Genomic DNA, 228,516 nt, shown 5'->3' with positions numbered 1-228,516 from the left:
GCACTGCATCACTCACCTCCGCGACTGTCAGCACGACACGGGCACCACAGTCGGACAGCATGACCGCGAGCCGCTCTCGCGGGTTGCGGGGGTCGAGTAGCGCACACGCGGCGCCGATCTCGGCGAGCGCCCAGATCGTGGTGATCAACGGGATCGAGCGCGGCATGACCACCCCGACGGTGTCCCCCGTGTCGACACCGTGCTCGACCAGCCACTGCGCCAGCCGATGTGCCCGGGTATCGAGTTCGGTGAAGCTCACCGTCTCAGTCCCGGACAGCACCGCCACACCCTCGGGGTGTCGGGTCACGCCGTGGCGCAACAGATCGGTCAATGGTTCGGGAACCACCCGTTCCGCCCCCCTGGCCGGGACGAGTGCCGCACGCTCCGCGGCCGAGAGCAGGTCGATATCGCCGACGCGCCCGGTCGGGTCGGTGGCGAGGGCACGCAGAACCCGCTCGACACGGTCGGCGAGCCCGGTGGCGGTCACCTTGTCGACGCGAGCCGCCTGATACCGAAGGCGGATGTGCAAGGTGTCGGTGTGGTGGGCCTGCACGGTGATCGGGTAGTGCGCGGCATCGGTGCCTGCCACCTCCGTAACCCGCACTCCATCGATATCGGCGTCACCGAGTCCGCTGCTGTCGACCGGGTAGGACTCGAATGCCACCAGGGTGTCGAACAGCTGTCCGCCGCCGAGCGCGGCCATGATGCCGGACAGTTCGACGTGGTGGTGGTCGAGCAGCCGGGTCTTGTTCGCCTGCAACTGTTCCAGCGCCGCCATGATGGTCCGGTCACCACGCACGAGGACCGGTACCGGCAGCGTGTTGATGAACAGCCCGATCATCGACTCGACGCCGGGCACCTCGGCCGGTCGGCCGGAGACGGTCTCGCCGAACACGATCCGCTCGCGGCCCAGCTGGTTGGCCAGCACCGTCGCCCACGCGAATTGCACGATCGTCGACATCGTGGCACCCGAAGTGCGGGCGAGTGCGGTGAGGGCGGTGGTGACGTCGTCGTCGAGATCGATGCTCAGATCGGTCGGCACCTCGACGGTGGCCTCGCCGACCGTGTCGGCGATCAAGGTGGGTTCGGTGAAACCCGCCATGGTGTCGCGCCAGATCTCGACACCGGCGGTGGTGTCGCGCCGGTCCAGCCAGGCCAGGTAGTCGCCGTAGGACGGCGCGGGAGGCAGCAGGGCGGCGTCCGCGCCTGCCGCGTACAACCCGACCAGGTCGCGCAGCAGCAACGGCAGTGACCAGCCGTCGAGCAGCAGGTGGTGCGCGGTCAGGATCAGCCGGAATTCGGTGGGTGCGACGGCGACGAGGACGAATCGCACCAGCGGCGGATCGGCCGGGTCGAAGGCCGTTTCGCGTTCGGCTGCCAGGATCTGCGACAGTGCTGTCTCGGGGGCCTCGACGCGGCGCCAGTGCACGGCCGAATGCGCCGGAACAACCTGTGCGACACCACCATCGATCGTTCGCGTGAACGCCGCCCGCAGGTTCGGATGCCGATGCAGCAGGTCCGCCGCAGCTCGCCGCAGCCGCGCCTCGTCGACCGGCCCGGTGAGCGTCATCTCCGACTGCGCCGTGTACACATCGAGGTCGCCCGCGGCGAGTTCGGCGTGGAACAGCAGCCCCGCCTGCAACGGCGCCATCGACCACACGGCCTCGATCGGTCCGTAGCGTTCGGTGAAGACGTCGAGGTCCTGTTGGGTCAGGGCGACCAACGGGATGTCGGACGGGGACAGTCCCCAATCTTGCTCTTGTGCCGACGCTTCCGCGATCCGCTCGAGGGCCGCCGTCCACTCGTCGAGAAGTTCCTCGACGTCATCACGATCGAGAAGCCGTGCGGCATAACCGATCTGCACGGCGAGGGTCGACCCGCCGGGGGTGTCGACGGTGTTGATGTCGAGGGTCAGCGCGGCGGACGCGGGCATGTCCGGATCGAACGAGCCCTGGTGGTCGAATTCCTCGTCGGCGGGAATCCAGGCGAGCCCGGACAGTGCCGAGATGTCGACGCCCGCCCGGCCGAGGTTGTTGAAACTGATCTGTGGTGCGGGCAGCGAGGCCAACCGATCGGCGGTCGCCGGGTTCAGGTATCGCAGCATGCCGTAGCCGATGCCCTTGTCGGGCACGGTTCGCAGCTGTTCCTTGACCGCTTTCACCGCGGCACGAGGATCGGTGCCGTCGATGTCGAGGTCCACCGGGTAGGCGCTGGTGAACCAGCCGACGGTGCGGGACAGGTCGGCGCCCGGGGCGAGTTGCTCTTCGCGCCCATGGCTTTCGAGCAGGATGCGCGCACCGGAGTGGTCGACATCGCGCCGGGCACGCCAACGTCCCAGTGCGAGAACGAGGCCCGCGAGCAGGGCGTCATCGGCGGTGGCATGCGCGGCGCGGGGCACCGCATCCGTCAGGGCGGTGGTCAGCTCGACAGGCAGCGTCAGCGTCAGCCGCTCGACCGTGGCGTGCACGTCGGCTGCTGGGTCGAGGGGTGCGCGCCCGAGCAGCGGTTCAGGTCGTGACCCCATCCGCTGCCACAGCGCCAGCTCCTCGGCACGGCTGCCCGCGGCGGCGGACACGGCCTCGGCCCACCGGCGCATCGAGGTGCCGACCTCGGGCAGTTCGACCACTCGCCCCGCACCGACCTGCTGCCACGCGGAGACGAAGTCGGGAATCAGGATGCGCCAGGAGACGCCGTCGACCACCAGGTGGTGGATCACGATCAGCGCGCGCCCCCGCGACGCCACGCCGGGCTCGGGCAGCAGGCAGATGATCTGCATCATGACGGCATCCACCGGGTTCAGCGCGGCCGAAGCCTCTTCGAGGGCCTCCTCGACCAACGACGTGAAACCCGCACTGCCAGGGGCACTCTCGGCACCGAATGCACGCACCGACACCAGCCTCTCGGCGTCGATCGCTCCGGGCGCCAACACTTCGAGGTGCGCGACACTCATGCGCGCACGCAGCATGTCGTGCCGATCCAGCACCGCTTGGACCGTCGCGATCACGTCGGCCGAGCGGGCGTCGCCGGGCAGCTCGACCAGCAGCGACTGCGCGAACCGATCGCCGGTGGGACGGTCGAGGTACCAGGACACGATCGGCGTTCGCGTCACCTCGCCGATGCCACCGCCGGGCAGCTCCTCGAGACGCACCCGTCCGGCGCCCCCGGCCACGGCGGCCAGCCCACGAACGGTCCGGTGCTCGAAGATGTCCCGTGCCGTTACGACCACGCCCGCGGTCTTCAATCGCGACGCCAGCTGGATCGACATGATCGAGTCACCGCCACGCGCGAAGAACGACTCGTCCGCACCCACCGAGGCCACACCGAGCACCTCGGCGAAGATCCCCGCGATGGTCGCCTCCAGCTCGCTCGCCGCGGCGGCCACGGCCGAATCCGGCACTTCGGCACCGGGTTCGGGCAGTGCGCGCCGATTCACCTTGCCCGTCGACGAGACCGGCATCTCGTCGAGCACCATGAGCACAGCGGGCACCATGTGGTCGGGCAGTGCGCCCGAGATCTGGTCGCGGATCGCGGCCGTGTCGATCGTTCGCCCCTCGGCGGCCACCAGGTAGCCGACCAACGTCGGTTGCCCGGCCTGGCCACGCCTGCTCACCGTGACCGCCGAAGCGACGTTCGGGCAGGCGACCAGTGCCGCGTCGATCTCGCCGAGTTCCACCCGCTGACCACGGATCTTGACCTGGAAGTCGGCGCGGCCCACGTATTCGATGGTGTGCTCGGCGCTCCAGCGCACCAGGTCACCGGTGCGGTACATCCGGGTCCCCGGTGCACCGAACGGATCGGCCACGAACGCACCCGCGCTCGCCCCCGGCCGATTCAGGTAGCCGCGGGCCAGCGCGTTGCCCGCCAAGTACAGCTCTCCGACGACACCGACCGGTACCGGCCGCAGCCGGCTGTCGAGCACGACGGCCCACACCCCGCGGATCGGGGTGCCGATGGTGATCGGATCACCGGGCTGCAACGCGGCGCTGACGCACACCGCGATCGTGGTCTCGGTCGGCCCGTACACGTTGTGGAAGCGACGGCCCGGCGCCCAGGCCGCGACGAGTTCGGCGGACAGCGCCTCGCCACCGATGGTGAGCATCCGCAGCGCGTCGAGCCCCTCCGGCCGCAAGGTCGCCAGCACGCTGGGCGTCAGGAACGCGTGCGAAACCCGGTGCGCGCGAATCAGTTCGGTCAGTTCCACACCGGCGAACACCTCGGCGGGCGAGACGACAAGGGCAGCGCCCGCCGCGTAGGCCATCAGCGATTCCATCATCACCGCGTCGAACGCGGGCGCGGCGACCTGCAGGACCCGCGATTCTCGATCCACCTGATAGTGCTGGTGCTTCTCGCGCGCGAACGCCGACAACCCCGCGTGCGTGACGACCACGCCCTTCGGCTTGCCCGTCGAGCCGGAGGTGTACACCAGGTACGCGGCATCATCAAGGCGTGCTGCCCGGAAGGGGTGATCTGTCGGCGCGGTGGACAGTTCGGTGATCACCTGGTCGTCGTCGAGGCACAGCCACTCGACCGTGTCCGGCAGTGACGAGCGCGCCGCGTCCAGCGTCACACCGAGCGTGACGCCGGAGTCCTGGGCCATGTGCGCCAGCCGGTCCGCGGGGTAACGCAGATCCATCGGCACGAACGCGGCACCGGTCTTCGCGATCGCCCACAGCACCACGTGGTAGGCCACCGATCGCGGCACGGCCAGGGCGACATAGGTTCCCGGCATCGCGCCTGCCCGTGCCAGCAGCACGGCGAGCTGACCGGAACGCCGGTCGAGCTCGCCATAGGTCAGCGTCTCGTCGGCACCGATCAGCGCGGTCGCCTCCGGGTCGGCGGCAGCCACGGTGAGCAGGGACGGCAGTGTCTTCGGCACCCCGGCGGACTCGCGCCCGGCAGGGAGCAAGCACGTGGTCTCCTCGGGGCTCAGCAAGTCGATGTCCCCGACCATGGTGTCCGGTCGCGTGGTGATCGTCTCGAGAATCCGCAGCAGGCGGTCGGCGAACCGAGCCGCGGTGGCCCCGGTGAACAGGTCGGTGGCGTAGACGATCTCACCGTCGATACCCGCTCCGTCGGCACGTTCGTTCAGCAGCACCGTGAGGTCGGTCTTGGCCTGGGCAACTCCGGGATCGAGCACCTCGATGCCGATATCGTCGAGTTCGAACCGAGTGGGGTCGGCATTGCGGAAGCCCAGCATCACCTGATAGAGCGGTGAATACGCGGTCGACCCCGCCCGATCCAGTATCTCGACCAGACGCTCGAACGGTACGTCCGCGTGAGCCAGCCCTTCCAGATCCGCGCCACGCAGGTCGGCCAGGAACTCACGCAACGACAGTTGCTCGGCTACGCGGGTGCGCAGGACCACCGTGTTGACGAACATGCCGACCAGATCGTCGAGTTCGGGGCGGCCGCGACCGCCGACCGGGGTACCGATCGAGATATCGTCGGTGTGCGCGGTGCGCGAGAGCAGAATCGCCAGGGCAGCGTGCAAGACCATGAACACCGTGGCACCTTCGCCGTGCGCGAATGCGACGACGGCATCGTGCAGACCCGGCTCGATCGTGAAGGCGACACTGCCACCGTCCATCGACAGCACCGCGGGCCGTGGGCTGTCGGTCGGCAGGGCGAGCAGTTCGGGTGCGTCGGCGAGAATCCGCTGCCAGTAGGCGATCTGGCGCCCGGCCAGCGAAGTGGGGTCGTCCTCGGCGCCGAGCAGTTCGCGCTGCCAGACCGCGTAGTCGGCGTAATCGACGGGCAACGCCGGCCACACCGGTGCCGAGCCCGTGCGGCGAGACCGGTAGGCGGTGAACACATCCCGGGCGAGCGGCGCCATCGACGCACCGTCAGCGGCGATGTGGTGCACCACCAGGACCAATACGTGGTCGTCGGCGCCCGTGCGGTACAGACGGACGCGGACCGGCATGTCGGTGGCAACGTCGAAGCCCGACTCGACTGCTTCGCGCAGCCGGTCTGTCAGCACCGTCGAATCGTCGACGTCGGCCAGTTCGATGTCGGCGGCGCCGACCGTGCTGTCGTGGACGAGCTGCTGCGGTTGCCCGCCCACCGCGGGATAGGTCGTGCGGAGGGTCTCGTGCCGGCTGACCACATCCACCATCGCGGCCCGCAGCGCCGCCACGTCGAGCGGTCCGCTCAGCCTGGCCGCGAAACCGATGTTGTACGCACCGGACGCGGGGTCGAGCTGATTGAGGATCCAGATACGCCGCTGGGCGGCTGCCAGGGGGATTTCGGACCCGTGCCGGCGGCGGACCAGCGGCACCGATGCGTAGTCATCGCGCGTCGCGATGCGTTCGGCCAGCTCAGCGACGGTCGGGGCATCGAAGACATCGCGGACACCGACTCGCACGTGCAGCGCGGCCTCGGCCCGGGCCGCGACCTGAGCGGCCGACAGCGAGTTCACCCCGAGCTCGAACAGATCGGCAACGACACTGACCTGGTCGGCGCCGACGATCTCGGCGACGATCTTCGCCAGCACCGCCTCACGGTCTGTGCGGGCGACGAACTCGGCCAGCATCGTCGCCCGCGTCGCGGCATTGTCCGCGTCGGAGGCTATGAAGCCGTCCGCGTCGTCGAAGGCAACGTGCGACAGGGCAGACCTGTCCACCTTGCCGTTGGAGCTGAGCGGCATGGTGTCGAGCACCTGAATTCGTGCCGGCACCAGGTAGGACGGAAGCAGTCGGGTGAGGTGTTTGCGGACCTTCGATCCGGTGAGGGTCGCACCCGGTCTCGGCGACACATACGCCGTGATCCGGTCAGCGGAAACGATCGCGACTGCTCCGGAGATATCGTCGATCGAGCGCAGCGCGGCCTCGATATCCGCGGGCTCGACCCGTTGGCCGTGGAATTTCACCTGGAAGTCACTGCGGCCCACATACTCCAGATCACCGTCCCATGACCAGCGAACGAGATCACCGGTGCGATAGAGGCGGTCCCCCGGCTCGCCGAACGGATGGGCGACGAACCGGCCGCACGTGAGATCCGGCCTGTGGTGGTAGCCACGAGCGAGCTGGGTGCCCGAGACGTACAGGTCGCCGACAACGCCGACTGGGACGGGTCGAAGCCTGGCATTCAGCACGTATGCGGACATTCCGGAAACCGGGTAACCGATCGGGACCGTTCGCCGTGCACGTGAACCCGCCGTGCAGCGGTATGCCGTCACGACTTCCGCCTCGGCGGGGCCGTACCAGTTGACGACCTCGGCCCGGTCGAAGGTCTGCCTGGCGCGTACCGCGGTGCGCTGGGCCAGCGCCTCACCTGCCGGGAACACATAGCGGACCGACGGCAGCCGCGTCGTGCCGGTGTGCTCGAGCAGCACCTCGAGCATCGACGGGACGAAATGCACGGTGCTGACCTGCTCGTCGGCGATGATCGCGACCAGGTAGGCAGGGTCGCGGTGGCCGGCGGGGTCGGCGACGACGATCTGCGCGCCGGTCTGCAACGGCCAGAACAACTCCCACACCGCGATGTCGAAGGTGATCGGGGTCTTGTGCAGCACCACATCCGACGCATCGTGCGGGAATTCTCTTTGCGCCCAGGCCAACTGGTGGGCGGTGGCGGCGTGGGTGAGTGCGACACCCTTCGGTGCACCGGTCGAGCCCGAGGTGAACAGCACGTACGCGGCGTTGTCGGCGCGCAGCGGTGCGCGACGTTCGTCGTCACCGACCGGCCCGCTGGGGTACGCGCTCAGGTCCAGCTCGTCGAGGCGGACACGCTCGATGGCGACGGGGAGGGAGCTCTCGTCGCTCGATGTGGTGACGATCAGCAGTGGCCGGGCGACCGACAGGACGTGTGCCAGCCGCGCCGTGGGGTGGTCCGGGTCGAGCGGAACGAAGGCGGCACCGGACTTCACGACGGCGTAGACGGCCGTGATCAAGTCGATCGAGCGGTGAATCGCCACGGCCACCGTCGTTTCGGGGCCCGCGCCCAGATCTATGAGGTGACGGGCGAGGCGGTTCACGGTGTCGTCGAATTCGCGGTAGGTCAGAGCGCGGCCGCCGGGGACTCGGACGGCGACAGCGTCCGGGGTGCGCGCTACCTGCTCGTCGAAGGCATCGACCAGCGTGCGGTCCGTGCTCACCAATGGGGCGTCCAGCGGTCGCAGAAGCCGATTGCGGCTCATTTCGTCGGCGAGGTCGATCTCCCCGGCGATGATCTGCTCGTCGGCGCTGACGGCATCCAGGACACGGACGAGCTGTTCGGTGAACCGGTGCGCGGTGGCGTCGTCGAACAGATCGGTGGCATAGGTCAGGCGCAGGTTCATGCCCGCGAGCTCGTTGTGCGGGCCCCGGTCCTCGGTGATCATGAGCAGCAGATCGCAGATCGCCGCGTCGGCGCCGACATCGATGCCACCGACCTCGAGCCCCGGCAGCTCGAGCTGGGCGGGCGCCATGTTCTGATAGGCGAGCATCACCTGGAACAACGGCGCATGTGCCGTCGAGCGCGCCGGATTCAGCACCTCCACCAGCTGTTCGAACGGAACGGCGGCATGATCGAACGCTTCGATGTCGGTGCGTCTGGTCATTTCGATCAGGTCGGTGAACCGCTGGTCGGGGCGGACGCGAGTGCGCAGAACCAGGGTGTTGACGAACATGCCGACGAGGCGATCGAGGGCACGGTCGCCGCGACCCGCGTACGGGACGCCGATGGCGATGTCGTCGCTGCCCGACAATTGCGCGAGCAGGACGGCAAGGGCGGTGTGCGCCACCATGAACGGGGTCACGCCGCTGCGCCGCGCCAAGGCCGCCACGGCTTCGGCCACCCGGGAGGGCACCGCGGCGTGGACGGTCGCACCGCGGTGGGACTGCTCGAGCGGGCGCGGACGGTCGGTGGGCAGCGCCAGCACATCCGGGATCCCCGCGAGTTGGGTGCGCCAGTACAGCAGGTCGCGACCCGGCGCGGAGTCGGGTGCGGCCAGCAATTCGCGCTGCCAGATGGCGTAGTCAGCGAATTGCACTGGTAGCGGAGCCCATTCGGGTGCATTGCCGATCCGGCGTGCGCGATAGGCCTCGATGATGTCGGCGGCCAGCGGCGCCACCGAGTAGCCGTCGCAATTGATGTGATGCACCGAAAGCGCCAGTGCGTGCGCGGTGTCGGTGAGCCGGAACAAAGCCACGCGCAGCGGGGCGCCCGCCGAGACGTCGAAGCCGGTGCCGAAGAACTCTGTCAGCCGTGGGAGCAGTTCATCGGCGGACACCGGGCGCACGGCGAGATCGCAGGCCGCGACGACGTCATCGGCGGTCAGTACGACCTGCGCGGGGGTGCCGTCGTGGGCCGGATAGGTGGTGCGCAAGATCTCGTGCCGTTCGATGACATCGCGCAACGCGGCCGTCATGGCCTCGATGTCGAGTTCGCCGTCGAGGCGGATCGACAGTGGCACCACGTAACTCGCCGACTCGGGGTTCAGCTGGTTGAGCAGCCACATCCGGCTCTGCGCGGGCGAGAGCGGGATGCGCTCGGGCCTCGGTTTCGCCACCGGTCCCGCGACATCGCCGACGGCGCGCTGCTGTTCGACCCAGCGGGCCAGTTCCGCCACGGTCGGCGCTTCGAAGATGGCGCGTACGGGAATCGTTACCCCGAGGACTTCGCCGATGCGGCTGAGCACGCGGGTCGCCAGCAGCGAATTGCCACCGAGGGTGAAGAAGTTCTGGTCGGCGCCGACCCAGGGAGTCTGCACCAGTTCGCCGATCACCCCGGCGATGGTCTCCTCCGCGATCCCGCGAGGAGCGCGGTAGCGCGTCGCGGCGGCGCGGGTGTCGGGGGCCGGGAGGGCTCGGTAGTCGATCTTACCGTTGGCCGTGAGCGGGATCGTGTCGATCCGAATCACCTGGACGGGCACCATGTACGCGGGCAGGCGCGACAGCAGGTACGTCCGCAGCGAGTCGGGATCGATCGCCTCGTCGCTCACGGCATAGGCCACCAGGATCTGCCCCTCGGCGACCGTATACACCCGCACGACCGCGCCATCGATGTGATCGTGGGCGAGGAGCGCGGCCTCGATGTCGCCGAGTTCGACGCGCAGGCCGCGAATCTTCACCTGGGAATCACGGCGGCCGACGTACCGCAGCCGGCCTGCCGTGTCCCAGCGGACCAGGTCGCCGGTCCGGTAGAGGCGCGCCCCCGGCGTCGAGCCGAACGGGTCGGCCACGAACGCGCTCGCCGTCAGGTCCGCGCGGGCATGGTACCCACGGGCGAGCTGGATTCCGCCGAGATACAGCTCGCCCGTCACACCGGCGGGGACGGGCCGCAGCCGTGCGTCGAGCACGTGCGTGACGACGTTCGCCTCGGGCGTACCGATCGACACGACGGGTCCGTCGAGCTCGCCGATCTCGTAGGCGGTGACGCTCACGGCCGCTTCCGTCGGGCCGTACAGGTTGTCGATGCGCGCTTCGCTGACGTCGCGGAACCGGCGAACGGTCGCGGAGTCCAGCGCCTCACCGATGCACAGCACCTGACGGACGGCGGCGAGATCGTCCGGGTTCGCGATGTCGAGGAACGCCGACAGCAGTGAGGGAACGAAGTCGACCACGGTCACGCCGTGACGAGCGATCAGCCGTGCGACGGCGGTCGGGTCGGTGTGATCGTCGCGCCCGGCCACGACCAGCGCGGCACCGGCGGTGGGTGCGGTGAACAATTCCCACACCGACAGGTCGAAGGTCGCGGGCGTGCGCAGAAGCAGCACGTCGTCGCTGCCGATCCCGTAATGCCCAGTGAGCCAACGGAGTTGGTTGACGACTGCCTCGTGGGTGAGTGCCACACCCTTGGGAACACCGGTCGACCCGGAGGTGAAGACGACATACGCCAGATCCTGCGGGCGCAGCGGCCTGATCCGATCGGCATCGGTGACCGGCGCGGTGCCGGTCGTGGGCGAGGTGAGATCCGACAGACGCCAGACCGGTGCCTGGGTCGGCAGGTCGATGTCGTCGCCGATGAGCACCCCGTCGGGTCGCGCGGTAGCCAGGACCGTGCGCAGCCGGTCGACGGGGTGGTCGGGATCCAGCGGGAGGTAGGCGGCGCCTGCCGCGTGGATGGCGTAGAGCGCGGTGAGCAGCTCGACCGAGCGGTGCACGGCCACGGCCACCACGCTTCCCGGCCCGATACCGCGGCCGATCAGCCCTCGCGCCAGCGCGTTCACCTCGGCGCCGAACGCGGCGTAGGTGAGCACATCCCCACCCTCGCCGTCGACGACCGCGATATTCTCCGGTGTCGCCGCGACCTGTCTCGCGAACAGATCCGCGATCGTCGCACCGTCCGAGGGGGCATCGGGGCCGGATTCGCGCAGCGCCAGTTCGTCGAGTTCGCGCGGACTGAGTAGCGGCAGATCACCCACGGGCACACCGGGATCGGCGACGACACCGCGCAGGATGGCGACGAACCGCTCGAAGATCGGCACGATCGTGGCTTCGTCGAAAAGGTCGGTCGCATACCCGAATTCGACCTGCATGTCACCGGGAGCACCGTCCGCGTCGACCGTGTCGACCAGGGTGAGATGCAGGTCGTACTTGGCGACACCCGGTTCGACGAGGTCGGCCGCCACCGTGAGCCCGCCCAGGCGCAGCGTCGGGATATCGATGTTCTGGAACGAGAAACCGACCTGGGTCAGTGGCTCGTGCGCGGTGCTGCGCGGCGGATTGAGGACCTCCACCAGCTGTTCGAACGGGATCGCGGCATTGTCGAACGCACCGAGATCACATTCGCGGGCGCGCTCGAGTATCTCCGTGAACGGGGCCGCGGGATCGACCTGGACGCGCAATACCAGCGTGTTGACGAACATGCCGATCAGCGGGTCGAGGGCGGGCTCGCCGCGCCCGGCGACCGGGGTGCCGACCGCGATGTCGCCGGTGCCCGACAGCCTCGCCAGCAAGATCGCGAACGCCGCATGGGTCACCATGAACAGCGTCGAGTCGTGACGCCGTGCGAGAGCGATGATGTCGCGGTGCAGGTCGGCGGGAATCGTGGCCGACATGCTCGCCCCGCGGTAGGACTGCTGTGCGGGACGCGGACGGTCGGTCGGCAGGTCCAGCATCTGCGGCAGGTCGGCCAGTGCCGCGATCCAGTACCGGATCTGGCCCGCGGTCACACTGGCCGGGTCTTCCTGCACGCCGAGGTTTCGCCGCTGCCACAGCGTGTAGTCGGCGTACTGGACCGGCAGGGGCGCGAAGGCAGGCGCCTCGCCCGCCGTTCGCGCCCGATAGGCCACGGCCAGGTCGGTGGCCAGCGGCGCGAGCGAGGATCCGTCGATGGCGATGTGGTGCACGGTGAGCACCACGGTCCATTCCTCGGCGGCGGTGCGCAGCAACGCGATCCGGAACGGTACCTCGGTGCTCACATCGAAGCCGAGGGCGGTCTCGTTCGCGATCCGTTCGGCGATCTCGGTCTCGGCGACCTCGACGCACCGCAGCTGCGGTGCCGAAGCCGGGGACAGGATCTCCTGCCACGGTCCGCTGTCACTGTCGGGGTATCGGGTGCGCAGTGTCTCGTGCCTGACGATCACGTCGGCCAGTGCCGACCGGAGCACGTCGACGTCGAGCGGCCCGGAGATCCGCACGACGACGGGCACGTTGTAGACCGCGGCCGAGGTATCGAACTGGTTCAGGAACCACATCCTGGCCTGCGCGGGCGAGAGCGGAATCCGATCCGGACGCGGCTGCGGCACCAGCCGGTGATGTACCGACCCCTGATCGGCCTGCCCATCCACCGAATCCAGCTCGCGAGCGAGCGCGTCGACGGTCGGCGTCTCGAACAGCGCCCGCACCGCGATGCCGGTGCCGAACACCTCGGACAGGCGCGCCGCGGCCTTGGTCGCGGTGAGCGAGTTGCCGCCCAGATCGAAGAAGTTGTCGAGCGCGCTCACGTGCGCTACGCCGAGCACATCGCGGTAGATACCGGCGACGAGTTGTTCGGTGGGCGTGCGCGGTGCGACGTCTTCGACGGCCTGCGGGAACACCGGCTCGGGCAGTACGGCGCGATCGAGTTTGCCGCTGGCGGTCAGCGGGAATCGGTCGAGCACCATGCACACATCAGGCACCATGTGCGCCGGAAGCCGGTCGCGCGCGGCCGCGCGCACCCGCTCCGCGTCCACGCCCGCGCCGACCAGGTAGCCGACGAGCCGGTCGGCCCCCGCGCCGGCGTGGATCACGACGACCGCGTGGGTCACCGCGGGATCCTCGGCGAGTACCGCTTCGATCTCGCCCAGTTCGGTGCGCTGCCCGCGGATCTTCACCTGGTGGTCGGCGCGGCCCAGGTATTCGATGGTCTGCTCCGAGGTCCACCGGACGAGGTCGCCCGTGCGGTACATCCGGGTGCCCGCGCCACGGGGATCGGCGACGAAACTGGTTGCTGTCACCGTGGGTCGGCCGAGGTAGCCGCGCGCCAATTGCACACCGCCGATGTAGAGTTCGCCCGCCGTACCGACCGGCACCGGCCGCAGCCGGGAGTCGAGGACCTGCGCGGAGATCCCGCGAATGGGCCCGCCGATGGTGATCGGCCCCTGCGCGGGGATCGGGTCGCTGATCGCGACCATGATCGTGGTCTCGGTGGGTCCGTAGCCGTTGAACAGCCGGCGCCCCGGCGCCCAGGTCGCGGCGAGCTCTGCCGTGAGGGCTTCGCCACCGGAGACCAGCACCCGCAGGCACTCCAGGTTCTCCGGCGACATCGAAGCCAGCACGGTCGGCGTCAGGAAGGCATGGGTAACCCCTTGTGCCCGAACGAGTGCCGCGAGTTCGGTGCCCGCGTAGACATCGGGCGGGGACACGATCAGCGCGGCGCCACCGGGGTGGGCGAGCAGAATCTCCAGCATCACCGCGTCGAATCCCGGACCGGCGGCCTGCAGGACCCGCACGGTGGGCTCGACGTCATAGCGGTCCTGTTGTTCGGCGGCGAAGTTCGCCAGCCCCTGGTTGGTGACCTCGACACCCTTCGGCACGCCGGTCGTTCCGGAGGTGTAGATCACATACGCCACGTCGCCGGGGTGCACGGGCCTGCCACGGTCGGTGTCGGTCACCGGCGCGGACGAGTACCCGGCGGTGACGCTGCGCGAGACCGGGTCCGCGACCACCAGCAACGTCCACGGTCCCTCGGGCGCAGCGCCCTCGACTTCGGCGCTGGTCAAGACCACTCGGGGCGCGCTGTCGGCGAGCATCGAGGCGACCCGATCCCGCGGGTTGCGCGGGTCGATCAGCACCAGGGCGGCACCGGTTTTGGCGACGGCCCATACCGCGACCACGAAATCGACCGAGCGCGGCAGGACCATCGCCACCACCGCACCGGGTCGGGCTCCTTCGTCGAGCAGGCGCCGGGCGAACCGATTCGACAACGCGTCCAGTTCCGCGAAATCCAGGCACTGTGTCCCGGACACGACAGCCGGACCCTCCGGCGAGATCGCGACACCTCGGGCCAGCAGATCCGACAGCGCCACGCCGGGTACCGCGTCGGCGCCCCGAACCGGAGACAGCACGGCGCGTTCGGCGGCGGACAGCAGTTCCACATCGCCTACCGGCACAGCGGGGTTCGCCACCACCGCGTCCAGGATCCGGCCCAGCCGTGCGGCCATCTGCTCGACGGTGGCGGGATCGAACAGGTCACTCGCGTAGTTGAGCCGCACCGCGACGTCGCCGGTGCCCGCGGCGTTCGCGCCCACGGTGACGACGAGGTCGACCTTCGCGGGTTCGGCGCCGGGATCGACAACGTCCACCGTGAGGTCGGGCAGGGTCAGGCGGGGCAGTTCGGTGTTGTCGAAGGCCAGATACACCTGGCACACGGGCGCGTAGGCCGCCGAGCGCCGCGGATCGAGCTCTTCCACGACCCGGTCGAAGGGCAGCTCGCCGTGCGCGAAGGCATCGATGTCGATGTCCTTGACGCGTTCGAGCAGGGCGGTGAACGACTCCTCGCCGCGAATCGGCGTGCGCAGCGCCACGGTGTTGACGAACATTCCCACCAGCGGAGCAAGATCAGGCTCGCCGCGTCCGGCCAGCGGGGCGCCGATCACGATGTCGCCGGTTCCCGACAGCCGGGCCAGCAGAACGGCGAGTGCGGCGTGGACCACCATGAACGGGGTGACGTCCGCGGCGCGGGCGAGTCGCTCGATCTCGGCGTAGGTCCGGGCGGGCAGCTGCGTGGTGACGGCCTCACCGTGCATCGAACGGCGGGCAGGCCGGGGCCGGTCGGCCGGCAACTCGAGCACTGCGGGCGCATCGGCCAATTGGGTTGTCCAATACCGCAACTGGTCAGCGGCGAGCGAATCCGGATCCGCTTCGTCGCCGAGCAGACGACGGTGCCAGTCGGCGTAGTCGGCGTACTGCACCCGAGGTGGGACCTGATCAGGCGCCGTTGCCTGTGACCGGGCCGCGTAGGCGGCGGCGAAGTCGGCTGCCAGCGGCGCCAACGACGTACCGTCACAGCAGATGTGGTGCAGGACCAGCACCAGCACATGCGTGTCGGGGCCGATCGTGAGCAAGTCCGCGCGCAGCGGTGGGCGGGCGCAGACATCGAAGCCGTCGGCCGTCAGCTCGCGGATCCGGCCGGCGAGCCGGTCTTGCCCGAGTCGTTCTGGGACGCAGTCGAAGTCGGCCAGAGCTGCCTCGGCCGACATAACCTCCTGCGTCCCGTGGCCGTCACGGGCGGGGTAGCGCGTTCGCAGCGCCTCATGGCGATCGAGGACGTCGCCCAGCGCCATGCGCAGTGCGGCGGGGTCGAGTCGCCCGGTCAACCGCAGGACCAGCGGAATGTTGTAGGCGGCGGACTCGGGGTCGACGCGGTTGATCAACCACATCCGATGTTGCGCGGGAGCCAGCGGCAACAGGCCGTCGCGCGCGATCGGCGTCAGTGTGGGCCGCACCCGGCGCCGTGCCCGGCCCACGCACGCGGCGAACCCTGCCACCGTCGGATTGCCGAACAGATCACGCACCGACAGTGCGCATTCGGTGGCATCGGCGACCCGGGCGACGGCGCCCGCCGCGGTGAGCGAGTTGCCGCCCACCTCGAAGAAATTCTCGAACGCGCCGACCCGGTCCACCCCGAGCACCTCGGCGAAGACGTGCGCGACGACTTCTTCGGCATCGGAGCGCGGCGCGACATAGCTCGCGGTGCTTCCGGCGGCCGGTTCGGGCAATGCACGCAGATCGAGTTTGCCGTTGACCGTCAGCGGCAGTTCGTCGACGACCAGCACGACATTGGGGATCATGTAGTCCGGCAGCGACGAACCCGCCTGCGCGACCACGGCATCGACATCGCAGTCGGCGCCTGCCGGTACGACGTATCCCACCAGACGCGCCGCGTCGGTGCCTGCTCGATGCACCACCACCGCGGCCGCGGCCACCGCCGGATGGGCCAGCAGCGCGGCACGGACCTCGTCGAGTTCGATGCGGAACCCGCGCAGCTGTACCTGCTGATCCGCACGCCCGCGGTATTCGAGAGCGCCGTGGTGATCGCGGCGGGCCACGTCGCCGCTGCGGTACATCCGCTCCCCCGGCGCACCCCACGGGTCGGCGACGAATCGACCCGAACTCAATGCCGCCTGCCCGAGATAGCCGCGAGCCAATTGCGTTCCCGCTACATAGATTTCACCCCACGCGCCCACCGGCGCCGGTCGCAGGCGCCGATCCAGCACGTAGGCGCGCAGGCCGGGCAGCGCCGCGCCGATCACGCTGGGCGCGCCGGGTACCGCCAGATCGGCGCTCATGTCGGTGTGGGTGACGAACACGGTGGTCTCGGTGATGCCGTAGCTGTTGACGACCACCGGCCCGTCCGGGTTGTCCACGTACCAGGGCGCCAACGCCGCCGGATCCAGACCTTCGCCCGACAGCACGACCAGCCGCAGCCCCAGCGCGCCCTCGGGCGCACCCGCCGCGAGGTAGCGCCGCTGAGCTGCGGCGAATTGATAGAACGCCGAGGGCGTCTGGCTGAACACGGTGACGCGTTCACGAGCGGTCAGGCGAACCAGCTCATCGGGCGCGCGCGTGGTCGGCGCATCGGCGACCACGACGCGGCCGCCGGTGACGAGCGGGCCGAAAACCTCCCAGATCGAGTAGTCGAAGGCCACCGAGTGCAGCCATGTCCACACATCGTCGGCCCGGACATCCAGAGCGGCACACGCATTCGCCAAGTAGGTGACCACCGAGCGGTGGCTGATCACCACACCCTTGGGCCGCCCCGTGGAACCGGAGGTGAAAATGACGTAGGCGGCGTCATCAGGCCGCAGTGGCGCGGTGCGCTCGTCATCGCTGATCGGGTCCGCGGCACCGTCGAGGTCGTCGTCCTGCCCGAGAACCAGCGTCTGGCCGCCACCTTCCGACAGCCCGGTCACTTCGACGATGACGACTGCCGGATCCGCTCGGCCGACCACGTATTCCAGCCGCTCCTGCGGATGGGTGATATCCAGCGGCAGATACGCGGCACCGGATTTCAGGACGGCGAGCATCGCGACGATCAGCTGGGTGCCACGCGGCAGCGCGATGGCGACCAGCGTGCCCGGACCCGCGCCACGGGCGATCAAACGCCGGGCGAGCCGGGTGGAACGCTCATCGAGGTCCCGATACGTGATCGTCTTGCCCCCGGCGGTGACCGCTTCCGCGAGCGGGGTCGAATGAGCTTGTCGCGACAGCGAATCCACCAGCGTCTCGACCGGGGCGACGCCCTCGACACCAGCCGACTCGCCGATGATCGAGAGCTCCTGCGCGGCGGACACCAGCGGCAGTTCCACCACCCGCTCGCCGGCGTCGGCCTCGATGAATCGGTGCAGGAAATCGATGAATCGGTCGGCGTGCGCGTCGATGTCGCGCTGACTGTAGAGGTTACCGTTGCCGTGCAGCTCGATCAGCAGCGGCGCGTCGGGACCGGTCCGATAGAGGTTGACCTGCAGATCCTCGAGCGCGCCCGAGGTGAGCGCGTGATAGCGCCCGACGGCGTCGCCGAGACGGATCTCGGAGTCGAAGAACAAGATGTTGACGACGGGCCCGAAAGTGTTGGCGGAGTTGTCGATCGAGGCGGATTCACGACGCAGGTCCTCGAAGCGGTAGCGCTGATGACGCAGCGCGGAGACCAGCTCGCTGATCGATGCCTTGATCAGCTGCGCCACAGTGGTCGCGTCATCGATCGCGAAGCGGATCGGCACCATATTGGCCAGCATCGCCGCGGCGTTGCGCAGTTTCACGGTGACCCTGGCGCTCATCGGGACCGAGAGCACAACCTCGTCGGCGCCGGTCATCCGCGTGAAGAAGGCAGCGAACGCCGCGACGACGACCTGCGCGGCCGACGCGTCGAGCTCGGCCGAACGACGATCGAGCAGCGCGCACAGCTGCGCCGGAAGTTCGCGTGCCGCAACCTCGTCCACGGTGCCCGGGCGCGCCGACCGACCGGACAGACCCGCGGGTGCGGGCAGATCGGCGACCTTGTCGAGCCAGTACCGTCGATCGGCCTCGAATCGCGAGCCCTCCCGATAGTCCTGTTCCCCCGCGGCGATCTCGCGCAGGTGAGCGGCCACCAGCCGAGCCGGTGGCCTGCCTTCCGACAGCGCGTTGTAGTGCTCGGCGACCCGGCACAACACGTTGAACGCGCCATAGCCGTCGATCACGAGGTGGTGGGCGCGCGCGTACCACAGGTGCAGGTCATCGCTGATCCTGATCAGCCGCGTGACCGCGAGTTGATCTCGGGTGATGTCGATCTGCCGGGTGTAGTCGCGGCGCATCCATTCCAGCGCCGCGGCCATCGGATCGCTGTGCGTGCCGAAGTCGAGCACGAGTTCGTTGAACGTGATGTCACGGTCGACGACCTGGTAGGGACGACCTTCCACCTCGACCACCCGCACCATGAGCGACTCGGTCTCCTCGGCCGCCTCGTGCACCGCCGCGTTGAACAGGGCGACGTCGATCCGCCCCTCGATCTCGACGTATTGCGCGATGTTGGTCGCCGGTCCACTATGCGCACTGTCCGCGAACCACATGCCGTATTGCGCAGAGGAAAGCGGAATAAGCTCCTGATTACCGGCACAGCTCTCGACAGACTCCATGATCAACCGACCCCTCGCATGGCTATCGACCTAGCACGGACTCCGAGTATGGAGATCCGTGCGCTTTCCTACCCCAGATATTCATGTGCGCCACAACCGCCGAATGCGGGTCCATTTACCGCCGAACAGCCATACGAATTCCCCTTGCTGTACTCAGGACCGATACGGATCCGGTAAACACCGATCCGACACCCCGCGAGGTGCGGTACCCAGCCGACTCCTATCCGAAACATCTCCTCGACATTAGCCTGACAGCAAACAGCTGGCATACGATTTTCAGGGAACACCCTAGTAACAATTCAATTCAGGTCGGTCGCTAATACGGACATTCCGTGCGAAACCAATATTCCGACAGCACCGCAGGTCGAGGCGATAGAGCCGCGGATGTCACGCTGCCCCGCGCGACGCAGACCGATTGCCGATGGTGCGACCTCCGTCCCCGATCCGGCATATCCCCTGCGTGATCGGCAAATTTTGCCATTACGGCAGTCGAACTCATCGATCGACCGAATCTTCTGATCGCGGCCCTGTCGACATTCGACACTCCACAGAACACCTAGAGCAGACCACGACTCCGGATTTAATGGTAGACATCCCGATCTCGCGCGTGTCGCGCGCCGAATATACCAATTCGTTTGCCACCGATATTCGGGGCTTGACTTAATAGCGAGACCATTTGACAGCTCGACACATACTGGTCATTCCCTGAATAGCTGCAAACAAGGCATTCGGTATGTGACGCGCCGCCAGTACGGCCGATGAGAATTCACTTTCGGCAACCATGCCGCGACTGCAACGTCACCTGGCCAGACACAGACAACACATGGCCCCGCCGACAAGGTCGGCGGGGCCATGTGTCAGGACTACGGTCAGTCTTCGTAGGCATCCAGCGGCGGGCACGAGCACACCAGATTGCGGTCACCGAACGCACCGTCGATGCGCCGCACAGAAGGCCAGACCTTCGGACGAGCATGGCCGATACCGCGCGGGTACACCGCGGTCTCCCGGCTGTACGGGTGGTTCCACTCGGCGACCAGGCTGGCCGCGGTGTGCGGCGCACCGCGCAGCGGGTTGTCGGTCACCGGCCACACCCCGGCCGCGACCTGGTCGATCTCACCACGGATGGCGATCATGGCGGCGATGAACTCGTCGATCTCCTCGAGGTTCTCGCTCTCGGTGGGTTCAACCATCAGGGTGCCCGCGACCGGGAAGCTCATGGTCGGCGCGTGGAAACCGTAGTCGGCCAGTCGCTTGGCCACATCGTCGACGGTGACGCCGGTCTGCTTGGTGATCTCCCGCAGATCCAGGATGCACTCGTGGGCGACCATGCCGTTCTCGCCGGTGTAGAGCACCGGGAAGTAGGCGTCGAGGCGGCGGGCGATGTAGTTGGCCGACGCGATCGCGGTCAGCGTCGCCGCGCGCAGGCCCTCGGCGCCCATCATCCGGATGTAGGCCCAGGTGATCGGCAGGATCGACGCGGAACCGTAGTTCGCCGCCGACACCGCGTGCGAACCGGCTTCGAGCGGGTCACCGGGCAGGTACTGCGCCAGGTGCGCACCCACCGCGACCGGGCCGACGCCGGGGCCGCCGCCGCCGTGCGGGATGCAGAAGGTCTTGTGCAGGTTCAGGTGGCTCACGTCGCCGCCGAACCGGCCCGGACGGGCAAGCCCGACAAGGGCATTGAGGTTGGCGCCGTCGACGTACACCTGGCCGCCGGCATCGTGCACGAGCGCGCACAACTCGGCGACCTCGTGCTCGTAGACGCCGTGGGTGGACGGGTAGGTGATCATGATGCAGGCCAGCCGATCGGCGTGGTCGGCGATCTTGGCACGCAGGTCGTCGAGGTCGACGTCACCGTTCGCGCGGCACTTGACCACCTCGACGCGCATGCCGACCATGGCCGCCGAGGCGGCGTTGGTACCGTGCGCGCTGGACGGGATGAGGCAGGTGTCGCGGTGGTCGTCACCGCGATCGAGGTGGTAGCGGCGGATCGCGAGCAAGCCCGCGTACTCGCCCTGGCTACCGGCATTGGGCTGCAGGCTCACCGCGTCGTAACCGGTGATCTCGGCCAGCCACCGCTCGAGGTCGGCGATCAGCTTGCGGATGCCGGGGGTGTCCTCGGTCGGCGCGAAGGGGTGCAGGCGGGCGAAGCCGGGCCAGGTGATGGGCTCCATCTCCGCGGTCGCGTTGAGCTTCATCGTGCACGAACCGAGCGGAATCATGCTGCGGTCCAGCGCGATGTCCTTGTCCGAGAGCGCGCGCAGGTAGCGCAACATGGCGGTCTCGGTGTGGTGGCGGGTGAACGCCGGGTGGGTCAGGTAGTCCGAGGTGCGGGTCTCGATCGCGGCGGGCTCGGCGCCCGCGCCCGCGTCGGGAGTCAGTGCGGTGCCGAAGGATTCGACGACGGCCGCGACATGCGCGTCGGTGGTGGCCTCGTCGCAGGCGATGGCGACGTGGTCGGCATCGACCAGGCGCAGGTTGATGCCCTTCGACTTCGCCTTGGCGACAACAGCTTCCGCGCCGCCGGGCACGTGGGCGAGCACGGTGTCGAAGAAGGCACCGTGCACCACGGCGCCACCGAGGCCGCTCGCGACGGCAGCGGCGTGCTGGTGCACCCGGCGCGCGATGGCGCGCAGGCCGTTGGCACCGTGGTAGCTCGCGTACATCGCGGCGACGATGGCCAGCAGCACTTGGGCAGTACAGATGTTCGAGGTGGCCTTCTCGCGGCGGATGTGCTGCTCACGGGTCTGCAGCGCCAGACGGTAGGCGGGCGCGCCGTCGGCATCGACGGACACGCCGACCAGGCGACCGGGCAACTGACGGGCGAAGGCCGTGCGCACGGCGAGGTAACCGGCATGCGGGCCACCGAAGCCCATCGGCACGCCGAAGCGCTGGGTGGTACCGAAGCACACGTCGGCACCCTGTTCACCGGGCGGGGTGCTCAGCGTCATCGCGAGCAGATCGGCACCGGCGGCGACCAGCGCGCCGCGCTCGTGGGCGGCGGTGAACAGCGAGGTCCAGTCGACGATGCGGCCCGACGCGCCCGGAGTCTGCACGATCACGCCGAAGAACTCGCCCTCCGGCAGCTCCCCGGTCGACAGGTCGGCCTCGATGATCTCGATGCTGAGCGGCTCGGCCCTGGTCCCGATGATGGTCTTGGTCTGCGGGAACAGGTCGGCGTCGATCAGCAGCCGGTTCGACTTGGACTTGCCCGCGCGGCGCAGCAGCGTCATCGCCTCGGCCGCGGCGGTGGCCTCGTCGAGCATGGAGGCGTTGGCGACGTCCATGCCGGTCAGATCCGACACCATGGTCTGGAAGTTGAGCAGCGCCTCGAGCCTGCCCTGGCTGATCTCGGGCTGGTACGGGGTGTAGGCGGTGTACCAGGCGGGGTTCTCGAGCAGATTGCGCACCAGCACCGGCGGGGTGAGGGTGTCGTAGTAGCCCAGACCGATCATCGAGGTGGCGACGGTGTTCGCCTGCGCCAGCGTGGCCAGTTCCTCGAGCACCTCGTGCTCGGAGGCGGGCGCGGGCAGCGCGCCGAGGCCGGATTCGTCGAGGATCGTGGCGGGCAGCGCCGTGGTCGCGAGTGCGTCGATGGACTCGACGCCGATGGTCGCGAGGATCCGGGCGAGTTCGTCGGAATCGGGTCCGATGTGGCGGTCGGCGAACGAACGGGTCACGGGCAGCTCCAGGTCGGGCGGGTCGACCTCGTGGTCGACGGGTACCAGCCCTCCCCCTCTGTCTGTGCGCCTGAGAGATTCGGAAACCCGGCCCCGAAGATCGGTGACCGTGCCCCTTTCCCCGTGGGCGGGCAGCCGGATGCCACCGCTTTCCAGAGGCGTCGAATCACCGTGCGGTCCCTGTTGCCTGAGAGATTGACGGGGAGGTGCTGCTCCTTCGGCGCCCCGATTCTCGCGAACCGAGGACTCTCCCGCACGGCGGCGACGCACCACTGATTCTAGATGCAGCAAACCCCCGGTCGCGCCACCAGGGGCACGCCGGGGGTGTAGCGCTGGTCACTAACCGGTCTTGCGGTTCTCTCTCACCTTGCGGCGGAAGGAGAGCTCGTCTTCGGGGCGGTCGGTGATGGCGGTGGCTCGTTCTGCCGGGAAGTCCGCGATCGCGCCGGTCAGCTCACGCATGGCGCCACCGACGGCGATGCCGAAGACGCCCTGCCCACCCTGCAGTAAATCGACTACCTCCTCGGGCGAGGTGCACTCGTATACCGAGGTTCCGTCGGAGAACAGAGTGATCCCGGCGAGATCGCCGACGCCACGACTGCGCAGGTGATCGACGGCGATCCGGATGTTCTGTAAAGAGATGCCCGCGTCCAGCAACCGCTTCACGATCTTGAGGACAAGGATGTCCTTGAACGAGTACAGCCGCTGGCTGCCCGATCCCGCCGCACCACGGATCGACGGCACGACCAGCCCGGTCCGGGCCCAGTAGTCGAGCTGACGGTAGGTGATACCGGCGACCTGACACGCGCTCGGCACCCGGTAGCCGACCAGATCGTCCGGAACCGAGTCGTCCGGGAACAAGCCAGGCTGTACGACATCCTGCGTTTGTTCTTCCACTGATCGCTCCTTCTGCCGACGTTCTCGGGTCGGAGTCACGACGGATGTTGCCCGACTTTCGAGGTTACTCCTGCCATTGTCGGACCTGCGGTGTTGTCACACCAAGCACCAAACGCCGCGATTCCCTGGACCTCTACTTCAGGTTTAGAAGATCGTGGTCAGCTGTCGGTCGCCTTGAAGTCGTCGGGCGAGACCGACTCCAGGAACTCCTTGAACTTCTCCACCTCGTCCTCGCGTTCGTCGGGCATCACCAAGCCCGCCTCGGCGAGCACCGGTTCTTCGGCGTAGATCGGGCACCCGACGCGCAAGGCGATCGCCACCGAGTCCGACGGCCGCGCCGAGACCCGCAGGTCGCCGTCGAAGACCAGATCCGCGTAGAAGGTGCCCTCCTGCAGATCCACGATCCGCACTTCCTTGAGTGTGTGTCCCAGCTCGGTGATCAGAATCTTGATCAGATCGTGAGTGAGCGGACGGATCGGCGTGACCCCCTCCTGCTCGAGCACGATCGCGGTGGCCTCGGCCTGCCCGATCCAGATCGGCAGATACCGCTCCCCCGAAGCCTCCCGCAGCAGCAGCACGGGCTGGTTCTGTGGCTGCTCGACACGGATGCCGATGACACGCATCTCGCTCATGAGTAAGTCCTGCCTCCCATACTCGGCCGCCGGCCGGCACGACAGCTGCACAGCTCGCCGTATCAACGAGTCTAGGCGAATTCTGGGGCGCGCAAGAAAGACGTTCGCGCCGAAATCGGTGTGTAGCCGGGGCGATACCTGATCACCAGGCCGGGTGTGTCAGCCGCCGAGGGCTGTGCGCACCGCGGCTTTGACCAATGCGGCGTGCAGGTTCAGCGACAGCGCCGCGAGTTCGCGCACGGTCTCCTCGGCGCGAGCGCGCGCATCGGCATCGCGACTCTTCGCGATGGGCGCGGCGATCTGTGCGATCAGCGCGGCCTCGCGGTCGGCGGCGAGTTTGAAGGCGCGCAGATGACGTGCCTCCAGGCCGAATTCGGCCATCGCCTTGGCCGCGTGTGCGAGCGTGACCGCATCGGACTCGAAGAATCCGCCCGCACCGGGGACGATGAGTCCCGCGCGCAGCAGATCGTCGAGGAAACGGTCGTCGATGTCGGCCTTGGCGAGCAGGTCGGACCTGGTGAGCCGCACGCCGACGTCGACACGTAATTCCTCGGGCGTGATCGCGCCCGTCACGATACCGAGGCGGCGCGGCGCGGCCGGGCTCTTCGCCTCGGCATCGGCCTCCGCGGAGCCGGACACACTGTGCCCGGCCTCCGCGGCGCCGTGGTGGGAGTGCGCGCGGGCGCGCGCTTCACGCACGCCCAACGTCGCCGCACCACTGTCGATCGCTTCCAACTGCTCCTTGATCACCTTCAACGGCAGGTACTGATCACGTTGCGCGGTCAGCACGAAACGCAGCCGTTCGTAGTCGGCCACCGAGAACCGCCGGTATCCCGACGGTGTCCGTTCCGGCCGGATCAGGCCCTCGGATTCGAGGAACCGGATCTTGGAGATGGTGATATCAGGAAAATCTGGTCGCAGCAGGTCGAGTACGGAGCCGATCGACATCCCTCCGCGCGCCCACTGCGCCGCCCCTGTCACAGCACTGTGCCCGTCACGGGCACCAGTACCGTTGGGGTCATCGCGACCCCGCGCCCGACGCCGACTCGTTCGCCTGCGTGCGCGGACCGGTCAGGAAGACCAGCCGGAACTTGCCGATCTGGACCTCGTCGCCGTTCTGCAGCTCCGAGGAGTCCACCGGCTCCCGGTTGACGTAGGTGCCGTTGAGGCTGCCCACATCGACGACCTGGAACGAGTCGTCGTCCTGACGGAACTCGGCATGCCGACGGCTGACGGTGACGTCATCCAGAAAAATGTCACTGTCGGGATGGCGGCCGGCCGAAGTGGTCGGCTGATCCAGCAGGAAACGCGAGCCCGCGTTCGGGCCACGCTTGACCACCAGGAGGGCCGCACCGGCCGGCAGGCCCTCGACGCCCTGAACCGGCTGTTCGCCGGTCGGCTCTGCGGAGCGCGACGCGTCGACCTCGTTGAGGAAGTCCGCGCGGAAGACCGACGTCGTCTCGGCCGCGGTTTCCCCGTAACCCGGGTCCCTGTTCTCGCTCACCGTTTCTCTCCTCCTCGAACCTGATTATCCATGCAAGCAGGTGCTGTATTCGGCGACACGACCGGCGCGATCACATCGCCAGGAAAAGATCCCGGCGTCGATTCCCCGACGTATCCGCTTGGCTTTGACCGTACCCTGCCGGGGCGTGCCCGTGCAGGGAGAACTGTGAAGGCTGAGTCAGCCCCCGATAACTCCTTGGTAACCCGCTGCATCCAGCAGTTCACCGAGGGCGGAATCGAGGGTTGCCTCGTCGTCGAACGCGAGCTCGAACAGCCATCCCTCGTTGTAGGGATCTTCGTTGAGCGTCTCCGGCGTCTGAACCAGATCCTCGTTCACCGCAACGACTTTGCCGGTGAGCGGAGCGTAGATGTCGGACACGCTCTTGGTCGACTCGACCTCGGCGATGCTGTCGCCGACGGTCACGTCTTTGTCGACGTCGGGCAGCTGGACGAACACGACGTCACCCAGCTGTGACTGGGCGTAATCGGTGATGCCGACACGGACCGCCGTGGGGCTGGTCCGCCGCACCCATTCGTGCTCTTCGGTGTAGCGCAGTTCCTCAGGGGTCCGGGTCACTGGACGTCCTTTCATCGTCGACGTTGCACGCAACAGTATCGACTAGCTCCCGCGGTGCGGCACAGGCGGTATCGATCGCGCGACCGCGACCGCGAGCCCCGCGTAGAGCAGCCCGGTCCAGACGTAGAGTGCCGTGCCCCAGATCAGCAGTGCCCAGCCGAAGGCCCACCCGAAACTCGCCCCCGCCCAGTCCATCTCCCCGGTCAAGATCCACGGCAGCGCCGACATCAGCGCGAAAGTGGCGGCTTTGCCCAGGTAGATCACTTCCGGCGCCGGTAGCTCGCGCCGCTTGTACACCGAAAGGGTCGCGGTGAGTACCAGATCGCGTGCGATCAAGATCACCGCCAGCCACCACGGCAGCAGGCCGCGCACGACGAAGGCCACCAGGGTCGTCACCAGATAGAGCCGATCGACGAGCGGGTCGAGCAGCGCTCCCAGCCGCGAGGACTGATCGAGCAATCGGGCGAGTTTGCCGTCGAGGAAATCGGTGAAGCCACTGGCGATCAGCAAGGCGAAGGCCCAGCCGTCGGCGTGGCGGACCAGGAGGAGCCAGAGGAAGACGGGGATGCCGATCAACCGCACCACGCTCAGCGCGTTGGGCACGGTCAGGATGCGGTCGCTGAACACGCCACCGGTTTCGGTGTCGTGCGTGCCCGGCGTTCCTGATTCGGTTGCCACGCCCCTGCTTACCGCACCGACCCCGTCCGGCGCCATCCGGCCACGCCGAAACGCCGTCAACTCCGCTGTGTACCGAGCGCCACCCTGCTCGGCGCGCGGCAACCGGCTAACCTCGGCAATCGTGTCCGACAGTGGTATTGATCTGCGTTCCTACGTCTCCGCCGAGGACGCCCGCGAACGTGGCCGGGCTGCCCGGCGGCGGGTGCCTGTCACCGAGCGTGACCGTGCCGCGGCGAGCCCCGATCGGCCGACGGTGCGCGAATTCATCGACATCAGCAACCGCGGCCGGATCGAACGTCTGATCCCGTTGCGGATCGGGCGGATGATCGCCTCACCGTTCACCTTCTTTCGCGGCGCCGCGGGCCTGATGGCCGCCGACCTCGCCGCCGGACCCGACAGTGGTCTGGCCGCCCAGATCTGTGGTGACGCCCACGCCGCCAACTTCGGCCTCTACGGCACCCAGCGCGGCGAGATCGTGATGGATATCAATGATTTCGACGAGACGGTCATGGGCCCGTGGGAGTGGGATCTGGAGCGTCTGGCGGCAAGCCTCGTGCTGGCGGGACGCGAGAGCGGCGTCGCCGAGGACGATTGCCTGCGCGCGGCACGCGATGCCGCCCGCTCCTACCGTCGTACCGTCGGCGAATTGGCCGACATGCCGTTCATGCAGTCCTGGACCGCGTTGCCCGACGAGTCGATCCTCACCAGCGCCAAAGCCGAAGACCTGCTCGACGACTTCAAGAAGGCCGCGAAGAAGGCGCGCAAGAACACCAGCGCCAAGGTGGTGGCGAAGTGGACCGAGCACCTCGACGACCACGAGACAGACATCCGCAAGCACCGTTTCGTCAGCGATCCGCCCGTGCTGACCGCGGTCGACACGCCGGTGTCGGAAGCCGTGATCGACGGCCTGGAACGCTACGCGGGCACCATCCGGGAGTCCCGGCGCAACCTCCTGGCCAGGTTCGCGGTCTCCGATGTCGCGTTCCGCATCGTCGGCACCGGCAGCGTCGGCCTGCACAGCTATGTGGCGCTGTTGCACGGCAACGACGGCGAGGCGGTGGTGTTGCAGGTCAAGCAGGCGCGCCCGTCGGCCCTCGCCCCGTTCCTGCCGCCCACCGAGCCCCGGCACGAGGGTGAACGGATCGTGGTCGGCGCGCGGACCGTGCAGTCCGAGACCGACATCCTGCTCGGTTGGACGACCGTCGAACTCGACGAGTCGCTGCCCTTCATCGTGCGTCAGTTCCGCAATCTCAAGGGCAGCATCGACCCGGCGGAACTGTCCGCCGACGATCTCGACGACTACGGCCGCCTCGCCGGCGCGCTGCTGGCCCGCGCGCATGCTCGCTCCCTCGACCCGCGCGCGCTGGCGGGATATCTGGAAACCGACGATGACGACGACGACCGGTTCGAGGACTCGGTGGCCCGCTTCGCGGTGCGCTACGCCGACCGCACCGAGGCCGATCACGCCGACCTCGTCGCGGCCGTGGACGCGGGTACGATCGCCGCCGAACAGGATTGATCGAGCTACGATGTACGCCAACGGTTCTCGGCACAACGAAGGGCGGTCTCCATGCTCGTGCGCGTGCAGAATGCGGCAGGCAGCGATGCCGAGGCGGCACTGATCGACTGGTTGCGCACGTGGAAGGACCCGGCGAGCCCGCACGGCGTCGCCACGATCAACTGCAGCCTGTTCCACCAGGATCGGCTGCATCAGTTCGACGCGGTGGTCTGGACTCCGACCAGTTGCGTGATCATCGAGGCGGAGACCTTCACCGCCCCGCAGGACGGCGTACTCGAGATCCCGCTCAACGGTCCGTGGATGGTCTCCGGCGAACTCGCCCAGTTCGCGGGCGCGGAGAAATCGACGCCGCTGGAACGTTCGCGTGATCACACCTTCGCCCTGCAGGACTATCTCGCCGCGCGCGGGCTCGGCCAGCGCGCGGTGCACGGTCTCGGCTTGATCGTGCCGATGCCCGGCGCCCAGATCGACGTGCACCAGGGCTGGAGCGACCCGAGCTTCGATGTGATCGTCACCGACGACCCGCATCGGCTCGAGATGTACTTCGAGTTGCTGGCCGAGAAGGAACACAACCTCTGGACGGCCAACGACGTCGCCATCGCGTTCCGTGGCCTCGGCATCCTGCCGTTCCTGCCCGCACCACAGGATCTGCTCAACGAGGGCTTCCTCGGCCCGATCGACGTGACGCTGTGGCACGGCGGGCCCACCCAGGCGGCCGCGGAGTCCTACGCCGAGCAACAGGCCGAGCTCGAACGCCAGGCGCAGTCCCGGGGGATGGTCGCACCGTGGTACAGCCCGTGGAAGCTGTATCCGCGGGTCGGCGGCGATCTCGATTTCGGCCGGGCATTCCTGCGGATCACCCTCGCTCTCGGCATGATCGTGGCCATCGTGTGGGTGCTGTGGTTCCTGGTCACGGCGGTACTCACCTACGGTCCGGCCTGAGCGGGGCCGGACGGCGGCTATCGTCGCGTTCGTGATCGACCGTGTCGGTAGTGCCTCCGCTGTGCGAGTGGCGGCGATCGGCGCCGGTGCCGTACTGACCGCGTCGGTCCCGTTGACGTTCCCCGCGGACGACGGCCCGAGCGAGCTGGATTCGGTGGCGTCGACCGACACCGTCTCCCCGGGCCTGGCGCACGTACTCGTCACGCCGAGTAACGCGCCGGTGGTCGTGGCGCTGCTCCTGGCCGCGTGTGCCTTTTTCGCGCTCCATCGGCAGTGGTGGCGGGCCGTGACCATGCTGGTGGTTCCCGAGGTCGCCTTGGCGGTCAACACCTGGTTGCTGAAACCACTGTGGGATCGCCGGCTCGACGACCATCTCGCCTACCCCAGCGGGCATACCGTCCACATGGTCGCTGTCGCAACGACTTTCGCGTGCCTGGTGACCGACCTCCGGATACGGATCGCGGTCGCGACGCTCACCGTGCTCGCCCTGATCGCGATCACCCCCGCGATGGCCGAGCTGGGCTACCACCACCCCACCGATGTCCTCGGTGGGGCGGCAGCGGCCGCCTCGATGGCGATCGGCCTGTGCTGGATCTCCGATGCCCTACACGCCCGGCGCGCCGGCTAGCGGCGATCGAAAACGCTGGCGTCGTGCAGCATTTCGGCGCGCAGCATCGTCTCGGGCACACCCATCGCCTCCACCAGGGTCAGCGCGTCCGGACGCAGGCGGTCGACGAGTTCGTTCACCCCGCGCCGCACCGCCTTGGCCCGCTCCACCGACATGAACCGGTGCATGATGTACCAGGCCAGGTTCTCCTCCAGCGAGGCGTAGACGAAGAGGTCACAGACGGTTTCGGCCAGCGCCTTGGCATCGGGGTCCTCGATGGTGGCGATGCCGTCGACGAACTCCTCGAGCACCAGCCGGTCGATGTGCGCGGCGCCGGCGGCCAGGATGTGGTCCTGGGCATTGTTGAACGCCTCGAACGGGCCGGTGTCGGCGGCGCGGGCGCGCAGCCGGTGCGCGGCGGTACGCAACAGGTAGTCCTCGCGGTCGGCGAACAGCTGCAGCTGGACGTCGCGTTTGGACAGGTCGCCTTCGTCGACGGACTCGTCGTTGCGGTCGCGCAGGGTCTGGATCAGCTGACGCACGCCGGAGCGTTTGCGCACCACGTCACCGGCCATGGTGGCGGCGAAGCGCACCCAGCCGAGTGCGTCGAGGTCGCGGACCTCGTCGGAGTAGGCCGTGAGCAGTTCCTTCGCCACGAGCTGGGTCAACACGACGTTGTCGCCCTCGAAGGTGGTGAACACATCGGTGTCGGCCTTCAGCGTGACCAGGCGGTTCTCGGTGAGATATCCCGCGCCGCCGCAGGCTTCGCGACATTCCTGAATGGCCCTGGTGGCGTGGCGGGTCTGAGCCACCTTCAGACCGGCGGCACGCTTCTCCAGCGCCCGCTGTGAGCTCGGTTCGGTGTTCTCCCCGCGCTGGATCTCGTCCATCCGGCGCACCAGGTCGTTCTGGGCGAAGGCCAGCGCGAACGACTTCGCGACCAGCGGCAGCAGCCTGCGCTGATGGCTGCGGTAGTCCATCAGCAGGGTCTCTTCACCGGTATCGGGGTCGGCGAACTGGCGGCGCGCCAGCGCGTAGCGGACGGCGATACTCAGTGCCACCCGCGCGCCGGCCGCGGCCGCGCCGCCGACACTGACCCGGCCACGCACCAGCGTGCCGAGGGTGGTGAAGAAGCGGCGGCTCGGGTTCTCGATCTCCGAGCTGTAGGTGCCGTCCGGAGACACGTCGGCGTAGCGATTGAGCAGGTTCTCGCGGGGGATCCGCACCTGGTCGAAGACGATCCGGCCGTTGTCGACACCGGGCAGGCCGCCCTTGAGCCCGTCGTCGTAGGTGGTCACGCCGGGCAGGTCCGCGCCGAGGTCGTCACGGATCGGCACCAGCAGACAGTGCACCCCTTTGCTCTCGCCGCCGACGATCAGCTGGGCGAACACCGCGGCCATCCGCGCGTGCACCGCGGCGCCACCGATGTAGTCCTTGCGCGCCGACGGGGTCGGGGTGTTGATGATGAATTCCTGGGTGGCCGGGTCATAGGTGGCCGTGGTCTCCAGATCGGCGACATCGCTGCCGTGGCCCGACTCGGTCATCGCGAAACAGCCGAGCAGATCGAGCGAGATCAGGCGCTTGATGAAGTCACGGTGACGTTCGGTGCCCAGGTTCTCCACCGCGCCACCGAACAGTCCCCACTGCACGCCGGATTTCACCCACAACGACAGGTCGGTGTAGGCGAGCATCTCCAGCCCGATGACCGCGCCGCCGGGATCACCGGTGCCGCCGTTCTCGGGCCGGAAACCGCGTTCGGGGTAGCCCATGGTCGCGATGACCCGCATCTGGTCGAGCACGCGCGCTCTCGCCGCGTGGATGTCGAGTTCGGGATCGTCGGTGAATTCCGCACCGGCGAGCTGGGTGCGCGCCTGCTCCCTGACCGTGCGCCACGGTCCGTCCAGCGCTGCGCGGAGATGTTCTGCCGTCGTCGATGTGCCGGTAGCCATGGCTTCGACATTAGCCCGCACACGATGGGTCCCCCAGGCCCGAAACTCGGATCGGGCGAAAGTCTTGCCAACGGATTGAACACACGTTTAACATATTGAACATGCGTTCAGCCGATCTCACCACCGCCGCCAGGATTCGCGATGCCGCGATCGAATTGTTCGGTGAGCAGGGGTTCGGCGTCGGCGTACGGGCCATCGCCGCCGCGGCCGGGGTGTCACCCGGGCTGGTGAACCATCACTTCGGCTCCAAGGACGGCCTGCGCGCGGTCTGCGACGATCGTGTGCTCGAGATCATCCGCGACGAGAAGCTGCGCGCGATCCAGGCGCCCGGTCCCGCGGGGATCTTGAACGCGATGGCCGAACTCGAGATGTACGCACCTCTGGTGGCCTACATGCTGCGCAGCTTCCAGGCAGGCGGCCCGCTGTCGGAGTCCTTGCTCGAACACATGATCTCCGACGCAGAGCAGTACATGCAGACCGCTGTCGACGAGGGCAAGGCCAAACCGAGTCGCGACCACGCGGCACGCGCTCGCTACATCGTGCTCTGCCATGTCGGCGCGATGAACCTCTACCTCCAGATGCGCCTGCAGCGCGAAGGAAAACTCGATTACCGCAAGGCGATTCGTGAGCTGTCCGACGAGATCACCTTCCCGGCGCTCGAGCTCTACACCCAAGGATTACTCACCGATTCCACCATGCTCGACACCCTTTTCGAGGAGTAGACGATGCCCTCCCCCACCACCGACCGGGTCATCGATGTCGCGGACCTGCGAAAGACGTTCGGCCGCTTCACCGCGCTCGACGGACTCGACCTACACGTCAGCACCGGCGAGATCCACGGTTTCCTCGGTCCCAACGGCGCAGGCAAGTCCACCACCATCCGCATCCTGCTCGGAGTACTGCGCGCGACCGGTGGCGAAGCCGCGGTCTTCGGCCGCGACCCCTGGACCGATGCCGTCGACCTGCATCGCCGGATCGCCTATGTCCCCGGCGATGTCACGCTGTGGCCGTCGCTGTCGGGCGGTGAGACGATCGACCTGCTCGCCCGCATGCGCGGGGGGTTGGACCAGGCACGACGCGGCGAGCTGATCGAACGCTTCGAACTCGACCCCACCAAGAAGGCGCGTACCTATTCCAAGGGCAACCGGCAGAAAGTCGCACTGGTGTCGGCGTTTTCGGCGAACGCGGATCTGCTGATCCTCGACGAGCCGACCTCGGGTCTGGACCCGTTGATGGAGCAAGTCTTCCAGGACTGTGTGCGCGATGCCGCCGCCCGTGGCGCGACAGTGCTGCTGTCGAGCCACATCCTGTCCGAGGTCGAGCACCTGTGCGACCGGGTCACCATCATCCGCGCCGGCCGCACCGTCGAATCCGGTTCGCTCAACGATCTGCGCCATCTGAGCCGCACTGCCATCACCGCCGACCTGATCGGCGATCCCGGCGATCTGAGCACGATGCCCGGGGTCGGCGATGTCGAACGAGACGGTTCGACCCTGCGCTGCCAGGTCGATGCCGACCACCTCGGTGCGCTGATCCGGGTACTCGGCGACGCGGGGGTCCGCAGCCTGACCAGCGCGCCACCGACGCTCGAGGATCTGTTCCTTCGCCACTACCACGTCGACGGTGCCGAGACCGCGGAGAAGGTGCGGGCATGACTGCGACAGCCGCTCTCCCTCGTTTCACCGGAACTGCCCGCACCGCAGGCGAATTCGCCGGCACCGGTCAGATGCTGCGCCTGTATCTGCGCCGCGACCGGGTGGTCGCGCCGCTGTGGTCGCTGCTGATCGGGCTGATGCCCGCGCTGCAGATCGTGTCGATCAAGGACATCTACACCACCGGAGAACAACTCGACCACTTCGCGGCGACCACGGCGGCCAGCCCCGCGCTGATCGCCATGTACGGACCCGTTTTCAGCTCGGCACTCGGTTCCATCGGCACCTGGAAGGCCGGGGCGATGTACGCGATGATCGCGATCGCCGCGGTGCTCACGGTCATCCGCCACACCAGAGTCGAGGAGGAGACCGGGCGTGCGGAACTGGTCGGCGCCACCAGCATCGGCCGCTTCGCCGGTCTCACCGGAGCACTGCTGCTCGCCTACGGGGCTTCGGCGGTTGCCGGAATCGCCTGTACCGCTTCACTGATGGCCACCGATCTACCCGTCGCAGGGTCGGTCGCCTTCGGCGCCGCACTCGCCGGCTCCGGCGTGGTCTGGGGTGCGGTGGCCGCCGTCGCCGCGCAGGTCAGCACCGGCGCGCGGCTCGCCCGCGGCATCGCGCTGGGCGCACTGGGTGCGGCGTTCGCGGTGCGTGCGGTCGGCGACGCGGGAAACGGTGTGCTGTCCTGGTTTTCGCCGCTGGGATGGTGCCTGCAGATCCGCCCGTTCGCCGACGAACGCTGGTGGGTGCTCGTGCCGATGGCCGCCCTCGCCACCGGCGCGACCCTGCTCGCCTATCGGTTGCTGCGGACTCGCGACATCGGCGCGGGACTGCTGGCCGACCGACCCGGACCGGCCGTCGCGGGCACCGCGCTGTCGGGTCCGGTGGGTCTGGCCTGGCGACTGCAGCGAGGTTCGCTGCTCGCCTGGACGACCGGTTTCGCCCTCTACGGTCTGCTCATCGGCGGTGCGGTCGACAGCATCGGCGGCATGCTCGACGACAGCGGCACCCTGCAGGATGTGGTCACCTCGATGGGCGGGTCGGCCGATCTGGAGAAGTCGTTCATCGCCTACGCGGTCACCATGCTGGCCGCCGCGGCCGCCGCCTACTCCGTGTCGGCTGTGCTGCGATTGCACGAGGAGGAGAACTCAGGGCGTGCGGAGACGGTCCTGGCCGCCGCGGTGAGCCGCGTGCGCTACGCGTCGAGCCACCTGCTGTTCGCCATCGGCGGACCCGCTGTGGCACTGCTGACCGCGGGCTCGGCGATCGGCATCGTCTGGGGCGCGACAGACGGCGACCTTCCCGGCAAGGTCGGCGAATCCCTGGGCGCGGTCGCGGTGCAACTGCCCGCGGTCTGGGTGGTCACCGCCATCGCGATGCTGCTGTTCGGCGCACTGCCCAAGTACGCGGCACTCGCGTGGGGCGTGCTGAGCGCGATGATCGTGATCTTCGTGCTGGGCTCGCTGGGCAGCTTCTCGCAGTGGATCCTCGATCTGGTGCCCTTCGTCCACCCGCCGAAGCTGCCGGGTGCGGCGTTCGACATCGTGCCGATCGCCTACCTGCTCGCCCTGGCGGGGGCGGGAATCGTGGTGGGGCTCATGGCCTTGCGCCGACGCGACCTGCGCTGACCCCGAGCGTGCGTTCCGCGTCACCGAGCCGGGGTGGTGAGTCGACTCGCCACCCCGGTTTCAATACGCGCCGTCGCCGCGGGTGACCGCCCCGACAGTGCGCGCGATCAACGCCAGATCCAGCACCATCGACCAGTTCTCGACATAGGACAGGTCGAGGCGCACCGAGTCCTCCGGCGACAGATCGGACCGTCCGCTGACCTGCCACAACCCGGTGACGCCCGGCTTCACCAGCAGCCGCCGTCGCATCTCCCCGTCGTAGCTGTCGACCTCACGTTGCACCTGCGGCCGTGGCCCGACGACGCTCATGTCGCCGCGCAGCACGTTGAAGAACTGGGGCAGCTCGTCGAGGCTGTACTTGCGCAGGAAACGGCCGACGGCGGTCACTCGCGGATCGTCTTTGACCTTGAAGAACAACGGATTTCCACCGTGGTGCTCGATGAGCGCCTCCACCGTGTTGTCGGCGTCGACGAGCATGCTGCGGAACTTGATCATCCGGAACGGAATACCGTCGCGCCCGATCCGCTCCGACAGGTAGAACACCGGCCCCGCGCTCGTCATCTTCACCGCGATCGCGATGGCGGCCAGCATCGGCGCGACGAGCACCAGCACGGTCGCGGCGAAACACACATCGAACAGCGCTTTACGGCTCGACTTCGCTCGTCCGTAGCGCGGCGGGTCGATGTGCAGCATCGGCATCCCCGCGACGAGGCGGTTGGTCAGCCGCGCCCCCGCGATGTCGGCAATGCCGGGTGCGACGATCAGATCGACGCCGAGGGGATCCAATGCCCATGCCATCCGCCGCAACTCGGCGGGTCCGAGATGATCGGTTGCGGCCACGGCCACGGAGTCGGCGCCACTGCGGCGCACCGCCTCCAGCACCGAGCGATCGTCGCCGAGCACCGACGGCCCGTCGGACGTATCGAACTGCGGGCCCACCGATCCCGCGGGCACGCAGACACCGACCACGCGATAGCCGGAGCCGGGATCACCGGTGAACGCCGTCGCCATCGCCTGCGCGGCCTCCGGCGAACCCACGACCAGCACCGCGATATGGCACCGCCCTTGCGCGCGCCACCGCCGCAACCGCCACCGCCACGCCAACCGCCCGGCCACCAGCGCGAACAGCCCGGCGGGCAACGCGATGGCGAGATAGCCGCGCGCGACCTCCACCCGGAACAGCAGCGCGAGGATCGCCAGCACACCGAACAGCCGCAGGGTCGCCGACACCAGCCTGCGGAACTCCTCGGTCCCGGTCCCGACCACCTGTGGGGTGCGGCTGCCGTAGCCGTGCAGCAACGCCAGCCACCCGGCGGCCAGAGCCAGCGACACCACGGAGTAGCCGACCTCGTAGGGCAGTGGCCAGGCCAGCGGCGGGGCGGCGGGCCCGCCGAAGCGGATGACCTGTGCCGCCGCGACCGCACCGAACACCGCGATCACGTCGGTCACCGCCAACCGCTGAACCAGTGCGCTCTGCCAACTCTCGCGCTGGGTACGGCGCAGCACCTGGACGCCGTTGACAACATCGACGTCGCCACTACCGGTGAGCTCGTAGCTCATGAACCCACACCTCCCCTTCGGGCGACGAATCGTTTCCCGATCCCCGTCGACCGGAATGCGGCCGTTGCGGCCGTCCTACTTCCCGTCGATTCGATACCCGCTCGTTGATTGTTACAGACCACCAGCGGGGGTTCTTTCCGAAGACTCACCGCCACAAGGGATTCCAGTAGTTAGCCACTTCACAGCGCAATCGGACAGCTATCACCGAGCCGCTATTGCCTTTCGATATGAATGCAGGACAATCACTTTCACAAGTGATCGCCATCACAAACAGAGGAGGAATGGTCGCCCTCGCCGACAGTTAGCCGGTGCCGGATCGACCTGGTATTACTCCGAAAATTACCATGAATGTGTTTCCGCCCGAACGTTTCAGGGCACCCTTTCTGCCCGCCGCTGTAACGTCTGTGCCCACTGATCCGACTTCCGGCATGACCGGCAAGAGCCGCGACAGCTCGGGTGAACAGGTATGAAGGTGGGGGCTCCACGTGCAATGTCGACTCTGTGACTCCGAACGGCTCACGAGCGTGCTCGACCTGGGCGCCACCCCACCGTGCGAGAGCTTTCTGTCCGCCACCGATCTCGACCGGCCCGAATCGACGTATCCGCTGCACCTGCGGTTGTGTGAGGACTGCCTGCTGTTACAGATCCCGGCGCTGATCACGCCCGAGGACACCTTCACCGAGTACGCGTACTTCTCCTCGTTCTCCGACAGCTGGGTCCGTCACGCCGAGCAGTTCGTCACCACGACCGCCGAACGACTCGGCCTCGGCGCCGATTCGTTCGTCGTCGAGGTGGCGAGCAACGACGGCTACCTGCTGCGACACGCGGTCGCGCGCGGCATCCGCTGTCTGGGCATCGAGCCCTCGGTCAATGTCGGACTCGCGGCCCGCGAGGTCGGCGTACCGACGGACACCGCGTTCCTGCACCAGGATTCGGCCGCGCGGATCCGCGCCGAGCACGGACCGGCAGACCTGGTGGTCGCCAACAACGTCTACGCCCACGTACCCGACCTGCGCGGGTTCACCCACGCACTGCGCACCCTGCTCAGCGACGACGGCTGGTGCAGCATCGAAGTGCACCACGCGCTGAACCTGGTCCAGCTCGGCCAGTTCGACACCATCTACCACGAGCACTTCCAGTACTACACCGTCCATTCGGCGCAGCGCGCGCTGGCGATCGCCGGCCTGACCGTCGTCGATGTGGAACTGCTGGACACCCACGGTGGCTCGCTCCGGCTGTGGGCACGCCCCGACGCCGTCGCCGAACCCACCGCCCGCGTCGCCGAGGTCCTCGACCTCGAGCGTGCGGCGGGGCTGCACGAACCCGCCGGCTACGCCGCGCTCGGTGCCCGTGCCGAATCGGTTCGCCACGAGCTGCTGCGTTTCCTGCTCGACTGCCGCGCCGCGGGCAAGCGGGTGGTCGGCTACGGCGCACCGGGCAAGGGCAACACGCTGCTCAACTACTGCGGCATCCGGCCCGACCTGCTCGAATACACCGTGGACCGCAACCCCTACAAGCACGGCCGCTACACCCCCGGCACCCGGATTCCGATCCATCCGCCGGAACGCATCGACGCGGACAAGCCCGATGTGGTGCTGGTCCTGCCGTGGAATCTCGAAACCGAGATCACCGCTCAACTCAGCCACGTCGGCGAATGGGGTGGCGAACTGATCTACCCTCTGCCGGTGCTGCATCGCGCCGCCACGACGGGCGAACCGGTCGCGGTCGGCGCACTCCCGGAATGAAGGTGAACGAACCGATGAAGGTCGTATTGTTCTGTGGCGGATACGGCATGCGCATGCGCGGCGGATCCGACGACGTCGTCCCCAAGCCGATGCAGCTGGTCGGGCCGCGCCCGTTGCTGTGGCACGTGATGCGCTACTACGCGCACTACGGACACACAGAGTTCGTGCTGTGTCTCGGTTACGGCGCCGAGCACATCAAGAACTTCTTCCTCACCTACCAGGAGTCGGCGTCCAACGACTTCGTGATCCGCAACGGTGAAGTGGAGCTGCTGGGCAGCGACATCAGCGACTGGACGATCACCTTCGTCGACACCGGCGTCGAATCCGCGATCGGGGAGCGACTGCGCCGCGTGCGCGAGCACCTCGACGGCGACGAGTATTTCCTGGCCAACTACGCCGACGTCCTCACCGACGCACCGCTGGACACCATGATCGAGCGTTTCCATGCCTCGGGTGCGGCCGCGTCGATGATGGTGGTGCCGCCGCAGTCCTCGTTCCACTGTGTGGACATCTCGCCGACCGGTGAAGTGAAGGACATCGTGCCGGTGGCGCAGATGCCGCTGTGGGAGAACGGCGGATATTTCGTGCTCAGCCAGGAGATCTTCGATCTGCTGCCCCCCGGTGGCGATCTGGTGGCCGACGCGTGCGGCGCGCTCGCCGGGCAGGGCAGGCTCTTCGGATATCAGCACATGGGTTTCTGGAAGCCGGCCGACACCTTCAAGGAGCGCGCCGAACTCGACGACGCCTACCGCAACGGCACCCGGCCGTGGATGGTGTGGGACCGGCCGTGATCGGGCTGTTCACCACCCCGCCGCGCCGGATCGCGGTGCTCGGCGCGCACTGCGACGACATCGCGATCGGGATGGGGGCAACGCTTCTCGCGCTCACCGGCGCCGATCCCGAGGTCGAGGTGCGCGCGCTTGTTCTCTCCGGTGGCGGCACCGCACGTGAGGACGAGGAGCGGGCGGCGCTCACCGCGTTCTGCTCGGGCAACAAGCCGGAACTGCGCGTCCTCGATGTGCCCGACGGCCGCGCGCCCGCGCACTGGGATCGGATCAAGGACGCGCTGGCGGTCTTTCGTCGTGGCGGTGAACCCGAGGTGGTGTTCGCGCCGCATCGTGGCGACGCCCACCAGGACCATCGGCTGCTCGCCGAACTGGTGCCCACCGAGTTCCGTGACCACCTGACCCTGGGTTACGAAATCCTCAAGTGGGAGACCGACACTCCGGCTCCCACCCTCTACCACCCACTGAGTCACGCACTCGCGCAGCAGAAGTCGCGTCTGCTGCACGAACACTATCCGTCGCAGACGGGCCGCGACTGGTTCGACGAACAGGCCTTCCTCGGGCTGGCCCGGATGCGTGGGGTGCAGTGCCACGCACCGTATGCCGAGGCGTTCGTGCTCGACAAAGCGATCATCAGATGGGAACAGACGTGAACATGCGGGTACTGGTCACCGGGCACCAGGGCTATCTCGGCACCGTGATGGTGCCCGTGCTGCGGGCGGCGGGCCACCGGGTCACCGGCCTGGACATCGGCTACTTCGCCGACTGCCTGCTCGGCGAATTCGCCGGTGACCCCGACGGTCTGGCCGTGGACCTGCGCGAGGTGACCGTCGAGCAGCTGCGCGGTTTCGACGCGGTGATCCACCTCGCGGCGTTGTCGAACGATCCCCTCGGCGCTCTGGCGCCGGAGATCACCTACGACATCAACCATCACGCGTCGGTGCGACTGGCCCGCCTCGCCAAGGAGGCCGGGGTGTCGAGGTTCCTCTACGCGTCCACCTGCTCGGTCTACGGCGCCGCCGGTGCCGACCTCGTCACCGAGGACGCCCCGCTGCGCCCGATCACCCCCTACGCCGAGAGCAAAGTCCGCGTCGAAGACGATGTGGCCGCGCTGGCCGACGACAACTTCGTTCCGGTATTCCTGCGCAACGCCACCGCTTTCGGCTTCTCGCCGCGGTTGCGGGCCGACATCGTGCTCAACAATCTGGTCGGCTACGCGGTGCTCACCGGCGAGGTGAAGGTGCTCTCCGACGGCACTCCGTGGCGGCCCCTGGTGCACGCCGCCGACATCGCCGCCGCCTTCGCCACCTGCCTGACCGCGCCCGCCGCCGACATCTCGTGCCGGGCGTTCAACATCGGCACCGAGGTCAACAACCTCACCGTCGCCGAGATCGCCGCCTCGGTGGTCGAGGCGGTCCCCGGATCCCGGCTGCTGATCACCGGCGAGAACGGCGCCGACCCACGGTCCTACCGGGTCGACTTCTCCTACGCGCGTGAGGTTCTCGGCTTCGAGGCGCAGTGGACGGTCCCCGCGGGCGCGGCCGAGCTCTTCACCGAGTACACCGCGCGCGGACTCACCGCCGACGCGTTCTTCCGCCGGTTCACCCGGCTGCCGCACCTGCAGGGGCTGTGCGACTCCGGGGTGCTCGACGTACAGCTGCGTCGGATCAGTGCGTCGGCGTCAGCGTAGCCAGCAGCGCGGCCCAGGTCCCGGCCCGCGCGTCACGCGCGGAGACCGGGCCGACGGGCAGCGGCCACTCGATGGCCAGTTCGGAGTCGTCGAAGGCGACCCCGAGGTCCTCTTCGGGATCGTGCGGACGGTCGATGCGGTAGCAGACGTCGGCGATCTCGGTGAGTGCCTGGAACCCGTGCAGGAAACCCGGCGGCACATAGAGGTGGTGGAACTGCTCGTCGTCGAGCCGAAACGCTTGGCGCGCACCGAAAGTCGGCGAACCTGGTCGAATGTCGACGAGCACGTCGTGCACGGCGCCGTGCGCGCACCGCACCAGCTTGGCCTCACCGCGACCGCCGCGCCCGTGCATGCCACGGATCACCCCGCGCACCGACCGCGACTGCGAATCCTGCACGAAGGCCGCCGCCGCACCCGCTACCCCGAGATGGGCGTCGAACTCGCCCGCGTCGAAGGTACGGGTGAACAACCCCCGCTCGTCCCGGAACGGTTCGGGAACGAGTACCACTACGTCGGCCAATTCGGTCCGCTCGATACGCACGAGGCCATACTCCCATGACCCGCCGATGCCGCGGCTGCGCGAAGACCGCGCTCGTTCCCGTCCTCGATCTGGGCTCGGTCCCGGCGGCGGATCACTTTCCGCCACGTGACGCTCCGATCGCCGCCACCGAATCCGGCCACTCCTTGCGGATGGACCGGTGCACGTCGTGCGGGCTGGCTCAGCTGGCCGACGACGACACCGTCACCGCGGAGCCCCGCGGTATCGAGCCGCTGGCCCTGCGCGACCAAGCCGGCGAGGCGGTGCGTCTGGTGTACGCCGCCGGGCTGCTGCGCGGATCGACGGTCACCGAATTCGGTAGCCCGCACGGCGGAACCTGGCTGCCACTGCTCGCCGAGCACGGCTTCACCGAGAACACCGGTGAACCGGCCGATGTGGTGCTCGACTGCTTCGGGATCATGCACGAACCCGATCAGCGAGCGGCCTTCGCGGCGCGGGCCGCGGCGACGGCGCCCGACGGGGTGCTGCTTGTCCAATACCACTCACTGGCCACCATCGTCACGCAGGGACAATGGAACGCGTTGCGGCACGGGCACTTCGCGTACTACTCGCTGTCCGCTCTGCGCACCCTGTTCCGCGCGGCGGGGATGAGCGTGGTCACCGCGTGGGAGTTCGACCTCTACGGCGGCACGGTGCTCCTGGCCGTTCGCCACGGCGCTCACACCCCCGACGCCAGCATCGACAGCCTTCTCGTCGCCGAAGCCGACGCAGTGAGCTCGGCCCCCGAGCTGCAGCAGACGGTCGACCGTCATGTCCGCGCCCTGCGCGGTTGGCTGGACGCCGGTGCCACGCAGGGCCTTCGCGTCTATGCCTACGGCGCCGCGTCGCGCGCGGTGGCCCTGCTGAGCATGGCGGGCGCGCACCGCGACCTGCTCGCCGGTGTCGCCGACGCCGCTCCGGGAAAACAGGGCTGCCGGATGCCCGGCACCGATGTGCCCATCATCTCCCCCGCCGAACTGGTCGCCGCCGAGCCCGACGTCGTGCTGCTCACGCTGCCGGACCTGCTCGCCGAGGTGAGCGCCGCACTGCCCGAACTCGACGGGCGGTGGATGATCGACGATCCGGCGGGCCCACGCAACCGATAGAGACCGGCGAAGGCTGTGGGATAACCGACCTTATGCCGATCGGCACATGACCGCAGGTCGTGGGATACTCGGAAATGCCCAGCGCCGCACCATGATCGAATTCGGGTCACCGCTGGACCGCCGCAGTGTCGCGGTGGCCGGTGCCCGGATCGCAGGGGAAACGCGGCGCCGAACGCAGCGTTCGGCGGGCCACTGTCCAGGGGAAGAATTCTGATGAGGGGAACCACCGTGCTCGCATTACGCGCGCTCCGGATCGCGGCGATGGTATCGGCCATCGCTGTCGGTCTCGCCATGGGGGCAGGCACCGCTGCTGCCGGAATCGACAGCAGCAGTACCGTTCTCGACGGCAAGAACCGTACCGTCGAAGCGATCCAGTCCGACACCCGGATCGACTTCGTCGCACCACTGGACGGCAATCCGCTCACCCGCGAATGGTTCCACAGCGGCGCGGCTTCCTACCTGGTCACCGGCCCCGACGCCGAGACCTGGTCCGGTCGCATCACGCTCGGCTATCAGGTCGGCTACCCCGCCACTCTCGACGGCCGGATCAAGTTCGAGTGGTCCACCCCGAGCCTCGGCCTCGAGGTCGGCGCCGACGGCCCCACCGTCAAGCTCGACGGCCTCATCCCGCGCGCGGGCATCGAACTCGCCGCCGGCTTCGGCCCCGGTATCCAGGAGGTCGAGGTCGCCGGCGGTGAGATCGCCGGAGCCGAAGGCGTACTGCGTCTTTCGGGTTTCCACGGCACTGTCACCGGTGTGCTCGGCCAGACCAATGTTCGCCCGTTCGTGCGGATCGTCGGCTCGTCCGGCGACACCGTCGTCACCTACGGCAAGACCTTCTCGATCTGATCGGGCCCGACGGACCCGGCGAGTGAGTTCACTCGCCGGGTCCGTCGCTGTCACGGTGCCGTGCCGAGCAGAGCGTCGAGCATCTGCGGCAGTGTGCGGGACCGATCGTGTGCTGCCGCGACCCGAGCCCGACCGTCCTCGTGCAAGCGCGACCGCAACCGCGGGTCGCCGATGACACGCTCGATCGCGGCCCGCAGCGCGACCGGATCAGCGGGCGGAACGCACACCATGACGCGGTCATCGGCGTATCCGCCGTGATCGGTGGCGATCACCGGGACACCCAAACTCATCGCCTCGAGGACGACGAGCTGACCGGCCTCGGGCAGCACGCTGGCCGAGATCACCGCGTCCCAGCCCCGCAGGGTGGTCATGGCGTCGACCTGACCGAGAAAGGCGACCCGGCCGACGAGGTCGGGCTGCTCGGCGCGCTCGCGCAGCTCGGCCAGATACGCCACGTCGCCGGGCAATGCCCGGCCGGCGATCTCGAGTCGCACCTCGGGCAACCCCGCGACGGCCTCCAGCAGAACGTGGTGACCCTTCCATGAGGTCACCACGCCCAGGATGCCGACCACCGGTGGCGTGCGCTCGACCACGGGCGCGGGTTCGACCGGCCAGGTCACGCCGTTGAACGCGACATCGACATCGAACCCGCGCCGGCGCAGCGGCTGCGCGGCGGTCTCGGACACCGCGACGGCACGGCCCACCGCCGCACGCCCGGCCCAGGCCGCGCCGTACTGCCGCCGGCTGGCGAGGATGTCGTGGACCAACCAGGCCGCCGAGCCCCGATGCGGACGGGCCAGCGCCAGCGCGGGCAACGCCATGGTCGAATTGACGATGATGCGGGTTCGACTGTCCCGCAACGGCTTCCGAAGACGCCATGCCGCACCCATCCAGTTCTTCAGCATCACCAGCGCGGCGGTCAACCGGCGCAGGCCGCGTTCACCCGCCAACCCCAGCGCGGCGATGCCGATGTGCTCGACACCGGCGGGCAGCCGCTCCCGCAACGGACCGTCCGGGCAGGCGACCCGCACCCGGTAGCCACGTTCGAGCGCCGAGTCCACGAGGGCGAGCATCACGTTCTCCGCGCCCGACGCCTGTCCGGTGTGAGCGACGAACACCAGCTCGCGCCCGTCGTCACTGCCCCGCACGGAGCACCTCCGCGCGGGCGCGGACCTGCGCCAGTGCCGGTTTCGCCGAATAGTCACGACGGAGCATGCCGAAGTTGTCCTCCAGGTTCTGGCGATCGTCGCCCGCGTCGATCAGGGAATAGACGAAAACCGGGCCGATATTGGGCATCGCCGCCATCAAGTCCAGTCCGCCGCCGAGTATCTCGGCTTGGGTCTGCTCGTCGACCGCGCGTGCTCCGGTACCGGTCGGTGCGCCGAATTCGGTGGGCCACAACCGCTTCGACGTATCGCCGCGAGCATCCATGATCGCGCGGATTCGAGTCAGGTTCTGGAAGGCGTTGTCCCGGCTCGGCGACGAGGGCAGCTCCGGATAGGAGTAGGGGTGCACCGCGATGGCGTCGAAGTCGAGAGCCGAGCCCAGCGCGTAGAGGCGCTCGATGAACGTCGACGGCGCGATGTCGCGGCCGTTGTCGGCAGCGGGCGCCAAGCCGCCGACCAGCACCTGACCACCCGGCTGGCGGGTGCGCACGGCCGTCGCCGCCTGGTGGAGCAGCTGGGCGTACAGATTCACATGGGGCAGCGGCGCGAAGAAGCTGGTGACATTGGGCTCGTTCCAGACCTCCCAGTGCTTGATCTGATCGCGGTAGCGCTCGACCGCGTCGGCGACGAATTGGCCGAACAGCGCGGGATACGGGGCGACCTTGTTTCCACCGGGCCCCGGGTCCTGACGTGCCCACGGCGGTGAGTAGGTGAGGATGGCCAGCACGTGCAACCCGTGGGCGCGCGCCGACCGCACCACCCGATCGGTCATCGACCAGTCCTTGCGGCCACGGTCGTGCTCGATGAGCGACCAGTCCAGATCCATCCTGATCCAGGTGGCGCCCGCGTCGACCACGCCCTTCATCTGGCGGTCCAATTCGCCGGCGCTCAGTGCGAGCCAAGAGTGGCCGCCCGCGATGCCGAGTCCGGTCTCGTTCACGCGCTCATCGAGCACGGTCGACATCGTCGGTGTCCCGCATCCGAGCAGAGTGAGCGTGAGGGCCACGGTGGTGATCATCCGAGCGAATCGCCACAGTGTCATCAGATTTCGGCCCTCGCACGCTTCGTATCGTCAATCCGTCGGTCCAGCGCACAACGCAGCCGGCGAGGAAAAGGTACAACACACCGGCCACCGTAGAGGTGACAATCCACGGTGGCTCCCACCGCTGCTGAATCATCGTCGCGGGGACGATCACCGCGGCGGCGACGGCACTGACCGACACCACCGAGGTGACCGGGATCAACCGCCCGATCCGCACCGTGGCGACGAGCGCGAGCCACACCCCGATCAGCAGAACGACATTGGCCACCAGACCCGCGATGGCCGCACCTTCGAACGACAGCCACGCGATCAGCGGCCACGACAACGCTAGGTCGACGACCAACGCGAGCAGCGCGATCCAAGGAATCAGGTAGTTGCGCCCGGCGGCCATCAGCGCGACCAGGCCCAGATGGGCCAGCGCGCCGAGCAGTCCGCCGATGATCTGGTAGCGACTCGCATCGACCGCGGACACGAACTTCGCACCGAAGAGCAGGTCGATCACCTGGGTCGCGACCGGCCAGAAGGCGACCAGCGCGGCAAGGCCGAGGGCCGTCAGCGCGGCACCCGACTGGCGGAAGTAGCGCCGGAATCGGGTGGGGTCGGCCGGCCACACCGCGATCAGCAGAGTGGTCAACGGGGCGACGACCGCGATCGCCGCGGTGTCGACGAGGTCGGCGAATTTCATGCCGACCGCGAACATCCCGACGGATTCGAAGGTGTCGAAGTGACCCAGCAGCAGCAGGCCGACCTTCTGCAGCATGATGATCAGGGCCAGGCCGATGCTCAGCGGCAGCGCCTCGCGCAACATGCCGCCCCACCAGCGCAGTTCGACGCGGCGCGCCGGGATCGGTCCACCGAGCCCCCGACCCACGCCGACGATCTTGATCGCGATGGCGATCAGTTCGTACACCACGGCGGGGATCACCACGATCAGCAAGGTCGGTGCCCACAGCACCGCGACGACGGTCAGCGCCACCTGGACAAGGCGGGCGATCGACTCCGCCGCGGCGACCAAGGTCAAGCGCATGGTCGACTGGAACAGCACGGTGAGCGCGTTGCTCGGCGTCGCGACCACCACGACCAGCCCCGCGACGGCTGTCGCCGCGATGACCTGCGGTGGACAACCGAGCAGCACCACATAGCCCAGCGCCACCCCGTAACCCAGCAGTCCGAGTACGGTCCGCAGCGCGATGAACGAGCTCGCGATCTCGGCGACCTCGGCGGGCTCGCCGTGCACGAGTTTGCCGATGACCGCGCGCCCGACCCCCAGATCGGTGACGATCGCGAGCATGCCGAGCAGACCGAACACGAAGGAGAAGTAGCCCCATTCGACCGCGGGCAGCATCCGGGCGGTGAGCATGGTGCCGAGCAGACCGAGCACCGCGGCGAAGATCCGGCTGGCCAGCATCGCGGCGGTGTTGTTGGCGGCGGCCCGCCCCGACATCGAGGCGCGGCCCTCGATCGGGCGATCGGGGACCGACGGTTTCGCCTCGGTCGTCACGGAATCAACCCGGCGCCGCGATAGGCGCCGACCGTCGCCTCGGCGGTGGCCCGCCAGCTCAGCTTCGACGCCGCGGCCAGACCACGCTCGCGCAGTGCGGCGTTGCCGACGGTGTCGTGCAGCAGTGGGCGCACGGCCGCCGTCCACGACTCGACATTCGCGCGCGCGACCAGCACGGCACCGTCGCCGCAGACCTGTGGCAGCGCGCCGACCGCGCTGGCCACCACCGCGCCACCGCACGCCATGGCCTCCACCGGCGGCAGCCCGAATCCTTCGTACTCCGAGCAGTAGGCCACCACGGTCGCCGCGGCGTACAGCGCGGGCAGATCGGCGGCATCGACGTAACCGAGACCGATCGCCGTGGCCGGGGCCTGCGGACCGGTGGATCCGGCCCCGGCCAGCACGAGCGGAATGTCGAGGGCGCGCGCCACTTCCGCGAGCATCCCGACCTGTTTGCGCGGCTCGACGGTCCCCACTTGCAGGATAAATCGAGGCGGCAGGTCGTAGCCGGCCCGCACCCGGTCCACCTCGGAGGCTTCGGGGACGCGCGCCCAGTCGGCGGGCGCGAGCGGCACAACAACCGCCGCGCGGCCGAACTTGTCCGCGATCCGTTCGGCGGTGAATTCCGATACCGCGATCAGCAGATCGGCACGCGTCAACGACGTCCGGACCAGCAGCTGTTCCCCGCGCGCCCGATACCGGCTGAACGCCCACGGCACATCGAAGACCGACAGGTCGTGCACCGTGGCGACCGTGGCACGCGGCCCGACCAGCGGAAGGTCGACATCGAGGCCGTGGAACACATCGAATCCGCGCAGCGGCGCGACACCGTGCCACGCGCGGCGAGCGCCCGCCGCGACCGGGCGCGACACCGCCGAGACGGTGGACGGCAGCGAACTCGCCGCGTCGGCTTGGACCAGCGCCGACAGCTCGGCACCCGGCAACAGCGCGGGCAACTGCGCCAGCAGTTCCCGCTGATACGTCGAGACCCCGGCGCCGTCGGGTCGGTAGGCCAACGCCCCGAAACACACGGTGGGCCGGCTGTTCGCAGCAGTATTCATGACACCTGTTCGGGGACGGGGCTGCGCTCGACGGCCTGGACTGGGGAGTGCTGGGAGACCGCGCAGCCGACGACCGCGGCGAGCAACCAGAAGTAGAAATCGCTGGGAAAGATCTCGAAGTAGCTCGACGCGACCGCCGCGACCGCGCTCGACAGCACGGCCGCCGCGACCCCGAGCGCCAGTGCGGCGTCGTTGCCGCTCATCGTGCGCGCCGAACGCAGCGCGAGCAGATAGATCACCACCAGGATCGCGCAGAACAACCAGACCCCGATCGGCCCGAGTTCGATGAGCAGCTTCACGTAGTAGTTGTCGGGTTGGTACGGGCGCCCGTAGATCTGGACTTCGCCGGTGGCATAGGGCAATTTCTCGGCGGCCGGGCCGAGCTCGGCGACGAGTTGGGCCGCCTTCGCCGCCCCCGTCGAGCCGAGGCCCTCACCGAACGGATGACTCGGGACCGTCCTGGTCACGACCTTCCACCCGGTCTCGCGCGCGGCCAGGCTGTCCGAGGACAACAGCGAACTGCGCGCCTGCGACGACGCCCCGACGCCGACCACCACGATCAACGCGACCCCGCCGATGATCACCGCTTTGAGCTGGCGCCGATAGCGGACGACCGCGAGCACCAGCACACCGATCAGCAACCCGAGAAGCGCGGCGCGCACGACGCTGGCCGCGACACCGGCCACCAGCACCGGAGTCATCAGCAGGAACAACCGATTGCGTAGCCGGCGCGGGGCGGCCAGCGCGACTGATCCACCCACCAGCAAGACTGTGACCAGATAGAACGCGAACGGGAACGGTTGGTTGAACGATCCGAACGAGCGCATCAGACCACCGGAGAACCGGATCGTCTCGTTGAACTTGTAGCCCATCTCGGCGAGCCCGGCGGGCCCGATCGCCTGCTGCGCCAAGCCGAAGACCGCGATTCCGACCGACTCGACCATCATGATCGTGATGAGCAGATCGCGATCGCGCGCGGTGAACGGCCGCAGATACAGGATCAACGGCACCACGATGAAGTAGAAGAACGTGATCTTGATCGCGAAAATGCCCAGAATTCCCGCTGTCAGGAACGCCGAACCGACCCCGAACACGCACAGCACCACGCCGATCGACCACCACGGCAACGCCGGACGCGGGTCGACTCGCCCGTGGGGCACGAACGCCGCCACCGCGAGGGTGAGCAGCAGCATCGCTTCTTTCCAGCCGTCGACCCGCATCCACGCCGGTGCGATCAGCAGCAATCCGTTGAACGGCACCAACGCCGCCACCAGCAAGACCCCGCGCTGGGGTCGATGCCAGATCCAGCGCAGGAAGACCCAAGCCACCGGCAGGGCCACCACGTACAACAGGGAGTTCACTGCCGCGCGCCTCGCCCGAACAACCGCGCGGCCCGCGCCGACACCCGGACCAGCGCCTGCCGCAGTACGCGACCGTCGCCGATCAGGACATCGATCACACCGACGCGGTCAGCGAACTGCCGACGGTGATGGTGGTTGAACCGCAGCACGTCGGCGAATTTGCTCGCCGACGATGTCGTACTCGAGTAGTTGAACACCGACGCGCGGTTGATCGCGAATACACGATCGTGGCCGAAGAACTCGCCGCGTCCGCACAGCCGCGCCACCAGGTCGACATCCATCGCGTACAGGAAGTCCGCGCGAAAACCGCTGGTACCAGCGAAATCAGCGCGGCGGAACAGGAACGCCGCGGTCGGGCACACGTCGTCGGGCAGTTTGCGCACGAGCGTGCGCAGCACGGTCCGCGACGAGCATCGACCCACCAGTCCTGGCAGCCCGCGCCCCCGCGCGAGGACCACACCCTCGTCGTCGACGACATCGAACTTGGCGCCCGCGACCGCGATCCCGCTGTCGTCCATCGACTCGACCTGCGCCGACAGGCACCCCGGGGCGATCATGTCGTCGGCGCAGACCAGCTTGACCAGCTCACCACCGGCCAGTTCGATCGCGCGATTCCAGTTCTGCTCGATCGGCAGCGTGGTGTCGTTGGTGTACAACCGAATGCGCGCATCGTCGAACGCGCGCACGAGATCGCCCGTGCCGTCCGTACTCGCGTTGTCGACGACCACGATCTCGAGGTCGTCGAAATCTTGCGCGCTGATCGACTCCAGCGTCTCGACAATCGTGCGCGCCGCGTTGAAGGCCGGTACACATACCGACACTCGAACCCCCACAGCCGTTACCCCTCAATGAGATCCATTTGCCGACGGCTCAACCGTCCCGCACCCATCAAGGGCGAACGTAGATCAGACTACCTGGAGGGCTTCGCGGATGTTCGCCGTGGAATTCCCAGCGACTTACCGGCGAGTGAACTGTGCAGGTTCGGCGGGGTTCGACCGCGTTCGCCGACGCGACCGTCCGGCAGACCTGGGGTATCGTCATCGCAACTCGGTCGTGCCGAAGTGACGGCATACCGGCTTCGGGGGCCGGTGATCGAGAAGTGTTGATGCGTGAAATGTGGGGGAAGTGTGAGCAGTACCGAGTCGCCGTCGACCGCCGACCTCGACTCCGGCGGGCGGTCGATGCCCGCGGTGAACATCGCGGGCCATCTTCGCCAACTGATACGGGTGCTGCCGTTCGCCCTGGTTGCCGCGATCATTGTCGGCGGCGCGGTGTGGCTGGTTCGTGACGGGAGCGAGCGGACCTACCAGGCGAGCATCACCGTCCAGATCTCGCAGCCGTCGATCGGCGCGGTGTTCAACGAACTGACCCAGCCCTACATTGTGATGGTCACCGATACCCGCGTGCTCTCGGATGTGGTGAAGAACGGGCTCGCACCCTCGGAAGCGGATCTGCGCTCCCGGGTGTCGGCGATGACCGGTCCCGCGCCGTCGTTGCTGATCATCACGGCCGAGGCCGGCTCGCCCGAGCAGGCCTCGAAATTGGTCGTGGCAGTCGAACAGTCGCTCGACAGCGTCGGTTCCCAGATGCGGACCGAGGCGATCGCACGGTCCGCGGCCGACCTGGAAGCACACCGGCGCGCGGTCGAGGACACCTTCTCCAAGCGTCTGTCCGACGATCCGCTGCGCCCGGAGCTGAGTTTCGACGCCCGTGATGTCGCGCGCGAGACCGAGTTCCGCCAGGTACTCGGCCCCGCGCGCCTGACGGTGCTCACCGCGCCCTCCTGGGAACTCGTTGCCCCGCACCCGGTGCAGGAAGGGTTGTTCGCCGCGCTGGCCACATTGATCGTGGTCGCCGAAGGTCTGGTGCTGGCCGGGGTGGCTCGTGGCCGTCGTCGTGGCGGCAAGAAGCCAGCCGAGCCCACGGGGGTCGACACCGACAAGGTCGCGCCCACGGCGGAAACCCGAGCACCCGCACCCGACAACCGTGCTCCCGCGATGGAAACCCGTGCACCCGCCGCCGATTCCCGGATGCGCACGTCGCCGGCTCCCCCGGCATCGTTCGACACGCCGCCACGCCGCGCTGCCCCGGTCACCCCGCGCTCGGCCACCATCTCGCACGACCCCGAGACCATGGCGCTGCCTCGGGTCGGGTACACGCCGAGCAGTCCGCGCGCGACTCCCACCGAACCACGCGACAGCTAGCTCCGCGGCGTGACCATTTCCTACCGAAGCAGACAACGGCCGAACGATCGCGAATTGTCGCGGCTGACCCTCGGCCCGGTGCGACACAACGGCCACGAGATCCGATTGCGCCCACCCCGGATGTCGGATTTCGCCGCGTGGCGCGAGATCCGGCTGCGTGATCGCGCCCATATCGAGCCGTATTGGAGCACCTCCCCGCTGCCGTGGGAGCGACGGCACACCGCGCGGCGTTGGGCGCGCGAATGTCTGCTGGCCCGTGCCGACATGCGCGCCGGACGCCGCTACGCGGGTGCGATCGAGGTCGACGGACAATTCGTCGGACAGCTGGAGTACTGCGTCATCGACACCGCGACGGGGACCGCCGAGTCCAGCGGCTGGATAGACGCCCGCTGGGCAGGCCAGGGGATGATCACCGTGGCGGGCGCGATGTTGCTCGATTACGGAGTCACCGCGCTCGGGCTGGTACGCGTTGTCGCGCCGATCTCCCCCGCCAATCTGCCCGCCGCCGGATCGGTGCGCGCCCTCGGCTTCCGCAAGGAAGCCACCATGGCCGTGGCCTTCGACGCGGGTGGGTCGCTGCGTGACCACGCGTTGTGGGCGTGGACCGCACGTGACAGTTCGACCCCCGAGACTTTCGCGGTCGCGCCACAGTTCCCAGCGCCGACCACCGATCGATCCTCGCGCGCCGGTGGGCCCTCACCGGCGATCATCGCGATCGCCGCGCTGCGGCTGTTGCTGTGGCTGGTCGTTCGCCGTCTGCGCCGGTACACGCTCGCCCGCACGGTGCGGATCACCGTCACCGATGCGCCGGCCATCTCGGTGCGCAGCCTGTCCCGCGCCGACCGGGTCGACTGGCAGGCGGCCGCTACCGCCCACCGCGCCCGGCTCGCACCGACCGACCGGCGCCGGCATCGGCGCGAGTGGCACCGCGCCCTGCGCAATGCCCGCCACGGGTTGCGGTCACCGGCCGGGCTGGTCCTCGTGCTCCTGGCCGAGGGTCGGTACGCCGGGGAGATCCGATTGTTCGAACCGACGATGACCGGGCGCGTCGCCCGGCTGTCGGCATGGGCGGATCCCGAGCTCGTCGAGGCCACGCAGCTGGGGGCGGCGCTACGGGCGGTCGCCGAACACGGGTTCTCCGAACTCGGGCTTCGGCGGATCGCCGCCGAAGTCCCCAGCGCCGACCCCGCTCCGAACACCGCTTTGGCTGCCGCCCATTTCACCGAAGAAGGTGTGCTACACGACCATTGCGGCCCCACGGGTGTCCGCGCCGACCATCGCCTGTGGGCCCTGACTACACCACCGAGTCACGGAGGTCGCCGCTGATGCGAACGTTCCAGCGCAGCAATGAGATCCAGGCCCGCCTGCACGATCTGGTGCCGGGCGGTGCGCACACCTACGCTCGTGGCGCCGATCAGTACCCGGAGAACATGGCGCCGATCCTGGTGCGCGGCAAGGGCGCGCACGTATGGGACGCCGACGGCAATCGCTATGTCGAATACGGGATGGGGTTGCGGTCGGTGACGCTCGGCCACGCGTACCGACCCGTGCTGGACGCGGTGTCGTCGACCATCGCCGACGGGGTCAGCTTCACCCGCCCCACCGAGCTGGAACTGCTGGCCGCCCAGGACTTCCTGGATCTGGTCCCCGGCGCCGACATGGTGAAGTTCACCAAGAACGGTTCCGACGCGACCACCGCCGCGGTGCGCCTGGCCCGCGCGGTGACCGGACGCGACCGCGTCGCGGTCTGTCAGCAGCCCTTCTTCTCCGTCGACGACTGGTTCATCGGCACCACACCGATGTCGGCCGGTATCCCCCCGGTCGACACCGTGACCTTCCCCTACAACGACCTCTCCGCGCTGCGTCGAGTCCTGGCCGCGTCGCCGATCGCCGCCGTGGTGATGGAACCCGCGACCGCCACCGGCGAACCCGAACACGGCTACCTGTCCGCGGTCCGCGACCTGTGCGACCGGTACGGCGCCCTGCTGGTCTTCGACGAGATGATCACCGGTTTCCGCTGGTCGGCGGGTGGTGCGCAGGCGGTATACGGCGTCGCCCCCGATCTGTCGTGCTGGGGCAAGGCGATGGGAAACGGTTTCCCCATCGCGGCGCTGGCGGGCAAACGCGAGTTCATGGAACGCGGCGGACTCCGGACCGACCACGACCGCGTGTTCCTGCTGTCGACCACGCACGGCCCGGAGACCGCGTCGCTGGCGGCGTTTCGCGCGGTGGTGCACGCCTACCGGACCGAGGACCCGGTCGCCCGGATGGAAGCGGCCGGTAACCGGTTGGCCGCGGGGGCGAACGCGATCGCCACCGAGCTCGGCATCGCCGAGCACCTGTCGGTGACGGGGCGCCCGTCCTGCTCCATTTTCCGCACGCACGACGCCGACGGTGTTGCGTCCCAAGCCTTTCGAACCCTGTTCATCCAGGAGATGCTGACCCACGGGGTCCTCGGTCAGTCGTTCGTCACCTCGGCCGCCCACGACGACACCGCCGTCGACGACACCATCGCCGCGTTCGCCGAGGCCGCCCGGGTGTACCGCACCGCCCTTGCCCGCGGCACCGTCGACGGTCTGCTGACCGGTCGTCCGGTCGCACCCGCCCTGCGTCGCACCGCCGCACCCCGACAGATCGAAGCGAGCTCCCGCCGATGACCCGTGTCGCCATCGTCCACGAACGTTTCACCGAGTTCGGCGGCTCCGAGGCCGTTGTCGGCGAATTCGTCGAAACCTGGCCCGATGCTGACGTTTTCGCACCGATCGTCGCGCCGGGTGGCGTGCGCGAGCCGGTGCGCACCGTGCACGACACCTGGCTCAGCAGGGCGCACACCTACACCGGCGGCAGGCACGCTCCCCTGCTCCCGCTGGTTCCGCGCGTGCTACGGCGAATGCCGTTGCGCGACTTCGATGTCGTGGTGATCAGCCATCACGCGTTCGCCACCCAGGCTGCCTTGGCCACCGACGCGCCGGTGGTCGCCTACGTGCACTCCCCCGCCCGCTGGGCCTGGGATCGCGAGTTCCGCGCACAGGAGGCAGGCGGTCGTACAGGCCAGCTGGCGCTGGGCGCGCTGGGCACCCTGGCCCGGCGGGGCGAACTGCGCGCCGCCCCGCGGCTCACCCACGTCATCGCCAACTCGCACGCGGTGGCCGAGCGGGTCACCGAGTGGTGGGGGCTGCCCGCCTCGGTCGTCAACCCGCCGGTGCAGGTCAGCCGCTTCACCCCGGATCCGTCGGTGCAACGCGAGGACTTCTTCCTGTGCGCGGGCAGGCTCGTGCCCTACAAGCGCGCCGACCTCGCCATTCGCGCCGCGCAGCGGGCCGGGGTTCGCCTGGTGGTCCTCGGCGAAGGCCGGTTCCGCGCGCAGCTCGACGAGATCGCGGGCTCGGAGACGACCTTCCTCGGCGCCACCTCGGGCGAGCTGTTGCAGGACATGTACCGGCGCTGCCAAGCGCTGCTCATGCCGGGCATCGAGGATTTCGGCATCGTGCCGGTGGAGGCGATGGCCTGCGGCACGCCGGTGCTCGCGGTCGGCGCCGGCGGCGCGCTCGATACAGTGCGCCCCGGCGTCACCGGCGAATACGTACCGGCCGGATCCGATGAGGACGTCGTCGCGGCGCTGGCCGACATGATGGGCGAATTCCGCTCGGCCTCCTACGATCCCGCGAAGATCCGCGAGCACGCCAACACCTTCGCCCCCGAGGTGTTCCGCACCAGGATCGCGAGCACTGTGGCCGATGTCCTGGCGGATCGGTAGCGACATGTTGTCTGAAACTCTCGGTTACTGAAAGTATCTGTCACACATACCCTTTGACCTGCGGCGATGGGTGACAATTCCCACACGGTGATACCACGCCATCAGCTTGCCCGGCTAGGTTACTGACGAGTACGGTAAGCGTAGCCGGGACGACGATGTGCCCGGTTTCTCTCCAGCCACTTTGCTGCTGGACCTCAACCGTTGATTTCGCATTCACCGCCGCATGCCGATCACTGTTGCGCGACACCGTGTTTCGAGATTTTCAGGAGGAGCGATGGTTTCCTACATCGTGACAGGCGGTACCGGATTTCTGGGTCGACGCGTAGTGCGGGGGCTGCTCGCAGCCGACCCCACCGCGATCGTGCACGTGCTGGTGCGCGCCGAGTCGCTGCCCAAGTTCACCGCGCACAATGCGCAACATCCCGACAGTGACCGCGTGTTCGCGCTGGTCGGGGACCTGACCGCCGACGGCCTCGGTCTCGGCGACGGCGCACCGCGGGCAGATCACGTGCTGCACCTCGGCGCGGTCTACGACATGACCGCCGACGAGGAGACCGCCCACGCGGCCAACGTCGCGGGCACTCGCTCGGTGATCGAGTTGGCCCGCAACCTCGATGCCACCCTGCACCACGTGTCCTCGGTGGCGGTGGCGGGCGACCACCGCGGCAAATTCTTCGAGGAGGATTTCGACCTCGGCCAGAACCTGACCTCGCCGTACCACCGCACCAAGTTCGCCGCGGAGAAGCTTGTTCGCGAGGCCACCGACGTGCGCTGGCGGGTGTACCGCCCGGCGATCGTCGTCGGTGATTCGCGGACCGGCGAGATGGACAAGATCGACGGCCCGTACTACTTCTTCTCGGCCATTTCCACGCTGGCGGGCCTGCCGTCCGAACTGCCGTTGCCGCTGCCCGATCTGGGTGCGACCAATGTGGTGCCGGTCGACTACGTCGCCGAGGCGATGGTGCGGCTGGTGCGCCGCGACGGCCTGGACGGGCGCACGTTCCACCTGGTCAACCCGCGGCCGCAGCCGTTCGGGGAGATCTACCGCGCGCTGGCGACCGCCGCGGGCGGTCCGGTCGGCATCGGCACCGTGCCCGGTAGCGCACGCGCGCTGAGCGGGCTCGGTCATGTTCCCGGCGCGAACACGGTGCGCGACTTCCTGTTCGAACAGGCGGGCATTCCCGCCGAGGTCGCACCGCACGTCGGGTTCACCGCCGACTTCGTCTCCGACTCCACCCAGGCGGTACTGCCCGGGCTCACCGTGCCCGCGTTCGACACCTATGCCGACCGTCTCTGGGACTTCTGGCGCGTCAACCTGGACCCGCACCGCGGTCGTCCCGCCGCCGACGCGCACCCGCTCTCGGGCCGTACGGTGCTGATCACCGGCGCGTCCTCGGGTATCGGTCTGGCCACGGCCCATGCCGTCGCCCGCCGTGGCGCGATCGTGCTGATGATCGCCCGTGGCGTCGAAGATCTCACGGCCGCAGCGGAATCCGTGCGCGCCGAGGGCGGCTCCGCGTTCGCCTACCCCTGCGACATCACCGATGCGGAGGCTGTCGATCTCCTCGTCAAGACGGTGCTGACCGAGCACCACCATGTCGACTACCTGATCAACAACGCCGGTCGCTCCATCCGCCGTTCGGTGGCCAACTCGGTGGACCGGATGCACGACTTCGAACGCACCATGGCGGTCAACTACTTCGGTGCCGTGCGTCTCATCCTGGGGCTGCTTCCCTCGATGCGCGAACGTCACTTCGGCCACATCGTCAACATCTCCTCCATCGCCGTGCAGACCAAGGCACCTCGCTTCGCCGCCTATGCCGCGAGCAAGTCCGCCCTGGACAACTTCAGCGATATCGCCGCGGTCGAAAACCGTGGCGACGGTGTCTCTTTCACCTCGATCCGGATGCCGCTCGTGCGCACCCCGATGATCGCGCCCACCGATCTCTACCGTTCGCTGCCCCTGCCCGACCCCGACCGGGCGGCCGACATCGTGGTGCGCGCTCTGCTGGAACGCCCCGACCGCATCGACACCCCCGCGGGCACCTTCGCCCAGGCGGTCGAGATGTTCCTGCCCTCGCTCAAGCGCACGATCATGCACACCGGGTTCCGGTTCTTCGGCGAATCCACTGCGGCACAGGGCAAGTCCGTTCCCGCCGCGGTCACCGAGCCCGCCGAACCGGCACGCAATGCCCTCACTGTCCTCGGCCCGGTCTTCGCGCCGCTGATGGTGATGCCGAACTCGGCGGCCCGCATGAGCCGGGTACTGCCCGGCGTGCACTGGTGACATCACCCTGAACACCCGGCCGGTCACGACGTTCGTCGTCGTGACCGGCCGGTTCGGTTCACCGCAGGAAGGTGCTGGCCCAGGCGGCGAGGGTCGTCGGCGTGGTGGTGAGCACCGTTCGCGGGTTCTCCGCGACGAATCCGGAACTCAATCCCGCTGACATACCGGCGATTCCGTCGATCTGGCCCTGTCCGAGGCCCGCTGATCGCAGCGCTTCCCGGAACTCGTTGTCGGCGAGGTGGATCGGGGTGACCTCATGGCCCAACTGCCGGCCGAGGATCTCGGCGACCTCGGTGAAGGTCAGATCCCGCGGACCGTGCACGGCCTGCACGACACGCCCCGACCAGGCGTCCGACAGCAGTCGGGCCGCCGCCACCTCACCGATATCGCGCGGATCCACCCAGGCCATCGCATGGTCGGGCGGCCACGGTGTGGACAGCGTGCCCGCCCGGATTTCATCGAGCTGGGTCAGCAGATTGGTGAAGAAGTAGCCGCACCGCAGGTGCGCCACATTCGCCCCGGTCTTGTCGAGCAACTCCTCGGTCCGCGCCAGCCCGTCGATTTCCCCGGCCCCACCCCGCTTCTCAGCACCCACACTGCTGACGAACACCGTCGCCTCGATCCCGTTCTCGACAACAGCACGCGCCGCCGACGCCCCCATCCGCGCGAACCCTGCCACCGGATCACCATCCACCAGCGCAGGCGGATCCACCCAGAACAACCGATCCGCTCCCACGGTAGCTCGCACCACCGCCTCCGAATCCCCCTGATCGACCCGCACGACATCGACGAACTCCCGCATCGCGTCGTCGAGCCGCCCAGGATCGCGCATCAGCACAGTCGGCCGAACCCCCGCCTGCACCAGCAACTGCACAACCCGAGCCCCCACATGCCCGACCGGCGTAGTGACAACAACCTTCTTCGCGTCCTCTCTCAGTTCCATAACCCCACGCTAAAACCCATCGCGGCCAGTTCCTGACCGCAACAGCCGACAGATTTCGCTGAATTCGCCGGCTCTCGGTTCAGCGTGCGCGGACCAGGTCGAGGGATGCGTTCGGTGACCACGGCTGCCCTGCGGCGATGAGGGTGCGGGTGGCTCGGAGTTCTCTCGGTCTTGCCATGGCTACGGCGCCGACGGGGTGGCCGTTGTGGAGGGCGATCGCGAGGAAGTCCCGGGAGTCGAGGTCGCCGTCGATGACCAGGTCGTCGTGGGGGTGCAGCCAGCCTGTGAAGTGCATCGACAGGCCGTGTTGGTCGGTCCAGCCCCAGGGGACGTCGGCGGGGGCCGCAGGGTGGCCGAGGATGGCTTTGGCGGCCGCGGCACCGTCCGACATCGCCGTGTTCCAATGTTGGCCGCGTTCGTATTCCCCACGGCGGGGGTTGAATGCGGTGGTGGCGTCGCCCGCGGCGAAGACGGCGGGGGCCGAGGTGCGGTAGTGCTGGTCGATGACGATGCCGTCGTTCACCGCGATGCCGGCGGATTCGGCCAGGGCGGTGTCGGGGATCGAGCCGATGGCGACCAGGGCGGCGGCCGCGGTGAACGTGCGGCCGTCGGTGGTGGTGGCGGCGACGCCGGTGGCGGTGTCGACGAGTTGCGTGGTGGTGACGCTGTTCTCGACGACGACGCCGTGCGCGATGTGGATGTCGCGCACCAGGTTCGACACGGCGTTCGGCACTACCCGATCGAGCAACCCCGGCCCGGCGTTCACCAGCGTCACCTCGGCGCCGAGACCGCGCGCGGTGGCGGCGACTTCGCACCCGATGAGCCCGCCACCGATGATGAGCAGCGAGCCGCCCATGTCGATCGCGTTTTGCAGTGCGACGACGTCGGCCTGTCTCCGCAAGGTGTGCACGCGGGTGGACGCGGTGTCGATCGTGCGCGCGCCGGCTCCGGTGGCGAGCAGCAGGCTGTCGTAGCCGAGCACCTCGCCGGTGCTCAAACGCACTGTCGCGCTGTCGGTGTCGATGGCGCGCACCAGCGTGGCCGGGCGCAGATCGATCGCGTTGTCGGCCCAGAACTTCACCGGCTTCAGCACCACGCGCTGGAACGGCGTAGTACCCGCGAGCAGCTCCTTGGAGACCGCCGGTCGGCGATACGGCAGATCGGGTTCGGCCCCGACGAGCACGATCTCACCGGCGTAGCCCTCGCGTCGCAGGGTCTGGGCGGCGGTGGCACCGGCGACGCCGGTGCCGACGATGACGATCCGTCCACTCATCCGCGGCTCACCTCCCGCATATCGAAATCGGCCTTGGCGGCACCACAGTCGGGGCAGGACCAGTCGTCGGGAATGTCGTCCCAGCGGGTGCCGGGTTCGATACCGTCCTCGGGCCAGCCGAGAGCCTCGTCGTATTCGAAGCCGCACTGGACGCACTGGAACAATCGATAGTCGCTCATCGGGTCGCGCCTTCCCTCGGTTCGAAGTCGACCTTCTCGCGCACACCGCAGTCGGGGCAGCACCAGTCGTCGGGGATCTGTGCCCAGGCCGTGCCGGGCGCGAAACCCTCACGGGGAGCACCGAATCGCTCGTCGTAGACGTAGTCGCAGATCGGGCAGAGATACGCCATCAGTTCACTCCGTACTTCGCCAGGACCCGCGCCCGCTTGCTGGGCTGGATGTTCACGCGGGTGATGTCGCCGTTGTAGTGGGCGAGCACGCGATGGTCCATCACCCTGCGCCACAGCGGCGTCAGGTAGGCCAGGCCGATCAGGCTCGCGTAGCCGCTGGGCAGCTCGGGCGCGCCGTCCATGTGGCGCAGGATCTGGTAGCGGCGGGTGGGGTTGGCGTGATGGTCGCTGTGCCGTTGCAGGTGGTAGAGGAAGATGTTGGTGACGATGTGGTCGGAGTTCCAGCTGTGCTCGGGGGTGCAGCGCTCGTAGCGGCCCGAGGCGGTCTTCTGCCGGAGCAGACCGTAGTGCTCGAGGTAGTTCACCGTTTCCAGCAGCGAGAAACCGTAGATCGCCTGGATCACCAGGAACGGCAGAATCGACGGACCGAACACCGCGACCAGCCCCACCCACAGCACGACCGACATGAGCCAGGCGTTCACCACGTCGTTCTGCAGCGAGAACGTGCTCTTGCCCAGCCGCTGCATGCGGGTGCGCTCCAGCTCCCACGCCGAGGTCAAGCTGCCCCACACGCTGCGCGGCAGGAAGCTCCAGAACGATTCGGCGAACCGCGCGCTGGCCGGGTCCTCCGGCGTCGCGACGCGCACGTGGTGGCCACGGTTGTGCTCGATGTAGAAGTGGCCGTAGAAGGTCTGGGCCAGCGTGATCTTCGACAGCCAGCGTTCGAGTTCGTCCTTCTTGTGGCCGAGTTCGTGCGCGGTGTTGATGCCGACGCCGCCCATCGCGCCGATCGTGAAGGCCAGACCGATCTTGGAGATCAGGCCGAGACCACCGTCGATGCCGAGCCAGGCCAGGTTGTCCGCGGTCCACAGGTAGCAGGCGAACACCAGGCTGACCAGCTGCAACGGAATGTAGGCGTAGGTGCAGTAGCGGTAGTACTTGTCGTTCTCCAGCTGCTCCATCACCTCGTCGGGCGGGTTCTTGCCGTCGGGCCCGAAGAATCGGTCGAGGGTCGGCAGCAGCACGTACAGCAGGATCGGCCCGAGCCACCACCACACGGGCGCGACAGCCTGCCAGCCGAACTGGTTGAAGGCCCACACGAACCCGCTCGCCAGCAGCGTCGCGCTGGGGGCGACGAGGCCGAACAGCCACAGGTATCGCTTGGGATCTCGCCACCGCGGCGGGGCCGCCGATCCTGCGTGGTCACCGATTCGAGATGTCGTCATTGCCATTCTCCTCATCACCGAGACTTCGGACACCTTCTCGCTCGAAGTCGCCTTCGTTTACACATTAGCGTGCGTTGTTCCGATTGGATACACAATCACACATATTGTCAATGAACGAGCACATCGATGGGCACATGTAGGATGATCACGTGGCCGAACCACCGAACTTTCAGGCAGAAATGCGCCAACTGCTGCGCGACCGGATGATCGACGCCGCGCGCACGATGGTCGTGAGCGAGGGCTGGGGCGCGGTCAACATGTCGCGGGTGGCCAAGGAGGTCGGTATCAGCAGGCCGGTCCTCTACAAGGAGATCGGCACCAAGCAGGCGCTCGCGGATGCCCTGATCGAGCGTGAGACCGGCATCTACCTGACCGGCATCGCCGAGACATTGGCCCGGCATCCGGCCGACCCGCTCGCCGGCATGACCGCCGCCGCCGAGTACACATTGCGCGCCGCGGGCGACAACACCCTGATCAAGGCGGTGCTCTCAGCTCGCCAGGACGGCGATACCGCCTTGCTGCCGGCCCTGGTGAGTGACCCGGAGCCGGTGCTCGGGCGGGCCGTGGCCGCCCTCAGCGACACCGTCCGCGAGCAGTACGAATTCGCGTCCCTCACCGATGACGAGCTGACCTCGGTCGTCGAGATCATGGTCCGGCTGACGCTGAGTCATCTGTTCCAGCCGACAGGCAGCATCGACCGCGCGGTGGCGCAGGTCGGCGCTGTCCTGTCGGGGGTGATGCCCGCTCTCTGAGCGGGGGTCACAACCGGGCGCTCACCTGTCCGGCCGCGGCCGCGAACGCCCATCCGTAGCTGCCGTGCGCGGCCGGGAACACCCCGCCCGCGCACACCGGATCGCCTGCGGCGCAATAGTTCGCGGTGCGATCGGCATACATCGGCGGCACCGTGCCGCCGATCAATCGCAGCGGGTCACCGAACAGCAGCACCGCGACGACGCGCGAAGACAGCTCAGGGGGCAATACCCACGCGCCGGGCAGCGGGGCGGATCCGAGGACACCGTGGGTGACCACCGCGCCCTGGGAGTAGCCGACGAGAACGAAACGCTGGTCCGGGCAGGCGGCGGCCTGGTCGATCAGGTGGCCGGTCATGGCCCGGGTACCGTCGGGCATCGAGGTCGGCACCAGCAGATCGGCTGGGTAGTCCACGCGATGGGCGGTGGTGTCCACCGGTAGTTGCGCGCTCAGTACCGCGTAGAGCGGGTCGCCGATCGCGGCTCCCAGATAGCCGGGTTCTACTGTGCCGCGGGCGATCACGACGTCGAGGGTGGCGCAATTCTGCGCCCACGCTGTCAGTCCCGGGGACATCGCTGTCCCGATTCCCGCGGCCAGTAGCAACACCGACAGCGCTCGCGCTGTTTGCCTTGCGACGATACGAATTGCCTTCCGATAGGTCATCGTGCCCACCCACTCACGCCGTTGTGAGAAATAGAGAAAGAGCGATTCACCTCCTGCCCAACAGCATTCGGTGTGCTCAGTGGTGGAATACCCGCTGACCTGCAAAGACATGGCGCTGACTCGGCATCGGCTGCGCCACGGTTACATCTCGGATCGCCTGCGGCACAACGCCGCTGGCGCTACGTCAGTGCTTCTTGGGCTTCTTCTTGTACTTGGGCTTGTCGTGATCGGGCTCCCACTCGTAGCCCGCGACACCACGCTCGCAGTAGGAGTCCGCGACGAGAACGTCGCCCTGATCGCGTTCACACCAGCGCGACTTCGAGCACGAGGTGGCGCCGAGGCCGGCCACGACGGCGAGTGTGAGGACGGCGGCGCCGGTACGGGTTCGGACGTTCATGAGCGTGTCGAGCCTTTCATAGAATGAAATGTCGCAGGTCAGGGTGTTTTCCAGGACTTGCCCCCGCCTGCCGACGAACCAATGCTACGTTCCAGACATGTCGAGCACAGCGCCTGAGCCCACCGAAGATTTCACCCCCGACGCGATTGTCGTCGGCGCCGGACTGGCGGGCCTGGTGGCCGCGCACGAGCTGGTGCTCGCCGGACGCAAGGTCTTGGTGCTCGATCAGGAGAATCGCGCCAACCTCGGCGGGCAGGCGTTCTGGTCGCTGGGTGGGCTGTTCGTCGTCGACAGCCCGGAGCAGCGCAGGATGGGCATCAAGGACTCCTACGAACTGGCACTGCAGGATTGGCTGGGATCGGCCGGTTTCGACCGCGACGACGAGGACCGGATGGGCCGCGAGTGGGCGAAGGCCTACGTGCGGTTCGCCACCGACGAGAAGCGGGACTACCTGCACGCCCTGGGTCTGCGTTTCACCCCGCTGGTCGGCTGGGCCGAGCGGGGCGGTGGCCTGGCGGGCGGGCACGGCAACTCGGTGCCGCGGTTCCACCTCACCTGGGGCACCGGGCCCGAGGTACTGCGGGTGTTCCGCGAGCCGGTGCTGGCCGGTGAGGCGAAAGGGTTGGTCCGCTTCGCCTTCCGGCACCGCGTCGACGAGCTGATCGTCGAGGAGGGCGCCGTGACCGGCGTGCGCGGCAGCGTTCTCGCCCCCTCCGACACCGACCGCGGTCAGGCCTCGAACCGGGAAGTGGTGGGCGAGTTCACCTTCCGAGCCCCCGCGGTTCTCGTGAGTTCGGGTGGCATCGGGCACGCCCACGACCTCATCCGCCGCAACTGGCCCACCGAACGGCTCGGCCCGTGCCCGGAGCACATGATCTCCGGTGTGCCCGCCTATGTCGACGGCCGGATGCTCGGGATCTCCGAGGAGGCCGGGGCGGCGCTGGTCAACCGCGATCGGATGTGGCACTACACCGAGGGCATCCACAACTGGGATCCGATCTGGCCCGATCACGCCATCCGCATCATCCCCGGCCCGTCGTCGCTGTGGTTCGACGCGAACGGAAACCGCATGCCCGCACCGTGTTTCCCCGGTTTCGACACCAACGAGACCATGCGCCAGATCCTGTCGACGGGCTACGACTACTCGTGGTTCGTCCTGAACCAGTCGATCATCGAGAAGGAGTTCGCGCTGTCGGGTTCGGAACAGAACCCCGACATCACCGGCAAGGATTTGAAGTTCACCGTGCGCAGCAGGCTCGCCAAGGGCGCGCCGGGCCCGGTGGAGGCGTTCAAGCAGCATGGCGTGGACTTCGTGGTCGCCGAGTCCCTGGCCGAACTCGTCGACGGCATGAACGACATCTCCCGCGGCCCGAAGTTGGACGTGGCCGCCCTCGAGCACCAGATCGTGGGCCGCGATCGCGAGGTCGCCAACTCCTTCTCCAAGGACGCGCAGGTGACCGCGACCAACAGCGCCCGCAAGTTCCTCGGCGACAAGCTCCGCGTCGCCAAGCCGCACCGCATCCTCGACCCTGCCCACGGCCCGCTCATCGCGGTGCGCCTCAATGTGCTGACCCGCAAGACCCTCGGCGGGCTGCAGACCGACCTCGATTCGCAGGTGCTGCGCCCGGACAACTCGGTGTTCCCCGGCTTGTACGCGGCCGGTGAGGTCGCCGGGTTCGGCGGTGGCGGCGTGCACGGTTACAACGCGCTGGAGGGCACGTTCCTGGGCGGGTGCATCTTCTCCGGTCGGGCGGCCGGGCGAGCGATCGCGCGACGCACAGCCTAGTGCGGGTGCCGGGGGGCCAGGGTGCGTGACGCTTCCTTGGCCACCTCGGCCAGCGCCCGAGCCAGCCGCGCGGTGTCGAGCGCGGTGCGCTCACCATTGACCGTGCCCGACAACGAGATCGCGGCCACCGCGACACCGCGGCCGCGGATCGGCACCGCCACGCAACCGACGCCCGGCAGCGACTCCTCGGTGTCCACGGCCACGCCCTGACGGTTGCGGATGCGGGCGAGTTCGCGGTGCAGTTCGGCCCGGTCGACGATCGTGCGCGCGGTCCGTGCCACGGCATTGCCCCGCAGCGCGGCCTCGGCGATGCCGGGCTCCAGCGTGGCCAGTAGCGCCTTGCCCACCGCCGTGGAGTGCGCGGGCAGCCTGCCGCCGACACGGGTCGGGATGACCACCCGTCCGCGGCCCCCCGAACGATCCAGGAACAACACCTCACGCCCGTCCAGCACCGCGAGGTGTCCCACCAGCCCCGTGCGCTGACTGAGTTCGTAGAGCAATGGCCCCACCACCTCGCGCAGTTCGTTCTGCTCGGCCGCGAGCCCGCCGAGTTCGAGCACCCGCAACCCCAGCCGGTAGCCGCCCGGAGTGTGCGCGAGCCAGCGCAGCCGGATCATCTGGTCGAGGATGCGATGCACGGTCGAGCGCGGCAGCCCGGTGCGTTCGGCGAGCCCGAGCAGCGTCAGCGTGGGTGTGGCGGCGTCGAACGCGTCCAGGATGAGCGTCATCCGCTCGATCATCGACGTCGGCGGTGTCCCGGTCGCCCGGCCCGATCCGGTCCACAGGTTCTCGGGCGCCGGTTCGGTCACGATCTCGACCGTCATGTGATCCAACCTCCACAGTGCGTAGCGCTAACAGACTAGAGCCGTCAGCTCCGCTTACGCACTATTTCGCCTCGATCTCAGGCAGGCACCGGGCTGACCGGGGTCACAGACAGCGGGCGGCGCACGATCGGCGCGATGGTCGCCGCGATCTCGCCGATCGCCAGGGCGGGTGCGCAGTGGGGATCGGTGTCGACGAACGGAGCGCCCTGATCGCCGGCCGCGCAGACCACCGGATCGAACGGGATCCGGCCGATGACCGGGCAATAGGTGCCGAGCAGGCCGCTCAGCGCGCGGCTCACCGCGGTGGCGCCGCCCGCGCCGAACAGGGTCTGCCGGGTGCCGTCGGGACTGTCGTACCAGGACATGTTCTCGATGATGCCCGCCACCCGCTGACCGGTCTGCGCGGCCACGGCGCCCGCGCGTTCGGCGATGCGAGCCGCGGTGCGTTGCGGCGTGGTGACGACCAGCAGCTGCGCGGTGGGCAGCAACTGGGCCAGGGAGATGGCCACGTCGCCGGTGCCCGGTGGCATGTCGATCAGCAGAATATCCAGCTCGCCCCAGTACACGTCGTTGACGAACTGCTGCAACGCGCGGTGCAGCATCGGCCCGCGCCAGACGACGGGGGCGTTGTCGTCGACGAACATCCCGATCGACACGACCCGTACGCCGAATGCGTTGGGCGGCATGATCATTGATTCGACCAGGGTGGGCGCGGTGGTGATGCCGAGCATCGCGGGTACCGAGTGACCGTGGACATCGGCGTCCATGAGACCGACGCGTAGTCCGCGTCGAGCCAGCGCGACCGCCAGATTGACGGTCACACTCGACTTCCCGACGCCGCCTTTGCCCGAGACCACGCAGTACACGCGGGTGGGTGAATCCGGTTGTACGAGAGCGGAGACATTCTCGGATGCGGGTCCCCGGAGCTGGATTCTCAGGCTACGGCGCTGCTCCTCGCTCATCACCCCGAAGTCGATCTCGACACCGGCGACGCCGGGCACCGCGGTGACGGCGGCGCGGATGTCGTCACTGATCTTCGCCCGAAGGGGGCATCCTGCGACGGTGAGCAGGATGGCTACCGCGACACGACCTTCTCCGTCGATGTCGATGGTCTCGACCATGTTCAATTCGGTGATGGGACGGCCGATCTCGGGGTCGTCGACGCCGGCGAGCGCGGTCCTGATCTGGGGTTCGGTCGGTGATGTCATGGGCTCCTCCTCACTGGGCCAGGCCGGCATGCAGCATGTCCGCGCGTTCGACGACCTTGATCCGCTCGCGTCCTTCGGCTTCGCCCAGCGCGCGTTCGTGGGCGTCCAGTCGGTACCAGCCTTCCCAGGTGGTGAAGGCAATGCCCGCGGCGGTGAGATGTTCGGTCACCGCATCGGGGTGTGGTCGCGGCGCCGGCGTCAGCCGGGCCTGATCGGCCAGCAGGCAGGCAACGGTTTCGGCGGCGTCGCCTTTGGTGTGGCCGATCAGGCCGACGGGGCCGCGTTTGATCCAGCCGGTGACATACACCCCGTCGAGGTATCGCGCCCCCTCGCGCGCGTTCGGGTCGATCAGCACGCGTCCCGCTTCGTTGGGGATGGTGCCGGTGCGGTCGTCGAACGGGATGTCGGCGACATCTTCGGAGCGATAGCCGACCGCCCGATAGACCGCCTGCACCTCCCACACCCGAAATTCGCCGGTGCCCTTGACGTTGCCGGTGCCGTCGAGCTGAGTGCGTTCGGTCTTCAGGCCGACGACCTTGCCGTCGGCGCCGAGGATCTCCGAGGGCGATTCGAAGAAGTGCAGGAACAGCTTGTGCGGGCGGTCGCCGTGGTCGCGGATGGCCCACTGCTCCAAGGTGTTGGCGACCATGTCGACCTGCTTGGAGTTACGGCGTGCGGCTTCGGAGCCTTCGTCGTAGTCGATGTCCTCGGGGTTGACGATGACCTCGATCGTCGGCGAGTGATCCAGTTCGCGCAGCTCGAGGGGCGTGAACTTGGCCTGCGCGGGGCCACGACGACCGAACACGTGGACCTCGAGGGCCTTGTTGGCCTTGAGTCCTTCGTAGACGTTCGGCGGGATCTCGGTCGGCAGCAGTTCGTCACCGGTCTTGGCCAGCACGCGCGCGACGTCGAGGGCGACGTTGCCGACGCCGAGGACGGCGACCTTCTCGGCCTCGAGGGGCCAGGAGCGGGGGACGTCGGGGTGGCCGTCGTACCAGGACACGAAGTCGGCGGCGCCGTAGGAGCCGTCGAGGTCGATGCCGGGGATGGCCAGGGCGCGGTCGGCGTTGGCGCCGGTGGAGAAGATGACCGCGTCGTAGAACTGGCGCAGGTCGTCGAGGGTGATGTCGGTGCCGTAGTCGATGTTGCCGAGTAGGCGGACCTGGTCTTTGTCGAGGACCTTGTGCAGGGCGGTGATGATGCCCTTGATACGGGGGTGGTCGGGGGCGACGCCGTAGCGGATGAGGCCGAAGGGCGCGGGCATGCGCTCGTAGAGGTCGATGCTCACTCCCCGGTGTGCGCAGGCATCGGACTTCATCAACGCGTCGGCGGCGTAGATACCGGCAGGCCCGGCGCCGATGATCGCCACCCGCAGTGGAGTTCTCATTTCTCGTAGCCCGCGACGAACGGCGTGTCCACGCCGAGCTCACCCACCGCGCCAGCGCCGCCCGGCGAGCCGAGCGCGGTGTCGCGGCCGGGCAGCGCCGTGTCGAAGAAGGCCGCGTTCGTGGCGACGAAGTCTTGCTGGCCGACTGGAATGTCATCGTCGAGGTAGATCGCCTCGACGGGGCAGACCGGTTCGCACGCACCGCAATCCACGCACTCGGCCGGATGGATGTAGGCCATCCGGTCGCCGGTGTAGATGCAGTCGACGGGGCATTCCTCCACGCAGGCGCGATCCATGACGTCCACGCAGGCGGCTCCGATGACGAAGGTCATGGCTGTAGTTCCTTTTCGCTGGGCTCGCCGAGGGCGGCGAGGATTTCGTAACGCAGCCGCGCGAATTCAGGTTCGAAACGCGCGCCGGGTGCGCGAGGTGCGGCGATCTCGATGACGCGCTGGATGCGGGCGGGGCGCGGGGTGAGCAGCACGATCCGATCGGCCAGCAACAGCGCCTCGTCGACGTCGTGGGTCACGAACAGCACCGTGGTCCGGCGCTGTTGCCACACCGAGATGAGCAGGCGCTGCATATCGGCGCGGGTCTGGGCGTCGAGAGCGCCGAACGGTTCGTCCATCAGCAGCACGCGTGGCTGCGCGGCCAATGTCCGCGCCAGCTGCACCCGCTGACGCATACCGCCCGACAGCGCACCGGGCAGATGGTCACCGAAGTCGGTGAGCCCCACCAGGTTCAGCAGTTCCTGGGCTTCGACGCGCCGGTTGCGCCGTGACACTCCACGCAGTTTCAGCGCGAATTCGACATTGCGCCGGGCCGTGCGCCACGGCAGCAGCGCATCCTCCTGGAACACCATCGAACAGTGCTGGGCGCTGGGCCCACCGTCGACGGTGACCGTGCCGCCGATCGGCGGCAGCAATCCGGCCATCGCCCGCAGCACCGTGGATTTGCCGCAGCCCGACGGCCCGAGCAGGACCACGATCTGGCCGGCGTCGACGTCGAGATCTACTTCGGCGGCGAGACTTTCACCGTAGGCGATGCGCAGTCCGTGCAGCCGCACCGCGGCGCCGGCGCTCATCGCTGTGCCCTGGGCAGCCACCGGTTCACCCGGCGCCCCGCCAGTTCGACCAGCCAGGCGGTGAACCAGCCGAGCAGCCCGATGGTGAGCATCCCGACGATCACCCCCGGATAGTCCAGGAGCCCATAGGACTGCCAGGTGAAGTACCCGATGCCGAACTGACCCGAGATCATCTCCGCGCTGATCACACAGATCCAGGCCACGCCCATCGCCACCGACAGGCCCGAGAAGATGCCGGGTAGCGCACCGGGCAGGGCGATCTGGAACAGGATGTCGCGTCGACGCGCGCCCAGGGTGTGCGCCGCTTCCTCCCAGACTTTCGGCAGCGCGTGCATGGCGTGGATGGTGCTCACCGCGACCGGGAAGAACGCGGCGAAGAAGGTGATGAACACGATGCCCTGTTCGCCGGTCGGGAACAGCAGGATGGCCAGGGGCACCAGCGCGATCGCGGGGATCGGCCGGAACACCTCGAGTACCGGCCGCACGAGTGCGCTGACCACGGCCGAGCGACCGACCGCCATACCGATCAGCACGCCCGACACCGTGGCGAGGCCGAAGCCGATCAGGATGCGGCGGGTGCTGGAGAAGATGTCGCGGTAGTAGGTGGCCGCACCGAGCTGCGTACGGAAGGAGTCGAATACTTGTGCGGGCGTGGGGATCTTGTCGAAACGTAGCCAGAACACCACCTGATTGGTGGTGAGCAGGTACCAGGCCACGAGCAACGCGGCCAGTGGCACGGCGGTCAGTACGGCCTTGCGTGCTTTGCGGGGAACGACGAATCGGGTGGGTGCACTCGGTGGTGCGGTGGCGATGTCGGGCTTCGCGACGGGCGCGGTGCGGGGTTCGGCGGAAACGGTCATGGTGAGCCTCCTGGTCTCACGTGACGGATCTAGCGGGCCTTCAGTGCTGCCTGGTAGTCGATCACCGTGACGCCCGGGTGGGCGGCGGCGTACTGCTGTGCGGCGGCACCGGTCGCGAAGGGCAGCAGCCGATCGTCCGGCCCCGCGGCAGGGTCGCTGACCCAGGTCGCGGTCGCGGCGAAGAGCCGGGTGCCGGTGCTGTGGTCGGGGACGTAGGCGGCGCGGACGGTGCTGCCGGTGGCCGCGATCTGTCGCAGCAGACAGGTCGGGGTCTTGGCGACGGTGGTGGCCGTGGCGTCGGCGAACCACACCTCCGAGGCGGTGGGAAGGCCGTCCACCGCTCCCCCACACGCGGCATCGGTGCCGGTCAGTGGCGCGGGAGCCGCCACCGACGCGCGGGCGGTGTCGTAGTCGGGCCCGTAGACGGTGCGCAGGTAGCGGTCGTCGACGAATTCGCCGAGATTCAGATCCGACAGCGCACCGAGGCTTTTCAGGAACGGCAACAGTGTGCCCAGCGCGTCCACCTGTTGGGGTTTGATGGTCGGATCGAAGCTCACCAGGCCGTTCGGGCCGTTGTAGAGGTACACGACCTCGGCGGGCAGCCCGGTGATCTCGGCGACGCGCTGCGCGGCCGCCAAGGGGTTCTGGTTGAGGTAGTCGGTGGTCTTGCGCACCGCGGTGAGGAACGCGGTGACGATATCGGGGTTGCCGGTACCGAAGCGCTCGCTCGCGACCACGGCGTGGAAGGTCGGAATGCCGGCGCTGCCACCGTCATAGAGCAGCTTGGCTTTACCGTCGTAGACGAGTTTCTGTGGCCACGGCACGAATTGGGCCAGCGCGGCCACCTGATCCCCTTGCAGCGCCGAGGCGCCGACGGCCGGATCCTGACCGAGCAGCTTCACATCGTCGAGAGTCATCCCGGCGGCCGAGAGCCCGGCGGCGAGCATGCCGTGCGCGGCCGACCCCACGCTGGTCGAGACGATCTCCCCACGCAGGTCGGTGATCGTGGCCGCCTTCGAATCCGTCGGCACCACAATTTGATTCAGCGAACCGCGCAGGTTGTAGCCGGTGACGGCGATCAGTTCGGACTTCACGTCGGCGTGGTCGCGAGTCTTGGAGCCGTTGACCAGGATCGGCGCGTCTCCCATCGACCCGATGTCGACCTGGCCCGCCAACATCTGCGCGGTCAGCGGTGGGCCCGCGGCGAAGTCCTTCCACTCCACCTTGTAGGTGAGCCCTTTCGTCTTGCCGAGTTCGGCGAGTTCGGCCTCGAAAGTGCCGCGATCACGCAGCAGTGTGCCCGCGGTGACGGTGTTGATCGTCTTGGACTGGTAACCGATGTTCACGGTGACGGTCTTGGCGTCGTCGGCGCTCCCGCAGCCGGTGGCCAGTGCGGCCACCGCGGCGACGCCGAGCAGCAGCGCGGGGATTCGGGTGCTCATGGTCGGCTCTCTCAACGCAACAGGAACGGGATGTTCACGGTGACGGCGCCGACCGGGCACCGCGCGGCACACGGCCCGCAGTACCAGCATTCGTCGACGTGCATGTAGGCCTTGCCCGAATCTGGGTGGATGGCAAGGGAATCGAGTGGGCACATGTCCACGCAGAGGGTGCAGCCGTCGATACATTTCGCTTCGTCGACCGAGACGGGGACGTCGAGACGGGCATTGACCTGGGCCATCAGAGTTCCTTTCCAGAGTTGGCGATGCCGATGCGGGCGAAGGCGCGGACATCGGCGTCCGGGTCGTCGAGCGCGGCCTGCAGCGCCGTGGTGATGTCGCGTCGTTCGGCGATCCGCTCGGCCAGTGCGCGCACCGCCGCCTTGCGGACGTCGAGGTTGGGATCGGAGACCGCCGACAGCAGCGGTGCCGCGGCGAGTTCGGGGTCGGCGGCGGCCAGGGCGATGGCCGCCGCCTGCCGGACCTGCCAGGCCGGGTCGGTCATCGATGCGGCGGCCGCCGCGGCAGCGTGTTCGTCGCAGCCGGTCCCGGCCAGACTCGACAGCGCGGCGGCGCGGACAAGCGGCCGGGGGTCGGCGGCGAGGACGAGCAGGGTCACCGCGCCGCGTGGATCACCGATCGCCGCAACCCCTTTCGCCACTGCGATGCGCACGTCCTCGTCTTCGTCAGCGGCGCCGAGGCTCAGTTCGTCGAGAGCGTCGACAGAGGTGAGCCCGCCCACGACGGTGCGACGAACCGCCGCGTTCGGATCGGCGAGCCACCGCGCCAGCTCCGCCGCTTCGGTCCTGCGGTGCCGCCACAGCGCCTCGATCGCGGCCGAGCGCACCGCAGGCTCCGCTGCGGTGACGCAATGGCGCAGCGCCGCATCGAATTCCGGACCGGGCACGATGACCTCGAGGAGTTCGGTGAGCAAGCCGATGGCGGCGTGCCGCACGTCGACATCGACATCGGCCAGTGCGGTGGCGAAGATCGGAGCGGCCTCGGCCCAGGCGTCGGTGGTCTCGCTGAGCACCGACAGTGCCGTACGGCGCACCTCCGGGTCGGGGTCGGTGATGAACGGGGTGAGTTCGTCGAGCTCGGGGCACTCGTCGGCCAGTTCGAGCAGGGCCAGCAGGCGGGCGCTCATCGGACGCCCCGCACGTCGAAGTCGCCGACATTGCGCGGGCCCGGCACCGGTGTGCTCATCGCGCACCCCAAGCGCCGACGAGTTCGGGCGCGGAGACATCGGCGACGCCGTCGGGACGGACGAAGCCCGGCACCGGCACGATGTAGGGGGCGACCGGCCTGGTGCGGAACTCCATCGCCCCGGTGGCGCCGCGATACAGGTTCAAATGACAGAACCATTCGGCATCGTTGCGTCCGGGCCAGTCGGCACGCTGATGGTAGAGCCCCCAACGGCTTTCGGTGCGTCGCAGCGAGGCCCGGGCCGCCATCTCGGCGCAGTCGCGAATGAAGGTCACCTCGGCGCAGCGCATCAGTTCGTGCGGCGTCTGGCCGCCCATCGCGGCGATGTCGGTGTTCATCCGTTCGAACGCCTCGACGCCCAGCGTCAGATACGACTGTGCCTTGGGCGGCTGGAGGTAGTCGTTGACGAAGCGACGCAGTTTGTACTCGACCTGGGTTTGGGGTGGGCCGTCCGGGTTGCGCAGCGGGCGGTAGATGAGCTCGTGAGCGGCCTCGATCTGATCGGTGGGCAGCGCTGGATGTGCCGCGCCACGGGCGAATTGGCTCGCGTGCTCACCGGCGATGTCGCCGTAGACGAAGGCGCCGATCATGTAGTTGTGCGGCACCAGCGCCATATCGCCCGCGGCGTAGAGGCCGGGCACGGTGGTGGCGGCGTGTTCGTCGACCCAGACTCCCGACGCGGAATGCCCACTGCACAAACCGATCTCGGAGATGTGCATCTCGATATCGCTGGTGCGGTAGTCGGTGCCGCGGCCTTCGTGGAAGGTGCCGCGGGTGGGGCGTTCGGTGGTGTGCAGGATGCCTTCGATCTCGCGGATCGCGGCATCGGGCAGGTGGCTCAGTTTCAGGTAGATCGGGCCGCGGGCGCTGTCGAGTTCGCGTTTGACCTCGGCCATCATCTGACCGGACCAGTAGTCGCAGTCGACGAAGCGATTGCCTTCGGAGTTGACCTGATAGCCGCCGAACGGATTCGCCACGTACGCGCAAGCAGGACCGTTGTAGTCCTTGATCAGCGGGTTGATCTGGAAACACTCGATACCCGAGAGCTCCGCGCCGGCGTGATAGGCCATGGCGTAGCCGTCACCGGCGTTGGTGGGGTTCTCGTAGGTGCCGTAGAGGTAGCCCGACGCGGGCAGACCGAGCCGGCCACACGCTCCCGCTGCCAGGATCACCGCGCCTGCCGAGATGGTGACGAATTCGCCGGTGCGCGTGTCGAATCCGACCGCGCCGACCGCCCGACCGTCGACGGTGAGCACCCGCACCGGCATCACCCGGTTGCTGATGGTCACCTTGGATCGGACGTCGCGGGCGCGCAGGGTGCGGTAGAGCACCTTCTTCACGTCGCGCCCCTCGGGCATCGGCAGGACGTAGGAGCCGGAGCGGTGCACCTTGCGGACCGCGTATTCGCCGTGCTCGTCCTTCTCGAATTTGACGCCGTAGCCCTCGAGGCGCTGGACCATCTCGAAACCGCGGGTGGCGGTTTCGTAGACGGTGCGCTGGTTGACGATGCCGTCGTTGGCGACGGTGATGTCGGCGACGTAGTCCTCCGGGCTCGCCTTGCCCGGGACCACGGCGTTGTTGACGCCATCCATGCCCATGGCGAGTGCGCCGGAGTGCCGGACGTGGGCTTTCTCGAGCAGCAGCACGCGGGCGCCGTGGCGGGCGGCGGTGAGCGCGGCCATGGTGCCCGCGGTGCCGCCACCGACGATCAGGACGTCGCAGACCAGTTCTCGCCGATCGGTCAGCGGTGGAATCTGCATGGGGATCAACCCCTTTCATGGTTGTCGCGGGTGCGCCGCGGGGTCACCGGGACGCGGTCGAGCCGCCCGGACAGGGAGAACCGGTCGCCGCGATAGCGGATGTATTCGAGATCGACGGGTCGACCGGAGTCGGTGTAGGTGAGCCGTTCCAGGAACAGCAGCGGAGATCCCGCACGGACCTGCAACAGTCCGGCGACGGTGGGATCGGCGGCGACCGCCTCGATCGCGACCGCCGCTGAGCCCAGTGGCAGGCCGAGTTCGGCTTCGAGCAGGCCGAACACATCGCAGCCGGTGAGGTCTTTGTCCAGGAGCGGGATGCCGACGTCGGCGGTGAGGTAGCTGGCGTCGAGCGAGAGCGGTGCCCCGTCGAGGTAGCGCACCCGTTCCAGGGCGACGACCGGGTCGCCGGGCTGGAGCTCGAGCCGTTCGGCGACCAACGGTGTGGCGGGCACGACCTCGGCGAGCAGGACCTGGTTCACCACCCGGTCGCTGGTGGTCTCGAAGGTTTCGGCGAGGCCACGCAGGCGGTCGAGGCCCTGCACCGCCTTGTCGGCGACGACGAAGGTGCCCGCACCGGGAACGCGGTCGATCAGGCCTTCGTCGCGGAGCAGGGTGAGCGCGTCACGCACGATATTGCGGCTGGTGGCGAAGTCGGCGGCGAGCTGGGCTTCGGCGGGCAGTGCGCGGGTGCCGTAGACGCCGCTGCGGATACGTGCGCGCAGGATGTCGCGGATGCGCCGGGCCGGTGCGCTGCGTCTGCCCGAACCCGGATCGGGAGGCCGTGGCCTCGCCGAGGAGGTTGGAGTGGCTGTCATGCGGCAAATGCTGCGAACGCCGCGTTACGACGGACGTTTCGGGCAATTACCGGATGGTTACGCCAGTTCCTGACCGATGGCGAGGGCCGTGACCTGCGACGATTCCGACATCACTACGAATCCCACCACTACCGCGGTGGCCGGCACGCCCCCTGCGCGATCACTTCGCGCCGAGATGGAGGTGGATCGTGTCGCGTACCCAGCACCTGTACCGGTCGAGCGACCAACCTCGTTCGTTGACCAGATTGCCGTAGGTCCCGGTGTTGACCAGGCCCCACAGCATGTCGGCCACCGCATCGACGTCGATCCGCGGCGGCAGTGCGCCCTCTCGCTCGAGTCGCCGCCCGAGTTCGAGCAGCTCGCCGTAGCGATCCGCCTCGCGTACCCGCAATGTCTCCTCGACTTCGGGATGCTGGCGCCGAGCCACCACCAGCGCCTCGTGAATCCGCCACACCCTGGACGCGACCTCGACATCGGCGGCGATTGTCGCGTCGAGCGCCTCCCACGCGGTCATCGTGTCCGTGACCGGATGCCGTTCGAGAACCGGCACGACATCGGTGGCGTAGATGTGCAGATGCAGGGCGGTCAACAGCTCGATCTTCGACGGAAAATGCAGGTAGATCGCCTGGCGTGAGACCCCGGCCTCTTTCGCGACAGCTCCGAGGCCGGCGCCGTGATAGCCGTGTTCCTCGAACATCGCGCGCGCCGACTCGAGGATCTGAGTCCGGGTTTGGGGCCGTCCGCCACTTGACACGCTGTCAACCTTACCGTACTTTACAAGCTGTCAAGTAATCCTCGAGGAGGAACGTCATGGCTCGCTACCTGATCACCACCTGGGACGGTGCGGGAAACCTCGTCCCGACGCTCGGCATCGCACGCGCGCTGGTCGATCGCGGCCACGACGTCCGAATACTCGGACACGAGACGATCACTCGACGATGCGCCGATGTCGGCGCCCGCTTCGTCACCTTGACCCAGAGCGAGGGCTGGGACGCGATGGACACCCCGGACGACTTCGAGGCCGAAGTGAAGCTCATGATCGAGGAGCTGTGTTTCAGTTCCGCGATCGCGCGGGACCTCGCACAGGAGCTGGACCGCGAGCCCGCTGATGTGGTGATCGTCGATTGTCTGCTCTTCACCGCTATCGACGTCGCGCTGGCCTCGGGCACTCCGACCGCGACCCTGTTCCACACGGCGTACAGCATCTTTCGGGGCGGACCACTGGTCGAGATGTTCACGCCGGGTATCGCGATCGCGAACGCGGCACGCGCGGAGCTGGGCCTGCCCGCGATCGAGAGTCTCGCCGAGATCCACGACGCGTGCGCGCGGGCGCTCGTCGCGGTGCCCGAGGAGTTCGAGCCCGATGTCGCGGACGCAGCCAACGTGGTCCGCGTCGGACCGGTGCTCGATGCGCCCGCGTTGTCGCGCGAGATCGACGAGGTCGACGTAGGTGACGGTGCGAAGCCACTGGTTCTGGTGGCGCTGAGCACGAGCGAGCAGGGTCAGGCCGATCTGTTGCAGCGCTGTGTCGATGCGGTCGCGCGGATGCCGGTGCGCGCCATTGTCACGACCGGAGCGGCGATCGACCCGGCGACCGTGCGTGCGGGGGTGGATACCCAGGTCGTGCGGTACGCGCCGCACGCCGACATCCTCCCTTCGGCATCACTGGTGATCACCCACGCCGGGCTCGGAACGACGATGGCCGCGCTCGGTCGTGGCGTGCCGCTGCTGTGCACCCCGATGGGCCGCGATCAGTTCTTCAACGCAGAGCAGGTCCGAACCCTCGGCGCGGGCCTGATGCTGATGCCCGACGCGAGCAGCGAGGTGATCGCACAGACCGCCGCACAGATCCTCGGCGAGCGCAGCTTCGCCTCGTCCGCCGAACAGTTGGCCGTCAGCATCAGCGAATACGGCGGCGCGGCGAAGGCCGTTGCCGTGCTCGAGGCGCTCGGACAGGACCGGTGACGCTCAACCGCGCGCGTTCTCGAGCAGCGCGGCGCGCTCCACGAGCAGTTCACCCGGCCCGGTCGGCGGGGTGTTGCGGCGCCAGATGGCCCGGAATTTGCGGGTCAGCCGGGCGGCCTCGGCCGAGGGGACTTCCACCAGGGTGCCGGTGACGAGGTCGGGTGCGGCGATCAATCGGCTCAGGACAGCGGGTGCCATCCCGGTTCGGGCGGCGGCCACGATCGCGGCGGTAGACCCGAGTTCGGCCGCCGGGCCCATGGGTGGGGCCGCGGTGGCGAGCAGGTCCCACACGGTGTCGCGGGTACCCGAACCCGGTTCGCGCCACAGCAGGGCGGTGCCTGCCAGCTCCGTCAGCGTGACCGGGGTCTTCCGTTGTGCCCATGGATGATTCGGCGCCACGACTACGACGAGGTCGTCGGCGCCCAGCACGCGGCTGCCGAGCCCGGCCGGTGGGTGCGGGCCTTCCACGAAGCCCAGATCGGCGGTGCCGTCCCGCACGAGGCCCGCGACCTGGGTGGAGTTCTCGACCTCGAGGGAGATCACGACCTCGGGGTGATCGGCGCGCAGTGCGGCCAGCCAGTGCGGAATGCGGTGGTCGGCAATGGTTTTGGAGGCGGCGATGCGCAGGCGCGGAGCTTGCGCGGCGCGCAGGCGGGCGACATCGTCGACGAGGTCTGCGACGGCGGCCAGGACGGTACGCGCGTGGGCGACGACGGCGCGACCGGCGTCGGTGAGTTCGGAGCCGGTCGGCGCGCGGTCGAGCAGCTTCACGTGCAGGCGGCGTTCCAGTGCGCTGATCCGCATACTCGCGGCCGGCTGGCTGATCCCGTGCCTGCGGGCGGCGGCGCCGAGACTACCCAGCTCCGCCACCGACACCAGGAGATCGAGGACCTCCAGGTCGGGGGTTCCGGGTGGCAGGGTCATGGCCCGATTATGGGTGACGGGTGGCGCGACACCACATCAGGCACCGTAGCCGCCGTGATCGGGACCGAATCGGCCTCGCAGCTTCTTGGCCACCCCGTAGAGGGCGAACACCGGTTTCAGTGGCATCCATTCGCCGAACCGATATTCCCGGCCGGGGACCAGGCGAACGGCCAGTTCCGGGCTCTGTTCGGCGAGATAGGCACGGGCGGTCTCGGCATGCGTCGGCAGCGAGACGATCTTGATCCGGTCGACGTCCTTCAGGTACGGGATCGCGAAGGCGATGTTCTCCCAGGTGGACCGGCTCGACTCCTCCAGAACGAGTTCGCCCTCGTAACCGCGGGTTTCCACGGCGTAGCGGCCCATCAGCGCCGCTTCGGTCTCCGGTCCCGCGCAGGCACCTCCACACAGCACGAGGCGAGTCTCGGACGCGTGCGGATCGATGGATCGTAGACCGGCGCGCACTCGCCAGCGGTTCATGCCGTTGGCGCGCGAACCGGTGTTGCGATACCCGAGGACCACGACGGCCTCCGACCCGGAGCGTGGGGCTCCGACGCCCCGACGGGAGGCCCGTCGATTCGCCCATTCGCCCCACAGCATCAATCCGACACCGGTGGCGATCGTCAGCCGGGTTCGTTTCCGCACGTCTCCAGCAAACCACACACCCCGCCGGCAGGGCCATAAGCCGAAATTATGACCACCTGCGAATTCGCTCTCTACCTCGGGCTCCTGCGTACCGCGAGGGTGAAGGAGTGAACCGCGTACCCGCTCTCGCTCCCGGCCTGATCCTCGCCGCGCTCCTGGCCACCGTGGCCACGCCGTTCGGCAAGGCGCTGCCGATGATCGGCACGCCGGTGCTCGCGCTCGGTGCGGGCGCCGTCGCCGGGATCGTGCTGCGGCGCAAGGATGTGACGGGCGAGACGTTCGGCCCGGGGCTCGACGTCGCCCGGCAGCGCTTGCTCGGGCTGGCGATCGTTCTGCTGGGGCTCGGCCTGCCGCTCGGGTCGGTGATGAGCGTTGGGCGCGAGACGGCGGTGGTGCTGATCGGGACGCTGCTCGTCGGCGGTGTGGCGGCGTTCTTCGTGGGACGGATGCTCGCGGTGGACAAGGAGTCGGCGACCCTCATCGCCGTGGGCACCACGATCTGTGGCGCGTCCGCGATCGCCGCCGCCACCGCGGTCCTGCGGCCCGACAAACAACGGGTCGCCTACGCCCTGTGCACCATCTTCATCTTCAATGTCACGGCCGTGCTGGTGTATCCGCCGCTGGGCCGCGCGCTCGGCCTGTCGCAGGAGGCGTTCGGGCTCTGGGCGGGCACCGCGATCAACGACACGTCGTCCGTCTTGGCCGCCGGCGTCATCTTCGGCGCGGGCGCGGCACAGTTCGCCGTGATCGTGAAGATGGTTCGCAGCCTCGCCATCATCCCGCTCTGCGTCGGCCTGCACGTCGGCCGCCGCCACATCGCCGAGGACACCGATCTCCCCCAGGCCTCCCTGCGCCGGGCCGTCCCCCTGTTCGTGATCTTGTTCCTGGCCGCCTCCGTCATCGCGGGCCTCGGCATCGTTCCCACCGAGCTCACCGCACCGCTCGCCACACTCAGCGGTTGGCTGATCGCCGCCGTCCTCGCCGCCATCGGCACCTCGCTGAGCATCGCCCGCCTGCGCACCGCGGGCATCCGCCCCCTGATCCTCGGTGGCACCCTCGGCCTGATCCTCGGCACCACCAGCCTCGGACTCATGTACGTGACCGGCTGGTGCTGACAGCAACGGCCCACCGACGTGCGCGCGGGCCTGATCGGGCCCGCGTCGCGGAGCTAGGATTGCGGGACATCGCATGTCGGCGCGGACAGGAGGATGTCATGAACAGCGTTTGCCGGATCGTCGCCACCGCGGGTGCCGCCGCGGCGTTGACCCTGGTCACCGCAGGTGTCGCGGCGGCCGAGGACGCCGAGCCGCCCTCGTCGCCGTTGGTCGAGTACATCGAGTCGTGGCCACCCGCCCCCGAATGGTGCAACGCGAGGTGGGATCCGATCGAGAATGCCATCGAGGATTCGATCCCACCCCAGTACGAGCCGGAGTTCGACGCGTTCGACGACTGGTGCGAGGGCGACGCGGACTGACTCGCCCGGTGCTGCGGGGGCGGCCGACCTGGCGACCGCCCCGATCGACCTATCCCGCCGCGTTGACGGCGTTCATCACCGCTTCCAGCGAGGCCGCGACAACCGAGTTGTCGCGGCCGAATGCCCATCCGGTGCGGTCTGCCACCCGGTACTCGACGTAGCTCACGGCGGTGCCTGCGGCGCCCTCGTCCACCGAATGCTGGGTCAGGCCGAGGATCTCGATGCGACAGCCCGCCTCGTCGAGTGCGGCGGTCAGTGCCTCGATCGGGCCCACCTCGCGGTGCACCGAATGCCGTTCGGTGCCGTGTGCGCCGAGGACGATCCCGGTGGCGCCGTCGGCGATCTGCCACCCCACCAGCGTGATTCGCCGATCGGAGACGGTGTAGGTCTGCTCGAACAGCGTGAACAGATCCTTGGCGGTGATCTCCGCGCCGGTGTCGTCGGTGTGTTCCTGCACCCGCTTCGCGAGATCGATCTGCAGACGACGTGGCAGGTCCAGGCCGTATTCGGTGTGCAGCAGGTAGGCGATACCGCCCTTGCCCGACTGGGAGTTGACCCGGATCACGGCGTCGTAGGAGCGGCCGAGGTCGGCGGGGTCGATCGGCAGATACGGTACCCGCCACGGTGATTCGCGCTCGGCGATGCCCTCGGCCGCTGCCCGCTCGCGATGTTCGGCCATACCCTTGCGGATCGCGTCCTGATGGGTGCCGGAGAAGGCGGTGTGGACGAGATCGCCGACGTACGGATGCCTCTCGTGCACGGGCAGGCGGGTGCAGTGTTCGACGGTGCGCCGGATCTCGTCGATGTCGGAGAAGTCGACCATCGGGTCGACACCCTGGGCGTGCAGATTCAGGGCCAGCGTGGCGATGTCGACGTTGCCGGTGCGTTCACCGTTGCCGAAGACACAGCCTTCCACGCGTTGCGCGCCCGCGAGCACGGCCAGCTCGGCGCAGGCGATACCGGTCCCCCGATCGTTGTGCGGGTGCACCGACAGGATCACGCCGTCGCGGCGAGCCAGGTTGCGGTGCATGTATTCGATCTGGTCGGCGTAGATGTTCGGGGTCGCGACCTCCACTGTCGCAGGCAGATTCAGCGTCACCGGACGCTGCGCGCTCGCCTGCCACAGTTCGGTGACCGCGTCGCAGATCTCGAGGGCGAAATCCGGTTCGGTCAGGTTGAACACCTCCGGCGAGAACTGGAAGCGCGCGTGGGGCAGCTCGCCCGCCAGTTCCAGCACATCGCGGGCACCGGCGATGATCAGCTCGCGCAGTTGCGCACGATCCTTACCGAGGACCACCTCCCGCCAGACCGGCGCGGTGGCGGTGTACAGGTGAATCACCACCTCGTTGGTGATACCGCGCACCGACTCGACGGTCCGTTCGATCAGGTCGCGCCGCGCCGGGGTGAACACGACGACGGTTACGTCCGGCGGGGCGATCGAGGTGTCGGCCAGCAGGCGCACGAAATCGAAGTCGGTCTGTGAGGCGGACGGGTAGCCGACCTCGATCTCCTTGTAGCCCATGGCGATCAGGAGCTCGAAGAACCGGCGTTTGCGCGCCGGGTCCATCGGTTCGGCCAGCGCCTGATTGCCGTCACGCAGGTCGACGGGGACCCACAGCGGCGCGGCGGTCAGCCGCGCGTTCGGCCAGTCGCGTTGTGCGACAGGAACACTTACGCGCCGATGGATATCGAGGTATCGAGACGACGGCATTGCCGAGTGACGCTGCCGATTCCACGCGGGCGCGCCGTCGGCGACAGCGCCCGAGGGGGTGGTCAGGGTGGGGAATTCGGTCATGACTTGCTCTGCTTCCCGGCCCACATCGGGCCACGAGACGACGACGACCGGCCATGACGGAGCCCCACGGCGGGGCGGCCGGTCGGTCAGGCCCCGCCGTGGCGGCCGAGAAGAAGCGCGGTGTAGGTCATGATGGGTACACTTCTACCACAACTCCTCAGACAAGTAGAGAGGTATGCCGGTGGTATCGCAGGTAAGACGTCAGCCGCTGGCCGCACAAGCGGCCGAACTACTGCTCGCTCGGATCCGTGCGGGCGAGTGGCCACTGGGTCATCGGCTACCGGGTGAGACGCTGCTCGCCGCCCAGCTGGGTGTGGGCCGATCGACGCTGCGCGAGGCGATCAGAGAGCTCGCGGGCAAAGGCGTGCTCGACAGCAGGCAGGGCGCCGGGGTCTTCGTCACCGCGCTCGACGTGTCCGAGGACTGGGATGTCGTGCTGCGTGGCGCCACCATCGCCGCGGTGATCGAGGCGCGCATCGCGATCGAGGCCGAGGCCGCCGCGCTCGCGGCACAGCGGCGCACGCCTGCCGATCTGCGGGCCATCCGGCGCGCACTGGCCGGTCGTCGGGCCGAGGGCCAGACCGTCGCCGCGCACGTCGATGCCGATATGGCCTTTCATCGCGCGGTCATCGTGGCCGCGCACAACGATGTGCTCACCCAGCTGTTCGACAGCTTCCTGCCGCGGCTGCGCCTGGCCATGATCGACATGCTCGAGTTGCGCCCGGTCCGCTCCGAGGAGGCCGACCACTGCGCGCACGAACAACTCGCCCAGGCGATCGCCGACCGAACTCCCACTGCCGCAGCGGAATTCAGCCGCACCCACCTGTCCGCCCTGAAAGAGGCCTTCACATGATCGGCGCCCCCGTGATCGAACTCGACGACGTGACCTTCCGGCGCGACGGCAAGAAGATCATCAACGGCATCTCACTGACCGTCCGGGCCGGTGAGCACTGGGCTCTGCTGGGCCCCAACGGTGCGGGCAAGAGCACGCTGCTCGGCTTCTGCGGCGCGGTCACCTTCCCCACCACCGGCGCGGTGCGGGTGCTCGGCGAACAGTTCGGCCGGGTGGAGCTGGCCCGGCTGCGACGCTCGATCGGCCACGTCAACCCGCGCCATCCGCTGCGCTATGCCCTCACCGTGCGCGAGGTCGTCCTCACCGGTGTCACCGGCACCATCGACACCCCGATGCGCTGGTCGCCGACCTCCGACGACCTCGCCCGTGCCGACGCGATCATCGACACCCTCGGCCTGTCCGGCAAGGCCGACGACATCTGGCCCACCCTGTCCCAGGGCGAACGCGGCCGCACCCTCATCGCCCGCGCCCTGATCAGCGACCCCGATGTCCTGCTCCTGGACGAACCGTCCACCGGCCTCGACCTGGCCGCCCGTGAGCAACTCCTCACCACCATCGACACCCTCGATCGCACCCACCCCGAGGTCGCCTCGATCCTGGTCACCCATCACCTCGAGGAACTCCCGAGCACCACCACCCACGCCCTCCTCATCGCCAACGGCCACACCGTCGCCGCGGGCCCCGCCACCGACGTCATCACCACCGACCACGTCTCCACCGCCTTCGCCCACCCGATCGAAGTCCGCTACGACGGCCGCTGGAGCGCCCGCGCCCGCTGAACACCGGATGCCCACCCGGGCAACACTTCACGCGCCGCGAGCCACTCCTCCGGAATTCCGCGCATCGCGCCGCCGTCTCCGACACCGGTGTGGGCGGCCACAATCCCGCCGACGATCGCGGCGGTGGTGTCGACGTCGCCACCGGCTTCCACACACGCGGTGACGGCGCGCGGATAGTCGTCGAGGTAGGTGGCAGCGGCCCACAAGGCGAAGGGCACTGTGTCCTGAGCGCTGACCCGGGCGCCGTTGCCGAGTTCGTAGGCCGCTTCGGCTACCGTTCGGCCGAGCAGCTCTCGAGCTCGACGGATTCCGTGCGCGGTGCGCCCGTCGACCAGATACGGTTCGACCGCCCGCAGCAATTCATCCGCCGCGCAGCCCATTCCCCGTGTTCGCGCGGCGTGCGCGGCGGCAACCGCCACTGCCATCGCTCCCACGATCGCTTCCGGGTGCCGATGAGTGATCTCGGCGGACAGCGCGGCCTGCGCCGCGGCCAGATCGGGGTCTCCGGCGAAATGGGCGCCGAGCGGCGCGACTCGCATCGCGGCCCCGTTTCCCCACGATCCACTCCCACCGAAGACAGCACCGGCCGCCTCGCGCCACGGACGACCGTCTCGAATCTCGTGCAGCACAACGACAGTGCCGGGCCCGTAGCCACGATACGGTTCGCACCGCTGCGCGAACGCACTCGCGAGAACATCACGGTCCACGCTGCCACGCTCACGGATTTCCGCATACACCGAACACGCCATTTCGGTGTCGTCGGTCCATGGCCATGGTGCCGACGGCGGTCGACCCACGAGAAGATCAGGAACGGAACGACCGGGAACGAAGAACTGCGCGCCCAGCGCATCACCAACAGAGAGGCCTTGCAGACTGTCGAAAGCAGGATCGGGATTCGGCATGCTGGGCGCAATCATTGCCCACCCTGGGTGAATGACACAACACGATCTCCAGTCGCCTAGACCAGCTCGACCTCGTCGAATCCGACGGTCAGTTTGTGTCGGCGCTCGCGCAGGACATTTCCCTCACGATGGACGGTTCCCTCCCCGAACTCGATCCTCAGCTCCGCGCGCCGTGCGTCGACCTCCCGGACAACCCCGCAGATGCCGCTGAACGGGCCCGCCGGGAAATACACGACGTCGCCCGGTCCGTAGTCGGTAAACCCCACGGCGCCACTGTAATTCACGTCAGCGGGCATCGCCGTTGTGTGATGGGACAAAGGGGGGAAGGATCGGTTCGTAGAGGTGGCGAGCGCGCTGCCGGTCGATGTTCTCGAGATCGAGAAAGTAGGCGGACTGCCACCGCTGAGACTTCTGCGCTTGCTTGTTCCGGGTCGCGGACCACGGCGGGTACAGGCGGAACCCGCGTTTGCCGCCACGACCGGCTACGGAAACGATTCCGTGTTCGACGAGGGCGCTTCGCGGGAAGACGAACTGCCCGGCACGCGATTCCTCGCGAACGGTGATCACCAGCAGGTCCACACCGTCCTCCACGGCGAACGGCTCGGTCGAGCCGTCCTGGGCACGCTGCCACACGGTTACGAACAGACCCGGCTTCGCCGGAGTCCGCTTGCCCACCCGGAATCTCACCGAGCCACAACCGGCCTCGGCCACGAATGCTCCGTATTCCGCGTTCTGCGTCTCGGGAACCGTGGCCGACATGTCCAATCCCAGCGAGGCGATGAGGTTTCGCGCCGCGAGGAGGTCAGGGTGCGTCATCCGAGGCTTCGAAATCGGCGTCGAAGTTGTCGAGGAGTTCGTCGGCTCGGGAGAGAGCTCGGTCCAGTTCGTCGGTGACGGTGTCCAGCACAGACATGCCGTCGAGCATCCCGGACAGTTCGGAATGCAGGGCGTGGAGTTCGGCGATGGCGGGGTCGACGGTGGTCCAGGCGACGGTGTCGGACCACCAGGTGTCGCGTTGGATCCAGGACCAGACGATGTCGCGGACCAGCAGGGCGTCGGTGGTGAACAGCTGGCGGTGTTCGGCGCCGGTGGTGTGCTCGAGTTCGTAGGTGCCGTCGTCGAGGTAGCGCGCCTGGATGGAGTCGGTCGGGGTGCGGGTGAGGAGGAGGAAGGGGTGCTCGGGCGCCGGATCGGTGGCGGAGGCGCCGGGTCGGGCAGGGTCGACGGGGTGTGGCTGCGCCGAGCCGTCACCGACGTGGACTACGACTTCGGGCTGGTCGTCGCGCTGGGCACCCATCGGGCCAGTGTGCCGGATCGGCGAACATCGTGAACAGCCGGACCGATGAATCGGTGACGCGTACAGCGTCTACATCGACAGCAGGTTTTCTGTCGACAGAGAGGCTCCACCAGTGCGCGAAAACGAAGTCAGGGCCGAGACCGCACGGCAGCGTGCCGAGACGGCGGAGTTCTTGGCGGGCTTGGACGAGGCCGCCTGGGACGCGCCGACACTGTGCGCCGGCTGGCGGGTGCGTGAGGTCGCCGCGCACCTGAGCATGCCGTACCGGACCTCGCTACCGCGTTTCGTCCTCGGCATGATCACCGCGCGCGGCAACTTCGATCGCCTGGCCGACCGCGCGGCCCGCGAGGACGCCGCACGGCTGAGCACCGCCGAATTGGTCGCCGCCATCGGCGACAACACCGAGCACCCGTGGAAGCCACCGGGCGGCGGCTTCGCGGGCGCGCTGAGCCACGATGTGATCCACGGCCTCGATATCACCGTCGCGCTCGGCCACACCGATCCGGTTCCCCTCGACCGTATGCGCATGGTGCTGGAAGCGCTGAACCCACGCTCGGCCAAGTATTTCGGCGTCGATCTCGCGGGAATCGCCTTGCGCGCAGACGATCTCGACTTCAGCTACGGCGAAGGCGAGGTGCTGTCCGGACGTGCGCAGGATCTGCTGCTCGTGCTGTGCGGGCGAAAACTCCCCCCGGGCCGTCTCGATGGCGAGTCGGCGGCGCGATTCACCAGCCGCTGACAATCGAGCTGCGCCACACCATGACGGCGGGTAGCCTCGCACCGATGACGTGGACAGCTCCCGAACTCGAGCCGACCAGAACCCTGGTCGGCGCGGACGAGCGGCCGATGTTGCAGTCCTGGTTGGACTTTCATCGCCAGACCCTGCTCGGCAAGTGTGGTGGACTCGACGGCGAACAGCTCGCCGCGCGCTCGGTGGAGCCGTCCTCGCTGTCGCTGCTCGGCCTCGTCCGGCATCTCACCGAGGTGGAGCGAGGCTGGTTCCGGACCTCCGCCGCGGGCGAGGAGGTCGAACCGGTCTACAGCTCCGAGGCCGAGCCCGACGCCGATTTCGACGACCTCGCCTCGCTACCCGCCGAGGCGGTGTTCGCGGCCTTCCACGCCGAGGTCGCCGCCTGTGACGCCGCCGTCGCCGAGCTCTCCCTCGACCACGTGTTCCACGTGCCGTGGCGCAGCGACGAGTACACGTTGCGCTGGGTGTACCTGCACATGATCGAGGAATACGCCCGCCACAACGGCCACGCCGACCTGCTGCGCGAGCGGATCGACGGCGTCACCGGCAGCTTCTGAGTCAGGCGTCGCCGGTCACGACGCCGGGGGTGAGCTGGTCGAGATCGCCGATGACGGTGTCGGCCAGGGCGAGGGCGTCGGGCAGTGGCGGGAACTCCGGGCGCGGCGCCGCGATCAGGCGCATCCCGGCATTGTGGGCGGAGCGCAGACCATTGGTCGAATCCTCCACGGCCGTACAGTCGTTCGGCTCCACGCCGAGTCGCTGTGCGACCGTGAGGTAGACGTCGGGTGCGGGCTTGCCGCGCCCGACCTCCTCGGTGGACAGCACCACGGTGAAATAGTCGAGCAATCCGGACTTCGCGAGCACCAGATCGATCAAGGTGGCCGGTGACGAGCTGGCCAGGCCGAGTTTCCAGGAACCCGCGCACCGCCGCACCGCGTCGACCGCGCCGGGCAGCAGCGGGACGTGGTGGGCGTACTTGTCGGCCATCAGGTCGATGACGGCGGCAGCCACCTCGTCAGCCGGTTCGGCCACACCCAGCTCGTCGGCCAGGTACGACGACCACTCGACGGTGTTCATCCCCATCATCTTCTTCTGCGAATCCGGTTGCCACCGGCCACCTTTGAGGACCACGTACTCGTGCCTGACCTGTTCCCAGATCGGCTCGGAATCGATCAGCACGCCGTCCATATCGAACACAACCGCCGCGATACCCATGCGTTCAGCCTTTCGCCGCTCACCCGGAGCCGCACCACCAGCTGGTGCGCCGACGCTCCGGTACGTAGGACCTACTCGGTGATCGGGACCCAGCCTAGTTGACCCGACACCGATCCCCGGCGCGAACATCCAGCTCGGCAGCGATAACGTGTTGCATATGGACGATACACAGGTCGGCAGCTCGCTCCCGGACGAGAAGCATCACGAAGGCGGATTCCGGCCGGTTGCCGAGCTGATCCAGGCACGCAAGGACCGCGGCACCGACAACACGGTAGGCGGACCGCACTACGGCGAGCTGATCGATCAGGTCCGCGCGCTGATGGACCGGGCGCGGCTGGTCAACCCCTCCGACGAGCTCGCCAAAGAGGCCATCGCCACTCTCGAACAGCTCAACGCCCGCCTCGACGAGGCCGTGGTGGACGAGTGGTCCTCGCCCAGCTGGACCCGCACCGACCTGCCGGCGCGGGGCAACATCACGCTGCCGCCGTACACGGTGGTCAGCGGTGACCGCGACGGCGTCACCGCGAAGGTCACCTTCCGCACCTTCCACCTGGGTGGCAACAACGCCGCCCACGGTGGGCACATCGCACTCGCCTTCGACGACATCATCGGCATGACCGCCGCGCTGTCCACCAGGTCGGTGACCCGCACGGCCTCACTGACCCTGGACTACCGCTCGATCACGCCCCTCAATCGCGAGCTGACGGTGCGCGCGTGGACCGAACGCGTCGAGGGCCGCAAGGTGTACCTGCGGGCGACGCTGCACGACGGCGAACGGTTGTGCGCCGAGGCCAAGGGTCTGTTCATCGTGCTCAATCCCGGCCAGCCGTGACCGCGCGCCGACATTGCGATCGACGTGATCGCAATGTCGGCCGTACGGTCCGAGGTGGCGCAATAGCGGTTTGTCCGCGGATACCCGCAGGTCGTGTGAGCCGCCACCCGGCGTAGAAACATCCGCTGAATTCTCCCCGCGATCGCGGCGCGCGGAGTGCCGCGTAATCGCCGCTATCGTCGCTGTTCATGCAGGTCAGCGAGAAAACAGGGGCTACGGAGCCCACCCCGATCCGCGGTCAGCGCGCCGATCGGGCGCGCCGGGTCGCCGATATCCTGCGCCACCAGATCCTGGCGGGCGCGGTGGCGGGCACGGTGCCCGGCGAGCAGGAGCTCGCCGCCGAGCACGGCACCTCCCGCAATACCGTGCGCGAAGCGCTGGCGCTGCTACGCGACGAGGGACTCATCGATCGCGCCCCGAAGCTCGGCACCCGGGTCGCCGCCCGCAAGTTCGACCACGGCCTCGATGCCCTGCTCGGACTGCAGGAGACGCTCAAAGGGCACGGCACCGTCCGCAACGAGGTCAGGGCCGCTACCACCATCACCGCTCCCCCGGCCGTCGCGCGCCGGCTCGAGCTGGCGCCGGGCGACAAGGTCGTCTACATCGAACGCCTGCGGTTTCTCGCCGATCTGCCCCTGAGCCTCGACCTCACCTATCTCGCGCCCGATGTCGGCGCTGAAGTGCTCGCCCACGATCTGGAGACCACCGACGTGTTCGTGCTCCTCGAACAGGTCACCGGCCGGTCGCTGGGCGCCGCCGAGCTCGCGCTGGAAGCCGTCGCGGCCGACCCGCACACCGCGACCACCCTGGATACCCCGGCCGGTGCGCCCTTGCTGATGCTCGAACGCCTCACCCACCTCGACGACGGCCGCCCCGTCGACCTCGAATACATCCGCATGCGCGGTGACCGCATCACGATGCGCGGCAGCCTCACCCGCAGCACCCCCGAATGGAAGGTCCTGTAATGGCACTGGTCCCCCAGCGCGCCGACGTCCCGGTGACGATCGACGAATCACTGTGCATCACCGGCTGCACCCTCTGCGTGGACATGTGTCCGCTCGATTCCCTTGCCATCCACGATGATTCGGGCAAGGCCTACATGCACGTCGACGAGTGCTGGTATTGCGGGCCGTGCGCGGCCCGCTGCCCCACCGGCGCCGTCACCGTCAACATGCCCTATCTGCTCCGCTGAAACCGGGAATCCCACGCATGAAGATCACTCGATTCGCCCCTGTCGCTTTGGCTCTCGCGCTCACCGCGGCCGGCTGCTCGCTCGAAAGTTCCGACGCCGCACCGGCGGGCACCGTCAAGGTCGTCATCGGCTACCAGTCCAAGACCATCAACACCGTCACCGCGGGCACGCTGCTGAAAGCGCAGGGTTACCTGGAGCAGCGGCTACAGAAGATCACCGATGGTGGTGGCGCGAAGTACCAGGTGGAGTGGCAGGACTACGACACCGGAGCACCGATCACCGCCCAGATGGTGGCGGAGAAGATCGATATCGGCTCGATGGGCGACTACCCGTTGCTGATCAACGGATCTCGTACGCAGGCCAACGAACGCGCACGGACCGAGCTGGTGTCGATCACCGGCTACAACCCCAAGGGCGCGCTGAACATGGTGGTGGTGCCCAACGACTCACCCGCTCGTTCGCTGACCGATCTAGCCGGGCAGAAGATCTCGGCCAGTGTGGGTTCGGCGGGCCACGGCACCTTGGTGCAGGCGCTGAGCCGGGCCGGGATCGACCCGGCCAAGGGCGTGGAAGTACTCAACCAGCAGCCCCAGGTCGGGGCGACCGCGCTGGAATCACACCAGGTGAGCGCCCTGTCGCAGTTCGTGGCGTGGCCGGGTCTGCTGGTGCAGCAGAACAAGGCGAAACTGCTCTACGACGGCGCCGAGCTGAATGTGCCGACCTTCCACGGCGTGGTGGCGCGCCGGACGTACGCGGCCGATCATCCGGAGGTGTTGCAGGCGTTCCTCGCGGCGCAGCTGGACGCGACCGCGTTCCTCAACGAGAAGCCTTTCGAGGCAGCCGATCTCGTCGCCAAGGGCTCGGGCCTGCCGCAGGAGGTCGTGTATCTCTACAACGGTCCCGGCGGCACCAGTTTCGACACCACGCTCAAGGCGAACCTGATCGCGGCGTTCAAGGACGACGTGAACTACCTGAAGTCGATCGGCGATTTCGCCGAGCTCGACATCGACGCCTTCGTCGAGGACGGCCCACTGCGGCAAGCCTTCGCCGAGACCGGCCGTGGGAACTACGACGCGGAGCTGGCGTCGGGGGTCAACCCGAGCAAGGTGACCGGTACCGATCCGATCTGCGCGGTGGCGGTGAGTGATCCGGCGCTGGCCGGTGAGGTCTGGGTCGACGGCGCCGACAAGCCCCAACCCGCCGCGAACCCCGGCTGCTTGCTGCGGGCGGTGCAGGCAGCGAAGGCGCAAGGCAAGACGATTCGCGCGGTGTATGTCCCCGATGCCGAACTGGGGACTCGCTGGTTCGCCGACAAGGCCATCTGGCTGCGCGAGGGCGCGCGATACCTGCCGTTCACCACGCAGGCAGCGGCCGACCGCTACCGCGGCACCCACCCCGCCGCCGCGCCGGTCTCCTATGAGCAAGCCGTGACGGAAGTCCGCGGATGAGCACAGTTTCCGGGCTGTCCACCCCGATCGGGATCGACCCCGACAGCGCAGATCCCACGGCTCTCGATGCCGAGAGCGCACCCACCCGATCGGTGTGGGTGTCGCGGGCGATCCGGGTGGCCTCGGTGGCCGCCGCCATCGGCCTGTGGCAACTGCTCACCGTGGGCAATGTGCGTGCGGGGCTGCGGTTCGACACCCTGCCGACGGTGACCGAGATCGTCGCCGAGTTCGGCGAGCATCTCGGAACCGGCCAGTACTACCTCGATGTGGCGCAGTCGCTGATCCGGATCGTCACCGGATTCGGGCTGGCCGCGGTCGTCGGAGTACTGGCGGGCATCGGGCTCGGCCGGTCACGGCTGCTCGCCGATGTGTTCGGGTCGCTGGCCGAGCTGATCCGGCCGATTCCGGCGATCGCGCTGGTGCCGGTGGCGATCCTGCTGTTCCCCAGCGACGAGTCCGGCATCGTGTTCATCACGTTCACCGCGTCGCTGTTCCCGGTGCTGGTGAGCACCAGGCATGCGACACGGGCGCTGCCGACCATCTGGGAGGACGCGATCCGCACGCTGGGCGCGTCGCGGCGCGAGGTGCTGACCAGGGTCGTCGTGCCCGGCATCCTGCCCGGGGTGTTCAGCGGGTTGTCGGTGGGAATGGGCGTGGCCTGGATCTGCCTGATCTCGGCGGAGATGATCTCCGGGCGGCTCGGCATCGGCTACCGCACCTGGCAGTCCTACACCATCGTCGACTACCCGGCCGTGTTCGTCGGGATGATCACCATCGGTGTCCTCGGTTTCCTCACCTCCGGAATCGTCGAACTGGCAGGCCGTCGGGTGACCCGCTGGCTGCCGCGAGAGGTTGCCTCTTAACCCTTCCCCACGGATAAATCCGGGGGATTTCCAGCTCGGACCGCACCATCAACCGCCCCGAAGGGAGGCCAACAATGTCTGATGTCTTCAGCACTGACACGGTCGAGTTCCACCGTGGCCGCCAGGATTACAGCGGCGGCGTTCCGGTCGCGGTCTGCGGTGTGCCCACAGTCCACGCAACAGAAGATCCGTACATCCAACGCAAGCCGCTGCTTGGCTCTCGCTCCACAGCTCGCGCAGGTCATGGTTGTGTAGGCGGGCGGAACCAGCACCACCCTTCGCCCCGCCCGCGTAGCACGTTCGATCAACTCTCGTTTCGCGGCACCGATCGCAGCGTCCGCCGCTTTCCGCGCCATCGTGGAGCGGGCGAGGAACTTCGGCTTGAAGTCCTCAACCGCGATGGTGTGATGGTCGGCGACGACGCGGCGAGCCCATACCCGCGCGGTGTGGGTGTTCTGCCTGGCCGCTTTCTTGTGCAAGCGGGCGGCTTCACGCCGAGCCTGCCGGTAGCCGTTGCTCTGTGCCTGCCCCTTCGGCCGTCGACGGCGGGCCATCTTCCGCTGAGCACGCGCGAGTTCAGCAGCGCACCGCTTCCGATGCCCGAGATACGGCAGATCATGGTCGGGGTCGGTTGTGGTCGCGGTCGTAGTTATACCCCAGTCGATCCCGATACTGCCGGTCGCGACAGGAAGCGCGTCGACCGATCGGCGTACGACGAACGAGGCGTACCAGTGGCCGAGGCTGTCTCGGTAGACGCGGACCGAGGTTGGTGCGCAGGGCAGTTCCCGCGACCACACCACGGGAATGCTGACGCCTTTCGGCAGGGTCAGACGACCACCGCTGATACCGAACCCGCGCGTCGTGTACTCCAGCGACGGCAGAGAGTTCTTGCGGGACTTGACGACCGGCTGGCCGCGCCCCTTCACCTTGAACGACTGGTCCAGCGCTTGAGAGTAGGTGCGCAGCGTCTGCTGTTGGGCGACCTGCGATCCCTCACGCAACCATGCGGTGCGGGCACGCGCTTCGGTGAGCATCTTCGACAGGCGCGAGAAGTTGGGTTTACCGCCCTCGCGCCGCTGATGGACGGCTTCGTTCCACAGGAATCGGCAGCGATGCCATTCGGATTCGAGCGCGCGCCGCGTGCGCGCCGGGACGCAGACGGTAGGTATAGCGCACGACTTCATCCACACCAAAAGTTATACAGCTGTAGAAGTCTGCACCGAACGAGACGCCCCATCATCGAGCTGGAAACCATGCCCGACCATGTGCATCTGCTCGTCTCGTGCGATCCGCAGTTCGGGATTCACCGGCTGGTCAAGCAGATCAAGGGCCGATCCTCCCGAGTGCTGCGCGCCGAGTTCCCCGCCCTCATGCTCACCGACCTGGCCCGCTCTTCGGCCGAGTCCCGCCTGCCCACCCTTTGGACCAATTCGTACTTTGTCGCCTCTGTCGGCGGCGCAACCCTGGAGGCAGTGAAACGCTATGTCGAGAACCAAAAGGACGCTTGAAAGGCACTCCCATTCCTCCCCACAGATAGATCCGCGGGTTTCCTTGGAGCTTTCCCGATGACCACGACCACCGCCACGCCGACCGTCTCCGTCGGCATGCGTTTGAGCCTCGAGGCCGTCCGCATCAGCTACGGACCCAAAACCGTGGTGCGCGACGTCGATCTGACGGTCCCGGCGGGTGAGATCCTGGTCCTGGTCGGCAAATCCGGCTGTGGCAAGTCGACGTTGTTGCGTGCGATCGCCGGGCTGCGTAAACCCACCGCCGGGGTGATCCGTGCCGACGAGGACGCGGTCGCCGGCCCCTCGGCAGATCGCGCGCTGGTGTTCCAGGACGACGCGCTGCTGCCGTGGCGCACCGCGCGCGCCAATATCGACCTGGCGCTGCGTCTTCGGGGCGTCTCACGCAGCGACCGCGCGGCACGGTCGCAGCGCTGGCTCGACGAGGTCGGGCTCAGCGGCTACGCCGACTATCTGCCGCGCGATCTGTCCGGCGGGATGCGCCAACGGGTTCAGCTCGCCCGTAGCCTGGCGGGCTCGCCGCGCGCGGTGCTCATGGACGAGCCGTTCGGCGCGCTCGACAGCCAGACCCGTGCGGAGATGCAGCGCCTGCTGGTCGACACCTGGCGCGCGCACCCGACCACGATCGTTTTCGTCACCCACGACCTCGACGAAGCCCTGCTGCTCGGCGACCGGATCGCCGTGCTCGGCGCGGGTTCGCTGCGCGCGGTCGTCGAGGTACCCGACCCGCGCGAACCGGTGGACCGGAGCGCCCTGCGGGCCCGAATCCTGGAGACTCTGTGAACATTCCCGAACTGTCCGACCGCGTTCGCCTCGACTGCGACGTGCTCGTCATCGGCGGCGGCACCGCGGGCACCATGGCCGCGCTCACCGCCGCCGAGTCCGGCGCGAACGTGCTGCTGCTCGAGAAGGCGCATGTGCGCCATTCCGGTGCACTCGCCATGGGCATGGACGGTGTGAACAACGCTGTCATCCCCGGCAAGGCCGAGCCGGAGGACTACGTCGCCGAGATCACCCGCGCCAACGACGGCATCGTCGACCAGCGCACCGTGTATCAAACGGCGACACGGGGTTTCGCGATGGTGCAGCGTCTCGAGCGGTACGGGGTGAAGTTCGAGAAGGACGAGTACGGCGAGTACGCGGTGCGCCGAGTGCATCGGTCGGGGTCGTATGTGCTGCCGATGCCCGAGGGCAAGGACGTGAAGAAGGCGCTCTATCGCGTACTGCGCCAACGCAAGATGCGGGAGAAGATCCGCATCGAGAACCGGCTGATGCCGGTGCGGGTGCTCACCGCCGAGGGACGCGCGGTAGGCGCGGCCGCGTTGAACACGCGCACCGGCGAATTCGTCGAGGTGGCCGCGAAGGCGGTGATTCTGGCGACGGGCCCCTGCGGTCGGCTCGGTCTGCCCGCGTCGGGCTATCTCTACGGCACCTACGAGAACCCCACCAACGCCGGTGACGGCTATTCGATGGCCTACCACGCCGGTGCGGAGCTCTCGGGTATCGAGTGCTTCCAGATCAACCCGCTCATCAAGGACTACAACGGACCCGCCTGCGCGTACGTGGCCAACCCGTTCGGCGGGTACCAGGTCAACGCCGAGGGTGAACGCTTCGTCGACTCCGATTACTGGTCGGGGCAGATGATGGCCGAGGTGAAGCAGGAGATCGAATCCGCGCGCGGACCCATCTATCTCAAGGTCTCGCATCTGCCGGACGAGACGCTGTCGACCCTCGAATCGATTCTGCACACGACCGAGCGGCCGACTCGCGGGACTTTCCACGCCAACCGGGGCCACGACTACCGCACCCACGATATCGAGATGCACATCTCCGAGATCGGTTTGTGCGGTGGACATTCCGCGTCGGGCGTGTGGGTGGACGAGAACGCGCGAACCACCGTGCCGGGCCTGTACGCGGCGGGCGATCTGGCATGCGTGCCACACAACTACATGATCGGTGCGTTCGTCTACGGCGATCTGGCCGGCGCGCACGCGGCCTCCACCCTGGCCGCACTCGATACCCCTGCCGAACTGCCCGAGGATCAGCTCGCCGAAGCACACGAACTGATCTACCGGCCGTTGCGTCAGCCCGAAGGCCCGCCGCAGCCGCAGGTCGAGTACAAGCTGCGCCGGTTCGTGAACGACTATGTGGCGCCGCCGAAAACGGCCGCCAAGCTGTCGATCGCCGTCGAGACCTTCGAGCGGATGCGCGCCGAAGTCGACGGGATCGGCGCGCAGACGCCCCACGAACTCATGCGTGCCGTGGAGGTGCAGTTCATTCGCGATTGCGCCGAGATGGCCTCGCGCAGTTCGCTCACACGAACCGAGTCGCGCTGGGGCCTCTATCACGACCGCGCGGATCTGCCCGATCGCGACGACGAGTCGTGGAACTTCCATTTGAACCTGCGCAAGACCGTCGGCGGCGAGATGGAATTCGTCAAGCGGTCGGTGGCGCCGTATCTGGTGCCGGTGCCCGGTCTCGATGATGTGCCGTCGGCCGAGCCGATCGTCGAGGTGATCGCCCAGCCCGAGCTGGTGGGAACGCGAGCGCCGCAGCGCGAAGCCCCGGTCCGGAGCGAGGCGGCGCCGGTGTCGCCGTCCTCGCCTCGACTGGTCACTCTGCTCGCGCTGGATTCGCCTGCGGTCGAGGATCTTTCGAGCTACCTCACCGACCCCGATCCGGTGGTGCGGGTGGCCGCACTGTCGGTGCTCACCGAGAACACCCCGGACGGATTCGCCGATGAGCTGATCCGGGCACTGGGCGACGAGGCCGCCTCGGTCCGCCGGGCGGCCACCGAGAGTCTGCGGGAACTGGTAGAGGTGCTGACGGGGGCCGGTGCGCTGAGCGAGTATCTCGGCTCCCCCGATCCCCTCGTCCGCGCGACCGTCGTCGATCTGCTGCGGGCTTTGCGGGCCGGATCTGCCTCGGATTACCGTGCGGCACTGGGCGATACCGATCATCGCGTCAGGATCGAGGCGGTGCGCGCACTGGTCTCGCTCGACGACGCCGGGGCGGTGTCCACGATCGCGGGCGATGTCAACCGTGAGGTCCGCATCGCGGTCGCACACGGACTCGCTTCGATCGGGAGCGGCGGCGTGGAGGTGATCCGCGTGCTGGCAGGCGATCTCGATCCGCTGGTCCGCGCTGCCGCCCTCACCGCCTTCGCCGCGCTGGGTACCACGGAGGAAGATGTCGCCGAACTCAGCGCGGCACTGCGACATTCCGCCTGGCAGGTGCGTGTCGGTGCGGCGCGCGGGCTGGCGGGCTCGACCCCGGAGGCGGGCGTGGCGCCGTTGAGCGAGGCGCTCACCGACCGTCACCTCGATGTGCGCAAGGCGGCGGTACTGGCCCTGTCCACCTGGCCGGGTAGTGCCACCGCCCTCGACGCGCTCGAGTCGGCGATCACCGATCCCGACGCCGACGTCCGCGCCTACGCCCGGCGCGCGGTGACCGCCGCGGGTCGCACCCCGGTCGACGCTGTTCGCGCCGACGCGGAACTGACCGAGGCCAGGGCGTGATCAGCAACTCGCCGGGGCGGTGCCGCAGCGCGAACGCGGCACGATCGTCGCCGCTGTGCGCAGCTGGCGGCGGCTCCGGCACACAGCGGCCGAACACCGAGGAATACCTCGGTGACCGGGCGGCCGAGGCCGAGGATCCCGGTCGTCGCACTCCGGGTTTCGTGGACCGGTCGACGTCGCTGTGCCACCGTTCACCGGGCAGCGCGCTCAGGATTATCACAGCTCACCGTCGGTAGGCTGGCCCGATGAGCGCACTTCCTGCCACCCTGGTGAGGGTCACCGACAACCTGGACGCGGTGACGACGATCGGCCACGAGGACGATCCGGCCGACGTCGGGTCCTCGCGGGCCGACGTCGAAGCGATCTGGGCGTCGGTGCGCGCGTGGTACGCGATGGGCACGACACCCGCCATCCAGGTGTGTCTGCGCCGCAACGGCGGGATCGTGCTGAACCGGACGATCGGTCACGGTTGGGGCAACGCACCCAGCGACGGACCGGATGCCGAGAAGATCCTGGCGACGCCGGAGACCCTGTTCTGCGGATTCTCCACCGCGAAGGGTGTCGCCGCCACGCTGATGTTCATGCTCATCGAGCAGGGCGCCTTCGCGCTGGAAGACCGGGTGGCCGACTATGTTCCCGAGTTCGCGGCCCACCGCAAGGGCGTGATCACCGTCGGCGATGTGCTGTCGCATTCGGCGGGCATTCCGTTCATCACCGCACCACACAGCGGAACCGCGGCGGTCCTCGACGAGGACCTGGCCGTCGCCGCTCTCACCGACCTGGTGCCGAGCTGGGCGCCCGGCCGCTTTCGCGTCTACCACGCGCTGACCAGCGGATTGATCCAGCGCCTGCTCGTCCAGCGCGCCACCGGCAAGCGGATGCGCGAGCACCTCGCCGAGCAGGTGCTGACCCCACTCGGCTTCCGCTGGAACAACTTCGGCGTCGATCCCGCCGATGTCGGCAAGGTCGTGCCGAGCGTCAAGACCGGCCCACCCCAACCCCGGCTCGCCCGATTCCTGGCGAACAAGGCCCTGGGCGGGCATCTGGACAAGGCGTCGAAGGCCACCAACGATGCTTTCCTGGCCGCCGAGCTCCCCTCCGGCAACCTGGTCACCACCGCCTACGAACTCTCCCGCTTCTACGAAATCCTCGCGCGCGGTGGCGAACTGGACGGAACGAGGATCATCGGGACCGGTACCCTGCGCGACGCGATCGCCCCCGCCGATCGCATGCTCGGACTGGCCGGTCGCGTCAGCCGCGCCGGATTCGAGCTCGGCGCCCGCCGGTCCAAGTTCGGCCGCGACACCGGGTCGCACTTCGGCCGCAGCGGTCTCACCACCCAGTACGGCTGGGCCGACCCCGATCGTGGCCTGTCCGGTGCGGTTCTCACCAACGGCAAAGCGAGCACCGACCTCGATCGCCCGTGGCAGCTGGTCGCCCAGATCTCCGACACCCTGCGCCCACTGCCGCCCGCCGCGCGGCTGTTCCGCCCCTGACCCGGCGAGTGACGTCGATCAGAAGAAGGTGCCGCTGAAAGGCAGTGTGGCAGTGGCGAAAAGGTCGTCGGCGGCGTCGACGGCACCCGCGCGGTGCTCGACGACACGACCGGCGAGGGCGAGCTGGCGCCATGTCGACCCGCCGAGGTAGATCGCGCCGAGGGTGGCGACGTCGACGGTGACATCGGCGGGGTCGTCGACCCCGACCACCTGCTCGGCGGAGATCCGGTACCGGCCGGTGTTGGCGGTGCGGATCGTGTCCTCGACCTCGACGATCACCGGCGGCGCGTCGCGATAGGTCCGGCGGGCCAGTGCGGTGGGGACATCGACCAGACGAAGCCAGGTTTCGTCGTGTACCCCCGCGACGCCGACCGCGCGTTCGTCGGTGAACAGATGCCGCAGCGGCGCGTCCACCGGCGCGAACGCGAAACTCACCTTGTCGACGAGATCGACCGAGAGCAGGTGCCGGATCAGGCCGAGGTAGGCCTGCGGGGTGGTCGCGACGAGATCGTCGACGACGATCGTGCGTTCGCGGCTGGTGAACCAGTTCGCGGTGTCGACCGGGTGGTAGCGCGCGAACCCGTCCTCGGCGCCGACCGGGCCGTGCGTCACGGTGTACACCGGTTCGGCCGCGGTGCGCTCCTTCAGCTTCCACCAGTAGCCGGGCCGATCGATCGCCCCGGTCCAGGCGATCGCGGCGGTCGCGTAGATCTGCGGGAACAGCTTCCACGCGTCGGCGGGTTCGACGAAACGCACCGGACCGGACGGCGGGACCGTGTCACGCAGGCGGGCTCGACCTCGGTGCAGGTCCAGGCGTGCGAACGAACTCGCCACGCCGTACCCGAAACGCTCGTAGATCGAACCCTCGGACGCGCGCAGGGTCGCCACCACTTCCCCTCGCTCGGCGATGTCGTCGAGCTGTCGGCGCAGCAGGGCGGTGAGCACTCCGCGCCGGGTGTGCGTGGGTAGCACACCGACATGGGTGACCGCGGCGTGTGAGACGCGCGCGCCACCGGGAACGACCAGCCAGCTGGTGTAGGACTCCGCGGTGCCGACCAGCCGGCCATCGATGCGAGCGCCGAGTGTGCGGCCCGGTTCGGACAGGTGGTCGCGATGTGGTGGCAGCGGCGGCAATCCCACCATCGCCGCCCGGAACAGCGCGCCCGCGGCGTGCAGGTCGTCGTCGCCGTGCAGGGTGTCTATGTCAACAGCCATCCCCTCACTGTTCCCTATCCGGGGCGGCGCCTCTACTCCGGATCGACCACGACCACGATGCCGGTCGGCGCTTCGAGCAGCTCGAGCGTGCGCGCGGCGGCGGTGTCGACGTGGATGCGTGGGTGCGCCGGCGGGGTGGTCTCGTAGTACGTTCCGGGACCGTAGAACTGGCCGTAGCGCAGGACGACGCCACCCGCGGCGAGGACGGCGGATTCGTGGGTCGCGATCGCGTCACCGCGGCCCGCCGGCGGCGTCCAGGCGATGCTCTGGGCGAGAAAGCGTTTCGCTCCGGCGGCCGCGGCCGCCGCGAGCAGATTGGCGGTGCCCTCGGTGCGGATACGGGAGTTCGCCTCGCCGGAGCCGGCCAGTCGCGCCACATCGTCGGGCAGGTCGGTGAGCTGGTGCATGACGAGGTCGGGGGCGAAGTCGAGCACCGCGGTGGTGAGGCCGTCGGCGTCGTAGACGTCGTGGACCACCGCGGTGGCTCCGCTGGCACGGACCGCCGCCGCTTTACCCGGGGAACGGGTTAGGCCGGCCACTTCGTGACCGGCGCCGACCAGCAGTGGCAGCAACCGTGATCCGATGACGCCCGTGGCGCCCGCGAGAAAGATACGCACAACCCCGACACTAGCGGGGCCGGCGATCAGGCCCCGATGACCGCGTTCATGATCGTGCCGGCGCTGGTGGCGACCGCGCCGCCCGCCATGGCGCTGGCGATCATCTTCGGCGATTGCAGGCCGCCGCCGTTCCACTTCTCCCAGGCGAAGCGGCCGCCGCCATAGGTGATGGCGGTGACGCCGGACAACAGGATCATCCAGGTGAAATACCGGCCCAACTGCATCACCTTGTCGGCCATCGGCGGCGCTTCCGGCGTGGGATTGCCCACCTGGGCGACAACGACGTTATAGGTGTCATGCACTGCGGCCAGGATCATGCTCACGATCGGTGCTCCTTCGTCGGTTGTTCGTGGTGAAGCCGATGTCGAGAACTCGTGACGCGGTAGAACCCAGATATGTTGAACATTCAACCTCATGGGCGGTTCGGTGACGTGGGCGACACTCCGCGTAAACCATGACCGCAGTCACAGCCGCGGATCCGTGCCCGCGTCGCGCCGTGCCCCTAGTATCGAACGTGCGGGGCTCGTTCAGATTCGGCGCGACGAGGCGCTGACCACCACCTTCATCGCACGACTACCGTACCGCGAGGAGGGCACCATGGCTTTCCTGATTCCCTTGTTCGTCGCGTTTCTTCTGGTAACCGCAGCAGTGGTCCTGGCTTCCTACGCCACCGTTTCCCTGACCTATTGGTTTGAATCACGCCGGATCCGTCCGGAACAGTCCGACCCGCAACCTGCACGCTGAGCCCTGTTCCGACCCGATGTCCCGGTACCCGACGCGGTACCGGGACATCGTCGGTTTCGCACCCGATCGCGATCAGGGCAGATCGAGACCGGACTGCGATGCGATCACGGCCGCCTGCACGCGCGACTGCACACCGAGCTTGCTCAGCACCCGGGAAACGTGCGTTTTCACCGTGGCCTCGCCGATGCGCAGGCGGGTACCGATCTGGATGTTGGACAGACCGGCGCCCAGACCGGCGAGCACCTGTCGTTCACGGTCGGTGAGCGCGGACAGATCGGGCGGTGGCGCGACATCGGCCGCGCGAGGCAGCGCCGCGATCACCGCGCGCGTCACCTTCGGGTCGAGGACCGCGTCTCCTTCGGCCACCGCCAGCACAGCGCTGACCAGGTCGTCGCCACCGACGGACTTGAGCAGGAATCCGCTCGCACCGGCCGAGAGCGCGCCGAGGACGTATTCGTCGATGGCGAAGGTGGTGAGGACCAGCACTTTCGCGCTGGTCTGCGCGACCACGGCGGCGGTCGCCTCCAGCCCGTCGACGCGCGGCATCCGCACGTCCATCAGCACCACATCGGGGCTCAGGGCCCTGGCTTGGCGGACCGCGGCGGCGCCGTCGGCCGCTTCACCGATCACCCGCACCTCACCGGACACTTCGAGCAGCATCCGCAGACCCGCGCGGATGGTGGCGTGGTCGTCGGCCACCAGCACTGTGACTGTCACTTGTCTCCCAGGGGAATTCGCGCGCACACCCGCCAGGTGCCGTCCTGTGCGCCCGCGGTGATGGTGCCGTCGACTGATTCCGCGCGAAACATCATGTTGCGCAGTCCGTTTCCCTGCCCAACCGGAGCGCCGGGCGGGATCGGATTCATCGCCGTCACCACCAATCGTGTCGCATCGCGGTGCAATTCGATATCGAGGGGTGCGCCGGGGGCGTGTTTGGTCGCGTTGGCGAGAGTCTCGCTCAGGATCCGGGTGAGCACGGCCTCGACCGCGGTGGACAGTTCGAGGTCGGCGGGTCGGCGCAATCTCACCGAGCCGCCGGCCGCCTCGGCCGCGTCGATCAGGCCGTCCAGGGAGGCCAGTCGCGTGGTCACCGCGGTGTCGTCGGGCGCGGTGAGCAGGTCGATGGTCGTGCGCATCTCCTCGACCGCCGCCAGACTGCTCGAGCGGATCGTCGACAGCACCGCGGTGTTGGCGGGGTCCTTGAGGGCGACTTCGGCGAGGATCGCGACGGCGGAAACGTGGCCTGCCACCGCGTCGTGCAGGTCACGGGCCAATCGCCGGCGCTCCTCGCCGATCGCCGCGGACCGTTCGGCGTCGCGGGCGGCGAGTTCGGCGCGGGCCGCGGCCCGTTCGGCCTCGACCGTGCGGCGCGAGGCCCGCACCGAGCGGGCGTAGCCGAGCGGCGACCACGTGAGCGCGACACCGATCAAGCCGGTGTAGAAGGCCGCTCTGACGCCGAACACGGTGAGCGCCAGCAGCGACCCGCCCAGGGTCACCGTCACCGAGAACCAGCCGACCACGGCGCCCAGCCGATCCGATCCGGTGCTGACCGCCAAGAAGATCACGTCGGTCAGCGCGATCCACAGTGGCAGCGACGGACCCAACACGAAGTCACCGGCCAGCAGCGCGACCATCAGGCCGAAGGCGAGCGCGGGTCTGCGCTGCGCGGTCAGCTGGATCGCGAACGCCGCGCACAGCAGCGCCGCTTTCGCCGGTGGTGGATACAGGTCGTGGTCGACCACGACCGCCCAGCCACCCGCCGCCCACAACAGCAAGCCCACCAGGAACACCCCGACGGCAGCCGCGGTCGAGCTGTCGAAAACGTCCGCGAGCCGGCTCAGGAGCGTGCGGGACGTGGGCATGCCCCATTTCAGCACATCGCCCGCACGGGCCGGGTCCCCCGAAAGGCGGACCGGCGGCGGACCACAAGCGGGACGACGGTGGACCGACGTGCCCGGCACAGTGGGGGAATGAACGAACTGAGCAACCCCGTACTGCTGACGATCGCCGCGTGCGAAGTCGGTTTCTGGGTGCTGGTGGTCGGCGGCTTGCTGCTGCGCTATGTGATCCGGGTGCCGCGTGCGAGCACCGTGACGCTGGCTCTGGTGCCGGTCCTGGATGTGGTGCTGGTGGTGGCGGTAGCGATCGACCTGCACCGTGGGGGCGAGGTGACCTTCGCCCATCGTGTCGCCGGAATCTATCTCGGCTGCACGGTGATGTTCGGTGGCCGGATGATCCGGTGGGCCGACGAGCGATTCGCCCACCGCTTCGCCGGTGGACCGGTCCCGGTGAAGGTCCCGAAGTACGGGCCGGAACGCACCCGCAAGGAATGGGCCGATTTCTCCCGCTGGCTCGGTGCGGCGGCTATCGCCGGCGCGCTCACCCTGGCGTTGAGCTACACCGTCGCCGACGCCGCGCAACGCGAGCAGTTGATGGGGGTGTTCGGCAGCCTCGGGGTGATCACCGTGATCTGGCTGCTCACCGGGCCGGTGTGGGTCACCGGGTCACGGCGCGACTGAACGCGATGCTCGGGATGATCGGTTCGATCACCCCGAGCATTCCGGGCTCAGACGGTGGCCGCGGACTGTTCGCTGATCACCTCACCGATCCACGGCAGCACCGCGGACCGCACGTCGATCGTGCGCGGGAGCAGCCCGTTGGCCGCGAGGAGGTCGGCGGCGCGTTGCTGTTCGTCGAGGAAGTCCTCGCTCACCGGGTGCACGCCGAACGGACGGCCACGCAGTGCCGCTTCCCAGGCATCCAGATCGGCGGGGATGCCGCGTGCCTGTGCGTCGTCGACGAAGTACTGGGCCGCCTCGCGGGGGTTGGCGGCGATCCAGGCGTCGGACTCCTGCAGCGCGGCCAGCACCGCTTCCACTGCGGCGCGGTTGCTTTCGGCCAGGTCGCGACGGGTGAACCACAGCGACGGGTGGCTGAAGACCGAGCCGGTGTCGACCAGCGTGGCGAGCTCGGTGGCCGCCTCCACGTCCTGAAGACCGGGGTAGGTACCGACCCAGGCGTCGAGTTCACCGGCCAGCAGCGCCGCGCCGCCCCCGCGCACGTCGACATCGACCGGTTCGACGTCGGCCCAGCTGAGACCGGCCTGGTCGAGGGCGAACAGCAACAGGGTGGTCTGCCACGAGCCGTGCGCGATGCCGACCCGCTTGCCTTGCAGATCCGCGGCGGAGGTGATGCCGCTCGCCGCGGTCGCGACCAGCCTGCCGTTCTCCACGCGCGGGCCCGAGATGCCGAGATAGACGATGTCGCGCTGGTTGGCGAGCGCGGTGATCGGCGGGGTGAACCCGGCGCCGATGATGTCGTAGCCGCCCTCGGTGAACAACCAGTCCGAATGTTCGCTCGGCAGCGCGGTTGTGGGATCGACTCGCTCGGGCTGCGGCAGCGCACGCAGGTCGACCCATTCGACCTCGGGCAGCGACCGCTCCAGGATCGCGCGATGACGCAGGACGAACAGCGAATTGTTGTGCGGGAAGTAGCCGACCCTGATACCACTCATCGCGCGTCTCCGATCAGGCCGAGACGACGGGCCTCGTCGGCCAGACCGCTGCGCTGCCACTGCACGGCGAGATTCGACGGATCGAATTCGACCGAGCCGCCGAGGGTTTCGGCGATCGCCTGATACTGCGCGCCCTCCTCGAGCAGCACGACGAACTTCGCCAGTTCCAGCAGACCGGCGCGACCGATCACGTTCGCGCCACCGTTGGCCTCGAAGATCGCGACCAGGTGCGGGTCGACCTCCAGGCGGCCGAGGATGAAATCGCCCGCGCCGATCGTGCGGTCGATGTGTGGCGGGATCTCGCGCGAGAGGGTGAGTCGCTGCGAGGCGGCGTAGCGGATCGGCAGGGTGCGGTGGGTCTGGGCCCAGCCGCCCAGCCACGGAGTGTGGATGTGGACGACGGAGGTGATCTCGGGGTGAGCGCGGAACACCTTGGCGTATCCGGTGACGAATCCGGCAGATCCCTTGCCGGACAGCACTTCTCCGTCGAAGGTGGCGACAACCGGCTCGACGGTCCGGTCGTCGGCCCACGGGCCCGGCTCGTTCAGGGCGACGGCGATCTCCTCGCCGGGCACGCGCTCGACGAAGTTGACGGTGCCGTTACCGGTGACGGTTCCGGTCTCCCGGAATACCCGGAACGCGGTGTCCGCGTCACGGGTGACCGCATCGACGAAGGCGGTGACGGCCTCCGGCAGACGGGTTTCGGTGGTAGTCAAAGTGGGCTCCTGCGTTATCGGGCCGTCGCGAGGACGGTGTCGGTGGACGGGGTGGTGAGCCGGGAACGGCCCAGCAGTGGCAGTACTTCCTCGCCGACCCGGTAGGCCTCTTCCAGGTGCGGGTTGCCCGCGAGGATGAAGGCGTCGACGCCGAGGTCGATCAGTTCGTCGAGCCGCTGGGCAACCTGCTCGTAGCTGCCGACCAGGCCGAAGGCCGGGCCGCCGCGGATCAGGCTGAATCCGCACCAGACGTTGGGCTGGACTTCGAGGTCGCGGTAGCCGGTGATGGTTTCGGGCACCCAGCCCTTGATCCGGGCCGCTCCGACGGAGTCGCCCTGGGCGGCACGGTTGGCGGCCTCGCGGTCGACGAACGCCCAACCCTTCTCGATTTCGGCCCAGGCCGCTTCCTCGGTGTGGCGGGCGACGATGTCGATGCGGACCGCGAACTTGGGTGTGCGGCCGCTGGTTTCGGCGTTGCGGCGGACACCGTCGAACTTGGCGCGCAGGTCCGCGTAGGGCTCGAGCCAGGACAGGTAGTAGTCGGCGTGGCGGCCCGCCGCGGCGACGGCGGCACCCGAGGAGCCGGAGAAGTACACCTCGGGGAAAGGCTGTCCGGCCAGACCCGGTGGCAGTGCGGCGCCTTCGGTGCCGAAGAAGCGGCCGTCGTGGTCGAAGGGTTCGCCGTCCCAGACCCCACGCAGCACGTCGAGGAATTCGCTCGTCCGCGCGTAGCGGTCGTCATGGGAAACCTTGTCCCCCCACCACAATTGGGCCGGTCCGCCGCCACCGCTGATGATGTTGTAGACGAGCCGCCCGCCGGTGGCGCGTTGCAGACTCGCCGACATCCTGGCCGCCTGCACGGGATGGAGGAAGCCAGGCTGGAAGGCCACCATGAAGCGGTAGGTGGTGGTCTCGGCGGCGAGCGCGGCGGCCACGGCCCACGGGTCGTCGGTCACCGGAAACGAGGGCAGCAGCCCGCCGAGGAAGCCCGCCGATTCCGAGGCCTTGGCGACCGCGGCGACATGGTCGAGATAGCTGTACTGATCGAGTGCGCCGTCGCGGATGGCCGGTGCGATATTTCCGGGCCCGTAGCCGCCCGCGTTGCCCCGGTTGTAGCGGCGCGGGGTGCGCAGGGAGGCGTGGTCGCCTTCCATGCCGATGCGCCAGTAGACGTCGATGGTCATGCGGTGAGCTCCTGCGCGGTGGGGAGGGTGCGGCCTGCCGGGTCGGCGAGGAACAGCAGGTGTTCGCCCGCGCGGTGGATTTCCTCGATGTTGGGGTGGCCCGACAGCACGAAGGTCTGCACCCCTGCTGCCTCGTAGGCCGAGAGTTGCTGTGCCACCTGCTCGTAACTGCCGACCAAGCCGATGCGCTGGTCGTAGCCGAGGGCGTCGAAGCCCGCCCACCGGCCGTCGCCGAGCGCGTGTTCGGTCACGGCGTCGGGACGGTCCAATTCGGCCCACTGGCGGTGGACCCTGGCCCAGGCTTCGTCCTCGGTCTCCCTGGCGATGATCGGCAACTCGAGACCGACCCGGACCCGGCGCCCCGCCGCAGCGGCCCGCTCTCCCAGTTCGGTGACGGCGGACGCTGTTCCGTCGGCCTGCTCGGCGAAGAGGTGCACGTCGCCGTGCGCGGCCGACAATGCCAGCGCGGCGGGCGACGTACCGCTCAGGTGGACGGTCGGGAACTGCAGACCGGACAGGATGCCGCGAAATCCCCCGTCGATGACGTCGTAGTACCGGCCCGCGTAATCGAAACCTGTGCCCGCGAATCCCGCCGCGCTGATCTCGTTCTCGTTCCAGACACCGCGCGCGACGGTGAGGAATTCCGCGGCGCGGTCGTAGCGCTCGTCGCCGGTGACGCGATCGCCGCGCGAACGGGCCTCGGCGGCGTCGGTGTCGACAGCCAACCGCCAGTTCAATCGGCCCGCCGAGTGCCGCTGCAGGGTCGCCGACACCTTGGCCGCGTACACCGGTGTGCCGAAGGCGGGCTGGAATTCGACCGTCACCCGGGTATAGCGGGTGGCGCGCAGGGCGGCGGCCGCCACGATCCAGGACTCCTCACCGAGCGGATCGTAGGGCGCGAGCACACCGTCGAACCCGTTCAGTTCGGCGGCATCGACGATCTGGGCGAGATCGTCGAACGGACCGAAACGGCCCGGACGCACGTCGGTGGTCTCGAGGCGAGGTGTCGGCAGGCCGAAGCCGCCGCGACCGCGCAGAGCCGGGTCGGCGCGCCGACCGTCGCCGCGGCTGGGCAGCCGCCACACGAACTCGGTCATGCGGGCACCCGCTCGGCGGCGACGAGTTCCCGCGCGCGAGCCAACGGCTCAGGAGCCACCCAGGATTCGAGATCGAAATCGGCGGCCAGGAACCCGTGGGTGTAGAGGAACTGTTTCTGCACGCCGAGTAGTTCGACGCGTTCGGTGGTGAGCGAGGGATGCAGGCCGCGATGGAACTCGTCACCGTAGGCCGCGGCGACACCGTCGGGACCGGACAGCGTTTCGCGCTGCAGCACCGCGCGGACTCCGTCGAGATCACCGGCGGCCCAGTCGGCGGCGCGCAGGCTCTGCGCGAGGAAGCCGACGACGACCTCGGGCCGGGATTCCAGCAGGTCCGCGTGCACGGTGATCGGGCGCGGAGTGCCGTTGTTGACCCGCAGGTGCTTGGTGGCCGAGGCGTCGAGATCGACCGCGACGCGCAGCCCGTTCTCCTCGGCGACTTCCTGGGCGCGGGCGCCCTTGACGTAGATGGCGTCGACCTTGCCGTCGAGGAGTTCCTCCACACCCCACGTCGTCGAGCGCCGTGCGCTCTGGATCGCGGTGCGCACCTGCGGATCCCGCTCGACGTCGAGCTCGACGACCCGGACATCGGCCAGGGTCAGCCCGGCGGGGCGCAGCGCGTTGGCGAAGCCGTGCAGTGCCATCGCGCGCGGGAAGCTGCGTGCCTGGTCCTGGGCCCATGCGGGGACGCCGATGCGCAGACCGGCCAGGCCCGCCGCGTCGGTGACCGGCGAATCGGGGCCGACCAGGATCGCCTGGGACTCGTCGATCCAGGTGAGCCCGATCAGGCGGGTGGGTGAACCCTGCGCGCGAGCGGCCAGGGCGGGCACATTGCCACCTTCCCGGATCAGACCGGACAGGTCGTGGGAGAAGTGGTGGCCGGCGAGCTCGGGGCCCGCGTCCTGGAGAACGCCGAACTCGAGGCCGGCGCTCGCGGCGGTCTCGCCGAGCCAGCCGAGGCTGTGCGCGAGACCGCTCGCGGTCGGCACGGGGCAGCGGGTGTACCACAGGGTTTCGGTCATGACAGGCTCCTGGTGTGTGGTCCGACGCCGAGCTGGGCGAGGAATTGCGTGCGGTAACCGAGGGTTTCGGGTGCCGCGTGATCGCGCGGGTGGGGTAGATCGATGACCTCGTCGACGGCGAAGAGGCCGCGGTCGAGGATGATCACCCGATCAGCGAGGCGGATCGCCTCGTCGACGTCGTGGGTGACCATGAGGACGGCGGGCCGGTGCCGGGCGACGAGATCGCCGACCAGGTCCTGCATCTGGAGCCGGGTGAGGGCGTCCAGTGCCGCGAACGGTTCGTCGAGCAGCAGCAGTTCCGGTTCGCGCACCAGCGCCCTGGCCAGTGCGGCGCGCTGGGCTTCGCCGCCGGACAGGGTGGCGGGCCACTGGCCCGCTTTGCCGTCGAGGTGGACTTCGTTCAGTGCGCGCAGACCGGCTTCGCGTTGCGGCTTACCGCGCCGCAGGCCGACGATGACGTTGGCCAGTACCCGCTTCGACGGGATCAGGCGGGGCTCTTGATAGACCGTCGTGCGTCGGGCAGGCACCAATACCTCACCGGCATCAGAGGTTTCGAGCCCGGTGAGCAGACGCAGCAGGGTGGTCTTGCCGGTGCCGCTCGGGCCGAGCAGCACCACGAACTCGCCGCGGCGGATGGTCAGGTCGACTCCGTCGAGAACTGTCTTCTCGCCGAACGCCTTACGCAGACCGGTGATCGATACCGCTACCGGGGCCGGGGCTTCGGTCTCGACTGGGACCGGCGCGGCTGTTGTCGTCGTCATCGGATCGCCACCTGCTTCCGCCATGGCATCGCGTAGCGTTCCGCGAGCCGCACGAGTGCGTCGAACACCAGACCGAGCAGCGCGTAGAGCACGACGCACAGCACCATGTAGTCGGTGCGGTTGTATTCCTGAGCGAGGGTCACCAGGTAGCCGACGCCCTGCTGGGTACCGACCTGCTCGGCGGCGATGAGCGCGGTGATGCTGATCGACAGGCACACCCGCAGCGCCATCAGAATCCCGGGCAGCGCGGCGGGCACGATCACCTCGACCACCAGCCGGGTGCCGGTGAGCCCGAAACTGCGTGCCGCCTCGACCATCTTGCGGTCGACATTGCGCACGCCGAGATAGGTGTAGGCATACATCGGCGCCGTCGTCGCCACCGCGATGAGCAGGATCTTGTACAGCTCGTCGATCCCGAACCAGGCGATGAACAGCGGAACCAGCGCCAGGAACGGCACCGCCCGCACGATCTGCATGGTCGAATCGACCAGTTCCTCCCCGAGGCTGGACAATCCCGACAGCAGGCCGAGCACCAGCCCGACCGCGACGCCGATCGCCACACCAGCCGCCGCGCGCCCGAACGAGGCGAGCGCGAAATCCACCAGCCGGCCGCTGTCGAACAGTTCGACGAACGCCGACCAGACCGCGCCGGGGCCCGCGATCACCCGCGGCGAGATCGCGCCGCTCGCCGACCCGACCCACCAGACCAGCACGATCGCGGCGGGCAGAACGGCGCGCAGGCCGAGTGACAACCATCGCGGCCGCTGCCGGGCGACGCGCGCCCGGGGCGGGGCCAAGGCGAGGGTGCTCATCTCACTTGCCCTTCAGCGCGGCGAGCTGGTCCGGGGTGAGCTTGGATTTCAGGTCGTAGAAGATGTCGGCGGCGGTGATCCGGCGGGAGATGACGCCGTTGTCGGCGAAGGTGTTCACCACGTCGGCCAGGTCGACGGCATCGGATTCGGCGGGCAGGCGGGGCACGGTGACCTCACCGCCGACCCGGACCGCGTCGGCGAGCCGGTCGCCGGTCAGCGCACGCGGGCCGGACTTCTCGAAGACGTTCTCGAAGTCGGCGGGCGCCGCCTTCTGCTTCGCGGTGAGTCCCTGCAGTACTTCCAGGTACTTCGCGGCGATATCGGGGCGCTTGTCGAGGACCTCGGTGCGGAACACCACCACGGTGTTGTCCTTGGAGCCGACGGACTTCTCGGTGGCGATCTCCTTGGCGCCCGAGGCCTTGGCCTCCTGGTAGGGCACCAGGAACGACGCCCAGGCGTCGACCTTGCCGGTCGCGAAGGCCGACGCGGCGTCCTTCTGCTGCAGGGGCACCCGAGTCACCTTGTCGGCCGGAATGCCTGCCTGGGCCAGCGCTTTGAGCGTGATGTACTCGCCCTTGCCCGCGGGATTCACCGCGATCCGCTTGCCGACCAGGCCCGTCACGGTGGTCACACCCGACTCCGGGGTCACCACGATGCCGCTCTGATCCTGGCCCGCCGGGTCGGCCACGGCGACGATCTTCACGCCGACGTCCTTGGACAGCGCACCGACGACGGGACTGAACGCGGCGCCGGAGACGTCGAGTTCGCTCGTGTTGAACAGCTTCAGCATGGAACTGAAACCCGGTGTGGTGCTGACCCATTCGATCTTGGCGCCCAGCGGGGCGAGTGCGGCGTCGAAGGTGCCGTCGCGCTTGCCGACCGCGAGCGGGCCGCTGTTGCCCGGATCGGTGACCTTGAGAACGAACGAGGCTTGCGCTCCCTGTTCCGGCGTGGAGTCGGAGCCACACGCCGCGACGAGGGCTACGACGGGGACGATCGCGAGGGCGATCCGCGAGAAGGCCGGCAGCCTGCGGGACATCGGGGCTCCTGTTCGGGGCTGGGGGTTGATGCCTTCGCAGCGTAGGAGCGGGTGTGGTCTCGAACGAGGTATGCCTTTCCACGGATCGGAAAGCTTGACAGCGGTGGCCTGTCGTTCTATGGCAGGTGATGCGGTTTCTCCGGCGTCGACTTTCCACCTACCGGAAAATCGGGAGGTCATGGGCTCGAACACCTGTGTTACCGTCGGCTCTGTGGAGACCTCCAGCGTGCAGACCGTGACCAGGGCCCTCTCGGTACTCGACTGCTTCCGCGGCGGGGAAGAGCGTGGGGTCTCGGAAGTCGCCCGCGCCCAGGGTCTGGCGGTCAGCACCACCCATCGTCTGCTCGGCGCGCTCGTGCAGGCCGGGTTCCTGGAGAAGGACGCCGAGTCCAGTCGCTATCGGATGGGCGGAGCGCTGGCCGAATACGGTCAGATCGCCTATCGCCAGCACCGCATCTACCTCGCCGAGCCCTACCTCGAGCAACTGGCCGCCACCACCGGAGCGACCGGTTCGGTCGCCACCCGCCACGGCATCCACGCCGTCCTGCTCGGGACCAGCCGGTGGCGCGAGAGCGACGGGCACAAACTCCAGGGCGTGCGACTTCCGTTGCACGCCAGCGCACTCGGCAAAGCGCTGCTGGCCTGGTCGGAGGCCGACGATGACGAATTGCGTTCGCTGCCCTACGAAGAGGGCACCGAGCGTTCGGTGTCGAGCCCGGAGGAACTGCGCGCGGAACTGATCACCACGCGCGAGCGCGGCTACGCGTTCAACGATCGCGAACTGGATCCCGGGTTCCGCACCATCGGCCTGCCGATCCTGGATTCTCAGGGCCGGTGCCGCTTCGCGCTCGGCATGCGCGGGCCCGCGACACTGATGATCGACGAGCGGGTGCCGTTCTTCGTCGAACTGGCCAAGGTCACCGCGGCCGATATCGCCGCGCGCTTCGCCGCCGACTGAACCCTCCGCCGACACCGATCGCGTCACACCCTCGAAAAATGCCGCGCGGAAACAGTCGCGCCCCCGATACCGTGAACCCGAGTGGTTAGTCGATGCAACGAAAGGACCTCGGTGGCTACCGATACCGCGAGCCCGGCTGTCGGTCTGCGATCCGAACGAGGTCCGATCCTGGCCTCGCTCATGCTCTCCACCGGGCTGGTAGCCCTCGACTCCACCATCATCGCGACAGCGGTGCTCACCATCACCGACACTCTCGGCGGGTTCGCGATGTTCCCGTGGCTGTTCTCCATCTACCTTCTCGCGCAAGCCGTGACGGTGCCGATCTACGGCAAGCTCGCCGACATGGTCGGGCGCAAGCCGGTGATCCTGTTCGGGATCGCGGCGTTCGCGGCGGGGTCACTGCTGTGCGGGCTGGCCACGAGCATGGTGGCGCTCATCGCCTTCCGGGCGATCCAGGGCATCGGAGCGGGCGCGATCCAGCCGATGACGATGGTGATCGCCGGTGACCTGTACACGCTGGCCGAACGCGCCAAGGTCCAGGGATACCTGGCTGGGGTGTGGGCGAGTTCGGCCGTGCTCGGCCCGCTGCTGGGCGGCTTGTTCGCCGACCATCTGAGCTGGCGGTGGATCTTCCTGATCAACCTTCCGCTGTGCGCGGTCGCGGCCTGGATGTTGGTGCGCCACTTCACCGAATCGGCGGTGCGCCGCACCCAGCGCATCGACTACCTCGGCGCGATCCTGCTCACCGTCGGTGCGGGTGCCTTGATCCTGGCCCTGCTCGAGGGCGGTCAGGCCTGGGAGTGGACCTCGCCGGTCTCGCTCACCCTGTTCGTGGGCAGCATGGCGGTGCTGGCGCTGTTCGCGGTCGTCGAACTGCGGACGGCGAATCCGATTCTGCCACTGTGGATCTTCACCCGGCGCGTGGTGATCGCGAGCAGCACGGTCTCCCTGCTGGTCGGTGCCGTCATCCTCGGATTGACCTCGTACGTGCCGACTTTCGCCCAGGGCGTGCTCGGGACCACCGCGCTGGTGGCCGGGCTCACCGTGGGTGGGCTCACGCTCGGCTGGCCGCTCGCCGCGACCCTGTCCGGCAGGCTGTACCTGCGCTGGGGATTCCGCATCAGCGGCGTCGTGGGCAGCACGATCGCCGCGCTCGGCTGCGCGACCACGCTGCTGGTCGGCCCGCAGTCGAGCGCATGGCAGATCGCGGCCTCGTGCTTCCTGATCGGCTGCGGCATGGGCCTGGTCGCCTCCCCCACCCTCATCGCCGCCCAGGCCAGCGCCGAATGGCACGAACGCGGCGTGGTCACCTCCGCCAACATGTTCGCCCGCTCCCTCGGCAGCGCGCTGGGCGTCGCGCTGTTCGGCGCCATCGTCAACGCCGGCATCCACAACCCCGACCGCCCCACACCCGGCGAACTCGCCCACGGCATCCACCTGGTCTTCGTCGCGATGCTCGCCATGGCTGTCGTCATGCTCATCGCCGCAGCGACCATGCCGGGCCGCAGCCACGGCGTCGCGACGATCAGCGCGCCGTGATCCCCCGCGCGATGCCGGCCACGACCATCCCTTTGCGGCGGCGCGTCATCCGCAGCCATCGAGGCGGTCTGTGTGTCGCGACCAGCGTCGGTCGGCGAACCTCAACCGAGGTCGTCGAGCTGCTGCGCGGGCACGTCGGGCCTTTCCCGCCCGACGAACTCGTGGCGCATGCCCCGCAGAGAGACGAGACGGCTGCCGAGATCGGCATCGGCCCCGGGTTCGATCCCGAGATCCTCTCGGATCGCACGACGCAGCAGGCGGACGCCGAAGCCCACTGAGTCGTCCAGAAAGCGATAGAGTGCCGCGACCTCCGCAGCGTCGTTCTCGTCCAGCTCGAGCGCTGTGCGATGGGCGATGTCGAGGCAACGATTCACCTCGGACGCAAAATCCAATGCTCGATCGGACACCACCATCTGCGCACGGGAATAGCTGACGCGCAACGCTTCCCGCGCTTCCTCGAACCTGACGAGATCAGGAGTGCGCCCGCCGCTCTTCTCGTCGAGATAGTGCCGGATAGCCGTTCGACAGGAATGCGCCGTGGTGTTGAGATCCGCGTAGACCGCGCGCTTCTCGTCGGTGGCCTCTTTCCGGGCGAGTTCCCGCAGTTCCTCCGCCCGATTGTCGCGCTGCACCTTCGCATCGATTCGCTTGCTCCGAATCGCGAAAGCCTGGGTCACGATGCCGCCCCCGAGCGTGCCGACAACCGTGATCGAGGCAACCGCCACATTGGTCCAATCCATGGTGGCCATTCTCTCTGCACCCCAATAAAATTCACCACCCGCGCGACCATTCCGCGGCGCCACGGCGGTAGGTAGCTTCCTACCATGGTGGGAATCGGCAATTCCGAGGACAGGACCGCGGACGAAGTCCAGCGCCGGAAGCGACGAGCGGGCTCGTTCGGCGCGCAGGCAGCCGTCTACGCCGAGCATCGGCCGGACTATCCGGAGGCGGGGATTCGGTGGGCGCTGGAGGCGGTCGCGGAACGGGATGGGGTTGTTGTTCTGGATTTGGGGGCGGGGACGGGCAAGCTCACCGGAGGCTTACTCGCTGCGGGGGTCGAGGTGATCGCGGTGGAACCCGATGAGGCGATGAGAGCTGAACTCGTTCGGCTCTATCCCGGCGTGACGGCGCTGTCCGGTACGGCGGAGGCGATTCCGCTGGCCGACGGGTCGGTGGACGCGGTGCTCGCCGGGCAGGCGTTCCACTGGTTCGATCAGGCGCTGGCCTTTCCCGAGATCGCGCGGGTGCTGCGTGCGGAGGGGGTGTTCGCCGCGATCTGGAACAACGACGACAACAAGGTCGACTGGGTCGCGGGGCTGCGGGACGTCTCGCGCTCGTCCGCTTCGTTTCCGCCGTCGTCGTCCGATGACGCGCTGCCCGCGCATCCGCTGTTCGCGCCGTTCGAGTACGCCGAGTTCGCGCACAGCCAGCGACGGACCGCCGAATCGCTGACCGCGTCCATCGGCACCAATTCACACACCGTGGTCATCTCCGCGCAAGAACGAGCCGAAGTGCTCGGCCGGATCCTCGACTACCTGCGTGCGACACCGGAGACCGCCGACGGCGAGTTCGATTTCCCGCTGCGCACCGAGGTGATCCGCACGGTCCTGGGCCCGAATCCACCCCGGTGAGCGCCGATCACGGACACGAATGAACCCGCGCCGGACCGCGGGTTTCACCGTGCCGAGGTTCGCCGCCGCCATGACCGGACTCGGCTGTCCGCGCCCGCTATGCCGAGCGTTCCTCCGATCTGCGCACCAGGTCGACGATTTCATCGGAGGCGAATTCGACGACGCGACGGACTCGGGAGTTGGCGACCGGCGCCAAGTCCACGACGATCGACGCGCCCGCGGCGGGTTGGGTGATCGCGGTGATGCGGTCCTGGAGGAAGCCGCCGTCGGGGACCGGGACGCGGATGATGTCGCCGACTGTCAGAGCTTCGGCGCGGATTCGGCCACCGGTCGCGGTGGGATCGTGCGTGCCGCAACGGGTGTGGCCGACTGTTGCGCCGAGGCCACGTTCGGCGATGGTCCACCAGACGGGTGAGTCGGGATCTTCCGGGCCGATTCGGGTGTGCCAGGACAGGATCCGGTCGCGTTCGGCTTCCGCGTCGGCGCGAGTCTCGTGCAGGGACAGCTGGCGCCGGACCGGAGCGTTGCGGGGCCGGGTGGTGCCCGCGGCGCCGTCGACGACCAGGATCCAGCGGGCGCCGACGGCTTCGTCGCGGCGGGCGGTGACCCGTTTGGCCAGGGCGAGGCCCGGCGTGGCGCCGAGTCGGTCGGCGGCCTCCTCGATGCTCTCGACCAGCCCCAGCGCACGCAGCAGTTCGGCGACCGACAGTTCCGAGGTGGCCAGTTCCTGGGCCAGCGCGGGCATGGGGGTGCGCCTGCGCCAGCCGATGCGGGCGCAGTGCTCGTGGCGGGTGAACCACAGGCCGCTGCGGGAGCGGCGGTGATGGTCGATCACCACCGCCCACCAGTCCCATTCCGGTTCGGCGACAAGGCGTGTGCGGATCCAGCGCTCCCGTTCGGCGGTCGGTACCCGTTCCTCCGGCGGCACGAAGTTGCGCAGCGCGGCGCGCACCGCCGATTCGGTACGCCCGACCGTGATCGCCGTGCGGGCCAGATCGGCGCCCGCGCGCAGATCGTCGGCCAGTATCCGGTATTCCGATTCCCGCCAGGTGGTTCCGTGCTGGCGTGGCGGCCGCAGATCGCCGCGGTTCTCGTCACTCATCTCGTGTGCCCCCGTTCTCGCACCGCCCGGCCACACTCGCGTCCGGGCTGGTTGTGTGACACTTCGACGATACCGGGGGGGTACGACAGAAAACGGCTCTCTGCCAGCGGCTTTCCAGCAAACGGAGCTATCCGGTGTGCACCGCGTCGCGACGGCCGAAGGCGTAGTAGCCCGCGCAGACCAGCGCCGCCCAGACCGCACCGACGACCAGCGCGGTGCGCCCGCCATCGGTCCACAGCAATAGCACCACGACCAACCCGAGGAAACCCAGTGCGGCCCATGTGGTGACGGGAGCGCCGGGCAGCCGGTAGTCGCTGCCGGGCAGCTCGCCGGCCCGAACCTTGGCGCGATACTTGATGTGGCACACCAGGATCACGCTCCACACGACGATGATGCCGACGGTACTCACCGAGGTGATGTAGGTGAAGGCCTTGTCCGGCGAGATCGCGTTGACGACCACCCCTATGACCATCGCGCCCGCCGAGGCGCAGATGCCGGTGAACGGCACCGCCTGCTTGCTCAAGATCGCGAACTTCGCGGGCGCTTCGTCACGCAACGCGAGGCTGCGCAGCATCCGGCCGGTGGAGTAGATGCCCGAATTGCACGATGAGAGTGCGGCGGTGAGCAGCACGAAGTTGATGATGCCCGCTGCGGCGGGGATGCCGATCTGCTCGAAGACCTCGACGAACGGGCTGCGCCCGGCGTGGAAGCTGCGCCAGCTCGCCACCGACATGATCACCACGAGCGCACCGACGTAGAACAGACCGATCCGGAACGGCAGGGTGTTGATCGCCTTGCGCAGCGTGGTCTTGGGGTCGCGGGCTTCTCCCGCTGTCACGCCGACCAGTTCGACACCGACGTAGGCGAACACGACGATCTGCAGCACCAGCAGGGTCTGACCGAACCCGTGCGGGAACATGCCACCGTCGGCCCACAGGTTGGTCACCGTGGGATCGGCGGCGTGGCCGAAGCCGAACACCAGCACGCCGATACCGATCAAGATCATCGCCAGGATCGCGGTCACCTTGATCGCCGAGAACCAGAACTCGCCCTCACCGAAGAATCGCACCGAGATCAGGTTCGCGGTGAACAGCACCGCGAGCACGACCAGCGCGGTCACCCACTGCGGGATATCGAACCAGTACTGGACGTAGTGGCCGGCCACGGTGATCTCGGCCATACAGGTCGACACCCACACCGCCCAGTACGACCAGCCGGTCGCGAACCCGGCGAACCGGCCGAGGAACTCGTGCGCGTATTCGGCGAAACTGCCCGAGACCGGGCGGTAGGTCAGCAGCTCGCCGAGCGCGCGCATGATGACGAAGATCGCCAGCCCGGCGGCGAGATAGGCCAGGATCAGCGACGGACCCGCCTGTTCGATCGCCGCGCCGGAGCCGTAGAACAGGCCGGTGCCGATCGCACCGCCGATGGCGATCATCTGGATGGTGCGCGGGTTCAGGCCGCGTTCGTACCCCTCCGATTCGGCCGCAGGGGCGGACGCCACGGGGGCGTCGGTGGATAGGCCGGAGCCATCGGCTGACATGGAGCAGTCCTTCCGTCGCGTCGATCAGTCGTGCACGCTACCGCCCCGCAACCGTGGCCGGTGTCACCACCACCGGTGCGCGGAAATACCGGCAGTCCGTCGCGGGTTGGCCTCCATAGGGGTAATACACAACTCGAGGAGGCTCATGAGCGCCGTCACGCTGTCGGTTCTGGATCTGGCACCGGTGCAATCGGATGCGACAGCCGGTGACGCGTTGCACGCGACGACCCGCTTCGCACAGCACGCCGAGGAGCAGGGCTTTCGCCGATTCTGGGTGGCCGAGCACCACAACATGCCCGGCATCGCCAGTGCGGCGCCGGCGGTGGTGCTGGCGCATCTGGCCGCGTCCACCTCGCGGATCAGGGTCGGTTCGGGCGGGGTGATGTTGCCGAATCATCCACCGCTGGTGGTCGCCGAACAGTTCGGCACACTCGAGTCGCTGCATCCCGGACGGATCGATCTCGGGATCGGCCGCGCACCCGGCACCGATCCGGTCACCGCGCGCGCACTGCGCCGCAGCGCCGAAGGACTCGGTGGTGACGCGTTTCCCCAGGAACTCACCGCGCTGATCGGCTTCTTCCGTGGCGCCGATCCGAACGGGATCGTGGCAAGCCCCGGCCTCGGCGCGGAACCGCAGGTATGGCTGCTCGGCTCGAGCGGCTACAGCGCCCAGGTCGCCGCGGTGCTGGGTCTGCCGTTCGCGTTCGCCCATCACATCGCTCCCGACAACACCGTCGCCGCGCTGACGCTCTACCGCGACAACTTCCGGCCGTCGCAGACCCTGAGCGAGCCGTACACGATCGTGGCCGCGTCGGCGATCTGCGCCGACACCGATGCCGAGGCAGACCGCCTTGCCGCACCCCGCGATCTCGCCTTCGCCAATCTGCGCTCGGGCCGCCCGCAGGCACTGGCCACCCCGGAGCAGGCCGCGGGCTTCCCCGGCACCGACGCCGAACGCCACTTCGCGGCGCAGCGCCGGGCCGCGCAGTTGCAGGGCTCGCCGGAGACGGTCCGCGCCCAAGCTGCACAACTGCTCGACGCGACCTCCCCCGACGAGCTCATGCTCAACATCCTCGTCTACGACCTCGACGCCCGCATCCGCTCGCTCGACCTGACCAAGAAGGCGATCGACGGCTGAGCGGTTGCCTGACTCAGCGCAGCCGGAATCCCCTGGCGGCCAAGGACTCCCGCAACCGGTGGCGACCGTTGAGGGAGGCCGCCGAGGCCAGCCGGGCGAGGGTGCGTTCGGTCCACGAGAACGGCAGGCCCTGGTCGGTGTAGATCTCGCCGATCCGCTGTTCGTACTCGGCGACCGGCTCGCGCTGGGCAGGAAGGTCATAGGTCTCGTGATGCAGCACCGCCGTCTGCGGTAGGCGTGGCTTGACCCTGGTGCCCTCCGCCGGGTCCGGGTGGCCGACAACCAGGCCGAAGACCGCGAAGACGTGGTCGGGCAGATTCAGCTCGGCGGCAACCGCTTCCGGGTCGTTGCGCAGCGCGCCGATGTAGACGGTGCCCAAACCGAGGGATTCGGCGGCGACCACCGCGTTCTGTGCGGCGAGCGCGGCGTCGACGAAGCCGACGTAGCTGGATTCGAGATAGTCGGCGCCCTCCAGCGGTGCGTCGTGATCGTCGGCGAGCTGACGCAACCGGGCGAAGTCGGCAGTCCAGACCAACAGCACGGGCGCCTGCTCGATATGCGCTTGACCGCCCGCGATCGCGGCCAACCTCGACCGGCGCGCCGGATCACGGACCTCGATGACGCTCCACACCTGCAGGTTCGACGACGTCGCCGCCGACTGCGCGGCCGAGACCAGCAGCCGAATCGTGTCCGGCGATACGGGATCCGGGAGATAGCGGCGCACCGACTTGTGCGCGTGCAGCACCTCGAGCACCGGATTCCACTGGGCCGGAATCTCGGTGGCCGGGTCCGCGTAACGCTGCTGTACGGGGTGGGCGGGGCTCGGTGCGGTCTGCGTCATAGGGATATCGTCGGCCAACTCGCCGCGGCCGTCTGCGGTAACCCTCACCGTGAACCGAACGGCTGCCTCGGTCCGGCCGGTCGATACAGTGGACGCGGGGAGCCCACCGACTGGTGGGACGAAGAGAGTGCGTCATGGGCAAGGTGTTCGATCGGATCGACGACAAGTTGCGGGCATTCATCACCGAACAACCGATGTTCTTCATCGGCACCGCGCCGTCCGTCGGCGGCCACGTGAATGTCTCCCCCAAGGGCTATCGCGACACCTTCGCCGTGCTCGACGACCACACCGTCGCCTATCTCGATCTGTTCGGCAGCGGCTCGGAAACGATCGCCCATCTGCGCGACAACGGACGGATCACCGTGATGTTCTGCTCGTTCACCCGCACCACCCGCATCCTGCGACTCTTCGGTGCGGGCCGGGTGGTGCGCCCCGACTCCGACGAATTCGACAGGCTGCGTGAGCATTTCGGCACCGGTCACACCGGTATCCGTTCGGTGGTGGTGATCTCGGTCGACCGGATCGCCGACTCGTGTGGCTGGTCGGTGCCGAAACTCGAGCTCGTCGAGGAACGCTCGATCCTCGACGAAGCCCATACCCGCCGTACCGACGCCGATTTCGCCCGCCGGATCGCCGGCGACAACGCCACCAGCATCGACGGGCTGCCCGCACTCGAGCCGGATCATCCGGTGCCGTCGACCGTGCGGCGCTGAGGTCAGCTCGCCGGTATCGAGGTGACCGCGATCGCTGGCTCGGACAGGCTACCCAGGTAGAGGGTGCCGTTGTGTTCGGCCACCGCGGTGACCAGCGCGTAGTCGGCGCCGTCTCGCTGCAGGTCGTGCACGAGGGCGCCGTCGAAATCGAACGCGAGCACCCAGACCGAACGAACGGGCGCGGGCGTCAGGCGATCCGGCAGCGCGTCGACCAGTCGTCGCAGGATCCCCGGGAGCGGGAAGAGCCTGTCCAGCAATGGGTTGCGTGGGGAGACGATGCCGACCCAGACCAGTCCGTCGCTGCCCACCAGCATGTTGTCGGGTGAACCGGGCAGGTTCTCGGCGACGTAGTCCGTGGTGCCCGCGCGCGGACCGGTCAGCCAGTAGCGCGTGATCCGGTAGGCACCGGTCTCGGCGACCAGCAGACAGGATCGGTCGGGGGCCAGGACCACGCCGTTGGCGAACTGGAGACCGTCGACGAGCACCTCCAGGTGTCCGTCCGGATCGCGGCGGACCAGCGCTCCGCTGCCGGAATGTTCCAGAATGTCGGTCATCCACTCCTCGAACGGCCACCGCCGCGACGAGATCGAGAAATAGATCGTGCCATCGTCGTCGCGAATCACGTTGCTGGGGAACGCGATCGGGACACCGTCGAGCTCGGCGACGACGACCTCGAGTTCCGCGCCCGCCTCGGCCAGCCGGAGGATGCCCCGACCCGCGACGCAGATCAGCAGTGCGCCGTCGGCCTCGACGTGCATGCCCAGCGGCCTGCCGCCGGCGTCGGCGATCCGCTCGACCTCACCACCGGCCGGATCGACGCGCCAGATCGCGCCGTCGTCGGTCCCGGTGACGATCCGGCCGTCCGGCAGCACCACGACATCCTCCGGGCCGTTGCCCGGCAGCGGCAACAGGCGGGTCGGCGGCATCGGCGGATCGCTCTGGGTCTGTCGCGCACGAGCGGTGGGGCGTGGCGGAGTCCAGCGGTGAGGGCGCATCTGCATGCCCAATTGCTACCACGATGCGCGTCGCTACGGGCCCGGTGGCGGAATGGACGGCACCGCAGGCAGTTCTGCGGCAGTCCGGTTCCACGGTCGGCGACGCACGAGCCCGCGGGCGGTTAAAGTGCGGCGGTGAACACCGGATCTGCCAGCTCGCTGCTCGATCGTCTCCTCGCACCCCAGCCCGCACCCGCCTGGTGGTTGGTGCTCGCCACCGCCGCGGTGGCGTTGATCCTGGTCGGCTACCGACCGCTGTGGCGGCTGACCCGCGCCGCGGTGACCGTGGCGCACGAGGGCGGGCACGCGTTGGTCGCGCTGCTCACCGGGCGCAGGCTGCACGCGATCACCCTGCACACCGACACCTCGGGGCTGACCGTGTCGAGCGGCAAACCGAGTGGTCCCGGCATGATCCTCACCGCGGCCGCCGGATATCCGGCGCCGGCGCTGCTCGGGCTCGGCTACGCGGCGCTGCTCGGGACGGGCCGGGTCACGGTGATGCTGTGGGCGACGCTGGTGATGCTGGCGGCGGTGCTGATCAAGGTACGCAATGTGTACGGGCTGCTCACCGTGTTCGTGCTCGGCGCACTGGTGTTCGGAGTGTCGTGGTTCGGCAGCGATCTGCTGCAGGCCGCGTTCGCGTATCTCGCGGCGTGGTTCCTGCTGGCCGCCGGGGTGCGGCCCGTCTTCGAGCTGCAACGCAGCCGGCGCAGGCAACCGGGGCGAACGGACTCCGATGCCGACCAGCTGGCCCGGTTGACGCATCTGCCCGCGGTGCTGTGGGTGTTGTTCTTCAGCGCTGTGTGCCTGGCGGCGCTGGTCGTGGGCGCGATGTTGATGCTGGCCCCGGTCGAGGAGCTGCACCCGCTACTTCAGCGGTGATCGGCGATCCAATTGTCGACGGCCTCGGTGACGAGCACACTCGGCGGCTGCAGCGCGTTGAGGGTGACACCCGCTTCGTCGGGTTGCAGCGGTTCGAGGGTGTCGAGCTGGGAGTCCAGCAGGATCGTCGGCATGAAGTGACCGAGTCGGCCGGTCATCCGGCGGAGCAGTTCCTCGCGGGTGGCGGCCAGGTGAACGAAGTAGGTCTGCGGCGCCTTCTCGCGCAGGCGGTCGCGATAGGCCCGCCGCAACGCCGAGCAGGTCGCCACCCCGCCGGTCGCCTGGTGCTCGGCGAGCCAGTTCGCGACGGTGTCGAGCCAGGGCAGCCGGTCCTCGTCGGTGAGCGGGATGCCCGCGGCCATCTTCTCGATATTGGCCAGCGGATGGAAGTCGTCACCTTCGGCGTACGGGACTTCGAGCCGGTCGGCGGTCAGCGCGCCGACGGTCGTCTTCCCACACCCCGACACGCCCATCACCACGATGACAGGTTCGACCACAGCGACCTCCTCGTCTCCACAGCACGCCCACGCATCCTGCCCGACCGAGGGTAGTGGGGGGCGACGACTCCCCCAGCGTCGATCAGGGAATCGGACGGTCGGTGGGCAGGTTGACGAAGCTCGGCGCCGCGGGGTCGAGACGAACGTGCTGGGGCTCGAGGCCGCTGGCGTTCAGCATCGGCCGGAACGGCAATGCCTTGGGCGCGTTACCCGCGAAGACGTCGATGCGCAGCCGGTGTCCCGGCGCCAGCACCGCCTGGGTCGGGATGACGGCCACATCGATATCGGTGGGTGCGCCGGGGACCACCGGCAGCAGCCGGTCGACGGTGAGGGGGTTGAAGGGCGCGGTGAAGTCGCCGTTGATCGAGCGCGCGCTGCGCCGTTCGTCGACGGCGCGCATCGACGAGGTGAGCTGGCCGGTGGTGAGCACCGTCGAGGTCCCGTCGGGTGCCACGTCGTTGACGGTGACGTTCCAGAACCCGTCGGTGGCGTCGTGGATCGTGTTGAGCCGCACGTTGATCGGGCCCGAGATCACCGTCTGTTCGGTCAGCGGGGCGCTGGTGAAGGTGAGCCCGTTGCGTTCGGCGATGCGGGAGTCCTTCGCGCAGGTGTCGAACGCGGCCGCCATACCCGCCGAGCCCTGTGCCGCGTCGCGCGAGCAGACCTGATTCAAACCCGGTGCGACGGTGAGTGTTTCGGTAGCGGTAGGCCCGGTGGCGCTGAGCGATCCGTCGTGCAGACTGTCCTCGGTGCTGCCGCTGGGGGCGGCGGAGAGATAGACGCGGCGATGCGTGACGCCGGGCTGCGGGAACTCGCGCAGCGTCACCCAGCTGCCACCTTGCTGTTTCACCGTGACCGGCCCGAATCCCTCGATGCCGCTGTCGATGTCCTTGAGCCACTTGTCGAACCAGGCCCGCTGCAGAACGTCCAGGCGCGGGGGCGCGCCGGGAACACCGGTGCCCGCACCGGGATTGGCGTGATAGGTGTCGCCGACGACGAGCTGCTTGCGCCCGGCGGGCAGCGGGATCTGTTCGTAGAGCTTGGTCGCACTGTTGGCGAAGATGTCGTGCCAGCCGCCGTAGACGAAGGTGGGCACCGTGACGTTCTCCGGGTGGCCCATGATCGCCTCGCGGAACGCCGAGGTGTCGTCGAGCGCGCCGTCGAGCGCGGGGGGCATGTTCGACAGCGAGGGGGTGAGCAGCGACTGGGCGAGCAGGTCGAAGTTGGTGGTCGGGTCGGCGAGGCGATCCTTGAACCAGGTCCAGTCGAAACTGCCGTCGACCATCGAGGCCACGTCGGGGACGAGTTTGAGCTGGTTGACCGAGTTCAGCCACAGCGGCAGGAAGGTGGTGCCGACGCCGCCACCGGGAGCGACCACGTCGCGCATGAGGTCACTGCCGGGCTCGACCGGGAAGATCGCCTGCAACGCGGGCGGGGCGTTCTCGGCGGCCCGCAGCTGGTTGATTCCGGAGTAGGAGCCGCCGCTCATCCCGATGCGCCCGTTCGACCACGGCTGCGTGGCCGCCCAGTCGATCACCTCGCGGGTGTCGAGTTGTTCGCGCGCACCGAGGGTGTCCCATTTGCCCTGCGACAGACCGGTTCCGCGCACATCGGCCACGATCACGGTATAGCCGGCGCTGACGAGTTTGCGGTCGACGCCGAGCATGGTCTGGATCATGCCGCCGTCCAGTGCCTGCATCAGGTCGCCGAAACCGCTGATCGGGGTGGTGGACAGGTTCAGCCTGCGCACGATGTCGACGGCGGTGGACTGCAGGCCCGGGATCGCGGCGGCCGATTCGATCAGCCCGGTCATGAGTTTCGAATACGGCGTCAGGCTGACGATCACCGGAAGCGGCTTCTGCTCGATCACGCCCGCGGCGTCGGCCGGGCGGTAGACGTCGGCTTTGAGGACCACGCCGTCGCTCATCGCGATCTGGACCCCGCGCTCCACCCGCACCTGGGGATAGGCGCCAGGGCCGTCGTGCTGGGCGGTCCACCGCGCGGTCGGCGCGTCCGGCGGCTGTCCACCGGCGGGACCACCGCCGCAGCCGAGCACGACGACCACCGCGAGGACCGTCACCAGAATCCGGACGAACCCGCGTTCCGAACCTCTACCCACCATGTATCGCTCCCGACCGGTTCGTTTCCGACGTTGACCAAGCCACCGCACGATCGGCGCGGAAACTGTAACAGGGGTAACGAGTTTGCCGGGCGAGCGTCGGCCCGCTCGGACTGTCGCAGTGAAGACACGTTGTTCCAGTTCAGCGCGGTTGCGGCTCCGCATTCATGTCGGTGGCTGGTGGTTGACTGACCCGTGCCGGTGCGGTTGGGACCGGCCTTCATCCATCGCCGAGGAGGACGTTCGACAATGCCGACACGCGACGAAGCTTGGCCGCAGGGGACTCCCTGCTGGATCGACTGTCAGGTCGACGACACCACCGCCGCCCGCGACTTCTACCGGACGCTGTTCGGTTGGGAGGTCCAGGACGGTCCCGCCGAAGCCGGCGGCTATCTCATGGCCACACTCGACGGCCGACCGGCGGCGGGCATCGGTCCGAAACCGGAGGGCATGGGCGAGATGCCGTCGGTCTGGACCACCTACTTCGCGGCCGAACGCGCCGACGAGATCGCCGAACGGGTGAGCAAATCGGGCGGACAGGTGTTCATGCCGCCGTTCGATGTCCTCGACGTCGGGCGGATGTTCATCGCCGCCGACCCGGCAGGCGGGGTCTTCGGCGTATGGGAAGCCAAGGCCCACCACGGCGCCGGCGTGTTCAACCAGCACGGCGCCTACTGCTGGAACGAACTGCACACCCCCGCCTACGACCAGGCACACCAGTTCTACAACACGGTATTCGGCTGGCAGTACAACGAGATCGGCGACGGGGAAACCTTCACCTACTCCACCTTCGCGCTGCCCGGTGACAGCCACGAGATCGGCGGCATGATGGACGCCTCAGCGCTGAGTACCCCGCCCTACTGGCTCACCTGGATCCAGGTCGACGACGCCGACGGCTCGCTGGCCGTGGCCGCCGAACTGGGAGCTTCGGTGATCATGGGCCCCGACGACAGCCCGTTCGGCCGGATGGGCATTCTGCAAGCGCCCCAGGGCGAGGTGTTCGGCGTGATCGATCCGGCCAAGGCGGTCGGCGAGGTGCCCACCGGGTCCTGACCTCGTCACGGTGTGACGATGGCGAAGTTCGGGTCCGGCTTGTCGATCAGGCCGGGCAGCTTCGCCAGTGCGGTGACATCGCCGTCGAGGGCGATGTCACCGCTCGCGACACCCTTGCGCAGGTCGGCGCCGCCGACCAGGGTGGCGATCAGGGTCTGACGGGTGAGAGTGATCGTCGCGTCGGGCGCGGGCAGCGCGTCACCGGGGAATCGGTCGTAGTGCACCAGCACGCCGTTGCGCAGTTCGACGCGGTGAACGCGGTTGTCCTCGTTGCTGATCCGCCAGTCGGTGCTCATCCGGACATCCCAGGCCTTCGGACCGTCGATCCGCAGCGACACCGCGTCGAACACCTGCTCCACGCTCAGCGCTGCGGCCATCGCCGCGGAGTTGGCCGTGGTCGGCGTGCCGAAGGAACCGTTGCGCAGTTCGTGGGCACCACTGAGATAGAAGTTGCGCCAGGTGGCGTTCTCCGCGCCGTAGGCGAGCTGTTCGAAAGCGCTGGCCTGCAAGTCTTTTGCCGTCTTGTTGGTAGGGTCGGCGAAGATCACGTAGTTCACGACTTGGACGACCCAGCGGTAGTCGGCGGCGTCGTAGGCCTTCTGCGCCGTCCGCAGAGCCGCGTCGGCGCCGCCCATCGCGTCGACGTGGCGGCGCGCGTTCTCCACCGGCGGGTGTTCCCACAGGTGCGCGGGGTTGCCGTCGAACCAGCCCATATACCGCTGGTACACGGCCTTGACGTTGTGGCTCACCGAGCCGTAGTAGCCGTGCGTGGACCACGACGCGGTCAGCGCGGGCGGCATCCGCAGCATTTCGGCGATCTCGGCGCCGACGTAGCCCTGATTCAGCAGTCGCAGCGTCTGATCGTTGAGGTAGCCGTACATGTCGCGCTGTAGCGACAGGAACTCCACGATCCGATCGGTACCCCAGATCGGCCAGTGGTGCGAGGAGAACACCAGATCGGACCGGCGGCCGTAGCGGTTGATCGAATCGGTGAGGTATTTCGACCAGACATGCGGGTCGCGCACCAGCGCACCGCGCAGGGTGACGATGTTGTGCATGGTGTGGGTGGCGTTCTCGGCCATGCACAGGACGCGGCGGTCGGGGAAGTAGAAGTTCATCTCCGACGGCGCCTCGGTGCCCGGCGTCAACTGGAAGACCATCCGCACGCCGTCGACGGTCTCCTCCTGGTCGGTGCGGGTGACATGCACGGTGGGCGGGATCAGGCCGATCGTGCCGACCGAAGTGGTCTGTCCGAGACCGGATCCCACCTGACCTTTCGGACCGCGCGGCAGGGCGGCGCCGTACATGTAGGCGGCGCGGCGGGCCATCGCCGTACCGGTGTAGATGTTCTCGGCGACGGCGTGCTCCATGAATCCCGACGGCGCGATCACCGGGCAACGACCGGCGGCGACGTCCTGCGGGGTGATGACGCCGTAGCTGCCACCGAAGTGATCGACATGGGAGTGGGAGTAGATCAGGCCGGTGACCGGCCGGTCACCGCGATGCTTGCGATAGAGCGCGAGCCCGGCCGCCGCGGTCTCCGCCGAGACCAGCGGATCGATGACGACCACGCCGGTCTCGCCTTCGATCAACGTCATGTTCGACAGGTCGAGGCCACGGATCTGGTAGAAGCCCGGCGCGATCTCGTAGAGGCCCTGCTTGACGGTGAGCTGGGACTGCCGCCACAGGCTCGGGTTCACCGATTGCGGACAGGAACCGGCGAGGAAGTCGTAGGAGTCGGTGTCCCACACCACTTTCCCCGACGGATCGGTCACCGTGCCCGGCTCGAGGGAGGCGATCCAGCCGCGGTCGGCGTCGGCGAAGTCGGCGGTATCGCCGAAGGGCAAGGTGTCGGTCAGCGCGCGGTTGGCATCCAGGATGGCCTGGGTCGGCTCGGTCTGGGTGCTCGACGGGGTGACTCCGGCCGGTCGGTCACCACATCCGGTGACGGTCGCGCCGACCGCCACCGCCGCAGCCGCGCCGACTCCGACACCCAGCATCCCGCGCCGCGACAGCTCGCCCCGGCCCCTGTGTGCAGTGCTCACCGTTACTCCTTCGTTCCACGACCGTCCGACCCGGACGACTATTGCAGACTAACTGCAATACCTGTGTTACTTCTGAGCAATCGCCGTACCGGGCAGCGCGGCCAGCTGAATATCGAGCAGCAACCGGTCCTCGGGGTCGGTCATATCGATGCCGAGGATGGCCTCCACTCGTCGTAGCCGGTAGCGCAGCGTGTTCGGATGCACGCGCAACGCGGTCGCGGCGGCGCGCACCTCACCGTGCGCCCGCAGATAGGCCTGAACCGATACCCGCAGGTCAGCGGCGTGCGTTCGATCGTAGGCGTCGAGATCGGCCAGGCGCGGATCGTGCAGGCGCGGGCGCTCGCGGATCAGCTCCATGATCTCGGCCAGCAGCACCGCGGTCCTGGCATCGGCCAGCGTGGCGACCCGGCCACCCGTGGGGTCGGCGACCGGGCTGTCCAGCACCCGGTCGACCTCGGCGCGCGCCCCCGCGACCGCGGTGAGCCCGGCGACCGGTGCGGCGATCGCGGCCCGCACGATCAGTTCGCGCGTCTGCTCGAGCTGGGTAACCAGCTTGCGCACCCACGAGCCGACGCCACGCTCGGAATGGTAGGCCGGCAACAGCACATAGACCCGCTCGCCGATCGACTCGGTCACCGAATCGTCGCGGAAAGCGCTGGCGTGCAACCGGATCAAGCCACTCGACGCGGCCAGTCCCGCGGCCGGGCCGATCGGTGCGAAACCGATCACCGCGGCGGGACCGGTCGTCGGCAGGTTCAGCGCGGCGGCGACCGAGGGCACGTCGACGCCGTCACCGTGCGCGCCGAACAACCGGCGCACGAGCAGTGCCTCGGTCGACGGCGCGTCCAGCCGTCGCGCGATGATCCTGGCCGCCACCGCCGACGCGCCGCGCAACACCTGTGCCGCGTCGGGTCGCAGGGGCCCCGCGCCCTGCTGCAACCAGATGGTCCCGAGCATTCTGGCTTGCGCGCCGTCGGCGCCCCGCCGGATGCCGACGACGAGTCGGCGGCGGATATCGAGCTCGGGATGTTCGGGGACGTCGACGACCTCGTCACCGCGCCGCACCCGGTCGAACACGCCCCATTCCCGCAGGATCCGCAGGTAGTCGCTCGGGCCTTCCCGGCCGAGGATGGACTGGATGCGCAGCTGATCGGCCGAGGCGTCCGAGGCCGAGTAGGCCAGGACGTGCGATTGGGGGTCCTCGATCGAGACCATGCCGCCGGTTTCCCTGGCCAGCACCTGGGCCAGCCCGAACAGGTCGGTGTCGGGGGCGAGCAGGTCGTGTTCGTCGGAGGCGGCGCGCTGACCGGGTGAACGGGCCAGCATCCGCCGGATCAGGGAGAACACCTGGTCCCAGCGCGCCTGCCGGTGCACGTGCACCAGCGCGACGCCCGCGGTGTGGGCGGCGGCGCGCACCGCGGGCGAGTCGTTGGCGCTCTTGGTCATGAGCACACGTGGCCGCTGCGCGGGGTCGCGGTCGCCGACTTCGCGCAACCAGCGCTCGGTCGCATCGACGTCGACGCCGACCAGCAAGTACACCTCGGGCAGGGCGCCCTCGGCGTCGAGGTGTTCGGGCAGGTCAGCAGGCTCGGCCAACGCGACCGTTCGCACCGCGACCTCCTCGCCCGCGGGCGCGGCGACGAGGGTCGCGACGGCGTGGTCGAGCGCGGCGAGCAGCCCGCGCAGCGTGGTGGACCCGTCGGGCATCGGGTACCTCCGGTTTGGTCGATCGGACAAAGACAAGCTCGGATATTCATCCGATCAGATGATTATGACTGCTGCCGATCGGTGTTGACTACGTCACATCCCGCTATCCCTCACGACGCAGGAGCCGCACTCATGGACGCCATCGCGACCACCCCGCCACCGGTCAACGAACCTGTCGGCACCTTCGCTCCGGGCACCCCGGAACGCCACCGCCTCCAGACCGCGCTCGCCGAGTTGTCCGCCTCCCCCACCGAGATCAGCCACGTGATCGGCGGTCGCCATCTGCCCGGCGACGGCCCGTCCCACGACGTGGTCCAACCGCATCGTCACGCCGCCGTCCTCGGCACCCTGCACGACGCGAGCACCGCCGAAACCGCCGCCGCGGTCGAAGCCGCCTGTGCCGCGGCGCCCGCCTGGCAGGCGATGCCGTTCGACGATCGAGCCGCGATCTTCCTGCGTGCCGCCGACCTGCTCTCCGGGCCGTGGCGGGAGAAGATCGCGGCCGCGACGATGCTCGGGCAGTCCAAGTCCGCCTACCAGGCCGAGATCGACGCACCGTGCGAGCTGATCGACTTCTGGCGGTTCAATGTCTCGTTCGCCCGCGAGATCCTGGCCGGGCAGCCGATTTCCTCGCCGGGGGTGTGGAATCGGATGCAGTACCGCTCGCTCGAGGGGTTCGTCTACGCGGTGACACCGTTCAACTTCAGCGCGATCGCCGGCAATCTCCCCACCGCGCCCGCGCTGATGGGCAACACGGTGGTGTGGAAGCCGGCCAGGAGCCAGGCCGTGGCGGCCTATCTGACGATGCGATTGCTCGAGGCGGCCGGTCTGCCGCCCGGAGTGATCAACCTGGTCAACGGGCCGGGCCCGGTGATCTCCGATGTCGTGCTGGCCGACCCACGACTGGCCGGCGTGCACTTCACCGGGTCGACGGCCACCTTCCAGCACCTGTGGCGCGAAGTCGCGCAGCGTTTGGACGGCTACCGCACGTATCCGCGGCTGGTCGGCGAGACCGGCGGCAAGGACTTCGTGCTCGCGCACCCGTCGGCCGATCCGGCGGTACTCACCACCGCGCTGGTACGCGGCGCGTTCGACTATCAGGGCCAGAAGTGCTCGGCCGCTTCGCGAGCCTTCATCCCGCGTTCGGTGTGGGCGACGATGTCGGAGGACCTGATCGAACGGACATCGAACCTGCGCTATGGCGATGTCACCGATTTCACCAATTTCGGTGGGGCGCTGATCGATCGACGCGCCTTCGACCGCAACACCGCCGCGCTCGAACGCGCCAAGGCCACGCCGGGCCTGACCGTGGTGGCCGGCGGACACAGCGATGACAGTGTCGGCTGGTTCGTCGACCCGACCATCGTGGTCGGTGACGATCCGACCGACGAGGTCTTCGGCACCGAGTACTTCGGCCCGATTCTGGCGGTGCACGTCTACCACGACAGCACCCCGACCGCCTTCGCCGACGCGATGGACCTCGTCGACAGCGGCAGCCCGTACGGGCTCACCGGCTCGGTCATCGCCCAGGACCGCACCGCGATCACCGAGGCCACCGACCGGCTCACCTTCGCCGCGGGCAACTTCTACATCAACGACAAACCGTCGGGGGCGGTCGTGGGCCAGCAGCCCTTCGGCGGTGGACGCGCGTCCGGCACCAACGACAAGGCCGGTTCCCAGCAGAACCTGCTGCGCTGGACCTCCGCGCGCACGATCAAGGAGACCTTCGTTCCGCCCACCGAGCACCGCTACCCCCACCAGGCACCGGAGGTCGGCTGATGTCTGCTCTGCTGCGTTCGACCATGCTCGCCGCCGCGCGGTCACCCCGACTGGAGCGCACCATCACCCGGCTGCCGATCAGCCGGGCGGTGGTGGCCCGCTTCGTGGCGGGCACCAGCACCGAGCAGGCGGTGCGGGCCACCGAATCATTGTTGCGCTCAGGACGTTTCGTCAGCATCGACTACCTGGGCGAGGACACCACCGACCTGGCCGGCGCCGAGGCGACCGTCGCGCAGTACCGGACCTTGATCGCCGCGCTCGGCGTACTCCCCCAGGCCGAGGTGGCCACGGGAGCTGTTCGGCCACTGGAGGTGTCGGTGAAACTGTCCGCGCTCGGGCAGGCCGTGCCGGGCGACGGTCACGCCATCGCCCGCGAGCACGCCCGCCAGATCTGCGCCGCCGCCGAGGCCGCGGGGATCTGGGTCACCGTCGATGCCGAAGACCACACCACCACCGATTCGACGCTGTCGATCGTGCGCGAACTCCGCGCGGACTACCCCTGGCTGGGCACGGTGTTGCAGGCGTATCTGCGCCGCACCGAGGACGATTGCCGCGCGATGGCGGGCCCGGGCTCGCGAATCAGGCTGTGCAAGGGCGCCTATGACGAACCCGAGTCGGTCGCCTTCCGCGACAAGGCCGAGGTCGACGCGTCCTACATGCGGTGCCTCGGCATCCTCACCGCGGGCGCGGGCTATCCGATGATCGCCTCGCACGACCCGGCCGTGATCACCGCGGCCGGGGTGGGCGTGCAGTCGGCGCAGCGCAAGACCGAAGAGTACGAGTACCAGATGCTGTACGGCATTCGCGCCGACGAACAGCAGCGACTCGCCGCCGCGGGCAACCATGTGCGCGTGTATGTCCCCTACGGTGACCAGTGGTACGGGTACTTCATGCGCAGGCTGGCCGAAAGGCCTGCCAACCTCGGGTTCTTCCTGCGCGCACTGGTCGGCACGCGCGGAAGATGACCGGCTGTGCCGAACGATCATCGCCGCTGAACATTATTCACTCTCGACGCCCGCGGTTGCGCGTGGCGGTGTACTCGGATGAGCCCACCGTGACGCGGCGGTGTGCGCCGATGGAAGGAAACGCGAATGTCTTTCGCAGAGCTGCGCACCCAGATGTTGCGCCGCAAACCATTGATCGAGGTCGAGGACGAGATCCCGAGCGACGAGCGCCTCGCCAAATCACTCGGGCTCTGGCAGCTCACCGCGATCGGCGTCGGCGGCATCATCGGCGCGGGCATCTTCACGCTGGCGGGCTCGGTCGCGCACTCGGTCACCGGTCCGGCGGTGCTGATCTCGTTCCTGATCGCCGGTGTCGCCAGTGCCGCGGCAGCGCTGTGCTACGCCGAATTCGCGGGCATGGTCCCGAAAGCGGGCTCGGCCTACACCTACGGCTACGTCTCCCTCGGTGAACTCGCCGGCTGGTTCATCGGCTGGGATCTGCTGCTCGAGTACATCGCGGTGGCGGCGGTGGTCGCGATCGGTGTGTCGGGCTATTTCGGGTTCCTGCTCGATCAAATCGGGCTGACCCTGCCGGAGTGGATGCTCGGCGCGCCCGATACCGGGGACGGCCGGGTGGTCGACCTGTTCGCGGTGCTGTTCTGTCTCGGCACCGCGTGGGTGCTCTCGCGCGGCATCGGCAGTGTGGGCCGGTTCGAGACGGTCGCGGTCGGCATCAAGGTCGCCCTGGTCGTGCTCATCGTGGTGCTCGGGGTGTTCCATATCGACAGCGCCAACTACGAGCCGTACTTCCCGTTCGGCACCGGTGCGGTGTGGACCGGTGCGGCGACGGTGTTCTTCGCCGTGTTCGGCTATGACGCGATGAGTACCGCCGCCGAGGAATCCATCGACGGTCGCAAGCACCTGCCCAAGGCGATCATCTACTCCCTGGCGATCGCGATGGTGCTCTACGTGCTGGCCACACTCGTGCTCACCGGTATGCAGAAGTACACCGAGATCAGCCCGACCAGCGGTTTCTCCACCGCGTTCGAATCGGTCGGGATGCCGGGCGTCGCCAACATCATCGCGGTCGGCGCGATCGTCGGCATCATCACCGTGGTGCTCACCTTCATGCTCGGCGTCACCCGGGTGTGGTTCGCGATGAGCCGCGACGGGCTGCTGCCGATCTGGTTCGCCAAGACCCACCCCACCCGCAAGGTCCCGACCAGGGTCACCTGGATCGTCGGCTTCGGCGCGGCGATCCTGGCCGGCGTGCTGCCGATCAACACCGTCGCCGAGCTCACCAACATCGGCATCCTGATGGCCTTCATCGTGGTGTGCGTCTCGGTGATCGTGTTGCGGCGCACCAGGCCCGACGCTCCGCGATCGTTCCGGTTGCCGCTGATGCCGGTGATCCCGCTGGTCGGGATCGGCTTCTCGGCCTACCTGATCTGGTCGCTGCCGTGGGAGACCTGGGTGCGCTTCCTCGGCTGGCTGGTCGTCGGTCTGATCGTGTACTTCGCCTATTCGCGCAAGCACTCGGTGATGAACCGGACCGCGCCGGAGCCGAGCAAGTAGGCCGACAGACAACTGTGCTGTGATGGGTCGATGAGATCCGAGCAGGACGCCGCGGCGGGCGCGGGGCAGGCGCGCGCGCCGCGGCGGCGGCGCGATCCGGCGAAAACGCGCGAGGCGATCATCGACGGACTGCTCGCCGCCGTGACCGCGGGCGATTTCGCACCGACCGCGCGCGAGATCGCCGCCAGAGCGGGCACCTCCGAACGCAGTGTCTTCGTGCACTTTCCCGACCGGGAAGCGTTGCTGGTGGCCGCGACGGAGCGCCAGTCCGAGATGGTCGAGGGGTGCCTGGTCGTTCCGGACCCCTCGCCTGCCCTGGCCGAGCGGATCACGGTCGCGGTCGCGCAGAGCGCCGCGATCTTCGACCTGCAGCGCGTGCCCCGGCTGCCCGGTTTGCAGGAATCTCGATCGATCGACGCGATCGACGCACGGATGCGGCGCACCGACGAACGCATCCGCGCCGTGCTGGCCGCGCTGTTCGCACCCGAACTGTCGCGCCCCGACGGCGAACTCGACGACGAGCTGCTCGATCTGGTCGACGGCGCCCTGGCCTGGCCGACGCGCCACCACCTGCAGGACCGGCGCGGACTGTCGGGCGAGCAGGCATCGGCCACGATCGAGCGTGCGGTGCGCTTGCTACTCGCTCAGCGCTGACCCGGGTACGAGCACCCGCTTGAGGATCTTGCCGGTCTCCCCGCGTGGCAGCGCGCTCAGGAACGTGACGTCACGCGGGACCGAGAATCGACTCAGCCGGTTGCGGATGTAGGTCCGCACCATGTCCGAATCCAGTCCCGCCCCTTCGCGTTTCACCACGAACGCGGCCAGCCGCTGACCGAACTCCCGGTCGGGGACGCCGACCACGGCGACTTCGCTGATCTGCGGCAGGTGGGCGAGTGCCTCCTCGACCGGTCGCGGGAAGACGTTCTCGCCACCGGAGATGATCATCTCGTCGTCGCGGCCCGCCACGAACAGCCGTCCCCCGGCGTCGAGATAACCGAGGTCGCCGGTGTCGAGCATGCCGTCGGCCTCCTCCGGCGGCGCGGAGTTGACGTATCCGTCGAAGAGCATGTGATTGGCGACGAAGATGTGTCCGGTGGAGCCGACCGGCACCGGCCGCAGGTCGGGACCGAGCACCGCGACCCGGGTACCCAGCGGCGGGCGACCCGCTGTCGTGGGCGAAACCCGCAGGTCGTCGGGGGTGGCGACGCTGGCCCACGAGACCTCGGTCGAGCCGTACACGTTGTAGAGCACGTCACCGTAGCTGTCCAAGAATCGCAGCACGGTGGCGCCGGCCAGCGGCGCACCACAGCTGACCACGAACCGCAGGCTCGACAGATCCAAGCCCGCACGGACCTCGTCGGGCACCTCGAGCAGACGTTCCACCATCGTCGGAACCACGATCAACGTGGTGATCCGGTGTTCGGCGACCGCGCGCAGGCAGTCCATCGCATCGAAACCGTCCGACAACACCACGGTGGCGCGCAACGCGGTGCTCAGCTGCAACCCGGCCAGACCCCAGGTGTGGAACAGCGGCGCGGGAATGAGCATGACCTCCTCCACCCGCAGCGGGATCCGCGAGAGCAGCGCGGCGATCGTGCCGAACCCCTTGGCGTGCGGGCGGCGCGCGCCCTTGGGCGAACCGCTGGTGCCGGAGGTGAGCACGATCAGCCTGCCGGGATGGGCCGGCACCGGAAAGTCGGTGTGCGCCTGCGTGATCAGGTCGTCGATCGTGGTGCGGTCGGGGTCGGGCGGACAATTGTCGGTGGTGTATCGCGGTACCTCGCTGTGCAGGTAGCGGATCAGCGTTTCCAGCGCGCCGTCGACGAAGACGGCGCTCAGCCGGTGCCGCTGCACGATCTCCTCGATCCGCCGCCCCGACAATCCCGCGTTGAGCAGCGCCACGTCGACGCCGAGTTTGCCCGCGGCCACCATGGTTTCGACCATCCCCGCGTGGTTGCGCGCCAGCAGGCCGATGGCGTCACCCTTGCGCAGACCGATCGAGTGCATCGCGGCGGCCAGCGCGGTGGACCTGGCGTCGGCCTCGGCGAAGGTGCGATGACCGCCCGCATCGATCAGCGCGAGCCGATCGGGTTCGTACGCCGCGCCCGCCGCGTAGCCACCGGCCAGGTTGAAGCCCCACTTCGACAGGGAGCGAAGCTGTCTCACGATCGACATCGGCTCGGGCCGCATCAGGCCGGTGGCCGCGATGCTGCGCGCCACCCCCGCATTGCGACGCACCATCGAGCGTTCGGCGTTGACCACCACCGAGGAACGGGTGCCCGCGATCGAGTCGGCGGTACGGCGTAGCCCCGCCTTCACCCAGTCGGTGACCAGCGAGTTGCCGCCCTGCTCGAGCAAGGGATGGATCCGCGCGGTCGCGAACAGGGTGATATCGAGGCGCGTGCGCTGCTGATCGCCACGCAAGCGGATCGCGGCGAAACTGCCGAGGACCGGGCTGCGCAGTTCGAAACTCTCGTACCAGCGGCCGATCACGAGAATGAACTCGTGCGTGCGGATACCGCCGCTCGCCGAACCGACCCGCACCTGCCAGTGGACCGCGCCGTCGGGGCGTTCCACCGGTTCGCAACTGCCGATCCCGGTGAACATGCGTGGGTAGCTCTGGGGATCGAGCAGTACATCCCACAACGCTTGACGCGCGATCGTGAAATCCGCGCTGACATCGATGACGTCGTTGACCAAACTCCGTGCTCTACTTCCCGTCGGCCTGTTCGACCCAGCTGGTCGGCGGGCAAAAATGGGCGCTGCGGCCGATACCACCTCGCGGGTCGCCACGCTACCCGGCTGCGGCGCCCTGTCATCAAGAATCAGACAAAACCGGTGGTTCGGGAGCGTTTCGGCCGGATTTTGGTTTGTGCGCCACACGTGCCGACATCGCCGATGTGAAACTGTCCAATCCCTTGCACACCCTTCGAGGATGCCGAAGTATTGCTGGCAGTACCGACCCGATCTGCATGAGTCGCCGTGACACACGGCGCGACGAGCGAAGAGGTGTGGGCATGACAGCAAATTGGCCGAGTTCTCGGGATCCTTTCGACGACATCTTCCAGCGGTTCTTCGGTTCCGGAATGTCCTCGAAGCCACCGGTACAACGCATCGATCTGGGCAAGTTGATGACCGACAACGCGAAGTTGCTGGTCGGTACCGCGCGCGAGGCGGCCCAGGAATGGGGCAACCCCGAAATCACTCCCGAACACCTGCTGTACGCGGCCACCGAAGCAGAACCCGGGCGCAGCATCGTCGCCGAGCTCAGCCTGGATCCCGATCAGGTCGCCGAGCAGATGGAGGACTACCTCGACACCGGCAGGCCCAGCGAGGACGACCTCGCCGACATCACGCTCAGCCCTGCCACCAAGGTCGCGCTGCGCGCCGCCCAGCGCCAGGCGGCCCAATCCGGCAGCAGCTACATCGGCCCGGAACACATCTTGCTCGGCATCGCCTCGCTCCCCGACAGCGTCGCCGCGCAGGCGCTGGTCGCCGGCATCGCGGCCACCCAGAGCGGTGGCGTACCCGCGCCGGGAACCCCGAAGGCGACCGCGCCGTCGAAGCGGCAGCAACCGGAATCGGACACGCCCACGCTGGACGAGTACGGCCGCGATCTCACCGCCGAGGCCCGCGAGGGCCTGATCGACCCGGTTGTCGGCCGCGCGGAGGAGATCGAGCAGACCATCGAGATCCTGTCGCGGCGGCGCAAGAACAACCCGGTGCTGATCGGTGATCCGGGTGTCGGTAAGACCGCGATCGTGGAGGGGCTGGCCCAGCGCATCGTCAACGGGGACGTGCCGGTCACCCTCGCCGACCGCCGCGTCATCGCGCTCGACGTCGGCTCGCTCGTGGCCGGGAGCAAGTACCGCGGCGAATTCGAGGAGCGGCTGACCAAGATCCTCGACGAGGTCCGCGCGCACAAGGACGAGCTGATCATCTTCATCGACGAGCTGCACACCATCGTCGGCGCCGGCGGCGGTGGCGAGGGCTCGATGGACGCGGGCAACCTGCTCAAGCCCGCGCTGGCCCGCGGCGATCTGCACGTCGTCGGCGCGACAACCATCGATGAGTACCGCAAATACATCGAGAAGGACGCCGCGCTGGAACGCCGGTTCCAGCCGGTGATGGTCTCGGAGCCCTCGGTGGAGGACACCATCGAGATCCTGCGCGGGCTGGCCGACGTGTACGAGGAGCACCATCAGGTGCGCTACTCGGACGAGTCGCTGGTCGCGGCCGCGCAGCTGTCGGATCGCTACATCACCGACCGGTTCATGCCCGACAAGGCGATCGATCTGATCGACCAGGCGGGCGCCCGGGTCCGGCTCCGTTCGGGCACCCCCGACCCGGCGGTGAAGGCCAGGGACGAGGCGATTGCGCGGCTGTACCGGGAGAAGGACGCCGCGGTCGACAACGAGGACTACGAGAAAGCCAAGGCTCTCAAGGCCGACATCGCCGCCGCCGAGGAGGAGCTGGAGGAGTCCGGTGCGACGTCCTCGGAGCCGATCGTCGATGTCGTCGACATCGCCGAGGTGATCTCCAAGCGCACCGGTATTCCGGTGGCCGATCTGACCGCCGAGGAGAAGCAGCGCCTGCTCCAGCTCGAAGACGTCCTGCACAAGCGGGTGATCGGGCAGAACGAGGCGATCGTGGCGATCGCCGAGGCGGTGCGCAGAGCGAGGGCCGGACTCAAGGACCCGAACCGGCCGATCGGGTCGTTCCTGTTCCTCGGCCCCACCGGTGTCGGCAAGACCGAGCTCGCCAAGGCCCTCGCGGAAGCGGTCTTCGGCGACGAGGATCGCCTGATCCGGTTCGACATGAGCGAGTTCCAGGAGAAGCACACGGTCTCGCGGCTGGTCGGCGCCCCGCCCGGATACGTCGGCTACGACGATGCCGCGCAGCTCACCGACAAGGTGCGGCGTCAGCCGTATTCGGTGATCCTGTTCGACGAGGTCGAGAAGGCGCATCCCGATGTGTTCAATGTGCTGCTGCAATTGCTCGACGACGGGCGCGTCACCGATTCCAAGGGCCGCACAGTCGATTTCAAGAACACGATCGTGATCATGACGTCCAACATCGGGTCGCACGTGATCCTCGAGGCACCACCCGGCGACCTCGACTCGATCGTGCCGCAGCTCGAAGAGCTACTGCGCCAGCACTTCCGGCCCGAGTTCCTCAACCGGATCGACGAGCAGATCGTGTTCCATCGCCTGGACAAGGAGCAGCTGGAACAGATCGTCGAACTGATCCTGGATCGCACCCGGCGCATGCTCGCCGCCCAGGACATCGAACTCGAGATCAGTCAGTCCGCGGTGGACTGGTTGGGCGAGCGCGGTTTCCAGCCCGAATTCGGTGCGCGGCCGTTGCGTCGCACCGTGCAGAAGGAGCTCGACAACCGGGTCTCGCGACTGCTCCTCGACGGCGGTCTCGACCCCGGCGGCACGGTGAAGGTCGACACCGCCGACGACGACCTGGTCGTCACCGCGGTGAACCCGGCAGGTTCGCCCGACACCAATGGTTCGGCGCCCGCGTCCGCGACGAAGAAGGCGGCGAAGAAACCCGCCAAGAAGGCCGCGAGCAAGAAGGGTGACGACAAGAAGCTCGCGTCGAAGTAGCGAAACGACGACTGTGGCCCGGTTCGTACGAACCGGGCCACAGTGTTGTCGTGGGGTCAGCCGCCGGTGACCACGCAGGATTCCCCGAAGCGGAAGCCCCGGCCGACCGTCACATTCGCGCTGCTGGCGATGCCGTCCTGGACGGCGGTCATCGTGTGGGCGCCGGTGTAGGACGGCACCCAGTTGAACATGGCGACGCCGTCGGTAGGAGCGACCACGGCCAGCAGCGCGCCGTTGTCGTAGAAGGCGACAGGAATGATGCCGACGCTGAGCCTGGCCAGCAATTGATGGGTGCATCCGGTGCCGTAGTCGGTTGCCGAGCCGACGCTGAGGTTGGGTTTCACCGTCAATTGCGAAACTCCGGCCGAGGCGGTGGGTGCGCCGAGGGTCGCGGCCAGCATCGCCGTCCCGAGGGCAGCAACGGTGATGGCGAATTTCCTGTCACTCATATTTCTCACGTCCTTGTGCTGCGGGGCCGACCGAACGCGAGGCCGGCGAGTCGGTCCCCATCCTCACCCCATCGCGGGACCGATGGTGGGAGAACACACGAACCGTTTCGCCGACCTGGTCGCGCCGGCTACAGCCGCGACCAGAGCGCGGGAGTGTTCGGTGGCGTCCAATTCGGGTCGTGCACGGTGTGCGCCTGCCTGCAGCTATAGGTGCCGCCCTGATAGGTGACCTTGTCGCCGATGGCATAGGTGGCGCCCTGACGCCAGGACGATCCGCCTGGGGCGGCCGTGGTTGTGGGGTGCTCGTGCCCGGGGGTGGTTGTCACCGGCGGTTTCGTGGTCGTGGCCGGGGGTTTCGTGGTCGTCGGGGCCGGGGTGCTGGTGGCCGGCTGGGAAGTGGTGGGTTTCGGGGTGGTCGTAGTCGGCGGTGTGCCGCCCCCGCCGCTCACCTCGAGATCGACGCAACTGTAGAAGGCCGCTGCGGTATCACCGATATTCCAGACCGCGCGCAATTTCCGACGGCCGGAATAATTCGACACATCGACGGTATGGGTCACCTCCATGGCCGGCTGTTCGTTCCGACCGTCGAACACAGCAATTCTGGTGTCGCCGATGAAGTATTCCCAATTCAGCGTGCGGTGATTCGCGGTATTCTTCCATGTGAAACGCGCACTGCCGGAGACTTTCTGTGGCACCCAGCCGAGGCTGTCGTCATCGAGCTCAGGATATTTGTTCGCACTACATGTGGTGAGCCCCTTCGGTCCTTCCACACTCTGCGGTTCGTATTTCACCGCGCCGCAGGGCACGAGGCCACGGGCGCATTGCTCCTGTCTGCTCGCGGGTCCGGTGATCCAACCGTGCGCGGCGGCGCTCCCGGCGGGCACCAACGCGGTGACGATGGGCGCCAATGCCATTGCTCCGGCGAAGAACAGGATTCGGCTTCTCACTATCAATACTCCTTGGAAACGCACGCGGAGGACGGCAGGGGCCGGCTTGCCGTCCGGGAAACATTTCGAGCGATGACACTGAACACTTCGATATCGAACTGTGATTCCGAAGATTAGGGTGACGAAGATCATCCGTCAACCGTCCCGGTAGCGAAAAATACTGCTACCGACCGGTATTCGCGGATCATTTCCCAGCTGTGCGAATACAGCGAACATCCACGTTTGGAACCAACCGGTATCCACCCGAAGCAAACAGCTGGTTAATCTCGCAGCTGTGCGAGGTGTACAGATTTGCCATCGGTTGTAGATAGGTAGCCATGTCGGCAACAAGCCGTCTTACTGTTCGAGGGCGGGCACCCACAGCAGGGAGCCTGGCGAACTTTGCGCGACTCCTCCGAAATAGGCGGGCGGGCGCTCGAATCAGCCGAGGAACGCGAGGATTCCGGCGGTGACGAGTTCGGCGTAGCGGGCCCGGCCCTCCGGGGTCTCGATGAGCGCGGCGTCGATCGCCGAGCGCATGTTCCCGCATTCGACCAGCGCGCTCGGTCGCTCGGCCAGGTTGAGCCCGGCCAGATCCGCCCGTGGATCCAGTCCCGCCGACCCCACATAGGTCGAGGGCACCGCGCCACCGGCGATCATCGCATCACGCAGCGCCCTCGCCAGTCGCGTCCCCGCCTCGGCCTGCACCGGATTCAGCGCGGGTTCGGCGTAGGCGATGTGAAATCCGTGCGCGTCCGCGCCGGTGTTGCCGTCGGCATGGATCGAGACCACCGCGTCGGCGCCCGACTCGTTCGCGATCGAGGCGCGCTCGTCGACACACGGTCCGACGCCGGTGTCGTCGGCGCGCGTGAGGATCACCCGAACACCGTGGGCGGCGAGCAGGTCGCGCACCCGCAGGGTGACGTCCCAGGTGAACTCGTGCTCGGTATAGCCACTGGCGGCCGAGGTCCCGGTGGTGTTGCAGGCCTTCGTTCCACCGCGCCCATCGGGCACCGGCGCGTTGATCTGCGCGAGATGGGTGGCATTGCCACCGTTGTGGCCGGGATCGAGGACGACCGTGTGATTCACGGCGGGTGAAGTCGGCGGCACGGCACTCTCCGAGGAAGCGGCCGTCGCGGTCGGCGTCGCCGGGTGCGCATCCGTGGTGGTGGACGCGCAGCCGGCGAACAACGCTGTCGCCGCGAGCAGGCAGACGGGCAGGAACAGACGGGAACGCACCCCGACACCGTGCCACACCGTGCCGAGGACCCGGCCTCGCCCGCGCCGAACCGCGTTCAGCGCTGGGTGACGCGCAGCGGAAGAGTCGCGTGGCGACGGGCGAACAGGCTGGGCACCCAGCGTGGCGGTTCCTCCTCGATCAGCTCGAACCGTTCGGTGCGTTCGAGCAGCAGGGTGATCGCGGCGGTCGCTTCCAGCCGGGCCAGGGCGGACCCGATGCAGAAATGTGCACCCGCACCGAACGCCGCATTGGCACGTCCACGCCGCCGGTCCAGATCGACGACATCCGGATCCGGGTAGACGGCGGGATCGCGATTGGCGGCACCCCACAGCAGCAGCAGGTGGCTGCCCGCGGGCAGGTCGACGCCGCCGAGCTGAGTATCGACCGTGACGTGGCGGTGGTGGCCACGAAAGGGTGACTCGAGGCGCAGTGCCTCGTCGAGAAACGCCGGGACGAGCTCGGGGCGTTCCCGCAGACGGGTCTGCAGTGTGAGGTCGGCGGCGAGCAGTCGCGCCGCCGAGGCGATCAGACCCGCGGTCGACTCCCCGCCCGCACCGATCAGCTGCACCAGGATCAAGACCGCCTGCTGCTCGTCGATCGTGCCCGCATCCATCGCGGCGACGAGCACCTCGAGCAGAGTTCGCGGCGAATCTCGATCGGGCACTCGGTCTTTCGCATTGCCGATCGCCACGTACGCGTAGTGGGCGAGCTCGGCCGCGGAGGTGATCAGCTCGGTCATCCGGCCCTCGGCGACGACACCGCCCAGCATCTCGGTGGAGTCGTAGGCCAGCGAGAGCAGTGCCGGGACATCGGCCCCCGGCAGACCGACGAGTTCGGCGATCAGCGCCAGCGGCAACCGATCGGCGACCCCGGTGGCCCAGTCGATCCGATCGCCGTCGAGTTCTTCCGCCCACAGCCGTTCGGTCAGTGCGGTGACGAACGGGCCGAGCGTGCGAACCCGTTTGGCCAGCGCCGGTCCGACGATGCCGCGGTGGGCGGCATGGACGTCACCGTCGGCGGTGGCGAGCACATGGACCGCTTGGCCGGTCGCGTCGAGGTCGAAGGTCATCGGCGTCGCCCCCGGCTGGGCGACGAGCACGCCGGTCAGATGCGAGGAGAACTCCGCTGGGCGCCCGGTCGCCTCGGTGACCTCGGCCCACGAGGCGACGAGGAAGAAATCGGTGCCGGGTACCCGGTAGACCGGCGCTTGTTCGCGCAGGGCGCGATACATCCGGTAGGGGTCGTCGAGCACCGCCGCATCGAACAGGTCGATCGCTTCGAGGTCCGTGGTCACGGCTGCCGCCTTTCCTGGTCGGGCTGTCGGCGCTCACCGTGTACCGCGGAGAGGCATGCGGTCAACGACTGTCTCGCGATGAGACAGACCGGTGACCGCGTTGCCCGGAAATCCGCCGCGTACTTCGTCGAAAACACCCTCAGCCTGGCCAGATTCGGCTAGACAGATTCCATCGAACGTCTCACTCTGAGACAGACATGGTTGGAGGTTCCCGGTGAGCGACCAAGTCGACTGGCTGGCCGGCGGTGATCGACGCACCCTCGCGGTCGACCGCATCGAACGCGCCGCACTCGCACTGTTCCTCGAACGTGGCATCGACAACGTCACCGCCGACGACATCGCCGCGGCCGCGGGGTGCTCGCGCGCGACGCTGTATCGCTGCGTCGGCGGCAAACCACGACTGATACGCGCCGTGATGGTCAGGGCAGCGGGCTCCGTCGTCGCGCGCGTGGAGGCGGCCGTCGACTCGGTCCCGCCCGGCCGACGACCCGTCGAAGCGATCCTGGCCGCCGTCGCCGCGATCCGCGCCGACCCGGTGCTGCGCCAGTGGCTGATCCGGCACCGCTCCCCCGACACCGACGAATTTCTCGCCGCCGCACCGGAACTCGGTCACATCGCGACCGCACTGACCCGGATCGCCCCCGACGACGAGGCCGCGGGCTGGGTCGTGCGCGTCGTGTTGTCGCTGCTCACCTGGCCGCTGTCCGACGCCACGGCGGAACGTCACCTGGTCGAACGATTCGTCGGGCCCACCCTGCGTGCGGGCTGACTCCCCAGCCGGTCGGCGCGTCCTCGATCCGTTGCGGCTCAGCTCAGCCGCGGTGGTGGCGACTCTCGTAGGCAACGCGCTCGGCTTCGGTCCGACGGCGTTCGGCCTCGTTCGCCAACTCGGGATCGAAGCCATGGCTGACCAGGCGGTGCCGCCGGTACACGTAGACCAACGCCACGGTGAAGTAGACCAGCGGCAGGTACAGCAGCGCCATCATCGACAGCCCTATCCACAGCGGGCCCGGCACCAGCAAGAACAGGCACAGCACCGGCAGCACCGGCAGCAGGAAGCGCATCAGGTATCGGCGGGTCGCGCCGGGGCCGGTGAGGTCGGCGAGCACCCAGTCCGACATCGACGGCGGCAGGGTGCCGCCGGTGATGTAGCGAACGCGCTGCCAGAGATTCGGGGTCGAATTGCTCATTACTGCTCCCTCACATCGGATGCACGTCGCGCGGCCGCGTTCACCCGGCCGAGGACATCGCGCAGTTCTTCCAGGTCCGCCAGGCTCACGCCGAGGCGTGCCACGACGGCGGGCGGGATCTGCTCGGCTTGTTCACGCAGGTCACGGCCCGCCTCGGTGAGGTCGATGTGCAGCGTGCGCTCGTCGTGCGGATCGCGGCGGCGGGTGATGAGACCGGCGGATTCGAGTCGCTTGAGCAGCGGTGACAATGTCGCGGAGTCGAGCTGGATCGCCTCGGCCACGGCCTTCACCGACATCGGCGCCTCACCCCAGAGGGCCAGCATCACCAGATACTGCGGATGTGTCAGGCCGAGCGGTTCGAGCAGGGGCCGGTAGACCGCCAGCACCGATCGATTGGCCACCGCCAGGGCGAAGCACACCTGCCGGTCGAGCCGCAACGGGTCGTCGAGCTCCTGCATCGTCCACCACCTTTCTTAGCCCACACACTATTACGCCACTAACAGTTAGTGCAATAACTATTAGTGGCGTCACAGATGGGCGGTGGGACGACGTATGTCAGTCCTCGTCGACGACCAGCGGCTCACCGGCGGCGGCGCGGCGCGCCTTCTCGCGGCCGTTGTCCTCCTCGGTACGGCCCTGACGCCAGTAGCCGGTGAAGGTGATCGCGCGCCTGTCGACACCACGGTCACGGACCAGATGGCGCCGGGTGAGTCTCACCAACTCGGCCTCACCGGAGATCCACGCGTAGGGCACGCCCGTGGGGAGCACGGCGGCGCGGACCGCGTCGACCACCGCGTTCCCGTGCGGGAGATCGCCGCGATGCACCCACTCGATCCGCACATCGCCGCGGGTCTCGAAGCCCTGTTCGTCGGCCGGGCCGTCGACCTCGATGAACGCCCGCACCGGCGCACCCACGTCGAGTCGTTCGATGATCGCGCCGATCGCCGGAACGGCGGTCTCGTCACCGACGAGCAGCTGCCACTCGGGGTCGGCGGGCGGGGTGTAGAGCGCGTGCGGCGGGCAGAGCAGGCCGATCTCGTCGCCCGGCGCCGCGGTCGACGCCCAGTCCGAGGCGGGACCCGCGTGCTCGGCGTGCAGGGCGAAGTCGATGTCGAGCTCGCCGAGTTCGGGCCGCTGCGCGCGGACCGTATAGGTCCGCATCGGCGGGCGGATCTCGTCGGGCATCGCGAGATAGCGCTGATACCAGCTCATCACGCTGCCCGAGTCGTCCAGTGGCGGCGGCACGACGGGGCGCGGCCTGCCCGGGAGCGGGAAGAAGAGTTTCGTGTACTGGTCGGGTCCGGCGTCGATGAAGGCAGCCGGGTCGTGGCAGCCGAGGGTGACCCGCACCATCCGCGGCGTCAGCTGTACCGCGCGCCGAACCGTCAGCGGCGCGTAGACCATGGCCGGTCGATTCACAGTCCCAGTCGCCATTAGGCAAGCCTAACCTACTGTTCCTGCGAACTACCTGCCCTGGTCGACGGCGAGGCCGGAAATGAGCTGCTCGATCACCGCGCGGACAGCGACGATATCCCCCGCGTCCGCCGAATGCGCCAGGTACTGCGCCGCCTCGTCCAGCGCACCGACCACCACCAGCGCCAGCGGCCGCACCGGCTGCTTCCTGATCCGGCCGGCGGCCATGGCACCGGCCATCGCGTTCTCCACCAGGCCGATGGTGTGGCGCAGCTCGATCTCGCGCCACCGGGCCCACCCGAGCACCGCGGGCGCGTCGAGCAGCGCGATCCGGCGCACCTCGGTCGCGGTCGAGGCCTGCAACCACGCCAGGCAGCCCACGATCAGGCTCGCGATCGGATCCTCGGCACGCGCCTCGGCCACGGCGGTGGCGATCACCTCGACCAGGCTGCGCTCGAGATCCTCGAACACCGCCTCGAACAGATCCCGCTTCTCCCCGAACTGATGATAGAGCGCGCCGCGACTGACCCCGGCCGCCTCGGCCACCGCGATCGTGCTCACCGCCCCGTACCCGAACTGCCCGAACAACTCTCGTCCGGCACGGATCACCGCGGCACGCGTCGAGGCCGAGCGTTCGGCTTGGGTCCGGCGATCAGGATTCATGGCGACGTCGAAGTCTAGGGCAGGACGAGGGTCGCGGCAGATCCGAGGCCGTTCGCCCCTTGACCGGCCACACCGGATTCGGGAACATACAGTCATCCTGTTTGTATATTGGAAGGGCTTGGGGACTATGTCCGATGCCACCAAGGATCTGTTCGAGCGCTATCACGCCTGCTGGGCCGAGCGCGACCCCGACCGAATCGCCGCGCTCCACACGCCCGATTCGGTCTTCCACCTCCACTCGGGTGGCGCACCCGCCCACGGGCGGACCGAGATCCGCACCGCCGCGGCGGAGACCTTCGCCCTCGTCCCCGATCTCACCTTCACCCAGGTCGACCTGCGCGTCGGCGACGACTTCTGGGTGGTGCGATGGAAGCTGTCCGGCACCTCGGTCACCGGTGGCGCCGTCGATGTGGATATCGCGGACATGGTGACCGTCGAGGACGGCGCGGTCAAGGCGAAGCACACCTACGTCGACGGCGTGGCCATGCAGGCCGCACTGACCACGCCCGCCGAGATCGCCTGAATCTCGCGGAACGGTGTGGCGGCCCGCGCTGCGTGCGGTCCGATCTCAGGGCATCGGCAGCGGCGGTGTCTTCGGGAAACTCACGGGCAACGCCGCGAGCGACCGATGGAACGGGCCGGGCCGCCACACCAGGTCCTCGACAGGCACCGCCAAGGTCAATTCCGGGAGCGCGTCGAGCAATTGGTCGATCGCGTCCTGCACGATCAGGTACGCCACCGGCTTGGCCGGACACCCGTGCGGCCCCGCGCTCCAGGCCAGGTGCGCCCGGTTGTCGACGACATCGCGCCCGGCGATGGCCGGATCGTTGTTGCAGGCCGACATGCTGATGACGACCGGTTCGTGTGCGGGCAGCCAGGTGTCGTCGACCAGGATCGGCTGACGCGGGTAGGTCATGCAGAAGTTGGCCAGCGGCGGGTCGGTGAACAGCACTTCGTCGAGCGCGTCGCGCGTGGACAGGCTGCCGCCGAGCACATTTCCGGCGAACCGGTCGTCGGTGAGCATCAGCCGCAAGGTGTTGACCACCAGGTTCAGCATCGGCTCGATGCCCGCGCCGTAGAGCACCAGCAGCTGGTGCACCATTTCCTCGTCGGTCAGCGCCGCCGGGTGCTGGAGCAGGCGGGTGGCGACGTCGTCACCGGGTTCGCGCTGGCGCAATCCCACCAGATCGGCCAGTGCGGAGGCGAGCAGGTTGTTGCCCGCCTCGGCGTCGTCGCCTTCGAAGATCTGCGCCATCCCGGTGGCGACCTGCTGCCCGATCTCGGGCGTGCACCCGAGCATCGAGTTCAGTGCCTGGAACACCAGCGGAAACGCGTACTGGCTCAACAAGTCCGCGGTCCCGGTCGCGCAGAAGCTGTTGATCAGCGGGATGGCGAACTGTTCGACGGTGCTGTGCATCGCGTACAGATCCACCCCGGCGATCCCGGCGACATTGGCCTGCCGGTATCGGGTGTGCTCGGCGCCGGTGGTGCGCAGCGCGGCCGGGCGGAACTGCAGCATCGGCAGCACCGGGCAGTCCAGCGGGATGTCGCGCTGCCACATCCGGGGGTCGGCCGGGAAGTGCTCCGGATCGTTGAGGATGCGCACGGCGGTGTGATAGCCGATCACCAGCGTGGCCCGGATGCCCGGCGACAACTCCACCGGCACCACCGAGCCGAACCGGTGCCGCATCCGCTGGTAGGCCGCCTGTGGGTCGGCGGCGAATTCGGGTGCCCACATCGCCACTCGTTCGTCGGCGGCGATATCGACCGTCATGACGTTGTTGATTCCTGTCTGCGAAAGAGGTATTCCGCCAACGTGATCAGTGCGCGCAGGCCCTGATCACGGCGACGTGCGTCGAGCGCGATCACCGGGGTCCCGGGCGCGAGGTCGAGCGCCTCGCGCACCTCCTCGAGCGGGTAGCGCCGGAATCCTTCGAACTCGTTCACCGCCACCGCGTACGGCACGCCGCGCTGTTCCAGCGCCGAGAGCACGTCGTCGGCCTTCTCGATACGGCGGGTGTCGACGAGCACCAGTGCGCCGAGAGCGCCACGAGCCAGTTCCTCCCACAGCGGGGCGAACCGTTCCTGGCCCGGCGTACCGAACAGGTACAGCGCCAGTTGGGGATTCAGGGTGATGCGGCCGAAATCCAGTGCGACCGTGGTCGACACCTTGCTGCCCAGGCCCGCCATGTCGTCGACACCGATACTGGCCTCGGTGATCGTCTCTTCCGTGCGCAGTGGCCTGATCTCGGACACCCCGCACACGAAGGTAGTCTTGCCGACACCGAAATTGCCTGCGACCAGGATCTTCACCGACCGTGTCACGGTTTCCGCGACGTAGTCGACCTCATCCCGCGATGGCGCGGAGGCCATGCAGCACCTCCTTGATCAGTGCGAGTTCCGGCTTCACCTGTGCCGGGGTGGGGCAGTGCAGATGACCACTGTCGAGCAGATCGGAGACGATGATCTTCACGACGGAGGCGGGTAGGTCGAGATAGGCCGACAGCTCGGCGATCGACAACGCGCCGCGGCGGCTGGTGAGAGCCAGCAGGCGACGTTCGTCGGGGCGGTGATCGGGCCGCGCGTCCTCGACGGCACGGACCAGGGTCACCAGGTCCAGATCATGAGCGGCACGCACCCGCCCGCCGGTGCGCACATAGGACCGCACCAGGTCGGGATCGCGCCTGCCGCGGCTCAATTCCTCCCGCCTAGGCGGGGCGCGCTGCCGATCTCGTGACCCACGCGCGAGGCCAGTTCGTTCATCCGATGCGCCACCAGCGCGACATCGACATCGGCGGTGGTGGCGACGCCGAGCAGCGCGCCCGCACCGGCCGCGGTGATCATGATCATGCCCTCGTCGTACTCGGTCATGTTCTGGCGCACCGCGTTCGACGGGCCGCCGCAGAACTCACCGAGCGCCTTGCCGAGCGAACGCAGGCCGGAGGCCGCCGCGGCGAACCGTTCGGCGTCGTCTTTGCTCACGCCACGGGAGTGGGCGATGCGCAGCCCGTCCTCGGACAGCAGGACCGCGAAGCGGACGCCGGGGATCTCGAGATCCTCGAGCAGCCACGCCAATCGGTTGGTGCTATCGGCTACCGGTGTGCTCATCGGCTGTTCCTTCCGTGGTTCGCTCGGCCGCAGCGGCACGACCGCTGCGGGATCCGCTGCGCCAGGCAGCGGCGAGGTCGGGACGCGCGTGCCCCGACTCGGTCGTTACCCCCGCCGAATCCGGGGCAACCGGTCTGCGGCGGCGCTTGGGCAGCCCGCCGCTGGTGATCTCGTGAACGTCGGCGCCGGGCGATTCGATCTCGGCGACCGGCACGGGAATGTGTGCGGGCGCGGCGAGTTCGGGCTCGGGCAGCCGCGGGGCGTCGCCGCTCACCAGCAGCGCCGACGGTACATACACCATGGCCCGCATGCCACCGAAGATGTTGGGCCCGTCGACGTGCACGGAGAATCCGTAGCGCCGGGCCAGTGCCGCGATGCCGGGGAAGCCGACCTTCGGCGCGGGACCGAGATCGTGGATGTCGACCGCGCGTTCGCCGCTGAGCACCAGTCGCGCGTCCTCGAGCTGCTCGGGGCTCATCCGCATGCCCGCGTCGTCGATGATCACGGTGACACCGTGATGGCCCTCCTGGAAACCGATCTCGACGAACGACGACGGCGGTGAGTAGCGCAGCGCGTTGTCGAGCAGGGTCGCCATGGTGTGCACGAGCGGTTCGACCGCGCGACTGATCACGATCCGGTCCGATTGCGCCGCCCGTACCCGCAGGAATTCCCTGACCCGCCCGGTGGCCCCGCCCGCCACATCGGTGAGCGACTGCTGTGGCCACCGGCGACCGGGCAGACCGCCGGAGACGATCACATAGGACTGCGCCTGCCGGATCATCTGCTGCACGGTGTGGTCGATCCGGGTGAGCGTTTCGTAGATGGCGTCGTCGCGATGTTCACGCAGTGCGGCACTGACGACTTGCCCGAGGTCGGTGCCCAGACTCACCACCGAGGTGCCGAAGGAGCGCACCGCTGCGCTGGTGGCCGCCCGCGAGGATGCCGAGAGCTCACCGCGGGTCTGTTCCTGGGCGGCCTGGATCTCACCGAGGCGACGTTGCTCGCCGTAGCGCTCGACCATCACCCTGGTTTCCTCGGCGACCACGCGCAGGTCTTCGGCATGACCCGTGGCGATCCACTGCAGCGCCTGGCCGAACTGCGAATCACCCAGTTCCACCGGCAGATCCACCGCGACCGAGGGGATCTCGTGGCGGCGCACCGCGGCGGTGATCGCGGGCAGGGTGCCCTGCGCCAGCTGCATCAAGGCGTTCTCGCAGGCGAGGCGTTCCCGGATGGCGGCGTCGGCGCGCTGCCGCTGTCGGCGCTCGTTCCGCATGGCCATGACACTGACCGCGACCGCGAGCAGTAACAGCGGCGCACCGATGACGAGCAACAGCACCGCAATTCCTGAGTTCATCAGATCTTTCGTCGTCCTCGACCACACGGCGCTGTTGCCGGTGGCCCTCGCCGGCCGGCCCGCCGAGGCATTCGCTGTCCACCGCGGGGTGATTTCGGATACCCGATTCACACGCCCCGATTCCAGCGACCCGCACACATTAGCAGCACACGTAACAATCGCGACACGGATCTTGCTGTCCGACATCATGTTTCCCGCTCGAAACACGACACGCTACTGGACAGTTGATCTATTCTGGTTCGCTATGCCTCGAGCCGATGCTCGCGGAACCCCGGGTACCGGATATTATCCCGGCGTGGCGAAACTGAAGCTTTCCGTCGATGTCCCCGTCCCGCCGGACCAGGCCTGGACGCACGCGTCCGACCTTCCGCACCTCGGCGATTGGCTGACCATTCACGAGGCATGGCGCGGAACACTGCCCGAGGAGCTGACGCCGGGCACTGTTCTCGTCGGCATCGCCCGGGTGAAGGGCTTTCGCAACAAAGTCACCTGGACCGTGCGCACCGCCGAACCGCCGCGCAAGCTCGCCCTCACCGGCACGGGTATCGGTGGCACCAAGTTCGGCCTCGGCATGCTCGTCGAGCCGAGCGGCAGCGGTTCGAAGGTGAGTGTCGACATCGATCTGGGCGGTGCGCCGCTGTTCGGGCCGATCGGGTCCGCCGTCGCGAAAGCCCTGCGCGGCGATATCGAGCGCTCCCTGGAGATGTTCGTCAAGCTCTACGGCTGAACCCCGACGCGAAAGCCCGGACGGAACAGGGTGTTCCGTCCGGGCTTTCTGCGTATGACCGATCAGGCCAGCGCCACAGCTTCGGCGTCGATCGGCGCCTTCGGCTTGGTTCGCGGCAGGAAGAACGCCGGGATCAGGGTCAGCAGCGCGAGTACCACGGTGACCCAGTAGGTGTTGCTGAACGCTGTCGCCGCCAGGTCGAGGCCCTGCTCGATGACCGACGGGGGAACCTGCGCGGCGAGATCGGGCCGGGCGTTGGCGCCGATCGCGACCTTCGCCTCCGGGTGATCGTTGAGCTGGGCGGCCAGCACGACCGACATCGTCGCCGTGCCGATCGACGCCGCGGTCTGGTTGATGATGTTCATCAATGTCGAACCGCGCGCGACCTGTGCGTGCGAGAGCGTCTGGATCGCGGCGGTCATCACCGGCATCATGGTGCAGCCCATGCCGAGACCCATCACGAACAGCGCGCCACCGATCAGCAGGTAAGAGGTGTCGGCGCCCAGCTGGGTGAACCCGGCCAGGCCCAGGGTGATGAAGGTGATGCCGAACATGACGATCTTGCCGGGGCCGATCTTGTCGACCAGGAATCCCGCGATCGGCATCGTCAGCATGGCGCCGATACCCTGTGGGGCCATGAGCAGACCGGAGTCGAACGCCGTCTCCCCGCGCACCTGCTGCAGGTAGTTCGGCAGCAGGAAGCCTGCGCCGAAGAACGCCGTCGCGAACAGCGACATGGTGAGCACGGAGTAGCGCAGCGACGGGTTGGAGAACAGCCGCAGGTCGATCAGCGGATGCTCGGTGCGCAGCGCGTGGAACACGAACGCCACCAGCAGCGCCGCGCCGATGATCGCCGGAATCAGCACGCGCGCGGCCATCACGGTGCCCTTCTCCGGAATGGAGGAGACACCGAACAGGAACAGCGCAAGACCCGGCGAGGCCAGCAGCATGCCGAGGAAGTCGAACGATTCCGAGGGCTTGGGCTTGTCGGGAGCGAACACGACCCAGGCCAGGATCAGCGCGACGATGCCCAGCGGCAGGTTGATCAGGAAGATCCAGTGCCAGCTGAAGGAGTCGATGAGCCAGCCACCGAGAATGGGGCCACAGATCGGGCCGAGCAGCATGGGCACGCCGAGTACCGCCATCACGCGCCCGATCCGCTGCGGGCCCGCGGCGTGGGTCATGATCGTCATACCCAGCGGCATGAGCATGCCGCCGCCGATGCCCTGGACGACGCGGAACGCCACCAGCGACTCGATACTCCACGCCATCGAACACAGCACCGACCCGATGATGAAGAAGGTCAGCGCCGCCATATAGAGGCGTTTGGTGCCGAAACGATCGGCGGCCCAGCCGGTCATCGGGATGACCGAGGCCAGCGCCAGGGTGTAACCGGTCATGGTCCAGGCGACGACCTCGACGGAGGCGTTGAAGTCCTGCATGAACGTCGGGATCGCCACGGTGACCACGGTGATGTCGAGAATCGACATCACCGCGCCGAGGACGACGACGCCCGCCACCTTCAAGACGGCGGCATCCAGCTTGTCAGGAGTGCGATCGGGCGCGGCCGCGCCGATATCCGGAGGTTTCGTCACCGGTTAACCCAAGCACCTTTCGCTGCCGATGACCAGTGAAATTTTCTGTTCGTGATCTGGTCGATGTCACACCCGCGTGATCGTCGCCGCCTCGCTCGCCGCGAGCGCCGCCCTCGTCGCCACGCTCGATGCGGGCAGCATCGGCAGTCGAACGGCCGCGCTGGAGATCTGACCACGCTCGGCGAGCACCGCCTTGATGACCGTCGGGTTGGGCTCGGCGAACAGGGCCGCACCGAGCGCGTCGAGGCGGTCGCCGATGGCGCGGGCCCGGACGACGTCACCGGCGTGCCACGCCTCGATGAGATCGGCGTATTCCCGGGGTGCGATATTGGCCGCGGCCAGGATCGCGCCGTGCGCGCCGAGAGCGAGCAGCGCGGAGGCGAAACGGTCGTCGCCGCTGAGCACGGTCGCCGGGGTATGAGCGGCCATCAATTCGACGCTGGCCGCGTCGATTCCGCCCACGGCGTGCTTGAAGCCGGCGATGTTCGGGGTATTCGCGAGACGAATCAATGTGCTGCCGCTGAGCGGGCGCCCCGTGCGGTGCGGCACGTCATAGACGAGCAGCGGAGCAGGGCTGATCGCCGCCAACTGCGTGAAGTGCGCGATCACCCCTTCTTCGCTCGGTCGCACGTAGTAGGGCACCACCGCCAGCACGGCCGCGACGGGCCGCGCGAGTTCGGCGATCGCTCGCACCGATTCCGCGGTGGCGTTGCCTCCCGCGCAGGCGATCAGCGGTGCGCCGCGGTCGGCGCAGACGCCGGCGCAGATATCCAGGACTCGCGCGCGCTCGGCCGCGGTGAGCGCGGACGGCTCCGCCGTGGTGCCGAGCGCGACGAGTCCGGTCGCACCCGCGTCGAGGACAGCGTGCGCGTGTCGTTCCAGTGCCGCGGGCTCGACGGCCCCGTCGGCGGTGAACGGCGTGATCAGAGGGACGAAGAGGCCGTGTAGCGATGTCATGACTCTATCGTCGAGCCAGATCCACCATCAGGTCTAGTTCACATTCATGATGACGACCGTAAGCTGAACTGATGCTCGATGTCCGCAAACTTCGCCTGCTCCGCGAACTCGCCCATCGCGGCACCATCGCCGCGGTCGCCGAGGCGCTCAGCTATACGCCCTCGGCGGTATCCCAGCAGCTCACCGCTCTCGAACGCGAAGCGGGCGTCCCGCTGCTGGAACGCTCGGGCCGTCGCGTCACTCTCACCCCCGCCGCGCAACTCCTCGTCGGGCACACAGAGACGATCCTGGCCGCCCTCGAACACGCCGACGCCGAATTGTCCTGTACCAGAGACGAGCTGGCAGGCACCCTCCGCATCGGCACCTTCCCGACCGCGGCGCGCACCCTGCTGTCGCCCGCCCTCGTCACCCTGAGTACCGATCATCCGCGCCTGGAACTCACCGTCACCGAAATCGACCCCGCCGACATCCCGAACGCCCTGCGCGCGGGGACCCTGGATATCGCGCTCACCCACGACTACGACCTGGTCCCCGCCGACACGGACCCCTCCCTGCACAGCGAGCCCCTCCACACCGAAACCGTCTACCTGGCCACGCTGGCCCCGGTGCCCACCGAGGACTCCCTGGCAGCACACCGCCGATCGCCCTGGATCGCGGGCACCCCCGGCACCCTGTGCCATACCCTGACGATCCGAGCCTGCCAGGCAACAGGATTCACCCCTCACATCCGCCACCACGCCGACGACTTCGACACCGTCCTGACCCTCGTCGCCGCAGGCGCGGGCACCGCCATAGTCCCCGCCCTCGCCCTCTACGCACCTCCGGAACAAATCACCCTCACTCCCCTGCCCATCCGCCGCCACACCCAGCTCGTATACCGCAACGGCACCGGCCTGCATCCGGCGATCCACGCCGCCCGGCTCGCCCTGCACGCCGCGGGATAGGAACGTCCGGCTGACCGCTGATCGGTGGGATAATCGAGCCGGTCGACACGGAGACCGCAGTAATGACATCGAGTAGTGGGAGTAGCCCATGGCACGAGTCAGGACCGGAATAGTCGATCCGGGTCTTCATTCCCGCTATGCGCCGGACTTCACCCACCGCACGGCGAAGTTCGTCGCCGCGACGACCGGTGCCGACTCCCTGTGGGTCGTCGACCATCTGATCGGATTGTTTCCCTCGTCGGTGTGGAAGCCGAGCCATGCGGGCGGTGCGCGGGTCGTGCCCGCCGCGGACGCGTACTACGAACCGTGGACCCTGCTCGGGCGCGCGGCGGCGCGGAATCGGTGGAGTCGGCTTCGGCTCGGGGTGGGAGTCACCGACGCCGGTCGCAGGCATCCGGCGGTGACCGCACAGGCCGCCGCGACCTTGCATCTGCTCAGCGGCGGGCGAGCGATTCTCGGGATCGGTCCGGGAGAACGCGAGAACAACGAGCCCTACGGTGTCGATTGGCAACGCCCGGTGGCGCGCTTCGAGGAGGCTGTCGCGACGATTCGGGCACTGTGGGAGTCCAACGGTGAGCCGATCTCCCGGGATTCCGAATTCTTCCCTTTGCGCGACGCGGTCTTCGCGCTGCCGCCGCACCGCGGTACCCGACCGGAGCTCTGGATGGGAGCGCACGGACCGCGCATGCTCAGGGTGGCCGGTCGATTCGCCGACGCGTGGCTGCCCGCCTTTCCGAGCAGCCCGGCCGAATACCGCGACAAGCTCGACACGATCAGGACCGCGGCCTCGAATGCCGGGCGCGACCCGTCTGCGGTCCAAGCGGCCGGGTGGCAGTGGATCATCACCGCGAAGTCGCAGACGATTGTCGACGAGATCCTCGACTCGGCGGTGATCCGCGCCTACATGCTCGCCGCGTCCGCGCAGGCCTGGGCGCGCCATGGTGTCGAGCATCCGTTGGGTCCCACGTTCTCCGGCGCCCAGGACATCCTCCCGCAGACCATCGACGAGGCCACCGCGCTGGAATACGGTCGACGCGCACCGCTGTCGTTGATCAGAGATGTCTTCCAGGTCGGCACACCGGCAGAGGTGCTCGACCAGATCGCCGAACGGCGCGACCACGGGTTGACCTACGCCGTGATGGTCGACCTCGGCGCGTGTCATCCGAAACTGCGGACAGGACTCCGGACCGGGTCATCGTTTGCCGAGGTCGCACGCGGAATCCGCCGGTTGTGACACCGCGGCGTTCCCTGATCCAGGCGACGTTCATTCGGTAGCGGCCGCCAGACGCGCCGAGCGCTGCAGGCGAGCGCCGAGCAGAGTCAGGCAGAGGGCAAGGACCAGGAGCAGCGCCAGGGTCCACGCCAGGGTCGAAAAGCCGTGTGGCGCAGTCGCTGCCGCGACGATCGGTCCCAGGGTCGCGCCGACGTAGAAGCTGAACATGGCGACCGAAGAGGCTGCCGCGCGGGCAGCACCGCCGAGTTCGCCCGCGCTCTGCAAGACCGCGGGGGCGATGACGCCGAGGCCACCGACCAGGACCGCCAGCAGCACAGTGAGGACCGCCAGGTGCGAGCCTTCGAAGGTCGCCGCGACCATCGCGGTGGCCGCGATCAGCACGCCGAGCACCATCTGGGTGGGCTTCGACAGGCGCGCCAGCGGAATGGCGAGCAGTGGCAGCGCCACCATCACCGGCAGGGCACCCGCCCGCAGGGTCAGCAGTTCCCCAACCGGTGACCAGGCCGGTGAGCTCGATCCCGGTGTAGATACCGACCATGACGGCCATGCTCAGGGCGCCCGCCACGAGCATCGGGAGCAGCGGCTTGATGCGCAGCACCGCGGGAATGGCGGCGTAGCTGTGGCGCAGCGGGAGGTCACGGCCGGTGGGGGCGTCATCGAGCATGACTGCTCGCAGCGCGAAGGCCAAGGCCGCGAAAACGACTGCGGAGCCGAGGAATACGGTGCGCCACGGGAACGATGCGACCACGGCCTGCGAGACGATCTGGGCGATGACGGTGGCGGCCAGGAAGGAGGTGGCCACCGACATGGTGACCACGGCCCGGTGCCCCGGCGCGATGCGTGTGCCGACGTAGGCCATGATCGCGGGCGGAATGGAGCCGACGACGAGGCCCTGCATGATCCGGAGCGCGACGGCCACGGGCGCACTGAACGCCAGGCCGGTCAACAGGGTGACCACCGCGGCTACGAGCATGCCGGTGACCAGGACCCGGCGATGGCCGTATCGATCCGACAGCGGGCCGAACAGCACGAAGCCGCCCGCGTACCCGAAGGCGAAGGCGCTGATGACCCACGTCATCGCCCCCGAACCCACACTCCACTCTGCTTTCATGGCTTCGAACAGGGGAATCGGCGTGTACATCTGGCCGGTGGCCAACAGGGCCGACAGCACGAAAACGGGGAGGGTGCGCCCGGTGTGCGTACGGGGCGACGTGTCGCGAACGCGGGCAGGGGCCGGACTTCTGACCGGACGCTGGACTGTCGGTGATGCCATGTCGACGACAGTAGGCTCGCCCAGAGACAGAGTCAACCAAATAGTTGGTTTAAAGACCTGGTAAAGTCGGCCCCATGACGGCGAGCACCATCAAACGCAGCGACGCGACCAGACAGGCCCTCTTGCGTGCGGCGCGAGCCGAATTCGCGCAGTACGGTCTGGCCGGAGCCCGCGTCGATCGCATCGCCGAGGCCGCCGGTGTCAACAAGGAACGCATCTACGGCCTGTTCGGCAGCAAGGACAGGCTGTTCGACGTCATCATCGTCGACACCATGCGCGAATTCATGGAGGTCGTCCAGCCACTCGCCGAGACCGAGCCCGGCGACTACGTCGGCAAGCTCTTCGACTACCACCGCGACCATCCGCAGCTGCTGCGCCTGCTGCTCTGGGAGGGTTTGCACCGCGGCGCCGACGCGCACGATGTCGACGGTTGGCGCGCTGACCACTACGGACAGAAATTCGACCGTGCCCAAGAACAATTCGGCGTCGACGAGAAGCAGGCGGGCCGCCTCCTGCTGGCCCTGTGCGGTCTCGCCAACTGGACCCACGCCGTCCCCCAGACCACCCGCCTGTTACTCGGCGACGCCGCCTCCGACACCGACGCCACCCGCGAGTTCGTGAAGGAATTCGCCCGGTCCGCACTGCGCAACCTCGCGGCCACGCCACAACCCGTCGCGCCACAGCCGGACGCCACCCTCCCCGAACCGGTCAATGCATTGACCACCCCGGTGGACGACGCCGCCCGCCGCCTTCGCGAAGCCCAGGCCGCCGCCGATGTCGCCCGCGCGGAACTCGCAACCGCCCTGCGCACCGCCCACGCCGCCGGGGCCGGGGCGAATCAGCTCGCCCGCCGAGTCGCCGGAACCATGTCCCGCCCACTCGTCCTCAAGCTACTGACCGACTAGACCCGAAACGCCGCGATTCACGCGGTCTTCTCGCGGTGGGAGCCGCGCTGGCGGGTGCGGGTGGCCGAGACGGGGTCGATGTCGGGCATGGACCATTGGGCGGACAGGGCCAAGCTGGGCTCACGGCCGGAAGCGACGTGGCGGTAGGCGATTTCGGCGGCCGCGTCGCAGTCGTGCGCGGCGATGGCGGCGTAGAGGGCCTCGTGTTCGTCGCATTGGGTGCCGGGGTCGCGTTCCTTGGTCAGGTGGAACAACCAGCGGACTCGGGATTCCAAGGGGCGCAACAACGACTGCAACAGCGGGTTGCCGGACACTTCGACGATCACGGCGTGAAAGCCCGCGTTCGCGGCGGCGATCGCGGCTTGGTCGCCACGGGCGGTGGCCTGGCGGGCCGCGGTGAGCTGCGCGCGCAGGGCGGTGAGGTCGGCCGACCCGGCTCGTTCGGCGGCCAGGCGCGCCGCGAGGACCTCGAGGCTTTCGCGAACGTCGAAGAGGTCACGCACGTCGGTCACCGTGAACGGGGCGACGATCGCGCCCTGCCGCGGCACGATGACGACCAGACCTTCTCGTTCGAGCATCTGCAGCGCCTCACGCAGCGGGATCCGCGAGATGGCCAGCTCGGTGGCGAGGTCGCGTTCCACGAGCCGCTGACCAGGGCTCAAGCGCAGATCGATGATCCGGTCACGCAATTCCTCGTAAGCCTGATCCCGCAGCGACTTCTTCGCCGGTTCGTCTGCCACCACACCATCCTTCTGCTCCTGCACGCCACCACGGTAGTCCGCTCGCGGCATGCGACCGTTTCTTACTTTTCGGTAATCCGCCCGTCATCTCCGGGCCCCAGGCTGACACTTAACGGTATACCGCTAAGTGAGCGGTTCGTTCGATCAAGGAGTACCCCGTGCACAAGTCCACTCGGCGCGCGATCGCCTTCGGCTCGGCCGCCCTCGCCGCCGCTGCCCTCCTGTCGGCCTGCGGTTCCGCCGACTCCACGGCGTCGGGCGGCAAGCTGAAGGTCGGCGTGTTCTTTCCCGGCTCGCTGTCGGACACCGGCTTCATGCAGTCCGGGTATCTCGGCTACCAGCGCATCGCCGACGCGCTGGGCGACAAGGTGGAACTCAGCAAGGTCGAACAGGTCGCCGCCAGCGACTACCAGCAGGCCCTGGTCCGCTTCGCCTCGACCAACGACCTGGTGATCTCCCTCGGCGGCCAGACCGACGCCGACGTGCGCAAGGTGGCGCCGCAGTTCCCGAACGTGAAGTTCGTCGAGATCGGCGGACCGGCCGACGCCAAGCCACTCGCCAACCTCGCCTACTACGACCCGCAGCAGGCCGAGGCCGAATTCCTCAGCGGCGCGGTATCGGCGGCGGGGTCGAAGTCGGGCACGGTGGCCTTCGTCGGCGGCGTCGAACTGCCCGCGATCGTCAACGCCGCCAACGCCTTCGGCAACGGCGCCCGGTTCGCTAAGCCGGACGCGAAGGTGCTCACCCCGCAGTACGTCGGCGACTTCAACGACCCCGCCAAGGCCAAGCAGGCCGCACTGGCCGACTACGGCGCCGGCGCGGGCACGCTCGGCCAGATCGTCAACCTGGGCAAGGCGGGCATGGAGCAGGCCGCCACCCAGTCCAACGCCACGATGGTCGGCGGCCCGATCCCCGGCGACTGCACCAACCCGGCGTACCTGGGCTACGTACACACCGATATCGGCGCCGAGGTCGAGTTCGCGGTGAAGGCCGTTCTGGACAACTCGTGGAAGGCCGAGAACGTGCGCTTCGGGCTGACCTCGCCCAACGAGGGCACCGATTTCGTGTTGTGCAGCAAGGACTCCGGGGTCGCCGACGCACTCGCGAAGGCGAAAACGGCCCTGTCCACCGGCGCGGTCAAGCCGTACTGATCCACGATGAACACTCCCGCATTGACCCTGCACGGGGTCGGCAAGCGCTTCGGTGACGTGCAGGCGCTGCACGATGTGGACGTCACCGTCGAATCCGGCACTGTCCATTGCATTCTCGGCGAGAACGGCGCGGGCAAGTCCACGCTGTGCAATGTCGTCTTCGGCGGCTACCACCCGGACACCGGACGTATGCAGCTGGGCGGCAAGGACTTCCGGCCCGACTCCCCCGCCGCCGCGATGGCTTCCGGTGTCGCCATGGTGCACCAGCACTTCAGTCTGGTCACCACCATGACCGTCGCGGAGAACCTGCTGCTCACCCAGCCCGGACTCCGGTCGCGCCGCAAGGAACTGACCGACCGGCTCGATGAGATCGCGCAGCGTTACCGCCTGCGCGTCGACCTCGACCAGCAGGTCGCGACCATGCCGGTCGGCGCCAGGCAGAAAGTCGAGATCGTCAAGGCGTTGCTGCGTGATCCGGCGCTGATCCTGCTCGACGAACCGACGGGAGTGCTCGATCCGGCCGAGATCGACGCGTTGATCGACACCTGCCGCGCCATCGCCGCCGACGGCAAAGCGGTGGTCCTGGTGACGCACAAGCTCGGTGAGGTGGCCAGGGTCGCCGATGCCGCGACCGTGCTGCGCCGCGGCACGGTCGCCGGTGGCGGGCGGATGTCGAACACCACCATCGCCCAGCTGCTCACCTCGATGGTGGGCCGCACCGCTGCCGACCTCGACCCGACCGTCGCCGCTACCATCGGCCTGGATCCCGCCGATTCGGCGAAGACAGCAGATTCACCCGTAACGGCTCTCCCGGTCGGTCCTGCCACCGAATCGACCCCGTCCAGCGCCGGTCTCGTGTCGTCTGCCGAATCCGATTCCCCCGCACCGGTTCTCACCATCGATCGAGTGACCGTGCATCGCGCCGACGGCAGCGCGGCGCTCGACGAGGCGTGTCTGGTCGTGCGGCCCGGCGAGATCGTCGGGATCGCGGGCGTCGAGGGCAACGGGCAGAGCGAGCTCGTCGCGGTCCTCGCCGGGGCTACCCCGGTGAGCGCCGGCACGGTCACGCTCGCCGACACCGAGATCACTACCGCCACCCCCGCCACCCGGACCGGGCTCGGACTCGGCGTCGTGCCCGAGGACCGCCACCGCGACGCGATGGTCGCCGAGATGACCCTGGCGGAGAACCTCTTCCTCGGCCGACTCGGCCGCTTCCGGCGCTTCGGACTGCTCGACAAACAGGCCATGGGCCGCGCCGCCCAGGCCGAACTCGACCGCTTCGACGTGCGCGCTGCCGGGCCGTGGGTGCCGATGGGCTCGCTCTCGGGTGGCAATCAGCAGAAGGTGGTGCTGGCCCGCGAGCTGTCCGCCGCGAACCTGCGCTGCCTGGTCGCCGCCCAGCCGACGCGCGGATTGGACATCGGCGCAGTCGATTTCGTGCTGACCCAGCTGCGCCATGCGGCCGCCGACGGCTGTGGGGTGCTGGTGGTGTCGAGCGAGGTACCCGAGTTGCTCGCGCTGTGCGACCGAGTGTTCGTCGCGTATCGCGGCACACTCGCCGGACCGATCGAGACCTCTGATCCCGCAGCGGCACAACAGATCAGCGAATTGATGATGGGAGTCGCGGCATGAGCGCACCGAGTCGGACCACGACCGCGGCCACCGCGCCCCCACCTCGGCGAACGTCGCTGGGCGGGCTGCGCGGGCTCGGCAAGCCTTCCTCGAAGCAGCACCCGGCAGGCTTGCGCCAGTGGGCACACCACCCGATCGTCGTCGCCGTCGCGGCGATGCTCGCGGCGGGGGTGATCGGGCTGATCCTGGCCGCGGTCGCCGGCGCCGCACCCGGCGCCACGATGACAGCACTGTGGGAGGGCATGTTCGGCAGCGACTACGCGATCGGCGCCTCGCTCAATGTCGCGGCCACGCTGATGCTGGTGGCTGTCGGCTTCACCATCGCCCACCGCGCCGGGCTGATCAATGTCGGTGGCGAGGGCCAGATCTGCGCCGGTGGCATCGCCGCCACCGCGATCGGCACCACGCTCACCGGTGCACCCGCCGCGATCACCCTGCCCGCCGTGCTGATCGGGGCGGCAGCCGCGGGCTGGTCGTGGGCCGCCATCGCGGCGTACCTGCGAGTCGCGCGCGGCACCAGCGAGATCATCACCACGCTGCTGCTCAATTTCGTCGGCTTGGCGCTGGTGCTGCTCGTCGTGCACGAGCCCGCGCTGCTGCGCCAGCCGGTGACGTCCTCGGAGACGCTGCCGCAGTCCGAACAGCTCACCGCGGCCGCGCATCTGCCGCTGCTGGGCATCGAACGCTCCCCCGCGACCATTGCCCTGTGGATCGCCGTGGTGGCCGCGTTCGGCACCGCGATCCTGGTGCGCCGCACCGCACTCGGTACCCGATTGCGGGCGATCGGGCTCAATCCCGACGCGGCGGCGCGGCTCGGGCTGCCGGTGCGGCGGCTGCGTTTCCTGAGCCTCTCGGCGGCGGGCGCGTTCTCCGGTGTCGCGGGCGGGCTGCTGGTGGCGACGGCGCCGTTCGTCCTCGCCGAAGGGTTCTCCTCCGGATACGGATTCTCCGGTCTGGTCGTCGGCCTGCTGGCACGTGGCTCACTGGCCGCGGTGGTCGCGGTGTCGCTGCTGCTCGGGTTCCTCGTCTCCGGCGGGATCAACCTGCAGCTGGCCGCGAATGTGCCCGCGTCGACCATCTCGGTCGTGGAGTCGCTGATGATCGTGTTCATCGCCGGCGCCGCCATCTGGACCTATCGCAGACGCAAGTCCGAACCCGCCGCACCACAACCGGTTCCCTCGGTGGGCACCGCCGATCTGGCAGGAGCGCCGCGATGAGCCTCGACACCGTCACCGATATCGCCACCAGCGGAATCGGTTTCACCCTGCCCATCCTCGTCGCCGCGAGCGGTGAGCTGGTCAGCGAGCGCGCGGGTGTGCTCAATCTGAGCCTCGAGGCGATGATGCTGACCGGCGCGTTCGCCGGTGTGCTCGGCGCCGTCACCACCGGTTCGCCGGTACTCGGCGCGGCCACCGCGGTGCTCGCTGCCCTGCTCTTCGGTGTGTTGCAGGCGATCTGGAGTATCGGCTTGCGCGCCGATCAGATCGTCGTCGGCATCGCGAGCAATGCCCTGGCGCTCGGTGCCACCACCTACGGTGCGCGTCTGCTGCTCGACGACGGCAAGGGCCACAGCGTTCCCGGCTTCGACGCGCTACCAGTACCTGTGCTGCACCATATCCCGGTGCTGGGTCCCGCTCTGTTCGGGCAGACCGCCCTCGGCTATCTGTGCATCGCGATCGTCGCCGTCCTGGCGTTCGTGTTCTCCCGCCGCACCAAGCTGGGTCTGGTGATCGACGCGATCGGCGAGGACGCCGTCGCGGCCGACCGCACCGGTCTGCCCGTGAAGGCCGTCCGCTACGGCTGTGTGCTGCTCGCCGCGTTCGCCGCCGGCCTCGGCGGCGCGCAATTGGCGCTGTCGGAGGTGCATTCGTTCAGCGACAACATGACCGGCGGCATCGGCTATCTCGCCGTGGTCGCGGTGATCGCGGGCCGCTGGCGTGCGCTCGGGGTGATCTGGGCATCGGTGTTCTTCGGTCTCGCCCAGGCCCTGCAGTTCGCACTGCCCGCCCTCGGTGTCGATGTGCCGTTCGCGCTGCTGGTGATGCTGCCCTATCTGATCGCGATCGTCGCCGTCAGCGGCTTGGTCGGCAACAGCCGCTCGCCGCGCGACCTCACCGTCGCCTTCGCCCGAACTTCCTGACCCGCCACCACTTTCGTAGGAGCCACCGTTGACTCTGATCCTGTCGCACTCCGATGTGACCGCCGTCCTCGATCGCGGCGAGGTGCTCGCCGCGGTCGAGCGCGCGCACGCCGATCTGGCACTGGGCACCGCGTTCGCCCCCGCCCCACCGGCGATGGCACTGGGCGGCGCCGCCTTCGTGCCCATGGTCGCCGCCGCCGAATCCGCCGGTGCCGCCGCCGTCAAGCTGCTCGCCGACCTGCCCGCCAATCGCGCGCGCGGTCTGCCGGTGCAGCGGTCGGTGATCGTGGTGACCTCGGCGGCCGACGGTTCGTGCGAGGCCCTGATCGACGGACGCCTCGTCACCGCCGTCCGCACCGCCGCCGCCAGCGCGGTGGCGACGAAATACCTGTCCCGACAATCGAGTTCGGCACTCGGTGTGATCGGTGCGGGCAATCTGGCCATCGAGCACACCCGCGCGATAGCGACCGTGCGCGAGCTCGAGACCGTGCTGGTCTGGTCGCGCACCGCCGCCACCGTCGACCGATTCCGCAGTGCGGTAGCCGATCTCGGACTCGAGGTACGTGTCCTCGACAGCCCGGAGGCGGTCACCCGTGCCGCCGATGTGCTGTGCACCCTCACGCCCTCACGCGAGCCGATCGTGCACGGCGCCTGGTTCGGCGAGGGCCTGCATGTCAACGCTGTGGGCGCACCGCCGAGGGCGGATCACCGGGAGGTGGACGGCGGGGCCATGCGGCGGTCCAGGGTCGTCGTAGACTCGATCGGCACCACGCTCACCAAGTCCGGCGACACGCTGATGGCCATCGCCGAAGGCGCGATCACCCAGGACGCGGTGGGCACCGAGCTGGGCGAGGTGATCGCGGGCCGGGCAGCCGGCCGTCGCGGCGACCGCGACATCACCCTGTTCAATTCGGTGGGCATCGGCCTGCAGGATCTGGCCGCGGCCCGCCTGCTCATCGACAAGGCCCGCGCCAACGGCATCGGAACGGAAGTGGATCTCACCTCATGAGCGAGCTGACCGATATCGACATCACCCATCTGCGCCGCGCCATCGACCTCGCCGGGCACGCCGCCGCGCTCGGCGACCGCCCCTTCGGCGCGGTCGCCCTCGGCCACGACGGCGCGGTTCTGGCCGAGGGCGTGAACGCGGTGAACACCACCGGCGATGTCACCACCCACGCCGAACTGGTCGCGATCACCCTCGCGACCGCCGCGGGCCACGCGGCGAAACTGCGTGGCGCCACCGTCTACGCCAGCGGCGAACCGTGCCCGATGTGCGCCGCCGCGATGGTGTGGGCCGGGGTCGGTCGCATCGTCTTCGCCGCGGCCGCAGCCGAATTCGGGCCGATCATGCCCCCGAGCACCAGTTTCGGACTCACCTGCGCCGAGGTCGTCGCGAGCTCGAACGTGTCGATCGAGGTCAGCGGACCGCACCTGGGCGAGGAAGCTCTCGCCGTGTTCCGCGCGGCCGCGAAGAACTAGCCCGAACACACCGAGGGCGCGGCGCCGCATCGACGCCGCGCCCTCGGTGCACGAACTATTTCACCGCGACGACCTCGGCGGGCTCGCCCAGTTCACGCTGTTCCTCGATCGCCTCGGGCGTGCCCGGCACCTGGGTGCCGCGCAGCGAGACACCCTTGGTCTCGATGAGGAAGAAGGACGCGATGAGGCCGACCGCGCACGCACCGAACATGTAATACGCCGGCACCATGTTGTTGCCGGTCGCGCTGATGATCGCCTCGTTGACCACCGGAGCGGTGCCACCGAACATCGAGGTGGCGACGTTGTAGCCGATCGCCACACCGGCGAAACGCACGATGGTGGGGAACATCGCGGGGAACGTGGCCGAGATCGTCGCCAGCTGGGGAGCGTAGAGCAGGCCCAGGATCGCGAAGCCGGCGATCGCGCCGGTGAGCGAGGAACCGATCAGGTGGTACACCGGGATCACCGCGATCATCATCGCCGCGCACGAGAACATCCACATCGGTTTGCGCCCGATCCGGTCTGAGAGAGCACCGAGGAACGGCAAGGTGCACAGCATCGCGACCTGGCCGATCAGCGGCACGAGCAAGGCATCGGATTCCTCCATGCCGATCGTGGAGCCGAGGTAGGTCGGGGTGTAGCTGAGCAGCGAGTAGTTGACGACGTTCAGCGCGATCACCAGGCCGAACAGAGTCAGCACCGGGCGCAGGTACTTCGTCACCAGATCGCGATAGACGCCGGAGACTTCCTCGGTCTCGTCCTTGCTGTCGACCTCGCGGAACACCGGGGTGTCCTCCACCCGGCTGCGCAGGTACATGCCGATCAGGCCGAGCGGACCGGCGATCATGAACGGGATGCGCCAGCCCCACGAATTCATCGACGCGTCGTCGAGGACATTCACCAGCAGCAGGGCGACCAGATTGCCGAGCGTGAAGCCGGCGAGCGTGCCGACCTCGAGGAAACTGCCATAGAATCCGCGCTTGCGATCGGGTGCGTATTCGGCCATGAATGTCGCGGCGCCACCGTATTCACCACCGGCGGAAAGTCCCTGGATCATGCGCAGCGCGTACAGCAGAATCGGGGCGCCGATGCCGATCATGTCGAAGCTCGGGATAAGGCCGACGGCGAGAGTGGATCCGGCCATCAGAATAATCGTGGTGGCGAGCACGCGCTTGCGCCCGATACGGTCGCCGAGCGGACCCCAGATCATGCCGCCGACCGGCCGGATCAGGAACGATACGGCGAAGCCGAGCAGTGTGTAGACCATCCCGGACTCGCCGTCACCGGGGAACAACGATCTCGCGATATACGTCGCCAGATAGGCGTAGACACCATAGTCGAACCATTCGACCGCATTACCGATCGCCGACGCACCGATTGCCCGGTGCAGCACCGTTTTCGATTCCCTTGACATCCACAACACCCTCTCGTCGTCGCCTTTCACGAATACCCGACCTCTTTGCGAGCAAACGTTACGAGCGCGCGAAGACCGGCATTTATGGCCTCTATACTGCGAATATGGTCCTGCGACACGGGGTATATCTGCCGCCGTTCGGCGAACTGGCCGACCCGCGAGTGCTGGCCGAGATCGCGGTCGAAGCCGAGACCGCGGGCTTCGACGGCGTCTTCGTCTGGGACCACGTGGCCCGTCCCCATGACGAGGGTCTCGCTGTCGGCGACGCCTGGATCGGACTGGCCGCGATCGCCGCCGCGACGAGCCGGGTGGTGTTCGGTCCACGTGTGACCCCCTTGTCACGCAGGCGCCCCCAGGACGTGGCCCGCGAAACCGTGGCTCTCGATCTGCTCAGCAACGGCAGGCTCGCCCTCGGCGTCGGCCTCGGGTCCGAGGCGACCGGCGAGTTCTCCCGGCTCGGCGAGGTGAGCGCCCCACGGGACCGCGCGCAGCGACTCGACGAGGCGCTGACGGTGATCACCGAACTGTGGTCGGGCGAGGTCGTCCACCACGACGGTCCCGCATATCGGGTGGACGGGCTGCAATTCCTGCCACGCCCCCTCCAGCGGCCGCGCATCCCGATCTGGGTCGCCGCCCAATCCGTCCACCGGGCCCCGCTGCGGCGGGCGGCACGCTACGACGGGCTCTGCCCCGAGGCGAGTCCGGATGAACTCGTCGACATGCTGGCGATCATCGCCGAATACCGCGGCGATCTGAAGGATTTCGCGGTCGCGGTGGCCGCCTCCACCGACCGCGACCGTGCGGCCTACGAAAAGGCAGGCGCGACTTGGTGGTTGGCCGAACTGCCGATGCTGTGCACGAAGGCGGCGGCGATCACCCGCGTTCGCCGAGGCCCCGACTGAGCTGGATCGAGCACCGAGCGAACAGGGCAGCTCGGCCATGGCCGAGCGGTTCACCACACCGCGCGGATCGCGGTGCTCGACGATCAGGCGAGTCCGGCGAGTTTGTTTGCGAGGACGGTCTTCTCACGTTCGTTGCCGCACCGGCGGAGAGCTTCGGCGAGCTCCGCACGAGCTTCGGTGGTGCGGCCGAGCCGGGTGAGTAGTTCACCGCGCACGCTGGGCAGCAGGTGCGAGGTGGCCAGGGCGCCGGATGCGGTGATCTCGTCGACGATCGGCAGGGCCGCGGCGGGCCCGTCGGCCATCGACACCGCGACCGCCCGGTTGAGGTCCACCACCGGCGACGGTGCGAGCCTGCCCAGTGCCTCGTACAGCACCACCACCCGCTCCCAGTCGGTCCGCTCGACCGACGGTGCGACGGCGTGACATTCGGCGATCGCGGCCTGAAGCCCGTAGGCGCCCAGCCCACGCCCGACCGCACCGGCTTTCACCAGCGCCGCACGACCGCGCCGGATCGCCGAGCGGTCCCAGCGGCGGCGGTCCTGCTGTTCGAGCAGGATCGGCTCACCGTCGGGACCGGTTCGGGCGGGGAATCGCGCCGCGGTCAGTTCGAGCAGCGCCAGCAGTCCGTAGACCTCGGGTTCGTCGGGCATCAGCCGCGACAGCACGCGGGCCAGCCGCTGCGCTTCCCCCGCGAGATCGAAGCGGATGAGGTCGTCGCCGGTGCTGGCCGACGACCCCTCGGTGAAGATCAGATAGATGACCCCGAGCACCGAACCCAGCCGGGCTCGGCGCTCGGCGACGGGCGGCACCTCGAACGGGACTTCGGCGGCGCCGAGGGTCTTCTTCGCCCTGGTGATCCTTGCCTGCACCGTCGCGGTCGGGACCAGGCACGCCTTGGCGATCTCGTCGCTGGTCAGACCGCCGACGACGCGCAGCGTCAAGGCCAGCCGCGCCTCCCGCGAGAGCACCGGGTGACACGAGATGAACATCAGCGCGAGCACATCGTCGTCGATCTGATCGGGATCCCACAGCACGTCGTGCCCAGCACGCACAGGGTCCCCGCCGGTGAGCGCGTCGCCCTCGCCGAGGTCGGCGGCGAGGGCGGTGTAGCGGTCGTCGAGGGCGGCCCGGCGACGGAACGCGTCGATGGCCCGGCGTCTGCCGACGGTGAGCAACCACCCGGCCGGCTGACGTGGCACGCCTTCGCGCGGCCAGGTCACCAGCGCCTCCGCGAACGCCTCCTGGGCGAGATCCTCGGCCATCGCGAAGTCGCGGGTGTAGCGCGCGAGGGCGCCGACGATCCGGGCCGATTCGATCCGCCAGACGGCGGCGACGGCCTCGCGGCCGGTGTGGTCGCTCATCGTGTCTCAGAGCTGGCCGGTGGCCTCACGCCACGCGCGCTCCCTCGCGACCCAGACATTGTCCTGCGGGAATTCATCGATACTCGGCACCCGTCGGATCTCGGTCTTGGTGCCCGGCACGACGACCGGCATGCGCTTGGCCCACTCGATCGCCTCCTCTTTGGAGGCCACGTTGAGAATGTAGAACCCGCCGAACAGTTCCTTCGTCTCCCCGTAGGGCCCGTCGGTGACCACCGGGGTCTCCGACGAGTAGTCGACGACTACGCCCTGCGCCGCGTCGTCGAGCCCCTCGGCGGCGACCAGCACCCCGGCGCTGATCAACTCGTCGTTGAACTTGCCCATCGTCTCGAGCATCTCGTTGAAGTCGATATCGGCCGCCGCGGCCCAGGCTTCGTCGGTGGCGCGCATGATCAGCATGAACTTCATGATTTCGTCTCCTCGGATCGGTGTGGACCCGCCTGCCGGGCCCTGTGTTCATCCCTAGGTCGAACGGGCACCGCTGCGGATCGACACCCGGCCGAAAATTCTTTTCGCGAGTGTTCGGCAGCCTACGACGAGTGCCGGGTGCGCGCGACGACGACGGACACGAATCCCCGATTCGGGTATTCAAGATCGTCCGGCGTGATACAGATCGAAGAGGTTTGTCATGCTGACAGCCACCTAGCGAAGGAGTCACTCGTGAGCGCAGTTCTCGTCGAGCAACGCGAGCATGTGCTCGTCATCGTGCTGAATCGGCCCGAGGCCATGAACTCGGTCAACGCCGAAGTGAGCACGGGGGTCGGCGAGGCGCTCGAGCGAGCCGAGGCCGACCCGCAGATCCGCGCGGTGGTCCTCACCGGCGCGGGCGAGCGGGCGTTCTGTGCGGGCGCGGACCTCAAGGCGCTGAGCCGCGGTGAGTCGATTCTCGCCCCGGGACATGAGGATTGGAACCTGGCCGGGTACGTCCGGCATCCGATCAGCAAGCCGACCATCGCCGCGGTGAACGGTTTCGCCCTCGGCGGCGGCACCGAACTCGTCCTGGCCAGCGATCTCGCGGTCGCCGCCGAGACCGCCACCTTCGGCCTGCCCGAGGTCGCCCGCGGCCTGTTCGCCGCGGCGGGCGGCGCGTTCCGCCTGCCCGAGCAGCTCCCCCGCAAGGTCGCGATGGAGATGATCCTCACCGGTGAGCCGATCACCGCGGCCCGCGCGCTGGAGCTGGGCCTGATCAACCGTGTCGTGCCCGCCGGTGGGGTCCTCGATGCCGCGCTGGCCCTGGCCGGTCGGATCGCCGAGAACGCGCCGCTGGCGGTGCAGGCGAGCAAGCGGGTCGCACTGGGCATGATCGACGGAAAGCTCGCCGACGACGCCGCCTGGGACCAGACCAACCGCGAGATCGTGGGGGTCGCCCAGACCGAGGACATGCGCGAGGGCGCTATGGCTTTCGCGCAGAAGCGCAAGCCGAACTGGCAGGCGCGCTGACACGGTGCGGATCCTGATCCTCGGCGCCTCCGGTTTCGTCGGCAGCGCGCTGCACGCGCAGTTCGCCGCGAACCATGAGGTCGTCGGGACCAGCCGGGGCGGGCACGGGCTCGCCCCGGTGGATCTCGCCGACACCGGCGCGGTGCGCGCACTCGTCGCACGAGGTTTCGATGTCGTCGTCCACACTGCCGGTGTCGTGGATCTCGGTGCCGCGCAGCGTGATCCCGCCGCGGCCCATGCCGCGAACGTGGCGCCGATGGTCCCGCTGCTCGACGCCATCGGCGACACGGGCGCGAAGCTCGTCTACCTGTCGACCGACAATGTCTTCGACGGCACCGCCGAGCACTACGACGAAAGCGCAACGCGCACACCGATCAACGTCTACGGCGAGACCAAGGTGGCCGCCGAGGATCTGGTCCTCGAACGCGACCGGCACTTGGTCGTGCGCCTGCCGCTCGTCTACGGGCGCAGTCCACTGTCGAACAAGTTCCTGGCCCGCTTCGCCGCACCCGAGATCCACGCGCGCACCGATATCGTCTGCAATCCGCTGTACTTACCCAGCCTGGCGCCCGCGCTCGGGCAGCTCGTCGACGAGGCGGGCGTCGTACACCTCGCGGGCGCGGAAACTCTCAGCCGCTACGACCTCATGACCCGGGTCCGCGACCATCTCGGCGCACCGGCGCGCGTCGTGGCAACCGATCGCTACTCCGCTGTCCAGGACTGCCCACGGCCATTGCGCCTGGTCATGCGCAGTAATCGGCACAGCCTGACCGGCCCGGACGTGGACACCGCCCTCGCCGATCTGCACTGAATCTCCGGTCACCCGTTGACGCCCGTCAGAGAGTGAGTGTACAGTCACTCACATGACCAAGCGCGGTGCCACCCTCTCCACCTCGGACGTCCGGCGTGACGCGGTCGTCGACGCGGCGATCATCGAGTTCGCCAAGACCGGCTACCACGGCACCCCGATCAACACCGTCGCCGCGCGCGCCGACATCTCCCCCGCCTACGTCTTCAAACTCTTCCCCGGCAAGGTCGCCCTGTTCGTCGCCGCGCTCGATCACTGCTTCGAGCTCGTCGAACGCGCGATGTCCACGGGCGCGGCCAATTCCACCGCGACCGACCCGGCCGCCATCCTGCACGACATGGGCGGCGCCTACGCCGAACTCATCGCCGACAAGAGCCTGCTCATGTTGCAGGTGCACGCCCAGTCCGCCACCGACATCCCCGAAATCGCCGACGCGTTGCGCCGCGGCCTGGCCAAGGTGACCACGTTCGTGCAGCGCCGCTCCGGCGGCACCCCCGAGCAGATCCAGTACTTCATCGCCTACGGCCAGCTCTGCCACCTCGTCACCACCCTCGGACTCGACGGCAACGACAGCGCGTGGGCCACCGCCCTCACCACCGGAATGCGCCACCCGAAAGCCCACTGACCCTTCGCTCCAGCCTTTTCAGGGTGGAGCTTTCTTTTGCAGCAAGAGTGATTGACCAGTCACACACCACGGAAGGTAGCCCCTGATGAACACCACCGCCACCGAAATCGTCCTGCCCGGTCGCGTCGACCCCAGCGGCCTGCTCGTCACCCGACGCGAACTCCCCGCACCCGCACCGGGTCGCGCACTGGTTCGAGTCGATGCCTCCGGGGTGTCCTTCGCCGAGCAGCAGATGCGCCGCGGCAAGTACTACGACCAGCCGCCGTTCCCCTTCGTGCCCGGCTACGACCTGGTCGGCACGGTGGTCGAGGCCCACGACGCGGCGCTGGTGGGCAAGCGGGTAGCCGCGTTGACCAAGACCGGCGGCTGGAGCAGCCACGTCGACCTCGACGCCGCCGATCTGATCCCCGTGCCGGACACCCTGGACGCCGCCGATGCGGAAACCTTTGTCGTGAACGGCATCACCGCCTGGCAGATGCTGCACCGCGTCGCCGCTGTTCAGCCGGGCGCGACGATCCTCGTCCACGGCGCCAACGGCGGCGTCGGCTCGACCCTGGTCCAATTGGCCCGTGCCGCGGGCATTCACGTGATCGGCACCGCGTCCGCTCGCCATGCCGACGCGGTCTCCGCGCTGGGCGCCACCTGGATCGACTACCGCGCCGATGTGCCACACCAGGTTCGGGCCATCGCACCGCACGGTGTCGACGCGGTGTTCGATCACATCGGCGGGCCCGGCATCAGCGATTCGTTCGGCCTGCTCGCCGACGGCGGCATCCTCGTTTCCTACGGAACGGCAGCTACCAAGAACGACGAGGGCGACTCCCGGTTGCCCGTGCTGAAACTGTTCGCCCGCCTGCTGTGGTGGAACATGCTGCCCAACAAGCGAAACGCGCACTTCTACAACCTGTGGGCAGGCAAGCGCAACATCACCCGCTTCCGTGCTCGGATCGCCGACGATCTGTCGCAGGTCTTCGCACTCGCCGCCGCCGGCACCGTCACCGCCCAGGTCGCGGCCCGCATCACTCTCACCGATGCCGCCCGAGCTCTGGAGCTCGCCGAATCCGGCACCGTCACCGGCAAAGTCGTCCTCGTCAGCGCCTGACCCGCTCACACCCTGGAGATCAGTCATGTACGTTTCCCAGCCCGTCCGCACCGTCCTCGACAATCGCCCCATCTACCTGAGCTTCGGCCTCGCCTGGCTGGTCGGCCACGGCACCTTCGCCCTCAGCCATGGCCCGAACCCCTTGCTCGACCTCCCCGGATTCGTGCCGACCGCGCTGCTGGGTGTCGGCCTGCTGGCGGCCATGATCGTGACCACCGTCGTCTCCCTCCGAGCCCAACGCGGCGCGACCGGACAGGAAGCGGTCGTGGGCAACCTGCTCGGCGCATCGTGGCTGGTCGGTTTCGCCGCGCTGTTCTTCCTGATCACCGCGCTCGGTTCGACGCTGAGCCCCGACACCGCAGCGACTCTCTGGCCGACCGGGTCCGGGTTGATCGTCGGACTGCTCTACCTCGCCGGCGGTGTCGCGTACCGCGACGTCTTGCAATACACGCTCGGCGCCTGGCTGGCCGTGAGCTCTACGGCCGCACTGTTTCTCGACGGCGCGTACCTGTACTGGGCGCTGGCATTGGCCGGCGGCGGCAGCTATCTGCTCGCCGCCGCGCTCGAGCCACGCAGGATCGCCGCCGCGCGCTGAGCATCGGTCACGTGCCCGCCCGGAATTCCGGGCGGGCGCGTTCGCCGTTCAGCCCCTCTGCTGCGCGCCGATCGCCGATCCCATCCATCGCCGCAGATATCGGCGCAGTTCGTCGTCGGAGCGTGCCGGGTTGCCCGGCGACAAGAAGAACGACTGCATGGTGCGCAGCACGTATTCGACGAGTTCGCGCAGCGCGGGCTCGTCGTAGCCGTGGGCGGCCCAGTCGACATCGAAGCGGCGGATCATGGTCATACCGAAGGCTTGGGCCTCGTCGGAGGTCATGCCTTCCGGGTGGGCGTTGGAATACGAGCTCGACAGCAGAATCCCCAGGTGGGGGGTCCGGCGAACATCGGTGAGGGTGAAGACGACAGCCTCTGTCATCGCTTCGACCGGGTTGCCCAGGCCGCTGACCTGACGGGTGAGTCGATCGAGGAAATCGTCGACCGAGGCGATGGCCGAGGCGGTCATGAGCGCGTCGGCACTGGGGAAATACCGGTACACCGTCTGCCGGATGACACCGAGGGACTCCGCCACGTCGGCGATGCTGATCTCCGCACCGGTCCGGCCGATGAGTTCGACTGCGGCAGCGATGATCCGGCGCGTTGCCTCCGCATCGTCACCCGGCGGACTGCCGCCCCACCCACGTCTACGCGCCACCACGTGGACGCTAGCACAACCCCAGGTCAGGGCGAATTCCGTGAAAGTGATCATACACTCGAGGGCTCATTCGTATGATTGCTTTATCAACCGTGGCCGAACAACGAGGTAACTCACCGTGACCGACCTTCACGTCCGCAAAATGGATTTCGCGTTCTCCGACTACGATGTGCCGTTTCTGTGGAATCCACAGAACCCGGCGTTCTCGTCGATGGCCAATGCCGTTTCGTTCCTGGCTATCGGCTTCGAGAAGATGATCGTGCAGCTGATCACGCAGGCGAAACCGCAGATCACCGACCCCGAGGTGGCGTCGGAGGCCGACGCCTTCATGCGCCAGGAAGGGCAGCATTCGACGGCGCATCGCCAGCATGTCAAGGCGCTGATCCGCCGCTATCCCGGCTTGCAGCAGACCCTCGACGCGGTGATCGGCGAGTTCGACAAGCTCACCGCCGAGACCTCGGTGAAGTACCGCCTCGCCTACACCGCCGACCTCGAGGCGACGTTCACGCCGGTGTTCAAGCTGATGCTCGACAACGACAAGAATCTGTTCGCCCCCGGCGACGACCGCGTCGCCTCGCTGTTCATCTGGCATTTCGTCGAGGAAGTCGAGCACCGCAGTTCGGCGCTGATCATCTTCAATTCGGTGGTCGACAGCGAGCTGTACCGGATGCGGGTGGCGGCCTCGATCTTCCGGCACGTGTTGCAGGTGATCCGGGTGGCGTGCGAGGGCTTCAACGAGCATGTGCCGCTGGAAGATCGGCAGGTCGACGCGCTGTCGATGTTCGCCAACTACCGCCGCGGTCAGACCCTGCGCCGGTGGCTGCCGTTCCTCCAGCCGGCCGACAACGGCACGATGCCGCGCGCGTTCGACGATCTCGGTCTGCGCGAACAGCTCGTCGCGCTGGGCGGCATCATCCGCAGTCAGACGCCCGGGCACAATCCGGCGCACGAGAAGCTGCCCGCACTCGCCGACGAGTGGTTCCGCCGCTATGACGAAGGTTACGACGTAACTCGTTGGTACACAGCCGATTCCGTCAGCTCGTAGAAGGTAGCCCGATGGCCGAACATTGCTCCCCCACCTTCGCCGAACTCGCTCACGAACTCGGCTTCTCCTGCGAGGAGGCGGGCGGACTCGTCGAGTTCCGCAACCCGTTCGCCCTCGAGAACTGGACCCTGCCGGTCCTCGAGCTCACCATCGTCGTCGGCGCGGTTCTCGCGCTCTGGTACGCGATCGCGCGCCTGCGCCGCCACGGTGACCCGACCAATCTCGTGTTGTGGTTCGGTGCCACCGCCTACCTGTTCGTCATCGAACCGCCGCTGTACTTCCCGGCGGCGTTCGGCATCGAAGAACACGTCGACACGATGTTCGCGCACAACGTCTTCACCGTGGACTTCCTCTGGGGCCGACTACCCATCTACATCATCGCGATCTACCCGCTGATGGCGACGATGGCGTTCGGCATCGTCCGGATGCTCGGCATCTTCCGCCGCTTCGGCACCCTGATCGGCGCCACCTGCGTCGGCTTCGTCCACCACGCCTTCTACGAGATCTTCGACCACCTCGGGCCCCAATTGCGCTGGTGGGAATGGTCGATCGACAACCCGATCAACCAGCCGATGTTCGATTCGGTCCCGATGGGCAGCGTCGTCGTGTTCGCGGCCCTGTGGCCGATGTCGCTGGCCTTCTGCGTGCAGTATTTCGTCGGCCGTCACGTCGACGACGGCCGACACTTCTCCGGCGTCGAATTGACCTGGCGCACCATCGTCATCGGCCTGCTGGCCTCGGTCGGCACCTTCCTGCTCCCCCTGCCCGCCACTGTCATCGGCATGAGCGGCACCACCGTGCGCGGCATCGTCTACGCACTGGAACTCGCCGTCCTCGCGGTGGTCGCCGGGATCGTCATGGTCCGCCAATGGACCGAGCTACGGCGGGGAACCGCCACACCCCCGCAGTACCAAGACCCCTTCGTCCAACGATTCGCCACTCTCTACCTGGTCGTCTTCGCCGCTCTCTGGATAGCGTCGCTCCCCGATTTCTTCGCCGCCGTCAACGGCGAAACAACCAACGGCGACCCCATCGGAAACCTCTGGTACACAGCAGCCTGCTTCGCCGTCGCGATCGCTTCGGTCCTGGCGACCTTCACCGTGCCGCGCGCACGGCCCACCCCGGACGCACCCGTGGCGGCAGCATCACAAGCCCCGGGCTGATCCGCGCTCGAAGCGGTCAGCAGAACATCCCCTTCCGCTCGGCATCTATCGCCTGCGGCAAGCCATCACGCCGTGGCGTCGCCGATGCGGTGGCGGTAGCTGTCGGCCAACGCGCGCAGCGCGGCGCCGCCGTCGCCGGTGAACGACGAACCGTGCATCAGCGCCAGCGTTTTCGGTGCGAGCTCGGCGAGGCCGTCGACGATCATCGGGGTCGCCGGTGCGAGCGACGAGTAGGCGAACAGGTCCTCGGTGTGAACGGCGGGGCCGACGATGTCGTCTGTGGTGAGGGCCGCACCCGCACCGAGGTGGGTGAACAGATCCCCGCACAGCAGAGTCTGCGTGGTTTCCTCGAACAACACCCGCGCTTCCCAGCCGTGCGGGGTGTGTGGGGTGTCGATGTGGCGCACTCGCATCCGGCCGAGTTCGATGGTTTCACCATCGGCAAGCGGTCTCGGTGGCCGGTCGGCCATGTGGTCCAGCGACACCATGCAGCCGACGGCACCGTGGGCGACCTGCGATTCGGGGGCCGCGGCGAGGAACTGGTTCATCGACCCGCATTCGTCGGATTCGACGTGCCCGAAGGTGATCCACCGCAGCCGGTTCACCGGTGTGATCCGTGCTATCGCCGCCGCGACATCGGCGAACATCGCGCGATGCCCGGTGTGGAACAGCAGCGGCTGATCATCGGCGAGCAGGAACTGGTTGAACGTCAGCCCCTGTTCGCCGATGTCGGGCACGAACGTCGAGATGCGGTAGATGTCGGGGGCGATCTCATCGATGGTGGTGGTCATGGTCGGCTCGATTCGGTGCAGTGTCAGAACGGCACTTGGATGGTCAGTAGTCCGGCGCCTTCGGCGCGGCCGGCGAGGATGCGACAGAATTCGATCGCGTCGAGGTCTAGGCGTTCATCCGTTGTGCCGCAATGCCATCGGCCTCCGGCCGCGCCTGTCAGGCGCAGGTTGTAGGGCATGCCGTGACGGGCGGCCCATTCCTGGACCACATCTGCCACGATCGCCCCGTCGTGCTCCTCGGTCAGCACGAGAGCGTGCCCGGTGGCCCGGGCCAGGTCGATCCGATGCATCCACGGGTCACGGGTGAGGATCGTGTCGATGGCGTACCCGATGGTCCACCGTTCGGCGGCGCCGTTGACCAGTTGCTGCTCGGGGATTGTTCGATTGCGCAGCAACCTCGGGGTACGTCCGCGCGCTGCCGCGGCCTTGGGTGCGATGGCCGCCATCGACCGGACCAGCTGATCCGTCGTCTGCTGTCCGAATCGTTCGACCTGATACGCGGTCACGGCGTCGACGAGCTGCCGGCCGGGCCGCAACCGCTTGCGGGCAGCCCGGGTCTGGCGGACATTCTCCAATGGGGAGGATGCCATCGTGGACATACCGACCACGTGGGCGACGAGGTCGTGCACGGTCCACCCGGCGCACTCGGTCGGTGTGGTCCAGTCGTCACCGTCGAGCGAGGCGACCGCGTCGGCGAAGCGCAAGTACTCGTCGCGGGCGAGCCGCATCGCGTCGGCATGGGTGAGCGTCGCGCGCCGCGCAGTCACCGCCGTCTGCTCGACAGCCGTCATTTCTGCGGCTCCTTCGTCGGCGGAAGGCCGACACTGTCGGCCCACATGTCCACGGCGCGGTCCAGCAGCTTGCGCCGACTGTGCCCGCCCGGATCGTTGGCGAGCTGCTGATCGACCAGGCCGGACAGGACCGCGATCCAGATCTCCACGTCGTCGCGGTCGGTCACGCCGATCGTGGCGAACACCGCGATGACCTCGTCGAGCGCGCGGACCGCCGACGCGTACGCATCGGGCGAGGGTTCGAATCCCGGGATCGTGCGCTGGTTCATCAGCTGATAGCGGGCGAGATCGGCAACCGCGAAATCGAAGTACGCCAGTGCCATGACGCGCACGAGGCCGCGAGGGTCCGCGGGTGCCGAGCGTAGCGCGTCGAGCGAGACGCGCTCGCACTCACTCCAAGCCTGCTCGAACATCGCATCGTAGATCGCGTTCTTCGATCCGTAGTGCGAATACAGCGACGGCGCCCGCATTCCGATCCGCTCGCCGACTTCGCGCAGTGTCAGCTGCGCCAGTCCCCGCTCACGTGCGATCTCCCACGCGGCCTCGACAATTTCCTGCCGCGTCGCCTCACGCCGTTCCGCTTTCCGATCACGCCTCGGCATAGCGTCCATAGTTAGTTATTATGAACGTCGTTAGGCAAACGGTCAACGGCAGAGTGCATCAGCCTGGGAGATCCGCGCCGCTATCTGATCCAAGAAGGGCACAGGCAGAATTGCGCCGATCGGCATCGCATTCATCCCATCAGACATGTTCTCCGACAGCATGTTTCGCTCCGATCCTGGATTTCTGTGGGCCTACCCGACAGCCTGCGCGGCGACCGGGGTGAACAGGTTGATCAGGTTGCCGTCGGGGTCTCGGAGCAGGAGCGACCGGTTGCCCCACGGCATCGTCGTCGGCTCGTTGACGAAGTCCTCGACGGAGTCGCGCAACCTGCGGTAGTCGGCGTCGACGTCGCGGACCATGAACTCGATGATCGCGGTGTGATTGTCGGCGGGGCGCGCGCTGCCGGCCCCGAACAATGCCACCGTACGCACGCTTCCGATCGCGAGTGTGCCGGCCGGCGTGACGATCTCGGCGAAATCCTGTGTAGCCCACCGGGCTTCGACACCGGTCACTCGCTGATAGAAGCCAACCAGCCGTTCGATGTCGTCGGTGATCAGGCGGATCGAGACGAGGTTCATTGCGTACTCCTGCTGTCGGGAAGGGCGGAAGTTCCACCGCCGAATCCCACGGTAGAGGCGATACCGGACAGTTTCCGCCCGGTATAGATGGGAGAATTGCCGGATGACGCGCCCCACTGCCCGAGTACTGGCCCTGCTCGAGCTGTTGCAGGCGGGCGGTACCCATACCGTCGGCGACCTCGCTGGGCGGCTGGGCGTGGACGAACGCACCGTCCGGCGATACGTCACCCATCTCACCGACCTGGATATCCCGGTCCGCTCGGTCCGCGGCCGCTACGGCGGGTACCGACTCGCTCCCGGCTACCGGATGCCTCCGCTGATGCTGACCGATGACGAGGCGGTAGCCGTGCTGCTCGGACTCCTCACCAGCCATCCGACGACATCAGCCCACGCCGCCGACAGCGCGACCGCCAAACTCCGCCGCGTCCTGCCCGCACGCCTGGGTGCTCGGCTCGACGCACTGATGAACACCGCCGAATTCACCGCCGACGCCCGCCCCGAAGTCCCGGTCGAAACCGCCGTCCTCCTCGACATCGCCGCGGCCACCCGCGAACACCGACCGGTCGCCATCGGTTACACCGACCGCAACGGACAACACTCGCAGCGAACCGTGCACCCCTACGGCCTCGTCGCCCACTCCGGCCGCTGGTACCTGACGGCGATGGACAACAACAGCGACGCCCTACGCCAGTTCCGACTCGACCGCATCACCGAGACAACCACCCTCCCCGAAACCTTCACTCCACCCACCGAATTCGACCCGACCACCCACCTCGTGTCCGCGCTCGCCACTGCCCCCTACCGACACGAGGTGTCGATCCGCGTCCAAGGCACACCCACCCAAATCCGCCCACTACTCCCCGCGACCATCGCAACGCTGCACGAAATAGACTCCCCACCCACCGATCCCACCCCCTGGGTCCGAGTCCTCATCCGCGCCGAACACCTCGACTGGATTCCCCCCGTCCTCGCCGCCCTGGACCACCCTTTCGTCATCGAGCACCCCGACGCCCTCAACGACGCCGTGCGCGCCCTGGGCCAGCGCCTCACCGCCGCCACGACATCCGACCGGACGCCCACCGTCCGGTAATGCCGATGAGCGGATGTCAACCGGCGAACTTCGCGGCGGCCTGCGCGGTGATCGGGGTGAAGAGGTTGATCAGGTTGCCGTCGGGATCGCGAAACAGCGACGACCGGTTCCCCCACGGCATCGTCGTGGGCTCGTTGACGAAATCCTCGACTGTCTCCCGCAGCAGCCGGTAATCGGCATCGACGTCGGGGACCAGGAATTCGATGATCGCGGTGTGATTGTCGACTGGGAGCGCGCTGCCCGCAGCGGACAGCGCCACGGTGCGGGTGCTTCCGATCGCAAGGGTGCCGAACGGTGTGACGATTTCGGCGAAATCCCATGTAGCCCAGTTGGATTCGACGCCGGTCACGTGCTGATAGAAACTGACCAGCCACTGGACATCGGCGTCCGATCGGTGCGGGGCCGCTCCGGCGCATACCGGCTCGCTCCCGGATACCGAACGCCACCGCTGACGCTGACCGACGACGAGGCGGTGGCCGTGTTACTCGGGCTCCTCCCCAGTCGCGGCGCCGACCGGCCGACAGCGGCCCCGCGCAGCCGACAGCGCGACGGCCAAACTCCGCCGCGTCCTACCCCTACACCTGACGGCCCGGCTGGACGCACTGATCAACACCTTCGGCAAGGCGCCGTCGGGCAACAGTCCTCATCCGGAAATAGTTGCAGACAGCTAACTTTCGGCGCGATCGCCTCGAAGGAGGGGGCAGCGGTATCCAGCCTGGGGCATCCTGACACCCTGGACTCCACACCTGATTTCCGCACAATTCCTTGCAGGACGCAGACTAGTGACCAGACATTGGAAGGGGCAGAGTTGCGCATCGGGGTTTCCGGACCGCATGGAACCGGCAAGACAAGTTTAGTCGAAGAGCTCTGTGCGCGACTGGAGCGCGGGCACACAGCAATACAGGAACCCTACGTACTACTCGAAGAGGAAGGATACGAATTCGCGTATCCGCCGGTGGCCGCAGACTATTGGGCACAGTTGCGCTACGCGATGCGCCTACTCGGTGATCCCGCACCCGCTGCGGTATACGACAGGACACCCCTCGACTTCCTCGCATATCTGGCAGCCATCGGCGTCGACGCGGAAGCCGGGATCGACGAAACCGCCCTACGCACCGCACTGGCCTCCCTCGATCTGCTGGTGATCGTTCCCATCACTGCTGAGACCGAACATGTACTACCCACACCGGAACTGACCGGGCTCCGGCGCAGCGTGAATGATGCTCTGCTGGAACTGGTTTACGTCGACGACATGCAGTTACTCGAAGACGTGCCCATCCTCGAGCTGGCCTGCCCACTTGACCAGCGCGGCCATGCGGTTCTGAACGCACTGACATACTGATCTGCCGATTCCCGTGCGATCGGTGGTGTGAGTTTCAGCTCGTACGCGAAGGCGCATCTTCCTCGCGATCCTCTCGAAAACGACCTCTCGACTGCATTAGTTCCAGTGCCGCAGCCGCGAGCGGCTTGATACGCCTAGGCCACCCCGAAGCGATGAACTCCTCATCGGACGAAATCCGAGGCGTCGCAGCACAGGCATCAAGGAGTGCTCGCTGCACGTCGTCGAGCGCGGACACCTCTGACGGTGTGAAGGTCGACCATTCGCGCCATAGCCACGCGCTTTCGTCGTCGATCGTGTCGAAGAACTCGTTGATGTAGTCCCCATACCCCCATGTACGAACACCCTCGTCCCCCTCGACGAGTGTCTCCAGTGCTTCTATCGCGCGGTTTCGCAGTCGCTGCTCGACAATCCGCCCGCTCGGCCGGTCCTGGTCGCCCACGCTCGTGATGCTAGCGGCCCGACGCACTCTCATGCCGATGAGCGTGAAACGTGTGCGTCGGTCCTGCCACATACGATGCCGTCGTGAGTGATCAACTTTTGGCGGAAGCACATCGATTCCTCGACTGGGCCAGAGGAGAAGGTGCCAACCTCGACGGGACCGACCCGAGCGTCTTTTTCGTTCAGGGAGTCGTCGAATCGATGGCCGAAGACCCCGACGAAGAACCTTCCCTCCGCGCGGTCAAGGCGTTGGCGTACTCGGTGTACCTAGCCGAACTACTGGCCAAGACATGCTCCGAGGTCCGGTGCGTCATCGATGGCGAAGGTATGCGTCTCGATGACGTCCGCGCAGTCAGTGACACCGGAGTCACACAGTTCACGCTGAACTGGATCTACAACTGCCTCGAGGATCCAGATGCAGACAACCTCGGGTTCAAGCTCGCCGGTGCGCTTCGTGAATTCGGCGAGCAGGACCGCGCCCACTACTTGACCGGGCTACTCGACTACCGCAGTTGAAATCTCGACTCTCGGGTCAGGACTTTCAAACGTCCGCTCATGCCGCATACCGTGCTGACCGACCCAGCCAGCGCAGAGAACCCGCAAAGGCAAGCGGCCGGGCCAGGCCGACGACCGGCCAACGCCTGCAACAGCCGAATGGCATGAGCCTGGGCGGTCAGAATTGCAACTGGGCATCGAGTCGAGCGATGATCGCGCGAAGCTCGCGCGCGCTGCGGGGTGACATCGCTGAGGTCACGATGTCGAGCAGGTCGCGGGCCTGCACCGGACTGCCACAACAGAAGTCGTGCACATCCCCGAACTCGTAGTAATGCCGCAGCTCGCGGATCGGACGGCGAACGTGGTTCTTCCACAGACGAACTGCATTGCCAACATCCCCTGTCCGCAGGTAGTTCCGGGTGCGCTCGAGGCGAGCGATCTCGGAACTCGCTGACGACGACAGTCCGTCGATAACGAAGGCGGCGCCATGGGGGCGGGGCCGCAACGCAGTGGCGGCCCGGACCTCAGATGGGCGGTTACGCGGCATGGGCCTTTCGGCTGGAGATCATGTCGAACATGATGCCACGATGCGAACCTGGCGAACACACTCAATTGCCGCTGGGCGCGCTACCACCAACGTCCGAATCTGCCGATGTGCGTGTCAACGACGGCGTCGGTCCAGACCGGTGACCACTACTGTGGGGCAGGTGCTGACAGCGCCGATGCTTCACGTGAACGAGCAGTGCCATTGAGATGAGAGCGGTGAAAGGCATGGCCGACAGCGAAGAGTTCTCACAATCCGTGCAGGACATCGAGGGTGACGTTTGGCCGGGTGCCCTGTTGGCGGCGGTGCTCCGACTTCCTGAGGAGCGATGGTCGGACTCGGCCGAGGTCTTGGCTGAAGTGCGAGGCATTGCCCAGCGAGCGGAGGTGATGATCGCCGAGATGGACGGCGCGCAAGTTTCAGAGCTGCGCGGCTTGGTCTTGAAATTCCTGTCGGACCGGTCCGAGGTCTATCCAGGTCGAACGCAGCCGACCAGGGCCTGATGTCGATGTTCGAAGTCCTGTCCGGCGAGCGGCGCCGGCCTGTTCGTGGCCAGACCCGGACTGATCTCGACGCCATCTTGTGGACTCGGCGTGGGTATCTCAGAAACGACCGATCATGATGCCCAGGATTCCTGCCGTGGCAGCCAATATCGCTGGAATCATAGAACTTTCACCCTCCCCGGTAGTCTCCCGTGCCGGATGAGCCTGTCTCGCGGCGAGTGATCCGAGCGCTGGGGCCGCAAATCCTCGCGACCATCAGACGATGAACTCGGAGGGTGTGATGGTCGGACGGCTGTTCGGGTCTGCAAGGCGGGTGCTCATCCAGCTTGCCTGGCGGTCCCACCACCTCCGCGCCGCCGAGCCCTATCAGGGTCGATGTAGAGCCGAACACCCTTGTACACCACCGTGTTCGGCGAATCATCGTCGTTGTCCGGGTCGCCGGAGTCCGCAGGATCAGGCAGTTGCGCGATCTCCTCGATGACGATCTGTGCTCGCGCCGCACCGGGATCGAACATCTCCTGAAATGGCCCGACAAAGGACCCTCCCAGGCCGCGGTGCTTCGCCCGAACAGCCGCCCATCCCAACAGTGCCAACGGACCAACGGTGGCGATCAGCAGTACCAAGTCCCCACCCATGCCCACGAGCGTACCGATGAGGTCATTCACTCCGCTCGGGACGTAATTCGGTGCCAGCGGTTGCCCTGCCCGCCCGTGGTGATGAAACCTCTCGGGAATGGGTGAAGCGATCGAACCATCGGTGTTCGAATCGATCAGAGAGGTCGAACCGGAGCCGATCCGCGAGCACTGGGTGGTTGTCGCGAACAAGCGCTATCCGCCCAAGCAGGTGTATCAGCTGATCACCGGGTTGCCGCGCTCGGCGTATACGTCACATCGCGCACTCGCTGCGCTGCGCCGGCTAGGGCTGTCCACCAGCGTCTATACGCCGCCGCGGGCCGACGCCGCCCAGGCGCCGGCCGCCCAGGCGGAAGCCTCCGACATCGATGGGTCGGCCGAATCATTCGCGATGCTGTCGCGGTTCCTCACCGACCACAATCTGACAGCGCACCTCGCCGCCGCGGAGGCTGATTTCCAGGGCGCTGGATCCACAACGAGTCATGAGGTGACCACCAGATACGGATTCAGCGACGACCTTCTCGATGCCGCGCTGGCTGTACGCGCACACGTCGGACGCCTCAACGACGTCATTCACGCGACCGTCATCGCGCGCGTGCTACCCGCCCTCTTGGAAGACGGAGAGGTAGTCGTCCAGCGGCCCTCTCTGGGAGCCGGAAATGACCCGTCGCGACCATTCGATCTGGAGACAGACCGTCGAATAGCCGAGTTCAAAGTCGCACAGTGGAAAGGTGCCGACACGATGCGCAAGCGAGGTGTGGTCGCCGACCTGGTTCACTTGGCGCTCGATGAAAGCGGCAGGCGTGCTCAGCTTTTCGTTGTCGGTGCGCTGCCCATCAGGTTCCTGACAACATCCAAGTCGACGATCGCGTGGGCACTCGCTCGATCGTCTCCCCGCACCAGAGCCCGGTTCGAGCAACGCTTCGGACCCGCAACCGATTTCACCATCGCGGATTTCACTCGCGTGCACGGCCGACACATCGAGTTGGTCGACCTCGCCACACTCGTCCCGTCGTTAGCACTTCCGCCCGAGCTGATCTGACGACGGGAGCGGCTGAACGAGCGCCGAAGTCCGGTCGTCCAGCAGGCGGCGGATCTCATCGTCCGGGTACGGGGTGCTCCGGCTCGTCTGCTGGAACGCAAGCATGAACGCGGACATCGCCGCAGCGACCGGCGCCTGCCGGGTGAGAACCGCGGCGGCTCCCTCGGGAATGCCCTCCGGCGGCGCACCCGCCGCGATGGCGCGCACCATCTCGGCGCGTTCAGCCCGGTCGTCCCGCCGGAGCCGGTACAGAGCGGTGAGCAGCCAGTTCACCAAATAGGTGGCGGTGAAGCCGCAGTCATAGCTCTGGTTCCGGTCGAAGAACGCGGCTTCCTGCGGCGACAGGTCGAACCCGGAGGAGAGCGCGAGGCCGTAATCTGCGAAGTAGAGGCGTCGACCGTCGGTCAGGATGTTCTGGAAGTGCGCGTCGAGGTGCAGGAGCCCACGACTGTTCATGAATGCGGTGGCGGCGGCCAACTCCCGTTCCACCATCGCGCAGGCCCGGTCGGTGGCCTCATCGCCCGCCTCGATCTGGGCATTCAGCCACTCGTGCAGGGTCTGCGGAATGTACTCCAGGAACAGCGCGATGCTCGCCGAAGAGTCCCGGATGGCATCGATCCGGTGACGTATCTGGGGTCGGCCATCCCAGTAGGCGACGGCGCGATCGACGTCGGCGAGCTCGGCCGACAGCGGCGTCGTGTCCGGCAGCACCCGCCAGTGGTACATCAGCGGGAACCCCTCGCGTTCGGCAGCGAGCGCCCAGTTCGTCGTCATGATGTGCACGGCGAGCTCGCGCCAAGCCCCGAAGCCCGTCCCCCCGATGAGGCCGACGCCGTAGTGGTGGAACATCGGCACATCGAACAGATTCGCCGTGGACCGGACGTGCTCCGGCTGCCGTTCCAGATCGGTGAGCGGCACTCGCTTCACGAAAACCGGAGTTCCGGCGATCTCCAGCAGCGCCGACTTTCCGCCGATACCGGAACCGATCGGCACGGCCGCATCCACGAGCTCGCCCAACGCATGATCGCTGTGCAGTGCCAAGGCAGTAGAGACGGCGCCGTGGACGCGCAGGCGCTCCGTGCGCGACATGTCAAGGGGCGCCGCAGCATCGCGGGACTCTCGGCCACGTATCACCACGTTCGCCCCTCCCCCAGCCGCACTCGCAATCAACAGTCAGCCTATCGCGATCTCAACCTGCCGAAACTCTGAGCAGAACGTTCACTCAGCTCGGCCGGGCACTTCTCATGTCACCTTGATGACGACCTTGCCCGAGGTGTGACCGTTCTCGACGGTGGCGAGGGCTGCCGGGGCGTCGGAGAGCGGATGGACCGCGGTGATCACGGGTGCGAGGACTCCGTCGAGGGCCAGCCGGGCGGAGCGCTCCAGGTTCTCGCGGTCAAGGCGGCGCTCGATGAAACGCCCACCGAGATCGGGCACAGACATATCACCCACCGCGATGATGTTGCGGGGATCGCGGGCCAGTGGCGCGACCGTCCGGAGCGAGGTGCCTCCGACCAGATCGACGATCCCGTCGAAGCCGTCCGGAACCAGCTCGCGCGCCGCGGCGACGACGTTCTCGGCGGCGTAGTCGATGAACCGCACCCCGATGGCTTCAGCGTGCTCGCGCTTGGCAGTGCTGCCGGTGCCGATCACACGCAGCTCGCGCCCGATGGCCAGCCGGGCGACGGCGAGGCCGACTCCACCCCCGACCCCGTTGACCAGGACCGTGGTACCGGCCGGGAGGTCGAGCTGGTCGAGCGCATCCACCGCGGTCGTCCCGGCCACCGGCAGCGTTGCCGCCACGGTCGCGGACAGGCCCGCCGGGATGCGCGCGGTGTTCGGCGCGGACAGCACCGTCGTCTCGGCGTAGGTGCCGCCACCGGTGAGTGCGAAGCCGAAGACCGCATCACCTACCTCGAGCCCTTCGACGTCCGCGCCCCGGGCGAGAACGATTCCGGCAGCCTCCATGCCCAGCACGCGGGGAAACGGACGCCCGCCGTCGAGCCCGGGGACCAGACCCGAGCGCACAAGGTGGTCAAGGGGATTCACGCCGGCGACGTCGACCCGGATCAGCACCTCGTCGCGACCAGGAACGGGATCGAGACGATCGAAGAACTCCTGCACCTCGGGTCCGCCGTACCTGCCGAAACCCCACGCCTGCCCCATTGTCTGCCGCCTCTCGACATACCGGCCCAGGTGATTCCGGGCTCTGTAGCCATCCTCACCCCTCACACCGATGTAAGAGGCAACCGATTGAGGTGCAGGTCACAGCGTCAGGCCGACCGCGCCACCGGTTCGCCGGCCGTGGACAGCTCCGCCCGGTGCCGGCTGTTGGCCCTGATCAGCGCGTCGAGCGCATCTCGGGTCTCGGTCAGGTGCGCGATATCGGCGTCGATCCGGTCGCGCTCGCGCGTCATCGTCGCGAACGTCGCCTCGGCGATACCCAGGTCACCGGGGACGTCCACACACGGCAGCACGGTCGCGATCACCCGGCTGGACATACCCGCGTCGAACAGTTGCCGGATGAGCGACACACGCTGGACCTCGGCATCGGAATAGTGACGCTGCCCGGTGTCGGAGCGTGAGCTGGTCAGCAGGCCCTGCGCTTCGTAGTACCGCAATGAGCGCGGACTCACGCCCGTGCGCTTGGACAGCTCGCCGATCCGCATCCTGAGAGGCTACGCCGGTGTGTTCCGGGCCGGAGGGCTCCGAGGTGGTCAGCTGGGGCCTGCGCCCAGCGACGATTCCAGAAGGAAGGTCAGCAGTAGTCCGCCGGTTTCGGCCTGTTCGAGCAGCGACTTGGACCGCGGTTCAGTCTGTTGCCGCCGGAATCCGTGCGGTGGCGAGCCCGACGAGCATCGCGACTATCTCGGCGGTGGCGTCGGTGTGGTCGGTGTGCGCTTCGACGCGCCGTTCATGGTCTGCGAGCAGCGCGAACATTGCCGTTGCCACGGCCTCGATGCGACGGCGGGGGTCGGGCACGGGCAGAGCGGCCACGAGCCGGGTCGTGATGATGCGGACAGCACGGTGGCCGGGAGCGTCGAGGTGGACGAAGTCTGCGATGGAGGGCTGGGCGCGAACGACTTCGAGGAAACGCGAGTAATGCGTGCTCTGGCCGCTGCGCGCGATGTCGACCATCGGACGGACCAACATGTCGACCAGTTCGTAGAGGTCGTGGCCGGTGCTGTCGGTCTCGTGCTGGGCGAGCAGGTCCAGGCGTACGCCTTCCAGGCCGTGCATTCGGCGTTCGATGACAGCGTCGATGAGTCCGGTGCGCGAGCCGAAGTAGTAGTGCACCGCTGAGTTGTTGCGCTGGCCCGCGTCGGCGGCGATATCTCGCAGCGGTACGTCGATGCCGCGTAGCGCGATCAATCGTTCCGCCGCGTCGAGCAAGGCGTTGCGCGGATCGTTGCTGGTCACTTGGCGAGCATAGCCGAGCGATTAAACGTATGCATTGACCAAATTAAGCGTGCGTGTTTAAACTTGGCTCAGGTGCTGATCGACGAAGGGGAACAGCGGCTATGGCAAACGCCGAGATGGCAGTCGCTGTGGTGACCGGCGCGGCGTCGGGAATCGGTCGCGCCCTCTGTACACAGCTGGCCGCCAAGGGATTTCAGGTCGTCGCCGCAGACCGTGACGCGGACGGCCTGGCCGCTGTCGCCGCGGAGACGATTCATCCGAGAGTGGTCGACGTCACCGAGAACGACCAGGTGGAAGCACTGATCGTGGGGGCGCGAGACCAATTCGGCCGCCTCGATCAGGTCTTCAACAACGCCGGCGTCGTGGTCGGCGGTAGCACCGAGGCGATGACCCATGCGCAGTGGCAGCACATCATCGACGTGAACCTGTGGGGCGTCGTACACGGCACCCGGCACGCATATGCCGTCATGCTGACCCAGGGATTCGGCCATATCGTGAATACTTCTTCGAGCGCCGGAATGCTGCCGGTGCCACGCTCAACGGCTTACGCGGCGACAAAACACGCGGTGATCGGCTTGAGTGCGTCCTTGCGCGCGGAGGCGGCACCGCGCGGCATCAAAGTGAGTGCGGCGGTGCCGGGGATCGTCGACACCGCAATATTCGGTAGCGCAATCAATCTGCCCGGCTTCAACTATCGAGCTGCCATCGATCGCGTGCCGATGCGACCGCTCACGCCGGAGCGGGCTGCCGGGCACATCCTGGAAGGTGTGCGAAAGAACAAGGCGCACATCATCTTTCCGAAATCGAACGCGGCGGTCATTCTCGCGTACAAGCTCTTCCCCGAGATCACCGGCCGGATGATCGCCCGGCAGACCTAGGAGCGACCCGCAGTGCGCAATATCGAAGGACCGATCTTCCAGGTGGCGTGGGTAGTTCACGATATCGGCGCTGCCGAAAAGCGATTCGCCGACGACTTCGGCGTCGAGCGGTGGCTGCGGATACCGGGTGTGCATTTCGGGCCCGAATCCTGCACCTACCGTGGTCAGCCCGCTGAGTACGTCATCGATGTCGCGCTCGGCTACGCCGGCGGGCAACAACTCGAACTGATCGCACCGGTGTCCGGAACAAACATCTACACCGAGTTCCTGGGCACCGCCGGACCGGGCCTGCATCACGTCGCCTGGATACCTGATGACTACGACGCCGCACTGGCTGGCGCGGACATCGTGCACAGGGTGAATTCGAAGGAATCGGAATGGAATTCGCGTACCTGGAAGGCGGTCCGATCGGTTCCTACGTCGAGGTGATCCGGCTCTCGCCCGATATGCGGGCGATGTTCGACCATTTGATCCCGGAAGGACACCGGAACCCATGGCAGTAACCAACCCTGGCCATGCGGACGTGGTGGTGGTCGGCGGCGGCATAGCCGGTGCGTGCACGGCCATCAGCGCCGCCGAGACCGGCGCTGATGTCGTGCTGCTGGAACGATCCAGCGGCATCGGCGGCACCTCGGCCCTGGCCGCCGGCCACTTCTACCTCGGTGGCGGCACTCCTGTTCAGCTGGCGTCCGGTTTCGAGGACACCGTCGAGGCGATGTTCGACTACCTGATGGCCGTCACCGCGGAGCCCGATGCGGCCAAGATCCGGGCCTACTGCGACGACAGCGTCGCTCACTTCCACTGGCTGGAAGCACACGGTGTCGAGTTCGAGCGCAGCTTCTACCCGGGAAAGGCCGTGGTGCAGCCGGGTACTGAAGGTCTGATGTGGACCGGCAACGAAAAGGTATGGCCCTACCGCGATCAGGCCGAGCCCGCGCCGCGTGGCCACAAGATCGCCGCGCCGGCCGAACAGGGCGGCAGCCAGGTCATGCGGGTCATGGCCGCCGCGCTCGAGCGCGCGGGGGTACGTGTCCAGTGCGCCAGTCAGGTCACCGAACTGCGCACCGACGATGCCGGAACCGTCGTCGGCGTAGGTTGCCGCGACGAGTCCCTCGTGCGCGCGAACTCCGTTGTGCTCGCGACCGGCGGATATGTGATGAACCCCGAAATGCTGCGGACCTACACCCCCGTACTTGCCGAGAAGGCCGTGCCGCTGGGCACACCCACCGACGACGGATCCGGAATCCTGTTGGGGCAGTCCGTCGGTGGCGCACTCGCACACATGCACGGCGCCTTCATGACCGCGTCGTTCTATCCACCCGCCGACCTCCTCAAAGGCATCGTCGTCAATGCCGAGGGCGGTCGATTCGTGGCCGAGGATTCTTATCACGGCCGCACCGCCGCCGCGGTGCTGAGGGAGTCCAGGTCGTACCTGATCGTCGACGCCGCCATTATGGCGTGGCCGGAGCTGCCGATGATCGAGTTCATCGACGGCTGGGAGACGATCGCCGAAATGGAAGCAGCCCTGGGCATTCCGGAGGGCAAGCTGGCAGCGACGCTGCGTGACTACAACGAGGCAGCCGCGTGCGGCACGGATCCGGTCCTGCACAAGCATCCGGATTGGCTCGTGCCAGTCGATACTGGTCCGTGGGCCGCATTTCATCTCACCCCACCGGAGGCGACCTATGTGGGTTTCACCCTCGGGGGCCTTCGCACCACAGTCGACGGGCAGGTCTGCCGTGCGGACGGCGGTGTCATCGCGGGCCTGTACGCGGTCGGCGCGTGTGCGTCCACGATCGTGCAGGACGGCGCCGGCTATTCCAGCGGCACATGTTTGGGCGAGAGCTCATACTTCGGCCGGCGCGCTGGGATGCACGCGGCGGGAGCGCGGGCATGACTGTTCCAGTCGAGACGACCCGCGCCGGCACCGTGTGGCGGGCGGACATCGCAGGTAACGTCGAACGAGTAGGACACAGCACATGAACGAACTCCCCGCTCCCGATGTTCTCGGCACACTCGCCGGCTACATCCTCATGTCGCCGCTGTCCCTGTTGCACAACCTCGGCCTCTTCATCGCCGCTGTGCTCGGCTAGCAGCAGGGAAGAATCGATGACAAACCGACTGTCTTGCGCCTAGCGGTCTCCGCCCTCATCGTCGCAGGCGGAACCGTGCTGAGCGGCCAGCCCGCCGACGCCGTCCCGATTCCGGGCGGCCAGGCCACCACCTTGTTCATCCCCGGTGCCGGCGGTATCCAGCTCAACGCGGTGATCACAGCGCCCGCCGACATCGCGACCCACAAGAACCCGCTGGTGCTGCAACCGTCCGGGTGGGGCATGCCCGCGATGGGAAGCCTCGGATCCGCCTACCGCCTCTCCACCGGCGAGAACTTCATCTCGATCGAGTACACCGCACGCGGGATGTATCTGTCCGGCGGCGAGGTGGATCTCCTCGGCGGGCACGACGCCGCCGACGCCTCGGCCGTCATCGACTGGGCCATCGCCAACCTGAACGTCGACCCCGAACGCATCGCGATCGCCGGCGGGTCCTACGGCGCCGGAATGGCCATTCTGGCCGCCGCTCACGATCCCCGGATCAAGGCACTCGTCGCCGACTCCCCGCCCGGCGATCCCGCCCAAGCGCTCGCCCCGAATGCCACCCCCAAAACCGGTGGCCCGATCGCACTAGCCGCTGCCGGAGCGGCGACCAACCGATTCAGCCCCGAACTGGTCGACCGCGGAATCGCCACCATCCTCAACGGCGACGGTGGCGCCTTCGACACACTGCCCTCACGAGAACTGCTGGCCCGAGCGATACCTCAGCTCAACGCCAACGGCACGGCGGTGTTCCTGGCCCACGATTGGCAGGACAGCCTGCTGCCGGTAGGCCCGGTGTACTCCTTGTTCGACCAGCTCACCGGCCCGAAAATGCTGTTTCTGCAGCCCGGTGATCATTCCACCGGCGGTGGTGCCGGCCAGATCGTCGGCTTGGACAATCCCATCTGGAACCGGGCCCTGCGCTGGCTCGACCACTACATCAACGGCGCCGACAACGGCATCGCGGCCGAACCCGTCGTCACGATGGAACCTGCCAACACCGGCCCCTACGTGCACTTCGATTCGGTGGCCGATGCCCAGCAATCGCTCCGGAGCTTGTCGTTGTCCGCACCGTCGACAGGTGTTCTGGGTGCCGACGCAACCGAAAACTGGTCACAGTCATTGATTTCCGGGCCGACCATCGCGGTCTCAGCCGTGCCCTATCTCACCGGAAGCCTGGCACAGGTCGGACTCTCGCCCGCCATCCCGCTGGGAGCGGTCGACCGGAATCTGGCCGGTCTCTGGCGCTCGGAGCCCTTCGCCGCAGGCGGGATCGTCTCCGGGAATCCGCACCTGGATTTGACGGTGATCCCGGCAAGCGCCGACCTCACGCTGATCGGCATCCTCTACGACGAGTCGCCCGACGGCACCGGCAAAGCCATCACCTACTGGCCGCTGACCCGCCACGGCCTGACCCCGTTCGCGCCCACGGACATGAGCTGGGACCTCGCGCCGACGTATTGGAACCTGGCGCCAGGTCATCGACTCACCCTGACGGTCACCTCTCAGGATCCGGTGCCGTTCCAGAGCTCCACTCCGATGGGCAGCGCCGTCACCTTTGTCTCGCCGTCCACCGTCGAACTGCCGGTGAGCGGTTCATGAAAAGGTCGCTGCCGGTGCTGGCGTTGCCCTTGCTGGCTTTGGGGTTGCTGCCCGCCCCGGCAGCGGCTGCCCCGCCCGCGCTTCCCGTGTCGGTTCCGAGCGTTCGCCACTTCGACTCCGCCGCAGGACAGTTCACGCTCGACACGACCGTGACGGTGACCGCGGGCCGCGGTGCCGAGTCCGTGGCCGAGTCGCTCGCCGAGGACTTACATCGCGGCGGCCGCCCTGCCCGAACCGGGTCGGTCCCGCCCGGCGATGGCGACATCGTCGTGCGCATCGATGACAGCGGGCCGATCGAACCGGAGTCCTATCGGATCGATATCGATGACACCGTGACCGTGACCGCACGCACCCATCGAGGCGCAGTCCACGCGACACAGACACTGCTGCAATGGTTCTCCCGCTCGACCGACCTGCCCCGTGGCAGCGTCGTGGACTGGCCCGACTTCGCCGAGCGGGGCCTGATGCTCGACGTCGGCCGCGAGTACCTGAGCGTGGGGTGGATCAAGCAGCGCATCCGCGAGATGGCCTACTACCGGATGAACCTGCTACACCTGCATCTGTCCGACCATTACGGTTTCCGGCTCGAAAGCAGGTCCCACCCCGAGATCACCTCAGCCCAGCACTACAGCCGCGCCGAACTGGCCGAGATCATCACCTACGCGGGCTCTTTCGGTATCGAAGTGGTTCCCGAGATCGGCTTTCCCGGGCACATGAACGCGATCCTGGCCCCTCACCCGGAGCTGGTGCTGCATCCTGCGACAACCAGCCCACTCGACGCCGTCACCGACAGCCTGCTGGCCGGCACCGCGGAGGGCCGAATCGACCTGTCGAACCCGGCGGCACGCCCGCTGATCGAGGATCTGCTGCGCGAATTCGTCCCACTGTTCCCCGGCCGCTATTTCCATCTGGGCGGCGATGAATACATCAGCGACTACAGCCGGTATCCGCAGCTGGCCACGGCCGCGCACACAGCCCTCGGCCCCGACGCGGTCGCCGCCGATCTGGTGGCTGACACCGTCAACTGGGCAAACGGGATCGTTCGGTCCTACGGCAAGACCGCACGGATGTGGAACGACGGAATCCCGCGAGGCGCGCGACTTCCCGTTGACGCCTCGATCGTGGTGGAGCACTGGACCGCCGGCAACGGCGTGCTGCCCTGGGCCGGCAACGACAACGGCCCCGAACAACTCGCCGACCAGGGATATCTACTCAGCAATGCGGCCTTCACGCCGACCTACTGGGCTTCCGGCGGGTACGCCGCGCCGATGAATACACCGCCGGAGGTGCTCTACGCATGGAATCCAGGACTCTTCGTCAACGGCACCCGATTGCGGCCCGATCAGCGCGAGCGTTTACTCGGGTCGAAACTGCATGTCTGGTGCGATGATCCGACCACGATGACCGAACAACAGATGGTCGAGCCCGTAGCCGCCCGCCTGCCGGTGATGGCTCAGCAACTGTGGACGGGCACCGGCGGCCGTTCGTACCCCGAGTTCGCCAACCGCGCACGCGCTCTCACACCACCCGCGGCATGACCGTCACACACACGTCGAGGAGCACGCTGGTGTCCCGAATCCTGGCAGCGGTGGCGGTGGCTACGGCGCTGACCGCAGCGTGCGGTATCGCGCAGGGCCCGCGGGCAAGCGCACAGCCGGACGGCGATACCGCCACGTGCGAATCGGCCACGCACCCGATACCGGTGGTTCTGCTACACGGCACCCTGGACAGTGCCGTGGTGTGGAATGTTCTCGCGCCACAGCTCACTGCCGCGGGCTACTGCGTCTACGCACCTACCTACGGAGTGGCGGGGGCGATTCCCGGCCTCGGTGGGGTAGCCCCCGTCGCCGAGTCGGCCACCGAGATCTCGTCGTTCCTCGACCGCGTCCTCACCACTACCGGTGCCGGTCAGGTCGATATCGTCGGCCATTCCCAGGGTGGAACGATCACCGAGTACCTCGCGAAGAACGGGGGCCGATCGTCTCGGATCCGCTCGGCGATCCTGCTCGCGCCCGTCTCACACGGCACCACCCTCAGCGGCGCGGTCGAGGTCGCGACCGCCTTCCCCGGCCTGCGCGAGCTGGTGGATTCCACTGTGCTGCCCACGTTCTGCGCGGGGTGCGCCGACCTCGAGACCGGCTCGGATTTCATCACCGCGCTCGGTGCCGGACCGCTCGCCCGGCCCGGGGTGCGATACGCGGTGCTGGCAACTCGCGACGACGTCGTCGCCACCCCTGCCGGGCCTGCTTCATTCATCACAGAACCCGGCGTGACCAACCAATACGTCCAGGACCTGAACCCGCAGCCGGTATCACACAAGGATTTGCCGCGCGATGCCACCGCAGTACGCTGGATCCTCGAAAACCTCGGCATGGCCACATGACATTCACAACGCACGCACCGATGAGTCTGTTGGAGGTAGCTCGTGTCCGATGCCCTAGGCCGTGACGCCCTCTGGGCGATGGCCCACGCCGAACGCGCCGCCCTGGCCGACGATCTCGCGGGCTTGGACGACCAGCAGTGGGGACGGCCATCGCTGTGTGGGGACTGGGTGGTCGAGGAGGTCGTCGCGCACCTCACCGCAGCGGCGAGCACCGGACGGCTGCGCTGGCTGTCCAGCGTCCTGGGTGCCCGCTTCGACTTCGACAAGCACAACAACCGGCGTCTCGCCGAGCACCGTGGGAGTACTCCCGCCGAAACCCTCGAACGGTTCCGGGCAGTCGTCACCAGCACCACTGCGGCTCCCGGACCCACGGCAGCCTGGCTCGGTGAAGTCGTCGTCCACGCACAAGACATCCGGCGTCCCCTCGGACTGCCGCGCACACCGTCGACGGAAGCCGCTACCGAAGTCGCGCGTTTCTACGCCGGACGTGACTTCACGGTTGCCGGCCGCAGCAATGCCGAGGGCCTGCGATTGGAGGCGACCGACGGATCATTTGCTGCCGGGGCCGGCCCTGTGGTCAGCGGGACCACCATCGCGCTGACTATGGCGATGGCCGGCAGAGCTGCGTACTGCGATGACCTTGCCGGGCCCGGAGTGCCGCTGCTGCGCGACCGCGTGACCGCTCGATCCGGTACCCGCAGCGGATGATCCCGTCCCCCTCCTCCAAGGCCGCGCCTGTCACCAAGGCACTGTTCCGGCATCGTCGAAGAATCCGCCGGTCGGTCCGTCGTCGGGCAGAGTCGCGAGGTGAATCGCGATCGCCGCGCCCTGTGCTGGTGTGCGGACGCCTCGCAAACCGTTGAGATCGGTGGCGGTGAAACCTGGGCAGCCGGAGTTGATCAGGATGTTGGTCTCGCTCAGTTCCTTGACGTATTGGATGGTGACGGCGTTGAGGAAGGTCTTCGACGCCGAGTAGGCAGTGGGAATCGGACCCATGTCGATGCCGGGGGTGGTCTGCAGGGCGAGCGAGCCCACGCTGCTGGACATGTTGACGATTCGCGGTGCTGCCGAGCGGCGCAGCATGGGCAGCATCGCGTTGGTGACCCGGATGACGCCGATCACGTTGGTTTCCACGACAGCTCGCACGGTAGCGGGATCGACCGTGGTGGGTGTCTGTGGCACGCTGCCGGTGATCGCGGCGTTGTTGACCAGGACGTCGAGTCCTCCGGCATGGTCGGCGATCAGCTCGGCCGCGGCGACGACACTCGCGTCGTCGTCCACGTCGAGCGGGACTCCGAACGCATCGATTCCGGCCGCGCGCAGCTTCTCCACCGCGGTGTCGCGGCGGTGTCGATCTCTCGCGCCCACACCGATTCGCCAGTCGAGGGCGCCCAGGCCCGCCGCTATCTCGAATCCGATTCCTTTGTTCGCGCCGGTCACCAGCGCGATTGTCCGTTCACTCATGCCGTCGACAATGCTGCGGACACGGGTGGGGCGTCCAAGACCGATCGAGTGCGCGTCAATACCGCGCGGGTATTGGTCGTGGTGAGCGCCGGATACGATGGCCCGGTGGAGACGCGGGAGTTGCGATACTTCGTCGCCGTCGCCGAGGAGTTGCACTTCGGGCGGGCGGCACAACGGCTCGCGATGGCGCAACCACCGCTGTCGCGGGCGATCCAGCAACTGGAACGGCGGCTCGGAGTCGTTCTGCTGCACCGCACTACCCGCGCGATCACGTTGACCCCGGCCGGAGCGGTGCTGCTGCGGGAGGCCCGGCTCGCGATCGAAGCGGTCGAAGCCGCCGAGCGCCGCACCCGTCGCGCCGCTGCCGATCGGCCCGGTGTGGTGCTGGCGACCAAGGCAGGAGCGTCCAGCGAACTGCTGTCGAAGCTGCTGAACGCCTACGCCGCCGACCCCTGCGCCGTCACGGTCGAGGTAGTGCTGTGCGGGCCCGGCGAACCGGAAAGCCTGCTACGCAACGGGAGTGCCGACGTCGCTCTGCTCCACCGGCCATACGACACGACAGCCGGATTCGATACCGAGGACCTGCACACCGAACAGCAGATCGTGGTCCTGCCCGCGGGGCACGCCCTCGCCGACCGAACTCACCTGTCGATGGCCGAGGTCAACGCCCTGACGGACCTGCCCCTGCCGCGATGGCCCCGACCCGATGGAAGCTATCCGGACGGACCCGGCCCACAAGTTCGCGACCATACCCAGTTGACCCAGCTGATCACACTCGGTCGGGCCTGCGCGGTCATGCCCGAATCGCTCCGCGCCCAGCTACGCCACGAGCACGCCATCGTGGCGGTACCGGACGCACCGGCCGTCACAACCGTCATCGCCTGGCCACCCCACAGCCGATCAAAAGCCGTCGCCGACCTCGTCCGCACAGCGACAAGCCTGTAGGCGATAGCATCCGCAAATGCCGCATACCGCGCGGTCAGGACGTCCGCATCTGCCTATGGCAGCGCGAAGAGCTGGGTGACTGACGGCCGAGTCGTTGGGTCGCGGAGAGTCTGCGAGCATGATGTCGTGCTGGATATTCGCAACGACCCGGTCCTTTTCGAACTTGCCCGTGACGTCGATCGGCGTTGTCGGCTGCGTGGGTCCTTCCAGTTGCGATCGGGAATTGTTGCCGATGAGTACTTCGACAAGTACTTGTTCGAGGCCGATCCTCAGCTGCTGCGCCGGATCACCGAACGGATGGTCGCGCTGGTCCCGGAAGACACCGAGATGCTCGGTGGCCTCGAGTTGGGCGGCATCCCACTCGTGACGATGCTGAGCCAGTTGACCGGACTGCCCTCGCTGTTCATCCGAAAGAAGGCAAAAACCTATGGCACGCAACAGCTTGCCGAAGGCGGCGAGGTGCGAGACCGTCGCATCGTGCTGATCGAGGACGTCATCACTACCGGTGGTGCGGTGGTCGCCGCGACCGAGCAGCTGCGATCGCGGGGGGCGATCGTCGACACGGTCATCTGTGCGATCGACCGCTCGAACCCGGATATCAACCAGCTCCCGTCGGTTCAGGTAGGCGTGCGCCCTGTACTGACCAAACAAATTCTCGACACCGTGCATCAGCAGTAGGAGCAATCCTGATTCGGATCAGCGGGTGATCGTGCTGGCCGATTCGGTGAGGATGCTGCTCAGCCACCGCTGGGCGTGGTCGTGGTCAGGTGCCAGATATTCGGCTAGTTTCGCTTCGCTCGGAGACAGCGTGGGCGCCCAGCTCGGAATCGCCAGCACCCGCATCCCTGCCGCATGCGCTGACCGAATACCCGCGACCGAATCCTCGACTGCCACACATGCATTCGGGTCAACTGCCAGCAGGGCGGCCGCATGCAACCAGGGCTGTGGGTGGGGCTTGGTTTGCGCCTGGTCCTCACGAGCGACCACGACCTGCAGGGATCGGCGCAGCCCGAGATGATCGAGGGTGGCTGCGACGAACCGGCGCGGAGAAGCCGACACCACACCGGTCGCTGCGCGGTTCGTGACCGCCGCCAACAACGCGTCCACCCCCGGGAGCAACTCGATGTGACCGGCTTCGACCTGGTCGATCATCGCCTCCACGCACTCGGCGATGACCTGATCGACGGCATCGATACCGCACACCCGGGCCAGGTGCTGGGCCCAGTCACCGTGCCCGTGGGTACGGTGCCGGTCGGCATCGGTCCAGAGATGGCCGTGACCGGCGGCGTATTGCGCCCAGCAGCGGTCCCAGGGCTCCATGGTCGCCGCGAGAGTCCCGTCCAGATCGAACAGGACGGCCTCGACGTAGTCGCTCATGCGGGAACGGGCGGCGTGGTTCCGGTGGCGGCGATGAGCTGATCGATCGAAATCAGCTTCAGCTCATGGGAATCGGCGAAGGCACGCAGTGCGGGCAACCGCATCACCGTCCCGTCGTCGTGACAGACCTCGCTGATCGCCGCCACCGGTGACAAGCCGGCCAGCCGCATCAACTCCACCCCCGCTTCGGTGTGGCCTTGCCGCGCCGCGAGCCCGTCGGGGTGCGCTCGCAGTGGGAATACGTGGCCAGGCCGTTGCAGGTCTTCTGCCCGGGTAGCCGGGTCCGCCAGTGCGCGCAGGGTAGTAGCTCGGTCGGCCGCGCAGATGCCGGACACCACGCCCGCTCTCGCATCGACGGTCACGGTGAACGCGGTCTGCTTGCAGTCCTGGTTCACCGCGGTCATCAGCGGCAACCCGAGTAGCTCGGCCCGCTCGACCGACATCGGCGCGCACACCACTCCTCCGGTGTAGCGAATGAAGAACCCGAGCGTTTCGGGCGTGGCCAGTTCGGCGGCCATGATCAAGTCGCCCTCGTTCTCGCGGTGCTCGTCGTCGACCACGATCACTGGTCGGCCTGCGGTGATTTCGCTGATCGCGTCATCGAGTTCGTCGAAGAGATTCGCTCGGTCCTGTGTGCTCGCTGAAACGGTCATCATTGGCCTTCCTGTCCAGGTCATGGGAGTGAAATCACGCACTCAACACAGCAGGCAAGAATGAAAACCAAGATCATTGTGATCGTACGCCCCGGGGCTTTCGCACGCAGCCCTCATCAACCGCGGGAAGCATCCGCTCGTGCCGCGTACCGCTGTCGTGCCGCCGATACCCCGACCCGCGGGTTGCCGTCGACTAGTCGTCGGGGGACGCACGGCGGTTGCGTTTGGTGACACCGCGCCGCTTCTTCGCGGAGATGCGTCGTTCCTTCGCTCCACGCGAGGGCTTGGTGGCGCGGCGAACAGGCGGCGGGGCGGCAGCGGCGTCGCGCAGGAGCGAGGCCAGGCGTTCGCGAGCGGCCGCGCGGTTCTGCAGTTGTGCGCGCTGCTCCGATGCGGCGATCGTGAGCACACCGTTGACCAGGCGGGTGGCCAGGCGGTCGAGCATCCGGGTGCGCAGCCACTCCGGCACCGAGGGTGAGTTGGCGAGGTCGAACGACAGCTCTACCCGGCTGTCGGTGGTGTTGACGTGTTGTCCTCCCGGGCCGGACGACCGTGAGAACCGCTCGCGCAACTCGGACGCGGGTATCACCAGCCCCCGAGCCACGGTCAGGTCCTCTGCCATGATCCGACGCCACTCTCTCCGATCGAACAGTCGCCTCGGCCGGGTCGGCCTGGGTACGACTGGACGGACCTTGTCTTCACGATAGCGATGACCTTGGCGAACGTGGACCGCGAGTGCGGCACTTGCCGGCATCGATCCATTCGTGCGTCCTTCGGCACCGCGTTCAGCCACACGGAGTGGCGGCGTGCGATCGGGATGACCGCAGGGCAGACTTGGCCGGTCCAGAAGCTTCATCGCCCCCGACACCGAGGCAACGATGACACCGATTCCGGCTGGAATCTCGCTCGACACACTCTCCGAACTTCCCCGATATCCGGTAGGAACATCGTTCGGCCCCGATATCGACGCCGCCAACGAGATTCTGCTGTCCGCTGCCGATGAGCAGACCAAACGCGCGGCGTTTCTGGACTGGGCGGCCCGGCACCAGCCGTGTGTTTTCGGACGGATGGCCACCAAGTCCGGCACACCGGCGCGGGGATTGGCGATGGATCTGTGCTGGGTCGACGAACAGACGATCGCGGCCGGGCCGCACGCGATCTCAACCCGCATCGCCGCAGACCGCCGCACCTGGAAGGAGCGGGCCGCGCGCGGAATGAGCAGCGCCTTTCTCGTGATCTTCAACAGCCGGTGTCTGGCTCACGCCCGCCCAGGTCCCGAATTCGCCCGTCTGTGCACAGAACTGGCGTCGCTGTACCTCACCGAACTGGCCCCCGTCCGGCCCGACGTGATCTATACCGAGGCCATCCCGCTCCGCGGTCGCGACGGGGTGCTGCGCCTGTTCAAAGGCAGTGTGCAGCTGTTTCATACCGGCGCTCATCTGCGTCGCCATCACGACCGCCGAATCCCCGGCGGGGTGATGATCTCGGTGAACGGACCGGGCCACTACGCCAATTCCCTTGTCACTCAAGGTATTTGCGCGGATCTGGCCGAATCTGCGCCCATGGTGCGACGTTTGGCCGCACGCTCGATAGGCGCGGGCGGTCTCGGTGACGAGCGCGCGCTGAGCACCACCTGGCACCGCGACCCGGATCCTTCCGCACGCGACACCGCACGCTGGTTCTCTGCCGCCTACCACCTCGACGTTCTGGTCCAATCCGACGTCGTCAGCGATCCCGGCGCGCGAACCGGCCCCTGCCCGGCTCACGAACAATGGTCCTGGTTGCATCTGGATTACATCGACTCCAGCGAAACCTCTCCGGCCGACCCCACCCACGGTTGGTTCCACGGCGTCCCCGTCCCCGAGCGCGACTTGCACCACAACCCGTGGCCCCCAGTCGTTCCCATCGACGCGCCCGACTTCAACTACTGACCGCCACCGCCGAAACCCTCACCCGAGCCCGAGCGGGCGCGGTTCGTGGAACCATGGTCGCTCACCGCGCAAAGCGGTTCGGCCGCCCGCTACCGGTTCGCGTTGGTCGGCTCGGCCTTGCCGCCGGTCATCCCGTGGTCGCGCTGCACGACTTGCGTCGGGGCATCGCGGGCATCAATCGTGGCACCGGCGGTAGCGGTACAGATTCCGGTGAGACCCGGAACGCCTGGATCATGAGGGCGGCGAATCGGCGGGAAGCCGCGATTCGTGCTGCCGATGTGACGGCATGGATGCCGTTGTTGGCCATGATCATGAGAATGAGGTCGTCCGCCACGATGTCGGTGCGCAGGTGGCCGGTGCTCTTGGCGCGGCGGATCAGTTCGGCGGCACCGGTGAGTGAGGAGTTGCGGATCGCGGCGAAGTCCAGCGCGTGCGGGTAGGCGGACATGAAGGCTGCGGCGAATCCATGGTCGCGGGCTTGCAGCTCGCAGAGCTTCTCGACGGTGCGACAGAAGCCGTGCCAGGGATCAGGGTCGGCGAGTCCTTCGTCCACGAGGGTCAGGCAGGCGAGCATCTGATCGGTGAAGGCCTCGGCGACCAGCATCTCCTTGGTCGGGAAATGGCGATAGAGGGTGGCGGGGCCGACCTCGGCGCGCCGGGCGACCTCCCGCATCGGCACATCCAGGCCGTCGACGACGAACACCGCGCGGGCCGCATCGAGAATGCGTTCGCGGTTGTCCCTGGCATCCGAACGCAGGGTGTGAGGCAAACGAGTGGTCACCGCTCTCACTTTAGCTAAACGGACGGGCGTGTCCGTTACGGTCCCACTGGTCAGTTTCCCCAGAACAGAACACGGAGACGCCGATGAAGGCAGTAGTGGTCCAGGCATTCGGAGGTCCAGAGGTCCTCGCGGTGGTCGAACTCCCCCACCCGAATCCGACCGCCGGCCAGGTGTTGATCGCGACCGAGGCGATCGGCGTCGGCGGTGTCGACGCCCTTGTCCGAAGTGGCGCGCTGGCCGCCTTCGGGATCACGCCGGGTCACATTCTGGGCCAAGAGGTCGTGGGCACTGTGACCGAGGTCGGCGAGGGCGTCGACACAGGGTGGATCGGTCAGCGGGTGTGGGCGTTCACCGGTGAGGGCGGCGGCTATGCCGAGCGCGCGATCGCCTCCGCCGAGACGCTCGTTCCCGTCCCGGCGGCCCTGTCGTCTGTCGACGCGGTGACACTCGGCAGCTCGGCCGTGGTGGCCCACTTCGCTTTGCGCCATGCGCATTTCACGCGCGCAGAGTCAGTGCTGGTGCGTGGCGCGGCGGGCGGAATCGGCGTGGTGGCAGTCCAGCTCGCGGCTCGTGGCGGTGCGGGTGCTGTCGCGGTCACGACTTCCTCGCCTGCGCGTGGCGATCGCCTGCGCGATCTCGGCGCGACACATGTGCTGGACCGCACCGGCCGGGGTGCGGAGAACGCTCCCGCGGGCTACGACGTCATCATCGACATCGCCGCAGGTGCGGATCTACCGTCGTTCCTCACCAAGCTCGAGCCCAACGGCCGGATGGTGGTCGTCGGTGTGATGGCAGGCATGCCGCCTGCGGACTTCGGCGTGGAGATGATCAAGGCGTTCCGGAGGTCGACGTCGTTCGCGACCTTCAGTGCCGATACCGTGCCTCTATCCGACCGGCGAGCAGCAACCGCCGATCTATTCGCGGCCGCGGTCCGCGGCGAGCTGAAAGCAGTTGTGCACGAAATACTTTCCCTGGAACACGCTGTGCTGGCGCACCGGAGAATGGACGCCGGCGAGGTGTTCGGCAGAATCGTGCTCGTTCCATCGGTCACCGAACGTCGGTGAGATCGCTTGCTGCTCCGGACATCCTGCGATGACCAGTGATGTGGGTGGCTAGGCGAACCTCGTGGTGAGCTCGGTCGCGATCTCGTAGTGGCGCACGAGGAACGAGCGTTCGTCGAGCTTCTTGCGGCGCAGCCAGCCGGTCACCTCGGCGTTGCACTTGCTGGCGTTGCACGACCCACACGCGGGCACGACGTTGCCGAGCGTGTAGCGGCCACCGCGCGAGAGGGCCTGCACGCAGTCCTTCTGCAGCGAGGTGACAGGAGATTTGCAGTAGGCGCACCCACCCCAGGACGTTTTGAGCGCGTCCCACTGCGCGTCCGTGAGGTCGTGGGCGACGGCCGCCATCCGCTTCTTGCGCTTACGTGCGGCGCGGACCTGTTTGCTACCCCCAGTCGGCACGACGGTCAGGATACGCGTTGCGATGATCAATTGGCCGGAGGCCGGGCCTGGGCCTGTTCGCCCATCCCCTGGGCCGTCGAGGGCTGATGCCGCTCAGCAGGTGCTTGCCGCCGGCTTCGCGGCGAATCGGTCGGCCAGATAGTTCAGGGCCGCCGGCATTCCCAGCATGGCTTCGGTACCGTGCTCGCCGACGGAATTCTCCACCAGCTGCACCGGAATCCCCGCGGCGCAGTATTTTCCGGCCAGCGCCCGGGCGGCACCGATAGGCGCGAACTCGTCAGCGACAGCGTGATGGAGCAGTACCGGCACGGCAGGTACGCCCGGGCGGAACAAGGGGCTGGCTTTGCGCACCACCGTGCTCAGTTCGGCGTTGTTCGTGATCGACCCGGGCCAAGCTTCCAGCGCCGCCGCATCGAGAAACGGATACGCCAGAGCGGCGTCGGGCACGCAATCGGCCCGGCTTGCGGCCAGCATCCCGCGGCCGGATTCGTTGAGGTACTGAGCCACATCAGCTTCGGGATACGACCGGTCCAAGCCCGCCAGGCCGACCACAACCGCCCCACCGGCGATTCCACCGCTGAAGCCGGACATGGTGGCTTCCAGATCCGCGACGATCCCACCCAGCACCACACCGGACAAACGCAGTTCCGGGGCGTAGGTGGCGTGCGCTTGCGCGGCAATAGCGGTGGCCTGGGCACCGCCGGAGTATCCCCACATGCCGATCGGCGCCGCGGGGTCGACAGCCGCGGGCGCGAACGCTCTGGCCGCGCGGATACCGTCCAGCACGCCGTGGACATACCCGTCGGCACCGAACAAATCGGAGTCAGGCCCCTGATAGTCCGGTACGACCAGGGCCCAACCTTGTTGCAGTGCAAACCGAATCATGCCGGTCTCGGCGTATGCGCCGCTGGGGACGCCGTCGATTCCACCACGCAGCGCGTACGAGGGTGCGCATTTCGAGCCGACGCCGTCTTCGGCGACCTGGTACGACAGCAGCGGACGCGGGCCGTCGCCGGTCCATTCCCGATGCGGTACAAGCACTGTCGCGACATAGGCACGGGGCGCCCCGTGATTGTCGATCGTCTTGTACTGCACCTGCCACGCATCCGCCGGCAGCGGCTGCCCGAACGACTCCGTCTCGATCACCCGCGACGAGAGCACTGTCCCGTCGGCCAGGTCGGCGAGCCCCTCGGGCTGGGCGTAGAACGAATCCTGTTCCGGCAGCGGCACTGCCGTAGCCCCACCCGCGCACGCCGCTACCAGTGCGAACACCGCACCGCTCACCGTCGCCCGCAATGCCGCGATCCGCACTGCCGGCATCGAACACCCCACCCCCGAGAACCTGTTCTAGTTTTGCGTTCCCGCGAGCGTAATGTATTCGAGAGGACCCGACACCCGAACCGGTGATCCGGTGGCCGGGAAGTCGACGGGGGTGTCGCACGACAAATATCCGACCATCCACCTACCTGAACAGCGGCACGACATCTGGCGTTGGCCTTCAGGCGGGTTGCTCGGCGGCGAGGAAGGGCATCATGAGGCTGAGCAGTTCCTGCGGCCGGTCCAACGGGATGATGTGACCGCAATCCGGAATGACGTGTCCGGTGAGGTCGGCGGCGATGGGGCGTAGCTGGCGCTCCAGCGCGTCGCCGACCGGGTGGGCACCGATCGCCAGGGTGGAGGTGGTGAGCCGGTCGGTCGCCACGGCGTGATCGATCTGATGGGCGCTGGTCGGCAGTGCGCGGTAGTAGGAGAAGGCGCAGCGTAGGGCGTCATCTCCGGTGTAGGCATCGACGAACGCGTCGTGGATATCTTTCCGCACGCCCCGGCCTCTGGTGCCGGTGGTGAGGAACCACTCGATGTACCGCGCCTCGTGGCCGAGCAGGACCGTTTCGGCGAGACCGGGGACGGCATGGAATCCGAACCACCACGGCGGACCCGCGACGAGGAAGTCCTCGGCGCCGGGGAGCCTGCCCAGCAGCGCTTCCATGACCACCAGCCGCCGCACCCGGTCGGGGTGGCGCAGGGCGAGCAGGACCGCGACCGGGGTGCCGGCATCGATCGCGACCACGGCCGCGGTGGGTTCGCCGAGGGCATCGAGGATCCCGGTGACATCGGCGGCCAGTGTGCCTGCGTCGTAGCCGTCCGGCGCACGACTGGAGGCGCCGAACCCGCGTAGGTCCGGGGCTACCACCCGGTACCGCGCGGACAACGGGCCGATGATCTCGCTCCACAATCGCCAGGTGTGCGGAAAGCCGTGCAGCAGAACGACCGCGGGTCCGGAGCCTGCGATGGCGACATTGGCACGGATGCCGTTGGTCTCGATCTGGCGCAGCTCGATAGGCGCGACATGGAGCGGCGGCGTGCGGGACATGGAACCTCCCATTAGTAACTATTGGTTACTAGGGAACGATAGGTAACCTAAGTTATGCTGCCAAGACGGCACGTTGACTACAGGTGGTGAGGTCCAGGTGACTACTCGATCAGCGCAGGCGAAGACACCGGATCGCGGCGATCTGTTCGATGCGCAATGTCCGACACGTCAGTTGCTCGACCGCATCGGCACGAAATGGACGTCGATGGCGGTCAAGGTCCTCGCACAGGCCGCCCCGGGTGAGGTGCGGTTCGCCGAGCTGCGGCGGCGAATGCCCGGTGTATCCCAGAAGATGCTGTCGGTGACCCTGCACAACCTGGCCCGGGACGGTCTCGTCACCCGCCGGGTGGAGCCGACGGTGCCACCACGCGTGCACTATCGGCTCACCGAACTGGGCTTGTCCCTGGAGATCCCCTTGGCGGCGCTGCGCACCTGGGCCGAGGATCATATGGCCGAGATCGACCGCGCCGGCGCCGTCTATGACGCACACGCCGAATAGCTTCCCAGCGGGCACCTTCGAAAGATCGGTCGGGCAGGACACCCTCGCGCTCTGGCATATATCACTTGCGGCAAGCGCTGGGGGTACCGCACAATTGGCGGCCGAGGCCTGGACCTGCGGAAATCCGAAATCAGCGTGATGCGTGCGTGCGCGGTGCCGGGGATGTGGCGACGGGGTAGGCGAGAATTCGGGCGAATGGGTGGTTCATGTTCGATGTGATCATTGCGGGCTGTGGGCCGACCGGTGCGATGCTGGCCGCTGAACTGCGGTTGCACGATGTGCGGGTTCTCGTGCTGGAGAAGGAACCCGAGTCCGTGTCGTCGTTCGTCCGGGTGGTCAGTCTGCATGTGCGCAGTCTCGAGCTGATGGCCATGCGCGGGCTGCTGGATCGCCTTCTCGAACGCGGACGGCAGCGTCCGGTCGGCGGGGTATTCGCCGCCATCGCCACACCTACGCCCGCAGGGCTGGATTCCGCGTACGCCTATCAGCTGGGCATCCCGCAGCCGATCATCGATCATGTGCTCGAAGAACATGCGATCGAGCTGGGTGCGCAGGTCCGCAGTGGTTGCGCGGTGGTCGGTTTCGAGCAGGACGACGAGGGCGTGACCGTCGAGCTGGCCGACGGTGAGCGGGTGCGGTCGCGGTATCTCGTGGGCTGTGACGGTGCGCGCAGTACAGTGCGCAAGCTGCTCGGTGTCGGTTTCCCCGGTGAGCCCGCGCGGACCGAGACGTTGATGGGCGAGATGGAAGTGGGTGCCTCGCAGGAAGAGATCGTCGCCAAGGTGACCGAAATCCGCGCGACCCATGCGGTATTCAGTCTCAGGCCCTTCGGTGAGGGCATCTACAGCGTCGTTGTTCCCGCTGCGGGGGTGCGTGAGGATCGCACGGAACCGCCTACGCTCGAGGACTTCCAACGGCAGTTGCGCGCGATCGCCGGAACCGATTTCGGCGTGCACTCCCCTCGTTGGCTGTCTCGTTTCGGCGATGCCACCCGGTTGGTCGAGCGCTATCGGGTCGGTCGGGTGCTGCTGGCAGGCGATGCGGCGCACATCCACCCACCCGCCGGTGGTCAGGGGCTGAATCTGGGCGTTCAGGATGCCGTCAACCTCGGCTGGAAATTGGCCGGGCAGATTCACGGCTGGGCGCCCGAAACACTGCTGGACACCTACCAGTCCGAACGTCATCCGGTCGCCGCCGACGTGCTGGACAACACTCGCGCCCAGGTCGAACTGGCATCCACCGAGCCGGGCCCACAGGCCGTCCGCAGGCTGCTCACCGAACTGATGGGCTTCGACGAGGTGAACCGCTACCTGATCGAGAAGATCACCGCGACCGCCATCCGCTACGACTTCGGCCCAGGCCCCGACCTACTCGGCCGCCGCCTGCCCGACCTCGACCTGAAGCAGGGCCACCTCTACGACCGACTTCGTCAGGGCCGCGGTCTGGTCGTGGACCGCACCGAACGCCTGAGCGTCGACGGCTGGTCCGACCGGGTCGACATCATCGCGGATCCCACTGCGGCACTGGATGTTCCAGCGCTGCTGCTACGCCCCGACGGGCACGTCGCCTGGATCGGAGAGCACCAGCAGGACCTGAACACCCAGCTCTCCCACTGGTTCGGCACGCCCACAGACGCGCCTCGATGACGTCCGCGCCATCCACGACAGTGGAGCCATCTACTGCTGCGGACCGGGCTGATCCCGTACAGCACCGTTCGGCCACACCACATCGACAGGAATGCCCCGCGCACGCGCCAGTGCGACCACGGTCCCGGTACCGGCACGCTCGCCGACCTTCCCGTCCCATACCGCGATCAACCGGTCGGCCTCACTGACCAGGACCTCGTTGGCGGCTTCATACGCGTCGCGGCCCGCACGGTCGAAGTCCATGACCCGAACCGTCGTGGCCCGCTCGATGAGCCCGTCGAATTGCACCAGGTGGTCCGGCTTCACTTTCGACTCCCGGTAGTCGCGCGACGGCACCACCGCCTCGAGCTGCCCGCCCGCGTCGAGAACCACTTCCGCGAATACGCTGTCCGCGCCGCGGGCAAGGCACGAAATACCGACCAGACCCGGTGTGTCGGCGATCAGGTGGGCGATGGCCGCACGAACGAGCGGGACCGTTTCGGCCGAGATGTTCGTGTGCCCGGTGACGCTGATTCGCATCACACCATGATGCCGGGGCGCGATGAACGAATGAAGCAGGTCGCGCCTGAACGACTCAGCGGCCAGGTTCGTCCGGGCGCGACGAACCGGCGTCACCGCCATCGCTCCGGGGAGGGCCGACCCTGCGCGGCCTCACCATCCGCCGACCGCCGCCGGGACGATTTTCCCCGCCGGCACGTTTACGGCGCGACGCGTCGAAATCGATGAGATTCGCATCGCGCTCGGCGTTCCCGCCCGACGCGGCGCCGGCCTGCGTCACATCGTCGACCGGCAACGATCCCGACTCGCGCTCCAACTCCGCTCGGGTCACCGGGCGCGTTGCCGCCGGATCGTAGGCGCCATCGGGAACCGGAGACCAGCGCGGAGCTGCACCGATATCCTCTTGACGTCGCCGCGGCGGCTTCGGCAGGCGCACGACGTTCGACGGCGAGTCTTCACCCTGGCGCGGACCCGTCTCGGCAGCCCTCGTCTCTGCCAACTTCTGACGCAGCCGCTCCACCGCATCGAATCGACTGTTGCCGGGTCCGCGCGCGAACCCTGGCCCTGTCTCCTGATCCGACATCGAACTAACCGCAGACAGGCGCCGCGACACCCGCCCCGAACTTCGTCCCACTGATAACGCTCACGTCCACATTCTGCCTCACGACCCGCTATCAGTCAGCAGCCCGCTGCGCCCACCACCTGTGGCGACCAGCCCGTGTGCCGGCCGCCGCACGCAAGATCTACGTACTCGGACACGCGCAGACGACGCCGCGACCGCCGAAAATCTGCATGACCTCGCCTGTACTGACGTCGCTACTCGTGAGGCTGCGCATCCGCGAGGACCGCATCGATGGCGGATCGCAGATCGAACACCACCTTGTATCGGCGAACCGACTCCGCTCCGGTCAGCTCGATGTCCCGGCCGGTCGCGCGCCACACGTCACGGATGGAGCCATCATCGCGCACCTCGTAACCTTCGGATTCCGCCCAGCGATCGACGTCCTGCGCACGACTGGCGAGCGCGTTCGCGACTTCACCTCGACCACGGAACGCCTGGACGTCCTTCCAGGAAACGCTCATCCGTCCTCCTTCCGGTTCAGCTCTGACAACGCGGTCGCGGACCAGTTGTGAAGCGTTGCTGAGGATCTCAGAAACGGAGACGTCCCACTGCTGCTCTTGTCTGCAACCTAGCGCCATCCCGTCAGAGCTCACCGGTCGGGACGGGCAATACTCTCGACGTATTCCGCGCCCCATCGGTTCAGCTCGGACACGAAACCGCGCAGAGCCTGCCCGGTCGGGGTGAGCGAATACTCCACGCGTGGCGGGACTTCGGCGAAGGAGTGTCTGTTGACGATGCCGTCTTGTTCCAGTTCGCGGAGTTGACGGGTGAGGACGCGGGGGGTTACCTCGCCGACCTTGCGGCGTAGTTCGCCGTAGCGCAGGGGCTCGTCGAGGAGGTATTTGACGATGGTCATCTTCCAGGCGCCGCCGAGGACGGCGATGCTCACCTCGACGGGGCAGCTCCGCATCGCTCGTACGATCGGCGCCCGGACTTCATCCGTGGTTGCCATACGCTCGATAGTATCTATTCCGTCCATATGGACAAGATTGTGCATACTGTCGATCCTGATCGTTGATTGCTAGAAACGAGGGTAAGGACGTCGAGCAACGCGAAGGATTCCGGTGGGCATTTCCGCAGTCGATATCGAGCAGCGCGCGATCGGGCGGGCGCCCCGTTTTCATCCCGCGTGGACAATCGTGGCCGTGGCGGCCCTCGCGCTCGTCGCGGCGGGGAGTTTCGCCACCATCGCGGGGCTGATCACCGAACCGCTGGTCGAGACGAAGGGGTGGAGCCGCACCGGCATCGGCGCCGCGGTGGCGGTGAACATGGTGCTCTACGGGGTGGTCGGGCCGTTCGGCGCGGCCATGATGGACCGCTACGGCATCCGCCGGGTGACGTCGTACGCACTGCTCGCGCTGATCGCGAGTTCGGTCCTCACCGCGATCTGGACTCCGTCGGTCTTCTGGTTCGTGCTGTGGTTCGGCTTCGCCATCGGGGTCGGGACCGGGTCGATCACGACGGTGTTCGCCGCGACGGTGGCGAACCGCTGGTTCTACCGCAAGATCGGTCTTGCTACTGGATTACTGACCGCGGCAAGCGTTTTCGGTCAGTTCGCGATGCTGCCCTTGCTATCTGTGTTGCTCGAGCGAGCCGACTGGCGCGCGCCTGTTCTCGCCTGCGGAGCTCTCGCGACGGCGGCCTTGCTCGGCGTACTGCTCTTCCTGCGCGAGAGCCCCGCCGCGATCGGTGCGGTCCGCTACGGCGCGAATCCCGACACCGAACCCGTCGGGACCGATCGCCGAGTCAACCCCTTCTCCCGCACGATCACCGCCCTGCTCCGCGCCCTGCGCGACCGCCGGTTCTGGGTGCTGGCCTCGATGTTCGCACTGTGCGGGGCGACCACGAACGGCCTGATGTGGAGTCACTTCACCCCCGCCGCGCACGATCACGGCATGGCCGCCACCGCCGCGTCGGGCCTGCTGGCGATCATCGGCGTCGCCAACATCCTCGGCACCGTGTCCGCGGGCTGGCTCACCGACCGGATCGAACCGCGACTGCTCCTCGCCGTGTTCTTCCTCGGCCGCGGTGTGTCCCTCGCCCTCCTCCCGATCCTGTTCACCAGCGGGTGGTCCCCCGACCTCGTCGTCTTCGCCGTGGTGTTCGGCATCCTCGACGTCGCGACGGTGCCACCGACACTGACCCTGTGCCGGCATTATTTCGGCGCCGACAGCGCCCTGACGTTCGGCTGGATCAGCGTCTTCCACCAACTCGGCGCGGGCGCGATGGCCCTCACAGGTGGCCTGATCCGCGACCTGAACGGCTCCTACACTCCCCTCTGGATTACCGCCGCCCTCGCCTGCCTCACCGCCGCCGCCCTGGGCACCACCGGCTCCCGAATCAGATGAGCGACTTCTGCCGTGCGATGCGGCCGCGCACATCGCGCATCATCGCGTTGGTACCAGCGAACCTGATGAACTTCGGGATGAATCGGTTGACGAAGCCGACGAACTGGAAAAGGTGCTCGAATCGGCGTTGATCCGCGGTGCTCCATTCGATCGCCATCTGCTCGCGGAAATGCGGGGGCAGAAAGCCGGCGGTCAGGAACCGCAGGAGGCTGCCGAACATCACCCGGATGGACCAGTGGATCATCCGCAGGTGCAGCAGATCGTCGATGTAGGAGCGGAATTCGTCGTCGCACACCACCTGCTTGCAGGCCTCGAGCCAGTAGTCGTCGAACTCGGCGCGCGTCTTGGGCCACATGTCGGGGTGTACCTGGAGCGTGGTGCCGAAGGTGTCGGAGCCCTGGTAGAACGCCTCGAGTTCGTCGTCGGACATCTTGCCGCACAGCAGTTGGTGCGTGTCCTCGAAACCGATGTAGATCGCCGCGGCCACATACATCTGCAGGTTCCGGTCGAAGGCGTTGTATTTCACCTTCGAATCCGGCCGCGATCTGACCTGGCGGTGCGCGACATTGACGGCCGCCCGCATGGCCGACTTGTCCTCGTCGGTCCCGAGAACGGCCACCGCGAGGTAGGCAGAGGTGGTCCGCAGCCGCTTCCACGGATGCACCATGAGCGCACCGGATTCGACCGGACTCTCCATCACACCCGCCGCGACCCCCTGGTGCGCGAACTGCATCGCCACGTTCGCGGCCGCGCCCGCGAACATCCAGAAGTCCAAGGCATCGGCCAGCTGGGCGGGCCGTTTGCGTGGGGACCGGTGCGTGTCGGGAATATGGAGGCGAACCCGATCGAGAGTCAGCACACGCTCCGTCGCGGCGGGTTCCACCGCTGGAGTGGCCGACCGGCGCCACGCGGGTCCAGCACCTTCGTCGACGTAGGAATCACTATGTGGGTCGACGTAATTGGGTTCGCCAGGTCTGATTGCCGTGCTCATCGTCATCCTTTTCCAGAGATGTACCGCGCGACCGAGCAGTCGAGGCGATGCACAGCAGCCCGACGCACCTCGCGAACGCGGTTCGGCGCCAAGGGTACCCCGGCACACTCATTATGTTACCGACAATTCCACGCACTGAGGAGGGGAAGTTCGGATTCGACTCAGCGCTTACAACCGATTGACATCGCCCTTCTCGATCACTAAGTTGATGTCCATTCACCAATAGCTTCGGAGCGGGCATGCACTGCGGCGCCAGGTGGACACGACTGCCGCCGATAGGTGGCATTCCGGGACTTCACTCCCGGAGCGCAAGGCTCGCGGCGTGGGACGTCCAGGCCCTTTGCCCCCACTGCCGCGAGTCTTGCGTCCCCGCCCTTCACGCGACGTCGGCGACCGGCTGCTCACCCGGCATCGAGTCGCGGCACCTCGCGAACTCAGCCTGTCCACCGCGGCGATGCAGTTCGACACCCCCGCCGACCGCACATCGCGTCCGGCGGGGGGCGTCCATCAGCTCGTCTCAGAGGCGTTCGATGATCGTGGCGTTGGCCAAACCACCTGCCTCGCACATGGTTTGGAGACCGAAGCGACCGCCGGTCTGTTCGAGATGGTTGACCATCGTCGCGAGCAACCGGGTTCCGGAACCTCCGAGCGGGTGCCCGAGCGCGATAGCGCCGCCACGCGGATTGACCCTGGCCGGGTCGGCGCCGAGCTCGTGCTGCCACACGAGCGGGACCGGCGCGAACGCCTCGTTCACCTCGAAGGTATCGATGTCGTCCACGGTGAGCGAGACCCGTTCGAGCGCCTTGCGCGTCGCGGGCACCACGGCAGTGAGCATGAGCGTCGGATCGTCGCCGACCACAGCGAAGGAGTGGAAGCGGGCGCGGGGGGTCAACCCCAGCTTCGCCGCCATCGCCTCGCTCATGATGAGTGCGGCCGACGCACCGTCGGTGAGCGGCGAGGAGTTGCCCGCGGTCACCGACCAGTTGATCTCCGGAAACCGGTCGAGGAGAGCGGGATCGGTGAAGGCAGGGCGCAGGCCGGCCAAACCTTCGACAGTGGTTGCGGTGCGTATCGTCTCGTCGGCGACGAGTTCTCCCGCGGCAACGAGCTCGGCATCGAACCCGCCGGATGCCGCGGTGGCGGCGGCCAGTCGATGTGAGCGGGCCGCGAACTCGTCGAGGACCGCACGGTCCAGTTTCCAACGGGCCGCGATGATCTCGGCCGCGATCCCCTGCCCGATCAGGCCGGCCGGATAGCGAGCGGCGAGCGGGCCACGCAGCGAGTCCTTGCCCTGAGTGTTGGAGAACATCGGCGCGCGGCTCATCGACTCGACGCCACAGGCGATCGCCACGTCATACGCGCCGGCGAGCACACCCTGGGCGGCGAAATGCACGGCTTGCTGACTCGAACCGCACTGTCGATCAACCGTGGTGGCAGGCACCGACTCCGGGAAGCCCGCCGCCAGCACCGCCGTCCTGGTGATGTTGTTGGCCTGTTCACCGCTCTGGGTGACACAGCCGCCGATCACGTCGTCGACGAGGGCCGGATCGATCCCGGTGCGCGCGACCAGCTCTGCGAGCACACCGGCCAGCAGGGTGGCCGGATGCACCGACGACAGTCCGCCGCCGGACTTGCCTCGACCCGACGGCGTACGAACCACATCGACGATGACAGCTGACATCATGAACCTCCTGCACGGTCGCCGACCACACGGCGACATCCATCGAGTAAGTTAACTAGCATTCTTATCACTCGCCGCCCGATGCTAGCCGATCCGCCTGTTATCCAGCCCTCAAAATTCCAATTTATGTTACTGTTCATTCCGCAGCATCACGCGTTGGGGGCATGATGCGCGGGCCGCATCGGCACCGGCACGCACCCCTCAGCGGCGTCCGGTGCCGATGCGATGACCCGCACTCGCACCGGTTCACGCCGACCCACCGACCGGCGGCCGGACGAGAAGGGCGCACGGGCGCAAACTGCGACGGCACTCGATCCGGGGCCCTATAGGCAATCCCGAATCTATGAGATATGTTACCGGTAATTCTCATCACAACGACGAGAATGCGTAGTAACTTGCTCTTCGAGGTCGACCCTCCCGAGCTGGAGAAGTCTCAGTGCTTCTCGCATGACTCAGGGGAAATGGCGATCACTCTTCGGGTCCGCCCCTAGAAGAACGCTCGACAACAACATCGCACCGCCAACGACGGCGGTCGGCAGGCCCGACGTCGTCCAAGGTCCCGAGGAAGGACACCGGTACCACCATGTTGCGACGGCTGGACAGGTTTCTCAGCTATGAGATGAAGGTGTCCGAATTTCTCGGCACGCTCATCATCATCGGCATCCCGTACGGACTGGTCGGGGTCATCTGGACACTCACCCACACCAGCCATCTGCGTGACCTCCACGGGGCCGACCTGATCATCTCGTTCCTCGGATCGATCGTGTGCTGGCCCGTGCTCGTCTTCGCGAATGTGACGATGACCTGATGATGGCGCTGGTCTGGGTCATCGACATCATCGTGATCATCGTCAAGATCCTCGGCGGGCGGACACAGGTCAATCCTGTTCTCCGAGTGGGTATGTGGATCGCGCTGCTCTGCGTCATCGCCTTGTGCCTGGCGGCCGTCGGCGCGCTCGTCGTCCTCCTCGAACACTGGCTGAGCTCGCTCTGAGCAGCCGGGAACACATTCCCCCGCAGCAAGAAAGGATCGGTGCAGCGTGACGCCGCAACCGGCCACCGAACCGTCCGAGATCGGACGGCTCGTCGACAGTGCCACCGGGCTCTGGCGACGGCATCCCCAGCAGTCGCTCGAGACCCTCGGCAGGCAGGTCCTCCTCGGTCGGGCAACGATCGCGCAGTTGTTTCTATCTCTTGTGCAACGGCGCTTTCCGTTCCAGGAGTTCATCAAACAGTGCGCCTTCATGGCCAACGTCTCGGCCTTGCCGACCGTGTTCGTCGCGATTCCGGTCGCGGTGGTTGTCTCGATCCAGGTCGGCGCGCTGGTCAACCAAGTCGGCGCCACCACCTTCATCGGCGCGGTCGCCGGGCTCGGCATCATCCGCCAGGGCGCACCACTGGTCACCTCCCTGATGATCGCGGGCGCGGTCGGCTCGGCCATCTGCGCCGATCTGGGCTCCCGCACGATCAGGGAGGAGATCGACGCGATGAAGGTGATGGGCGTCGACCCGGTGCGCCGGCTGGTCGCCCCGCGACTGGCCGCCGCGGTACTGGTGAGCATGCTGCTGTGCGGGTTCATCGTGTTCGTCGGCTTCGCCACCGCCTACCTGTTCAACGTCTACGCCCAGCAGGGCACGCCGGGATCGTTCATCAGCTCGTTCGCCTCGTTCGCGGTCGCGAACGACCTGATGGTCGCGCTGTTCAAGGCGGCGATCTTCGGTGCGCTCACCGCGATCATCGCCTGCGACATCGGACTACACACCAAGGGCGGTCCCGGCGGTGTCGCGAATTCGGTGAACTCGGCGGTGGTCACCTCCGCCCTGATGCTGTTCGCCACCAACATCATCGTCACCCAGCTGTACAACAGCTTCTTCCCCGCGAAGGTGGTGTGAGATGGCCGCCGAGTACGTCCCGCCCGCACTGCGGCCGGTCCGCGCGATCAGCGCGACAGCCAAGATCCCTGTCGAAGCCAATCAGCGCCTCGGCCACCAGGCCATCGTGTTCTTCCAGGCCCTGATCGCCATCCCGTTCACGCTGCGTCACTACCGCAAGGAAGTCGCCCGCCTGGTCGCCGATGTCGGCTGGGGCAACGGCTCGCTCATCGTCGGCGGTGGCACAGTGGGCGTGGTCATCGTGCTGTGCGCGTTCGGCGGTATCACCGTCGGAGTCGAGTCCTACACCGCGTTGAACCTGCTCACCATGGGACCGCTGACCGGGGCCATCTCCGGCTTCGCCACCACCCGTGAGATCGCGCCGATCCTGGGCACGCTGGCCTTCGCTATCCAGTCCGGCTGCCGATTCACCGCGCAGCTCGGCTCGATGCGGATCTCCGAAGAGATCGACGCCCTGGAATCCATCGCGATCCGGCCACTGCCCTATCTGGTGACCACCCGGATGATCGCGGCGACGATCACCATCATTCCCCTCTATACCCTCGGCCTCGCGGTCGCCTACATAGCGACCAAGCTGTCGGTGCTGTTCCTCGGCGGTACGACCGCGGGCACCTATGACCACTACTTCTTCCAGTTCCTGCTGGGCGGGGACGTGTTCTATTCGATCTTCAAAGTAGTGGTGTTCGTCCTCATCGCGGCGTTCATCCAGTGCTACTACGGCTTCGTCGCCTCCGGGGGCCCCGAAGGTGTCGGGGTCGCGGCGGGCCGGGCCATCAAGATGGTCATCGTCGTCATGGTCTTCACCAATCTGTTTCTCACCCTTGCGATCTGGGGCATCGACCCCGGATTCCGGATCTCGGGATAGGTCGATCGAATGATTCTCGATCTCAGCGGCCGCGGCCCCAAACCCCTGCAGCTCACGCTCGCTGGACTGGCGGTGATAACCGCGTTCGCGGTCGCTCTGTATCTGCTCGCACTGCGCTACAACGGCGAGTTCGAGGACACGGTGGTGGTCGGTGCCGACCTCACCAGCACCGGCGACGGGCTACCCCAGCGTGCCGACGTGAAGTACCGCGGCATGTTGGTCGGCTCGGTCGGCTCGGTGGAGATGGTCGCCAAGGGCGAACGCCAGCACGCCACACTGGAGCTGAAACCAGGCCTCGCGCAGACGATTCCGAACACGGTCACCGTGCGCGTCGTACCCGACAACATCTTCGGCGTCTCCTCGCTCCAGCTCGTGGACAACGGGGGGACCGCCGAGGGGCTGCGCGAGGGCGCGACCATCCGCGAGGACACCAGCGCCGCCACGATTCAGCTGCAGTCCACCCTCAACACCCTGCGCGATGTGCTCACCACCATCCAGCCCGAGAAGCTCGGCCGGGTGCTGGCCACCCTGTCCGCCGCGCTCGACCCGAGCAGCCGGGTGCCGGGTTCCACGGTGGAGCGCCTGGATACCTGGCTCACCACCGTCCACCAGATCCCCGAAATCGGCCACCTGCTCGGCAATTTCGGTCAAGCGGCAACGGCACTGAGCCAGTCGGCACCGGAGCTGGTCGGGGTGCTGGCTGATTCGGTGACCTCTGCGCGCACGCTCAACGAGCACCGCACCCAATTGGTGGAGCTGCTCACCCAGGGCAATTCCACCATCGAATCGGTCAACGCCCTGTTCGCCGCGAATCCCGACTCGGGTAAGGAATTGGTCTCGGGCCTGGACCAGGTGCTCGGTGGCATCGCCAAAGATCCCGGCGCACTGCAGTCGACGGCGGCCAACCTCAACACGTCGTTCCGCAGGTTGCAGCAGGTGTTCAACTTCGGCCCACGCAAACAGATGACCTGGCGCATGGACGTGACGTTCACACCGTTCCAGCAGTACACCGCCAAGGACTGCCCGCACTACGGCGAGATGGCCGGGCCCCGATGCGGCGGACCGTCCGTGCCCGAAGTCGCACCGCCACAGGAGTATCCGGCACAGATGCTGCCCAAGCGGCTCGAATCCGCCGGACCGGCACCGGTACTGCCGATTCCCGGTCTGCCGGCGCTGCCGAGCATCACCGTGCCGACGGTTCCCGGCCTGCCGACGATCCCGGGTCTACCCGCCATCCCGGGACTGCCCGCCATCCCGGGGATCACCGCACCCGCCGCAACCCACGATCCCGCGCCCGCCGCCATCCCGGCGGCGCAGCCCCGGCTGAGCGGCATCGCCGCGGTGTCGGCACTGGTCGGCGGTAAACCGACGTTCAGCCAGCTGCTGCTGCTCGGGTCGATCCTGGGCAACATTCCCATCGTCCCCGACACCGAAGGTGGTGTCCAACAGTGAAATCCACCAAAGCACTCCTCGGGTTCAGCTTCTTCGCCGTCCTGGCGACGTTGCTCACCTACACGATCTGGTCGACCCTGCAACGCAGTGTCCCCGGCAACACGACGAGCTACTCGGCGGTCTTCACCGATGTGCTGGGATTGCGCATCGGCGACGACGTCCGGATGGCGGGTGTGCGGGTCGGCCGGATCGACAAGATCGACTTCACCGACAACTACATCGCCAAGGTCGACTTCCGGATCGAGTCGCGCCAGCACCTGACCGACACCACCAAAGCCCTGGTGCGATACCAGAATCTGATCGGTCAGCGCTACCTGGCGCTGGCGCCGGGCACCGGCGAGGGCACCGTCGTCCCCGCCGGCTCGCAGATCCCGCTCGAGCGGACCGAGCCGTCGTTCGATGTCTCGGCGCTGCTGTCCGGATTCGAGCCGCTGTTCAGCGTGCTGCAACCCGACCAGATCAATTCGCTGTCGGAGACCCTCATCCAGGCACTGCAAGGCAACGAGGTGTCGTTGGCTGCGCTGATCACTCAGGCCGCCCAGCTGGCCAGCACCTTCGGTGAACGCGATCAGATCATCGGCGATGTGCTGAGCAATCTCAGCTCGGTGATGGCCGGGCTGGCCAACCGCAGCGACGAGCTGGAAACCCTGATCACGCAGACTCGCAGTTTGATGGAAGGGCTCTACACCGAGGGCGAAGCGTTGAAGAGTTCGGTCGAACGGGTGGCGGGGGCGACGAACGGGTTGGTCTCGCTCATCGAGCAGGTCAAGCCCGGTATGGCCGACGCGCAACGCAACGCGACGACAGGCGTGATGATGCTGCTCTACAACGGCGCCGCACTCGATCGCGCTGCGGTCGAATTCCCGGACTTCCTCAACGGCGTCGCCCGGTTCACCCAATACGGCACCTACGGCAATGCCTACATCTGCCGCCTCGACGTCTCGCTGTGGGGCGTTCTCCTGCCCGAGGGCTTGTTCTCGCAGGTCGGCGGCACCTCACAATCGGAAGTGTGCCGATGATCAAACCACGCGTTCCAGCATTTCTGCGACACAACCGGCACCTGCGGCTCGGCCTGATCGCGGCCCTCGCGGTGCTGGTGTTGCTCGGCGGTTCGAATCTGCTCACCCAGGTTCGGCTCGGCGACAAGACCGTTCACGCCGAGTTCGCCCAGGCCGCGGGCCTTCGGCCCGGTGCGACGGTCGATGTCTCCGGCATCGAGGTCGGTGAGGTCCAGGCAGTGAAACTGGTCAACGATCGGGTGGAGGTGGCACTGCGGATCCGCAAGGACATCCGCCTCGGCGCCAACGCCCACGCCGCGATCAAGATGTCGACCATCCTCGGCAGGCTGCACATCGTGCTGCGGCCCGGCGACGGAAAAGAGCTCCCCGACAACCGGATCCGGCTCGACAACACCGAAGTGCCGTACAACCTGAGCAAGGTCATCCAGGACCCGAAGTACACCTCCTCGTTCGAGCGGATCGAACGGATCGACCCGAACAAGCTGCGCACCGCACTCGATGTGTTCAGCGCCCAGCTGGGCGATTCACCGGCCATGGCGGTGCAGGCCCTCGACAGTATCGGCTCGCTCGCCCAGGTGATCAACAGCAGGCGCGACGAGGTCGACACCCTGCTCAAGAGTATGGATCAGGTCTCCCAACTGGTCTCGGACAACCGCAACAGCGTGTTGGTGTTGCTCACCAGGGGCGAAGCGATCGGGGCCGCGGTGCAGAAGCGCCAGACCCTGCTCACCCAGCTGCTCGACAACGTCGCCGACATGTCGAGGCTGCTGCAGGACATGGGCATCGAGAACAACGGTGAACTCGGACCGCTGATCGCGAATCTCAACACGATGGCCGACGGCCTGACCAAGAACAAGGAGAACCTGGACCGGATCTACGAGTACGCCCCGGTCACGTTGCGCCAGTTCAACAATCTGCTCGGCAACGGTCCCTACGGCGAGATCTGGGCACCGTGGATCCTTCCGGACAACTGGCTGTGCTTCGCACAGGCCGTACAGGGGTGCAACTGATGAGGACCGAACGCAGGAGCAAGCTGGCGGCGCTGTGCTTGGCCGCGACACTCGCCTCGGGCTGCGCCCTGCTGCCCGACAGCCTGACCGGACTGGGTAACCAGGTGCTCGGCGAGCAGAAGCGCATCAGCGCCGACTTCGAGAACGTGGCCGGACTGTATGCGGGCAACGAGGTCTCGGTACTCGGGGTGCCGGTCGGTGTCGTCGATTCGGTGACACCGCGCGGCAGCTACGTCGAGGTGGTGATGTCGGTCGACCGCGACGTGCGCATTCCCGCCGAAGCGATCGCGGCGCTGGTGTCGCCGCAGCTGATCACCAACCGCCATGTCGAGCTCGCCCCGGCCTACACCGGCTCAGGGCCCGAACTGGCCGACGGCGCGCATCTTCCGCTGGAGCGCACCAGGACACCGGTTGAGCTGGACCGGATCCTGGCCAACTTCGATCAGCTGGGCGAGGCGCTCAAGGGCGACAGCCAGAGCGGGCCCATGGCAAGCCGAGTGCTCTTCCCACTGCTCGACGGCAACGGCGACCGGTTGCGCGAAACGCTCGACGAACTGTCGGCGGCCTTCGAGCTGACTTTCGCCAACAAGGATCAGATCGCCAACACCATCATCGAACTCGGCGAGATCACCCAGATCGTCGCCGACAACGATCAGACCGTCCGCGATTTCAGCGGTCGCATCACCGAATTGGTCGCGTTGTTCGGGCAGCAGTCCCCCGGTCTGCAGGCGGTGCTGACCCAGCTCGACGACTTCATCACCAATACCTCCTCGGTGGTCGGCCAGAACCAGGATCAGCTCGCGGGCGCGCTCACCAAGTTCGTCGCGATCGCCGCCCAGATGCGGGCCAATGCCCGCAATCTGACCGAGATCATCGACGTCGGTCCGCTGATGTTCCAGAACTTCGACAATGCGATCAGCCGAGAACACCAGGCGCTGCGCCTGCACGGTCTGCTCGACAAGATCGTGCTCGACAGCGAGGTGGTCTCGCTGTTCTGCGAGCGCGTGCAGATGCGCCTGGACGGCTGCCGCACCGGCAAGATCTCCGATATGGGCCCGGACTTCGGGCTGACCGCCGCGCTGTTGGGACTGACGAAATGACTCTGCGCACCACCTTGGCCGCGGCCTTCTGCGCCGCCGCCGTGGCCGCATCGAGCAGCGGCTGTTCGATGACCGTGGCCGAGCTGCCGATGCCCGAACCGGGCATCGGCGGGCCCGGCTATACCTTGCACGCCACATTCCGCGACGCGCTCAATCTGCCCGATCGCGCGCACGTGAAGATCGGCGGCACCGATATCGGTGTCGTCACCGGAATTTCGACGACCGCGTTCCTCGCCGATGTCGAGATGCTGATCCGCACCGACATCCAGTTGCCGCAGGGCACCACCGTGGAGCTGCGCCAGGCGACCCCGCTCGGTGACATCTTCGTCGCCGTGACCCTGCCCAGCGCCGAGGCCGCCGGACCACCGCTGCGCGAGGGCGCGACCATCGGCGCCGAGCACACCGCGTCGGCCGCCTCGGTCGAGCAGTTGATGATGTCGGTGTCGATGCTGATCAACGGCGGCGGACTCAATCAGGCAGCCGAAGTCACCTCCGAGCTCAATTCCATCTTCGCGGGCAAGGCGCCCCAACTGCAGCACCTGATCGGGGAGATGACCTCGGTCATCACCGCGCTCAACGCACGGACCGGCGACCTCGACGCGACACTCACCGGGTTGTCGGTACTGACCGGCGAATTGGCTCGGCGCAAAACCGAACTCGGCGCCGCGGCCGACAGCTTCCCGCAATTGATCGGGCTGTTCGCCGAGAACAACCAGGCCATCGTCGACCTGATCAACAAGGTGGCGGTGACCATGGACGCCCTCGGGGACTTCAGCACCACGAACGGGCCGCAGTTCGTCAGCCTGTTCCAGAGCATCCAGAATCTGATGTCCGGATTCGCGCAGATGGGCGATGACCTCACCGGCACGCTCGAGGGCTTCCATCAGGTCTATCCCTCGGTCATGGACAGTATGCAGGGACCGACCCTGGCCGTCGGAGCGATCCTGTCCTACCTCGACATCGGTGCGATCACCGATCCGGCAGGCAGCCGCTGGCCCGACGGCACCGATGTGCCGGCGTTCATCGGCAGCATCACCGACGTGATCGCCAAGGTGACCGGCCGCCTCAACAGCACACCGCAGCAGCCGACCCACGAGGGGCCCCGATGAATTCACCGTTGTGGCAGTGGCTGGTTCGCCGTCGCGTCGCGGTCGCCAATGCCGGTCTGGTCGTCGTCCTGGTGCTCGGCAGCCTGTACCTGGGCGGTGCGGTCCTGCGGATCGACCCGACGAGTACGCGCTATGTCGTCACCGTCGAACTGGCCATCTCGGGTGGACTCACCGCGGGCAGCGACGTGACATTCCGTGGTGTTCGGGTCGGCCGGGTCGACGACGTGCGGGTCGCAGGCGACGGGGTCGCGGCGGTAGCCGAGATCGAGGAGGGCACCCGGATTCCGGTCGGCGGCACAGTCGCCGTCGCCCGATTGTCGGCCGCGGGTGAGCAGTACCTGGATTTCCGCCCCGACACCGACACCGGACCGTATCTGCGCGACGGCTCCGTTGTCGCCCGGGCGGACACCGCCGTGCCGGTGCAGGTGCAGTCGGTGCTGGCGAACATGACGGGCCTGGTCGGCGGATTGAACCCCGACCGCCTCAATGTCATCGTCAACGAACTCGACAAAGCGCTCGCGGGCGGACCGGATGGCTTGCGCAACATGATCTCCGGGATCAGTCGTGCGATGGCGGGGCTCACCGATCTGCTTCCGCAGACCGAGCATCTGCTGCGCAATCTGGAGGTCATCGCCTCGACGACCGCGCACGCGCAACCCGACCTCGGCACCCTCACCCACGCGGGTAGCGCCCTGTTCCAGCAGTTCTCCGCCGCCGACGCCGAATTGCGGCATCTGCTCCAAGAGGGGCCGGGCCAGCTGGCGACCCTCGGGGGCTTCATCTCCCGCACCCACGATCCGATCACGGACCTGGTGACGAACTTCGTCGCGATCACCCGGGCAGCCAAATTGCGTCAACCCGCGATCGAGCTGCTGTTTCCCACGTTGAGCCGCTTCTCCGAGGCGGTCGGGGTCCCCGCCCACGACAACGCCTTCTTCACACTCGTCGATCCGTGGCCGCGACCGACCTGCGACTACGACACTGTTCCGATCCTGCCCACCAAGGCCACCGCCGATACCAGGGTGCGGCTCTACAACTACTGCGTCACCGACAATCCCGCCCTGCAGGTGCGTGGGTCGGCGAACGCACCACGTCCCGCCGGACCCGACAACGGTGCGGGACCGCCGCCCGGTGTGACCGGTGACGAACTGTCCCAGCCCTCGGTGCCCGCACCACGATAAGGAGCACGAAAAGCGATGACCAACGACGAAACATCCCCCAGCACAGCACCATCGGCAGGGCTCGCGGACACGGTCGATGCGAAGACGGCCACCAAGGCCAAGTGGTGGGCGATGGACCGCAAAACTCTCGGCCTGCGCAGTGCCACCGCGATCGTCCTCGGCGCTTCGGTGGCGACCTCGGTGTTCCTGTTCGTGGAGAACAAGAACAGCACCGATCTGCTCGAGGCCCAGCAGCAGGCCCGCGAGGCCGCGTGCCACTACGCGCCCGCCCTGGCCGAATACGACAGCAAGAGCCTCGACACCTACTTCAAGGCTGTCCTCGCGGGCGCGACGGGTGACTGGAAGAAGCAGTTCGAATCCACCAGCACCGAGCTGCGCGACGCACTCACCCAGGGTGAGGTCATCTCGAAGGTGACCGATACCCAGTGCGCGCTGCGCTCCGGCGACGAGAACTCCGCCGAGGCGATCGTGGTGATCGGAACGACCATCTCGAGCCTGGGTACCGAGCACAAACCCAAGCCGAGTCAGCTGTCGATGGTGTTCAACCTGCACAATGACGACGGCCGCTGGCTCGTCGAGAAGGTGAACTCCCCGTTGACCTCGCCTCCCGCCCAATGACGCGGTCCGGCGGATCGACCTCGCGCCACCAGGCGATAGCATGACAGGCAAGATCATCGGGAACTCACTGTCCCCGCGCGGAACAAAGGGTAAGACGACGAGCAGCCAGGCAGACGAATCCCCCGCGGATGCGCCGACTCGCCAAGTCCGGCGCAGGCCGAAGAATCGTCGTGCCCAGATCGCGGCAGAATCTGCCGCCGCCTTCGGCGCGCACGGATACCACGGTGTCAGCATGGACGACATCGCGCGGCGCCTCGATATCAGTTCCACCGCGCTGTATCGGCACTTTCCGAGCAAGTACGCACTGTTCCGGGAGGAACTTCTGCGATTGTCCGGGATAGCTGTCGGCGCGGTCGAGCTGCCCGCCGAGGCCGCCGACTGGGAGCCGCGCCGGCGCGTCGACCATGTGCTCGACGCCATCATCGGGTTGACCATCGCCAATCGGCCGACCGTGGCGCTGGCTCGCTGGGAGCGCCGTTATCTCGAGTCGGCCGATCTTCAGGAGTTCACCGATCAATTCGCCGCGGCTATCGCGACGCTGCGCAAGCTGATCGGCGAGGTACGACCCGAGTTGGACGGTCGAGACCGGGCGGTTCGCGCGGTCTCGATCTTTGCCGTGGTGAGCAGCATCGGCGACCACCACGCCACCGTTCCGGTCAAGGCCCTCGCCCGGCTGCTCCATGCGACCAGCTGGACGTTGATCGACGCTGACCTCAGCGGACTCGACAGCACGAAGACCGCCGGTTCGAGGGGCGAGCAACCGCAGCCGTTCAAGCATGATCTGCTGCTGGGCAAAGCCGTCGAGCTGTTCCACGAGCGCGGCTATCCCAATGTCAGCATGGAAGATATCGCCGCCGCCGCGGATCTGTCGGCCGCCTCGGCGGTGTACCGCTACTACCGCAGCAAGAGCGACCTGTTGGTCGCCGCATTCCGGCGCGCCGCCGACCGGGTATCGGGAGCGATCGCGCCCGCGACAGCCGCCGCGGACACTCCCGCCGAAGCACTCGGCACCCTGATCGAACTCTATGTCTCCGGTTCGTTCGCCGAGCGCGCGCTGACCTTCGTCTACTACGCCGAGTTCAGCCATGTAGACCAACCCGATCAGGTGACCCTGCGCCATCTACAGCAGCTGATCATCACCGAATGGGCGAAGTTGGTGGTGGAAGCGAGGCCGGACCTGTCCATCGGCGAAGCCCGGATCCTCGTGCACGCGGCCTTCAGCCTCGTGGTCGACCTCGGACGCACCTTCGGCGACCATGGAATCAGTCCGCAGGAGAAGGTGATCCGTTTACTGGAGACCATTCTGCTCGGTCAGCCCCTGCCGCGGTAGGCAGCGAGCGACTCGACAGGGGGCGGGGGGGCCGGGGCCCGGGGGGGGCCCCCTAACCCACCCGGATACTAGAAGCAAAAGTAACACTGAATTTTGGCGGGGGGAGGGGGAGGGGCCCCC

212 protein-coding genes, 3 pseudogenes and 1 riboswitch (1 of these 216 cut by a window edge) are annotated in these 228,516 nt (G+C 67.8%); of the genes and pseudogenes, 100 read left to right on the top strand and 115 right to left on the bottom strand.

Annotation, left to right across the window (positions count from 1 at the left end; genetic code table 11):
- The 8 genes from ACFTS5_RS15335 to ACFTS5_RS15300 form a co-directional block, all read right to left on the bottom strand.
- Window positions 1-19,018 carry the 5' portion of a non-ribosomal peptide synthase/polyketide synthase gene (locus ACFTS5_RS15335; RefSeq protein ID WP_378631214.1) on the bottom strand. 5,357 nt of this gene lie to the left of the window's left edge, so 19,018 of the gene's 24,375 nt are visible here — the first part of the coding sequence; the start codon lies at window positions 19,016-19,018; the stop codon falls past the left edge of the window.
- An 869-nt stretch (window positions 19,019-19,887) separates the two neighbouring features.
- Entirely contained in the window at window positions 19,888-22,698 is a 2,811-nt protein-coding gene (gene gcvP / locus ACFTS5_RS15330) for an aminomethyl-transferring glycine dehydrogenase (RefSeq protein WP_378631213.1), read from the bottom strand.
- Window positions 22,699-22,862: 164 nt separating this feature from the next.
- Window positions 22,863-22,962, bottom strand: a riboswitch (glycine riboswitch).
- A gap of 75 nt (window positions 22,963-23,037) precedes the next feature.
- Window positions 23,038-23,595: a MerR family transcriptional regulator gene (locus ACFTS5_RS15325; protein WP_131816826.1), complete on the bottom strand. Its 558-nt coding sequence runs from the start codon at window positions 23,593-23,595 to the stop codon at window positions 23,038-23,040.
- Between the two features lie 158 nt (window positions 23,596-23,753).
- A complete protein-coding gene (locus ACFTS5_RS15320) occupies window positions 23,754-24,227 on the bottom strand; it encodes a bifunctional nuclease family protein (protein ID WP_067446263.1) in 474 nt (157 codons plus the stop codon).
- A 159-nt stretch (window positions 24,228-24,386) separates the two neighbouring features.
- Window positions 24,387-25,175 carry a MerR family transcriptional regulator gene (locus ACFTS5_RS15315; protein ID WP_378631212.1) on the bottom strand — a complete coding sequence of 263 codons (789 nt, stop codon included), beginning with the start codon at window positions 25,173-25,175 and terminating at the stop codon, window positions 24,387-24,389.
- A 70-nt stretch (window positions 25,176-25,245) separates the two neighbouring features.
- Window positions 25,246-25,731: an FHA domain-containing protein gene (locus ACFTS5_RS15310; RefSeq protein WP_101462719.1), complete on the bottom strand. Its 486-nt coding sequence runs from the start codon at window positions 25,729-25,731 to the stop codon at window positions 25,246-25,248.
- Window positions 25,732-25,908: 177 nt separating this feature from the next.
- A complete protein-coding gene (gene gcvH / locus ACFTS5_RS15305) occupies window positions 25,909-26,322 on the bottom strand; it encodes a glycine cleavage system protein GcvH (RefSeq protein WP_378631210.1) in 414 nt (137 codons plus the stop codon).
- A 27-nt stretch (window positions 26,323-26,349) separates the two neighbouring features.
- The gene (locus ACFTS5_RS15300) at window positions 26,350-26,985 is read right to left on the bottom strand and encodes a CDP-alcohol phosphatidyltransferase family protein (RefSeq protein WP_378631208.1); all 636 of its coding nucleotides are present in this window, start codon (window positions 26,983-26,985) and stop codon (window positions 26,350-26,352) included.
- Between the two features lie 121 nt (window positions 26,986-27,106).
- On the opposite strand from ACFTS5_RS15300, the gene ACFTS5_RS15295 reads away from it, so the two are divergent.
- From ACFTS5_RS15295 to ACFTS5_RS15285, 3 genes are all read left to right on the top strand, one after another.
- Entirely contained in the window at window positions 27,107-28,504 is a 1,398-nt protein-coding gene (locus ACFTS5_RS15295) for a DUF2252 domain-containing protein (RefSeq protein ID WP_378631207.1), read from the top strand.
- 63 nt (window positions 28,505-28,567) lie between these two features.
- On the top strand, window positions 28,568-29,446 hold the full coding sequence (locus ACFTS5_RS15290; protein ID WP_378631205.1) for a nuclease-related domain-containing protein: 879 nt from the start codon (window positions 28,568-28,570) through the stop codon (window positions 29,444-29,446).
- Between the two features lie 31 nt (window positions 29,447-29,477).
- Window positions 29,478-30,074, top strand: a complete 597-nt coding sequence (locus ACFTS5_RS15285) for a phosphatase PAP2 family protein (protein ID WP_378631204.1) — start codon at window positions 29,478-29,480, stop codon at window positions 30,072-30,074.
- Here the strand turns inward: ACFTS5_RS15285 and ACFTS5_RS15280 are convergent.
- Window positions 30,071-32,002 carry an acyl-CoA dehydrogenase gene (locus ACFTS5_RS15280; RefSeq protein WP_378631202.1) on the bottom strand — a complete coding sequence of 644 codons (1,932 nt, stop codon included), beginning with the start codon at window positions 32,000-32,002 and terminating at the stop codon, window positions 30,071-30,073. The genes ACFTS5_RS15285 and ACFTS5_RS15280 overlap by 4 nt on opposite strands.
- Before the next feature lie 101 nt (window positions 32,003-32,103).
- Between ACFTS5_RS15280 and ACFTS5_RS15275 the strand changes: the two genes are divergently transcribed.
- The 3 genes from ACFTS5_RS15275 to ACFTS5_RS15265 are packed head-to-tail and all read left to right on the top strand — an operon-like array spanning window position 32,104 to window position 35,285.
- Window positions 32,104-32,724: a TetR family transcriptional regulator gene (locus ACFTS5_RS15275; protein WP_378631201.1), complete on the top strand. Its 621-nt coding sequence runs from the start codon at window positions 32,104-32,106 to the stop codon at window positions 32,722-32,724.
- 3 nt (window positions 32,725-32,727) lie between these two features.
- Window positions 32,728-33,657 carry an ATP-binding cassette domain-containing protein gene (locus ACFTS5_RS15270; protein ID WP_378631199.1) on the top strand — a complete coding sequence of 310 codons (930 nt, stop codon included), beginning with the start codon at window positions 32,728-32,730 and terminating at the stop codon, window positions 33,655-33,657.
- Window positions 33,654-35,285: an ABC transporter permease gene (locus ACFTS5_RS15265; RefSeq protein WP_378631198.1), complete on the top strand. Its 1,632-nt coding sequence runs from the start codon at window positions 33,654-33,656 to the stop codon at window positions 35,283-35,285. The genes ACFTS5_RS15270 and ACFTS5_RS15265 overlap by 4 nt, the downstream gene beginning before the upstream one ends.
- A gap of 60 nt (window positions 35,286-35,345) precedes the next feature.
- Here ACFTS5_RS15265 and ACFTS5_RS15260 read toward each other — a convergent pair whose 3' ends face one another.
- On the bottom strand, window positions 35,346-36,845 hold the full coding sequence (locus tag ACFTS5_RS15260) for a sugar transferase (RefSeq protein ID WP_378631196.1): 1,500 nt from the start codon (window positions 36,843-36,845) through the stop codon (window positions 35,346-35,348).
- A 485-nt stretch (window positions 36,846-37,330) separates the two neighbouring features.
- Between ACFTS5_RS15260 and ACFTS5_RS15255 the strand changes: the two genes are divergently transcribed.
- Genes ACFTS5_RS15255 through ACFTS5_RS15240 form a run of 4 tightly spaced genes read left to right on the top strand, consistent with a single transcriptional unit; the run spans window position 37,331 to window position 41,065 of the window.
- Window positions 37,331-38,590, top strand: coding sequence for a methyltransferase domain-containing protein (locus ACFTS5_RS15255; protein ID WP_378631195.1), 1,260 nt, complete (start codon window positions 37,331-37,333; stop codon window positions 38,588-38,590).
- Between the two features lie 14 nt (window positions 38,591-38,604).
- A complete protein-coding gene (locus tag ACFTS5_RS15250) occupies window positions 38,605-39,381 on the top strand; it encodes a glucose-1-phosphate cytidylyltransferase (RefSeq protein WP_378631193.1) in 777 nt (258 codons plus the stop codon).
- Window positions 39,366-40,028 (top strand): PIG-L deacetylase family protein, encoded by a 663-nt coding sequence (locus ACFTS5_RS15245; protein ID WP_378631464.1) that lies wholly within the window; start codon window positions 39,366-39,368, stop codon window positions 40,026-40,028. Before ACFTS5_RS15250 ends, ACFTS5_RS15245 begins: the two co-directional genes overlap by 16 nt.
- A gap of 2 nt (window positions 40,029-40,030) precedes the next feature.
- Complete coding sequence (locus ACFTS5_RS15240; protein ID WP_378631462.1) at window positions 40,031-41,065, top strand: NAD-dependent epimerase/dehydratase family protein; 1,035 nt, start codon at window positions 40,031-40,033, stop codon at window positions 41,063-41,065.
- On the opposite strand, the gene rfbC is transcribed toward ACFTS5_RS15240, so the two are convergent.
- Entirely contained in the window at window positions 41,043-41,606 is a 564-nt protein-coding gene (rfbC, locus tag ACFTS5_RS15235; protein ID WP_378631191.1) for a dTDP-4-dehydrorhamnose 3,5-epimerase, read from the bottom strand. The genes ACFTS5_RS15240 and rfbC overlap by 23 nt on opposite strands.
- A gap of 14 nt (window positions 41,607-41,620) precedes the next feature.
- Between rfbC and ACFTS5_RS15230 the strand changes: the two genes are divergently transcribed.
- Together ACFTS5_RS15230 and ACFTS5_RS15225 are read left to right on the top strand one after the other, a co-directional pair.
- The gene (locus ACFTS5_RS15230) at window positions 41,621-42,709 is read left to right on the top strand and encodes a methyltransferase domain-containing protein (protein WP_378631189.1); all 1,089 of its coding nucleotides are present in this window, start codon (window positions 41,621-41,623) and stop codon (window positions 42,707-42,709) included.
- A 213-nt stretch (window positions 42,710-42,922) separates the two neighbouring features.
- A complete protein-coding gene (locus ACFTS5_RS15225) occupies window positions 42,923-43,558 on the top strand; it encodes an MspA family porin (protein WP_378631187.1) in 636 nt (211 codons plus the stop codon).
- Window positions 43,559-43,608: 50 nt separating this feature from the next.
- Here the strand turns inward: ACFTS5_RS15225 and ACFTS5_RS15220 are convergent, their stop codons facing one another.
- The 6 genes from ACFTS5_RS15220 to ACFTS5_RS15195 are packed head-to-tail and all read right to left on the bottom strand — an operon-like array spanning window position 43,609 to window position 50,522.
- On the bottom strand, window positions 43,609-44,706 hold the full coding sequence (locus tag ACFTS5_RS15220) for a glycosyltransferase family 4 protein (protein WP_378631186.1): 1,098 nt from the start codon (window positions 44,704-44,706) through the stop codon (window positions 43,609-43,611).
- Complete coding sequence (locus ACFTS5_RS15215; protein WP_378631184.1) at window positions 44,693-45,742, bottom strand: beta-xylosidase; 1,050 nt, start codon at window positions 45,740-45,742, stop codon at window positions 44,693-44,695. Before ACFTS5_RS15215 ends, ACFTS5_RS15220 begins: the two co-directional genes overlap by 14 nt.
- Entirely contained in the window at window positions 45,669-47,267 is a 1,599-nt protein-coding gene (locus ACFTS5_RS15210; protein ID WP_378631182.1) for an oligosaccharide flippase family protein, read from the bottom strand. The genes ACFTS5_RS15215 and ACFTS5_RS15210 overlap by 74 nt, the downstream gene beginning before the upstream one ends.
- The gene (locus ACFTS5_RS15205; protein WP_378631180.1) at window positions 47,264-48,328 is read right to left on the bottom strand and encodes a glycosyltransferase family 4 protein; all 1,065 of its coding nucleotides are present in this window, start codon (window positions 48,326-48,328) and stop codon (window positions 47,264-47,266) included. The genes ACFTS5_RS15210 and ACFTS5_RS15205 overlap by 4 nt, the downstream gene beginning before the upstream one ends.
- Window positions 48,325-49,689 carry an O-antigen ligase family protein gene (locus ACFTS5_RS15200; protein WP_378631178.1) on the bottom strand — a complete coding sequence of 455 codons (1,365 nt, stop codon included), beginning with the start codon at window positions 49,687-49,689 and terminating at the stop codon, window positions 48,325-48,327. The genes ACFTS5_RS15205 and ACFTS5_RS15200 overlap by 4 nt, the downstream gene beginning before the upstream one ends.
- Window positions 49,686-50,522, bottom strand: a complete 837-nt coding sequence (locus ACFTS5_RS15195; protein ID WP_378631176.1) for a glycosyltransferase family 2 protein — start codon at window positions 50,520-50,522, stop codon at window positions 49,686-49,688. Before ACFTS5_RS15195 ends, ACFTS5_RS15200 begins: the two co-directional genes overlap by 4 nt.
- 294 nt (window positions 50,523-50,816) lie before the next feature.
- Here ACFTS5_RS15195 and ACFTS5_RS15190 point away from each other — a divergent pair, with 294 nt between their 5' ends.
- The 5 genes from ACFTS5_RS15190 to ACFTS5_RS15170 all read left to right on the top strand — a co-directional run bounded on the left by ACFTS5_RS15190 (window position 50,817) and on the right by ACFTS5_RS15170 (window position 57,937).
- The gene (locus ACFTS5_RS15190; RefSeq protein WP_378631174.1) at window positions 50,817-51,893 is read left to right on the top strand and encodes a hypothetical protein; all 1,077 of its coding nucleotides are present in this window, start codon (window positions 50,817-50,819) and stop codon (window positions 51,891-51,893) included.
- A 9-nt stretch (window positions 51,894-51,902) separates the two neighbouring features.
- Complete coding sequence (locus ACFTS5_RS15185; RefSeq protein ID WP_378631172.1) at window positions 51,903-53,219, top strand: GNAT family N-acetyltransferase; 1,317 nt, start codon at window positions 51,903-51,905, stop codon at window positions 53,217-53,219.
- Window positions 53,219-54,550 (top strand): glutamate-1-semialdehyde 2,1-aminomutase, encoded by a 1,332-nt coding sequence (locus tag ACFTS5_RS15180; protein ID WP_378631170.1) that lies wholly within the window; start codon window positions 53,219-53,221, stop codon window positions 54,548-54,550. Before ACFTS5_RS15185 ends, ACFTS5_RS15180 begins: the two co-directional genes overlap by 1 nt.
- The gene (locus ACFTS5_RS15175; RefSeq protein WP_378631168.1) at window positions 54,547-55,650 is read left to right on the top strand and encodes a glycosyltransferase; all 1,104 of its coding nucleotides are present in this window, start codon (window positions 54,547-54,549) and stop codon (window positions 55,648-55,650) included. The genes ACFTS5_RS15180 and ACFTS5_RS15175 overlap by 4 nt, the downstream gene beginning before the upstream one ends.
- 274 nt (window positions 55,651-55,924) lie before the next feature.
- A complete protein-coding gene (locus ACFTS5_RS15170; RefSeq protein ID WP_378631166.1) occupies window positions 55,925-57,937 on the top strand; it encodes an SDR family oxidoreductase in 2,013 nt (670 codons plus the stop codon).
- Window positions 57,938-57,995: 58 nt separating this feature from the next.
- Here ACFTS5_RS15170 and ACFTS5_RS15165 read toward each other — a convergent pair whose 3' ends face one another.
- The 5 genes from ACFTS5_RS15165 to ACFTS5_RS15145 form a co-directional block, all read right to left on the bottom strand.
- A complete protein-coding gene (locus tag ACFTS5_RS15165; protein ID WP_378631164.1) occupies window positions 57,996-58,880 on the bottom strand; it encodes an NAD(P)H-binding protein in 885 nt (294 codons plus the stop codon).
- 79 nt (window positions 58,881-58,959) lie between these two features.
- Window positions 58,960-60,153, bottom strand: a complete 1,194-nt coding sequence (locus ACFTS5_RS15160; protein WP_378631162.1) for an NAD(P)/FAD-dependent oxidoreductase — start codon at window positions 60,151-60,153, stop codon at window positions 58,960-58,962.
- Window positions 60,150-60,332 (bottom strand): rubredoxin, encoded by a 183-nt coding sequence (locus ACFTS5_RS15155; protein WP_266289085.1) that lies wholly within the window; start codon window positions 60,330-60,332, stop codon window positions 60,150-60,152. The genes ACFTS5_RS15160 and ACFTS5_RS15155 overlap by 4 nt, the downstream gene beginning before the upstream one ends.
- Entirely contained in the window at window positions 60,329-60,502 is a 174-nt protein-coding gene (locus ACFTS5_RS15150; protein WP_378631160.1) for a rubredoxin, read from the bottom strand. The genes ACFTS5_RS15155 and ACFTS5_RS15150 overlap by 4 nt, the downstream gene beginning before the upstream one ends.
- Complete coding sequence (locus tag ACFTS5_RS15145) at window positions 60,502-61,728, bottom strand: alkane 1-monooxygenase (RefSeq protein ID WP_378631158.1); 1,227 nt, start codon at window positions 61,726-61,728, stop codon at window positions 60,502-60,504. The genes ACFTS5_RS15150 and ACFTS5_RS15145 overlap by 1 nt, the downstream gene beginning before the upstream one ends.
- Before the next feature lie 149 nt (window positions 61,729-61,877).
- Between ACFTS5_RS15145 and ACFTS5_RS15140 the strand changes: the two genes are divergently transcribed.
- Window positions 61,878-62,480, top strand: coding sequence for a TetR family transcriptional regulator (locus ACFTS5_RS15140; protein WP_378631156.1), 603 nt, complete (start codon window positions 61,878-61,880; stop codon window positions 62,478-62,480).
- 7 nt (window positions 62,481-62,487) lie between these two features.
- Here the strand turns inward: ACFTS5_RS15140 and ACFTS5_RS15135 are convergent, their stop codons facing one another.
- A complete protein-coding gene (locus tag ACFTS5_RS15135; RefSeq protein WP_378631154.1) occupies window positions 62,488-63,141 on the bottom strand; it encodes a cutinase family protein in 654 nt (217 codons plus the stop codon).
- Between the two features lie 184 nt (window positions 63,142-63,325).
- On the bottom strand, window positions 63,326-63,538 hold the full coding sequence (locus ACFTS5_RS15130) for a hypothetical protein (protein ID WP_067446366.1): 213 nt from the start codon (window positions 63,536-63,538) through the stop codon (window positions 63,326-63,328).
- A gap of 97 nt (window positions 63,539-63,635) precedes the next feature.
- Between ACFTS5_RS15130 and ACFTS5_RS15125 the strand changes: the two genes are divergently transcribed.
- Window positions 63,636-65,324, top strand: coding sequence for an FAD-binding dehydrogenase (locus ACFTS5_RS15125; RefSeq protein ID WP_378631152.1), 1,689 nt, complete (start codon window positions 63,636-63,638; stop codon window positions 65,322-65,324).
- On the opposite strand, the gene ACFTS5_RS15120 is transcribed toward ACFTS5_RS15125, so the two are convergent.
- The 11 genes and pseudogenes from ACFTS5_RS15120 to ACFTS5_RS15070 all read right to left on the bottom strand — a co-directional run bounded on the left by ACFTS5_RS15120 (window position 65,321) and on the right by ACFTS5_RS15070 (window position 76,661).
- The gene (locus ACFTS5_RS15120; protein WP_378631150.1) at window positions 65,321-66,148 is read right to left on the bottom strand and encodes an IclR family transcriptional regulator; all 828 of its coding nucleotides are present in this window, start codon (window positions 66,146-66,148) and stop codon (window positions 65,321-65,323) included. The two genes, ACFTS5_RS15125 and ACFTS5_RS15120, sit on opposite strands and share 4 nt — an antisense overlap.
- A 77-nt stretch (window positions 66,149-66,225) precedes the next feature.
- A complete protein-coding gene (locus tag ACFTS5_RS15115) occupies window positions 66,226-67,356 on the bottom strand; it encodes an Mrp/NBP35 family ATP-binding protein (protein WP_378631148.1) in 1,131 nt (376 codons plus the stop codon).
- 10 nt (window positions 67,357-67,366) lie between these two features.
- Window positions 67,367-68,743: an FAD-dependent oxidoreductase gene (locus ACFTS5_RS15110; RefSeq protein WP_378631146.1), complete on the bottom strand. Its 1,377-nt coding sequence runs from the start codon at window positions 68,741-68,743 to the stop codon at window positions 67,367-67,369.
- Complete coding sequence (gene fdxA, locus ACFTS5_RS15105) at window positions 68,740-69,075, bottom strand: ferredoxin (RefSeq protein WP_378631145.1); 336 nt, start codon at window positions 69,073-69,075, stop codon at window positions 68,740-68,742. Before fdxA ends, ACFTS5_RS15110 begins: the two co-directional genes overlap by 4 nt.
- A complete protein-coding gene (locus ACFTS5_RS15100; protein WP_378631143.1) occupies window positions 69,072-69,827 on the bottom strand; it encodes an ABC transporter ATP-binding protein in 756 nt (251 codons plus the stop codon). Before ACFTS5_RS15100 ends, fdxA begins: the two co-directional genes overlap by 4 nt.
- Window positions 69,824-70,687: an ABC transporter permease gene (locus ACFTS5_RS15095; protein WP_378631142.1), complete on the bottom strand. Its 864-nt coding sequence runs from the start codon at window positions 70,685-70,687 to the stop codon at window positions 69,824-69,826. Before ACFTS5_RS15095 ends, ACFTS5_RS15100 begins: the two co-directional genes overlap by 4 nt.
- Window positions 70,688-70,716: 29 nt before the next feature.
- Window positions 70,717-72,129 (bottom strand): ABC transporter substrate-binding protein, encoded by a 1,413-nt coding sequence (locus ACFTS5_RS15090; RefSeq protein ID WP_378631140.1) that lies wholly within the window; start codon window positions 72,127-72,129, stop codon window positions 70,717-70,719.
- Window positions 72,130-72,140: 11 nt separating this feature from the next.
- Window positions 72,141-72,368, bottom strand: coding sequence for a ferredoxin family protein (locus ACFTS5_RS15085; RefSeq protein WP_056816902.1), 228 nt, complete (start codon window positions 72,366-72,368; stop codon window positions 72,141-72,143).
- A pseudogene (locus tag ACFTS5_RS15080) lies at window positions 72,368-75,092 on the bottom strand (fumarate reductase/succinate dehydrogenase flavoprotein subunit). The gene ACFTS5_RS15085 and the pseudogene ACFTS5_RS15080 overlap by 1 nt, the downstream one beginning before the upstream one ends.
- Window positions 75,093-75,097: 5 nt before the next feature.
- The gene (locus ACFTS5_RS15075; RefSeq protein WP_378631138.1) at window positions 75,098-75,907 is read right to left on the bottom strand and encodes a GntR family transcriptional regulator; all 810 of its coding nucleotides are present in this window, start codon (window positions 75,905-75,907) and stop codon (window positions 75,098-75,100) included.
- Between the two features lie 160 nt (window positions 75,908-76,067).
- Window positions 76,068-76,661 (bottom strand): TetR/AcrR family transcriptional regulator, encoded by a 594-nt coding sequence (locus tag ACFTS5_RS15070; protein ID WP_378631137.1) that lies wholly within the window; start codon window positions 76,659-76,661, stop codon window positions 76,068-76,070.
- Between the two features lie 56 nt (window positions 76,662-76,717).
- Here ACFTS5_RS15070 and ACFTS5_RS15065 point away from each other — a divergent pair, with 56 nt between their 5' ends.
- A complete protein-coding gene (locus ACFTS5_RS15065; protein ID WP_378631135.1) occupies window positions 76,718-77,872 on the top strand; it encodes a glycosyltransferase in 1,155 nt (384 codons plus the stop codon).
- A 3-nt stretch (window positions 77,873-77,875) separates the two neighbouring features.
- Here the strand turns inward: ACFTS5_RS15065 and ACFTS5_RS15060 are convergent, their stop codons facing one another.
- Complete coding sequence (locus tag ACFTS5_RS15060; RefSeq protein WP_378631134.1) at window positions 77,876-78,796, bottom strand: LysR substrate-binding domain-containing protein; 921 nt, start codon at window positions 78,794-78,796, stop codon at window positions 77,876-77,878.
- A gap of 36 nt (window positions 78,797-78,832) precedes the next feature.
- Window positions 78,833-79,438 carry a YdcF family protein gene (locus ACFTS5_RS15055; RefSeq protein ID WP_378631132.1) on the bottom strand — a complete coding sequence of 202 codons (606 nt, stop codon included), beginning with the start codon at window positions 79,436-79,438 and terminating at the stop codon, window positions 78,833-78,835.
- Window positions 79,439-79,545: 107 nt separating this feature from the next.
- Between ACFTS5_RS15055 and ACFTS5_RS15050 the strand changes: the two genes are divergently transcribed.
- Window positions 79,546-80,553 (top strand): YeiH family protein, encoded by a 1,008-nt coding sequence (locus ACFTS5_RS15050; RefSeq protein ID WP_378631131.1) that lies wholly within the window; start codon window positions 79,546-79,548, stop codon window positions 80,551-80,553.
- Window positions 80,554-80,651: 98 nt separating this feature from the next.
- Window positions 80,652-80,912: a hypothetical protein gene (locus tag ACFTS5_RS15045; RefSeq protein ID WP_378631129.1), complete on the top strand. Its 261-nt coding sequence runs from the start codon at window positions 80,652-80,654 to the stop codon at window positions 80,910-80,912.
- A 49-nt stretch (window positions 80,913-80,961) separates the two neighbouring features.
- On the opposite strand, the gene ACFTS5_RS15040 is transcribed toward ACFTS5_RS15045, so the two are convergent.
- The gene (locus tag ACFTS5_RS15040) at window positions 80,962-82,707 is read right to left on the bottom strand and encodes a 2-isopropylmalate synthase (protein WP_378631127.1); all 1,746 of its coding nucleotides are present in this window, start codon (window positions 82,705-82,707) and stop codon (window positions 80,962-80,964) included.
- 181 nt (window positions 82,708-82,888) lie between these two features.
- Between ACFTS5_RS15040 and ACFTS5_RS15035 the strand changes: the two genes are divergently transcribed.
- Window positions 82,889-83,560 (top strand): FadR/GntR family transcriptional regulator, encoded by a 672-nt coding sequence (locus tag ACFTS5_RS15035; protein WP_378631460.1) that lies wholly within the window; start codon window positions 82,889-82,891, stop codon window positions 83,558-83,560.
- A complete protein-coding gene (locus ACFTS5_RS15030; RefSeq protein ID WP_378631126.1) occupies window positions 83,557-84,339 on the top strand; it encodes an ABC transporter ATP-binding protein in 783 nt (260 codons plus the stop codon). Before ACFTS5_RS15035 ends, ACFTS5_RS15030 begins: the two co-directional genes overlap by 4 nt.
- Here the strand turns inward: ACFTS5_RS15030 and ACFTS5_RS15025 are convergent.
- The 4 genes from ACFTS5_RS15025 to ACFTS5_RS15010 are packed head-to-tail and all read right to left on the bottom strand — an operon-like array spanning window position 84,306 to window position 86,538.
- Complete coding sequence (locus tag ACFTS5_RS15025) at window positions 84,306-85,241, bottom strand: ADP-ribosylglycohydrolase family protein (protein WP_378631124.1); 936 nt, start codon at window positions 85,239-85,241, stop codon at window positions 84,306-84,308. The two genes, ACFTS5_RS15030 and ACFTS5_RS15025, sit on opposite strands and share 34 nt — an antisense overlap.
- 56 nt (window positions 85,242-85,297) lie before the next feature.
- The gene (locus tag ACFTS5_RS15020; protein ID WP_266289138.1) at window positions 85,298-85,507 is read right to left on the bottom strand and encodes a hypothetical protein; all 210 of its coding nucleotides are present in this window, start codon (window positions 85,505-85,507) and stop codon (window positions 85,298-85,300) included.
- A 19-nt stretch (window positions 85,508-85,526) separates the two neighbouring features.
- Complete coding sequence (locus tag ACFTS5_RS15015) at window positions 85,527-86,057, bottom strand: MepB family protein (RefSeq protein ID WP_378631122.1); 531 nt, start codon at window positions 86,055-86,057, stop codon at window positions 85,527-85,529.
- Window positions 86,044-86,538, bottom strand: coding sequence for a hypothetical protein (locus ACFTS5_RS15010; protein ID WP_378631120.1), 495 nt, complete (start codon window positions 86,536-86,538; stop codon window positions 86,044-86,046). Before ACFTS5_RS15010 ends, ACFTS5_RS15015 begins: the two co-directional genes overlap by 14 nt.
- Window positions 86,539-86,650: 112 nt before the next feature.
- On the opposite strand from ACFTS5_RS15010, the gene ACFTS5_RS15005 reads away from it, so the two are divergent.
- The gene (locus ACFTS5_RS15005; RefSeq protein ID WP_378631119.1) at window positions 86,651-87,277 is read left to right on the top strand and encodes a maleylpyruvate isomerase family mycothiol-dependent enzyme; all 627 of its coding nucleotides are present in this window, start codon (window positions 86,651-86,653) and stop codon (window positions 87,275-87,277) included.
- Between the two features lie 44 nt (window positions 87,278-87,321).
- On the top strand, window positions 87,322-87,846 hold the full coding sequence (locus tag ACFTS5_RS15000) for a DinB family protein (RefSeq protein ID WP_378631117.1): 525 nt from the start codon (window positions 87,322-87,324) through the stop codon (window positions 87,844-87,846).
- Window position 87,847: 1 nt separating this feature from the next.
- Here ACFTS5_RS15000 and ACFTS5_RS14995 read toward each other — a convergent pair whose 3' ends face one another.
- Window positions 87,848-88,504, bottom strand: a complete 657-nt coding sequence (locus ACFTS5_RS14995; protein ID WP_378631116.1) for an HAD family hydrolase — start codon at window positions 88,502-88,504, stop codon at window positions 87,848-87,850.
- 157 nt (window positions 88,505-88,661) lie between these two features.
- Between ACFTS5_RS14995 and ACFTS5_RS14990 the strand changes: the two genes are divergently transcribed.
- The 5 genes from ACFTS5_RS14990 (at window position 88,662) to ACFTS5_RS14970 (ending at window position 92,839) form a co-directional block, all read left to right on the top strand.
- A complete protein-coding gene (locus ACFTS5_RS14990; protein WP_378631114.1) occupies window positions 88,662-89,336 on the top strand; it encodes a PaaI family thioesterase in 675 nt (224 codons plus the stop codon).
- A gap of 188 nt (window positions 89,337-89,524) precedes the next feature.
- Window positions 89,525-90,301, top strand: a complete 777-nt coding sequence (locus ACFTS5_RS14985) for a GntR family transcriptional regulator (RefSeq protein ID WP_378631112.1) — start codon at window positions 89,525-89,527, stop codon at window positions 90,299-90,301.
- On the top strand, window positions 90,301-90,528 hold the full coding sequence (locus ACFTS5_RS14980) for a ferredoxin family protein (protein ID WP_056816936.1): 228 nt from the start codon (window positions 90,301-90,303) through the stop codon (window positions 90,526-90,528). The genes ACFTS5_RS14985 and ACFTS5_RS14980 overlap by 1 nt, the downstream gene beginning before the upstream one ends.
- A 17-nt stretch (window positions 90,529-90,545) precedes the next feature.
- Window positions 90,546-91,976: an ABC transporter substrate-binding protein gene (locus ACFTS5_RS14975; protein WP_378631110.1), complete on the top strand. Its 1,431-nt coding sequence runs from the start codon at window positions 90,546-90,548 to the stop codon at window positions 91,974-91,976.
- Window positions 91,973-92,839: an ABC transporter permease gene (locus ACFTS5_RS14970; protein ID WP_378631109.1), complete on the top strand. Its 867-nt coding sequence runs from the start codon at window positions 91,973-91,975 to the stop codon at window positions 92,837-92,839. Before ACFTS5_RS14975 ends, ACFTS5_RS14970 begins: the two co-directional genes overlap by 4 nt.
- Here the strand turns inward: ACFTS5_RS14970 and ACFTS5_RS14965 are convergent.
- Window positions 92,836-94,023, bottom strand: a complete 1,188-nt coding sequence (locus tag ACFTS5_RS14965; protein WP_378631458.1) for an RNA-guided endonuclease InsQ/TnpB family protein — start codon at window positions 94,021-94,023, stop codon at window positions 92,836-92,838. The genes ACFTS5_RS14970 and ACFTS5_RS14965 overlap by 4 nt on opposite strands.
- Between ACFTS5_RS14965 and tnpA the strand changes: the two genes are divergently transcribed.
- The 4 genes from tnpA to ACFTS5_RS14945 all read left to right on the top strand — a co-directional run bounded on the left by tnpA (window position 93,919) and on the right by ACFTS5_RS14945 (window position 99,379).
- A complete protein-coding gene (tnpA, locus tag ACFTS5_RS14960) occupies window positions 93,919-94,347 on the top strand; it encodes an IS200/IS605 family transposase (protein ID WP_378631107.1) in 429 nt (142 codons plus the stop codon). The two genes, ACFTS5_RS14965 and tnpA, sit on opposite strands and share 105 nt — an antisense overlap.
- 57 nt (window positions 94,348-94,404) lie before the next feature.
- Window positions 94,405-95,148, top strand: coding sequence for an ABC transporter ATP-binding protein (locus ACFTS5_RS14955; RefSeq protein WP_378631105.1), 744 nt, complete (start codon window positions 94,405-94,407; stop codon window positions 95,146-95,148).
- Window positions 95,145-97,883, top strand: coding sequence for a fumarate reductase/succinate dehydrogenase flavoprotein subunit (locus ACFTS5_RS14950; RefSeq protein WP_378631104.1), 2,739 nt, complete (start codon window positions 95,145-95,147; stop codon window positions 97,881-97,883). The genes ACFTS5_RS14955 and ACFTS5_RS14950 overlap by 4 nt, the downstream gene beginning before the upstream one ends.
- A 245-nt stretch (window positions 97,884-98,128) precedes the next feature.
- Window positions 98,129-99,379 carry a serine hydrolase domain-containing protein gene (locus ACFTS5_RS14945; RefSeq protein WP_378631103.1) on the top strand — a complete coding sequence of 417 codons (1,251 nt, stop codon included), beginning with the start codon at window positions 98,129-98,131 and terminating at the stop codon, window positions 99,377-99,379.
- 18 nt (window positions 99,380-99,397) lie between these two features.
- Here ACFTS5_RS14945 and ACFTS5_RS14940 read toward each other — a convergent pair whose 3' ends face one another.
- Genes ACFTS5_RS14940 through ACFTS5_RS14930 form a run of 3 tightly spaced genes read right to left on the bottom strand, consistent with a single transcriptional unit; the run spans window position 99,398 to window position 101,528 of the window.
- Window positions 99,398-100,594 carry a GNAT family N-acetyltransferase gene (locus ACFTS5_RS14940; RefSeq protein WP_378631102.1) on the bottom strand — a complete coding sequence of 399 codons (1,197 nt, stop codon included), beginning with the start codon at window positions 100,592-100,594 and terminating at the stop codon, window positions 99,398-99,400.
- Between the two features lie 32 nt (window positions 100,595-100,626).
- On the bottom strand, window positions 100,627-101,211 hold the full coding sequence (locus ACFTS5_RS14935; RefSeq protein ID WP_378631100.1) for an NAD-dependent epimerase/dehydratase family protein: 585 nt from the start codon (window positions 101,209-101,211) through the stop codon (window positions 100,627-100,629).
- A gap of 26 nt (window positions 101,212-101,237) precedes the next feature.
- The gene (locus ACFTS5_RS14930) at window positions 101,238-101,528 is read right to left on the bottom strand and encodes a hypothetical protein (protein ID WP_211300305.1); all 291 of its coding nucleotides are present in this window, start codon (window positions 101,526-101,528) and stop codon (window positions 101,238-101,240) included.
- Window positions 101,529-101,625: 97 nt separating this feature from the next.
- Between ACFTS5_RS14930 and ACFTS5_RS14925 the strand changes: the two genes are divergently transcribed.
- Window positions 101,626-101,955 (top strand): hypothetical protein, encoded by a 330-nt coding sequence (locus ACFTS5_RS14925; RefSeq protein WP_378631098.1) that lies wholly within the window; start codon window positions 101,626-101,628, stop codon window positions 101,953-101,955.
- Window positions 101,956-102,027: 72 nt separating this feature from the next.
- Here ACFTS5_RS14925 and ACFTS5_RS14920 read toward each other — a convergent pair whose 3' ends face one another.
- Window positions 102,028-102,672: a response regulator gene (locus tag ACFTS5_RS14920; protein WP_378631096.1), complete on the bottom strand. Its 645-nt coding sequence runs from the start codon at window positions 102,670-102,672 to the stop codon at window positions 102,028-102,030.
- Window positions 102,669-103,817 carry a sensor histidine kinase gene (locus ACFTS5_RS14915; RefSeq protein ID WP_378631095.1) on the bottom strand — a complete coding sequence of 383 codons (1,149 nt, stop codon included), beginning with the start codon at window positions 103,815-103,817 and terminating at the stop codon, window positions 102,669-102,671. The genes ACFTS5_RS14920 and ACFTS5_RS14915 overlap by 4 nt, the downstream gene beginning before the upstream one ends.
- A 108-nt stretch (window positions 103,818-103,925) precedes the next feature.
- Here ACFTS5_RS14915 and ACFTS5_RS14910 point away from each other — a divergent pair, with 108 nt between their 5' ends.
- The gene (locus tag ACFTS5_RS14910; protein WP_378631093.1) at window positions 103,926-104,474 is read left to right on the top strand and encodes a hypothetical protein; all 549 of its coding nucleotides are present in this window, start codon (window positions 103,926-103,928) and stop codon (window positions 104,472-104,474) included.
- A 47-nt stretch (window positions 104,475-104,521) separates the two neighbouring features.
- Here ACFTS5_RS14910 and ACFTS5_RS14905 read toward each other — a convergent pair whose 3' ends face one another.
- From ACFTS5_RS14905 to ACFTS5_RS14870, 8 genes are read right to left on the bottom strand one after another with little or no spacing between them, the layout of a single operon-like run.
- Entirely contained in the window at window positions 104,522-105,469 is a 948-nt protein-coding gene (locus ACFTS5_RS14905) for an ABC transporter substrate-binding protein (protein WP_378631092.1), read from the bottom strand.
- The gene (locus tag ACFTS5_RS14900; RefSeq protein ID WP_378631090.1) at window positions 105,466-106,185 is read right to left on the bottom strand and encodes a class II aldolase/adducin family protein; all 720 of its coding nucleotides are present in this window, start codon (window positions 106,183-106,185) and stop codon (window positions 105,466-105,468) included. Before ACFTS5_RS14900 ends, ACFTS5_RS14905 begins: the two co-directional genes overlap by 4 nt.
- Window positions 106,186-106,199: 14 nt before the next feature.
- Window positions 106,200-107,369 (bottom strand): LLM class flavin-dependent oxidoreductase, encoded by a 1,170-nt coding sequence (locus tag ACFTS5_RS14895; RefSeq protein WP_378631089.1) that lies wholly within the window; start codon window positions 107,367-107,369, stop codon window positions 106,200-106,202.
- A complete protein-coding gene (locus ACFTS5_RS14890) occupies window positions 107,366-108,466 on the bottom strand; it encodes an LLM class flavin-dependent oxidoreductase (protein ID WP_378631087.1) in 1,101 nt (366 codons plus the stop codon). The genes ACFTS5_RS14895 and ACFTS5_RS14890 overlap by 4 nt, the downstream gene beginning before the upstream one ends.
- On the bottom strand, window positions 108,463-109,488 hold the full coding sequence (locus ACFTS5_RS14885) for an ABC transporter substrate-binding protein (protein WP_378631086.1): 1,026 nt from the start codon (window positions 109,486-109,488) through the stop codon (window positions 108,463-108,465). Before ACFTS5_RS14885 ends, ACFTS5_RS14890 begins: the two co-directional genes overlap by 4 nt.
- The gene (locus ACFTS5_RS14880) at window positions 109,485-110,249 is read right to left on the bottom strand and encodes an ABC transporter ATP-binding protein (RefSeq protein ID WP_378631085.1); all 765 of its coding nucleotides are present in this window, start codon (window positions 110,247-110,249) and stop codon (window positions 109,485-109,487) included. Before ACFTS5_RS14880 ends, ACFTS5_RS14885 begins: the two co-directional genes overlap by 4 nt.
- A complete protein-coding gene (locus tag ACFTS5_RS14875) occupies window positions 110,246-111,061 on the bottom strand; it encodes an ABC transporter permease (protein WP_378631083.1) in 816 nt (271 codons plus the stop codon). Before ACFTS5_RS14875 ends, ACFTS5_RS14880 begins: the two co-directional genes overlap by 4 nt.
- Before the next feature lies 1 nt (window position 111,062).
- A complete protein-coding gene (locus ACFTS5_RS14870) occupies window positions 111,063-112,100 on the bottom strand; it encodes an NrtA/SsuA/CpmA family ABC transporter substrate-binding protein (RefSeq protein WP_378631081.1) in 1,038 nt (345 codons plus the stop codon).
- A gap of 178 nt (window positions 112,101-112,278) precedes the next feature.
- Between ACFTS5_RS14870 and ACFTS5_RS14865 the strand changes: the two genes are divergently transcribed.
- Window positions 112,279-113,058 carry an IclR family transcriptional regulator gene (locus ACFTS5_RS14865; protein ID WP_378631080.1) on the top strand — a complete coding sequence of 260 codons (780 nt, stop codon included), beginning with the start codon at window positions 112,279-112,281 and terminating at the stop codon, window positions 113,056-113,058.
- Window positions 113,059-113,169: 111 nt separating this feature from the next.
- The gene (locus ACFTS5_RS14860; RefSeq protein WP_378631078.1) at window positions 113,170-114,597 is read left to right on the top strand and encodes an MDR family MFS transporter; all 1,428 of its coding nucleotides are present in this window, start codon (window positions 113,170-113,172) and stop codon (window positions 114,595-114,597) included.
- Between the two features lie 101 nt (window positions 114,598-114,698).
- Here the strand turns inward: ACFTS5_RS14860 and ACFTS5_RS14855 are convergent, their stop codons facing one another.
- On the bottom strand, window positions 114,699-115,337 hold the full coding sequence (locus ACFTS5_RS14855; RefSeq protein WP_378631076.1) for a hypothetical protein: 639 nt from the start codon (window positions 115,335-115,337) through the stop codon (window positions 114,699-114,701).
- Window positions 115,338-115,421: 84 nt separating this feature from the next.
- On the opposite strand from ACFTS5_RS14855, the gene ACFTS5_RS14850 reads away from it, so the two are divergent.
- The gene (locus ACFTS5_RS14850; RefSeq protein ID WP_378631075.1) at window positions 115,422-116,228 is read left to right on the top strand and encodes a class I SAM-dependent methyltransferase; all 807 of its coding nucleotides are present in this window, start codon (window positions 115,422-115,424) and stop codon (window positions 116,226-116,228) included.
- 97 nt (window positions 116,229-116,325) lie between these two features.
- On the opposite strand, the gene ACFTS5_RS14845 is transcribed toward ACFTS5_RS14850, so the two are convergent.
- On the bottom strand, window positions 116,326-117,330 hold the full coding sequence (locus ACFTS5_RS14845) for a hypothetical protein (RefSeq protein WP_378631072.1): 1,005 nt from the start codon (window positions 117,328-117,330) through the stop codon (window positions 116,326-116,328).
- 127 nt (window positions 117,331-117,457) lie between these two features.
- Window positions 117,458-118,873: an amino acid permease gene (locus tag ACFTS5_RS14840; protein WP_378631071.1), complete on the bottom strand. Its 1,416-nt coding sequence runs from the start codon at window positions 118,871-118,873 to the stop codon at window positions 117,458-117,460.
- Window positions 118,874-119,018: 145 nt separating this feature from the next.
- On the opposite strand from ACFTS5_RS14840, the gene ACFTS5_RS14835 reads away from it, so the two are divergent.
- Entirely contained in the window at window positions 119,019-120,011 is a 993-nt protein-coding gene (locus ACFTS5_RS14835) for an LLM class flavin-dependent oxidoreductase (protein ID WP_378631070.1), read from the top strand.
- Between the two features lie 13 nt (window positions 120,012-120,024).
- Here ACFTS5_RS14835 and ACFTS5_RS14830 read toward each other — a convergent pair whose 3' ends face one another.
- Complete coding sequence (locus ACFTS5_RS14830; RefSeq protein WP_378631068.1) at window positions 120,025-120,852, bottom strand: NADPH-dependent oxidoreductase; 828 nt, start codon at window positions 120,850-120,852, stop codon at window positions 120,025-120,027.
- A gap of 134 nt (window positions 120,853-120,986) precedes the next feature.
- Between ACFTS5_RS14830 and ACFTS5_RS14825 the strand changes: the two genes are divergently transcribed.
- Window positions 120,987-121,565: a pyridoxamine 5'-phosphate oxidase family protein gene (locus ACFTS5_RS14825; RefSeq protein ID WP_378631067.1), complete on the top strand. Its 579-nt coding sequence runs from the start codon at window positions 120,987-120,989 to the stop codon at window positions 121,563-121,565.
- A 2-nt stretch (window positions 121,566-121,567) separates the two neighbouring features.
- On the opposite strand, the gene ACFTS5_RS14820 is transcribed toward ACFTS5_RS14825, so the two are convergent.
- Window positions 121,568-122,566, bottom strand: a complete 999-nt coding sequence (locus ACFTS5_RS14820) for an SMP-30/gluconolactonase/LRE family protein (RefSeq protein WP_378631065.1) — start codon at window positions 122,564-122,566, stop codon at window positions 121,568-121,570.
- A gap of 129 nt (window positions 122,567-122,695) precedes the next feature.
- Between ACFTS5_RS14820 and ACFTS5_RS14815 the strand changes: the two genes are divergently transcribed.
- Window positions 122,696-123,442 carry a M50 family metallopeptidase gene (locus ACFTS5_RS14815; protein WP_378631064.1) on the top strand — a complete coding sequence of 249 codons (747 nt, stop codon included), beginning with the start codon at window positions 122,696-122,698 and terminating at the stop codon, window positions 123,440-123,442.
- Here ACFTS5_RS14815 and ACFTS5_RS14810 read toward each other — a convergent pair.
- Both ACFTS5_RS14810 and ACFTS5_RS14805 read right to left on the bottom strand, forming a co-directional pair.
- Window positions 123,433-123,915, bottom strand: a complete 483-nt coding sequence (locus ACFTS5_RS14810; protein ID WP_378631456.1) for a gluconokinase — start codon at window positions 123,913-123,915, stop codon at window positions 123,433-123,435. The genes ACFTS5_RS14815 and ACFTS5_RS14810 overlap by 10 nt on opposite strands.
- A gap of 106 nt (window positions 123,916-124,021) precedes the next feature.
- Window positions 124,022-126,061 (bottom strand): CocE/NonD family hydrolase, encoded by a 2,040-nt coding sequence (locus tag ACFTS5_RS14805; RefSeq protein ID WP_378631062.1) that lies wholly within the window; start codon window positions 126,059-126,061, stop codon window positions 124,022-124,024.
- Between the two features lie 246 nt (window positions 126,062-126,307).
- On the opposite strand from ACFTS5_RS14805, the gene ACFTS5_RS14800 reads away from it, so the two are divergent.
- Window positions 126,308-127,111 (top strand): VOC family protein, encoded by an 804-nt coding sequence (locus ACFTS5_RS14800; RefSeq protein WP_378631061.1) that lies wholly within the window; start codon window positions 126,308-126,310, stop codon window positions 127,109-127,111.
- Between the two features lie 5 nt (window positions 127,112-127,116).
- Here ACFTS5_RS14800 and ACFTS5_RS14795 read toward each other — a convergent pair whose 3' ends face one another.
- Window positions 127,117-129,111, bottom strand: coding sequence for an alkyl/aryl-sulfatase (locus tag ACFTS5_RS14795; protein WP_378631454.1), 1,995 nt, complete (start codon window positions 129,109-129,111; stop codon window positions 127,117-127,119).
- 111 nt (window positions 129,112-129,222) lie between these two features.
- Window positions 129,223-130,863, bottom strand: coding sequence for a PucR family transcriptional regulator (locus tag ACFTS5_RS14790; protein WP_378631060.1), 1,641 nt, complete (start codon window positions 130,861-130,863; stop codon window positions 129,223-129,225).
- 132 nt (window positions 130,864-130,995) lie between these two features.
- On the opposite strand from ACFTS5_RS14790, the gene pruA reads away from it, so the two are divergent.
- From pruA to ACFTS5_RS14770, 4 genes are all read left to right on the top strand, one after another.
- A complete protein-coding gene (gene pruA, locus ACFTS5_RS14785; protein ID WP_378631058.1) occupies window positions 130,996-132,642 on the top strand; it encodes an L-glutamate gamma-semialdehyde dehydrogenase in 1,647 nt (548 codons plus the stop codon).
- Complete coding sequence (locus ACFTS5_RS14780) at window positions 132,642-133,607, top strand: proline dehydrogenase family protein (protein WP_378631057.1); 966 nt, start codon at window positions 132,642-132,644, stop codon at window positions 133,605-133,607. Before pruA ends, ACFTS5_RS14780 begins: the two co-directional genes overlap by 1 nt.
- Before the next feature lie 126 nt (window positions 133,608-133,733).
- Window positions 133,734-135,161: an amino acid permease gene (locus ACFTS5_RS14775; protein ID WP_378631056.1), complete on the top strand. Its 1,428-nt coding sequence runs from the start codon at window positions 133,734-133,736 to the stop codon at window positions 135,159-135,161.
- Window positions 135,162-135,191: 30 nt separating this feature from the next.
- A complete protein-coding gene (locus ACFTS5_RS14770; RefSeq protein WP_378631054.1) occupies window positions 135,192-135,815 on the top strand; it encodes a TetR/AcrR family transcriptional regulator in 624 nt (207 codons plus the stop codon).
- On the opposite strand, the gene ACFTS5_RS14765 is transcribed toward ACFTS5_RS14770, so the two are convergent.
- The gene (locus tag ACFTS5_RS14765) at window positions 135,798-137,861 is read right to left on the bottom strand and encodes an AMP-binding protein (protein WP_378631053.1); all 2,064 of its coding nucleotides are present in this window, start codon (window positions 137,859-137,861) and stop codon (window positions 135,798-135,800) included. The two genes, ACFTS5_RS14770 and ACFTS5_RS14765, sit on opposite strands and share 18 nt — an antisense overlap.
- Before the next feature lie 317 nt (window positions 137,862-138,178).
- Between ACFTS5_RS14765 and ACFTS5_RS14760 the strand changes: the two genes are divergently transcribed.
- Window positions 138,179-140,776, top strand: a complete 2,598-nt coding sequence (locus ACFTS5_RS14760; RefSeq protein ID WP_378631051.1) for an ATP-dependent Clp protease ATP-binding subunit — start codon at window positions 138,179-138,181, stop codon at window positions 140,774-140,776.
- Window positions 140,777-140,832: 56 nt separating this feature from the next.
- Here the strand turns inward: ACFTS5_RS14760 and ACFTS5_RS14755 are convergent, their stop codons facing one another.
- From ACFTS5_RS14755 to ACFTS5_RS14740, 4 genes are all read right to left on the bottom strand, one after another.
- A complete protein-coding gene (locus ACFTS5_RS14755; protein ID WP_378631050.1) occupies window positions 140,833-141,225 on the bottom strand; it encodes a hypothetical protein in 393 nt (130 codons plus the stop codon).
- Between the two features lie 128 nt (window positions 141,226-141,353).
- On the bottom strand, window positions 141,354-142,304 hold the full coding sequence (locus ACFTS5_RS14750; RefSeq protein ID WP_378631048.1) for a carbohydrate-binding protein: 951 nt from the start codon (window positions 142,302-142,304) through the stop codon (window positions 141,354-141,356).
- 288 nt (window positions 142,305-142,592) lie between these two features.
- Window positions 142,593-143,390, bottom strand: a complete 798-nt coding sequence (locus ACFTS5_RS14745) for an N-acetylmuramoyl-L-alanine amidase (RefSeq protein ID WP_378631046.1) — start codon at window positions 143,388-143,390, stop codon at window positions 142,593-142,595.
- A gap of 56 nt (window positions 143,391-143,446) precedes the next feature.
- Window positions 143,447-144,685, bottom strand: a complete 1,239-nt coding sequence (locus tag ACFTS5_RS14740; protein ID WP_378631045.1) for a cytochrome P450 — start codon at window positions 144,683-144,685, stop codon at window positions 143,447-143,449.
- A 214-nt stretch (window positions 144,686-144,899) separates the two neighbouring features.
- Here ACFTS5_RS14740 and ACFTS5_RS14735 point away from each other — a divergent pair, with 214 nt between their 5' ends.
- Complete coding sequence (locus tag ACFTS5_RS14735) at window positions 144,900-145,454, top strand: TetR/AcrR family transcriptional regulator (RefSeq protein ID WP_378631043.1); 555 nt, start codon at window positions 144,900-144,902, stop codon at window positions 145,452-145,454.
- Between the two features lie 43 nt (window positions 145,455-145,497).
- Here the strand turns inward: ACFTS5_RS14735 and ACFTS5_RS14730 are convergent, their stop codons facing one another.
- From ACFTS5_RS14730 to ACFTS5_RS14715, 4 genes are all read right to left on the bottom strand, one after another.
- Window positions 145,498-145,875: a DUF5313 family protein gene (locus ACFTS5_RS14730; RefSeq protein WP_378631042.1), complete on the bottom strand. Its 378-nt coding sequence runs from the start codon at window positions 145,873-145,875 to the stop codon at window positions 145,498-145,500.
- Window positions 145,875-146,333: a MarR family winged helix-turn-helix transcriptional regulator gene (locus ACFTS5_RS14725; protein ID WP_378631040.1), complete on the bottom strand. Its 459-nt coding sequence runs from the start codon at window positions 146,331-146,333 to the stop codon at window positions 145,875-145,877. The genes ACFTS5_RS14730 and ACFTS5_RS14725 overlap by 1 nt, the downstream gene beginning before the upstream one ends.
- Window positions 146,334-146,430: 97 nt before the next feature.
- Window positions 146,431-147,309, bottom strand: a complete 879-nt coding sequence (locus ACFTS5_RS14720) for a siderophore-interacting protein (protein ID WP_378631039.1) — start codon at window positions 147,307-147,309, stop codon at window positions 146,431-146,433.
- Window positions 147,310-147,339: 30 nt separating this feature from the next.
- On the bottom strand, window positions 147,340-147,951 hold the full coding sequence (locus ACFTS5_RS14715; protein WP_378631037.1) for a TetR/AcrR family transcriptional regulator: 612 nt from the start codon (window positions 147,949-147,951) through the stop codon (window positions 147,340-147,342).
- Between the two features lie 127 nt (window positions 147,952-148,078).
- On the opposite strand from ACFTS5_RS14715, the gene ACFTS5_RS14710 reads away from it, so the two are divergent.
- Window positions 148,079-148,474 (top strand): nuclear transport factor 2 family protein, encoded by a 396-nt coding sequence (locus tag ACFTS5_RS14710; RefSeq protein WP_378631036.1) that lies wholly within the window; start codon window positions 148,079-148,081, stop codon window positions 148,472-148,474.
- Window positions 148,475-148,519: 45 nt separating this feature from the next.
- On the opposite strand, the gene ACFTS5_RS14705 is transcribed toward ACFTS5_RS14710, so the two are convergent.
- From ACFTS5_RS14705 to ACFTS5_RS14685, 5 genes are read right to left on the bottom strand one after another with little or no spacing between them, the layout of a single operon-like run.
- Entirely contained in the window at window positions 148,520-149,725 is a 1,206-nt protein-coding gene (locus ACFTS5_RS14705; RefSeq protein ID WP_378631034.1) for a cytochrome P450, read from the bottom strand.
- A complete protein-coding gene (locus ACFTS5_RS14700; RefSeq protein ID WP_378631032.1) occupies window positions 149,722-150,324 on the bottom strand; it encodes an ATP/GTP-binding protein in 603 nt (200 codons plus the stop codon). Before ACFTS5_RS14700 ends, ACFTS5_RS14705 begins: the two co-directional genes overlap by 4 nt.
- Window positions 150,299-150,649 (bottom strand): DUF742 domain-containing protein, encoded by a 351-nt coding sequence (locus ACFTS5_RS14695; RefSeq protein ID WP_056817094.1) that lies wholly within the window; start codon window positions 150,647-150,649, stop codon window positions 150,299-150,301. Before ACFTS5_RS14695 ends, ACFTS5_RS14700 begins: the two co-directional genes overlap by 26 nt.
- The gene (locus tag ACFTS5_RS14690; RefSeq protein WP_378631030.1) at window positions 150,646-151,059 is read right to left on the bottom strand and encodes a roadblock/LC7 domain-containing protein; all 414 of its coding nucleotides are present in this window, start codon (window positions 151,057-151,059) and stop codon (window positions 150,646-150,648) included. The genes ACFTS5_RS14695 and ACFTS5_RS14690 overlap by 4 nt, the downstream gene beginning before the upstream one ends.
- Window positions 151,037-152,416 (bottom strand): sensor histidine kinase, encoded by a 1,380-nt coding sequence (locus ACFTS5_RS14685; RefSeq protein WP_378631029.1) that lies wholly within the window; start codon window positions 152,414-152,416, stop codon window positions 151,037-151,039. Before ACFTS5_RS14685 ends, ACFTS5_RS14690 begins: the two co-directional genes overlap by 23 nt.
- A 295-nt stretch (window positions 152,417-152,711) precedes the next feature.
- On the opposite strand from ACFTS5_RS14685, the gene ACFTS5_RS14680 reads away from it, so the two are divergent.
- Window positions 152,712-153,143, top strand: coding sequence for an SRPBCC family protein (locus ACFTS5_RS14680; protein ID WP_378631027.1), 432 nt, complete (start codon window positions 152,712-152,714; stop codon window positions 153,141-153,143).
- Window positions 153,144-153,205: 62 nt separating this feature from the next.
- Here ACFTS5_RS14680 and ACFTS5_RS14675 read toward each other — a convergent pair whose 3' ends face one another.
- Both ACFTS5_RS14675 and dapA read right to left on the bottom strand, forming a co-directional pair.
- Window positions 153,206-154,738: a DHA2 family efflux MFS transporter permease subunit gene (locus ACFTS5_RS14675; RefSeq protein ID WP_378631026.1), complete on the bottom strand. Its 1,533-nt coding sequence runs from the start codon at window positions 154,736-154,738 to the stop codon at window positions 153,206-153,208.
- Between the two features lie 66 nt (window positions 154,739-154,804).
- Window positions 154,805-155,695 carry a 4-hydroxy-tetrahydrodipicolinate synthase gene (gene dapA, locus ACFTS5_RS14670; RefSeq protein ID WP_378631024.1) on the bottom strand — a complete coding sequence of 297 codons (891 nt, stop codon included), beginning with the start codon at window positions 155,693-155,695 and terminating at the stop codon, window positions 154,805-154,807.
- Between the two features lie 71 nt (window positions 155,696-155,766).
- On the opposite strand from dapA, the gene ACFTS5_RS14665 reads away from it, so the two are divergent.
- Complete coding sequence (locus ACFTS5_RS14665) at window positions 155,767-156,639, top strand: LysR family transcriptional regulator (protein ID WP_378631023.1); 873 nt, start codon at window positions 155,767-155,769, stop codon at window positions 156,637-156,639.
- A gap of 88 nt (window positions 156,640-156,727) precedes the next feature.
- Entirely contained in the window at window positions 156,728-157,873 is a 1,146-nt protein-coding gene (locus ACFTS5_RS14660) for an LLM class flavin-dependent oxidoreductase (protein ID WP_378631022.1), read from the top strand.
- 30 nt (window positions 157,874-157,903) lie between these two features.
- Here ACFTS5_RS14660 and ACFTS5_RS14655 read toward each other — a convergent pair whose 3' ends face one another.
- Together ACFTS5_RS14655 and ACFTS5_RS14650 are read right to left on the bottom strand one after the other, a co-directional pair.
- On the bottom strand, window positions 157,904-158,323 hold the full coding sequence (locus ACFTS5_RS14655) for a hypothetical protein (protein WP_378631472.1): 420 nt from the start codon (window positions 158,321-158,323) through the stop codon (window positions 157,904-157,906).
- Window positions 158,324-158,417: 94 nt separating this feature from the next.
- Window positions 158,418-158,984 (bottom strand): annotated as a pseudogene (locus tag ACFTS5_RS14650) (MFS transporter); the annotation flags it as partial.
- 236 nt (window positions 158,985-159,220) lie between these two features.
- On the opposite strand from ACFTS5_RS14650, the gene ACFTS5_RS14645 reads away from it, so the two are divergent.
- A complete protein-coding gene (locus tag ACFTS5_RS14645; RefSeq protein ID WP_378631021.1) occupies window positions 159,221-160,051 on the top strand; it encodes a TetR/AcrR family transcriptional regulator in 831 nt (276 codons plus the stop codon).
- Between the two features lie 17 nt (window positions 160,052-160,068).
- On the opposite strand, the gene ACFTS5_RS14640 is transcribed toward ACFTS5_RS14645, so the two are convergent.
- Window positions 160,069-160,815: a GntR family transcriptional regulator gene (locus ACFTS5_RS14640; RefSeq protein ID WP_378631019.1), complete on the bottom strand. Its 747-nt coding sequence runs from the start codon at window positions 160,813-160,815 to the stop codon at window positions 160,069-160,071.
- 134 nt (window positions 160,816-160,949) lie between these two features.
- Between ACFTS5_RS14640 and ACFTS5_RS14635 the strand changes: the two genes are divergently transcribed.
- From ACFTS5_RS14635 to ACFTS5_RS14610, 6 genes are all read left to right on the top strand, one after another.
- Window positions 160,950-161,942, top strand: coding sequence for a BMP family protein (locus ACFTS5_RS14635; protein ID WP_378631018.1), 993 nt, complete (start codon window positions 160,950-160,952; stop codon window positions 161,940-161,942).
- A 6-nt stretch (window positions 161,943-161,948) separates the two neighbouring features.
- Window positions 161,949-163,574: an ABC transporter ATP-binding protein gene (locus ACFTS5_RS14630; RefSeq protein WP_378631016.1), complete on the top strand. Its 1,626-nt coding sequence runs from the start codon at window positions 161,949-161,951 to the stop codon at window positions 163,572-163,574.
- Window positions 163,575-163,729: 155 nt separating this feature from the next.
- Window positions 163,730-164,791 (top strand): ABC transporter permease, encoded by a 1,062-nt coding sequence (locus tag ACFTS5_RS14625; protein WP_378631452.1) that lies wholly within the window; start codon window positions 163,730-163,732, stop codon window positions 164,789-164,791.
- Window positions 164,788-165,714 carry an ABC transporter permease gene (locus ACFTS5_RS14620; RefSeq protein ID WP_378631015.1) on the top strand — a complete coding sequence of 309 codons (927 nt, stop codon included), beginning with the start codon at window positions 164,788-164,790 and terminating at the stop codon, window positions 165,712-165,714. The genes ACFTS5_RS14625 and ACFTS5_RS14620 overlap by 4 nt, the downstream gene beginning before the upstream one ends.
- 28 nt (window positions 165,715-165,742) lie before the next feature.
- Entirely contained in the window at window positions 165,743-166,723 is a 981-nt protein-coding gene (locus tag ACFTS5_RS14615; RefSeq protein WP_378631013.1) for an ornithine cyclodeaminase family protein, read from the top strand.
- Complete coding sequence (locus ACFTS5_RS14610; RefSeq protein ID WP_378631012.1) at window positions 166,720-167,196, top strand: nucleoside deaminase; 477 nt, start codon at window positions 166,720-166,722, stop codon at window positions 167,194-167,196. Before ACFTS5_RS14615 ends, ACFTS5_RS14610 begins: the two co-directional genes overlap by 4 nt.
- A 55-nt stretch (window positions 167,197-167,251) precedes the next feature.
- Here the strand turns inward: ACFTS5_RS14610 and ACFTS5_RS14605 are convergent, their stop codons facing one another.
- A complete protein-coding gene (locus ACFTS5_RS14605; protein WP_378631010.1) occupies window positions 167,252-168,610 on the bottom strand; it encodes an MFS transporter in 1,359 nt (452 codons plus the stop codon).
- Between the two features lie 104 nt (window positions 168,611-168,714).
- Here ACFTS5_RS14605 and ACFTS5_RS14600 point away from each other — a divergent pair, with 104 nt between their 5' ends.
- On the top strand, window positions 168,715-169,512 hold the full coding sequence (locus tag ACFTS5_RS14600) for an LLM class flavin-dependent oxidoreductase (RefSeq protein WP_378631009.1): 798 nt from the start codon (window positions 168,715-168,717) through the stop codon (window positions 169,510-169,512).
- An 83-nt stretch (window positions 169,513-169,595) separates the two neighbouring features.
- Here the strand turns inward: ACFTS5_RS14600 and ACFTS5_RS14595 are convergent, their stop codons facing one another.
- Complete coding sequence (locus ACFTS5_RS14595; protein WP_378631007.1) at window positions 169,596-170,873, bottom strand: RNA polymerase sigma factor; 1,278 nt, start codon at window positions 170,871-170,873, stop codon at window positions 169,596-169,598.
- A 6-nt stretch (window positions 170,874-170,879) separates the two neighbouring features.
- The gene (locus ACFTS5_RS14590; RefSeq protein WP_358059691.1) at window positions 170,880-171,299 is read right to left on the bottom strand and encodes a YciI family protein; all 420 of its coding nucleotides are present in this window, start codon (window positions 171,297-171,299) and stop codon (window positions 170,880-170,882) included.
- Between the two features lie 252 nt (window positions 171,300-171,551).
- Between ACFTS5_RS14590 and ACFTS5_RS14585 the strand changes: the two genes are divergently transcribed.
- From ACFTS5_RS14585 to ACFTS5_RS14565, 5 genes are all read left to right on the top strand, one after another.
- Window positions 171,552-172,331, top strand: coding sequence for a crotonase/enoyl-CoA hydratase family protein (locus tag ACFTS5_RS14585; RefSeq protein ID WP_378631005.1), 780 nt, complete (start codon window positions 171,552-171,554; stop codon window positions 172,329-172,331).
- A gap of 4 nt (window positions 172,332-172,335) precedes the next feature.
- Window positions 172,336-173,142, top strand: a complete 807-nt coding sequence (locus tag ACFTS5_RS14580) for an SDR family oxidoreductase (protein WP_378631004.1) — start codon at window positions 172,336-172,338, stop codon at window positions 173,140-173,142.
- 52 nt (window positions 173,143-173,194) lie between these two features.
- Entirely contained in the window at window positions 173,195-173,764 is a 570-nt protein-coding gene (locus tag ACFTS5_RS14575) for a TetR/AcrR family transcriptional regulator (protein ID WP_378631002.1), read from the top strand.
- An 85-nt stretch (window positions 173,765-173,849) separates the two neighbouring features.
- Window positions 173,850-174,866 (top strand): medium chain dehydrogenase/reductase family protein, encoded by a 1,017-nt coding sequence (locus ACFTS5_RS14570; RefSeq protein WP_378631000.1) that lies wholly within the window; start codon window positions 173,850-173,852, stop codon window positions 174,864-174,866.
- Window positions 174,867-174,891: 25 nt separating this feature from the next.
- On the top strand, window positions 174,892-175,461 hold the full coding sequence (locus ACFTS5_RS14565) for an ABC transporter permease (protein ID WP_378630999.1): 570 nt from the start codon (window positions 174,892-174,894) through the stop codon (window positions 175,459-175,461).
- Window positions 175,462-175,509: 48 nt separating this feature from the next.
- Here the strand turns inward: ACFTS5_RS14565 and ACFTS5_RS14560 are convergent, their stop codons facing one another.
- On the bottom strand, window positions 175,510-176,118 hold the full coding sequence (locus ACFTS5_RS14560; protein ID WP_378630997.1) for a TetR/AcrR family transcriptional regulator: 609 nt from the start codon (window positions 176,116-176,118) through the stop codon (window positions 175,510-175,512).
- A gap of 118 nt (window positions 176,119-176,236) precedes the next feature.
- Between ACFTS5_RS14560 and ACFTS5_RS14555 the strand changes: the two genes are divergently transcribed.
- Both ACFTS5_RS14555 and ACFTS5_RS14550 read left to right on the top strand, forming a co-directional pair.
- Window positions 176,237-177,163, top strand: coding sequence for a metal-dependent hydrolase (locus ACFTS5_RS14555; RefSeq protein ID WP_378630996.1), 927 nt, complete (start codon window positions 176,237-176,239; stop codon window positions 177,161-177,163).
- A gap of 11 nt (window positions 177,164-177,174) precedes the next feature.
- The gene (locus ACFTS5_RS14550) at window positions 177,175-178,326 is read left to right on the top strand and encodes a hypothetical protein (protein ID WP_378630994.1); all 1,152 of its coding nucleotides are present in this window, start codon (window positions 177,175-177,177) and stop codon (window positions 178,324-178,326) included.
- Window positions 178,327-178,391: 65 nt separating this feature from the next.
- Here the strand turns inward: ACFTS5_RS14550 and ACFTS5_RS14545 are convergent, their stop codons facing one another.
- The 4 genes from ACFTS5_RS14545 to ACFTS5_RS14530 all read right to left on the bottom strand — a co-directional run bounded on the left by ACFTS5_RS14545 (window position 178,392) and on the right by ACFTS5_RS14530 (window position 181,089).
- Complete coding sequence (locus tag ACFTS5_RS14545; RefSeq protein ID WP_378630992.1) at window positions 178,392-179,117, bottom strand: MBL fold metallo-hydrolase; 726 nt, start codon at window positions 179,115-179,117, stop codon at window positions 178,392-178,394.
- A gap of 23 nt (window positions 179,118-179,140) precedes the next feature.
- Window positions 179,141-179,908 (bottom strand): maleylpyruvate isomerase family mycothiol-dependent enzyme, encoded by a 768-nt coding sequence (locus ACFTS5_RS14540; protein ID WP_378630991.1) that lies wholly within the window; start codon window positions 179,906-179,908, stop codon window positions 179,141-179,143.
- Window positions 179,905-180,510: a TetR/AcrR family transcriptional regulator gene (locus tag ACFTS5_RS14535; protein ID WP_378630989.1), complete on the bottom strand. Its 606-nt coding sequence runs from the start codon at window positions 180,508-180,510 to the stop codon at window positions 179,905-179,907. The genes ACFTS5_RS14540 and ACFTS5_RS14535 overlap by 4 nt, the downstream gene beginning before the upstream one ends.
- 192 nt (window positions 180,511-180,702) lie before the next feature.
- Complete coding sequence (locus tag ACFTS5_RS14530) at window positions 180,703-181,089, bottom strand: VOC family protein (RefSeq protein WP_378630988.1); 387 nt, start codon at window positions 181,087-181,089, stop codon at window positions 180,703-180,705.
- A 103-nt stretch (window positions 181,090-181,192) separates the two neighbouring features.
- Here ACFTS5_RS14530 and ACFTS5_RS14525 point away from each other — a divergent pair, with 103 nt between their 5' ends.
- On the top strand, window positions 181,193-182,179 hold the full coding sequence (locus tag ACFTS5_RS14525) for a helix-turn-helix transcriptional regulator (protein WP_378630986.1): 987 nt from the start codon (window positions 181,193-181,195) through the stop codon (window positions 182,177-182,179).
- A gap of 16 nt (window positions 182,180-182,195) precedes the next feature.
- On the opposite strand, the gene ACFTS5_RS14520 is transcribed toward ACFTS5_RS14525, so the two are convergent.
- A complete protein-coding gene (locus ACFTS5_RS14520) occupies window positions 182,196-182,528 on the bottom strand; it encodes a VOC family protein (protein ID WP_378630985.1) in 333 nt (110 codons plus the stop codon).
- Window positions 182,529-182,987: 459 nt separating this feature from the next.
- Between ACFTS5_RS14520 and ACFTS5_RS14515 the strand changes: the two genes are divergently transcribed.
- On the top strand, window positions 182,988-183,521 hold the full coding sequence (locus tag ACFTS5_RS14515) for an AAA family ATPase (protein WP_378630983.1): 534 nt from the start codon (window positions 182,988-182,990) through the stop codon (window positions 183,519-183,521).
- A gap of 34 nt (window positions 183,522-183,555) precedes the next feature.
- Here the strand turns inward: ACFTS5_RS14515 and ACFTS5_RS14510 are convergent, their stop codons facing one another.
- Window positions 183,556-183,960 carry a hypothetical protein gene (locus ACFTS5_RS14510; RefSeq protein ID WP_378630982.1) on the bottom strand — a complete coding sequence of 135 codons (405 nt, stop codon included), beginning with the start codon at window positions 183,958-183,960 and terminating at the stop codon, window positions 183,556-183,558.
- Between the two features lie 83 nt (window positions 183,961-184,043).
- On the opposite strand from ACFTS5_RS14510, the gene ACFTS5_RS14505 reads away from it, so the two are divergent.
- Window positions 184,044-184,475: a hypothetical protein gene (locus tag ACFTS5_RS14505; RefSeq protein ID WP_378630980.1), complete on the top strand. Its 432-nt coding sequence runs from the start codon at window positions 184,044-184,046 to the stop codon at window positions 184,473-184,475.
- A 157-nt stretch (window positions 184,476-184,632) separates the two neighbouring features.
- On the opposite strand, the gene ACFTS5_RS14500 is transcribed toward ACFTS5_RS14505, so the two are convergent.
- Entirely contained in the window at window positions 184,633-185,001 is a 369-nt protein-coding gene (locus ACFTS5_RS14500; RefSeq protein ID WP_378630979.1) for a hypothetical protein, read from the bottom strand.
- Between the two features lie 224 nt (window positions 185,002-185,225).
- Here ACFTS5_RS14500 and ACFTS5_RS14495 point away from each other — a divergent pair, with 224 nt between their 5' ends.
- A complete protein-coding gene (locus ACFTS5_RS14495) occupies window positions 185,226-185,501 on the top strand; it encodes a hypothetical protein (RefSeq protein WP_378630977.1) in 276 nt (91 codons plus the stop codon).
- Between the two features lie 317 nt (window positions 185,502-185,818).
- Here the strand turns inward: ACFTS5_RS14495 and ACFTS5_RS14490 are convergent, their stop codons facing one another.
- On the bottom strand, window positions 185,819-186,166 hold the full coding sequence (locus ACFTS5_RS14490; RefSeq protein ID WP_378630976.1) for a hypothetical protein: 348 nt from the start codon (window positions 186,164-186,166) through the stop codon (window positions 185,819-185,821).
- Window positions 186,167-186,233: 67 nt separating this feature from the next.
- Here ACFTS5_RS14490 and ACFTS5_RS14485 point away from each other — a divergent pair, with 67 nt between their 5' ends.
- Window positions 186,234-187,175, top strand: a complete 942-nt coding sequence (locus tag ACFTS5_RS14485; protein WP_378630974.1) for a hypothetical protein — start codon at window positions 186,234-186,236, stop codon at window positions 187,173-187,175.
- Here the strand turns inward: ACFTS5_RS14485 and ACFTS5_RS14480 are convergent.
- The 4 genes from ACFTS5_RS14480 to ACFTS5_RS14465 form a co-directional block, all read right to left on the bottom strand.
- Window positions 187,149-188,345: a protein kinase family protein gene (locus tag ACFTS5_RS14480; RefSeq protein WP_378630972.1), complete on the bottom strand. Its 1,197-nt coding sequence runs from the start codon at window positions 188,343-188,345 to the stop codon at window positions 187,149-187,151. The two genes, ACFTS5_RS14485 and ACFTS5_RS14480, sit on opposite strands and share 27 nt — an antisense overlap.
- Window positions 188,346-188,417: 72 nt before the next feature.
- Window positions 188,418-189,341 (bottom strand): NADP-dependent oxidoreductase, encoded by a 924-nt coding sequence (locus ACFTS5_RS14475; RefSeq protein ID WP_378630971.1) that lies wholly within the window; start codon window positions 189,339-189,341, stop codon window positions 188,418-188,420.
- Window positions 189,342-189,448: 107 nt separating this feature from the next.
- The gene (locus ACFTS5_RS14470) at window positions 189,449-189,844 is read right to left on the bottom strand and encodes a MerR family transcriptional regulator (protein ID WP_378630969.1); all 396 of its coding nucleotides are present in this window, start codon (window positions 189,842-189,844) and stop codon (window positions 189,449-189,451) included.
- Between the two features lie 142 nt (window positions 189,845-189,986).
- Window positions 189,987-190,595: a TetR family transcriptional regulator gene (locus tag ACFTS5_RS14465; protein ID WP_378630968.1), complete on the bottom strand. Its 609-nt coding sequence runs from the start codon at window positions 190,593-190,595 to the stop codon at window positions 189,987-189,989.
- 101 nt (window positions 190,596-190,696) lie between these two features.
- Here ACFTS5_RS14465 and ACFTS5_RS14460 point away from each other — a divergent pair, with 101 nt between their 5' ends.
- From ACFTS5_RS14460 to ACFTS5_RS14430, 7 genes and pseudogenes are all read left to right on the top strand, one after another.
- Window positions 190,697-191,473, top strand: a complete 777-nt coding sequence (locus ACFTS5_RS14460; RefSeq protein ID WP_378630966.1) for an SDR family NAD(P)-dependent oxidoreductase — start codon at window positions 190,697-190,699, stop codon at window positions 191,471-191,473.
- 12 nt (window positions 191,474-191,485) lie between these two features.
- Window positions 191,486-191,976 (top strand): annotated as a pseudogene (locus tag ACFTS5_RS14455) (VOC family protein).
- The gene (locus tag ACFTS5_RS14450; RefSeq protein WP_378630965.1) at window positions 191,967-193,370 is read left to right on the top strand and encodes an FAD-binding protein; all 1,404 of its coding nucleotides are present in this window, start codon (window positions 191,967-191,969) and stop codon (window positions 193,368-193,370) included. The pseudogene ACFTS5_RS14455 and the gene ACFTS5_RS14450 overlap by 10 nt, the downstream one beginning before the upstream one ends.
- Before the next feature lie 229 nt (window positions 193,371-193,599).
- Complete coding sequence (locus ACFTS5_RS14445; protein ID WP_378630963.1) at window positions 193,600-195,168, top strand: CocE/NonD family hydrolase; 1,569 nt, start codon at window positions 193,600-193,602, stop codon at window positions 195,166-195,168.
- Window positions 195,165-196,706 (top strand): family 20 glycosylhydrolase, encoded by a 1,542-nt coding sequence (locus ACFTS5_RS14440; RefSeq protein WP_378630962.1) that lies wholly within the window; start codon window positions 195,165-195,167, stop codon window positions 196,704-196,706. Before ACFTS5_RS14445 ends, ACFTS5_RS14440 begins: the two co-directional genes overlap by 4 nt.
- A gap of 29 nt (window positions 196,707-196,735) precedes the next feature.
- Window positions 196,736-197,551 carry an esterase/lipase family protein gene (locus ACFTS5_RS14435; protein WP_378630960.1) on the top strand — a complete coding sequence of 272 codons (816 nt, stop codon included), beginning with the start codon at window positions 196,736-196,738 and terminating at the stop codon, window positions 197,549-197,551.
- A gap of 78 nt (window positions 197,552-197,629) precedes the next feature.
- A complete protein-coding gene (locus tag ACFTS5_RS14430) occupies window positions 197,630-198,259 on the top strand; it encodes a maleylpyruvate isomerase family mycothiol-dependent enzyme (RefSeq protein ID WP_378631450.1) in 630 nt (209 codons plus the stop codon).
- Between the two features lie 30 nt (window positions 198,260-198,289).
- On the opposite strand, the gene ACFTS5_RS14425 is transcribed toward ACFTS5_RS14430, so the two are convergent.
- A complete protein-coding gene (locus ACFTS5_RS14425) occupies window positions 198,290-199,015 on the bottom strand; it encodes an SDR family oxidoreductase (protein ID WP_378630959.1) in 726 nt (241 codons plus the stop codon).
- A 105-nt stretch (window positions 199,016-199,120) separates the two neighbouring features.
- On the opposite strand from ACFTS5_RS14425, the gene ACFTS5_RS14420 reads away from it, so the two are divergent.
- Entirely contained in the window at window positions 199,121-199,960 is an 840-nt protein-coding gene (locus ACFTS5_RS14420) for a LysR family transcriptional regulator (RefSeq protein ID WP_378630957.1), read from the top strand.
- Between the two features lie 75 nt (window positions 199,961-200,035).
- Complete coding sequence (pyrE, locus tag ACFTS5_RS14415; protein ID WP_378630955.1) at window positions 200,036-200,638, top strand: orotate phosphoribosyltransferase; 603 nt, start codon at window positions 200,036-200,038, stop codon at window positions 200,636-200,638.
- A gap of 18 nt (window positions 200,639-200,656) precedes the next feature.
- Here pyrE and ACFTS5_RS14410 read toward each other — a convergent pair whose 3' ends face one another.
- The 3 genes from ACFTS5_RS14410 to arfB all read right to left on the bottom strand — a co-directional run bounded on the left by ACFTS5_RS14410 (window position 200,657) and on the right by arfB (window position 202,612).
- Window positions 200,657-201,337 carry an HAD family hydrolase gene (locus ACFTS5_RS14410; RefSeq protein WP_378630954.1) on the bottom strand — a complete coding sequence of 227 codons (681 nt, stop codon included), beginning with the start codon at window positions 201,335-201,337 and terminating at the stop codon, window positions 200,657-200,659.
- A complete protein-coding gene (ribB, locus tag ACFTS5_RS14405) occupies window positions 201,334-201,990 on the bottom strand; it encodes a 3,4-dihydroxy-2-butanone-4-phosphate synthase (protein ID WP_378630952.1) in 657 nt (218 codons plus the stop codon). Before ribB ends, ACFTS5_RS14410 begins: the two co-directional genes overlap by 4 nt.
- A gap of 193 nt (window positions 201,991-202,183) precedes the next feature.
- Window positions 202,184-202,612, bottom strand: coding sequence for an alternative ribosome rescue aminoacyl-tRNA hydrolase ArfB (arfB, locus tag ACFTS5_RS14400; protein ID WP_378630951.1), 429 nt, complete (start codon window positions 202,610-202,612; stop codon window positions 202,184-202,186).
- Window positions 202,613-202,868: 256 nt separating this feature from the next.
- Between arfB and ACFTS5_RS14395 the strand changes: the two genes are divergently transcribed.
- On the top strand, window positions 202,869-203,921 hold the full coding sequence (locus tag ACFTS5_RS14395) for a hypothetical protein (RefSeq protein WP_378630949.1): 1,053 nt from the start codon (window positions 202,869-202,871) through the stop codon (window positions 203,919-203,921).
- A 127-nt stretch (window positions 203,922-204,048) separates the two neighbouring features.
- On the opposite strand, the gene ACFTS5_RS14390 is transcribed toward ACFTS5_RS14395, so the two are convergent.
- Window positions 204,049-204,702 carry a TetR/AcrR family transcriptional regulator gene (locus tag ACFTS5_RS14390; RefSeq protein WP_378630948.1) on the bottom strand — a complete coding sequence of 218 codons (654 nt, stop codon included), beginning with the start codon at window positions 204,700-204,702 and terminating at the stop codon, window positions 204,049-204,051.
- Window positions 204,703-204,785: 83 nt separating this feature from the next.
- On the opposite strand from ACFTS5_RS14390, the gene ACFTS5_RS14385 reads away from it, so the two are divergent.
- A complete protein-coding gene (locus ACFTS5_RS14385) occupies window positions 204,786-205,766 on the top strand; it encodes a zinc-binding dehydrogenase (RefSeq protein ID WP_378630946.1) in 981 nt (326 codons plus the stop codon).
- Between the two features lie 48 nt (window positions 205,767-205,814).
- Here the strand turns inward: ACFTS5_RS14385 and ACFTS5_RS14380 are convergent, their stop codons facing one another.
- The 3 genes from ACFTS5_RS14380 to ACFTS5_RS14370 form a co-directional block, all read right to left on the bottom strand.
- Window positions 205,815-206,165: an HNH endonuclease gene (locus tag ACFTS5_RS14380; RefSeq protein ID WP_378630944.1), complete on the bottom strand. Its 351-nt coding sequence runs from the start codon at window positions 206,163-206,165 to the stop codon at window positions 205,815-205,817.
- 93 nt (window positions 206,166-206,258) lie between these two features.
- Window positions 206,259-207,485, bottom strand: a complete 1,227-nt coding sequence (locus ACFTS5_RS14375) for a lipase family protein (protein WP_378630943.1) — start codon at window positions 207,483-207,485, stop codon at window positions 206,259-206,261.
- A gap of 178 nt (window positions 207,486-207,663) precedes the next feature.
- A complete protein-coding gene (locus ACFTS5_RS14370; RefSeq protein ID WP_378630941.1) occupies window positions 207,664-208,536 on the bottom strand; it encodes an alpha/beta fold hydrolase in 873 nt (290 codons plus the stop codon).
- Between the two features lie 97 nt (window positions 208,537-208,633).
- Here ACFTS5_RS14370 and ACFTS5_RS14365 point away from each other — a divergent pair, with 97 nt between their 5' ends.
- Window positions 208,634-209,035, top strand: coding sequence for a winged helix-turn-helix transcriptional regulator (locus ACFTS5_RS14365; protein WP_378630940.1), 402 nt, complete (start codon window positions 208,634-208,636; stop codon window positions 209,033-209,035).
- Window positions 209,036-209,241: 206 nt separating this feature from the next.
- The gene (gene rox / locus ACFTS5_RS14360; protein ID WP_378630938.1) at window positions 209,242-210,681 is read left to right on the top strand and encodes a rifampin monooxygenase; all 1,440 of its coding nucleotides are present in this window, start codon (window positions 209,242-209,244) and stop codon (window positions 210,679-210,681) included.
- A 30-nt stretch (window positions 210,682-210,711) separates the two neighbouring features.
- On the opposite strand, the gene ACFTS5_RS14355 is transcribed toward rox, so the two are convergent.
- The 4 genes from ACFTS5_RS14355 to ACFTS5_RS14340 form a co-directional block, all read right to left on the bottom strand.
- Window positions 210,712-211,200 (bottom strand): hypothetical protein, encoded by a 489-nt coding sequence (locus tag ACFTS5_RS14355; protein WP_378630937.1) that lies wholly within the window; start codon window positions 211,198-211,200, stop codon window positions 210,712-210,714.
- Window positions 211,201-211,255: 55 nt separating this feature from the next.
- Window positions 211,256-211,762, bottom strand: a complete 507-nt coding sequence (locus ACFTS5_RS14350; RefSeq protein WP_378630935.1) for a hypothetical protein — start codon at window positions 211,760-211,762, stop codon at window positions 211,256-211,258.
- Window positions 211,763-211,995: 233 nt separating this feature from the next.
- Window positions 211,996-212,262 carry a hypothetical protein gene (locus ACFTS5_RS14345; RefSeq protein ID WP_378630934.1) on the bottom strand — a complete coding sequence of 89 codons (267 nt, stop codon included), beginning with the start codon at window positions 212,260-212,262 and terminating at the stop codon, window positions 211,996-211,998.
- Between the two features lie 128 nt (window positions 212,263-212,390).
- Window positions 212,391-212,753: a winged helix-turn-helix transcriptional regulator gene (locus tag ACFTS5_RS14340; RefSeq protein ID WP_378630932.1), complete on the bottom strand. Its 363-nt coding sequence runs from the start codon at window positions 212,751-212,753 to the stop codon at window positions 212,391-212,393.
- A gap of 112 nt (window positions 212,754-212,865) precedes the next feature.
- On the opposite strand from ACFTS5_RS14340, the gene ACFTS5_RS14335 reads away from it, so the two are divergent.
- Window positions 212,866-214,149 carry an MFS transporter gene (locus ACFTS5_RS14335; protein WP_378630931.1) on the top strand — a complete coding sequence of 428 codons (1,284 nt, stop codon included), beginning with the start codon at window positions 212,866-212,868 and terminating at the stop codon, window positions 214,147-214,149.
- Here the strand turns inward: ACFTS5_RS14335 and ACFTS5_RS14330 are convergent.
- The gene (locus tag ACFTS5_RS14330; RefSeq protein WP_378630929.1) at window positions 214,142-215,140 is read right to left on the bottom strand and encodes an oxygenase MpaB family protein; all 999 of its coding nucleotides are present in this window, start codon (window positions 215,138-215,140) and stop codon (window positions 214,142-214,144) included. The two genes, ACFTS5_RS14335 and ACFTS5_RS14330, sit on opposite strands and share 8 nt — an antisense overlap.
- A gap of 517 nt (window positions 215,141-215,657) precedes the next feature.
- The gene (locus ACFTS5_RS14325; RefSeq protein WP_378630928.1) at window positions 215,658-216,824 is read right to left on the bottom strand and encodes a thiolase family protein; all 1,167 of its coding nucleotides are present in this window, start codon (window positions 216,822-216,824) and stop codon (window positions 215,658-215,660) included.
- Between the two features lie 580 nt (window positions 216,825-217,404).
- Between ACFTS5_RS14325 and ACFTS5_RS14320 the strand changes: the two genes are divergently transcribed.
- The 12 genes from ACFTS5_RS14320 to ACFTS5_RS14265 are packed head-to-tail and all read left to right on the top strand — an operon-like array spanning window position 217,405 to window position 228,396.
- Window positions 217,405-217,629 carry a hypothetical protein gene (locus ACFTS5_RS14320; RefSeq protein ID WP_378630926.1) on the top strand — a complete coding sequence of 75 codons (225 nt, stop codon included), beginning with the start codon at window positions 217,405-217,407 and terminating at the stop codon, window positions 217,627-217,629.
- On the top strand, window positions 217,629-217,814 hold the full coding sequence (locus tag ACFTS5_RS14315; protein WP_378630924.1) for a hypothetical protein: 186 nt from the start codon (window positions 217,629-217,631) through the stop codon (window positions 217,812-217,814). The genes ACFTS5_RS14320 and ACFTS5_RS14315 overlap by 1 nt, the downstream gene beginning before the upstream one ends.
- Window positions 217,815-217,860: 46 nt before the next feature.
- Window positions 217,861-218,712 carry an MlaE family ABC transporter permease gene (locus ACFTS5_RS14310; protein WP_378630922.1) on the top strand — a complete coding sequence of 284 codons (852 nt, stop codon included), beginning with the start codon at window positions 217,861-217,863 and terminating at the stop codon, window positions 218,710-218,712.
- 1 nt (window position 218,713) lies between these two features.
- A complete protein-coding gene (locus ACFTS5_RS14305; protein WP_378630920.1) occupies window positions 218,714-219,577 on the top strand; it encodes an ABC transporter permease in 864 nt (287 codons plus the stop codon).
- A 9-nt stretch (window positions 219,578-219,586) separates the two neighbouring features.
- A complete protein-coding gene (locus ACFTS5_RS14300) occupies window positions 219,587-221,029 on the top strand; it encodes an MCE family protein (protein WP_378630918.1) in 1,443 nt (480 codons plus the stop codon).
- Window positions 221,026-222,048, top strand: a complete 1,023-nt coding sequence (locus ACFTS5_RS14295; protein WP_378630916.1) for an MCE family protein — start codon at window positions 221,026-221,028, stop codon at window positions 222,046-222,048. Before ACFTS5_RS14300 ends, ACFTS5_RS14295 begins: the two co-directional genes overlap by 4 nt.
- On the top strand, window positions 222,045-223,058 hold the full coding sequence (locus ACFTS5_RS14290; RefSeq protein ID WP_378630914.1) for an MlaD family protein: 1,014 nt from the start codon (window positions 222,045-222,047) through the stop codon (window positions 223,056-223,058). The genes ACFTS5_RS14295 and ACFTS5_RS14290 overlap by 4 nt, the downstream gene beginning before the upstream one ends.
- The gene (locus ACFTS5_RS14285; RefSeq protein WP_378630912.1) at window positions 223,058-224,158 is read left to right on the top strand and encodes an MCE family protein; all 1,101 of its coding nucleotides are present in this window, start codon (window positions 223,058-223,060) and stop codon (window positions 224,156-224,158) included. The genes ACFTS5_RS14290 and ACFTS5_RS14285 overlap by 1 nt, the downstream gene beginning before the upstream one ends.
- The gene (locus ACFTS5_RS14280) at window positions 224,155-225,267 is read left to right on the top strand and encodes an MCE family protein (protein WP_378630910.1); all 1,113 of its coding nucleotides are present in this window, start codon (window positions 224,155-224,157) and stop codon (window positions 225,265-225,267) included. The genes ACFTS5_RS14285 and ACFTS5_RS14280 overlap by 4 nt, the downstream gene beginning before the upstream one ends.
- Complete coding sequence (locus ACFTS5_RS14275) at window positions 225,264-226,448, top strand: MCE family protein (RefSeq protein WP_378630909.1); 1,185 nt, start codon at window positions 225,264-225,266, stop codon at window positions 226,446-226,448. The genes ACFTS5_RS14280 and ACFTS5_RS14275 overlap by 4 nt, the downstream gene beginning before the upstream one ends.
- Window positions 226,449-226,463: 15 nt before the next feature.
- Complete coding sequence (locus ACFTS5_RS14270) at window positions 226,464-227,066, top strand: hypothetical protein (RefSeq protein WP_378630908.1); 603 nt, start codon at window positions 226,464-226,466, stop codon at window positions 227,064-227,066.
- Window positions 227,067-227,106: 40 nt separating this feature from the next.
- Window positions 227,107-228,396 carry a TetR/AcrR family transcriptional regulator gene (locus ACFTS5_RS14265; RefSeq protein ID WP_378630907.1) on the top strand — a complete coding sequence of 430 codons (1,290 nt, stop codon included), beginning with the start codon at window positions 227,107-227,109 and terminating at the stop codon, window positions 228,394-228,396.
- Window positions 228,397-228,516: the final 120 nt, after the last annotated feature.

The organism is Nocardia sp. NPDC056952 (genome assembly GCF_042674185.1).
Lineage (GTDB): Bacteria > Actinomycetota > Actinomycetes > Mycobacteriales > Mycobacteriaceae > Nocardia.
This window is presented reverse-complemented; position numbering and strand designations above follow the sequence as displayed.

Coding starts and splice junctions, on each gene's coding strand:
- ACFTS5_RS15045 (WP_378631129.1), top strand. CDS start 80,652: ATGAACAGCGTTTGCCGGATCGTCGCCACCGCGGGTGCCGCCGCGGCG.
- ACFTS5_RS14865 (WP_378631080.1), top strand. CDS start 112,279: ATGGGCTCGAACACCTGTGTTACCGTCGGCTCTGTGGAGACCTCCAGC.
- ACFTS5_RS14470 (WP_378630969.1), bottom strand. CDS start 189,844: ATGCGGATCGGCGAGCTGTCCAAGCGCACGGGCGTGAGTCCGCGCTCA.
- ACFTS5_RS14890 (WP_378631087.1), bottom strand. CDS start 108,466: ATGACCGAGTTCGTGTGGCGGCTGCCCAGCCGCGGCGACGGTCGGCGC.
- ACFTS5_RS14850 (WP_378631075.1), top strand. CDS start 115,422: ATGGTGGGAATCGGCAATTCCGAGGACAGGACCGCGGACGAAGTCCAG.
- ribB (WP_378630952.1), bottom strand. CDS start 201,990: ATGACCGTTTCAGCGAGCACACAGGACCGAGCGAATCTCTTCGACGAA.
- ACFTS5_RS14530 (WP_378630988.1), bottom strand. CDS start 181,089: ATGAACCTCGTCTCGATCCGCCTGATCACCGACGACATCGAACGGCTG.
- ACFTS5_RS14955 (WP_378631105.1), top strand. CDS start 94,405: ATGACCACGACCACCGCCACGCCGACCGTCTCCGTCGGCATGCGTTTG.
- ACFTS5_RS15225 (WP_378631187.1), top strand. CDS start 42,923: ATGAGGGGAACCACCGTGCTCGCATTACGCGCGCTCCGGATCGCGGCG.
- ACFTS5_RS14885 (WP_378631086.1), bottom strand. CDS start 109,488: ATGACCGAAACCCTGTGGTACACCCGCTGCCCCGTGCCGACCGCGAGC.
- ACFTS5_RS14265 (WP_378630907.1), top strand. CDS start 227,107: ATGACAGGCAAGATCATCGGGAACTCACTGTCCCCGCGCGGAACAAAG.
- ACFTS5_RS14780 (WP_378631057.1), top strand. CDS start 132,642: ATGTCTGCTCTGCTGCGTTCGACCATGCTCGCCGCCGCGCGGTCACCC.
- dapA (WP_378631024.1), bottom strand. CDS start 155,695: ATGACATCGCTACACGGCCTCTTCGTCCCTCTGATCACGCCGTTCACC.
- ACFTS5_RS14720 (WP_378631039.1), bottom strand. CDS start 147,309: ATGGCGACTGGGACTGTGAATCGACCGGCCATGGTCTACGCGCCGCTG.
- ACFTS5_RS14590 (WP_358059691.1), bottom strand. CDS start 171,299: ATGAAGTTCATGCTGATCATGCGCGCCACCGACGAAGCCTGGGCCGCG.
- ACFTS5_RS15315 (WP_378631212.1), bottom strand. CDS start 25,175: ATGTCGATCGGCTCCGTACTCGACCTGCTGCGACCAGATTTTCCTGAT.
- ACFTS5_RS14855 (WP_378631076.1), bottom strand. CDS start 115,337: ATGGATTGGACCAATGTGGCGGTTGCCTCGATCACGGTTGTCGGCACG.
- ACFTS5_RS14975 (WP_378631110.1), top strand. CDS start 90,546: ATGAAGATCACTCGATTCGCCCCTGTCGCTTTGGCTCTCGCGCTCACC.
- ACFTS5_RS14565 (WP_378630999.1), top strand. CDS start 174,892: ATGTACGTTTCCCAGCCCGTCCGCACCGTCCTCGACAATCGCCCCATC.
- ACFTS5_RS15165 (WP_378631164.1), bottom strand. CDS start 58,880: ATGGAACTGAGAGAGGACGCGAAGAAGGTTGTTGTCACTACGCCGGTC.
- ACFTS5_RS15095 (WP_378631142.1), bottom strand. CDS start 70,687: ATGACCGTTTCCGCCGAACCCCGCACCGCGCCCGTCGCGAAGCCCGAC.
- ACFTS5_RS14810 (WP_378631456.1), bottom strand. CDS start 123,915: ATGGGCGTGTCGGGGTGTGGGAAGACGACCGTCGGCGCGCTGACCGCC.
- ACFTS5_RS15065 (WP_378631135.1), top strand. CDS start 76,718: ATGGCTCGCTACCTGATCACCACCTGGGACGGTGCGGGAAACCTCGTC.
- fdxA (WP_378631145.1), bottom strand. CDS start 69,075: ATGACCTTCGTCATCGGAGCCGCCTGCGTGGACGTCATGGATCGCGCC.
- ACFTS5_RS14450 (WP_378630965.1), top strand. CDS start 191,967: ATGGCAGTAACCAACCCTGGCCATGCGGACGTGGTGGTGGTCGGCGGC.
- ACFTS5_RS14350 (WP_378630935.1), bottom strand. CDS start 211,762: ATGTCGGATCAGGAGACAGGGCCAGGGTTCGCGCGCGGACCCGGCAAC.
- ACFTS5_RS15145 (WP_378631158.1), bottom strand. CDS start 61,728: ATGACGACATCTCGAATCGGTGACCACGCAGGATCGGCGGCCCCGCCG.
- ACFTS5_RS14805 (WP_378631062.1), bottom strand. CDS start 126,061: ATGGTGGGTAGAGGTTCGGAACGCGGGTTCGTCCGGATTCTGGTGACG.
- ACFTS5_RS14300 (WP_378630918.1), top strand. CDS start 219,587: ATGATTCTCGATCTCAGCGGCCGCGGCCCCAAACCCCTGCAGCTCACG.
- ACFTS5_RS14430 (WP_378631450.1), top strand. CDS start 197,630: ATGGCCCACGCCGAACGCGCCGCCCTGGCCGACGATCTCGCGGGCTTG.
- ACFTS5_RS14285 (WP_378630912.1), top strand. CDS start 223,058: ATGAGGACCGAACGCAGGAGCAAGCTGGCGGCGCTGTGCTTGGCCGCG.
- ACFTS5_RS15125 (WP_378631152.1), top strand. CDS start 63,636: ATGTCGAGCACAGCGCCTGAGCCCACCGAAGATTTCACCCCCGACGCG.
- ACFTS5_RS15155 (WP_266289085.1), bottom strand. CDS start 60,332: ATGAGCGACTATCGATTGTTCCAGTGCGTCCAGTGCGGCTTCGAATAC.
- ACFTS5_RS14775 (WP_378631056.1), top strand. CDS start 133,734: ATGTCTTTCGCAGAGCTGCGCACCCAGATGTTGCGCCGCAAACCATTG.
- ACFTS5_RS14425 (WP_378630959.1), bottom strand. CDS start 199,015: ATGAGTGAACGGACAATCGCGCTGGTGACCGGCGCGAACAAAGGAATC.
- ACFTS5_RS15030 (WP_378631126.1), top strand. CDS start 83,557: ATGATCGGCGCCCCCGTGATCGAACTCGACGACGTGACCTTCCGGCGC.
- ACFTS5_RS14715 (WP_378631037.1), bottom strand. CDS start 147,951: ATGAATCCTGATCGCCGGACCCAAGCCGAACGCTCGGCCTCGACGCGT.
- ACFTS5_RS14645 (WP_378631021.1), top strand. CDS start 159,221: ATGACGGCGAGCACCATCAAACGCAGCGACGCGACCAGACAGGCCCTC.
- ACFTS5_RS15320 (WP_067446263.1), bottom strand. CDS start 24,227: ATGAGCGAGATGCGTGTCATCGGCATCCGTGTCGAGCAGCCACAGAAC.
- ACFTS5_RS14575 (WP_378631002.1), top strand. CDS start 173,195: ATGACCAAGCGCGGTGCCACCCTCTCCACCTCGGACGTCCGGCGTGAC.
- ACFTS5_RS14395 (WP_378630949.1), top strand. CDS start 202,869: ATGACACCGATTCCGGCTGGAATCTCGCTCGACACACTCTCCGAACTT.
- ACFTS5_RS15120 (WP_378631150.1), bottom strand. CDS start 66,148: ATGACGGTCGAGATCGTGACCGAACCGGCGCCCGAGAACCTGTGGACC.
- ACFTS5_RS14495 (WP_378630977.1), top strand. CDS start 185,226: ATGGCCGACAGCGAAGAGTTCTCACAATCCGTGCAGGACATCGAGGGT.
- ACFTS5_RS14875 (WP_378631083.1), bottom strand. CDS start 111,061: ATGAGCACCCTCGCCTTGGCCCCGCCCCGGGCGCGCGTCGCCCGGCAG.
- pruA (WP_378631058.1), top strand. CDS start 130,996: ATGGACGCCATCGCGACCACCCCGCCACCGGTCAACGAACCTGTCGGC.
- ACFTS5_RS14985 (WP_378631112.1), top strand. CDS start 89,525: ATGCAGGTCAGCGAGAAAACAGGGGCTACGGAGCCCACCCCGATCCGC.
- ACFTS5_RS14290 (WP_378630914.1), top strand. CDS start 222,045: ATGATCAAACCACGCGTTCCAGCATTTCTGCGACACAACCGGCACCTG.
- arfB (WP_378630951.1), bottom strand. CDS start 202,612: ATGGCAGAGGACCTGACCGTGGCTCGGGGGCTGGTGATACCCGCGTCC.
- ACFTS5_RS14940 (WP_378631102.1), bottom strand. CDS start 100,594: ATGGCTGTTGACATAGACACCCTGCACGGCGACGACGACCTGCACGCC.
- ACFTS5_RS14545 (WP_378630992.1), bottom strand. CDS start 179,117: ATGACCACCACCATCGATGAGATCGCCCCCGACATCTACCGCATCTCG.
- ACFTS5_RS15240 (WP_378631462.1), top strand. CDS start 40,031: ATGCGGGTACTGGTCACCGGGCACCAGGGCTATCTCGGCACCGTGATG.
- ACFTS5_RS14870 (WP_378631081.1), bottom strand. CDS start 112,100: ATGTCCCGCAGGCTGCCGGCCTTCTCGCGGATCGCCCTCGCGATCGTC.
- ACFTS5_RS15000 (WP_378631117.1), top strand. CDS start 87,322: ATGACGTGGACAGCTCCCGAACTCGAGCCGACCAGAACCCTGGTCGGC.
- ACFTS5_RS15175 (WP_378631168.1), top strand. CDS start 54,547: ATGACCCGTGTCGCCATCGTCCACGAACGTTTCACCGAGTTCGGCGGC.
- ACFTS5_RS14345 (WP_378630934.1), bottom strand. CDS start 212,262: ATGAGCGTTTCCTGGAAGGACGTCCAGGCGTTCCGTGGTCGAGGTGAA.
- ACFTS5_RS15060 (WP_378631134.1), bottom strand. CDS start 78,796: ATGACCCTGCCACCCGGAACCCCCGACCTGGAGGTCCTCGATCTCCTG.
- ACFTS5_RS14665 (WP_378631023.1), top strand. CDS start 155,767: ATGCTCGATGTCCGCAAACTTCGCCTGCTCCGCGAACTCGCCCATCGC.
- gcvH (WP_378631210.1), bottom strand. CDS start 26,322: ATGAAAGGACGTCCAGTGACCCGGACCCCTGAGGAACTGCGCTACACC.
- ACFTS5_RS14990 (WP_378631114.1), top strand. CDS start 88,662: ATGGACGATACACAGGTCGGCAGCTCGCTCCCGGACGAGAAGCATCAC.
- ACFTS5_RS15110 (WP_378631146.1), bottom strand. CDS start 68,743: ATGAGAACTCCACTGCGGGTGGCGATCATCGGCGCCGGGCCTGCCGGT.
- ACFTS5_RS15280 (WP_378631202.1), bottom strand. CDS start 32,002: ATGGCTACCGGCACATCGACGACGGCAGAACATCTCCGCGCAGCGCTG.
- ACFTS5_RS15010 (WP_378631120.1), bottom strand. CDS start 86,538: ATGGGTGCCCAGCGCGACGACCAGCCCGAAGTCGTAGTCCACGTCGGT.
- ACFTS5_RS15015 (WP_378631122.1), bottom strand. CDS start 86,057: ATGACGCACCCTGACCTCCTCGCGGCGCGAAACCTCATCGCCTCGCTG.
- ACFTS5_RS14275 (WP_378630909.1), top strand. CDS start 225,264: ATGAATTCACCGTTGTGGCAGTGGCTGGTTCGCCGTCGCGTCGCGGTC.
- tnpA (WP_378631107.1), top strand. CDS start 93,919: ATGGACGGCTTCGTTCCACAGGAATCGGCAGCGATGCCATTCGGATTC.
- ACFTS5_RS15180 (WP_378631170.1), top strand. CDS start 53,219: ATGCGAACGTTCCAGCGCAGCAATGAGATCCAGGCCCGCCTGCACGAT.
- ACFTS5_RS14280 (WP_378630910.1), top strand. CDS start 224,155: ATGACTCTGCGCACCACCTTGGCCGCGGCCTTCTGCGCCGCCGCCGTG.
- ACFTS5_RS14755 (WP_378631050.1), bottom strand. CDS start 141,225: ATGAGTGACAGGAAATTCGCCATCACCGTTGCTGCCCTCGGGACGGCG.
- ACFTS5_RS14995 (WP_378631116.1), bottom strand. CDS start 88,504: ATGGGTATCGCGGCGGTTGTGTTCGATATGGACGGCGTGCTGATCGAT.
- ACFTS5_RS14605 (WP_378631010.1), bottom strand. CDS start 168,610: ATGTCAAGGGAATCGAAAACGGTGCTGCACCGGGCAATCGGTGCGTCG.
- ACFTS5_RS15075 (WP_378631138.1), bottom strand. CDS start 75,907: ATGACAGCCACTCCAACCTCCTCGGCGAGGCCACGGCCTCCCGATCCG.
- ACFTS5_RS14325 (WP_378630928.1), bottom strand. CDS start 216,824: ATGATGTCAGCTGTCATCGTCGATGTGGTTCGTACGCCGTCGGGTCGA.
- ACFTS5_RS14500 (WP_378630979.1), bottom strand. CDS start 185,001: ATGCCGCGTAACCGCCCATCTGAGGTCCGGGCCGCCACTGCGTTGCGG.
- ACFTS5_RS15100 (WP_378631143.1), bottom strand. CDS start 69,827: ATGAGCGCCGGCGCCGCGGTGCGGCTGCACGGACTGCGCATCGCCTAC.
- ACFTS5_RS14820 (WP_378631065.1), bottom strand. CDS start 122,566: ATGCAGATGCGCCCTCACCGCTGGACTCCGCCACGCCCCACCGCTCGT.
- ACFTS5_RS14355 (WP_378630937.1), bottom strand. CDS start 211,200: ATGCGAATCAGCGTCACCGGGCACACGAACATCTCGGCCGAAACGGTC.
- ACFTS5_RS15160 (WP_378631162.1), bottom strand. CDS start 60,153: ATGAGTGGACGGATCGTCATCGTCGGCACCGGCGTCGCCGGTGCCACC.
- ACFTS5_RS15090 (WP_378631140.1), bottom strand. CDS start 72,129: ATGAGCACCCGAATCCCCGCGCTGCTGCTCGGCGTCGCCGCGGTGGCC.
- ACFTS5_RS15205 (WP_378631180.1), bottom strand. CDS start 48,328: ATGAATACTGCTGCGAACAGCCGGCCCACCGTGTGTTTCGGGGCGTTG.
- ACFTS5_RS14330 (WP_378630929.1), bottom strand. CDS start 215,140: ATGAGCACGGCAATCAGACCTGGCGAACCCAATTACGTCGACCCACAT.
- ACFTS5_RS15265 (WP_378631198.1), top strand. CDS start 33,654: ATGACTGCGACAGCCGCTCTCCCTCGTTTCACCGGAACTGCCCGCACC.
- ACFTS5_RS14710 (WP_378631036.1), top strand. CDS start 148,079: ATGTCCGATGCCACCAAGGATCTGTTCGAGCGCTATCACGCCTGCTGG.
- ACFTS5_RS14340 (WP_378630932.1), bottom strand. CDS start 212,753: ATGGCAACCACGGATGAAGTCCGGGCGCCGATCGTACGAGCGATGCGG.
- ACFTS5_RS14980 (WP_056816936.1), top strand. CDS start 90,301: ATGGCACTGGTCCCCCAGCGCGCCGACGTCCCGGTGACGATCGACGAA.
- ACFTS5_RS14930 (WP_211300305.1), bottom strand. CDS start 101,528: ATGATCCTGGCCGCAGTGCATGACACCTATAACGTCGTTGTCGCCCAG.
- ACFTS5_RS15260 (WP_378631196.1), bottom strand. CDS start 36,845: ATGAGCTACGAGCTCACCGGTAGTGGCGACGTCGATGTTGTCAACGGC.
- ACFTS5_RS14595 (WP_378631007.1), bottom strand. CDS start 170,873: ATGAGCGACCACACCGGCCGCGAGGCCGTCGCCGCCGTCTGGCGGATC.
- ACFTS5_RS14835 (WP_378631070.1), top strand. CDS start 119,019: ATGAGCGCCGTCACGCTGTCGGTTCTGGATCTGGCACCGGTGCAATCG.
- ACFTS5_RS14895 (WP_378631089.1), bottom strand. CDS start 107,369: ATGACCATCGACGTCTACTGGCGCATCGGCATGGAAGGCGACCACGCC.
- ACFTS5_RS14880 (WP_378631085.1), bottom strand. CDS start 110,249: ATGACGACGACAACAGCCGCGCCGGTCCCAGTCGAGACCGAAGCCCCG.
- ACFTS5_RS14910 (WP_378631093.1), top strand. CDS start 103,926: ATGAACGAACTGAGCAACCCCGTACTGCTGACGATCGCCGCGTGCGAA.
- ACFTS5_RS14600 (WP_378631009.1), top strand. CDS start 168,715: ATGGTCCTGCGACACGGGGTATATCTGCCGCCGTTCGGCGAACTGGCC.
- ACFTS5_RS14690 (WP_378631030.1), bottom strand. CDS start 151,059: ATGAGCACACCGGTAGCCGATAGCACCAACCGATTGGCGTGGCTGCTC.
- ACFTS5_RS14965 (WP_378631458.1), bottom strand. CDS start 94,023: ATGAAGTCGTGCGCTATACCTACCGTCTGCGTCCCGGCGCGCACGCGG.
- ACFTS5_RS14970 (WP_378631109.1), top strand. CDS start 91,973: ATGAGCACAGTTTCCGGGCTGTCCACCCCGATCGGGATCGACCCCGAC.
- ACFTS5_RS14795 (WP_378631454.1), bottom strand. CDS start 129,111: ATGCTGGGTGTCGGAGTCGGCGCGGCTGCGGCGGTGGCGGTCGGCGCG.
- ACFTS5_RS15085 (WP_056816902.1), bottom strand. CDS start 72,368: ATGGCCCAGGTCAATGCCCGTCTCGACGTCCCCGTCTCGGTCGACGAA.
- rox (WP_378630938.1), top strand. CDS start 209,242: ATGTTCGATGTGATCATTGCGGGCTGTGGGCCGACCGGTGCGATGCTG.
- ACFTS5_RS14385 (WP_378630946.1), top strand. CDS start 204,786: ATGAAGGCAGTAGTGGTCCAGGCATTCGGAGGTCCAGAGGTCCTCGCG.
- ACFTS5_RS14725 (WP_378631040.1), bottom strand. CDS start 146,333: ATGCAGGAGCTCGACGACCCGTTGCGGCTCGACCGGCAGGTGTGCTTC.
- ACFTS5_RS15115 (WP_378631148.1), bottom strand. CDS start 67,356: ATGACATCACCGACCGAACCCCAGATCAGGACCGCGCTCGCCGGCGTC.
- ACFTS5_RS14845 (WP_378631072.1), bottom strand. CDS start 117,330: ATGAGTGACGAGAACCGCGGCGATCTGCGGCCGCCACGCCAGCACGGA.
- ACFTS5_RS14925 (WP_378631098.1), top strand. CDS start 101,626: ATGGGCGGTTCGGTGACGTGGGCGACACTCCGCGTAAACCATGACCGC.
- ACFTS5_RS14830 (WP_378631068.1), bottom strand. CDS start 120,852: ATGACGCAGACCGCACCGAGCCCCGCCCACCCCGTACAGCAGCGTTAC.
- ACFTS5_RS15270 (WP_378631199.1), top strand. CDS start 32,728: ATGCCCTCCCCCACCACCGACCGGGTCATCGATGTCGCGGACCTGCGA.
- ACFTS5_RS14620 (WP_378631015.1), top strand. CDS start 164,788: ATGAGCCTCGACACCGTCACCGATATCGCCACCAGCGGAATCGGTTTC.
- ACFTS5_RS15025 (WP_378631124.1), bottom strand. CDS start 85,241: ATGCCGAATCCCGATCCTGCTTTCGACAGTCTGCAAGGCCTCTCTGTT.
- ACFTS5_RS14800 (WP_378631061.1), top strand. CDS start 126,308: ATGCCGACACGCGACGAAGCTTGGCCGCAGGGGACTCCCTGCTGGATC.
- ACFTS5_RS14705 (WP_378631034.1), bottom strand. CDS start 149,725: ATGACGGTCGATATCGCCGCCGACGAACGAGTGGCGATGTGGGCACCC.
- ACFTS5_RS14410 (WP_378630954.1), bottom strand. CDS start 201,337: ATGAGCGACTACGTCGAGGCCGTCCTGTTCGATCTGGACGGGACTCTC.
- ACFTS5_RS15215 (WP_378631184.1), bottom strand. CDS start 45,742: ATGATCACCACCGTGGCCCTCACGCTCACTCTGCTCGGATGCGGGACA.
- ACFTS5_RS15170 (WP_378631166.1), top strand. CDS start 55,925: ATGGTTTCCTACATCGTGACAGGCGGTACCGGATTTCTGGGTCGACGC.
- ACFTS5_RS14375 (WP_378630943.1), bottom strand. CDS start 207,485: ATGCCGGCAGTGCGGATCGCGGCATTGCGGGCGACGGTGAGCGGTGCG.
- ACFTS5_RS15250 (WP_378631193.1), top strand. CDS start 38,605: ATGAAGGTCGTATTGTTCTGTGGCGGATACGGCATGCGCATGCGCGGC.
- ACFTS5_RS14270 (WP_378630908.1), top strand. CDS start 226,464: ATGACCAACGACGAAACATCCCCCAGCACAGCACCATCGGCAGGGCTC.
- ACFTS5_RS14525 (WP_378630986.1), top strand. CDS start 181,193: ATGACGCGCCCCACTGCCCGAGTACTGGCCCTGCTCGAGCTGTTGCAG.
- ACFTS5_RS14730 (WP_378631042.1), bottom strand. CDS start 145,875: ATGAGCAATTCGACCCCGAATCTCTGGCAGCGCGTTCGCTACATCACC.
- ACFTS5_RS14915 (WP_378631095.1), bottom strand. CDS start 103,817: ATGCCCACGTCCCGCACGCTCCTGAGCCGGCTCGCGGACGTTTTCGAC.
- ACFTS5_RS14370 (WP_378630941.1), bottom strand. CDS start 208,536: ATGTCCCGCACGCCGCCGCTCCATGTCGCGCCTATCGAGCTGCGCCAG.
- ACFTS5_RS14535 (WP_378630989.1), bottom strand. CDS start 180,510: ATGCCGAGGCGTGATCGGAAAGCGGAACGGCGTGAGGCGACGCGGCAG.
- ACFTS5_RS14540 (WP_378630991.1), bottom strand. CDS start 179,908: ATGACGGCTGTCGAGCAGACGGCGGTGACTGCGCGGCGCGCGACGCTC.
- ACFTS5_RS14550 (WP_378630994.1), top strand. CDS start 177,175: ATGGCCGAACATTGCTCCCCCACCTTCGCCGAACTCGCTCACGAACTC.
- ACFTS5_RS14440 (WP_378630962.1), top strand. CDS start 195,165: ATGAAAAGGTCGCTGCCGGTGCTGGCGTTGCCCTTGCTGGCTTTGGGG.
- ACFTS5_RS14700 (WP_378631032.1), bottom strand. CDS start 150,324: ATGGCCTCCGCGCCATCGCGGGATGAGGTCGACTACGTCGCGGAAACC.
- ACFTS5_RS14315 (WP_378630924.1), top strand. CDS start 217,629: ATGATGGCGCTGGTCTGGGTCATCGACATCATCGTGATCATCGTCAAG.
- ACFTS5_RS14460 (WP_378630966.1), top strand. CDS start 190,697: ATGGCAAACGCCGAGATGGCAGTCGCTGTGGTGACCGGCGCGGCGTCG.
- ACFTS5_RS14660 (WP_378631022.1), top strand. CDS start 156,728: ATGGCACGAGTCAGGACCGGAATAGTCGATCCGGGTCTTCATTCCCGC.
- ACFTS5_RS14570 (WP_378631000.1), top strand. CDS start 173,850: ATGAACACCACCGCCACCGAAATCGTCCTGCCCGGTCGCGTCGACCCC.
- ACFTS5_RS15130 (WP_067446366.1), bottom strand. CDS start 63,538: ATGAACGTCCGAACCCGTACCGGCGCCGCCGTCCTCACACTCGCCGTC.
- ACFTS5_RS15275 (WP_378631201.1), top strand. CDS start 32,104: ATGCGTTCAGCCGATCTCACCACCGCCGCCAGGATTCGCGATGCCGCG.
- ACFTS5_RS15230 (WP_378631189.1), top strand. CDS start 41,621: ATGACCCGCCGATGCCGCGGCTGCGCGAAGACCGCGCTCGTTCCCGTC.
- ACFTS5_RS14610 (WP_378631012.1), top strand. CDS start 166,720: ATGAGCGAGCTGACCGATATCGACATCACCCATCTGCGCCGCGCCATC.
- ACFTS5_RS14625 (WP_378631452.1), top strand. CDS start 163,730: ATGCTCGCGGCGGGGGTGATCGGGCTGATCCTGGCCGCGGTCGCCGGC.
- ACFTS5_RS15135 (WP_378631154.1), bottom strand. CDS start 63,141: ATGACCTATCGGAAGGCAATTCGTATCGTCGCAAGGCAAACAGCGCGA.
- ACFTS5_RS14475 (WP_378630971.1), bottom strand. CDS start 189,341: ATGGGGCAGGCGTGGGGTTTCGGCAGGTACGGCGGACCCGAGGTGCAG.
- ACFTS5_RS14790 (WP_378631060.1), bottom strand. CDS start 130,863: ATGCCCGACGGGTCCACCACGCTGCGCGGGCTGCTCGCCGCGCTCGAC.
- ACFTS5_RS14945 (WP_378631103.1), top strand. CDS start 98,129: ATGAGCGCACTTCCTGCCACCCTGGTGAGGGTCACCGACAACCTGGAC.
- ACFTS5_RS14305 (WP_378630920.1), top strand. CDS start 218,714: ATGGCCGCCGAGTACGTCCCGCCCGCACTGCGGCCGGTCCGCGCGATC.
- ACFTS5_RS14760 (WP_378631051.1), top strand. CDS start 138,179: ATGACAGCAAATTGGCCGAGTTCTCGGGATCCTTTCGACGACATCTTC.
- ACFTS5_RS14840 (WP_378631071.1), bottom strand. CDS start 118,873: ATGTCAGCCGATGGCTCCGGCCTATCCACCGACGCCCCCGTGGCGTCC.
- ACFTS5_RS14655 (WP_378631472.1), bottom strand. CDS start 158,323: ATGGTGGCGCTGCCACTGCTCGCCATTCCGCTGGCGCGCCTGTCGAAG.
- ACFTS5_RS14750 (WP_378631048.1), bottom strand. CDS start 142,304: ATGATCTTCGTCACCCTAATCTTCGGAATCACAGTTCGATATCGAAGT.
- ACFTS5_RS14320 (WP_378630926.1), top strand. CDS start 217,405: ATGTTGCGACGGCTGGACAGGTTTCTCAGCTATGAGATGAAGGTGTCC.
- ACFTS5_RS15040 (WP_378631127.1), bottom strand. CDS start 82,707: ATGACCGAATTCCCCACCCTGACCACCCCCTCGGGCGCTGTCGCCGAC.
- ACFTS5_RS15150 (WP_378631160.1), bottom strand. CDS start 60,502: ATGGCGTATCTCTGCCCGATCTGCGACTACGTCTACGACGAGCGATTC.
- ACFTS5_RS14685 (WP_378631029.1), bottom strand. CDS start 152,416: ATGAACTCAGGAATTGCGGTGCTGTTGCTCGTCATCGGTGCGCCGCTG.
- ACFTS5_RS14485 (WP_378630974.1), top strand. CDS start 186,234: ATGGGTGAAGCGATCGAACCATCGGTGTTCGAATCGATCAGAGAGGTC.
- ACFTS5_RS14825 (WP_378631067.1), top strand. CDS start 120,987: ATGGGCAAGGTGTTCGATCGGATCGACGACAAGTTGCGGGCATTCATC.
- ACFTS5_RS14905 (WP_378631092.1), bottom strand. CDS start 105,469: ATGAGTGGTATCAGGGTCGGCTACTTCCCGCACAACAATTCGCTGTTC.
- ACFTS5_RS14770 (WP_378631054.1), top strand. CDS start 135,192: ATGAGATCCGAGCAGGACGCCGCGGCGGGCGCGGGGCAGGCGCGCGCG.
- ACFTS5_RS14630 (WP_378631016.1), top strand. CDS start 161,949: ATGAACACTCCCGCATTGACCCTGCACGGGGTCGGCAAGCGCTTCGGT.